General features: G+C 33.3%; 197 protein-coding genes and 1 tRNA gene (2 of these 198 running past the window's edge). 76 read left to right on the plus strand and 122 right to left on the minus strand.

Annotated elements, in window-relative coordinates:
* The 5 genes from hisC to BUE10_RS00855 all read right to left on the minus strand — a co-directional run.
* Nucleotides 1–19, minus strand: the beginning of a protein-coding gene (gene hisC, locus BUE10_RS00835; RefSeq protein WP_073481271.1) for a histidinol-phosphate transaminase. 1,031 nt of this gene lie to the left of the window's left edge; only the first 19 of its 1,050 coding nucleotides appear in the window; its start codon is at nt 17–19; its stop codon lies beyond the left edge, outside the window.
* A gap of 82 nt (nt 20–101) precedes the next feature.
* Complete coding sequence (gene hisD / locus BUE10_RS00840) at nt 102–1,400, minus strand: histidinol dehydrogenase (protein ID WP_073481273.1); 1,299 nt, start codon at nt 1,398–1,400, stop codon at nt 102–104.
* A 172-nt stretch (nt 1,401–1,572) separates the two neighbouring features.
* Nucleotides 1,573–2,430: an ATP phosphoribosyltransferase gene (hisG, locus tag BUE10_RS00845; protein ID WP_073481274.1), complete on the minus strand. Its 858-nt coding sequence runs from the start codon at nt 2,428–2,430 to the stop codon at nt 1,573–1,575.
* A gap of 305 nt (nt 2,431–2,735) precedes the next feature.
* Entirely contained in the window at nt 2,736–4,142 is a 1,407-nt protein-coding gene (locus tag BUE10_RS00850) for a sensor histidine kinase (RefSeq protein ID WP_073481276.1), read from the minus strand.
* Nucleotides 4,143–4,808, minus strand: a complete 666-nt coding sequence (locus BUE10_RS00855) for a response regulator transcription factor (protein WP_073481278.1) — start codon at nt 4,806–4,808, stop codon at nt 4,143–4,145.
* A 201-nt stretch (nt 4,809–5,009) separates the two neighbouring features.
* Here BUE10_RS00855 and BUE10_RS00860 point away from each other — a divergent pair, with 201 nt between their 5' ends.
* Entirely contained in the window at nt 5,010–7,100 is a 2,091-nt protein-coding gene (locus BUE10_RS00860; RefSeq protein ID WP_073481280.1) for an LTA synthase family protein, read from the plus strand.
* 725 nt (nt 7,101–7,825) lie between these two features.
* Here the strand turns inward: BUE10_RS00860 and BUE10_RS00865 are convergent.
* Nucleotides 7,826–8,824: a zinc dependent phospholipase C family protein gene (locus BUE10_RS00865; RefSeq protein WP_073481282.1), complete on the minus strand. Its 999-nt coding sequence runs from the start codon at nt 8,822–8,824 to the stop codon at nt 7,826–7,828.
* A gap of 171 nt (nt 8,825–8,995) precedes the next feature.
* Between BUE10_RS00865 and BUE10_RS00870 the strand changes: the two genes are divergently transcribed.
* Nucleotides 8,996–9,946 carry a hypothetical protein gene (locus BUE10_RS00870; protein ID WP_073481284.1) on the plus strand — a complete coding sequence of 317 codons (951 nt, stop codon included), beginning with the start codon at nt 8,996–8,998 and terminating at the stop codon, nt 9,944–9,946.
* A 103-nt stretch (nt 9,947–10,049) separates the two neighbouring features.
* On the opposite strand, the gene BUE10_RS00875 is transcribed toward BUE10_RS00870, so the two are convergent.
* The 20 genes from BUE10_RS00875 to BUE10_RS00975 form a co-directional block, all read right to left on the minus strand.
* A complete protein-coding gene (locus BUE10_RS00875; RefSeq protein WP_073481286.1) occupies nt 10,050–11,015 on the minus strand; it encodes a YeiH family protein in 966 nt (321 codons plus the stop codon).
* Between the two features lie 74 nt (nt 11,016–11,089).
* Nucleotides 11,090–11,986 (minus strand): LysR family transcriptional regulator, encoded by an 897-nt coding sequence (locus BUE10_RS00880; protein ID WP_073481288.1) that lies wholly within the window; start codon nt 11,984–11,986, stop codon nt 11,090–11,092.
* Nucleotides 11,987–12,437: 451 nt separating this feature from the next.
* Complete coding sequence (locus BUE10_RS00885; protein ID WP_073481290.1) at nt 12,438–14,465, minus strand: hypothetical protein; 2,028 nt, start codon at nt 14,463–14,465, stop codon at nt 12,438–12,440.
* Nucleotides 14,466–14,592: 127 nt separating this feature from the next.
* Nucleotides 14,593–15,339, minus strand: a complete 747-nt coding sequence (gene fabG, locus BUE10_RS00890) for a 3-oxoacyl-[acyl-carrier-protein] reductase (protein WP_073481292.1) — start codon at nt 15,337–15,339, stop codon at nt 14,593–14,595.
* Between the two features lie 457 nt (nt 15,340–15,796).
* Nucleotides 15,797–16,663, minus strand: a complete 867-nt coding sequence (locus tag BUE10_RS00900) for a hypothetical protein (protein WP_073481296.1) — start codon at nt 16,661–16,663, stop codon at nt 15,797–15,799.
* Nucleotides 16,664–16,953: 290 nt separating this feature from the next.
* The gene (locus tag BUE10_RS00905; protein ID WP_073481297.1) at nt 16,954–18,327 is read right to left on the minus strand and encodes a DUF4302 domain-containing protein; all 1,374 of its coding nucleotides are present in this window, start codon (nt 18,325–18,327) and stop codon (nt 16,954–16,956) included.
* 10 nt (nt 18,328–18,337) lie between these two features.
* Nucleotides 18,338–19,198: a substrate import-associated zinc metallohydrolase lipoprotein gene (locus tag BUE10_RS00910; RefSeq protein WP_073481299.1), complete on the minus strand. Its 861-nt coding sequence runs from the start codon at nt 19,196–19,198 to the stop codon at nt 18,338–18,340.
* An 18-nt stretch (nt 19,199–19,216) separates the two neighbouring features.
* Nucleotides 19,217–20,692 (minus strand): RagB/SusD family nutrient uptake outer membrane protein, encoded by a 1,476-nt coding sequence (locus tag BUE10_RS00915; protein ID WP_073481301.1) that lies wholly within the window; start codon nt 20,690–20,692, stop codon nt 19,217–19,219.
* A gap of 11 nt (nt 20,693–20,703) precedes the next feature.
* A complete protein-coding gene (locus BUE10_RS00920; protein ID WP_073481303.1) occupies nt 20,704–24,432 on the minus strand; it encodes a SusC/RagA family TonB-linked outer membrane protein in 3,729 nt (1,242 codons plus the stop codon).
* A 297-nt stretch (nt 24,433–24,729) separates the two neighbouring features.
* Nucleotides 24,730–25,842, minus strand: coding sequence for a FecR family protein (locus BUE10_RS00925; RefSeq protein ID WP_073481305.1), 1,113 nt, complete (start codon nt 25,840–25,842; stop codon nt 24,730–24,732).
* Nucleotides 25,843–25,932: 90 nt separating this feature from the next.
* On the minus strand, nt 25,933–26,544 hold the full coding sequence (locus tag BUE10_RS00930) for an RNA polymerase sigma factor (RefSeq protein ID WP_073481307.1): 612 nt from the start codon (nt 26,542–26,544) through the stop codon (nt 25,933–25,935).
* Nucleotides 26,545–26,905: 361 nt separating this feature from the next.
* Nucleotides 26,906–27,334: a hypothetical protein gene (locus tag BUE10_RS00935; RefSeq protein ID WP_073481309.1), complete on the minus strand. Its 429-nt coding sequence runs from the start codon at nt 27,332–27,334 to the stop codon at nt 26,906–26,908.
* A 141-nt stretch (nt 27,335–27,475) separates the two neighbouring features.
* Nucleotides 27,476–28,348, minus strand: coding sequence for a succinate--CoA ligase subunit alpha (sucD, locus tag BUE10_RS00940; protein ID WP_053471430.1), 873 nt, complete (start codon nt 28,346–28,348; stop codon nt 27,476–27,478).
* An 86-nt stretch (nt 28,349–28,434) separates the two neighbouring features.
* Entirely contained in the window at nt 28,435–28,797 is a 363-nt protein-coding gene (locus BUE10_RS00945) for a nuclear transport factor 2 family protein (protein ID WP_053471429.1), read from the minus strand.
* Nucleotide 28,798: 1 nt separating this feature from the next.
* On the minus strand, nt 28,799–29,728 hold the full coding sequence (locus tag BUE10_RS00950; protein WP_073481311.1) for a UDP-3-O-(3-hydroxymyristoyl)glucosamine N-acyltransferase: 930 nt from the start codon (nt 29,726–29,728) through the stop codon (nt 28,799–28,801).
* A 132-nt stretch (nt 29,729–29,860) separates the two neighbouring features.
* Nucleotides 29,861–30,427 (minus strand): elongation factor P, encoded by a 567-nt coding sequence (gene efp / locus BUE10_RS00955; RefSeq protein WP_073481313.1) that lies wholly within the window; start codon nt 30,425–30,427, stop codon nt 29,861–29,863.
* Nucleotides 30,428–30,550: 123 nt separating this feature from the next.
* Nucleotides 30,551–31,336 (minus strand): acyl-ACP--UDP-N-acetylglucosamine O-acyltransferase, encoded by a 786-nt coding sequence (lpxA, locus tag BUE10_RS00960; RefSeq protein ID WP_029270176.1) that lies wholly within the window; start codon nt 31,334–31,336, stop codon nt 30,551–30,553.
* A 70-nt stretch (nt 31,337–31,406) separates the two neighbouring features.
* The gene (locus tag BUE10_RS00965) at nt 31,407–32,795 is read right to left on the minus strand and encodes a bifunctional UDP-3-O-[3-hydroxymyristoyl] N-acetylglucosamine deacetylase/3-hydroxyacyl-ACP dehydratase (protein ID WP_053471479.1); all 1,389 of its coding nucleotides are present in this window, start codon (nt 32,793–32,795) and stop codon (nt 31,407–31,409) included.
* Nucleotides 32,788–33,831 carry a UDP-3-O-(3-hydroxymyristoyl)glucosamine N-acyltransferase gene (lpxD, locus tag BUE10_RS00970; protein ID WP_073481315.1) on the minus strand — a complete coding sequence of 348 codons (1,044 nt, stop codon included), beginning with the start codon at nt 33,829–33,831 and terminating at the stop codon, nt 32,788–32,790. Before lpxD ends, BUE10_RS00965 begins: the two co-directional genes overlap by 8 nt.
* A 39-nt stretch (nt 33,832–33,870) precedes the next feature.
* Entirely contained in the window at nt 33,871–35,100 is a 1,230-nt protein-coding gene (locus BUE10_RS00975) for an HD domain-containing protein (protein WP_073481316.1), read from the minus strand.
* A gap of 220 nt (nt 35,101–35,320) precedes the next feature.
* Between BUE10_RS00975 and BUE10_RS00980 the strand changes: the two genes are divergently transcribed.
* The 4 genes from BUE10_RS00980 to BUE10_RS00995 all read left to right on the plus strand — a co-directional run bounded on the left by BUE10_RS00980 (nt 35,321) and on the right by BUE10_RS00995 (nt 39,179).
* The gene (locus BUE10_RS00980) at nt 35,321–36,874 is read left to right on the plus strand and encodes a T9SS response regulator signal transducer PorX (RefSeq protein ID WP_073481318.1); all 1,554 of its coding nucleotides are present in this window, start codon (nt 35,321–35,323) and stop codon (nt 36,872–36,874) included.
* 111 nt (nt 36,875–36,985) lie between these two features.
* Nucleotides 36,986–37,393 carry a tRNA (adenosine(37)-N6)-threonylcarbamoyltransferase complex ATPase subunit type 1 TsaE gene (tsaE, locus tag BUE10_RS00985; protein ID WP_073481320.1) on the plus strand — a complete coding sequence of 136 codons (408 nt, stop codon included), beginning with the start codon at nt 36,986–36,988 and terminating at the stop codon, nt 37,391–37,393.
* A gap of 163 nt (nt 37,394–37,556) precedes the next feature.
* Nucleotides 37,557–38,756 carry an alanine dehydrogenase gene (locus tag BUE10_RS00990; protein WP_056209523.1) on the plus strand — a complete coding sequence of 400 codons (1,200 nt, stop codon included), beginning with the start codon at nt 37,557–37,559 and terminating at the stop codon, nt 38,754–38,756.
* A 36-nt stretch (nt 38,757–38,792) separates the two neighbouring features.
* Nucleotides 38,793–39,179, plus strand: a complete 387-nt coding sequence (locus tag BUE10_RS00995; RefSeq protein WP_073481322.1) for a DUF4258 domain-containing protein — start codon at nt 38,793–38,795, stop codon at nt 39,177–39,179.
* Nucleotides 39,180–39,332: 153 nt separating this feature from the next.
* On the opposite strand, the gene BUE10_RS01000 is transcribed toward BUE10_RS00995, so the two are convergent.
* Entirely contained in the window at nt 39,333–39,998 is a 666-nt protein-coding gene (locus tag BUE10_RS01000; protein WP_073481324.1) for a uracil-DNA glycosylase, read from the minus strand.
* Nucleotides 39,999–40,133: 135 nt separating this feature from the next.
* Between BUE10_RS01000 and BUE10_RS01005 the strand changes: the two genes are divergently transcribed.
* The 3 genes from BUE10_RS01005 (at nt 40,134) to BUE10_RS01015 (ending at nt 43,512) form a co-directional block, all read left to right on the plus strand.
* Nucleotides 40,134–42,299, plus strand: coding sequence for an endonuclease MutS2 (locus BUE10_RS01005; RefSeq protein WP_073481325.1), 2,166 nt, complete (start codon nt 40,134–40,136; stop codon nt 42,297–42,299).
* Between the two features lie 353 nt (nt 42,300–42,652).
* Nucleotides 42,653–42,958, plus strand: coding sequence for a GIY-YIG nuclease family protein (locus BUE10_RS01010; RefSeq protein ID WP_073481327.1), 306 nt, complete (start codon nt 42,653–42,655; stop codon nt 42,956–42,958).
* Between the two features lie 110 nt (nt 42,959–43,068).
* Complete coding sequence (locus tag BUE10_RS01015; protein ID WP_073481329.1) at nt 43,069–43,512, plus strand: thiol-disulfide oxidoreductase DCC family protein; 444 nt, start codon at nt 43,069–43,071, stop codon at nt 43,510–43,512.
* Between the two features lie 227 nt (nt 43,513–43,739).
* Here BUE10_RS01015 and ettA read toward each other — a convergent pair whose 3' ends face one another.
* The 3 genes from ettA to holA all read right to left on the minus strand — a co-directional run bounded on the left by ettA (nt 43,740) and on the right by holA (nt 46,765).
* Nucleotides 43,740–45,431 carry an energy-dependent translational throttle protein EttA gene (gene ettA, locus BUE10_RS01020; protein ID WP_073481331.1) on the minus strand — a complete coding sequence of 564 codons (1,692 nt, stop codon included), beginning with the start codon at nt 45,429–45,431 and terminating at the stop codon, nt 43,740–43,742.
* 80 nt (nt 45,432–45,511) lie between these two features.
* The gene (locus tag BUE10_RS01025; RefSeq protein ID WP_056209547.1) at nt 45,512–45,694 is read right to left on the minus strand and encodes a CAL67264 family membrane protein; all 183 of its coding nucleotides are present in this window, start codon (nt 45,692–45,694) and stop codon (nt 45,512–45,514) included.
* A gap of 66 nt (nt 45,695–45,760) precedes the next feature.
* Nucleotides 45,761–46,765 carry a DNA polymerase III subunit delta gene (holA, locus tag BUE10_RS01030; protein WP_053471414.1) on the minus strand — a complete coding sequence of 335 codons (1,005 nt, stop codon included), beginning with the start codon at nt 46,763–46,765 and terminating at the stop codon, nt 45,761–45,763.
* 103 nt (nt 46,766–46,868) lie between these two features.
* Between holA and BUE10_RS01035 the strand changes: the two genes are divergently transcribed.
* Genes BUE10_RS01035 through BUE10_RS01045 form a run of 3 tightly spaced genes read left to right on the plus strand, consistent with a single transcriptional unit; the run spans nt 46,869 to nt 49,221 of the window.
* Entirely contained in the window at nt 46,869–47,321 is a 453-nt protein-coding gene (locus BUE10_RS01035; RefSeq protein WP_053471413.1) for a type I restriction enzyme HsdR N-terminal domain-containing protein, read from the plus strand.
* 12 nt (nt 47,322–47,333) lie between these two features.
* Nucleotides 47,334–48,353, plus strand: a complete 1,020-nt coding sequence (locus BUE10_RS01040; RefSeq protein ID WP_073481334.1) for a glycosyltransferase family 2 protein — start codon at nt 47,334–47,336, stop codon at nt 48,351–48,353.
* 34 nt (nt 48,354–48,387) lie between these two features.
* Nucleotides 48,388–49,221 carry an OmpA/MotB family protein gene (locus tag BUE10_RS01045; protein ID WP_073481336.1) on the plus strand — a complete coding sequence of 278 codons (834 nt, stop codon included), beginning with the start codon at nt 48,388–48,390 and terminating at the stop codon, nt 49,219–49,221.
* A gap of 189 nt (nt 49,222–49,410) precedes the next feature.
* Here the strand turns inward: BUE10_RS01045 and BUE10_RS01050 are convergent, their stop codons facing one another.
* From BUE10_RS01050 to BUE10_RS01060, 4 genes are all read right to left on the minus strand, one after another.
* The gene (locus tag BUE10_RS01050; protein WP_073481338.1) at nt 49,411–50,031 is read right to left on the minus strand and encodes an L-threonylcarbamoyladenylate synthase; all 621 of its coding nucleotides are present in this window, start codon (nt 50,029–50,031) and stop codon (nt 49,411–49,413) included.
* Nucleotides 50,032–50,124: 93 nt separating this feature from the next.
* Nucleotides 50,125–52,461 (minus strand): ATP-dependent helicase, encoded by a 2,337-nt coding sequence (locus tag BUE10_RS01055; protein WP_073481340.1) that lies wholly within the window; start codon nt 52,459–52,461, stop codon nt 50,125–50,127.
* 224 nt (nt 52,462–52,685) lie between these two features.
* Nucleotides 52,686–52,844 carry a hypothetical protein gene (locus tag BUE10_RS23960; RefSeq protein WP_159439045.1) on the minus strand — a complete coding sequence of 53 codons (159 nt, stop codon included), beginning with the start codon at nt 52,842–52,844 and terminating at the stop codon, nt 52,686–52,688.
* Between the two features lie 217 nt (nt 52,845–53,061).
* Nucleotides 53,062–53,829 carry a sulfite exporter TauE/SafE family protein gene (locus BUE10_RS01060; RefSeq protein ID WP_073481342.1) on the minus strand — a complete coding sequence of 256 codons (768 nt, stop codon included), beginning with the start codon at nt 53,827–53,829 and terminating at the stop codon, nt 53,062–53,064.
* 115 nt (nt 53,830–53,944) lie between these two features.
* Here BUE10_RS01060 and BUE10_RS01065 point away from each other — a divergent pair, with 115 nt between their 5' ends.
* The gene (locus tag BUE10_RS01065; protein ID WP_053471407.1) at nt 53,945–54,466 is read left to right on the plus strand and encodes a DUF7935 family protein; all 522 of its coding nucleotides are present in this window, start codon (nt 53,945–53,947) and stop codon (nt 54,464–54,466) included.
* A 97-nt stretch (nt 54,467–54,563) separates the two neighbouring features.
* On the opposite strand, the gene BUE10_RS01070 is transcribed toward BUE10_RS01065, so the two are convergent.
* From BUE10_RS01070 to BUE10_RS01080, 3 genes are all read right to left on the minus strand, one after another.
* On the minus strand, nt 54,564–55,463 hold the full coding sequence (locus BUE10_RS01070) for a patatin-like phospholipase family protein (RefSeq protein ID WP_073481344.1): 900 nt from the start codon (nt 55,461–55,463) through the stop codon (nt 54,564–54,566).
* 101 nt (nt 55,464–55,564) lie between these two features.
* Entirely contained in the window at nt 55,565–57,625 is a 2,061-nt protein-coding gene (locus BUE10_RS01075) for a M1 family metallopeptidase (protein WP_073482972.1), read from the minus strand.
* Entirely contained in the window at nt 57,622–58,704 is a 1,083-nt protein-coding gene (locus BUE10_RS01080) for a transposase (protein ID WP_073481346.1), read from the minus strand. The genes BUE10_RS01075 and BUE10_RS01080 overlap by 4 nt, the downstream gene beginning before the upstream one ends.
* 88 nt (nt 58,705–58,792) lie before the next feature.
* Here BUE10_RS01080 and BUE10_RS01085 point away from each other — a divergent pair, with 88 nt between their 5' ends.
* The gene (locus BUE10_RS01085) at nt 58,793–59,536 is read left to right on the plus strand and encodes a Dph6-related ATP pyrophosphatase (RefSeq protein ID WP_073481348.1); all 744 of its coding nucleotides are present in this window, start codon (nt 58,793–58,795) and stop codon (nt 59,534–59,536) included.
* A gap of 97 nt (nt 59,537–59,633) precedes the next feature.
* On the opposite strand, the gene BUE10_RS01090 is transcribed toward BUE10_RS01085, so the two are convergent.
* The 3 genes from BUE10_RS01090 to BUE10_RS01100 form a co-directional block, all read right to left on the minus strand.
* Nucleotides 59,634–60,173 (minus strand): DUF1697 domain-containing protein, encoded by a 540-nt coding sequence (locus BUE10_RS01090; RefSeq protein ID WP_073481350.1) that lies wholly within the window; start codon nt 60,171–60,173, stop codon nt 59,634–59,636.
* A gap of 42 nt (nt 60,174–60,215) precedes the next feature.
* Complete coding sequence (locus BUE10_RS01095; RefSeq protein WP_073481352.1) at nt 60,216–61,991, minus strand: hypothetical protein; 1,776 nt, start codon at nt 61,989–61,991, stop codon at nt 60,216–60,218.
* A 101-nt stretch (nt 61,992–62,092) separates the two neighbouring features.
* Nucleotides 62,093–62,512, minus strand: coding sequence for a hypothetical protein (locus BUE10_RS01100; protein WP_073481353.1), 420 nt, complete (start codon nt 62,510–62,512; stop codon nt 62,093–62,095).
* A gap of 266 nt (nt 62,513–62,778) precedes the next feature.
* Here BUE10_RS01100 and recG point away from each other — a divergent pair, with 266 nt between their 5' ends.
* Nucleotides 62,779–64,887: an ATP-dependent DNA helicase RecG gene (gene recG / locus BUE10_RS01105; protein ID WP_073481355.1), complete on the plus strand. Its 2,109-nt coding sequence runs from the start codon at nt 62,779–62,781 to the stop codon at nt 64,885–64,887.
* 249 nt (nt 64,888–65,136) lie between these two features.
* Here recG and BUE10_RS01110 read toward each other — a convergent pair whose 3' ends face one another.
* The 3 genes from BUE10_RS01110 to BUE10_RS01120 form a co-directional block, all read right to left on the minus strand.
* Nucleotides 65,137–65,736: a PAS domain-containing protein gene (locus BUE10_RS01110; RefSeq protein ID WP_073481357.1), complete on the minus strand. Its 600-nt coding sequence runs from the start codon at nt 65,734–65,736 to the stop codon at nt 65,137–65,139.
* Nucleotides 65,737–65,815: 79 nt separating this feature from the next.
* Nucleotides 65,816–66,670, minus strand: a complete 855-nt coding sequence (locus BUE10_RS01115; protein WP_073481359.1) for a hypothetical protein — start codon at nt 66,668–66,670, stop codon at nt 65,816–65,818.
* A gap of 30 nt (nt 66,671–66,700) precedes the next feature.
* A complete protein-coding gene (locus tag BUE10_RS01120; protein WP_073481361.1) occupies nt 66,701–67,300 on the minus strand; it encodes a TlpA family protein disulfide reductase in 600 nt (199 codons plus the stop codon).
* 571 nt (nt 67,301–67,871) lie between these two features.
* Here BUE10_RS01120 and BUE10_RS01125 point away from each other — a divergent pair.
* From BUE10_RS01125 to pheT, 5 genes are all read left to right on the plus strand, one after another.
* Nucleotides 67,872–68,930, plus strand: a complete 1,059-nt coding sequence (locus BUE10_RS01125; protein WP_073482974.1) for an efflux RND transporter periplasmic adaptor subunit — start codon at nt 67,872–67,874, stop codon at nt 68,928–68,930.
* 112 nt (nt 68,931–69,042) lie between these two features.
* Nucleotides 69,043–72,138, plus strand: coding sequence for an efflux RND transporter permease subunit (locus BUE10_RS01130; protein ID WP_073481362.1), 3,096 nt, complete (start codon nt 69,043–69,045; stop codon nt 72,136–72,138).
* Nucleotides 72,139–72,207: 69 nt separating this feature from the next.
* Complete coding sequence (locus BUE10_RS01135) at nt 72,208–73,518, plus strand: TolC family protein (RefSeq protein ID WP_073481364.1); 1,311 nt, start codon at nt 72,208–72,210, stop codon at nt 73,516–73,518.
* Nucleotides 73,519–73,545: 27 nt separating this feature from the next.
* Nucleotides 73,546–74,409 (plus strand): bestrophin family protein, encoded by an 864-nt coding sequence (locus tag BUE10_RS01140; RefSeq protein ID WP_073481366.1) that lies wholly within the window; start codon nt 73,546–73,548, stop codon nt 74,407–74,409.
* Nucleotides 74,410–74,544: 135 nt separating this feature from the next.
* Complete coding sequence (pheT, locus tag BUE10_RS01145; protein WP_073481368.1) at nt 74,545–76,965, plus strand: phenylalanine--tRNA ligase subunit beta; 2,421 nt, start codon at nt 74,545–74,547, stop codon at nt 76,963–76,965.
* A 284-nt stretch (nt 76,966–77,249) separates the two neighbouring features.
* Here pheT and BUE10_RS01150 read toward each other — a convergent pair whose 3' ends face one another.
* A complete protein-coding gene (locus tag BUE10_RS01150) occupies nt 77,250–77,624 on the minus strand; it encodes a hypothetical protein (RefSeq protein ID WP_073481370.1) in 375 nt (124 codons plus the stop codon).
* 296 nt (nt 77,625–77,920) lie between these two features.
* On the opposite strand from BUE10_RS01150, the gene BUE10_RS01155 reads away from it, so the two are divergent.
* Nucleotides 77,921–78,355: a hypothetical protein gene (locus BUE10_RS01155; RefSeq protein ID WP_073481372.1), complete on the plus strand. Its 435-nt coding sequence runs from the start codon at nt 77,921–77,923 to the stop codon at nt 78,353–78,355.
* Between the two features lie 331 nt (nt 78,356–78,686).
* On the opposite strand, the gene BUE10_RS23965 is transcribed toward BUE10_RS01155, so the two are convergent.
* Nucleotides 78,687–78,941 (minus strand): hypothetical protein, encoded by a 255-nt coding sequence (locus tag BUE10_RS23965; RefSeq protein ID WP_159439046.1) that lies wholly within the window; start codon nt 78,939–78,941, stop codon nt 78,687–78,689.
* Between the two features lie 42 nt (nt 78,942–78,983).
* Here BUE10_RS23965 and BUE10_RS01165 point away from each other — a divergent pair, with 42 nt between their 5' ends.
* On the plus strand, nt 78,984–79,772 hold the full coding sequence (locus BUE10_RS01165; protein WP_073481375.1) for a sensor histidine kinase: 789 nt from the start codon (nt 78,984–78,986) through the stop codon (nt 79,770–79,772).
* The gene (locus tag BUE10_RS01170; RefSeq protein ID WP_073481377.1) at nt 79,756–80,406 is read left to right on the plus strand and encodes a response regulator transcription factor; all 651 of its coding nucleotides are present in this window, start codon (nt 79,756–79,758) and stop codon (nt 80,404–80,406) included. The genes BUE10_RS01165 and BUE10_RS01170 overlap by 17 nt, the downstream gene beginning before the upstream one ends.
* Here BUE10_RS01170 and BUE10_RS01175 read toward each other — a convergent pair.
* Nucleotides 80,403–80,915 (minus strand): adenine phosphoribosyltransferase, encoded by a 513-nt coding sequence (locus BUE10_RS01175; RefSeq protein ID WP_073481379.1) that lies wholly within the window; start codon nt 80,913–80,915, stop codon nt 80,403–80,405. The genes BUE10_RS01170 and BUE10_RS01175 overlap by 4 nt on opposite strands.
* 112 nt (nt 80,916–81,027) lie before the next feature.
* Here BUE10_RS01175 and BUE10_RS01180 point away from each other — a divergent pair.
* Both BUE10_RS01180 and BUE10_RS01185 read left to right on the plus strand, forming a co-directional pair.
* Nucleotides 81,028–81,101: transfer RNA gene (locus BUE10_RS01180), tRNA-Arg, on the plus strand.
* A gap of 246 nt (nt 81,102–81,347) precedes the next feature.
* The gene (locus BUE10_RS01185) at nt 81,348–82,004 is read left to right on the plus strand and encodes a hypothetical protein (RefSeq protein ID WP_073481381.1); all 657 of its coding nucleotides are present in this window, start codon (nt 81,348–81,350) and stop codon (nt 82,002–82,004) included.
* A 323-nt stretch (nt 82,005–82,327) separates the two neighbouring features.
* Here the strand turns inward: BUE10_RS01185 and BUE10_RS01190 are convergent, their stop codons facing one another.
* Nucleotides 82,328–82,627, minus strand: coding sequence for a winged helix-turn-helix transcriptional regulator (locus BUE10_RS01190; protein WP_083597908.1), 300 nt, complete (start codon nt 82,625–82,627; stop codon nt 82,328–82,330).
* A gap of 123 nt (nt 82,628–82,750) precedes the next feature.
* Between BUE10_RS01190 and BUE10_RS01195 the strand changes: the two genes are divergently transcribed.
* Nucleotides 82,751–83,503, plus strand: coding sequence for an NADPH-dependent F420 reductase (locus BUE10_RS01195; RefSeq protein WP_073481383.1), 753 nt, complete (start codon nt 82,751–82,753; stop codon nt 83,501–83,503).
* A gap of 128 nt (nt 83,504–83,631) precedes the next feature.
* Here the strand turns inward: BUE10_RS01195 and BUE10_RS01200 are convergent, their stop codons facing one another.
* Entirely contained in the window at nt 83,632–84,336 is a 705-nt protein-coding gene (locus tag BUE10_RS01200; RefSeq protein WP_073481385.1) for a dioxygenase family protein, read from the minus strand.
* Nucleotides 84,337–84,447: 111 nt separating this feature from the next.
* Nucleotides 84,448–85,029 (minus strand): Crp/Fnr family transcriptional regulator, encoded by a 582-nt coding sequence (locus BUE10_RS01205; protein WP_073481387.1) that lies wholly within the window; start codon nt 85,027–85,029, stop codon nt 84,448–84,450.
* A 611-nt stretch (nt 85,030–85,640) separates the two neighbouring features.
* On the opposite strand from BUE10_RS01205, the gene BUE10_RS01210 reads away from it, so the two are divergent.
* The 3 genes from BUE10_RS01210 to BUE10_RS01220 all read left to right on the plus strand — a co-directional run bounded on the left by BUE10_RS01210 (nt 85,641) and on the right by BUE10_RS01220 (nt 87,815).
* The gene (locus BUE10_RS01210; protein WP_073481389.1) at nt 85,641–86,429 is read left to right on the plus strand and encodes an SDR family oxidoreductase; all 789 of its coding nucleotides are present in this window, start codon (nt 85,641–85,643) and stop codon (nt 86,427–86,429) included.
* A gap of 138 nt (nt 86,430–86,567) precedes the next feature.
* Entirely contained in the window at nt 86,568–86,861 is a 294-nt protein-coding gene (locus BUE10_RS01215) for a putative quinol monooxygenase (protein ID WP_073481390.1), read from the plus strand.
* 57 nt (nt 86,862–86,918) lie between these two features.
* On the plus strand, nt 86,919–87,815 hold the full coding sequence (locus BUE10_RS01220) for a helix-turn-helix domain-containing protein (RefSeq protein WP_073481392.1): 897 nt from the start codon (nt 86,919–86,921) through the stop codon (nt 87,813–87,815).
* 144 nt (nt 87,816–87,959) lie between these two features.
* On the opposite strand, the gene BUE10_RS01225 is transcribed toward BUE10_RS01220, so the two are convergent.
* From BUE10_RS01225 to BUE10_RS01235, 3 genes are all read right to left on the minus strand, one after another.
* A complete protein-coding gene (locus BUE10_RS01225) occupies nt 87,960–89,006 on the minus strand; it encodes an alpha/beta hydrolase (RefSeq protein ID WP_073481394.1) in 1,047 nt (348 codons plus the stop codon).
* Nucleotides 89,007–89,015: 9 nt separating this feature from the next.
* The gene (locus BUE10_RS01230) at nt 89,016–89,576 is read right to left on the minus strand and encodes a sugar O-acetyltransferase (RefSeq protein WP_073481396.1); all 561 of its coding nucleotides are present in this window, start codon (nt 89,574–89,576) and stop codon (nt 89,016–89,018) included.
* 93 nt (nt 89,577–89,669) lie between these two features.
* Nucleotides 89,670–90,107, minus strand: a complete 438-nt coding sequence (locus BUE10_RS01235) for a nuclear transport factor 2 family protein (protein ID WP_073481398.1) — start codon at nt 90,105–90,107, stop codon at nt 89,670–89,672.
* Nucleotides 90,108–90,233: 126 nt separating this feature from the next.
* On the opposite strand from BUE10_RS01235, the gene BUE10_RS01240 reads away from it, so the two are divergent.
* Entirely contained in the window at nt 90,234–90,641 is a 408-nt protein-coding gene (locus tag BUE10_RS01240) for a winged helix-turn-helix transcriptional regulator (RefSeq protein ID WP_073481400.1), read from the plus strand.
* Here the strand turns inward: BUE10_RS01240 and BUE10_RS01245 are convergent, their stop codons facing one another.
* A complete protein-coding gene (locus tag BUE10_RS01245; protein ID WP_073481402.1) occupies nt 90,642–91,469 on the minus strand; it encodes an AraC family transcriptional regulator in 828 nt (275 codons plus the stop codon). It abuts the gene before it with no gap.
* A gap of 369 nt (nt 91,470–91,838) precedes the next feature.
* Between BUE10_RS01245 and BUE10_RS01250 the strand changes: the two genes are divergently transcribed.
* Entirely contained in the window at nt 91,839–92,153 is a 315-nt protein-coding gene (locus BUE10_RS01250; RefSeq protein WP_073481404.1) for a helix-turn-helix domain-containing protein, read from the plus strand.
* A gap of 278 nt (nt 92,154–92,431) precedes the next feature.
* Here BUE10_RS01250 and BUE10_RS01255 read toward each other — a convergent pair whose 3' ends face one another.
* From BUE10_RS01255 to BUE10_RS01320, 14 genes are all read right to left on the minus strand, one after another.
* Nucleotides 92,432–94,663, minus strand: coding sequence for a DUF6055 domain-containing protein (locus BUE10_RS01255; RefSeq protein ID WP_073481406.1), 2,232 nt, complete (start codon nt 94,661–94,663; stop codon nt 92,432–92,434).
* Nucleotides 94,664–94,827: 164 nt separating this feature from the next.
* Complete coding sequence (locus tag BUE10_RS01260; RefSeq protein ID WP_073481409.1) at nt 94,828–97,026, minus strand: alpha-galactosidase; 2,199 nt, start codon at nt 97,024–97,026, stop codon at nt 94,828–94,830.
* Nucleotides 97,027–97,255: 229 nt separating this feature from the next.
* The gene (locus tag BUE10_RS01265) at nt 97,256–98,467 is read right to left on the minus strand and encodes a M24 family metallopeptidase (RefSeq protein ID WP_073481412.1); all 1,212 of its coding nucleotides are present in this window, start codon (nt 98,465–98,467) and stop codon (nt 97,256–97,258) included.
* 57 nt (nt 98,468–98,524) lie between these two features.
* Nucleotides 98,525–100,669, minus strand: a complete 2,145-nt coding sequence (locus BUE10_RS01270; protein ID WP_073482976.1) for a family 43 glycosylhydrolase — start codon at nt 100,667–100,669, stop codon at nt 98,525–98,527.
* 149 nt (nt 100,670–100,818) lie between these two features.
* Nucleotides 100,819–102,894, minus strand: a complete 2,076-nt coding sequence (locus BUE10_RS01275) for a beta-galactosidase (protein WP_234984693.1) — start codon at nt 102,892–102,894, stop codon at nt 100,819–100,821.
* Nucleotides 102,895–102,927: 33 nt separating this feature from the next.
* On the minus strand, nt 102,928–105,618 hold the full coding sequence (locus BUE10_RS01280; RefSeq protein WP_073481417.1) for a DUF5695 domain-containing protein: 2,691 nt from the start codon (nt 105,616–105,618) through the stop codon (nt 102,928–102,930).
* Between the two features lie 238 nt (nt 105,619–105,856).
* A complete protein-coding gene (locus tag BUE10_RS01285; RefSeq protein ID WP_073481419.1) occupies nt 105,857–107,548 on the minus strand; it encodes a DUF885 family protein in 1,692 nt (563 codons plus the stop codon).
* A gap of 150 nt (nt 107,549–107,698) precedes the next feature.
* Nucleotides 107,699–110,755, minus strand: coding sequence for a beta-L-arabinofuranosidase domain-containing protein (locus BUE10_RS01290; protein ID WP_073481422.1), 3,057 nt, complete (start codon nt 110,753–110,755; stop codon nt 107,699–107,701).
* 58 nt (nt 110,756–110,813) lie between these two features.
* Nucleotides 110,814–113,063 carry a S9 family peptidase gene (locus BUE10_RS01295; protein WP_073482978.1) on the minus strand — a complete coding sequence of 750 codons (2,250 nt, stop codon included), beginning with the start codon at nt 113,061–113,063 and terminating at the stop codon, nt 110,814–110,816.
* Nucleotides 113,064–113,481: 418 nt separating this feature from the next.
* Entirely contained in the window at nt 113,482–114,897 is a 1,416-nt protein-coding gene (locus BUE10_RS01300) for an APC family permease (protein ID WP_073481424.1), read from the minus strand.
* 204 nt (nt 114,898–115,101) lie between these two features.
* Nucleotides 115,102–116,337, minus strand: coding sequence for an NAD(P)/FAD-dependent oxidoreductase (locus BUE10_RS01305; RefSeq protein WP_073481427.1), 1,236 nt, complete (start codon nt 116,335–116,337; stop codon nt 115,102–115,104).
* Between the two features lie 77 nt (nt 116,338–116,414).
* A complete protein-coding gene (locus BUE10_RS01310) occupies nt 116,415–117,425 on the minus strand; it encodes a 4-hydroxyproline epimerase (protein ID WP_073481429.1) in 1,011 nt (336 codons plus the stop codon).
* 3 nt (nt 117,426–117,428) lie between these two features.
* On the minus strand, nt 117,429–118,997 hold the full coding sequence (locus BUE10_RS01315) for an aldehyde dehydrogenase (NADP(+)) (protein ID WP_073481432.1): 1,569 nt from the start codon (nt 118,995–118,997) through the stop codon (nt 117,429–117,431).
* A gap of 20 nt (nt 118,998–119,017) precedes the next feature.
* The gene (locus BUE10_RS01320; RefSeq protein WP_073481435.1) at nt 119,018–119,932 is read right to left on the minus strand and encodes a dihydrodipicolinate synthase family protein; all 915 of its coding nucleotides are present in this window, start codon (nt 119,930–119,932) and stop codon (nt 119,018–119,020) included.
* Between the two features lie 137 nt (nt 119,933–120,069).
* Here BUE10_RS01320 and BUE10_RS01325 point away from each other — a divergent pair, with 137 nt between their 5' ends.
* Nucleotides 120,070–120,912: an AraC family transcriptional regulator gene (locus BUE10_RS01325; RefSeq protein WP_073481437.1), complete on the plus strand. Its 843-nt coding sequence runs from the start codon at nt 120,070–120,072 to the stop codon at nt 120,910–120,912.
* A gap of 255 nt (nt 120,913–121,167) precedes the next feature.
* Here BUE10_RS01325 and BUE10_RS01330 read toward each other — a convergent pair whose 3' ends face one another.
* The 4 genes from BUE10_RS01330 to BUE10_RS24175 all read right to left on the minus strand — a co-directional run bounded on the left by BUE10_RS01330 (nt 121,168) and on the right by BUE10_RS24175 (nt 128,172).
* Nucleotides 121,168–122,652, minus strand: a complete 1,485-nt coding sequence (locus BUE10_RS01330) for a M61 family metallopeptidase (RefSeq protein ID WP_159439047.1) — start codon at nt 122,650–122,652, stop codon at nt 121,168–121,170.
* A 206-nt stretch (nt 122,653–122,858) separates the two neighbouring features.
* Nucleotides 122,859–124,466 carry a RagB/SusD family nutrient uptake outer membrane protein gene (locus tag BUE10_RS01335; RefSeq protein ID WP_073481443.1) on the minus strand — a complete coding sequence of 536 codons (1,608 nt, stop codon included), beginning with the start codon at nt 124,464–124,466 and terminating at the stop codon, nt 122,859–122,861.
* Nucleotides 124,467–124,477: 11 nt separating this feature from the next.
* The gene (locus tag BUE10_RS01340; RefSeq protein WP_073481446.1) at nt 124,478–127,465 is read right to left on the minus strand and encodes a SusC/RagA family TonB-linked outer membrane protein; all 2,988 of its coding nucleotides are present in this window, start codon (nt 127,463–127,465) and stop codon (nt 124,478–124,480) included.
* Nucleotides 127,466–127,923: 458 nt separating this feature from the next.
* Nucleotides 127,924–128,172 carry a transglutaminase-like domain-containing protein gene (locus tag BUE10_RS24175; RefSeq protein ID WP_073481448.1) on the minus strand — a complete coding sequence of 83 codons (249 nt, stop codon included), beginning with the start codon at nt 128,170–128,172 and terminating at the stop codon, nt 127,924–127,926.
* A gap of 732 nt (nt 128,173–128,904) precedes the next feature.
* On the opposite strand from BUE10_RS24175, the gene BUE10_RS24180 reads away from it, so the two are divergent.
* Nucleotides 128,905–129,201: an EamA family transporter gene (locus BUE10_RS24180; protein WP_234984710.1), complete on the plus strand. Its 297-nt coding sequence runs from the start codon at nt 128,905–128,907 to the stop codon at nt 129,199–129,201.
* 206 nt (nt 129,202–129,407) lie between these two features.
* Here the strand turns inward: BUE10_RS24180 and BUE10_RS01360 are convergent, their stop codons facing one another.
* The 5 genes from BUE10_RS01360 to BUE10_RS01380 form a co-directional block, all read right to left on the minus strand.
* On the minus strand, nt 129,408–130,778 hold the full coding sequence (locus BUE10_RS01360) for a T9SS type A sorting domain-containing protein (RefSeq protein WP_073481453.1): 1,371 nt from the start codon (nt 130,776–130,778) through the stop codon (nt 129,408–129,410).
* Between the two features lie 184 nt (nt 130,779–130,962).
* Complete coding sequence (locus BUE10_RS01365; RefSeq protein WP_073481454.1) at nt 130,963–131,724, minus strand: LytR/AlgR family response regulator transcription factor; 762 nt, start codon at nt 131,722–131,724, stop codon at nt 130,963–130,965.
* Between the two features lie 9 nt (nt 131,725–131,733).
* Nucleotides 131,734–132,780 (minus strand): sensor histidine kinase, encoded by a 1,047-nt coding sequence (locus tag BUE10_RS01370; RefSeq protein ID WP_083597910.1) that lies wholly within the window; start codon nt 132,778–132,780, stop codon nt 131,734–131,736.
* Nucleotides 132,781–132,826: 46 nt separating this feature from the next.
* The gene (locus BUE10_RS01375) at nt 132,827–133,039 is read right to left on the minus strand and encodes a hypothetical protein (RefSeq protein WP_073481459.1); all 213 of its coding nucleotides are present in this window, start codon (nt 133,037–133,039) and stop codon (nt 132,827–132,829) included.
* A 15-nt stretch (nt 133,040–133,054) separates the two neighbouring features.
* On the minus strand, nt 133,055–133,687 hold the full coding sequence (locus BUE10_RS01380) for an outer membrane beta-barrel protein (protein ID WP_073481461.1): 633 nt from the start codon (nt 133,685–133,687) through the stop codon (nt 133,055–133,057).
* Between the two features lie 496 nt (nt 133,688–134,183).
* On the opposite strand from BUE10_RS01380, the gene BUE10_RS01385 reads away from it, so the two are divergent.
* The 13 genes from BUE10_RS01385 to BUE10_RS01445 all read left to right on the plus strand — a co-directional run bounded on the left by BUE10_RS01385 (nt 134,184) and on the right by BUE10_RS01445 (nt 149,392).
* Nucleotides 134,184–135,053, plus strand: a complete 870-nt coding sequence (locus tag BUE10_RS01385; RefSeq protein WP_073481464.1) for a DMT family transporter — start codon at nt 134,184–134,186, stop codon at nt 135,051–135,053.
* 1,016 nt (nt 135,054–136,069) lie between these two features.
* A complete protein-coding gene (locus BUE10_RS01390) occupies nt 136,070–136,576 on the plus strand; it encodes a hypothetical protein (protein WP_073481467.1) in 507 nt (168 codons plus the stop codon).
* The gene (locus tag BUE10_RS01395) at nt 136,563–137,540 is read left to right on the plus strand and encodes a WD40 repeat domain-containing protein (RefSeq protein WP_073481469.1); all 978 of its coding nucleotides are present in this window, start codon (nt 136,563–136,565) and stop codon (nt 137,538–137,540) included. Before BUE10_RS01390 ends, BUE10_RS01395 begins: the two co-directional genes overlap by 14 nt.
* Nucleotides 137,541–138,054: 514 nt before the next feature.
* Nucleotides 138,055–138,636: a Crp/Fnr family transcriptional regulator gene (locus BUE10_RS01400; RefSeq protein WP_073481471.1), complete on the plus strand. Its 582-nt coding sequence runs from the start codon at nt 138,055–138,057 to the stop codon at nt 138,634–138,636.
* Nucleotides 138,637–138,724: 88 nt separating this feature from the next.
* Nucleotides 138,725–139,615, plus strand: a complete 891-nt coding sequence (locus BUE10_RS01405) for an MBL fold metallo-hydrolase (RefSeq protein WP_073481474.1) — start codon at nt 138,725–138,727, stop codon at nt 139,613–139,615.
* A 65-nt stretch (nt 139,616–139,680) separates the two neighbouring features.
* Nucleotides 139,681–140,070, plus strand: coding sequence for a nuclear transport factor 2 family protein (locus BUE10_RS01410; RefSeq protein ID WP_073482980.1), 390 nt, complete (start codon nt 139,681–139,683; stop codon nt 140,068–140,070).
* Between the two features lie 660 nt (nt 140,071–140,730).
* Complete coding sequence (locus tag BUE10_RS01415) at nt 140,731–141,348, plus strand: TetR/AcrR family transcriptional regulator (RefSeq protein ID WP_073481477.1); 618 nt, start codon at nt 140,731–140,733, stop codon at nt 141,346–141,348.
* A 53-nt stretch (nt 141,349–141,401) separates the two neighbouring features.
* Entirely contained in the window at nt 141,402–142,736 is a 1,335-nt protein-coding gene (locus BUE10_RS01420) for a TolC family protein (RefSeq protein ID WP_234984694.1), read from the plus strand.
* A gap of 12 nt (nt 142,737–142,748) precedes the next feature.
* Nucleotides 142,749–143,870: an efflux RND transporter periplasmic adaptor subunit gene (locus BUE10_RS01425; RefSeq protein ID WP_083597912.1), complete on the plus strand. Its 1,122-nt coding sequence runs from the start codon at nt 142,749–142,751 to the stop codon at nt 143,868–143,870.
* An 8-nt stretch (nt 143,871–143,878) separates the two neighbouring features.
* Entirely contained in the window at nt 143,879–146,944 is a 3,066-nt protein-coding gene (locus BUE10_RS01430; RefSeq protein WP_073481479.1) for an efflux RND transporter permease subunit, read from the plus strand.
* Between the two features lie 177 nt (nt 146,945–147,121).
* On the plus strand, nt 147,122–147,895 hold the full coding sequence (locus tag BUE10_RS01435; protein ID WP_073481482.1) for an SDR family NAD(P)-dependent oxidoreductase: 774 nt from the start codon (nt 147,122–147,124) through the stop codon (nt 147,893–147,895).
* Between the two features lie 32 nt (nt 147,896–147,927).
* Nucleotides 147,928–148,515 (plus strand): SRPBCC family protein, encoded by a 588-nt coding sequence (locus BUE10_RS01440; protein ID WP_083597914.1) that lies wholly within the window; start codon nt 147,928–147,930, stop codon nt 148,513–148,515.
* 43 nt (nt 148,516–148,558) lie between these two features.
* Complete coding sequence (locus BUE10_RS01445) at nt 148,559–149,392, plus strand: alpha/beta fold hydrolase (protein WP_073481486.1); 834 nt, start codon at nt 148,559–148,561, stop codon at nt 149,390–149,392.
* A gap of 24 nt (nt 149,393–149,416) precedes the next feature.
* Here BUE10_RS01445 and BUE10_RS23970 read toward each other — a convergent pair whose 3' ends face one another.
* Nucleotides 149,417–149,584, minus strand: coding sequence for a hypothetical protein (locus BUE10_RS23970; protein ID WP_159439048.1), 168 nt, complete (start codon nt 149,582–149,584; stop codon nt 149,417–149,419).
* A 7-nt stretch (nt 149,585–149,591) separates the two neighbouring features.
* Here BUE10_RS23970 and BUE10_RS23620 point away from each other — a divergent pair, with 7 nt between their 5' ends.
* From BUE10_RS23620 to BUE10_RS01460, 3 genes are all read left to right on the plus strand, one after another.
* A complete protein-coding gene (locus BUE10_RS23620) occupies nt 149,592–149,798 on the plus strand; it encodes a PaaI family thioesterase (protein WP_083597915.1) in 207 nt (68 codons plus the stop codon).
* Between the two features lie 474 nt (nt 149,799–150,272).
* Nucleotides 150,273–151,091, plus strand: a complete 819-nt coding sequence (locus tag BUE10_RS01455) for an SDR family NAD(P)-dependent oxidoreductase (protein ID WP_073481488.1) — start codon at nt 150,273–150,275, stop codon at nt 151,089–151,091.
* 58 nt (nt 151,092–151,149) lie between these two features.
* A complete protein-coding gene (locus BUE10_RS01460; RefSeq protein ID WP_073481491.1) occupies nt 151,150–152,046 on the plus strand; it encodes a helix-turn-helix domain-containing protein in 897 nt (298 codons plus the stop codon).
* A gap of 360 nt (nt 152,047–152,406) precedes the next feature.
* On the opposite strand, the gene BUE10_RS01465 is transcribed toward BUE10_RS01460, so the two are convergent.
* Nucleotides 152,407–153,237: a M57 family metalloprotease gene (locus BUE10_RS01465; protein ID WP_073482987.1), complete on the minus strand. Its 831-nt coding sequence runs from the start codon at nt 153,235–153,237 to the stop codon at nt 152,407–152,409.
* A gap of 567 nt (nt 153,238–153,804) precedes the next feature.
* Between BUE10_RS01465 and BUE10_RS01470 the strand changes: the two genes are divergently transcribed.
* Nucleotides 153,805–156,525, plus strand: a complete 2,721-nt coding sequence (locus BUE10_RS01470) for a S8 family serine peptidase (RefSeq protein ID WP_073481494.1) — start codon at nt 153,805–153,807, stop codon at nt 156,523–156,525.
* Nucleotides 156,526–156,808: 283 nt separating this feature from the next.
* Here the strand turns inward: BUE10_RS01470 and BUE10_RS01475 are convergent, their stop codons facing one another.
* Entirely contained in the window at nt 156,809–157,369 is a 561-nt protein-coding gene (locus BUE10_RS01475; protein WP_073481497.1) for a hypothetical protein, read from the minus strand.
* Between the two features lie 283 nt (nt 157,370–157,652).
* On the opposite strand from BUE10_RS01475, the gene BUE10_RS01480 reads away from it, so the two are divergent.
* The gene (locus tag BUE10_RS01480) at nt 157,653–158,057 is read left to right on the plus strand and encodes a helix-turn-helix domain-containing protein (protein WP_073481500.1); all 405 of its coding nucleotides are present in this window, start codon (nt 157,653–157,655) and stop codon (nt 158,055–158,057) included.
* A 132-nt stretch (nt 158,058–158,189) separates the two neighbouring features.
* Here the strand turns inward: BUE10_RS01480 and BUE10_RS23975 are convergent, their stop codons facing one another.
* Nucleotides 158,190–158,363 carry a hypothetical protein gene (locus BUE10_RS23975; RefSeq protein ID WP_159439049.1) on the minus strand — a complete coding sequence of 58 codons (174 nt, stop codon included), beginning with the start codon at nt 158,361–158,363 and terminating at the stop codon, nt 158,190–158,192.
* Between the two features lie 208 nt (nt 158,364–158,571).
* On the opposite strand from BUE10_RS23975, the gene BUE10_RS01485 reads away from it, so the two are divergent.
* Nucleotides 158,572–158,961 (plus strand): hypothetical protein, encoded by a 390-nt coding sequence (locus BUE10_RS01485; protein WP_073481503.1) that lies wholly within the window; start codon nt 158,572–158,574, stop codon nt 158,959–158,961.
* 118 nt (nt 158,962–159,079) lie between these two features.
* On the opposite strand, the gene BUE10_RS01490 is transcribed toward BUE10_RS01485, so the two are convergent.
* The 3 genes from BUE10_RS01490 to BUE10_RS01500 form a co-directional block, all read right to left on the minus strand.
* Nucleotides 159,080–159,682, minus strand: a complete 603-nt coding sequence (locus BUE10_RS01490; protein ID WP_073481507.1) for a hypothetical protein — start codon at nt 159,680–159,682, stop codon at nt 159,080–159,082.
* A 45-nt stretch (nt 159,683–159,727) separates the two neighbouring features.
* On the minus strand, nt 159,728–160,402 hold the full coding sequence (locus BUE10_RS01495) for a hypothetical protein (RefSeq protein WP_073481509.1): 675 nt from the start codon (nt 160,400–160,402) through the stop codon (nt 159,728–159,730).
* A gap of 149 nt (nt 160,403–160,551) precedes the next feature.
* Nucleotides 160,552–161,193 (minus strand): MltR family transcriptional regulator, encoded by a 642-nt coding sequence (locus BUE10_RS01500; RefSeq protein WP_159439050.1) that lies wholly within the window; start codon nt 161,191–161,193, stop codon nt 160,552–160,554.
* Between the two features lie 530 nt (nt 161,194–161,723).
* On the opposite strand from BUE10_RS01500, the gene BUE10_RS01505 reads away from it, so the two are divergent.
* Nucleotides 161,724–161,996: a hypothetical protein gene (locus BUE10_RS01505; protein WP_073481514.1), complete on the plus strand. Its 273-nt coding sequence runs from the start codon at nt 161,724–161,726 to the stop codon at nt 161,994–161,996.
* A 54-nt stretch (nt 161,997–162,050) separates the two neighbouring features.
* On the opposite strand, the gene BUE10_RS01510 is transcribed toward BUE10_RS01505, so the two are convergent.
* The 3 genes from BUE10_RS01510 to BUE10_RS01520 form a co-directional block, all read right to left on the minus strand.
* Nucleotides 162,051–162,749, minus strand: coding sequence for a DUF1826 domain-containing protein (locus BUE10_RS01510; protein WP_073481517.1), 699 nt, complete (start codon nt 162,747–162,749; stop codon nt 162,051–162,053).
* Between the two features lie 102 nt (nt 162,750–162,851).
* A complete protein-coding gene (locus BUE10_RS01515) occupies nt 162,852–163,379 on the minus strand; it encodes a GNAT family N-acetyltransferase (protein ID WP_073481520.1) in 528 nt (175 codons plus the stop codon).
* Between the two features lie 74 nt (nt 163,380–163,453).
* On the minus strand, nt 163,454–165,832 hold the full coding sequence (locus BUE10_RS01520) for a TonB-dependent receptor (protein ID WP_073481522.1): 2,379 nt from the start codon (nt 165,830–165,832) through the stop codon (nt 163,454–163,456).
* A gap of 59 nt (nt 165,833–165,891) precedes the next feature.
* Here BUE10_RS01520 and BUE10_RS01525 point away from each other — a divergent pair, with 59 nt between their 5' ends.
* Both BUE10_RS01525 and BUE10_RS01530 read left to right on the plus strand, forming a co-directional pair.
* On the plus strand, nt 165,892–167,607 hold the full coding sequence (locus tag BUE10_RS01525; protein WP_073481525.1) for a histidine kinase: 1,716 nt from the start codon (nt 165,892–165,894) through the stop codon (nt 167,605–167,607).
* A complete protein-coding gene (locus tag BUE10_RS01530) occupies nt 167,604–168,299 on the plus strand; it encodes a LytR/AlgR family response regulator transcription factor (protein ID WP_073481528.1) in 696 nt (231 codons plus the stop codon). Before BUE10_RS01525 ends, BUE10_RS01530 begins: the two co-directional genes overlap by 4 nt.
* Nucleotides 168,300–168,674: 375 nt before the next feature.
* Here BUE10_RS01530 and BUE10_RS01535 read toward each other — a convergent pair whose 3' ends face one another.
* From BUE10_RS01535 to BUE10_RS01550, 4 genes are all read right to left on the minus strand, one after another.
* Complete coding sequence (locus tag BUE10_RS01535) at nt 168,675–169,604, minus strand: HNH endonuclease family protein (protein ID WP_073481531.1); 930 nt, start codon at nt 169,602–169,604, stop codon at nt 168,675–168,677.
* Entirely contained in the window at nt 169,604–171,340 is a 1,737-nt protein-coding gene (locus BUE10_RS01540) for an AAA family ATPase (protein WP_073481534.1), read from the minus strand. The genes BUE10_RS01535 and BUE10_RS01540 overlap by 1 nt, the downstream gene beginning before the upstream one ends.
* Nucleotides 171,341–171,630: 290 nt before the next feature.
* The gene (locus BUE10_RS01545) at nt 171,631–173,838 is read right to left on the minus strand and encodes a hypothetical protein (RefSeq protein ID WP_073481536.1); all 2,208 of its coding nucleotides are present in this window, start codon (nt 173,836–173,838) and stop codon (nt 171,631–171,633) included.
* A gap of 24 nt (nt 173,839–173,862) precedes the next feature.
* Nucleotides 173,863–174,264 carry an aegerolysin family protein gene (locus BUE10_RS01550; protein ID WP_073482989.1) on the minus strand — a complete coding sequence of 134 codons (402 nt, stop codon included), beginning with the start codon at nt 174,262–174,264 and terminating at the stop codon, nt 173,863–173,865.
* 640 nt (nt 174,265–174,904) lie between these two features.
* Here BUE10_RS01550 and BUE10_RS01555 point away from each other — a divergent pair.
* Entirely contained in the window at nt 174,905–175,630 is a 726-nt protein-coding gene (locus BUE10_RS01555; RefSeq protein WP_073481539.1) for a carbonic anhydrase family protein, read from the plus strand.
* A gap of 331 nt (nt 175,631–175,961) precedes the next feature.
* On the opposite strand, the gene BUE10_RS01560 is transcribed toward BUE10_RS01555, so the two are convergent.
* The gene (locus BUE10_RS01560; protein WP_073481542.1) at nt 175,962–176,984 is read right to left on the minus strand and encodes an LLM class flavin-dependent oxidoreductase; all 1,023 of its coding nucleotides are present in this window, start codon (nt 176,982–176,984) and stop codon (nt 175,962–175,964) included.
* Nucleotides 176,985–177,085: 101 nt separating this feature from the next.
* Nucleotides 177,086–177,700, minus strand: coding sequence for a pyridoxamine 5'-phosphate oxidase family protein (locus BUE10_RS01565; RefSeq protein ID WP_073481545.1), 615 nt, complete (start codon nt 177,698–177,700; stop codon nt 177,086–177,088).
* 560 nt (nt 177,701–178,260) lie between these two features.
* On the opposite strand from BUE10_RS01565, the gene ilvN reads away from it, so the two are divergent.
* A complete protein-coding gene (gene ilvN / locus BUE10_RS01570) occupies nt 178,261–178,758 on the plus strand; it encodes an acetolactate synthase small subunit (protein WP_073481548.1) in 498 nt (165 codons plus the stop codon).
* On the opposite strand, the gene BUE10_RS01575 is transcribed toward ilvN, so the two are convergent.
* The 8 genes from BUE10_RS01575 to BUE10_RS01615 form a co-directional block, all read right to left on the minus strand.
* Nucleotides 178,759–179,817 carry a pepsin/retropepsin-like aspartic protease family protein gene (locus BUE10_RS01575; protein WP_143055969.1) on the minus strand — a complete coding sequence of 353 codons (1,059 nt, stop codon included), beginning with the start codon at nt 179,815–179,817 and terminating at the stop codon, nt 178,759–178,761.
* Between the two features lie 68 nt (nt 179,818–179,885).
* A complete protein-coding gene (locus BUE10_RS01585; RefSeq protein ID WP_083597921.1) occupies nt 179,886–181,022 on the minus strand; it encodes a helix-turn-helix domain-containing protein in 1,137 nt (378 codons plus the stop codon).
* A gap of 95 nt (nt 181,023–181,117) precedes the next feature.
* Nucleotides 181,118–181,957 (minus strand): HvfC/BufC N-terminal domain-containing protein, encoded by an 840-nt coding sequence (locus BUE10_RS01590; protein ID WP_073481558.1) that lies wholly within the window; start codon nt 181,955–181,957, stop codon nt 181,118–181,120.
* A 12-nt stretch (nt 181,958–181,969) separates the two neighbouring features.
* Complete coding sequence (locus tag BUE10_RS01595) at nt 181,970–182,881, minus strand: MNIO family bufferin maturase (RefSeq protein ID WP_073481561.1); 912 nt, start codon at nt 182,879–182,881, stop codon at nt 181,970–181,972.
* Nucleotides 182,871–183,458, minus strand: coding sequence for a hypothetical protein (locus tag BUE10_RS01600; protein WP_143055968.1), 588 nt, complete (start codon nt 183,456–183,458; stop codon nt 182,871–182,873). Before BUE10_RS01600 ends, BUE10_RS01595 begins: the two co-directional genes overlap by 11 nt.
* A gap of 17 nt (nt 183,459–183,475) precedes the next feature.
* On the minus strand, nt 183,476–184,990 hold the full coding sequence (locus tag BUE10_RS01605) for a ferritin-like domain-containing protein (protein ID WP_073481566.1): 1,515 nt from the start codon (nt 184,988–184,990) through the stop codon (nt 183,476–183,478).
* A gap of 20 nt (nt 184,991–185,010) precedes the next feature.
* Entirely contained in the window at nt 185,011–187,005 is a 1,995-nt protein-coding gene (locus BUE10_RS01610) for a flavin monoamine oxidase family protein (protein WP_073481568.1), read from the minus strand.
* Nucleotides 187,006–187,051: 46 nt separating this feature from the next.
* The gene (locus BUE10_RS01615) at nt 187,052–188,770 is read right to left on the minus strand and encodes an alpha-keto acid decarboxylase family protein (protein ID WP_073481571.1); all 1,719 of its coding nucleotides are present in this window, start codon (nt 188,768–188,770) and stop codon (nt 187,052–187,054) included.
* Between the two features lie 737 nt (nt 188,771–189,507).
* Here BUE10_RS01615 and BUE10_RS01620 point away from each other — a divergent pair.
* A complete protein-coding gene (locus tag BUE10_RS01620) occupies nt 189,508–189,870 on the plus strand; it encodes a hypothetical protein (RefSeq protein WP_073481574.1) in 363 nt (120 codons plus the stop codon).
* Between the two features lie 90 nt (nt 189,871–189,960).
* On the opposite strand, the gene BUE10_RS01625 is transcribed toward BUE10_RS01620, so the two are convergent.
* Together BUE10_RS01625 and BUE10_RS01630 are read right to left on the minus strand one after the other, a co-directional pair.
* On the minus strand, nt 189,961–190,431 hold the full coding sequence (locus BUE10_RS01625) for an energy transducer TonB (protein ID WP_159439051.1): 471 nt from the start codon (nt 190,429–190,431) through the stop codon (nt 189,961–189,963).
* 15 nt (nt 190,432–190,446) lie between these two features.
* On the minus strand, nt 190,447–191,127 hold the full coding sequence (locus BUE10_RS01630; protein WP_073481579.1) for a 3-keto-disaccharide hydrolase: 681 nt from the start codon (nt 191,125–191,127) through the stop codon (nt 190,447–190,449).
* Between the two features lie 224 nt (nt 191,128–191,351).
* Here BUE10_RS01630 and BUE10_RS01635 point away from each other — a divergent pair, with 224 nt between their 5' ends.
* Nucleotides 191,352–191,795 carry a DoxX family protein gene (locus tag BUE10_RS01635; RefSeq protein WP_073481582.1) on the plus strand — a complete coding sequence of 148 codons (444 nt, stop codon included), beginning with the start codon at nt 191,352–191,354 and terminating at the stop codon, nt 191,793–191,795.
* Nucleotides 191,796–191,901: 106 nt separating this feature from the next.
* Here BUE10_RS01635 and BUE10_RS01640 read toward each other — a convergent pair whose 3' ends face one another.
* On the minus strand, nt 191,902–192,345 hold the full coding sequence (locus tag BUE10_RS01640) for a carboxymuconolactone decarboxylase family protein (RefSeq protein ID WP_073481585.1): 444 nt from the start codon (nt 192,343–192,345) through the stop codon (nt 191,902–191,904).
* Between the two features lie 148 nt (nt 192,346–192,493).
* On the opposite strand from BUE10_RS01640, the gene BUE10_RS01645 reads away from it, so the two are divergent.
* On the plus strand, nt 192,494–192,982 hold the full coding sequence (locus BUE10_RS01645) for a Crp/Fnr family transcriptional regulator (RefSeq protein WP_083597923.1): 489 nt from the start codon (nt 192,494–192,496) through the stop codon (nt 192,980–192,982).
* Between the two features lie 88 nt (nt 192,983–193,070).
* Here BUE10_RS01645 and BUE10_RS01650 read toward each other — a convergent pair whose 3' ends face one another.
* The 3 genes from BUE10_RS01650 to BUE10_RS01660 form a co-directional block, all read right to left on the minus strand.
* Nucleotides 193,071–193,712, minus strand: a complete 642-nt coding sequence (locus BUE10_RS01650; protein WP_073481587.1) for an FMN-dependent NADH-azoreductase — start codon at nt 193,710–193,712, stop codon at nt 193,071–193,073.
* Between the two features lie 92 nt (nt 193,713–193,804).
* A complete protein-coding gene (locus BUE10_RS01655; protein ID WP_073481590.1) occupies nt 193,805–194,239 on the minus strand; it encodes a GNAT family N-acetyltransferase in 435 nt (144 codons plus the stop codon).
* A 120-nt stretch (nt 194,240–194,359) separates the two neighbouring features.
* On the minus strand, nt 194,360–195,832 hold the full coding sequence (locus BUE10_RS01660) for an aminotransferase-like domain-containing protein (protein ID WP_073481593.1): 1,473 nt from the start codon (nt 195,830–195,832) through the stop codon (nt 194,360–194,362).
* A gap of 143 nt (nt 195,833–195,975) precedes the next feature.
* On the opposite strand from BUE10_RS01660, the gene BUE10_RS01665 reads away from it, so the two are divergent.
* The 6 genes from BUE10_RS01665 (at nt 195,976) to BUE10_RS01690 (ending at nt 200,075) form a co-directional block, all read left to right on the plus strand.
* Nucleotides 195,976–196,422: a carboxymuconolactone decarboxylase family protein gene (locus BUE10_RS01665; protein ID WP_073481596.1), complete on the plus strand. Its 447-nt coding sequence runs from the start codon at nt 195,976–195,978 to the stop codon at nt 196,420–196,422.
* Between the two features lie 78 nt (nt 196,423–196,500).
* On the plus strand, nt 196,501–196,917 hold the full coding sequence (locus tag BUE10_RS01670; RefSeq protein WP_073481599.1) for a DUF4345 domain-containing protein: 417 nt from the start codon (nt 196,501–196,503) through the stop codon (nt 196,915–196,917).
* 60 nt (nt 196,918–196,977) lie between these two features.
* Nucleotides 196,978–197,808 (plus strand): helix-turn-helix transcriptional regulator, encoded by an 831-nt coding sequence (locus BUE10_RS01675; protein ID WP_073481601.1) that lies wholly within the window; start codon nt 196,978–196,980, stop codon nt 197,806–197,808.
* Between the two features lie 81 nt (nt 197,809–197,889).
* Nucleotides 197,890–198,450: an ester cyclase gene (locus tag BUE10_RS01680; protein WP_073481604.1), complete on the plus strand. Its 561-nt coding sequence runs from the start codon at nt 197,890–197,892 to the stop codon at nt 198,448–198,450.
* A gap of 9 nt (nt 198,451–198,459) precedes the next feature.
* Nucleotides 198,460–199,350 (plus strand): 4,5-DOPA-extradiol-dioxygenase, encoded by an 891-nt coding sequence (ygiD, locus tag BUE10_RS01685; protein WP_177178037.1) that lies wholly within the window; start codon nt 198,460–198,462, stop codon nt 199,348–199,350.
* Between the two features lie 68 nt (nt 199,351–199,418).
* Nucleotides 199,419–200,075 (plus strand): alpha/beta hydrolase, encoded by a 657-nt coding sequence (locus BUE10_RS01690; RefSeq protein WP_073481608.1) that lies wholly within the window; start codon nt 199,419–199,421, stop codon nt 200,073–200,075.
* A gap of 327 nt (nt 200,076–200,402) precedes the next feature.
* On the opposite strand, the gene BUE10_RS01695 is transcribed toward BUE10_RS01690, so the two are convergent.
* Nucleotides 200,403–201,671 (minus strand): NAD(P)/FAD-dependent oxidoreductase, encoded by a 1,269-nt coding sequence (locus tag BUE10_RS01695; RefSeq protein ID WP_073481611.1) that lies wholly within the window; start codon nt 201,669–201,671, stop codon nt 200,403–200,405.
* 230 nt (nt 201,672–201,901) lie between these two features.
* Here BUE10_RS01695 and BUE10_RS01700 point away from each other — a divergent pair, with 230 nt between their 5' ends.
* Together BUE10_RS01700 and BUE10_RS01705 are read left to right on the plus strand one after the other, a co-directional pair.
* A complete protein-coding gene (locus BUE10_RS01700) occupies nt 201,902–202,477 on the plus strand; it encodes a Crp/Fnr family transcriptional regulator (RefSeq protein ID WP_073482993.1) in 576 nt (191 codons plus the stop codon).
* A gap of 370 nt (nt 202,478–202,847) precedes the next feature.
* The gene (locus BUE10_RS01705; protein ID WP_073481613.1) at nt 202,848–203,237 is read left to right on the plus strand and encodes a T9SS type A sorting domain-containing protein; all 390 of its coding nucleotides are present in this window, start codon (nt 202,848–202,850) and stop codon (nt 203,235–203,237) included.
* Between the two features lie 73 nt (nt 203,238–203,310).
* Here BUE10_RS01705 and BUE10_RS01710 read toward each other — a convergent pair whose 3' ends face one another.
* The 4 genes from BUE10_RS01710 to ppk1 form a co-directional block, all read right to left on the minus strand.
* Nucleotides 203,311–203,499, minus strand: a complete 189-nt coding sequence (locus BUE10_RS01710) for a hypothetical protein (RefSeq protein ID WP_073481616.1) — start codon at nt 203,497–203,499, stop codon at nt 203,311–203,313.
* A 320-nt stretch (nt 203,500–203,819) separates the two neighbouring features.
* The gene (locus BUE10_RS01715; protein ID WP_073481619.1) at nt 203,820–204,653 is read right to left on the minus strand and encodes an HNH endonuclease family protein; all 834 of its coding nucleotides are present in this window, start codon (nt 204,651–204,653) and stop codon (nt 203,820–203,822) included.
* Between the two features lie 3 nt (nt 204,654–204,656).
* Nucleotides 204,657–205,907, minus strand: a complete 1,251-nt coding sequence (locus BUE10_RS01720) for an AAA family ATPase (RefSeq protein WP_073481621.1) — start codon at nt 205,905–205,907, stop codon at nt 204,657–204,659.
* A gap of 158 nt (nt 205,908–206,065) precedes the next feature.
* On the minus strand, nt 206,066–208,084 hold the full coding sequence (gene ppk1 / locus BUE10_RS01725; RefSeq protein WP_073481624.1) for a polyphosphate kinase 1: 2,019 nt from the start codon (nt 208,082–208,084) through the stop codon (nt 206,066–206,068).
* Nucleotides 208,085–208,551: 467 nt separating this feature from the next.
* On the opposite strand from ppk1, the gene BUE10_RS01730 reads away from it, so the two are divergent.
* Entirely contained in the window at nt 208,552–209,853 is a 1,302-nt protein-coding gene (locus BUE10_RS01730) for a hypothetical protein (protein WP_073481627.1), read from the plus strand.
* A 141-nt stretch (nt 209,854–209,994) separates the two neighbouring features.
* Here BUE10_RS01730 and BUE10_RS01735 read toward each other — a convergent pair whose 3' ends face one another.
* Nucleotides 209,995–211,356 (minus strand): peptidoglycan-binding domain-containing protein, encoded by a 1,362-nt coding sequence (locus tag BUE10_RS01735; RefSeq protein ID WP_073481629.1) that lies wholly within the window; start codon nt 211,354–211,356, stop codon nt 209,995–209,997.
* A 183-nt stretch (nt 211,357–211,539) separates the two neighbouring features.
* Nucleotides 211,540–212,634 (minus strand): DUF2235 domain-containing protein, encoded by a 1,095-nt coding sequence (locus BUE10_RS01740; RefSeq protein WP_073481632.1) that lies wholly within the window; start codon nt 212,632–212,634, stop codon nt 211,540–211,542.
* Between the two features lie 808 nt (nt 212,635–213,442).
* On the opposite strand from BUE10_RS01740, the gene fdhD reads away from it, so the two are divergent.
* The 6 genes from fdhD to BUE10_RS01770 all read left to right on the plus strand — a co-directional run bounded on the left by fdhD (nt 213,443) and on the right by BUE10_RS01770 (nt 219,610).
* Nucleotides 213,443–214,315 carry a formate dehydrogenase accessory sulfurtransferase FdhD gene (gene fdhD, locus BUE10_RS01745; RefSeq protein ID WP_073481634.1) on the plus strand — a complete coding sequence of 291 codons (873 nt, stop codon included), beginning with the start codon at nt 213,443–213,445 and terminating at the stop codon, nt 214,313–214,315.
* Nucleotides 214,316–214,548: 233 nt separating this feature from the next.
* Nucleotides 214,549–216,918, plus strand: a complete 2,370-nt coding sequence (locus BUE10_RS01750; protein WP_073481637.1) for an FdhF/YdeP family oxidoreductase — start codon at nt 214,549–214,551, stop codon at nt 216,916–216,918.
* Nucleotides 216,919–216,997: 79 nt separating this feature from the next.
* On the plus strand, nt 216,998–217,579 hold the full coding sequence (locus BUE10_RS01755; protein ID WP_073481639.1) for a Crp/Fnr family transcriptional regulator: 582 nt from the start codon (nt 216,998–217,000) through the stop codon (nt 217,577–217,579).
* A gap of 139 nt (nt 217,580–217,718) precedes the next feature.
* Complete coding sequence (locus BUE10_RS01760; protein ID WP_073481642.1) at nt 217,719–218,321, plus strand: isochorismatase family protein; 603 nt, start codon at nt 217,719–217,721, stop codon at nt 218,319–218,321.
* Between the two features lie 60 nt (nt 218,322–218,381).
* Nucleotides 218,382–219,116, plus strand: a complete 735-nt coding sequence (locus BUE10_RS01765) for a pirin family protein (RefSeq protein ID WP_073481645.1) — start codon at nt 218,382–218,384, stop codon at nt 219,114–219,116.
* Nucleotides 219,117–219,118: 2 nt separating this feature from the next.
* Nucleotides 219,119–219,610 carry a cupin domain-containing protein gene (locus BUE10_RS01770; protein ID WP_073481648.1) on the plus strand — a complete coding sequence of 164 codons (492 nt, stop codon included), beginning with the start codon at nt 219,119–219,121 and terminating at the stop codon, nt 219,608–219,610.
* 246 nt (nt 219,611–219,856) lie between these two features.
* On the opposite strand, the gene BUE10_RS01775 is transcribed toward BUE10_RS01770, so the two are convergent.
* The 4 genes from BUE10_RS01775 to BUE10_RS01790 form a co-directional block, all read right to left on the minus strand.
* The gene (locus tag BUE10_RS01775) at nt 219,857–220,858 is read right to left on the minus strand and encodes an NADP-dependent oxidoreductase (protein WP_073481651.1); all 1,002 of its coding nucleotides are present in this window, start codon (nt 220,856–220,858) and stop codon (nt 219,857–219,859) included.
* A gap of 10 nt (nt 220,859–220,868) precedes the next feature.
* A complete protein-coding gene (locus BUE10_RS01780) occupies nt 220,869–221,648 on the minus strand; it encodes an SDR family oxidoreductase (RefSeq protein WP_073481654.1) in 780 nt (259 codons plus the stop codon).
* A gap of 28 nt (nt 221,649–221,676) precedes the next feature.
* Nucleotides 221,677–222,369 (minus strand): SDR family oxidoreductase, encoded by a 693-nt coding sequence (locus BUE10_RS01785; protein WP_073481656.1) that lies wholly within the window; start codon nt 222,367–222,369, stop codon nt 221,677–221,679.
* Between the two features lie 140 nt (nt 222,370–222,509).
* Nucleotides 222,510–223,100, minus strand: a complete 591-nt coding sequence (locus BUE10_RS01790) for a TetR/AcrR family transcriptional regulator (RefSeq protein WP_073481659.1) — start codon at nt 223,098–223,100, stop codon at nt 222,510–222,512.
* 414 nt (nt 223,101–223,514) lie between these two features.
* Here BUE10_RS01790 and BUE10_RS01795 point away from each other — a divergent pair, with 414 nt between their 5' ends.
* Nucleotides 223,515–224,597, plus strand: a complete 1,083-nt coding sequence (locus BUE10_RS01795; protein ID WP_073481662.1) for a pentapeptide repeat-containing protein — start codon at nt 223,515–223,517, stop codon at nt 224,595–224,597.
* Between the two features lie 152 nt (nt 224,598–224,749).
* Here BUE10_RS01795 and BUE10_RS01800 read toward each other — a convergent pair whose 3' ends face one another.
* The 5 genes in view from BUE10_RS01800 to BUE10_RS01820 are tightly spaced (at most 41 nt apart) and all read right to left on the minus strand, a layout consistent with a single transcriptional unit that may run on beyond the window.
* Nucleotides 224,750–227,866 (minus strand): efflux RND transporter permease subunit, encoded by a 3,117-nt coding sequence (locus tag BUE10_RS01800; RefSeq protein ID WP_073481664.1) that lies wholly within the window; start codon nt 227,864–227,866, stop codon nt 224,750–224,752.
* Nucleotides 227,867–227,869: 3 nt separating this feature from the next.
* Nucleotides 227,870–228,169: a DUF190 domain-containing protein gene (locus BUE10_RS01805; protein WP_073481667.1), complete on the minus strand. Its 300-nt coding sequence runs from the start codon at nt 228,167–228,169 to the stop codon at nt 227,870–227,872.
* Nucleotides 228,170–228,210: 41 nt separating this feature from the next.
* Nucleotides 228,211–229,581 (minus strand): magnesium transporter, encoded by a 1,371-nt coding sequence (gene mgtE / locus BUE10_RS01810; protein ID WP_083597928.1) that lies wholly within the window; start codon nt 229,579–229,581, stop codon nt 228,211–228,213.
* 10 nt (nt 229,582–229,591) lie between these two features.
* A complete protein-coding gene (locus BUE10_RS01815; RefSeq protein ID WP_073481670.1) occupies nt 229,592–230,602 on the minus strand; it encodes an efflux RND transporter periplasmic adaptor subunit in 1,011 nt (336 codons plus the stop codon).
* Nucleotides 230,603–230,604: 2 nt separating this feature from the next.
* On the minus strand, nt 230,605–230,686 hold the 3' portion of the coding sequence (locus BUE10_RS01820; protein ID WP_073481674.1) for a TolC family protein. 1,172 nt of this gene lie beyond the right edge of the window; only the last 82 of its 1,254 coding nucleotides appear in the window; its start codon lies off the right edge, out of view; it ends in the stop codon at nt 230,605–230,607.

Genomic DNA, 230,686 nt, shown 5'->3' on the forward strand with positions numbered 1-230,686 from the left:
TTATATCGAAAGTATTCATTTTCTAAGTTTTGCTCCTGCAAGGTTTTCAAAACCTTGTAGGTATTATTCATTAAGGTTATAAATCTAAAATTTATTTAAACCTACGAGGTTTTGGAAACCTCGCAGGACTTCAGACGAAGTGTTACTGCGTTTTTATGCGCTTGTAAACCTTCTGCTTCAGCCATAATTTCAATTGCTTTGCCAATATTCTGAATTCCTTTTTCAGATATTTTTTGAAAAGTCATTGATTTCATAAAACTATCAAGGTTTACGCCGCTGTAATTTTTAGCATAACCATTTGTAGGCAAAGTGTGATTTGTTCCAGATGCGTAATCTCCGGCACTTTCAGGAGTATAATTTCCAATGAAAACCGAACCTGCATTTACGATTCCGTTGCAGTAGAAATCATCATATTCTGAGCAGATAATAAAGTGTTCCGGGCCATATTCATTAATTAAATCTAATGCGATTTGATCATTTTCGACATAAATTAATTTCGAATTTTCGATTGCTTTTATCGCGATTGCTTTTCTTGGAAGCACTTCTACCTGCGATTGAATTTCTTTTTCTACTTCGTCGATTAATCTTTTAGAAGTCGAAACTAAAATGACCTGACTGTCTGTTCCGTGTTCTGCCTGAGACAATAAATCTGACGCTACAAAGGCTGGAACTGCAGTATCATCGGCAACAATTAACAATTCTGATGGGCCGGCAGGCATGTCAATCGCAACACCAAACTGCGTTGCTAATTGTTTTGCCACAGTTACAAACTGATTTCCGGGACCGAAAATTTTATAAACTTTTGGAATTGATTTTGTTCCGAAAGTCATTCCGGCAATTGCCTGGATTCCGCCGACTTTTAATATTTTAGTTACACCGCATAAATTGGCGGCGTACAAAATTGCTGGATTTATTTTTCCAGTTTTATCCGGAGGCGAACACAATACAATTTCTTTACAGCCTGCAATTTCAGCCGGAACTGCCAGCATTAAAACGGTTGAAAACAACGGTGCTGTTCCGCCCGGAATATACAATCCTATTTTTTGAATTGGTCTTTTTTCCTGCCAGCAATTTACGCCTTCAATAGTTTCAACTTCAATTCTTTCGGTTTTTTGAGCGCTGTGAAACTTGTAGATATTATCTTTTGCTAATTGAATTGCTTCTTTTAATTCATTCGGAATCAATGCAATTGCTTCTTTTACTTCTGCTGCAGTAACTTCATAATTTTCTAAAGTGATTCCGTCAAAAATTGAAGTGTATTTTGCTACGGCTTCATCTCCTTTTTTCTGTACTTCTCTGAAGATTTCTTTTACCGTAACTTCAATATCATCAATCGTTTGGGTTGGTCTTTTTAATATTTCAGACCAGGTATCTGGTTTTGGATTATCTATTTTATTCATTTTTTTTTATGCTTTAAGCTTTAAGCTGCAGGCTTTAAGCTTTATTAACGTTGTGTTTGTTTTTACCGCAAAGTTCGCAAGGTTTTTTCTGTTCTTTGGCTTAGAAAACGATAAGTTCGCAAAGCTGTTGTCGAGAATTGGAATTTGGAATTTAAAAATTGGCATTTTGCTTTTACAATACCATTTTCTCAATTGGGCAAACTAAAATTCCTTCTGCTCCAACTTCTTTTAATTGATCGATTACGTCCCAAAAAGTATCTTTATCAATTACAGAGTGAACACTGCTCCAGCCTTCCTGCGCTAATGGCAGAACGGTTAAACTTCTTAAAACCGGAAGGATTTTTCCAACTGCATCGATTTTCTCATTTGGAATATTCATCAAAATGTATTTTGAATTTCTCGCTCTTAAAACCGATTGTATTCTGAATTTTAAGGTGTCGATGTGTTTTTGAATTTCTGGAGAAACTTTTGGTGAAACGGCTAAAACTGCTTCGCTTTTCAGTATCACTTCAACTTCTTTTAGATTGTTTTTGAATAAAGTGCTTCCGCTTGAAACGATATCGACAATTGCATCGGCAAGTCCAATGTTTGGTGCGATTTCTACAGAACCTGAAATTTGGTGAATATCTACAGTTAACCCGAAAGAATTGAAATATTCGTTAACTGTATTTGGATAAGAAGTTGCGACTCTTAAACCTGCTAAATCCTGAATTGAATTGTATTCGAAGGTTTTAGGAACGGCAACAGAAACTTTGCATTTTGAAAATCCTAATCGCTGTACCACTTCAATTTCTTTTCCTTTTTCCACTAAAAGATTGTCGCCAACGATGGCTAAATCTACTACTCCGTCAATTAAATACTGCGGAATATCTGAATTTCTTAGATACAAAACTTCAAGAGGAAAGTTTGAAGCTTCGGCTTTTAACTGATCGATTCCGTTGTTGATTGAAATACCGCAGTCTTTAAGGATTTGAATGCTGTCTTCGTTTAAACGACCCGATTTTTGAATTGCAATTTTTAAAGTACTCATTTTTCTTTTTTTTGTTAGACTAATAGTTTGAGTACAAAGAATTGGTATAAAAAAACCCGTTTGATGTACTCAAACGGGTTTTAAAATATGATGATTTACATGCATACCATTAACACATCGCTTGAGAGCAATAATGAAAATGATGATGATGTAATTGATTTGAAATCATTGTTTGGTTTGTTTTTATAATTCTTTGATTCGGTTGCAAATATACTAGTTAATTTCATAAAAAAGCAATTTTTAATATAACTTAACGATAGTTTATTGTTAAAAAAAATCTGAAGCGCTGTTTTTATTGAAAATTTTCAATTTACGAAAACGTTTTCCAAATCCTTATTAAATACTAAAATTACTGTTGTCCCTACTCCTATCTCGCTTTCAATTTTAAATTTAATATGAAGCAGTTCTGTAATTCTTTTTACAATAGAAAGTCCTAAACCAACTCCTTTAATTTCTGGATGTTCGGTATAATTAGATCTGAAAAATGGGTTTAAAATCATTTCTAAATCTTCTTTTGCAATACCAATTCCGTTATCAGAAATTTTGCAAACTATTTTATTGTTTTCTTTAAATAGCAAAATCGAAACTTCTCCATCAGGATTTGTATACTTCAAAGCATTTGAAATAATATTTCTAAGAATTGTAATGATTAAGAAATTATCTGACTGAATATAAAAATCTGTTCCGGCATCAAATTTTACATCAAGTTTTTTATTTTTTATTTTTTCAGAATTCAGGGTTAAAACATCTAAAATTATCGCATTTAAATAAACTTTTTCTGCATTAATCTGTTGTTTCTGATTGTCAAATCGAGCCATTGTTAAAAGCTGATCTACGAGCATATTTAAATGGTCGACTTCGTTGATGCAATAATTTATTTTATCCTCGTATTCCTTATTATCTCTTGGTTTACGAATAAGCACTTCAAGTGTTCCTTTAATAACGGTTAATGGTGTTCTTAATTCGTGCGAAGCATCAGATGTGAATTGTTTTTCACGTTCTATCGCATCTTCAATTCGGTTTAATAAATTGTTTATGGTTTTCGAAAGTATGTACAATTCATCGCGTGTTTTAGGCAGCTGAATGCGTGCTTTCAGATTGTCTTTTGTAATAATTTTTGAAGTATTAATTATGGCATTTATGGGCTTAATACTTCTGCCTGCAAAAAATCTGGCCAGAAAAAACAACAATATTAAAATCGCTAAAAAAGACAAAAACATGATATCAAATAAATTGTTTAATACCAATTTAGAATCCGACAGGGACATTGCTACAATGATATAGCCTATTTCTTTATTCTGAACACTTAATTTAACCTGAATTTGTCGAATGGCATGATCTCCCATTTTCGTATCAAACAATTCATAATCCCCAACAGAATCATGAAATTCAAGTGTTTGTGTTTTTAGGTTTGGCGCTTTTTCAATAATTTTTTTATTCAAATCTAAAAACTCCACAAAAACAGGATTTACATCAACGGTATTGTGTTCACGTTCCTCCCACTCTTCTTCATCAATAAGGATTACTTTGCCGTTTTGTACTTTAATTTCTTCTAAATGATTTTTAATTTCAACTTTGATATTTTCGTCGATGTGACTGTAAACGGTATGTTTTACGATAGAATATATAACCGAAAAAACCACAAGAATCAATAGACCTGTGGTTATGATATAGTTTAAGGCAATTCTGTTTTTAAAGGAAAGCTGGTTCATTTATAAGTCATTTGCAATGTAACCTACACTGCGGATGGTTTTGATATAATCTTCTTCTATTTTTAATTTGAGTTTTTTACGAATGGCATTCATAAAAACATCAATTACGCCGGTATCGTATTCAAAATTAATATCCCAAACGTCTTTTAAAATCTGGTTTCGCGTGCAGACTTTTCCTTTGTTTCGTATTAAATAAGTCAAAAGTTCAAATTCTCTTTGTGTTAAAGCAATTTCTTCATCATTTTTTAAAACAATATGCTTAGTAAGATCTATTTTAATAGTTCCCAATGACAGCGTTTCACCGCCGCCCCTGTTTCTAAAATGGATTTTAACTCTTTCTACCAATTCTTCAAAACTAAAAGGCTTTTTGATATAGTCATTTGCACCTGCTTTTAGGCCTTCTATAGTTTCCTGAACCGTATCTTTTGCGGTTAAAAAAATTATGGGTGTTTTTTGGTCTTTGATCCTGATTGCTTTGCATAAATCCAAACCATTGATTTTAGGAATCATCCAATCGAGCAAAATCAAATCAAATTTATGATTCTGAGTTAATTCAAAAGCTTTTGAACCATCATTTGCGGTTGTAATTTTATACCCTTCTTCCCGCAGTCCCTGTTCTAAAAACTGAACAATTCCTAACTCATCTTCAACAATTAAAATATGCATATCGTATTATTTTGATCCAGGATTAATATCTCTTTTACTCTTCAAAGATAGAGATTTTAAGGCTTTTAACCTCTTAAAATCATAACAATAGGTTAAAATTCGTGATCTTAAGCAAACATTAAGTGTTAACTAAGTAAGGTAAAAGGGTAACTTCATCTGCCGTTCATTATTCGAAATTAATTTTGCAGAAAATAAAATACCATGAATTCCTGCAAAAAATTTTCCCCGTTTTATAATCTGGCCATTTTCTATTTTTCTGTAAGCTTTATATTGAGAATTGTACTGATTTTTCATCCTATAACACAAAGTTCTTTTAATTTTTTAGAAAGCTTAAAAATTTTTGGTTTAGGATTACTTTCAGATTTTTTTGTTTTCGTGATTGCCGCGGTTTTTCTTTGGCTGTATCTCATTTTCCTTTCAGAATCTAAATATACTAAACCTTATGGTTATGTTATTTTAGGATTTTTAGCTGTGTTATTTTTATATACGGCTTCGGGAAAAAGTATTTTTGACGAATATGGTGGTGCTTTGCCCAGAATTGTTTTGATTTTTATTGGATTAAAAACAACTTTATTTACACTTTTTCTTTTACTGCCAAAATACAGAACCAAACTTAGATTTTGGCTCTATTCATTTGTCGTTTTTCTATATGTTTTACTAATTCTGCAAAACGGATTGAGTGAATATTTCTTTTGGAATGAATTTGGTGTAAAATACAATTTCATTGCGGTTAATTATCTCATTTACACCAATGAAGTTATCGGAAATATTATGCAGTCTTATCCTGTAATTCCTTTATTTTCGGCTTTATTTCTAGTTAGCGGGATTGTCACTTATTTTATAGTAAAACGATCTAAGGACTATCTTAACGAGATTCCTTCTTTTACCGAAAAAGTAAAAATTTCCGGAGTTTACTGGCTTTTGTTTGTTATTTCTCTTATTGCAATTCCTACTTTGGCGAAGACCGAAAACTCTAAAAATGTATTTGTAAACGAATTACAGTCTAATGGATTATATAAGTTCTATTTGGCTTTTGAAAACAACAAATTAGATTATTTCAAATTTTACAAAACTCTGCCTAATCAGGAAGCTTTTGCTATTTTGAAGAAACAGTTCCCTACTATTTCCGGAGAGAATACGATTCAAAAAATATCCAGCGATTCTCTTGAATCTCATAAAAATGTGGTCTTAATTACGATTGAAAGTTTAAGTGCCAATTTTATGAAAACATACGGAAATCAAGAAAATATAACGCCATTTATAGATAGTTTATCGCAAAAAAGCCTGCAGTTTACTAATTTGTATGCTGCCGGAAACCGAACTGTTCGCGGACTTGAAGCTGTTACTTTATGTCTGCCGCCAACTGCTGGAGAAAGTGTTGTAAAACGTGAAGACAATAAAAATAAATTTTCGACCGGTTCCATATTTAAACAAAAAGGGTACAACGTAAAATTTATGTATGGCGGAGATGCTTTTTTTGATAATATGCAAGATTTCTATTCTGGCAATGGTTATCAAATTGTTGATAAATCTAGTTTTACTCCCGAAGAAATCACATTTTCAAATGTTTGGGGAGTTTGTGATGAGGATATGTACAACAAAGCTATTAAAGTCATGAATGCTGAAGCAAGGCAGAACAAACCTTTCTTTAATCATATTATGACGGTGAGTAACCACAGGCCTTTTACGTATCCAAACAATAAAATTGATATTCCAGGCGATATTAAATCTCGCGACGGCGGTGTAAAATATACTGATTATGCTCTGAAAAAATTCTTTGATATGGCTCGAAAACAGCCTTGGTTCAACAACACTGTTTTTGTAATTGTTGCTGATCATTGTGCTTCGAGTGCCGGAAAAACAGAACTTCCGCTTGACAAATACAGAATTCCGGCTTTTATTTATACACCGAATGAAAAACCTGAAAAATGCAATAAATTAATGTCGCAAATTGATCTTATGCCTACGCTTTTTGGGTTATTGCATTTTGATTATGACAGTAAGTTTTTCGGACAAGATGTTTTAAAACCTTCTTATAAACCAAGGGCTTTTATTGCTACTTACCAGGATTTGGGTTTAATAAAGGATAATGTTTTGACTATTTTATCGCCTAAACAAGAGGTGAAACAATTTGCTTTAAAATTAGATTCAAAAGATAGTGTTTCATCTGATTTTCAGGTTGAATATGACGAAATGCCATTGAAAAAGCACAATATAGATTTGGTTAATGAAACCATTTCTTATTATCAATCTGCTTCGTTTTTATTGAAAGAGAAAAAATATCAGAAGTAAAGTTTTAAATTTTCAATTCTGAAATTCCAAATTCCAAATTCCAATTTAAAAATTGCGGTTAATGGCACGCAGATTTGGCAGATTTAAACCGATTTTTTATATCTGGGCGTGAAATACTGGGCGTAGACGCACTGCTGTGCGTCTCTACATAATCGTTGTGTATAAAATATATTGACATGAATTGATCGACATAAATTGATCGACATGAATTGATTGACATGAATTGATTGACATGAATTGATTGACATGAATTGATTGACATGAATTGATTGACATGAATTGATTGACATGAATTGATCGACATGAATTGATCGACATGAATTGATCGTAGAGACGCACTGCAGTGCGTCTACGCAATCTAAATCTACAATCTAAATCAAAATTCCAAAACTTAGTTAACCGCAAAGAGCGCAAAGATTTACGCAAGATCCGCAAAGAAAAAGCAGATTTAAACAGATTTTTTTATATCCGTTCTTGATATACTGGACGTAGACGCACTGCTGTGCGTCTCTACATAATCGTTGTGTATAAAAATATTGACATGAATTGATTCACATTGATCGACATGAACTAATCGTAGAGACGCACAGCAGTGCGTCTACGTAATCTAAATCTATAATCTGAGTCAAAATTTTAAATTCCAAATTCCAACTAAAAGCAGAAAAGCCTCAAATTCTAAATGAATTTGAGGCTTTAACATGAAACTTTAAACCTGAAACAAAAATTTAATCATTCTGATTTTTCAATCCGAATAAATCTCCTTTTTTAAACAATAATAAATCGTCTTTTAAAGCTTGGTTGTTTCTTTGTGTTACCGCTGGTGAATCTAAATCGCTTAGATCTGGTTTTCCGGCATTTACCCATGCTGTATACCAAAAACTTGCTGTTGCAGTAATGGCTTTTTTCATTTGGCTCTCCACCATTCCGTTTAACTGATCGTTTAGTTTCTTTGCATATTCGTCAGAGAAAATTGGAGTATTGTATTTACTTTTCAGCACTTTTCCGTCAGCATCCATTTTAAAAACCTGATTCTCCGGAGTTGAAGTTCTTAGTTTTTTATCGATGTCTAATAATGGCTGCGCTAAACTATGCGTATCGTTTATCATATCCCAGATTGCTTTGTGAACATCTCCATAATATTGCGCCTGAGGAACATTTAGTTTGTAATTTTTAGCAAATAATTCAGGAAGTCTGCTTTCCCAAAGAGAATGAATCCCTTTTTGGTCGCTCAATTGTCCGTCATGATTTGCAGAAGTATGTAATGGCATATGTGCGTCACCAATATAATGACCTAAATCTGCAGCAAGAAATAAAATTTCTGCCCTGTTTTTATCTTTAAAAGCTTTGGTTAATTTCGCCATCATATCTTCAATATACCAAGGTAAAATTCCGTTATCGTTCAGGAATTTAGCATCGTATTTTTTCTTTGCGGCTTCCATTGACTGCGGAATACTGTCAGCAGAACCAAAGTTTTCCATGTCGAAATAATGTCTTGGATTTTCGTCTTTGTAATTTAAAGCATACTTACGGATATCCGGAACAGAAGCTTCCTGCGTAATAAAATCAATGTGGTTGTAAAAGAAAACCTGAAGTTGCTGTGGTAAAGCCATTACAGCTGCTTTATTAATTCTTTCATGGCCTACAATTCCCCATGATAAAGTAAAAAAACCAATAATTAATGCGAAGAATGCGATTAACTCTGGCCTCATTTTGAAGTTTTTCATTTTGTTTTTGTATTTGGAAGGCAAAGTTACCGTATTTAAAGATAATTTAAAAGATTACCCTTAAAGAATATGTTAATTTAACTTTTTGAAATTTTCAAACCATATAAGTGATATAAGCTCATGTTAGCAATTTTTCTTTGTATGTTTGTTGTAGTACTAAACCTTATAAATATGCGCCGCTTTAATTTATTTATCCTCCTATTTTTTACTACAATTTGTTTTTCTCAAGAAACTGACATAGAGCTAAAAAATGTTAACGATACTATTTTAAACTCAAAAAGAGTACTTAAAATCTCTGATCCTGTTGATGGTGTAAAAACAATGCAAAAGCTGTTTCCAGGAAAATTATACAATCTTTCTGATCACAATACTTTTATAAGCTGGAAATGTAAAACTTGTAAACCTTTGCCTTTTACTGATGTGAATGGTGTTGAAGGTGATCAATTGTTTCCTTATTCTGAAGGTGTGGCAACAAGACTTCTTGCCAACATTGATTATGCTGATTCTAAAGGAAATCAATTCAAAATATTGGCTTTTAATCATTCTTATTACGATGCAGATGGTTTACAAACCGGACGTTTTTCTGGCGGTTTATTAGGCTTAGCAAAATTTGCAAAAAACGGCAATGTTTGGGAAATGAGATCTTTTCAGCCTGCAGTTGCTGCTTTTGGCGCTTTTTCACAATCTCCAAAGCCTAAACTTTTGCAAATTGGTGAAGATCAATATGCTTTTACTTTATTACATGTAAATGGCGGTGCTGGCGGTCCTTTTGAAGGCTGGTTATACTTAGTCGCTGGTTTTGATGGTAAATATCAGCCTATTATGGAAGTACAAAAATATCAATTAACAAATGTTGCAAGTGTTGAATGGTCTGGTTCTTATACTGTTGTCAACGATAATACTAAAAAACATTTTAGGGATATTATTATAAAAACGAACGGCTCTTTTAATAAAACCGCTAAAGCCGAAGATGAATTTGAGGTTGATCTTCCTGAAGAAATCGCTGCAATGGCAAAAACTAAAAAATCATTTAATTTTGAGATCGAAAGACGTTTTTCTTTTAAAGGAAAATCATATAAATTGATTGGTAAACCTGTTGTAAAGTTTTCTAATGTAAAATGATAATCTAATATTTTACCATTAAGACATTAAGTTTATTAAGCTGTTGTCTTTAAATTTTTGTCAAGTTTCATTAAGCAATTCTTTATTGTTTTTGATCTTAATTTTAATTTAAAAAAACAATTGATGCTAAACTTAAGCCTGCAATAAATATCCAAAGGAAAACTCCTTGGAGCAAAGGCTTTACTCCTACTGATTTTAAAGTGTTTACATTTAAAGTTGTTCCAATTAAAAACAACGTTATGGTTAAACCAATTTTTGCCAGGTTTACAATATGCGGTGCAAAAATCGATACTTGCGGAACGTAAGAATTGATAAGCATTGCCAAAACGAATAAACCAATAAAATAAGGAATTTTGATTTTACTGTTTTTATTTTTAAAAATAACGGCTGTTAAAAGTGAAATTGGAATAATCCATAAGGCTCTGGCCAGTTTTACAGTTGTTGCGATTTGCAAGGCTTCGGCACCATATTTATTGGCTGCTCCAACTACAGAACTTGTATCGTGAATGGCAATGGCACACCATAATCCGAAATCTTTTTGAGACAAATCAAGTTGATGTCCGATAAATGGGAAGGCAAACAACGCAACTGAATTTAGTATAAATATTACGCCTAAAGCAATTGATGTTTGATTTTCATTTGATTTTATTACGGGAGAAATTGCTGCAATAGCACTTCCACCGCAAATCGCGGTTCCGCATGAAATTAAATGGGATGTTTTTTTCTCGGTTTTAAGCCATTTTCCTAACAGAAAACCAAATATTAAAGTGCTGAAAATTGAAAATATAGTCAATACAAATCCTTCTTTTCCTGCTGAAAATGCGCTTGCTGCGTTCATTCCGAAGCCTAAACCTACTACCGAAAACTGCAATAAAAAAGTTATGGCTTTGCTGTTGAATTCTACAAATGGATTTCCGAATACATTCACTATGATAACGCCAAGTAATAAAGCAACTGGCGGGGAAATTATCGAAAATAAACATAACAAGATTACCACAGCAAAAATTAACTGCTGTAAAAAATGATTTATTTCAAATAAATGTGATGCGGAATGTTGTTTCGTTTTCAAAGTAGAGTAATTGATATTTACTCTGCAAAGTTCCGTCGATTAAATGGAATTCGCCAATCGTAAAATACAATCGACTATAACTTCAAGTTATAATGGTTTGCGATATTCTGAATAAACAACTCTGATAAAGGATCTGATTTTCCTAATAAAGTAATGATATAAAAATGTCTTTCGATTGCTAATTTCTCAACATCTAAAACAATTAATTCTTTGTTTTTCAATTCTTTGCTTACTGCATGAATGGACATAAATGCAAAACAATCTGAATTTAATAAATATGATTTTATGCTTTCTGTACTTCCTAACTGCATTTCGATTTGTAAGTCAGAGAATTTTAAACCGACATTTTTAAGTGCAAATTCTATAACTTCAAGTGTTCCTGATCCGCGCTCACGGGTTATGAATTTCATTGATTTTAAATCGTTTACCGAGATTTCATTTTGCTGCACAAATGGATTATTGCTATTGCAGACTAAAACCAGTTCGTCTTTTAAAAACGGAATGTATTTTATGGATTGATTTTTTGACTGCCCTTCTACAATTCCAATTTCAATTTCTTTATTAATTAAAGCATTTTCAATTTGTTCTGTATTACCATTTAACAAATTGACTTTTATGTCTTTTTGTTTTTGGTGGAAACGTGCCAAAACGGGAGAAATTATATATTGTGAAATCGTGGTACTTGCGCCTAATCGCAGCAATCCTTGACGTTCGCTGATAAAGGAACTCATTTCAAAATCGATTTCACGGTAAATTTCGAAGATTTCTTTAGTATGTTTTAGCAGAATTTCTCCGGCTGGAGTTAAAGCAATTTTAGAACCGTTTCGTTCAAAAAGTTTTGTTTTGTAGGTTTCTTCGAGTTCCTGAATATGTTTCGAAACTGCCGGCTGTGTAATATACAATTCGGTTGCCGCTTTAGTAAAATTAAGGCGGAGTGCAACAGTGTAGAAAACTTTTAGCCTGAAATCCATATTGTTATTTAATGTGAAACACAAATTTCACGAATTTACACGAATTAAATTGGGTATAGTCCCTACGGGACAAATTTACTTGGTGATTTTTATTTTTCTACCGATATGAAACTCCTAACGGAGTTTTATTCTTTATGGGACAAATTTATTTTTGGTAATCTTTTTTTCTACCGACCTGAAACTCCTAACGGAGTTTATTTCTATGCGACAAATTTATTTCGATGATCTTATTTTTTACCTATCTACCAACGAAAAACCCCTAACGGAATTTATTTCTATACGGGATAAATTGATTTTTGTGTTTTTTTTCTACCGATATGAAACTCCTAACGGAGTTTTTCTATAAAAATTTTAATGAAATAATCTCGTAGAGATTAAATATCGGTAGCAAAACCAACATTTCATGAACAATTTTGTCCCGTAGGGACTTCACATAATAATGTATATAAAACTACAACAACCCATTATATTTCCTAACAAACCATTCTGTCGTTAATAAAGCAGCAATTAAAATCAATAACCAAACCCAGTCAATTATTGGAGTTTTGGTTGATATATTTTTCTCGATTGATTTGTATTCTTTATTTTCTAAAAGTGTATTGATCAAATCTTGTGCTTGATTTTCGAAGAAAGCTTTTCCGTTGGTTTGTAATGCCAATTGTTTCAATTTTAAAACATCTGGATTTACAAATTGTTTTTCGATATCAAAATCTAAAATTTCAAAATAACTTGAATACGATGTGTTTGAGTTTAATTCTTTTACGGTAAAATTATATTTTCCGGCTGTTAATCCTTCTAAATTTACGGAGAACGAATTATTTCCTTTTAATAAATCGTAGTTTTTAGCTTGTTTGGTTTCAGCATTTGTAACCGTGATTGTTAATCTTGCTTTTTCGTCAAACTCATAGTTTTTATTGAAGTATTGCGCGTTGATTACAATTTCTTCTCCTGAATTATAAAAGCTTTCGTGTGTTACAACCAATGATTTTTTTGAAGTCGACGTCGCTAAAAACTGAATTATCTTATCTACAAAAACATCGTATTTTTCAAATGACTGATTGTCGATATGACTTTGTAAACGCCACTTCCAGCTGTTTTCTCCTAAAAGAAAAGCAGTTCGTTTTCCTTGATTTTCGGCGAAAGCCAATAAAGGGGCATTTGTAGAAACGTTTCTAATTTTTGAAGAAAGTAAAACGGATACATTTCCATTTGTTGAAATTGTTCCGAATGCATTTTGCAATGGTGGAAAGTTTTCAAAACCAATATTATCAATTGCAAACAGATTAAATTGTGATTGAAACTCTGATAAATAATCTTCAACCTGTCCGCTCATTCTAAAGTTTAAATTGTTTTGCTGCTGGTTTAGAAAATTAAAATCGGTGCTGTTACCTGTTATGATAAAGGTGTTTCTTCCGGCTGCTTTATTGTTGTCAAAAATTGGTTTGAAAGCATAAGTCGGCTGATATAAAACCAAAACGGAAGCTTCTTGTAACTGATTAATATCATTTGGTTTAACCAAGATTACTTTACGCTGTGCGTTAACTTCTATAGAACGTTTTAAAGCCGCAATATCAGGATGATTTATTGCTGAAACTATTGCTATTGTTGATTTTTGATCGATTATTTCGACTGCGAAATTCTTGATATTATTGTAGCTGTTTTTCTCTTTTGCGTTTGATGAAATGTTCGCTCTAAAAATTTGTAATCCGACTTTATCTGCTGGTAATAGCAAATTTAAAGTGGCTGTTTTTTTTGATGGAGAAAAAGAAACTTTTTCTTTTGCTACAACTGAATTTCCCTGCGAAATTGTAAAATCGGCAGTTGTGGTTTTGTCTCCGGCATATTGCAGGAATACTTCAACGGGAAATTTATTTTTGTGGAATGCGTATTTGTTTACGTTAAGCTGATTTATTTTTAAATCAAAAAACGTGGTTGTATCTCCTACAACCAAAGGATAAACTTTATTGGCAGGATCGAATCTATAAACATAGTCGTTTCCTGTAGTTTGATTTCCGTCGGTAATGATAACCGTTGGGAAAGTCAGGTTTTTGTTGATACTTTTTAAATTCTTGGCAACTTCATCTAAATTGGTTTGTTTTCCTTTGAAATCAAATTTATCTGAGGTTTTAAATTCGTCGTCAAACTGATACGACTGAATTTCGAATTTTTCTTTTAACGCTGGGTTTGAAATTAGCTTTTGATATAATTCGACTGCTTTTTTATCTGATTTTAAAGCTGTTATTGAACTCGAATTATCGACTGCAATGGCTAATGGTGTTTTAGTTATTTCGAGCGAACTTTTAGAAATTATCGGGTTTATCAATAAAACCAATAATCCGAAAATGGCCAAAAAACGTAAAAAAGCCAAAAACCAAATCAGATTTGATTTGTTTTTGGCTTTATAAAAGTATTGAAAGTACGACAAACCACCCGCTATTACTAAAGAAAGTAATAATAATAAAATCGTGTTTGTAGTCATATTTTTTTAGTATTCAGTAATCAGTTTTTAGTGATCAGCATTAAAAATCGAATTATAACAAATGTGTTCTCTTTATTATTATCAGATTTATATTTACTGAATACTTAAAACTGAACACTGCAAACTATTAAGTAAGCATTCCTCCACAAACATTAAGAACTTGTCCTGTAACGTATGCACTCATATCTGAAGCTAAGAAAAGACATGCATTTGCAACATCCTCAGTAGTTCCGCCACGTTTCAACGGAATTCCGTCTCTCCATCCTTTTACTACATCTTCTGGTAATTTTGCAGTCATTTCAGTTTCGATAAAACCTGGAGCGATTGCGTTGCAGCGAATATTACGAGAACCTAATTCTAAAGCTACTGATTTTGTAAAACCAATTGCTCCGGCTTTTGAAGCTGCGTAGTTTGTCTGCCCAGCGTTTCCAGAAACTCCAACTACAGAACTAATATTGATAATAGAACCTGCACGTTGTTTTAAGAAAGTTTTTTGGATTGCTTTTGTCATATTGAAAACTGATTTCAAGTTAACATCAATAACCTGGTCAAAATCAGCTTCAGACATACGCATAAGTAAGTTATCTTTTGTGATTCCGGCGTTGTTAATTAAAATATCAACTGTTCCAAAATCTGCTAAAACAGCATCAACAAAAGTTTGTGCCTCATTAAAATCGGCTGCGTTAGATTGGTAACCTTTTGCTTTAACTCCTAAACTATTCAATTCAGCTTCAAGAGCTTCTGCAGATGCAGCAGATGAACTGTATGTAAATGCTACGTTTGCTCCGTGTTTAGCAAAAACTTCTGCAATTCCTTTACCAATTCCGCGGCTCGCGCCAGTAATGATTGCTACTTTTCCTTCTAGTAATTTCATATTAAGGTATTCGTTTTTATTTTTTGAAATACAAATATAGAGTATTTGGGCGTTTAATAAAATTTGTAATACAAAATTTGGCTCAGAATTTTCTTTTTATTACAAACAAAAAACAGCTCAATAAATTGAGCTGCTTTCTCCAAAATAAAAATTAAAACTAAAAATTACTATATATGATTTTGTTTTGTAATAAAAAATATCACTACAAGAACTACCAACATAATCAGCATTCTATAAATTGCTTCTTTAAATAATGTTGTCCCGTTAAGTCTGTCTTCTCTTAGCATTTTTATCATTTTAATAGTCGCCAGAGGAATTATTATTATAAGAGAAAGGATTAAATAACCTGTAACATATTCTGAAAAAAAAAATGATAATATCAGAAGTGTTAAACTCCATAAAATGGAAACAAAGCTTGTTGATGTTATATAATTTTTCATTAGATGTGATTCAAAAATTAATCAATAATTCTTTCAACAAACTTACCATTTGAATCCGTTGTCCAGCAGCTATCTCTATCACAATGTAATGTCAATTCTCCAGTTGGCGGTGGTGGCCCATCAGGAGACACTGGTTCGATAAGACATTCTCTATAATCTTCTTTTGCTCTTCCATCACAATTTAATTTACTAACCATACAAGTTGCTGCTGCTGGCAATCCTGCTGCATATCCTCCAAATGCTGTCCCTACAATAGCACCAATTGCGCAATATATATAATCGTCAGCACATCTATCTATTGTCTTGTTAAAGATTCTAGCACAATTATTAGTACCTACTAAACCACCAGGTGGATTCGAATTTTTATAAGCTTCTATACTTTTATTTATTAATATTGTTTGTTGCTCAGGTGTAAAATCATAAAATCCTACATTTTGTGAAACAAATATTTGTTCGTTTGCTATAGTATTTTTAAGAATATTAATAACTTCTTGACTATTAGCTATTCCACCCATTTCAAAAGCGATTTTTAACTCAGATTCTGTTTTCGCTGTATTTAATTTTTGCATTGCTTGTGCATTGAAATCGATAAATCTATTTTTATTCAATGCAGCATCTAAATTTTTAGTATTTGCATAAACTTGAGCTGTTAATGCATTTAAATTCTCTTGTATACCAACAGGCACAATAACTGAATTTTCTGTTTTATTTTCTACTGTTTCCGTTTTGGTTTTACTAACTCCAGATTTGTTTAAAGATTCTTCTTCTGATGTAGAACACGAATAAATTATTAAAATAAATATTGCAATAAATCCAAATAGAGATAATTTGGAAGATACTCGTTTTGAAACTAATTTGATTTTAGCTTCTTTTAAATTTTTCATAAATATATTTTTATTTGTTAATATTGAATCAAATATATAATTTTATTAAGAATAATACTAATAAATTAAAAATAATTATCATAAAAATTCAAGAAAGACTATTTAATAAAAAACAGCCTTTCTTGTATAATATATTATGCTTAATTAAGCTTCCAAATGGACATTCTAAATGGGCTTGGAGCACTTGTGAATGTGTATACTGTGTTTGAGTATACTATCCTAAAGTTCTCTTTTTTAACATAAATTCCTTTAGTATCCATTAAATAACTATCAAAACTAAAAATTAAACTTTACTGAAACGAGTACGCTACCATTCTAAAAGGAGTTGTTGTACTAGTAAACGTATATGCTGTGTAACCCGAAACTGACGCTCTAGCAAAATAAAGTCCTTGTGGATTCATAAATTCGTCATCAAGTGCTTTTAAGAAAGTAGGCGTTGCGATTGCCGGAGCAGCTGCAGTTGCTGTCGACTTCCAAACACCTGGAATTAAAGTCACAGTTTTATTTGCTGCATTGCCTTGTATCGTAAAATAATGATATCTTCTGGCAATTGTAACAGCCGGATTTGAAACGGCAGCAAACCTATACTCTATATAACTCGTTCCGTCAGCATTATTAAACCATGGCTGTATTCTCTGAATCATTATACCTGTACCTGCCAAAGCTTCTGCATTTGCTAACAGAGATAGAAACAGCTTTGAATTTGCTGGTTCTGGTTTGGTAAGATTATAGATATAAGCATAAACATTATTAGGACTCCCTGGCAACAATATTTTATAATCATCTGTTAATATAAGCGGTTTTGTAGAATATTTGATTGTTGCACTAACTCCACCTGTTCCTGTTGCTGTAAAACTTCCGTCAGCATCATTGTAGACGAAATTTGTTAATTTTTGCCCTCCAACTTCTACAGCCGGACTTACTACAATTCCGGTTGGTGTGTACCCTACTCCCATGTTGTAGCTGATAGAATAACCGGTTTCGATAGAATTTGATTCTGCAAAACGAGTTATTTCGCTAAAAGAAAAATCGAATTTATGTGTTGTTGTTCCGTCTGTAGTTTCTAATAATCTAAAAAGCGGTCTTGCGTCACTTCCAATAACGTTTTGCTCCATTACTAAATTCTGAGACAATTTTGTCCAATCATCAGCAGTTGCTTTTACAAAACGAATTTCTGTACCGTTTCTGTTTGCTCTAAAAATAATTTCTCCGTTTTCTTGTCCGTAGTATAAAAACTGAAAATCTCCTAAATATCCTTTGGCTCTTAATGCCGGAATTGGATAACTATCTGAATCTGATAAAAGGTGAATTCTGTTTTTTGTAGTGAATGTTACACTTACTGTACTTCCAAGTTGTATTGCGTATTCACTTTTGTATACATCTGTATCAGCATCAAAATCTGAAGCCATTTCTACAGTTCCATCTTGGGCAAACTTAAACAAGTGTGTGTATCCGCCTAAAACTGTATTATCTGTAAAATAAACCGCTTTCCAACCAAACTGTGATGAAAGTAATGCAGTATTAAGTTCAGATTTTTGATTGTTGATACGCGTTGTAGGCGTTTCGTCAAATAATTGATCAGCATCTGTGTTATTGTTACAGGCGCTTAAATGCAGTATCAAAATAGCTGCAAATAAATACTTATATATGTTTTTTATTTTCATGATACTTGTGTTAGTTGTTTATTACAGCAGTTGTGTTTTTCTCAGCTTCGTCTCTTAAAGCATAAAAATCCATGTTGAATGCTTCTTTGAAATATTTTACTACAAGCGCTTCTTTTGTTTTTAATGCCTGATATGCAAAAGGGCTTTCGATACCATCTAAAAATGCTTCGTATTCTGCTTTTGTAAAAATTAAAATCATTGAAGCTGTTTCTGCAAAGTCTTCATTAATATTTGATCTTGCATAAGATGTAATAAACCCAATTTCGTTTGATTCCGGAATATCATAATTATACCAGTCTGCTGTATATCCTACAGGTGTTACTGCAGCCCATGCTTTTTCGTCAAAAGGTTTGTTTTGATTCAAAATATGGATGTACTCGTGCTGGATTGTATGTATAAATTCTGAAACGTTTCCACGATCTGTCTGATCGATATAATCTGTTTCAAACAATGTAACACGTTGTCCTCCTTCGGCTATACCTAAGGTTCTTGTTCCTACACTGTTTAAGTTTACTCCTCCAACTAAAACAATTTCTCTTGGTGCAATTTTCTTCACGAAATCTGCCCCGCCAACTGTTGAGTAGCTTTTTAACCAAATTTCTTCAACAATTTCAAGTGCCGGCTGTACTTTTTCAACTGATGGCGGAAATAAATAACGGCTGTTATCTACTGTATTTTGGTTCCATTTGTATTGTACATTAATATTAAATGGGTTTAAATATGTAGTTGTAATCCAATTATCTAAGGCTGTTTTTGTTGGCTGTGTAAAATCTAACTGGCTTTCTCCCGGCTGATCGTCGCTTCCGCATGAAATTAGAGCTGCCGAAACCAAGGCCATAACGATAATTTTATTGTATTTGAATAGTTTCATAAGTTTTTAATTTTAAGATTATCTAGGGTTTAATTCGACACCTGTATTTGATGCGTGCAAAGGAATTTGTATTGCTCTGCGGTTGTCATCTTTTACTAAAGTGTTTACCGGTTTGTTTGTTGTTTCGTGATTCACTACGATGTTAAAACGTTTTACATCAAACCATCTCATTCCTTCGTGTATAAAATCTCTACGTCTTGTTTCTGCAATTGCTTTCACGTATGATGTTTGTACTGGTGTCATTGTGTAAAATGGCGTGTACTCATCTGCAATTACAGGATATTTTGCTACCACTTTTGCTTCTGTAACTTTGTCTGTTGGTACATATCCTACAGTTCTTGTTGATAGAAAATATTCTAACTCGTCGTTTGCTGTTGCAATATCTCCTTTCATTACGTGAGCTTCGATTCTGTTTAAGAAAAACTCATCATTGCTTAATAAAACTTCTGCAACATACGGATCCCCAATTCCGGCTGTTACATTTGAATATTTGAAATATTCATAAAATTTAGGAAGAAATACTGTAATACTGCTGTTTGATGAGTAAAAATTGTATAACCAAGGTTTATTAAACAAACTTGTTGCTGTACCAAAAATATCCGGATATCTTGCTCCCGAAAGGTAAAAACGGTTTGAATAGTATGATCTGCTTACGATTGAATTTGCTGAAACTATTAATAAATTTGTTTCGGCATCGCTGCTTGCGTAAGCTAATCTTTGATCAACGGCACTAAGTAAATCATAAGATGCAAAATCTCTTAATTTACCAACTGGTTTTGAACCTAAATCGCTTGTTAATTCAAGTACTCTGTCCCAGTCACCTTTTATTAAATAAAATCTGCTGGCAAAAGCTTTTGAAGCGCTTACGTTGAAATGGAATTTTGGTTGTTTATAATCGTTTGTTACGATTTTTAAACCGTCTTCGATATCTTTTTCAATAAAGTCAAAAACTTCTTTTACCGTATTACGTTTGTATTTTGTAACTAATTCTGTTTCTGGTTTTGTAACGTAAGGAATTCCTAAATCTGATGCAGCAGTTGCAGGATTATAACGTTTTGACCAAAGTGAAACCAGCATAAAATGAGAATATGCTCTTGCGATTAATGCTTCTCCTTTTTGCGGATTTAAACTTGCCGGGCTTCCTAAATCTTCAATTGCTTCTAATGCTTTATTAGCGTGTGCAATTGCAGTGTAGCAGGCATCCCAATAGTAAGCCTGAGTGTCAATATCTGTTGTTTCTGTTTGGATATCCCAGTTATAACTTTGCTCATTTTTTCTTAATGTTTCCGGCATTCCGCTGTCAAAAACATTATCTGACATTGTTTCTGCAATATCAAAATAACTCATTTGCGGATAGGCTTGAACTAGTAATTCTGAGATTTTTGCAGGTGTGTCAATTTCTGTTCTGTTATCTGGTTTTTCCGAAAGGAAATCATCACAGCTAGTAATACTTATTAGTATTAATAGGGATAAAGCTATTTTTAAGTTTTTCATGTTTCTGACTATTATAATGAAAGGTTTAAAGTAAAGGTGTATTGAGATGTTACTGGTAAAGCAACTCCTCCAGAATTACGAAACTCAGGATCCTGACCGTTTAATCTTTTATCAGAGTAAAGTAACCAAGGATTAACTGCAGAACCTTTTAATGTAAAAGTGCTTAGGCCCAATTTTTTCTTGAAATCTTTAGGAAATTCCCAGCTTAATGAAATGTTTTTCAAACGAATGAAATCACCATCTGCAATACGAGCATCTGAATAGTTATAAGTGTTATAAGCTCTTGCAAGTGTACGTTCTCCACCATAATTAGCATTTAAACGTCTGTCTGCAATGACCGGAATATTTGTAATATTCTCATCTCCAGGATTGATCCAACGGTTTGTAAAATCTTTTGTAAATACAGTTAAATCATCATAAGTACTATCATACACAGGGTTTAAACGAACTTTGTTTCCTCCTGATCCAACAAAAAACACATATAATGACCAGTTTTTATAGGTAAATGTGTTGGCTAAACCTATAGATTTATTTGGCTCGATTGATCCTTCGTATTTAAGATATTTCGTAACATTTAAATTATCCTGAAAGTTAGCATCCGTAATATTATTTTCTGCTCCGTCTTGTAAAATAAAGGTTGGAAGACCTTGATTATTTAAACCTGTAAATTGGTAAGAATACAATGAGTTTCTTGGGTGTCCAACTGTGTTTCCTCCGTTAGCATCAATTAAATCGAATGCTGTTGGTGTGTTTTCTAACTTTGTAATTTCCTGGTGGTATACAGAAAAGTTAAGTGTTGTAGACCATTTAAAATCTTTGTTATCAAAGTTTTTAGTTGTAATACCAACCTCTAAACCTTTAGTTTCCATATCGGCATTGTTTCCTTGTCTGATTCTTTGTCCTCCAATTCCTGAAGTAATTACGTAATCAACTAAGTCAAATGCTTTACGACGGTAAATATCAGTTGTTAATTGTACTCTGTTATTGAACATTCCAAGGTCAAGACCAATGTTTGTTTCAAATTGTTTTTCCCAAGTTAAATCGCTGTTTTGCAATTCGTCAATTCTAATTCCAGTTTCTCTGTCATCAAGACCAAAACGATCTGTAATGGCACTTTTATAAATTGCTAAAGAGTTTGTTGCTGGTCCAGCAGTAGCTGTTAAACCGTAAGAAGCTCTAACTGCTAAAGTATTTACTGACTCTACGTTTTTCATGAAGCTTTCTTCTGCAACGTTCCATTTCCCACTAAAAGTATAGGTTGGTAACCATCTTGAAGAATCGCTGTTTCCTTGTCTGTTAGATCCATCATAACGTCCTGTTAACGAAGCAGTATAACGACGATCGTATGTATAACCTACTTTTCCGAAGAAACCTACTGTTCTTTCTTTTTCTTCATTAAATCCGTAATAAGAATCTCCTCCATTAATGATTTTTTCGATGATTCTTGGATCTGTAAAAGCTGTTAAACCTCTGTCGTATTGTAAACCTGCAGCTGTAAATTGATCGCTTGTTCTGTCTACAACTCTCATCTCTGTTCCAAATAAACCTTCTACTTCGTGTTTATCTGCAAAAACATTTCTATAGTTAACACTATTTCTTAAGTTATAAGATGTCATGTCGTTTGTAAATTTTCTTAAGAAACCTCCATTTGGTAAAACAGAAACTTTTGGTGCTGTTAAATCATTTGGATCTTGGTATAAGAAAATATTCTGATCTCTCACTAATGTGTTTACACCATCTTCTCCATCTGGAGTTCCAGCTTTGTAAGCACCCACTACGTTTGAGTTTTCTAAAATTTTATGTTCGCGGCTTGTGTTTGCGTAACGTGCTGAACCTGTTAAGTTATACGTTAAATGCGGCGTAATTTTATAATCAAGATCTAACTGGAAACGGATATCTTTTACTTCGATTTCCATGTAGTTGTTTTTCAACTCATTGATGATATTCATTTTAGCCCAGTTGTTTCTGTAGTATTCTAAGTTTCCATTTTCGTCATAAGGACGTAATGTTCTACTTGTATTTAATACATAGTTAAATGGGTTAATATCAAAATCACGAGTTACTTTTCCAAAAACTACGTCTTTCTCACTTTCGTAACTTCCAGGAGCGCCCTGATCACGAATAGAGGCCAATGTAGATAATGTAATATTTAATTTATCGTTTACATAAAATGTTCCTTTGATGTTACTTGAAATTTGTTTTACATCATCAGCAATTGTCCATCCCGGATCTGTATAATATCCTAAAGACGCGTAGAATGTGTTGTTTTTTCCACCACCAGAAAAACTTAAAGAGTGGTTTTGTGTAATAGATGGTCTAAACAAAACACCGAACCAGTCTGTATTTGCTAATTCGTATTTTTTCAAGAAATTGTTACGGCTTACAGGATCATTGTTTACTAAATATCCTCCAGTTTCTGGCACGTAAGTGTTGATTGCTCTTCCTAAAATATTGTAAGCTCCACCGTATCTTCCGTTTACTGTTGAAGGTAAATCTAAATATCCTTTTTGTTCCATTTCTTTTAAAATACTCATAGATTCCTGAGAATTTAAAATATCATATTGGCTATAATTTGGCACCGCTCTAACAGTTTGCTCTAAACCGTAAGTAATTTTTAACGGAGCATCTCTACGTCCTTGTTTTGTTGTTACAACTACAACTCCGTTTAATGATCTTGAACCATAGATAGAAGTTGCCGATGCATCTTTAAGAATTTCAATACTTTGAATATCGTTTGCATTTAAACCTGCTACAGATGAACTTAATAATGTTTCTGAGTTTCCAGATGCTAAATCTGCAAATGACATATTGATGATATCTTCCTGAACCACACCATCAATAACCCATAATGGTTTTGTATCTCCAAAAATTGAAGATGATCCACGAACTGTAATTTTTGGAGCTGTACCAAATGTTCCTGTAACGTTTTGTACTGTAACCCCTGCCGCTTTACCTTCAATCATTCTGCTTACGTCAACAACACCATCAACTTTTAATTCAGCACCAGAAATTTTACTGATAGCTCCTGTAAAAGTTCTTTTTGATGTTTTTTCGTAACCTGTTGTTACTACAACTTCTTTTAAGTTTTGTCCTACTTCGGTAAGGACTACAGTTGGTGTAGTATTTTCTATACCAATTTCTTTCGTGTCCATACCTACGTAAGAAATGATAAGTCCTGTTGAATTTGCTGGCATTTCGATAGAAAAATTACCATCAAAATCTGTTAATACTGCTATTTTAGTACCTTTTGCCATAACTGTAGCTCCCGGAAGCGGGCTTCCTGACTGGTCTGTAACTTTACCTTTGATGATTGGACCTGCAGTTAATACTTCAAAAAGTGTATCATGATTATCAGCACTTGCAAATGGATCTGCGCTGGCAGTTTTTTGCAAAATAATCTGATTGCTTACTTCTGAAAATGTAATATTAAATGGAACCAGAACTCTGCTCAATATACTTGAAAGCGTTTCCTGATTGGCCTCTATACTTACTTTGTTGCTCAACTGAGGAAGCCTTGAGTTATACGAAAACTTTACATGCGCAGACTTTTCAATTTTAGACAAAGCATTATCAAGAGTCAAATTTTCAACTGTAATTGTAACTTTGGTATCTAATTTCTTTTGCCCATTTACATTATTTGCCACTGCAAAGCTTGAAAACACAAGTGCTAAGACAAACTGAAATAGTGTTATTTTCATGATTCTATGGAGTAATCGTTGTTTAACAACTGGTTTTTTCATAATTTTGATTTGTTTTGATTAATACTGATTCGAGTGTATTTTAAGAAACGTATGAATAACTCTTTACAGAGAGAAATTCGATTTAATGAAGTGTCGATAATGTTACAGCATTTCGGCACTTTTTTTATGGTATTCACTTTTACATAGGCATTTAGTTATTTCTGGTTGAGTTTAGTTTTTGGTTATTATTTTGGTGAAATAAATTACATTTTCATTAGGAAATGAAAGGCTTTACTTCGAAAAATTAATTATTAGAAACAATGGTTTTTGGTGCAATTACAGTTACACTAAAAAAGATTAATTACAACCGTCTGAGGTAATAATTATTTGGTTCCCATTCATTTCAAAACTGGTATTATTGCCTATGCTTTTACAGACAATTTTTAGCTTTTCTGTTAAAGGCTGATCACTTAATGATGTCGTTAAGTGGCAGTCGGTTAATTTATTTTTTGGATAATCGATATTTACTAAGTAAGCCTGCTCTATTGTTTCAAAAATCTGCGAAACCGGAATATCATTAAATTCAAAACTCAACTGTTCTATATTTCCAACACTTTGAGTTAAGGCAGCATCCTGAGTAATATTGGTGATTTTATTAAACTTTAAATCGCTTCGCAAAAATCGTAGTGCCTGGTTAGGCAGTAATATAATTTCTTCTTCATCAGATTTAGAAACCAGTTCATTTGACTTTACCTTAACTTTACCGGTGCGAACAAGAATTTCTACGTCAGGCTGGTCAGAATAAGCTTTAACTCTAAAACTAGTTCCAACAACCTTGGTAACAATTTCGTTTGCATAAACGAAGAATGGTTTGTGGGGATTTTTACTAATTTCAAAGAAACCTTCGCCGGATAAATACACCTTTCTTTCGTTTCCGGTAAAGATTTTAGGATAACTTAATTTACTGTTAGGCTGCAGTAATACAGAACTGCCGTCTGATAAGGTAATAATTTGAGGTTTATCAGAATTATTAGTCTGTTCAACTAATCCTTCGCTGTTTTCGTCAATAAGTTCTTTGTAGGTTACAACTGTGCTTTCTGTTTTAAAATAGCTGTTATAAAACCACACAGCCATAAAAGCAAAAAATAATGTTGCCGCTACGCCAGACAGAAATTGTCTGCGGAAAAACTTAACTTTTAAATTTTCTAAAGTTTTTTGATTTTCTTTATCTCGAACTTTGATCCAGGTATTGTGCAACGCTCTGTGAATATCAGAGCTTGAAAGATTGTTTTCGGGAACTTTCATTGCCAGAAGCAGTAATCGTGCATCTTCAACTAATTTAGCACGCTGGCGGCTTTCTAAAGTCCACTCTTCCCAGCCATCTTCATCAATTTTGGATAGAACCCACGATTGAAATGATTCGTCAGATAAAAAATCTTCTATTTCGGTATATTTATTACGTTTTTGCATCTAAAAAATAAGGTTACAAAAACATAGAGGACAGTTCTCTTATTATATACTCACCAAATTATGATTTTTTTTAAGTTTTTTTAACTTTTTTTAAAGAGTGCTTGAAAATAGTAGCGTGATTAAGGCAAAACTACCTTTCCATTCTTTGCGAAGAGTCAGTAATCCGCGGTGTAATAAATTACTTGCCGACTGATAGTTAACATCGAGCATTTCTGCAATTTGTTCTACAGATAAACCTTGGTGATAGCGTAAATAAAGTGCTTCTTTTTGTCTGGCAGGTAATTCGTTAAGTAATTTATTTAGGTATATTACTTTTTCTTTTGCAGCATAATCGTCGTCCAGAAGTTCATTTTCTACAGAAAACTCTAAAAGAAAAGCAATAGCATCTGTACTTGCCGTTTTTCTAAAAATATGATCACGTTCATACAAACGTGCAATTCTTTTTCGAACGCTCGATAATAAATAAGCTTTTACCACTACTGATTCCTGAAGAGAATTACGATAAACCCAAATATCTGTAAAAACATCCTGAATACAATCTTGTACTTTTTCGGCATATGGAGAAAGGGAGTTTCCATAATTTACAAGATCACTATAGTATCTTTCGAACAATAACGAAAATGATTTTTCATCTCCGTTTATTAAATCATTCCAAAGTGTATTGTCGTCAACAGCATTGACCGGTAGGATTCGCGTCTTCATATCTTGGGGGCTTATAGTTCTGCAAAGGCAATGTTCCTTAATGCAGAGAATACATTATTTTAACATTATCATTTACTTTTGTTCGATAAATATATAAAAGCAAAAACTTAAAAACAATTATTTTACACAAAAGAGACAGTTTCCTAATATAGAAAACTGCCTCTTTTGGTTGATATAACTGGGTTCTTAAGGAAATGTTAAAATTATTATTTTACTAAAATAAGCAAAACAATTATCAGATTTTACTTATGTTATTATTTCTTTGATTTTTACTCCCTTTCATAATGTTTACTGGATTAAAACAAAAAAAGCCCCGCATTTAGCAGGGCTTTTTTTTGTTTTTTAGAATGAATATTTGCTTTTAGAAAGCCACATTCCATCTTGGTAATTTTGTATTTTCATCTAAGAAATTTTGCAAAACTTGTCCTTCAACTGCAGTTGGAATTGCTTTTACATCTGCATTAAAAGTTTCGTACCAAACTACTTCAAGAACAGAAATGTTCTCTAATTTCATTTGAGCCGGCCATGAATATTTTCTTCCTGTCTTAGCAAACTGGTGTCCGTTTACAATTTTATCGTATAATCCGCCATTTTTGCTTTTAAGAGTTCCATCATTTTGAACAGTTCCTGTAGAACCTACCATGATTAATTCTTTTGCATCTCCGTCAATTTCATAAACTACAAAAATTCCAGCACTTCCTTCCGGAGCGTTGCAAACTTCTTCTAAACTATCATTTACAGTAAAAGTAAAACTATTACTTGCTTTAAACTTTTCTAATTCTTTACTCATCATTTCTTTTTTTAGTTTCTAAGATACTGAGGTACTAAGATTCTAAGTTTTTACTTTTTACGCCTCAGTCTTTAAAATGTAAAAAAGTCTCAACAAAATATTGAGACTTTTTTGGAATTTGTTATTTTGAATATTTGGAGATTATCCTAATACTTCTTTTACTTTTTTACCAATTTCAGCTGGTGAATCAACAACGTAAATTCCGTTGTCTCTCATAATTTGTTTTTTAGCAGCAGCTGTATCGTCAGAACCACCAACAATAGCACCTGCGTGACCCATTGTTCTACCGGCAGGAGCAGTTTCTCCAGCGATAAAACCAATAACTGGTTTACGGTTACCATCAGCTTTTACCCATCTTGCAGCATCAGCTTCTAATTGACCTCCAATTTCACCAATCATAATGATTGCTTCAGTTTCTGGATCGTTCATTAATAATTCAACAGCTTCTTTAGTTGTAGTTCCAATAATTGGATCTCCACCAATACCAATAGCTGTAGTAATTCCTAAACCTTGTTTTACAACCTGGTCAGCAGCTTCGTAAGTTAAAGTTCCAGATTTAGAAACGATACCAACTGTTCCTTTTTTGAAAACGAAACCTGGCATAATACCAACTTTAGCTTCTCCCGGAGTAATTACACCTGGACAGTTTGGACCAATTAATCTAGAATTTCTTTCTTTAACATAATTATTTGCTTTAATCATATCTGCTACAGGAATTCCTTCTGTAATAGCAATAATTACTTTAATTCCGGCATCAGCAGCTTCCATAATTGCATCAGCAGCAAAAGCCGGCGGAACAAAAATGATAGAAGTATCTGCTCCAGCTTGATCTACAGCATCTTTTACTGTATTAAAAACCGGACGGTCTAAATGGCTAGTTCCTCCTTTTCCCGGAGTAACACCACCAACAACATTAGTACCGTACTCAATCATTTGAGAAGCGTGGAAAGTACCTTCGCTTCCTGTAAATCCCTGAACAATTATTTTGGAATCTTTATTAACTAAAACACTCATGATATATATTTTATGTAGTTTTTAAAATTGTGTTGCAAAAATAAGGTTTTGTAATGTAATTTGCCTCTTTTATTGTCAAAAAAATATTAAGAAAATTGACTCATTTGATAACCTCTATAAAGCTTATCATCTTTTATTTGCCAAATCGTTGCAAAATGTGCCAATAACATTTCCTCTCGCGGATTCTCGATTGTTTTTACATAATGAGAATAACGTACTGAAACTAAGTCATCTTCGGCAAGAATATGGCTTATTCTAACTTTAGAACGCACATAAGCTCTGCTGAGTTCATTTGTTAATTCAACTATAGCATTATAATCTAACTGAATAAAACCTTTCGTACTGTTCCATTCAATGATTACCTCTGGATGCAGATACGTTTTTAAAATTTCACTATCAATTAAGGCATCCGACTTATAAAATTTTTGAACAAACTCTTTTATAGACATATTACTTCAATTTATTTAGAATTTCAGGAATCTTTTTGATATTGGCTAATTGCTTTAACTTTTCTCTTGATTCTTCAATTGGAGTTCCAAAATAGGACTTTCCTCCTTCAACCGATTTAGTAACTCCAGTTTGTCCCATAATAACAGCCTTCGCTCCTATTGTAATCCCGCTGGTTGTTCCAACTTGTCCCCAAATTGTAACTTCATCTTCAATAATAACACAGCCTGCAATACCAGTCTGTGAGGCAATTAGACATTTTTTTCCGATAACAGAATCGTGTCCTACATGCACCTGATTGTCGATTTTTGTACCTTCTTTAATTGTAGTGTCTCCGGTAACTCCTTTGTCAATTGTACAAAGAGCGCCAATTCCAACATTATCTTCAATTACCACTCTTCCGCCAGAAATTAACTGATCGAAACCTTCCGGACGTTTTTTATAATAAAAAGCATCAGCACCTAAAATAGTTCCGGCATGGATAATCACATTATCCCCAATTACAGTATGATCGTAAATTGAAACGTTTGAGTGAATCAAACAGTTCTTTCCGATTTTTACATGATTACCAACAAAACTATTAGGCTGAATTACAGTTCCTTCTCCAATACTAGCTGAAGATGAAATCGCAACATTTGCAAATTGAAATGGTTTAAAATGTCTGGTTAAAGTATTAAAATCCCTGAAAGGGTCATCAGAAATTAAAAGAGCTTTACCTTCCGGGCAATCAACTTTTTTGTTTATTAAAACAATTGTTGCTGCAGATTGTAAAGCTTTGTCATAATATTTTGGGTGGTCAACAAAAACAATATCACCTGGTTCTACAACATGAATTTCGTTCATGCCTAAAACCTCAAAGTTTTTGTCACCAATAAATTCGCAGCTAAGCAAATTTGCAATTTCTTCTAAAGAGTGAACTTTTGGAAATTTCATATATTTTAATTAGAAAATTTGTCAATTAGAGAATGTGTCAATTAGAAAATGAGTCAGTTAGAAATGAATGTTCAAATTGTCGATTCACACATTATCTAATTGACTCATTGACAAATTATCTTAATTAATAAACTACTCTTTTACACGCTCCATGTAAGAACCTGAAGCTGTATCGATTTTAATTTTATCACCTTCGTTGATGAACAACGGAACGTTTACAGAAGCTCCAGTTTCTACTGTAGCACTTTTTGTAGCGTTTGTAGCTGTATTTCCTTTTACTCCCGGCTCAGCGTAAGTAACTTCAAGAACTACAGATGCAGGCATATCTACAGATAAAGGTAAATCAGTTTCAGTATTAATCTGAACCATTACATTTGTTCCTTCTTTTAATAAATCCGGAGCATCTAAGATATTTTTGTTTAAAGAAATCTGCTCAAATGTTTCAGCATTCATAAAGTGAAATTCATCACCTTCTGGATATAAAAACTGGAATGTATGTGTTTCAACTCTAATAACGTCAATTTTGTGACCTGCAGAAAATGTATTATCTAATACTTTACCCGAAGTTAAACTTTTTAATTTAGTTCTTACGAAAGCTGGACCTTTTCCTGGTTTAACGTGAAGAAATTCAATGATTTTATAGATATCGTGATTAAATTTAATACACAATCCGTTTCTAATATCTGATGTAGATGCCATTTGTTTTTATTTTAGATTTTTGAATGTAGATTTTAGATTTTGAAAAACTGATCTACATATTTTTTATAATGTTTTAATGCTTAATTAATTTTATAATCTAGTTTAGAAATCTAAACTCTAAAATTAATAATTCCCTGAATAACCTTTCATAATTCCTCGTGATGAATTTCTGATAAAATCAAGAATTTCATCTCTCTCAGGAGTTGCTTCCATTTCAGCTTCAATTATACTTAAAGCTTGTGTTGTATTGTAATTCTTTTGATATAAAATTCTGTAAATTTCCTGAATTTCTCTAATTTTTTCAGTACTAAATCCTCTTCTTCTTAAACCAACTGAATTGATACCAACATAAGATAATGGTTCTTTAGCCGCTTTTGTATAAGGAGGAACATCTTTTCTTACCAAAGACCCGCCAGAAATCATAGCGTGATCTCCAATATGAATAAATTGGTGAATTGCTGCTAAACCACCAATTACGGCGTGATTACCAACAACTACGTGTCCTGCTAATGCTACACCATTTACAATAATAGCGTTATTACCAATCTCACAATCGTGTGCAATGTGAGCATAAGCCATAACTAAACAATTGTTTCCCAAAATAGTTTGTCCAGAAGCTACTGTACCTCTATTAATAGTAACACATTCTCTAATTGTACAGTTATCTCCAATAATTGCAAGAGAATCTTCTCCTCCAAATTTTAAATCTTGAGGCACCGCAGAAATTACAGCTCCCGGAAAAATGTTGCAATTTTTACCAATACGAGCACCTTCCATGATGGTTACATTTGAACCAATCCAAGTACCGTCTCCAATAACAACATTATTGTGAATTGTTGTAAAAGGTTCAATTACAACGTTTTTAGCGATTTTAGCGCCTGGATGAACATATGCTAATGGTTGATTCATCTATGTTTTATATTTTAATTAAAATAGTCTAATTTTTAGGGCAACAAACCTAAACAATAAATTTGATTAATTACTGTTTTCTTGCAATTTGTGCCATTAATTCTGCCTCAGTTACTAATTTTCCGTTTGCGTAGGCATTTGCCTGCATATGGCAGATTCCTCTTCTGATAGGAGAAATCAACTCACATTTGAAAATTAAGGTATCACCCGGCAATACTTTGTGTTTGAATTTAACATTGTCAATTTTCATGAAATATGTTAAATAATTTTCAGGATCCGGAACAGTGCTTAAAACCAAAATTCCTCCTGTTTGTGCCATTGCTTCAACAATTAAAACCCCCGGCATTACTGGAGCTTCAGGGAAATGTCCTACGAAGAAATTCTCATTCATAGTAACATTTTTCAAACCAACCACATGACGATCAGACATTTCGATAATTCTGTCAATCAATAAAAACGGCGGTCTGTGAGGTAACATAGCCATGATTTTATGAATATCCATCAATGGCTCTTGGTTTAAATCATAAACTGGAACATGATTTCTCTGCTCTATTTTAATGATTTTTGCCAGTTTTTTAGCAAACTGAGTGTTTACAAAGTGACCTGGTTTATTTGCAATAATTTTTCCTTGAATACGAACTCCAATTAAAGATAAATCTCCAATAACATCAAGTAATTTGTGTCTTGCAGCTTCGTTTGGATAATGTAAAGTAAGATTATCTAAAACTCCGTTTGGTTTAACAGAAATCTCTTCTTTACCAAAAGCTTTCTTCAAATTAGCCATTGTAGATTCAGAAATTTCTTTATCTACATAAACAATAGCATTATTTAAATCGCCGCCTTTAATTAAACCGTGCTCTAACAACGATTCTAATTCATGTAAAAAACTAAAAGTTCTTGAACTTGCAATTTCTTGTTTAAAATCTGATAAACTTTTAAGTGTAGCATTTTGAGTACCTAAAACTTTAGTACCAAAATCTACCATTGTAGTTACTTGATACTCATCGCTTGGCATAACAAGGATTTCGCTTCCTGTAGCTTCATCAGTAAACGAAATAACTTCTTTTACTACATAAACATTACGGCTCGCGTCTTGTTCTTCGATTCCTGCTTTTTCAATTGCTTCAACAAAATATTTTGATGAACCATCCATAATAGGAAGTTCAGAGGCATCTAATTCAATAATAATATTATCCAAATCGCAGCCAACTACTGCCGCTAAAACGTGTTCCGGAGTTTGTATTTTAACACCTAATTTTTCTAAATTAGTTCCTCTTTGCGTATTAACAACATAATTAGCGTCAGCCTCAATGACTGGCTGGCCTTGCAAATCTACTCTTACAAAAGTGAAACCATTATTAATTGGAGCTGGTTTAAAAGTCATTGTAACTTCTTTTCCAGTGTGTAATCCAACGCCTTTTAGTGAAATTTCATTTTTGATGGTCTTCTGTTTAACCATTATTTCCATTTTTTGGGTTTATTATTTGTTTTTTTATTTCTTCAACTTCGGCAACTATTTTAGGAAGATTTTTGAAATGAACATACGATTTATTAAAATCAGTATATCCAAGCGATGGCGTTCCTTGCAGAATTTCATCATCTTTAATGTTTCTCGCTACTCCGGACTGTGCCTGAAGTCTCACATTATTTCCTATTGTTAAATGGCCTGCGATACCAACCTGTCCGCCAATCATACAGTTTTCACCAATTTTAGTAGAACCTGCAACACCGCTTTGGGCAGCAATTACAGTGTTTTTACCAATTTCAACATTATGGGCGATTTGAATTTGATTATCTAATTTAACTCCTTGTCTAATAATTGTAGAACCCAGAGTTGCTCTGTCAATTGTAGTATTTGCACCAATATCTACATTATCTTCGATAATTACATTACCTATTTGCGGCACTTTACTATAAACTCCTTCTTCATTTGGCACAAATCCAAAACCGTCTGCACCTATAATAGTACCTGAATGTATGGTGCAGTTATTACCAATTATAGTCTCTGAATAAATTTTTGCACCGGCAAAAATAAACACATTATCGCCAATAACAACATTATCGCCAATAAAACTATTTGGGTAAATTTTTACATTATTTCCTAAAACTACATTTTGACCTATATAGCTAAAGCTTCCTAAATACAGGTTTTCGCCATATTTAGTTCCTTCAGACATAAAAGACTGTGGTTCGATTCCGTTTTTATTCAGTTTTACCTGATTGTAAAAATGCAAAAGTTTAGAAAAAGAAGCATAAGCATCTTCAACCTTTATTAATGTAGTTGTGATTTCCTGTTCAGGTATAAAGCTGTCGTTAACAATGGTAACTGTTGCTTTTGTAGTATATATATAGTTGATATATTTCGGGTTAGCCAAAAAAGTAAGAGATCCTTCCTCTCCTTCTTCTATTTTAGAAAGTCGAGAAACTTCGGCATTGGGATTCCCAACAACTTCTCCTTCTAAAATTCCTGCTATTTGTTCTGCTGTAAATTTCATCGCGACAAAAATATAAAAAATAGATTTTAAATGTTAATTTTAGATAAGTTGTTTTGGAAAACAGATATAATATTTTGTCACCAATTTAGATAACGATTTCAGATTCAACTGATCAGAAGCTTCGACAACATCCTCAATTGTTTTATCTTTTTTCAAAATTCGTATTGGTTCGGCAGCTTTACTATAAGCCTGATTCTTAATTTTACCTCTAAAAATAAAATAACCGGCATCTAGTGCCGAAATATTATGTGCTTCTGCAAATTCTTCTTTTAAAGATTGGGATTCTTCCATCGGAATTTTGTCTGCACTAAGTTTAATCTTCAATAAATCTCTGTTAATGATCATTTTACTTAAAGTAGAAAGTATAAAATCAGGATGTCTCTGCCATGCTTTTAAAGCACTAATGATATCAAAATCATCTAACTGAGAAAATAAATCCAGTTTTTCGGCATCAAAATCTTCAAGACTAATTTTGTTTTGCATAAAATACAAAAGCGGTTCACTACAAGGAAGTTTAACTCCTTTTAAAGTCAATTCTTTAGCTCGTTTCAGCACTTTCATTAAAATTAACTCGGCAACCAGACTTGTTTTATGCAAATAAGCCTGCCAGTACATTAATCTTCGCGAAAGCAGAAATTTTTCTACAGAATAAATACCTTTTTCCTCAATCACCAGAACGTTGTCAACAACATTCATCATTTGAATTAAACGTTCTGAATTCACATTTCCTTCTGCAACTCCAGTATAAAAACTATCTCTTTTAAGATAATCCATTCTGTCCATATCTAATTGACTTGAAATCAATTGCAGCATGAATTTTCTATGATATTCGCCCTTAAAAACCTGAATTGCAAGACTTAATCTTCCGTCAAATTCATCATTAAGCCTGTTCATAAACAATAATGAAATAGCTTCGTGATTTACATCTTCAACAATACTTTTTTCCATAGCATGAGAAAATGGCCCGTGTCCTATGTCATGCAGTAAAATAGCAATTAATAAAGCACATTCTTCTTCATTTGAAATAGCAACACCTTTAAAACGAAGACTTTCAACAGCCTTTTGCATTAAATGCATGCATCCCAAAGCATGATGAAAACGAGTATGATTTGCTCCCGGATAAACTAAATACGATAATCCCATTTGCGATATACGTCGCAAACGCTGAAAGTAAGGGTGTTGAATTAGGTCGTAGATTAGTTCGTTCGGTATTGTTATAAACCCGTAAATTGGGTCATTGAATATTTTTAACTTGTTAATTTGAGTCACTCTTTGGTTATTTTTTGGTCAACAAATATAAGTAATTAAGTATAAATTCATTTCAGTTTTTAACTTAAAAAACAGATATTTACTATCAGTATTTTCTTAAACATTAAAAAGACAAAAAAAATAATTCTAAATAAATTTCAATTTGTCATCCCTAAATTTATACTATTTTTAATACTTTTTAAGTTCTATACGTTTAAATTGCATTAAAATTAAAATATTTATGGATAAGATTAAAATACTTTGGGTCGATGATGAAATCGATCTTTTAAAGCCACATATATTATTTCTCGAAAAAAAGAATTACGAAGTTACAACAAGCAACAACGGACTTGATGCCATTGCTTTGTTTGAAGAAGAAAATTTCGACATTGTTTTCCTTGATGAAAATATGCCGGGAATGAGCGGACTTGAAACTCTTTCTGAAATGAAAGAGAAAAAATCAGCCATCCCGATGATTATGATTACCAAAAGTGAGGAAGAATATATAATGGAAGAAGCGATTGGTTCTAAAATCGCCGATTATTTGATAAAACCAGTAAATCCGAACCAGATTTTATTGAGTTTGAAGAAAAACCTGGACGATTCCAGATTAATTTCAGAAAAAACTACGCTCGATTATCAGAAAGAATTCCGCAAAATTTCAATGGAATTAGCGATGGTTAATTCGTATGAAGACTGGGTTGAATTGTATAAAAAATTGCTTTTCTGGGAATTAAAATTAGAGAACATAAACGATCAGGCAATGGTCGAAATTCTTGAATCTCAAAAGGTTGAAGCCAATTCTCAATTCGGAAAATATATCGAAAGAAATTATGAAGACTGGTTTGCACCAAAAGCAGATAAACCTATTCAGTCTCACAATTTATTTAAAGAATTAGTAGTTCCTGAAATTAAAAAGAAAGACAAACCAATCTTGTTTGTTGTAATTGATAATCTTCGTTACGATCAATGGAAATCTTTTGAAACTGTAATTTCTAATTATTACAAATTAGAAAAAGAAGTTCCGTATTTCTCTATTCTTCCAACCGCTACGCAATATGCCCGAAATGCTATTTTCTCTGGTTTAACGCCTTTAGACATGGAAAAACAGTTTCCACAATATTGGAAAAACGATGTTGAAGATGGTGGAAAAAACCTTTACGAATCTGAATTTCTTTCGGCACAAATAAAACGTTTAGGATTAAACATTAAAGAAGATTATTTTAAAATCACGAATTATGCCGGTGGTAAAAAACTGGCTGAAAATTTTAAAGCCTTAAAAGGAAACGACTTAGTAACGGTTGTTTACAATTTTGTGGATATGCTTTCGCACGCTAAAACAGAAATGGAAGTAGTTAAAGAATTAGCTTCTGATGATAAAGCGTATCGTTCTTTAACCTTAAGCTGGTTTAAAAATTCTCCTTTATTAGAAATTATTCAGCAGGCACAGCTTTTAGGATTCAAATTGATTTTAACCACAGATCACGGAACAATTAATGTAAAAAATCCGTCGAAAGTTGTGGGAGATAAAAATACAAGTTTAAATTTGCGCTACAAAACAGGTCGCAGTTTAACATACGAACAAAAAGACGTTTATGTAGTTAAAGAACCTAAAACAATTGGTTTACCTGCCATAAATATGAGTAGTTCGTTTATTTTTGCTAAAAATGATTTTTTCCTGGCTTACGTAAACAACTATAATCATTATGTAAGTTATTATAAAAACACATACCAACACGGCGGAATTTCGTTAGAAGAAATGATTATTCCGTTCTTGGTATTTAATCCGAAATAAAATATATCGCCACGAATTTCACAAATTGACACTAATTTTTATTGAAATTGAAAAGAAAACAACTTCTAATTCGTGAAAATTTGTGAAATTCGTGGCTAAAAAAATATAAAAATGAATATCGTTTTTTCATTAGATCAAATTCAGGAAGTTGCACAGCAGATTTTAGATTCAAACCCTAAAAAAATTATTCTTTTTAATGGAGAAATGGGCGTTGGAAAAACTACTTTAATTAAGCAGTTATGCAAAAGTTTAGGAGTTCAGGATGCTACCAGCAGCCCGACTTTTTCTTTAGTAAATGAATATTATACTTCTAATAATCAAACCGTTTATCATTTTGATTTCTATAGATTAAATAAAGAAACCGAAGCACTCGATATGGGTGTTGACGATTATCTATACTCAGGAAACTGGTGTTTTATCGAATGGTCTGAAAAAATCGCGAATCTGCTTCCGGAAGAATATTCTACAATTAATATTGAATTATTGGCAGACGGAAAAAGAGAATTGAAATTAGCCTAAAAGCTTTGTGAACCTCTGTGAATTCTTTGCGAATCTTTGCGGTAAAAATTTGCGCAAAGAGAAACAAAAAATAACTTAACATTAGACTTTACTATTAGCAGAATTTTTGCACTAATTTTAAAACTTTTTACGTAATTTGTACCCTTAATATTTTGCACAATCCATGTCAATTACTTTAACTCCATTTACAAAACAACAATTGCTTCCGCAAGAAGAAAAACTTGAGGTTGGTCGTTTTAAAAGAGAACTTTTCATAGGAATTCCTAAGGAAACAAGCTATCAGGAACGTCGTATCTGTTTGACTCCCGATGCCGTAAATTCCCTTACTTATGAAGGTCATCGTGTTATGATTGAATCTGGAGCAGGAGAAAGTTCGAGTTATACCGATAAGGAATACTCAGATGCAGGTGCAGAAATTACAAAAGATACCAAAAGAGTTTTCGGTTGTCCGCTTCTATTAAAAGTAGAACCGCCAACATTAGCTGAAATTGAAATGATAAATCCCGAAACTACAATCATTTCGGCTATTCAATTGAAAACCAAAAAGAAAGCTTACTTCGAAGCTTTGGCACAAAAAAAAATAACAGCTTTAGCTTTTGAATATATTAAAGATGAAGACGGTTCTTATCCTGCCGTTAAATCGCTAAGCGAAATCGCAGGAACAGCTTCTATCCTTATTGCGGCCGAATTAATGATTACAGATGAATTTGGAAAAGGACTTTTATTCGGAAATATTACCGGTGTCCCTCCTACCGAAGTTGTAATTCTTGGAGCTGGAACGGTTGGTGAATTTGCTGCAAAAACAGCAATTGGATTAGGTGCAAACGTAAAAGTTTTTGATAATTCAATTACTAAATTACGTCGTTTACAAAATAATTTAAGCCAAAGAATTTTTACTTCTACCATTCAGCAAAAAGCTTTACTAAAAGCTTTAAGACGTTGTGATGTCGCAATTGGCGCGATGCGAGGCAAAGAAAGATGCCCAATTATAGTTACCGAAACTATGGTGGAACACATGAAAAAAGGTGCTGTTATTGTTGACGTAAGTATTGATACCGGAGGTTGTTTTGAAACTTCGGAAGTTACAACCCACGAAAAGCCAACGTTCATTAAAAACAATGTTTTACACTATTGTGTGCCAAATATACCTTCACGTTACTCCAAAACTGCCTCATTATCAATTAGTAACATTCTAACACCTTACCTGCATCAGATAGCCGAAGATGGTGGTTTAGAAAGTGCAATTCGATGCAATAAAGGACTTAAAAACGGAATTTATTTATATCATGGAATTCTAACAAATAAAGCTATTGGCGACTGGTTCGACCTGCCAGATAACGATATTAATTTACTTGTATTTTAAAGGAACTTTAATGTACCTTTGCCAAAATTTTATTTCATGAAGTTCGTACACCGTTTTGCATATTATTTGATTGGATTAATTATGGGATGCTTTTTTGTAGCCCTTGTATTTAGTGGTAAAGACACTCGCTGCAATTATTTTCCAAACGCCAGAGTTTTAAACAATCTAAGAACAAAATCCTTTGAATATTCAGATAAAGCAATTCAGACTTTAAATGAAAAATGGATTGATACTGCCGATATTAAAAGTACTTTAACATATGGCGATGTTGACTTTGACCAAAGTAATGTTCCGTACAAAAAAGGAAAACTTTATATTATTGAAGGAAAAACAGTAAAAAATCAAGAGATTATTCTAAAAGTAGTAAACTACGAAAACAAAGCTGTTTTAGACGAAATTATAAAGAAGCCTGTAGAAAAATAATCTCTGTTTTTGTCGTTTCGAGGAACGAGAAATCTTTTCGAGATGCTCAACAAAGATTGGACTTTCACTGCAGAGTTGCTTGCAGAGATTTCTCGTTCGAAATGATAAGATTGCAGAAAATTCGTGTAAATCTGTGAAATTAGTGTTTTAAATCTACCACTCAATTTCCTTAAGCCCTTTTGATTTTAAAAAAGCATTTGTCTGGCTGAAATGTTTATTTCCAAACCAAAATCCTCTATTGGCACTTAAAGGAGATGGATGTCCTGATTTTAAAATATGATGTTTAGAAGCATCGATCAAAGCTGCTTTCTTTTGAGCAAAACCGCCCCAAAGTAAAAAAACAACATTTTCAGATTCTGCAGAAATTTGTTTAATAACAGCGTCAGTAAATTTTTCCCAGCCTTTTCCCTGATGACTTCCAGCCTCAGATTGTCTAACTGTTAAAGTAGCATTTAAAAGAAAAACACCCTGGTCTGCCCAGCGTTCTAAATTTCCGGTTTTTGGAAGCGGCTTACCTAAATCGGTTTCGATTTCTTTGAAAATATTATGAAGAGATGGCGGAAACGGAATTCCATCATTTACAGAAAAGCACAAACCATTTGCCTGATTAGGTCCGTGATAAGGATCCTGACCAATAATAACCACTTTTACCTGATCGAAATGACAATGATCAAAAGCTGAAAAAATCTGGCTTCCTTTTGGATAACAAACCTTCGTTAAATATTCAGATTTTACAAAATCAATTAATTCATTGAAATAAGATTTTTCAAATTCTTCATTCAAAACCGGTTTCCAAGAAGAATGCATTTTTACGTCCATAATTTTTTTTTATGCGAATTTCAGAAATTTTTAAGTTAAATCATACTTTAACAAACAATAAAATAACACAATAACTTTACAGTATTCAATCATACTATTTTTGTATTTTTGCCTGTACTTTCTTAAAGAAATTAAATGATTAGTATTACCGAAAAAACATTACAAGATTTACAATTTCCAACAGTGCTCGAAACCATTTCGGCAGGCTGTAATACAGATATTGGAAAAGAAAAAGCTTTACAAATAACACCATTCAGAGATAAAGAAACACTAATGCAGTCTTTAATGCAGACTTCAGAATATGTTTCCTCTTTTGAAAATAATAATGCAATTCCAAATCATGGATTTGACGCTATAACGCACGAAATTAAATTTTTAGCAATCGAAGACAGCTTTCTTGAAGTAGGCAGTTTTAGAAAAATTGCGAATCTTTCTTCAACAACGAATTTTTTATTAAACTTCCTGAGAAAATTTGACGATTATTATCCTAACTTAAATGTAAGGGCTTCTCGTGTAGAATTAACAAAAGACATCATAACTCATATTGATGCAATTGTTGACAAATACGGAGAAATTAAAGACAATGCCTCGCCCGCACTTTTGAGTATTCGTCAGAATATGAATTTAGTTCGAGGAAAAGTGAACCAAAGTTTTGGTGTAGCTTTAACGCAATACAATGGCTTAGGATATTTAGACGATATCAAAGAAAGTTTCGTTCAAAACCGACGTGTTTTGGCAGTTCTTGCTATGTACAGACGTAAAGTAAAAGGCTCTATTTTAGGAAGTTCTAAAACTGGAAGCATTGCTTATATTGAACCCGAAGCCACTTTAAAATACTCCAGAGAATTAGCAAATCTTGAATACGAAGAGAAAGAAGAAATTACGAGAATTTTAAAGAATTTATCGAATATCATTCGTCCTTATTTACCTTTACTAATTGAATATCAAGACTTTTTAAGTGACATTGATGTCGTTGCCGGAAAAGCAAAATATGCAAACCGAATCAACGGAATTTTGCCGACAATTACAGAAGAAAGAAGATTATTTTTTAGAGAAGCGTATCATCCAATTTTGTATTTGAACAACAAACAAAAAAATGAAGTTACACATCCACAGACAATTGAGTTAAAACAAGAAAACAGAATTATTGTAATTTCTGGTCCAAATGCCGGAGGAAAAACAATTTCCTTAAAAACAGTTGGTTTGTTACAATTGATGCTGCAGTCCGGGATTTTAATTCCAGTTCACGAACGAAGTGAAACTTTCTTGTTTGATAGAATCTTAACGGATATTGGAGACAATCAATCTATTGAAAATCATTTAAGTACATACAGTTATCGTTTAAAAAACATGAATTATTTCTTGAAGAAATGCAACAAGAAAACCATGTTTTTAATTGATGAATTTGGTACCGGTTCTGATCCAGAATTGGGTGGAGCTTTGGCTGAAATTTTCCTGGAAGAATTTTACCATCGTGAAGCTTTCGGAATTATTACAACACATTATTCAAACTTAAAAATTCTGGCTAACGAATTGCCTTTTGCTACAAATGCAAACATGATGTTTGATGAAAAGTCTTTAGAACCAATGTACAAATTGGCTTTAGGACAAGCAGGAAGTTCGTTTACATTTGAGGTTGCACAAAAAAATGGAATTCCGTTTGGATTAATTAATCGTGCGAAAAAGAAAATCGAAGTTGGAAAAGTTCGTTTTGATAAAACCATTGCAACGCTTCAAAAAGAAAGATCGAAGCTTGAGAAAACTTCTCTTAATTTAAAAGAAGAAGAAACCCGCGCTCGTGAAGAAAGCAAAAAGATGGAAAACATCAATGTAAAAATCAAACAAAAACTGGAAAGCTATCAGGAATTATATGACAGTAATCAGAAAACAATTTACATTGGTCAAAAAATTGAAGATATCTCTGAAAAATATTTCAACAACAAAAACAAAAAAGAACTTATTGGTGAATTTTTGAAAATCGTTGAAATCGAAAATTCAAAACGTAAAAAAGCAACGCCAAAAGAAACTAAAGCAATTATAGAAAAGAAAAAAGAAGTTATTGCTGAAGTTACCGTTCAGGTTGAAGAAATTCGAAAAGAGAAAAAAGAAAAGAAACTTAAACCTGTTATCGAAAAACCAAAACCAATTTTAAAAGTTGGCGACCGAGTTAGAATGCTCGACGGAAGATCTGTTGGAAGTATTGACTCTATCGAAAAAAATAAAGCAACGGTTAATTACGGAATTTTTACTTCGAAAGTAAGTTTAGATGAATTGGAGTTTGTTGAAGCTGGGAAGAAATAATCTTTTTTTAGTTTTCAGTCGTAGTGGCAGTTTTCAGGATTAAAAATGTGAAAAATTAGGACAAAATTAAAATAAAGCGATTTAAGAAACGATCTTCAAAAAGACAATTACGAAGATGGAAAATTTTCAAAAATTGCTTAAAAATAACTTATGAAAGTTGTTTTTAATTTGTAAAATTTATCGATTTCAACATACCTATAAGTAAAACAAATAGAAATAAAAATCTTACAATTTAATTTTTATTTCTAGTTTTGTCATTGCGAGGTACGAAGCAACCACACTAAAATAAGCAAATACAAAGTTTATGATAATGAGATTGCTTCGTACCTCGTAAAGACTTAACAATAAAAATTATGAAACCAGGTTTTGTTTATATCATAACCAATAAATACCAAACCGTTGTCTACACCGGTGTAACATCAAATCTTCCACAAAGAATCTTAGAACATAAAAACAAAAAATATCCAAAATCATTCTCAGCTCGTTATGATGTAAATATTCTAGTTTACTATGAACAATTTCAATGGATTGAAGATGCTATAACAAGAGAAAAGCAAATTAAGGCTGGATCAAGAGAAATAAAAAATAATTTGATTCGTTCAATAAATCCAACCTGGAAAGATTTGTTTGAAGAAATTGAAGATATAATGATTGTGTAAAATACGAAAATGAAATACATCGTGAGATTGCTTCGTTCCTCGCAAAGACACACACGCAAGGTCATTGCGAGGAACGAAGCAACCACACTAAAAACAAGTAACTACTAAATATGAAAACCCAAAATGAGATTGCTTCGTACCTCGCAATGACTGTTGCTGGAAAAAAAATAATCCTCTTCGATGGCGTTTGCAATCTGTGCAACGGCGCAGTTCAATTTATTATCAAACATGACAAAAACGATATTTTTCGTTTTGCAGCCTTGCAGTCAGATTTGGGAAAAGAAATTTGTAATTATATAGGTGTCGATCAAACTAAAATTGACAGCATAATTTTGTATAATCCTGATGTTGCTTATTATTATAAATCTTCAGCAGTTATAGAAATTGCAAATGACTTAGGCGGATTTTACAGTTTACTTTCTGTTTTTAAAATTCTTCCTGAAAAACTTCGAAATTATATTTACGACTATATTGCCAAAAATCGTTACAAATGGTATGGCAAAAAAGAAAGCTGTATGATTCCTACTCCGGAATTGAAAGCTAAGTTTCTTTAAAATTGCCCACTGATTTTACTGATTAAACTGGTTTCTACAGTTTTTTATTCTCATTTTTGTCATGTTTGATAATAAACTGAACTGCGCCGTTGCAAAGATTGGAGAATTACGTTATGGAATTTCTAGTACGATTTCTCGTTCCGAAATGACATACTTTGTGTTAATAAAAAATCCCAAATTCACAACAATTGGAATTTGGGATTTTTTTATTGAAAATTTAGATTTAATTATCTAATCAATTTTCTGTATTTCAAACGTTTTGGAGTTAAGTCACCACCAAGACGTTTCTTTTTGTTTTCTTCATAATCAGAGAAACTTCCTTCGAAGAAATATACTTCAGAGTCACCTTCAAAAGCTAAGATGTGTGTACAAATTCTGTCTAAGAACCATCTGTCGTGAGAAATAATTACAGCACAACCTGCGAAATTCTCTAAACCTTCTTCAAGTGCACGAAGTGTGTTTACGTCTAAGTCATTCGTAGGCTCATCCAGTAAAAGTACGTTTCCTTCTTCTTTTAAAGTCATTGCTAAGTGTAAACGGTTACGTTCTCCACCAGACAACATTGAAACTTTTTTATTTTGTTCTCCACCGCCAAAATTGAAACGAGATAAGTAAGCTCTAGAATTAACTTGCTTTCCTCCCATCATAATTAATTCCTGACCGTCGGCAAAGTTTTCCCAAATAGATTTATTCGGATCTATATTAGAGTGTGACTGATCTACATAAGCGATCTTTACAGTTTCACCAACCGAAAATTCTCCGCTGTCAGTAGCTTGCTCTCCCATAATCATTTTAAAAATGGTAGATTTACCAGCACCGTTTGGTCCGATAATTCCAACAATACCTGCTTGTGGCAAAGTAAAGTTCAAGTTATCATATAATAATTTTTCACCAAAAGCTTTGGCTACATTTTTAGCTTCAATAACATTCGTACCTAAACGTGGACCATTCGGAATATAGATTTCCAAGTTTTCATCCAATTGTTTTTGGTCTTCATTTAATAATTTATCGTAATTCTGTAAACGTGCTTTTTGTTTAGTCTGACGCCCTTTTGCTCCTTGGCGAACCCATTCTAACTCACGTTCTAAAGTTTTTCTACGTTTTGAAGCTACTTTTTCTTCCTGAGCCATACGGCTTGATTTTTGGTCTAACCAAGAAGAATAATTCCCTTTCCAAGGAATTCCTTCTCCTCTATCCAACTCTAAAATCCAACCAGCAACATTATCAAGGAAATATCTATCGTGCGTTACAGCGATTACAGTTCCGGCATATTGTGCTAAGTGCTGCTCTAACCAAAGTACAGATTCAGCATCAAGGTGGTTGGTAGGCTCATCAAGTAACAATACATCAGGCTGTTGTAATAACAAACGACATAAAGCTACGCGACGACGCTCACCTCCAGAAAGGTTTTTAATAGGCGTATCACCTTCCGGCGTACGTAAAGCATCCATTGCAATTTCTAATTTGGTATCGATTTCCCAAGCACCAAGAGCGTCAATTTTATCTTGTAAAGCAGCCTGACGATCCATCAATTTATCCATTTTATCTGGATCTGAGTAATTCTCTTCAAGACCAAATAGATCATTAATTTGGTTGTATTCTTCCAGAACAGCCATAGTTTCAGCAGCTCCTTCACGTACAATTTCGATAACAGTTTTAGAATCATCAAGAATTGGCTCCTGCTCTAAATAACCTACGGTATAACCTGGTTGAAAAACCACATCTCCTTGATAATTTTTATCAACTCCTGCAATAATTTTTAAAAGAGAAGATTTTCCAGAACCGTTAAGACCTAAAATACCAATTTTAGCTCCGTAAAAGAAACTTAAATAAATGTTTTTAAGTACTGGTTTGTCTGCTCCCTGATAGGTTTTACTCAATTTTTGCATTGAGAAAATTACTTTCTTATCGTCTGACATTCTATTTATTTTTTATTTTAATTAATTATTTTTTATTGAATTTATATTGCAATTGATTTTTGCAATTGATATTGAAAAGATTAAACCCTACCTTTTAAAGCGTTAAAAACCCAAGCATTAGCAAAAAAACCAACACCTGCAGCCGCAAATCCCCAGCCAGAAACATCACTATATCTAAAAGCGCCAAGACCTATAAGCAACAATCCCATAAGTACCATTATAAAAGTAGCCCATCCTAAAACGGTATTTTTATTCATTCCCATAATTGTGTAATTATTATTTTAAGTAGTAAAATTTTTAGAAAGGCAAATATCGTGAATTTTCACGGCTTAATTAAATATTTTATACAGCATTTCTTTTAACAAATCTGATTGTGGTAAAGCATTGGCTCCTACACCTTTACTTTTTACATCAATATCTCTTAACGCTCCAACAATCTGACTGACTTTTCGCATTGGATAATTTTTTACAGCCAAATCGTATTCTTTTAAAAAATATGGATTTACTCCAATTGCCGCTGCCACGTTCTTTGGGTTCTTATCTTTAAGTCCGTGGTATTTTAAAAGCTGTACAAAAAATCCGAAAACTAAACCGGTTGTCATTACCAGCGGGTATTCCTTCGGATTATGAGCAAAATTTTCGGCTATCTTATAAGCTTTCAACTGATTGCGTTCACCAATTGCTTTTCGAAGTTCAAATACATTATAGTCTTTACTAAAGCCAATATTTTCCTCAATATGCTGCGGCGTAATCATTGTTCCTTGTGGTAAAATGATCTGCAGCTTTTCTAATTCATTATTTATTTTACTCAAATCAGTTCCCAAAAATTCAACAAGCATAGCGTTTGCTTTTGGATCAATGGTATATTTTTTTCCAGCCAAAACACGTTTGATCCAATCTCCAACCTGATTTTCGTATAGCTTTTTACTTTCGTAAACAATTCCTTTTTGCGCTAAAAGTTTGGTTACTTTTTTACGTTTATCGAGTGTTTTATATTTATAACAAAAAACCAAAACTGTAGATGGCATCGGATTATCAACATAAGATTCGATTTTATCAATTGTTCTGGACAAATCCTGTGCTTCTTTTACAATAACAACCTGACGATCAGCCATCATAGGATAACGTTTCGCTGTTGAAACAATATCTTCGATAGAAACATCCCTTCCGTATAAAACCGTTTGGTTAAATCCTTTTTCTTCTTCGGCCAGCACATTTTGTTCAATGTATTCAGACAGCTTATCTATATAATAAGGTTCTTCGCCCATTAAAAAATAAATAGGTTTTATATCTCCTGCCTTGATATCATTGACAATTTTTACAACTTCGTCCATTCAAATATTTTTGTTTCAAATTTCAGGTTTCAGGTTTGAGTTCCAAAACTTGAAACTTGAAACTTTAAACCTGAAACCTGAAACTATTTTATATTTTTGCTATATGTTAAAACTAAATTTCCCTACATATACTTTCCGATTCAAAAATAGCGAAAATAAAGTGTCTATTTTTGATGAAATCAGGAAAAAATTTATCATTCTTACTCCAGAAGAATGGGTTCGTCAGCATGTTGTTCATTATTTAATAAATGAAAAAAAATATCCAAAATCGCTGATCAACGTAGAGAAAGTTTTAACGGTCAACGGATTACGAAAAAGATATGATGTTGTGGTTTTTAATTCAGACGGTTCTATACATATATTAGTAGAGTGCAAAGCGCCTGAAGTAAAAATTTCACAAGCAACTTTTGATCAAATTGCCCGTTATAACATGACCATGAAGGCACGGTTTTTGAATGTCACGAATGGGTTAAGTCATTTTTACTGTCAAATGGACTTTGAAAATGAAAAATATCAGTTTTTACAAAACTTACCAGATTACCATATTAATAAATAAAACAGAACACTTTTGGATAAAATAGCAGTTGTCATTTTAAATTGGAACGGAGTTAAATTGTTAGAACAATTTTTACCATCTGTTTTACAATATTCAGAAGAAGCTACTATTTATGTAGCTGATAATGCATCAACGGATACTTCTGTAAATTTTGTTAGAGAAAATTATCCATCAATAAAAATTATTCAAAATAGCGGAAATCATGGCTTTGCAAAAGGTTATAATGATGCACTTCAAAGTGTAGATGCCGAGATTTATGCTTTAGTTAATTCTGATATTGAAGTTACCGAAAATTGGTTGAAACCTATTATTGAAACTTTCGATAAAGAAAAAGAAACTGCTATTATTCAGCCAAAAATCCTTGATTTTAAAAACAAAGAATATTTTGAATATGCCGGAGCAGCGGGCGGGTTTATTGATAAATATGGTTTTCCATTTTGCCGGGGCCGAATCTTTGATACTATTGAAAAAGACAATGGTCAATATGATGACAGCTGTCAACTTTTCTGGGCATCTGGCGCTTGTTTCTTTATTAGAAAAGAAGTCTATCATGCTTTAGAAGGTTTTGATGAAGCTTTTTTTGCACATCAGGAAGAAATTGATTTATGCTGGCGTGCCGCAAATGAAGGCAATATTATAAAATACAATTCAGAATCAGTTGTTTATCATGTTGGAGGGGCAACTTTACAACAGGGAAATCCTAAAAAAACCTATTTGAACTTTAGGAATTCATTATTAATGCTTGTAAAAAACCTTCCTAAAAAAGGATTGTTTTTTGTAATTTTCTTTCGAATGGTTTTAGATGGAATTGCGGGTATCCGTTTTCTTACACAAGGAAAGTTTGGACATACTTTTGCAATTTTAAAGGCGCATTTTTCATTTTATTGCCTATCTTTAAAATATCTAAACAAACGAAAAGATTTTCAAATACAGCAATACTATACCGTAAAAAGTATCGTTTTCCTTTATTATATAAAGAAATTAGAGGTTTTTAAAGAAATCTTTAACAGTAATCAAAATATTAAAAACTAAATTTGTAATCAACGTTTAATTAAATATAATACCTATGAGAAAAATAGTTATCGCACTATCAGTATTAATGGCCTTAACTTCGTGTGTATCTAAAAAGCAATATGCTGCATTAGAGGCTAAGCAAAAAGAGACACAAGATTTATTAAACTCTTGCACAGTTAAATTAAATTCTTGTCTGGAAGAAAAAGCAGGATTAGCAGCAACAGCTGAAAGCTATAAACAACATAATCAAGACTTAATTAACAGCTCTAAAGATTTAACAGTTTTAACTACAAAAGGAGCTGAAAACTTAGAAAAATCGTTAGAAAGTTTAAAAGAGAAAGATTTAAAAATATCTAGACTTCAAGATGCGCTTACTAAAAAAGACAGTGTAACATTAGCATTAGTTACAAGTTTAAAAGGTGCAGTTGGAATCAACGATCCAGATATCGAAATCAATGTTGAAAAAGGAGTTGTATTTATCTCTATCGCTGATAAATTATTATTTAAAAGCGGAAGCTACGATGTAAGTGACAAAGCAAAATCTGTTTTGGCTAAAGTTGCAAAAGTAGTAAACGACAAACCTGATTTTGAGTGTATGGTTGAAGGTCATACAGATGATGTTCCTTACAAAAGCAACGGAGTTTTGCTAGACAACTGGGATTTAAGTGTTAAACGTTCTACTTCTATCGTTCGTGTCTTAACAAATGATCTAGGAGTTAACCCAGCTAAATTAATTGCTGCTGGTAGAAGTTCATATGTGCCTTTAGTTGCAAATGATACTCCAGACAACAAAGCACGTAACAGAAGAACACGTATTGTTGTTATGCCTAAAATTGATCAATTCTACGATATGATCGAGAAAGAAATGAAAAAACAGGCAAAATAATTTTAAAGTAACATACTTTATATACAGAAAAGGCTGGTCAATTGACCAGCCTTTTTTTTGTATCCTTAATCTTTTTTAACAACCAATTAAAAGAAATTAAGGACAACATTGCTTTTATTAACTAACTAAATTTTAACTATACTAAAGTTAGTTATAATTTTTTAAGTTTTATGCTATTTAAGTTTTTTTTTACAAAATATCAATATCGCCTTTTCCTTCCCTTACAATTACTGGCTCATGCTCTGATAAATCAATAATTGTTGACGGAATATTATCTCCATAACCACCATCAATTACCATATCAACCAGATTCTGCCATTTTTCAAAAATCAATTCAGGATCTGTAGTATATTCAATTACGTCATCTTCATCACGAATAGAAGTCGAAACAATTGGATTTCCTAACTGACGAACAATTTCTAAAACAATATTATTATCCGGAACACGAATACCAACAGTAGTTTTCTTTTTAAACTCTTTTGGTAAATTATTGTTTCCCGGTAAAATAAAAGTATAAGGTCCAGGCAAAGCTCTTTTTAATATTTTAAAAGTCGAAGTATCAATTTGTCGCACGTAATCTGATAAATTACTCAAATCGTGGCAAATGAAAGAGAAGTTTGCTTTCTCTAATTTTACTCCTTTTATTTTCGCTACTTTTTCTAAAGCCCTCGAATTGGTAATATCACAACCTAAACCGTAAACAGTATCTGTTGGATAAATTACCAAACCACCATTTTGAAGCACTTTTACAACTTTTGCAATTGCAGCTTCACTAGGTTTATCTGGATATATTTTTATGAATTCAGCCATATAATTTTTGTTTCAAGTTTTTTATTGTTTCAGGTTTCAAGTTTGTGCGCTCCAATAACTTGAAACTTCAAACCTGAAACCTGAAACTTTTTTTTATCCTACAACATCTAATTTAGCAAATCTTAATAGAAGTTTTTTAATTCCTCCAACTTCAAATTTAATTTCGGCTTTTTTATCAGCTCCAACTCCTTCTAAATTAATCACTTCTCCTTTTCCGAAACGTTCGTGCATTACGACATTTCCAATTGTTAGTTTACTGTCAAACAAATTAGTATTAGAACTTTCTGGCGCATTTCCAGATACAGGTTTTAATTTTCGAATGTTTAAATCCGGTTTTGGATTATTATCTGTAATATGTTTTGGAGGCGTTCCTCCTACGGGTTTTGCTAATCGCAATTTTGATTTATCAATGTCTCCAAAAATATCGCCGTCAATTGGTGATTTATATCGGTAATTACTTTCTGACGGAGTTAGATATTCTAAATATTGCCCATCAATTTCTTCAATAAAACGTGATGGTTCACTATCTGTCAATTTACCCCAACGGTAACGAGACTGCGCATAAGTCAAATACGCCTGATGTTCTGCACGAGTTAAAGCTACATAAAATAAACGACGTTCTTCTTCTAATTCACTTCTGGTACTCATACTCATCGCACTCGGAAACAAATCTTCTTCCATTCCCACTACAAAAACATGAGGAAATTCTAGTCCTTTTGCTAAGTGAATCGTCATTAATGCAACACGATCTTCATCATTGGTATCTTTATCTAAATCAGTTGCAAGTGCCACATCTTCCATAAATTCAGATAAAGCTCCTCTTGCACCATCAATTTCTTTTTGTCCTTCTGTAAAATCTTTAATACCGTTTAAAAGTTCTTCGATATTTTGAATTTTCGCCATTCCTTCCGGAGTCGCATCTTTCTTTAATTCCTGAACCAAACCAGTTTTCTTCGCAACATGATCTGTAATATAAAAAGCATCCTGATTTTGATCAATAACCTGAAAACTCTGAATCATCGTTACAAAATCTTTCAATTTGTTTTTTGTTCCGGCATTCAGTTTCAAGTCAATTTTATCAATATTTACCATTACTTCCCAAATCGAACGTTTGTAATGATTGGCTGCAATAGTAAGTTTTTCGACCGTTGTATCTCCAATTCCACGCGCCGGATAATTGATTACACGAATCAACGCTTCTTCATCTTTTGGGTTAATTACTAAACGTAAATAACACAAAACATCTTTAATTTCCTTACGCTGATAGAATGATAATCCACCATAAATTCTATATGGAATATCACGCTTTCTCAACGCATCCTCCATCGCACGCGACTGAGCATTGGTACGATACAAAATCGCAAAAGATCCATTATGCAATTGATTCTGCATTTTCTGTTCAAAAATCGTACTGGCTACAAAACGCCCTTCTTCGGCATCTGTTAAACTTCGATGGACTTTAATTCTTGGACCAAAATCATTTGCAGTCCAAACTACTTTATCTAGTTTGGTTTTATTATGCTCCATTATAGTGTTTGCTGCTTCCACAATATTTCGGGTCGAACGGTAATTCTGCTCTAAACGATACATTACTACACCTTCATAATCCTTTTGAAAATTCAGGATATTATTGATATTCGCCCCACGGAAAGCATAAATACTCTGTGCATCATCTCCAACCACACAAATATTCTGAAATCTGTCAGACAAAGCCCTAACAATCAAATATTGAGAGTGGTTTGTATCCTGGTACTCATCAACCAAAATATAACGGAAACGATCCTGATATTTTGCTAAAACCTCTGGAAAACGAGTCAGTAACTCATTTGTTTTCAACAACAAATCATCAAAATCCATTGCTCCGGCTTTAAAACAGCGTTCTACATACTGCTGATAAATTTCTCCTAATCTCGGTCTTTTTGCCATAGCATCTGCTTCGACTAATTCCGGATTATTGAAATAGGCTTTTACTGTAATTAAGCTGTTTTTATAACTAGATATACGGCCTAAAATTTGTTTTGGTTTGTAGATATCACGATCCAGCTGCATTTCTTTAATAATAGAAGAAATCAGTCTGGCCGAATCCTGAGAATCGTAAATTGTGAAATTTGATGGATAACCTAAATGATCTGATTCTGAACGAAGAATACGGGCAAAAATAGAGTGAAAAGTTCCCATCCAAAGGTTTTTTGCCTCAGATGCTCCCACAATATCCGAAATCCTGTGCTTCATTTCACGGGCTGCTTTATTGGTAAAAGTCAGCGATAAAATGTTGAATGCATCAACACCCTGAGCCATCAAATAAGCAATTCTAATTGTTAAAACACGGGTTTTCCCCGAACCTGCACCAGCAATAATAATCATTGGCCCGTCTTTTTGTAAAACAGGCGCTCTCTGTGCTTCGTTGAGCTGGTCAATATATTTCTGCATGTAATTTTTCTCCTTTATGCAAAAATAAGAATTATAGTTTTAATAAGCTACTAAGATATTGAGGTTCTAAGTTGCTAAGTTTTTTATTTTTGGAAGCCAAAGAATAGGCATTTTATTAAACATGGTTTCCCGCTTTCGGCTATATCTCTTCGTTTCACTACGAGAATACCGCCTCTATCGGGGCTAGGTTTAAACAATTGGTTTTCTTTAAATATTTTGAAAAACTAGATATTATAAATCATTCGTAATTTTTCTTTAAAATCTGAATAGGAAATAAGTCTACCAGCTTTTATATCATCCTCACTTTTTTGAAGTTCTTGAATAATCGTGTTATCTGGAAAATCTTTAAAAGAATCTTCCAAATTTTCTATAATTTCATCCATTATTATATCTTTTTAGTTTTAATTATTTTCCAAATCCAATTATTATGCTACATATTACTATGCTGCATAAATTTAAATAGTCGTTGGTTTTAACCAACGGTTTTTTGAAATTAGAAAACAAGGCTTTAGCCAAACTTTATTTATTTTGGCTAAAGCCTTGTTCGTGTTATAAACTTAACCGTTGGTTAAAACCAACGGCTATTAAACATTAGCATCTTTATTTATAAAATACATCGTAAGCAAAGCGAATCAAAGTTCCCACAACAACAATCAAAAAGAAAATTCTAATAAAACCATTTCCTTTATTAATTGCGAGTTTTGCACCAAGCCAGCCGCCAAGTCCGTTACTTACTGCCATCGGAATTGCGATTGACCAGATGATTTTCCCTTTTATCATAAACAAACAGATCGAACCAAAATTTGTTGCCAGATTTACCATTTTAGCATTCGCGGAAGCGTGCAAAAAATCAAAACCTAAAAGCGCAATAAAAGCAACCACAAAAAAACTTCCTGTTCCGGGTCCAATAAATCCGTCGTAAAAGCCAACAATTATACTAATGACAACTGCATAAATTATTTGTGTTGCTGCCGAATGATCTTTGGCAACATGCTGTCCGAAGTTTTTCTTTGCGTACGTATATATAAACAACAGTGACAAAACGACAAGCAAAAGTGGTTTCATAAAATCATTGCTTACCAAGGTCAAAATAGTAGAACCCAAAAATGCTGACGGAACTGCTAAACACATCATAATCAAAAGCAATTTCCATTGAATAACTACCTTTTTCAGATATTGAAAAGCGGCAAAAGCTGTCCCGCTGAAAGCTGGAATTTTTAACGTTCCAATTACTGTTGAAACCGGCAGATTTGGCAATAAAATTAACCCCATTGGTGTTTGGATAAGCCCGCCGCCGCCCACTATTGCATCAATAAATCCTGCTGCAAAAGCTGCCAGGCAAAGAAAAAGTATTATGTATGAATCCATTAAAAGTGTATTAAAAAACAAGTTGCAAAAGTAAGTTTTACGATTTGTTTATTCGTGTAAATTTAAAGTGGATTTCTCGTCAAAAAGTATATTTTTGCTAAAAAAATTTACCCAAATGGATTTTACAAGAATTATAGAATTAGCAAGTTATACTTTACCTGCAATTGTTACCGGATTTGTAGCCTACAGTTTTTTTGAACTGCATATTAAAAACAATGATAAAAAGCGTGCTTTTTTGTTAAACAGACAAGCTCATAAAGAATCACTTCCAATACGTTTACAAGCTTACGAACGTATGACGTTATTTTTAGAGCGTATCAATTTGACAAAATTATTAATCAGAATCACTCCAATTTCTCACGATAAACATGATTACGAAAACTTTGTAATCGACCAAATCGAACAAGAATTTGAACACAATTTAACGCAGCAAATTTATATGTCTGATGAATGTTGGACAATAATTACAACTGCTAAAAACTCAACAATTCAAATGATTCGTAAAGCTGCCATGAGCGACCGTGTTGACAGTGCAGATAAACTTCGTGAAGTCATTTTGAATGAACTTTTAGAAAAACAATCTCCAAGTAATGCTGCTTTAGGGTATATTAAAAACGAAGTTGCTGAACTTTGGTAAAATAATATTTTAGATTGTTGATTTTAGATTTTAGATTTTTTAAGAATGAATAAAAAATCCCAACAACAATCTAAAATCTAAAATCTGCAATCTAAAATCACCTATTGTCACTCATAACCTCAGACTTATTCTGAGCATATTCGTAACCTTGCTTCCACCATTCTTTCATTATTTCTTTGTTGAAAATTAACGCATTATCTGTCAATTTGGTTGGAGTGTAATATAAATTAAGTTTTACATCTTTAGTGTTTGCCATAAGTTTTCCTATAGCAATATCATGTTTTTCAACCTGATCTAAGGCAATTCGGAACAAATCAATCATTAACGAAAATGGATTTTTACCAATAACCATTTTGCTTGTATTGACTTCAGTTTCTAAAATGATAACATCAATTTCTGTTGCACCGCGATTAATAGCTTCACGAATTGGAACCAAACTTGAAAATCCGCCATCGCCATATTCGTAATTGTTTTTTGAAACCAAACTCATAAACGGAACATAATTACTCGAGATCCAAGACCATTCGCAAAACTCTTCATAACTACAGTCTTTCACTGATTTATATTCTGATTCGTTTTTGGTGAAATTGGTGACCGTAATAATTACGTCATTATTCATTTTTTTAAGATTATTAAAATCAGAGATAGAAAAGTTATTCTGGATATATTTCTTTAAACCTTTGCTTTCGCCAAAAGTTCTCTTTCCTTTAAAAAACTGACGAAGTACATTAAAGTGATTAATCGTCACGATATCTACTCCTTCTTTTACTTTTACTACAAATGGGCAGATATTAAAAATACTTGACATTGTAACATTTGTATAAACGGAATGTATTTTTTTGATATGACCGAGAGCTAAATGCGGAATAAGTAAACTTCCTGTAGATGTTCCTATAAATAAATCGTATTCATGATGCTTTTCTTCTATTAAATACTGTGCAACTCCTCCGGCAAAGGCGCCTTTACTTCCACCGCCAGAAATAACTAATGCTCTCATAAAATATAAAGTAGGTTTTGTTTTTGGTTAGAAAATAGAGGAAAGAAAATAGAATATAGACTTACTTACAAATCTATTTTCTTTCTTCTATTCTCTGTTTTCTATTCTTTCAATAAACGATTCAATTGGAACTGTTCATCGGGGGTCAAATTAGGTAAAATTCTATTAAATGAAGCACGCATTTCTGAATTTTTTAATAAAATCCTGATTGAATCTCTTCCAAATTTTGAAAACTGCCACATATGGTGCGTTGCAGCGTTAACTAAATTGGTTAAAACATCATCGTTAATAAATTTAAAAGCAATTAATTTTTCTAATGCATTCTGGCGTGTAGTCGCTTCATATTTTGTTGTAGAAAAAGCAACTAATTCATTTATTAATTCCTCATAATTACTGCTGTAATCCGGAGTCGATAACGCTAGCGAAAGCCATAATATACGAAGGTTATAATCATTAAAACCAATCCAGTTTTTCGATTTATCAAGATATTCTTTTCTATGAGTTGGGAAGTTATTCCATAAATAAAACAATGCAGCTTCCTGTGTTTGATAGGATCTATCGTCGAGCAGCGTTTCATATTCTGTTCTAAAATCTTCCGGTATTTTTGATAAAGTTTCTGCTAAAGTCTGGCGCAGCTGAACATTATTTTGATGCAAAGCTTTTAATAATAACTCTTTTTTATCTTCGTATTTTTCAGTTTGCAATTGCGAAATAATGGCTTCTTTTACTGAATGATGAATATCTGAATCCATAGTTTTATTGAAGAAATCAACCTTCTCTTTTAAAGGTGTTTTCTTTAATTTATCCACTTCTAAGCGCACTTTTATTGCATTGTTTTTACTCAATAAAGCATTGGCTGTCGGCGTATCAAAAGCTGTAGATTCCAGCCAGGTTTTTTGAAACTGAACCAAATCAAAATTGGAAACTTTTTTAATTTCATCAAAGAAATTATCTGTGTTTACATTCTTGAAAGCATATTTATTCAAATAACTTTTTACCGCTTTTTTAAAGACTTTGTCGCCAATAGATTCATGCAAAACGAAAAGCGCCCACGCTCCTTTTTCATAAAAAGTAAGCGAACTGGCTTTTCCATTTAAAACCGGAATGGTATCTGTTCTTGATGCATATTTTATCTGCTGTGCCGTATCATATAATTTGGCATAAAAATAATCATCTCCAAAAATATTTCTTTCAGCCAATAATGCATAATAAGTTGCAAAACCTTCCTGAAGCCAATGATGTGTACTGCTTTCGGCAGTAATTAAATCCCCAAACCAATGATGCGCCAATTCATGGGCATCAACATTAGTATAATTCCGATCTGTAAAACCAATATCATCCACTACATAACGTGTCGTAAAAAGTGTAGTTGTTGTATTTTCCATTCCGCCATATAAAAAATCCCGAACCGGAATCTGCCTGAAAACTTTCCACGGATATTTTACTCCAATTTCTTTTTCCAGAAAATCAAAAATTCGCTTTGAATAACGGTATGTTGGTTCAAAACGTGATTCATCTTTATTTTCAATATAATATTCTAACGGAATTTTAGATTTAGATGTAAATTGTTTTTTATCATATTTTCCAATAGAAAGCACTAATAAATAAGAGCTCATTGGGTTTTCCATTTGGTATTGCCAATGCACCAGATTATCTTTCTCCGTTTTGCTTTTTAAAACTCCATTTGAAACTACCTTATATTCTTTTTTATAAGTTATTCCGAGATTAAAAATTACTTTTTCATTCACATCATCAAAACTTGGAAACCAATTACTGGTGTATCTTCCCTGCCCTTGTGTCCAGATTTGAATATCGTCATTTTCAATATTTACAAAATATAAGGCTTGTTTTGGTTTTACGTTGTAACTGAAAGTCAAATGATTTTTTCCTTTCTGAAAATTATTGATGATTTGTAATTCTTTGTTTGTATTAATAAATTTTACATCTTTTCCATCGATTTGGACATTCGTAAACTGCATGTTTTTGGCATCGATTTTTATGGTGTCGATAGGCTGCAAAACCTCAAAATTATAATCTACTTGTCCGTAAATTATTTTTTGAGAATCAACGATATTTAATTGTCCCGAAACCGATTTAAAATCAACATATTTGGTTTGCTGTGCAAAAATAAAAGTGGTTATAAAAAGAAAAATGTATTTCATTGCAATTGTGAATTTATAGAATCCGTCTCCCAAGATATTGGATTATTTTTAATATAATCATAAATTGTTTCAAATGTTTTGTAATTTCTAACAATATGATCGTGATAATTTTGCTGCCAAATCGTTTCAAAACCATTGATTTGTTTTGTTGTAATCGATTTAAAAACAGCAACAAATGACGATATGGAATTTGGTTTACGAGAGAATGTCTGCAAAGATTGGTTTTGTAGAGGCGCACAGCAGTGCGTCTCCGCAAAGTGTGTCGACATAGATTGCGTTTCATTCTTTGTGGATGTGTCGAACGTAGACGCACTGCTGTGCGTCTCTACAATACGCGACGTTGTAATCTGCGACGTTTTGATTTGCGACGTTTCAATCTGCGTGTTTAAATTTGATTCATTTGATAATTCCGGCAACGATTGGTTCTGTAGAGGCGCACAGCAGTGCGTCTCCGCAAAGTTTGTCGACATAGATTGCGTTTCATTCTTTGTGGATATGCCGGGCTTAGACGCACTGCAGTGCGTCTCTACAATACGCGACGTTGTAATCTGCGACGTTTTGATTTGTGATGTTTTGATTTGTGATGTTTCAATCTGCGTGTTTAAATTTGATTCATTTGATAATTCCGGCAACGATTGGTTCTGTAGAGGCGCACAGCAGTGCGTCTCCGCAAAGTGTGTCGACATAGATTGCGTTTCATTTTTTGTGGATGTGTCGGACGTAGACGCACTGCTGTGCGTCTCTACAATATGCGACGTTTTGATTTGCGACGTTTCAATATCTGACGTTTCAATCCGTGTTTCTTTATTTTCTTGAATTTCAATCAACAAATGAATATGATTTGGCATGACAATCCAATTATGGAAAAACCAATTTTTACGAATCTTTATCGATTTCAAAAGTTCATTTTCCACAATCTTCCCATTTTCATTTAAAATCATTTTTCCATCTTCGACAGATCCAAAAATGCATTCTCTATCTTTTGTAACCATCGTAATGAAATAAACTGCTTCACATGAGTAATCCCAATTTTTCAATCGATTGGAATCAATTTTTAATTTGTCCTTATATAATGTCATAAATTGGCGTGTAAAAACCCAAAGTTACAAAGGTTTCAACAACAAATCGAATGAAATTTGTAAGTTTACCACACAAAAATAATCCAACGTGTCTACACCAAAAAAAGCCTTATTTAACTGGAGCAGCGGAAAAGATTCTGCTCTAACATTATACAAAATTCTTCAAGAACCTGAATTTAAAATTGAATGTTTATTAACGAGTGTAAATCAGCAATATCAGCGAATTTCCATGCATGGCGTTCGTGTTGAATTGTTGCAGGCTCAGGCAGAAAGCATCCGGATTCCATTAAAAATTATGCAGGTTCCGGAAATGCCAACAATGGAAGTTTACGAAACTGTAATGACAGAAACCTTGACGGAATTAAAAAATCAAGGAATTATGTACTCTGTCTTTGGAGATATTTTTCTGGAAGATTTACGAAAATATCGTGAAGAACAATTGGCAAGAATAGGTTTTGAAGGTGTTTTTCCTATTTGGAAAATTCCGTCTTACGATTTAATTCAGGAATTTATTTCACTTGGATTTAAAACGATTGTGGTTTGCGTAAATGAAAGATATTTAGATAAAAGTTTTGTCGGCCGAATTATCGATCAGGGTTTCATAAATGATTTACCTAAAAACGTTGATGTTTGTGGGGAAAATGGAGAATTCCACACTTTTACTTTTGACGGACCAATTTTTTCTAAACCTATTGATTTTGAAATTGGCGAAATTGTTTATCGAAAATATGAAAAACCAAAAAGTCAGGATTCTTCGAATAAAGCTTGTGATACAGATACAACAGATGCTTTTGATTTTGGGTTTTGGTATTGTGATTTAATTCCAAAGTAATTCTGTCAGACTGAGCGGAGTCGAAGTCATTTTTGCCACAAATTACACGAATTTTCACGAATTGATTTGTGTGAATTTGTGTAATTCGCGGCAAAAATTATTCATTATACATTGCTAACAAATTCGTAACCGTATTCAAGTTTCGCATTGTCCCAATTACATTCAGTTTTTTCTCGATATATTTTAGTTCAAGTCTTGTTTTTCCTGCACCAACAGCATATTTAATATAAATTCTATTTTCGTCAATAGTTGCTTCGTCTGGTTTAAACTGACTGATTTTTAAATCATGTATGCTTTCTTTCTTCAAGGCAATCGCAACAAAAACAATATAAAGTTTTTTGATATCAATATCTTTTTCCTTCAAATAAAGATTGTTTGCAAAACACAATTCCAAATCTTTTTTTGCAATTACAATGGCAGGAACTTCATACCCAAAAACCTTAAAGATTTCCTGTTTAATCATAAAACCCACTTTTGCAGCGTCTTCTTCACTATCAACAAAAACATTTCCAGATTGTAAATATGTTCTAACGTTTTGAAAACCAATATTTTCAAGCATTGTTTTCAAAGCGTCCATTTTGATCATATTGTGACCAGAAACGTTGATTCCGCGAAGAAGTGCCAAGTGTGTTGTCATTTTTAAAATTTTAGTCAAAGATAAATATTCATTGTATCAAAACTAGTCTTCATCTTCACCAATTTCAATATCGAATTTGATTAAAAAATCGTTGAGTTGTTTTTTATACTTTGCTTTTGCTTCGTCTACGATTTCATCCGTTTCTTCGTTTGATTCTATTGGGTCAAGATTAAATTCCTTTTTAGCCCATTGCTGAAACTCTTCTTTATTTTCATTTTCTTCATAATATTCTTCATCTTTATAGAAATAAGCATTGTCAAAATCGACTGAAATTTCAGTATCAAGAGTTAAAAGATGAATTAATTTACAGGTATTTTCAGCTACAACATGAATTCCGCCTTCGTCTCCAAAAACTACTATCGGACAATTATTTAAATCTTTATCAATAAGCCAGTAAGCATAAGAACTTCCAGAGCCGTTTGCGCCTGCAAATTCAATAAAACTAGTATAAAATTCTTCTTCTTCAGACCATGTTTTTATTCCGGTTTTATCATCATATATTAACAAACCAAAACATTCTGAATAGGTTTCAGATCCATATTTTTGATCAAACTGATATAGTTTTATTAAATCTTCGGGTAAAACGTAATTACCAAACTGAACCGAAAATTCTTCTAATGAAAAACTATTATCATATTCTTGGTATTCAGTTTCTTCATCGTCGTCTTCATCTTCTTCATCAGAAGTTTCTTTTGTCAATACTTCAAAAGCTTCTAATGCAGCACATTTTACACAAAACATTTCTATTCCGGGTGCAGTTTCATTATTTGCCCATTGGTATTTTGTATCTCCATCTTCATCAAGATATTCTAAAACGAGCGTAATTTCTTCATCATCATGGCACCATAAAGCACGCATTTTTATATTAAAACCATTTCCAATTTCTTCAGAAATCTGACTGTATTTCTTTCCTTCATAAGTAAACGGAACAAACGAATATTCGTTTGTTCTGCTCTTTTTACTTATTCTGCCTATGTGTTTTACATATTCTAATTGAGACAAAACTTCAATCCTATTTATAAACTGAATGCGAAAATCAGTATACATATATTTTTCTTTTTTATCATAATCAAGAATCGAAAGTCCTTCTCTAAAAACGTCTTCGTGGTAATTATTTCCTAATATTTCAGTTCCATATTCTGAATGTTTGATAAAAGAATCATCGACAATATCAGATAATTTATGTGTCGATGGAAAGTAATTTTCAATTGTAATTATATTCCCGTCTGCATCACTGAGATTGCTGCAAATCATTATATCCGGTCTGTTTACACTCACAATTGCCTGAACATCTGTAAAACGTTCAAAATGCATCAGCATATCGTCGCTGTAAATTAACCCCGCTGTAACATCGCCTTTTACAAAAAGTTCTCCATGATTGTATTCACCAATAATGGTATCGCATTTTAAGCCTCCGCCTAAATAATGAACGCTTCCAAACAAAGTTAAATTTACCGTTTTAGTTTCTCCTAAGACAATTAATGCGGGCGAATTATCTGTATCAAAAGAACTTATAAGTTTTTTGACATTCAGATTTCCTTTAAAAATAAATCCTAGAATAAAAATATCCTGATGTTCCTCTGTAGTGAAATCCATTTCGAAGGAATCCATTTCTACATCATCTTCTGCTAAAAGAAATATTGGATTTTCTTCATAATCAGGAAAACGCCAGATATCTTCAAAAACATTGTAGATTTTTTCGTTATTAAAATCGGTAAGATCTCCAATAATAGTGTGGGCTTCGTGTCTATTAATTACTTTAAATGTAACACCTGCAAATTCAATGGTTTCAAAAGGAATTTTTTCTTCTTTATTCATTTTCTTAGTGGCTCATAGTTAAACAAATCTAAGAATTATCTTTATTTATTAAAATAATAGCCTTTAAAATAAATGCAAAAACTATTACTATAGATTATATTTTATTTCTCTTTTTTAAAAGTGTAACTGCGATCACAAGCACTTGCATCGTCAATTAAATAGCTGGATTTATCGAGAGTAAAACTTTCTTTTAAACCACCACCTGAACAACTAGATATTAGCATATTGTATTCGCTATAGGTCAATATAAATTGAGTTTTATCATTATTCGTTACGATCTCAAAAGTTCCTGACAAAGTTGTAGTTTTATTATCATATACTCTAATCTTTACAAAAGTATTGTCATTATTAAATACGTAAGAAAACTGATTCGAAGCAGGATCATCTGCATATACACCATCAACAAATTGAACCCATTTTCCATAGTAATCAGATACTGGAAGCGGCGTTTTATCATCTAAATCCTCACCACAAGAAACAAACAAAAGAAAAGATAAAATTAAAAGTCCAATTTTTTTCATAATTAAAGTTTTTAAAAGTTAAACTATTAATATTTCTTAAAAAAGCTGCACCTACAGGATTAATTTAACGATAACTTAATATCGTGAAATTAAATTCTGTCAAACATTCTATTTTCAAATTATGTAATTAAAATCTATCTTCGCTTTTTGAAAGAAAATAGAAAATAGAATCAAGAAAATAGAGTATAGATTTTAGTCTATTTTCTTGATTCTTTCTTCTAAAATCTAAAATCAACAATCTAAAATCTAAAGTCTAAATTTCATAAATGTCTAATAATCTCCTCGAAACTCCTATCGAATACTTAAAAGGTGTTGGCCCAAGTCGCGGTCAATTGCTTCGTAAGGAATTAGGGATTCATAAATACGGAGATTTAGTCAATTTTTACCCTAATCGGTATATTGACAGGACGCGATATTATAAGATTAACGAACTGCAGAATACAGGAACTGAGGTTCAGATTGTTGGAAAAATCATCAACATAAAAACGGTTGAATTTGCGAAAAACAAAAAGCGTTTAGTTGCCAGTTTTGTTGATGAAACCGGAATGATTGAACTGAACTGGTTTCAGGGTCATAAATGGATTCGCGAAAGTTTAAAACTAAACGAACAGCTTGTTATATTTGGGAAATGTTCTGTATACGGAAACCAATTTAGTATGGCACATCCTGAAATTGAATTGTTAAGCGAACACGAAAAAAGCCTTCGTTCTGCTATGCAGCCGGTTTATCCATCGACAGAAACACTGACAAACCGCGGCATTTCAAACCGAGCGATCAATAAAATGATGGAGCAATTGTTTATTGAAACTCAGGCTTTGTTTACCGAAACTTTTCCGGCTTATTTAATTGACGAGTTAAAGCTGATTCCGAAAAGAGCGGCTTTATTTAATATACATTTTCCAAAAAGTGCAGATGCTTTGGCGAAAGCCCAATTTCGATTAAAGTTTGAAGAATTGTTTTTTATTCAATTACAATTAATCACTAAAAACTTAATTAGAAAACATAAAATAAAAGGGCATCCGTTTACAAAAGTGGGTGAACTTTTTAATCATTTTTATCAAAATCATCTGCCGTTTGATTTAACCAATGCTCAAAAAAGGGTTATAAAAGAAATCCGTTCAGATATGGGAAGCAACGCCCAAATGAACCGATTGCTTCAGGGAGATGTTGGATCAGGAAAAACGATTGTTGCTTTTATGAGCATGCTTTTGGCGATTGATAATGGTTTTCAGGCATGTTTAATGGCGCCGACAGAAATTCTGGCAAATCAGCATTTTATTGGATTGTCTGAATTTGCTAATACATTAAATATCAACATAAAAATATTAACCGGTTCGACTAAAACTTCTGAAAGGAAAATTATTCATGAAGAACTGGAAAACGGGAATCTGCAGATTTTAATTGGAACTCATGCTTTGTTAGAAGATAAAGTAAAATTTCAAAGTTTAGGTTTAGCGGTTATTGACGAGCAGCATCGTTTTGGTGTAGAACAACGATCAAAATTGTGGAAGAAAAACGATATTCCGCCTCACGTTTTGGTTATGACAGCAACGCCAATTCCGAGAACTTTGGCGATGAGTTTATACGGTGATTTAGATATTTCTGTAATCGATGAATTACCGCCGGGAAGAAAACCTATTGAAACTGCACATCGTTTTGACACTAATCGTTTAAAAGTCTGGAAATTCCTGCGCGACGAAATTGCAAAAGGAAGACAAATTTATATTGTATATCCGTTAATTCAGGAATCTGAAAAAATGGATTATAAGGATTTAATGGACGGTTATGAAAGTATTTCAAGAGATTTTCCGCTGCCGCAATATTCGATTTCAATTCTGCACGGAAAAATGAAACCTGCCGATAAAGATGCTGAAATGAAACGTTTTTCTGAAGGAAAAACCAATATTATGGTCGCAACAACTGTAATCGAGGTTGGTGTAAATGTGCCAAATGCCAGCGTTATGATTATCGAAAGTGCCGAACGTTTTGGTCTCTCACAACTGCATCAGCTACGCGGACGTGTGGGCCGTGGCGCGGAACAGAGCTATTGTATTCTAATGACAAGCCACAAATTAAGCGCCGATAGTAAAACCAGAATGGAAACGATGGTTCAAACGAACGACGGTTTCGAAATCGCCGAAGTGGACTTAAAACTTCGCGGCCCCGGAGATTTAATGGGAACGCAGCAAAGTGGTGTTTTAAATCTTCAAATCGCTGATATTGTCCGCGATCGTGACATTTTATCTTTGGCACGAAACTACGCCTTAAAAATTTTAAAAGAAGATGCTCCGCTTCAAAAACCGGAACATGCTATTTTGAAAATGGTATTTATCGAATTGACTAAGAAGAAAAATATTTGGAATTATATTTCGTAAGGTTCAAAGATACAAAGGTTCAAAGTGACAAAGTGATAAAGGTTTAGAGGTTTTAACTTGACGAATGTCATCCTGAGCGAAGTCGAAGGCTTATGAAACATAAAAACTTTGTCACTTTGAACCTTTGTACCTTCAAAAAAAATACACTCCACTGCATCAATAAGTTTTAAATATTCAGGTGATTAGATTTGTTGGGGAGCAAACTTTGAATTGAATATTACGACGACGCAATGAAGCATATTTATTAAATTATTTTTTGGGCGGTGTTTTATCAAATAAACCGCTGAATAAGCCTTTGCTTACTTTATTTTTATCATCTTTTCCTGTAGCGATTAAATGGTCTATATATTCCATATATGTCTTTTTTCGCTCTTCTAAAAAGCCAATCAAATATTCTTCGGAAGCAATTAGACCGCTGGCTTCTTCTATTTGTAATAGCTTTTTATATAATGGTTCAATAAATTTTGTGATGAGAGGTTCAGGAACAGATTTTCTGGTTCCAAAATAGCCTACAATATCTCCATCAGCATCGGAAATAATTTTAAAATCGGTTACAACCCAGTAATAACGGCCGGTTTTTGCCATGTTTTTTATAATAACATGAATGTTTTCACTTGATTTAATACTGTCCCACAAGAATTTAAAAATAACTTTTGGCATATCAGGATGCCTCACAATATTGTGAGGCTGTCCTACAAGTTCAAATTCATCATATCCTGAGACATCTATAAAATCTTCATTGGCATAAAGAATTGTTCCGTTTTTATCTGTTTTACTAAGTAATACTTTATTTTTATTCCAATCGACTTCTCTGTCAGAAGGCGTAGGACGGTTAAATCTCGTATCCATAAATTTGCTGCTAATAATTAATAAATGGTTGATTGTGCGTGTAAAAACGCTGGCACTGAGTAGTTGATTTTTACAGTTTTTAATTTCTGGTATTAGTCGATTTTACATGAATATCATTTACTAAATCATCAATTTTTTTGGCACTTTCACGCATCATATCCAAATACGTCAAAAGCTTATCATTATCCGTATGCCCTTTTGAAACATCGATTAATTTTAAAACAGAATTTACCGGAAGTTTTAAATCCAAAGTTGTTCTGTGGATAAAATCGTTGTATTCTTTTGTAGCCGACAATGAACTGTATTTGGCAGAAGCCAGCTTCATGTTTTCTAATTCATATTCATCAGAAATTTTAGAAATATGATTATGGCTGTGTTCTTTAAAATAATAAGCCCAATAGCCATTCATAAAAAATACGACAGCGGCCAAAATAGTATGAATTATTAGTGTTTCTAAATCGAAATTTACCTGAGAGAAATAAACCTGAAGTCCGTTAGCATCATTATAAACGTAGTTTTGCAAATAAGCCAAACCAGCGTGATGCAGCACAACCAAAAGTGTTAACGGGATCTGCAGTTTCCAGTTTTGATAAATAATTAAAATAGTACTCGCAATGAAAACCGTAAAGTGCATTTCGAATAAACCGTGCATTTGGTAAATATACTGCGCCATAAATATTGCCAGTACAACCGACAAGACATATTGATAAAATTTAGAATTCTTTACAAAAAACTTGGCCGAATAATATGCCAAAAGGTTCAGCGTTCCAACTCCTACTCCAATTTCGAATGTATCATATTTAAAGGATAATCCAATCCCGAGAAGAAAATAAACGGCTAGAACATAATTAATAATGATATCTGATTTTTGCGTCATAGTCGACATAAAACTGTGCAGATAATCTTGCTCATTTAAACTGGCTTTTGTTTTCATAGGTTTAAAAATTTTAGTTAGTGATAGATTTTATTTAGTGCAATTTGGTAATGTACATCCGTAAGCTCTAAGAGCTAAAGCATTAAATGAGGGCAAATTATTTTGTTTTAACAGCGCATCGATCGCCATTTGGGCGTAATTACTTTCAGCATCTGTGCAATATCTTGTTTTATTGTAATTACCTCGATAATATAAATTATGATCAGCATCTAAAAGAACAGCCTGTGGGGTCGAAATCACGCCGCATTTTTGAGCTATGCCTTCATCAAAATAAACAGGAATTACTGCTCCAAATTTTTGCTGGATTTCTTCGATAGAAAAAGTCTTTTTTTTGTTTAACACCACAATTTTAAAATTGACTTTATCGCCATATTTTTTAATCAAATCACTCACATGCGGCACATTGAAGCGCGAACAGGGACAATCCGGATTAAAGAAGTGAAAAAAAACAGGTTTGTTATCAAATGCACAGCATTGCGACAAATCAATTTTGGCACCCATTGCTATAGCATGATAATTCTTCGGAATTGGCGTTGGCAGACTATACTTGAATTCATTCTGCCAAAAAAGATAGCCAATTGAAAATAATAAAAGTGTAAACCATAAAGCTAAGAGTAATTTTTTCTTCATATATTATTTTTTTAGTAATTAAGAATAAAAAATATAAACACTTGTTAATATAATTATTAAATAATTTCTGTAAAAACATCAAAAAACTACACCTAACTCATTATTTTAACTAATAATCCTACACCATTTTATGAGTATTATTGGTAAAATTGACATTTTGTTTAACATAGTAATGTTACAAATAAATTCGATAAACTGCAAAAAAAATCGGACAAATGCGTAAAAAATTATGAAAGGGCAGAAATCATTAGAGATGAAGAAGGAGAAAAATTAAAATCATGAATTTTCATTTTCACACTAACTAAAACACATGTACTTGATTACAAGGTACATACATAAAAAAACCTTAAAAACTGTTAAGAATTATTAAAAAAAGTAACATTTACATTTAAACCTTTTCTTAAAAGAGATGTCTAAAAGCAAACTTTTGCAATTATAGCTCATGAAAACGATTTGAAATTATTGTGATCCAAGTGTTAAATAAAAGCTAACGCCTTTTGGTTTCAACACAAAAAGTTAAATTTGCTAGTTGCATAAAAACATACAACAAAAAAACATTCACCTAAATTTTATGAAATTAAAACACCTAATCTACGCCTTGATCATCATCGTTTTAGGAGGATTTATTACTTACCGAATAATATCCAACAAAGGCAAAAATGACGAATCAAAAAAATTTGGCGATAAAGATAAACCAACAACTGTAACCGGACTTGTAGTTAAAACTTCGACTTTTGATAACAACTTATCATTATCTGGTTCAATCGAAGCAAACGAACAAATTGAGATTCACAGTGAAGTTTCGGGAATTGTAGAAGGTATTTATTTTAATGAAGGAACTTATGTGAATAAAGGTCAGGTACTTTTTAAAGTAAACGACATTGAATTAAAAGCACAATTAAGACAAGCTGTAACCAGAGAAGGCTTGGCTGCAGAAAATGAAAGAAGAGCAAAACTTTTACTTCAAAAAGAAGCCATCAGTCAGGAAGAAGCAGATGTTGCAAGAGCAGATTATGCTTCCGCACAAGCACAAAGTCAATTAATTAGAGCCCAAATATCTAAAACTTCTGTAAAAGCACCATTTTCTGGAAAAGTAGGTTTACGTTCTATTTCACCGGGGACTTATATTACACCAACAATTGTAGTTGCAAAATTGGTTAATACAGGAAAATTAAAAATTACATTTTCAATTCCGGAGAAATATGCAGCACAGGTAAAATCTGGTTCATCAATCGATTTTAATGTTTCAGGATCTGATAAAACTTATACAGCAAAAATTTACGCAATCGAGCCAGAAATTGCCGTTGCAACACGTACATTACAAATTCGCGCTATTGCAGATAATACAGACGGAAAACTTTTCCCTGGAACTTTTGCCGATGTAAAATTACCCTTAAATATTATTAAAGATGCTATAGTTGTACCTTCTCAGGCTATCATACCTGTTCAGGACGGTAAAAAAGTTTTTATTGCAGATATGGGCAAAGCCAAAGAAGTTATGGTTGATGCAACCACAAGAACTGATGCTTCTATTTTGATTTTATCAGGATTAAAAGCCGGAGATACTTTGATTACAAGCGGTGTTATGTCTTTAAAAAATGAAGCACCAATTAAAGTTAAAGTAAAATAGTCATAAAGCTGAAAGTCATAAAGTCCAAAGTCGTAAGACTTGAATATAGATTTAAAGAGCAGTAAGATTTAGCATAAATCTGAAATCTAAAATCAACAATCTAAAATCAAACATGAGTTTATCAACTACAAGTATAAGAAGACCTGTTTTAACCATTGTACTGAATTTATTAATCATATTATTCGGTTTTATTGGTTATACTTTTTTGGGTGTGCGAGAATTTCCTTCAATCGATCCTGCGCAGGTTTCCATCAGAACAAGTTACACAGGTGCAAATGCCGACATTATAGAATCGCAGATTACAGAACCGCTTGAAAAAGCTGTAAATGCTATTGACGGAATACGAAATATTACTTCTTCCAGCAATCAGGGAAGCAGTAATATTACCATCGAATTTAATCTTGACAAAGATTTAGAAGAAGCTGCAAACGACGTTCGTGATAAAGTTTCGCAAGCCATTAGAAGTTTACCGCAGGATATTGATGCTCCTCCGGTTGTATCGAAAGCCGATGCTGATAGTGACGCGATTATTTCGATGACCGTTCAAAGTGATACCAGAAGTTCTTTAGAATTAAGTGATTATGCCGAAAATGTTATTTCACAGCGATTAGAGACAATTCCGGGTGTGAGCGGAGTGCAAATTTGGGGACAAAAACGTTACGCCATGCGTTTATGGATTGATCCAGTAAAATTAACGGCCTACGGATGTACGGTTGCCGAAGTTCGAGCTGCACTAAACGCACAAAACGTCGAATTGCCTTCGGGAAAACTGACAGGAAACAACACCGAATTAACAGTAAAAACAATTGGTAATTTATCTAAAGCCGAAGAATTCAACAATATTATCATTCGTACCGACGGAGACAAAATCGTTCGTTTAAGCGATGTGGGCGGTGCAGAATTAGGACCTGAAAATTTAGAAACAAAACTAAGTCAGTCTGGACTTCCATTAATTGGTTTGGCAATTGTGCCAATGCCGGGAGCCAACTATTTAGATATTTCAAAAGAGTTTTACAAAAAATACGAAGCACTTAAAAAAGATCTTCCAAAAGATATTAAACTGAATATCGCACTTGACAATACTATTTTCGTAAAGAAATCAGTACTTGAAGTTGCCGAAACTTTAGGAATTTCGATTATTCTGGTAATCATTATTATTTATTTATTCTTTAGAGACTGGGCAATTGCGTTCAGGCCTTTAATTGATATTCCGGTTTCGTTAATTGCTACTTTCTTTATCATGTGGCTTTTCGGGTTCTCCATCAACGTATTAACCTTATTAGCCATCGTTTTAGCAACAGGTTTGGTTGTGGATGACGGAATTGTAGTTACCGAAAATATCTTCAAAAAAGTCGAAGAAGGAATGTCTCCTATTGAAGCTGCAATTAAAGGTTCAAATGAAATTTTCTATGCCGTAATTTCGATTTCGGTAACACTTGCGGCGGTATTTTTACCTGTAATTTTCTTAGAAGGTTTCGTTGGTCGACTCTTTAGGGAATTTGGAGTTGTAATTGGTGCAGCGGTATTAATTTCTGCCTTTGTATCATTGACTTTAACGCCAATGTTAAATGCGTATTTAATGAAAGGCGGCGAACAGAAAAAATCTAAATTCTATATTAAAACAGAACCATTTTTTGAAAAAATGAACAGCGGTTATGCTGAAGCTTTAACCAAATTCATGGACAAAAAATGGATTAGTTTCCCTATTTTAATTGTTTGTTTTGGATTAATTTATTTATTCTTTACCATTCTTCCAAAAGAAACCGCTCCTTATGATGACAGAAGTGCTGTAACCATGCGTATGACAACTCCCGAAGGATCTTCATACGAATATACAGACCGCTTTATGCAGGAAATCTCAAAATTAATTGATGATTCGATTCCCGAGAAAAAAGTAAGTTTAGTAATTACGTCTCCCGGATTTAGCTCAAATTCTGTTAACAGCGGATTAGTGAGACTTGCATTAAAAGATGTCGACGAAAGAAAAAAATCTCAAAAAGATATTGCAGACGAATTAACAAAATGGACAAAACAATATCCTAATGCCAAAACTTCTGTAACACAGCAGCCTACAATTGCCGTAAACAGACGTGGTGGTTTACCAATTCAATATATTATTCAGGCCCCGAATTTTGAAAAACTAAAAGAAAAGATTCCGGTTTTTATGGATGAAGTGGGTAAAAGTGATGTTTTCTCTACTACCGATGTTAACCTGAAATTCAACAAACCTGAAATCAACGTAAGTATTGACCGTGCAAAAGCAGAAAGTTTAGGGATTTCGATTTTAGATATTGCACAGACTTTACAGCTTTCGTTAAGCGGACAGCGTTTTGGATATTTCATTAAAAACGGAAAACAATATCAGGTTATTGGTCAGTTTGATCAAAAAGACAGATCAAAACCGCTGGATTTAACTTCGATGTTTGTGAAAAACAAAAGCGGACAATTAATTCAAATGGACAACGTTGTGAATGTTGTCGAACAAAGTAATCCGCCGCAATTGTATCACAACAATCGTTACATGTCTGCAACTGTTTCTGCAGGTTTAGCACCGGGAAAAAGTATCAGCGATGGTATTCAGGAAATGGACAGAATTAAAGCTAAAGTTTTAAACGACAGTTTTACAACAGATTTGAGTGGAGAATCGCGAGATTTTGTGGAGAGCAGCTCGAATACTTCTTTTGCATTTGGATTAGCTTTATTGTTGATTTTCCTGATTCTTGCCGCACAGTTTGAAAGTTTTATCGATCCGTTTATTATCATTTTAACAGTACCAATGGCGGTTGCGGGAGCTTTATTCTCACTTTGGTTATTCAACCAGACATGGAATATTTTCAGCCAGATTGGAACCGTAATGCTTATTGGTCTGGTTACGAAAAATGGTATTTTGATTGTCGAATTTGCCAATCAGTTACGCGAACAGGGCAAGCCAAAAATGGAAGCTATTCTTGAAGCATCAGAAGCACGTTTACGTCCTATTTTAATGACGAGTTTAGCGATTGCATTAGGAGCATTACCAATTGCAATGTCACTTGGAGCCGCTTCTACCAGTAGAATTGGTATGGGAGTTGTAATTGTGGGAGGAACTATTTTCTCTTTGGCGCTGACTCTTTTTGTGATTCCGGCGATCTATTTTATGTGGTCTAAAGCCAGAAAACATTATCCTGAATTTGATCGTATCGACGAGTACGAAAAAGAAAGTAAATAAATATTTATTGACCATAAACTCACAAATTAATTAATAAAATTTGTGAATTCACGGCAAAAGAAAAATAATATGAATATTAAGAATATATACTGCACTTTAATAGTTCTGTTCTTTTGCATTGTTAAAACAAATGCACAGGAAGTTTTGACTATTGAAGAAGCAATGAAAATCGCTTTAGAAAATAATTTTGAAATTAAAATTGCCAAAAATAATTCAACAATAAGTGAAACAAATGTTACTATTGGAAACGCAGGTTTACTGCCAACCGCTACAGCTAATATTGTAGATAACAATAGTGTTACAAACTCAACTCAGGTGCGTCAGGATGGAACATCAACTACATTAAACAATGCAAAAAACAACAATTTAACGTATGGAGTCAGCTTAGGCTGGACGGTTTTTGACGGAATGAGAATGTTTGCCAGATACGATCAGTTAAAAGAACTTCAAAAATTAGGCGATGCCGAATTAAAAAGAACAATTCTCATAAAAATTGGTCAGGTAAATTCTGCTTATTATGATTTAGTACAGCAGCAGCATCAATTAGCGGCTTTAGACACTACAATCGTAATTTCAAAACAAAGAGTAGAATTGGCACAAAATCGTTTCACCATTGGTAAAGCTTCAAAATTAGAAGTTTTAAATGCTCAGGTTGATTTAAATACAGATCAGGTTACTTTATTAAGACAAAAAGAATCGTATGCTAATGCCAAAATATTATTGAACCAATATTTAGCGCGTGATCCTAAAATTAATTTCAAAGTAACTGATGTAGTTACTGTTGATGAAAAACTGGTTTTAGCCGATTTAATGAATTTGGCGCAAAAACAAAATCCGGCTTTAGAATCACAAATCATCAATAAACGTATTGCCGAATTACAGCTGAAACAAGTAAAAGCAAGCCGATATCCAACTGTAAATTTAACTTCGGGTTATAATTTTTCTGAAAGTCAGTCGAGTTTAGGATTTACAAGCGAAAACTCTTCAAGAGGTTTTACCTACGGTTTTAATGCTTCGATGAATATTTTTGACGGATTTAATCAGCATCGAAATGAAAAAGTTGCCAAACTTCAAATCGAAAATTCTCAAATCGCTATCGATCAGCAAAATATGATTTTGAATACGCAATTAAGCACAGCTTTTCAAACGTATTTAACCAATTTAGAATTAATTGATTTAGAGGAAAATAACGAAGCGATCGCGAGACAAAATTTAGAAATTACTTTAGATAAATTCAGAATAGGAACTATCACAACCATTGATTTTAGAACGGCTCAGCTCAATTATGTAAACGCAAAAGTTCGCTACAGCAACGCACAATACGAAGCAAAATTATCTGAAATTGCCTTAAAAGAATTAGCTGGAAATATTAATTTTTAAACTAAATTTGTTTCAAAACAAACTTAGATGATCTCTTATAATACCAAAGAATGGTTTACGTTCATATTCCATTTTCATAAATCAGATACCGTTAGAAAACTTTTACCAATCATGCTTGCGATTGGTATTTATGCCGCAACCGTTGGGTATCTGGAAGTTGAATACTTTAAAGTTGGCAAAAACGATTACATCCACAACATTCCTATTATGCACGGAATGCTTGGTTTTGTCATTTCGTTATTACTGGTTTTTAGAACAAATACCGCTTATGACCGCTGGTGGGAAGGACGTAAACTTTGGGGAGGTTTGGTAAACAGCAGCCGTAATCTGGCTATAAAACTGTCGGCTATTTTAAAAGACGAAAACGACAGGAGTTTCTTTAGAAAATTCATCCCGTTGTATGCTGATATTCTGCACAAACATTTAAAAGATGCTGATACGAGTAAACAGCTTTTTGAAGATGTTGATTTAGAAATAGACCATCATAAACACAAACCCAATCAGCTAAAAAGAATCATGTATCATAAAATCAATGATTTATATGATGCAAAGAAAATTACAGGCGATCAATTAATCATTTTAAATAATGAATTGCAGTCGTTTACAGATATTTGCGGTGCGTGCGAGCGTATCAAAAACACGCCTATTCCCTACTCTTACAGCGCTTTTATCAAGAAATTTATCTTCTTTTATACCATGACACTTCCGTTTGGATATTCTATTAGTTTGGGCTATTTTGTAGCGCCGGTTGTCGTTTTTATATTTTATGTTTTAGCGAGTTTGGAGCTTATTGCTGAGGAAATTGAAGATCCGTTTGGAGATGATGAAAATGATCTTCCAACAAGAAAGATTTCTGAAAACATCAAAAAACATATTGAAGAATTGATTTAAACAAGCTAAAAATCAAAAGAATAACATACTATTTTGAGCTAAACAGATGTTTTAAGGGAGAAAAACCAAATAAATTCTTTCTTACTACAATTCTCAATCCTTATATTTGTATCCTGATAAAAGAATAAAACTAACATGAAAATATCTTATAACTGGTTAAAACAATTCATTAAAACGGATTGGACATCTGAGCAAACTTCTGAATTATTGACAGATCTGGGTCTTGAAGTTGAAGTTGTTGAGAAATACCAGTCTATTAAAGGCGGATTAGAAGGAGTTGTTGTAGGACATGTACTTACCTGCGAAAAACATCCTGATGCTGACCGATTAAACATTACTACAGTAAATATTGGTTTAGAAGCTCCTGTGCAAATTGTATGCGGTGCTGCAAACGTGGCTGCGGGACAAAAAGTTCCTGTTGCAACTATTGGAACCGTTTTATATGATAAAGAAGGTGTTGAATTTACTATTAAAAAAGGTAAAATTCGCGGACAGGAAAGCCACGGAATGATTTGTGCCGAAGATGAATTAGGTCTTGGTACTGGTCACGACGGAATTATGGTTCTGGATGAAAATTTGGTTCCGGGAACTAAAGCTTCTGAAGTTTTTCAAATTGCAGATGATGAAGTTTTCGAAATTGGTTTAACGCCAAACCGTGCCGATGCGATGAGTCACTTTGGTACAGCACGTGATTTAAGAGCCGGAATGCTTCAAAGAGGTATAAACGTAGAATTGATTACGCCATCTGTAAGCAATTTTAGAGTTGATATGCGTACGCTTAAAATTGATGTTAATGTTGAAGAACCAGCTTTAGCACCAAGATATTGTGGCGTAACGATTTCAGGAATTACGGTTCACGAATCTCCAAAATGGCTTCAGGATCGTTTAAAATCGATTGGTTTAACTCCAAAAAATAATATTGTCGATGTTACTAATTATGTTTTACACGAATTAGGACAGCCGCTTCATGCTTTTGACGCTGCAAAAATTACCGGAAAAGTAATTGTAAAAACATTACCTGAAGGAACAAAATTTACCACTCTTGATGATGTTGAAAGAACATTGCATGCTGAGGATTTAATGATTTGCGACGAAAAAGGACCGCTTTGTATTGCAGGAGTTTTTGGAGGAAAAAAATCCGGAGTTACAGATGGAACAACTTCTATATTCTTAGAAAGTGCTTATTTTGATGCTGTAAGCGTTCGTAAAACAGCAAAAAGACATCAATTGAATACAGATGCTTCTTTTAGATTTGAAAGAGGAATTGACCCAACTATTACAGAATATGCTTTAAAACGTGCAGCTATCTTAATTCAGGAAGTTGCGGGTGGAAAAATTACTTGTGATGTTGTAGAGGTTTATCCTAAAAAAGTAGAAGATTTTTCGGTTTTATTGAATTTCAGCCACGTTTCTAAAATCATCGGACAGGAAATTCCAAAAGATACCATCAAAAAAATCCTGGTTTCTTTAGATATTAAAGTAAACAGCGTTTCTGATACAGGATTAGGTTTAACTATTCCTGCGTATCGTGTTGACGTTCAAAGAGAAATTGATGTTATAGAAGAAATTCTAAGAGTTTATGGTTACAACAATATTGAGTTTTCTAAAAAATTCAATGCTACGGTAGCTAATTCTCCAAGAACAGAAGATTATAAAGTACAAAATGTTATCGCTTCTCAATTAAACTCTCAAGGTTTTCATGAAATGATGGCAAACTCTTTAACAACGGCTGCGTATGCAAAATTATCGACTGTTTTAAAAGAAGAACATAACGTTACAATGCTAAATCCTTTAAGCAGTGATTTATCGACAATGCGTCAATCGTTGTTGTTTTCTGCACTTGAAGCGATTTCATACAATATCAATAGAAGAAATTCTGATTTAAAATTATTTGAATTCGGAAAATCTTATCACAAATACCTAAACGGTTACGAAGAACACAAACATTTAACTTTGTCTATTTCTGGAAACAGAAATAAAGAAAGCTGGACAACGCCGCAAAAAGGAACTGATTTCTTCTTGTTGAAAGGTTATGTAAAAGGTATTTTGGCTCGTTTAGGAATTGAAAAAATTTCGAATGCTCCGGTTCAATCTGATGTTTTCTCAGAAGGAACTTCTATTTGCTACAACAATGATACGTTAGTGGAAATGGGAGTTGTTAAGAAATCGATTTTAAAGCATTTCGGAATTAAACAAGATGTTTATTATGCTGATTTCAACTGGGATTTAATCTTAAAAATCATTACAGGAAAAATTAAGTATACTGAAATTCCTAAATACCCTGAAGTTCGCAGAGATTTAGCTTTGTTAATCGATGAGAAAACTACTTACGAAAGTATTTTTAACTTAGCGAGACAAACGGAAAAAGCACTTTTAAAAGACATTAATTTATTTGATGTATATCAAGGCGATAAACTTCCGGAAGGAAAAAAATCGTATGCTTTAAGCTTTACAATCCAAGATAATACAAAAACACTTACTGATGCTCAGATTGATAAAATCATGTCTAAATTACAACAGACTTTTGAAACTGAACTTGGCGCAAGCTTAAGATAAATCTTGAAGTTATTAAATAACAAACCCGACAGGTTTTATACTTGTCGGGTTTATTTTTTTGTTTCATGTTTCAAGTTTCATGTTTTTTTCAAGTTTCAGGTTTCAGGTGGTTGCCTGAGTATTGTTTTACCATAAAATTCGCAAAGAATTTCACAAAGTTTATTGAAAGTTTTTGTTGACCCACATCTTCAAAACATTTCCTTCTTTACGCAATCCTTTGCGGACTTTGCGGTGTATTAACAAGCTGCCAAGCCTGAAACCCTAAACACCAAAAAACAAAAACACTAACTAATTAAATATCTACTCCAAATTTGATCCCCCAGTTTCTGAATGCCTGTCCCAAGATTTTCAGTTTCTAATTTTTGACGTGAATTGTCATCAAATAGGAGTTCAAGATATATTCTTCCGTATTCTTCACTTACATTCCATTTTCCTGTATCTTTTTGAGAAGATTCACTTGGCGCGTACAAACCGCCGCCGGAAACACTTCTAAAAGATTCTTTAAAATAAACCGCACTAAAATCTGAATACAAATAAATAGCGTATTTTATTTCTTCATACCAGCCTCCGCCAGAGTAATCCCTGTCGCTGTTTGCTCTTTCCAGACGAAGTACTTTATTAGATAAAGTATTTACCATTTGATTGACTAAATAACTCATAATCTTAATTATTGATTGTTAGTTATAAATTTTCACTCTGTCTTTTCTGCTGAAAGAATTTTCTTTACTGCTGTTTATGTGCTTTTAGCATCGATTTTTATTCCTAAAAATTGACATCGTAAAATTATTTAATTACAAAATAGTATTAAGCCGTATTTTAACCCGTTTTTTTAGATAATTTTACTGTAGAAAAAAGGGTATTTTTCCCCTTGTATTGTTTTTAGGCATCAAATAATTTTGTCGCTACAATTAAAAAAACTGTAAACAACCATTAACCAATTAAATTAAAAATAACAATGAAAAATCCACCCGCAAAACCGAATCAGTTAATATCGAAAGAATTTGCAAAACAATTAAATGTTAACTACAACAATAAAAAAGCTGCATCCTTAACTGGTAAACGTGCTAAAAAAGAAGATGCAAACGCTATTTGGTATTCATTAGAAGCTTTAGAAAGTTACATACATTATATTAAAACCAATGGCGCAAAAGACGGATATAACGTAGATGGAATACGTTTTTATTTTGGTGTATATCCAGATGATGAACAACATGGCGACAAAGCCGGATTAACAACCTTATTCTTGGTTCCAACAGGAAAAAAAGTTGAAGATAATACCGCAAAAGTTCAAAGTTTTGCAATGGTGCAAGAATCAGCTCCAGCTGATATTCAAAGTCTTGAACCTATGAATTACGGTAATATCGGCAGACCGCCAAGCTTAATCTATTAATAAAAACTATGTTTGAATTTTTAAGATCGTATATCATTTATTTAGCTTTATTATCAGGAGGCATCGGATTAATTTCAATGCATAAATTACCTGGTAATAAAGCTAAATTTTTAGTAATTTTAATCTTTTTTTCTGCACTAATAGAATTAGTGGGATATTATTTTACCTATTTGACAGGCTTATTAAATTATTATGTTTATAATTTCTATATGTTTGTCAGCTTTTCTGCCTATATATTACTGATCCGAAGTCTTTTGTCGAAGATAAATTACAGGATGACGGCAGTTTTCTTTTTAATTCTGTTTATTGTTTCTTTCTTTTTAAACATAATTTATTTTAAAGAAGATACAAATCGTTCCTTTACATACAGTTTTGCCATAGGAGTAATGTTAGTATTAATATTATCCTGCTTATATTTGGTGGAGATTTTTAATTCAGACAAAATTTTAAATTTCAAACGATCTGTTTTTTTCTGGTACATTTTAGGAATATTGGTTTTCCACGTTCCTTTTACACCTTTTATGTTAGCCATCAATTGGTTTCTTATTAAACAAGACGAATCAGTATTTAGTTTAGTATTGTTCATCTTAAATTTTTTAGCACATAGTTGTTATATTATAGGTTTTTTATGGAGCGAAAAGAAATACAACTATTAGTAATTTCATTAGGTATTGTTTTTTTTACTTTACTGGCCGTTGTACTTGTACTTTTCTTTTATTTTTTAAAGAAGAAGAACAGCTATCTGGTCGAAAAAATGGAATCTGAAATGTATTTCCAATCGGAATTGGTAAAAACCCGAATCGAAATTAAAGATCAGACGCTTTCTGAAATCAGTAAAGAACTTCATGATAATATTGGCCAGATTATATCGGTTGGAATTATGCAGCTCAATATGTCTATAAGCAGTAATAGTATTGAGGTAGAAGAATTAAAAGACCTTAAAAATGTACTTGCAAAAGCACTTGACGAACTCAGAATTTTATCGCGCATTATTAATAAAGATAATTTACTGCAAAGCAACTTTATTGAAGCTATAAAACAGGATTTAATACGTATAAAAAAACTTAGAAAAATTCAGTACCGGTATAATTTGACAGGAGAAATTCCGAAGATAACCGAAGAACATGATTTGTTCATTTACCGAATCTTTCAGGAAGCTTTACACAATAGCTTAAAGCATTCTCGCAGCGATTTATACGAAGTAAATATTGTAACAACTGAAGACCTTTTTCAGCTAAAATTAAAGGATTTCGGAATTGGCTACGATCCTCTTAAAGCAAATTCCGGGCAAGGATTAACTAACATGAAACTGCGGGCTAAACTTATTGGAGCGCAATTGATCATGGAATCAGATTCATCAGGAACAACCGTAACTTTAGAATACCCTTTAAATACCACCAATGAAACCGAATACTAAAAGTAAAATTATTATTGTCGACGATCATCAGCTTTTTTCCCAATCATTAGAACTTTTAATTAAAAGTTTTGGAGACTACGATGTTATCGAGCGATTTGAAAACGGAAAGTTGTTTATTTCCTATCTTCAGGAAAATCCGGATACTAATATCGATTTGGTATTATTAGATGTTAATATGCCTGTTTTAGACGGTTTAAGCACCATGAAATGGGTTAAGGAAAACAGACCTAATTTAAAAGTAATTGCGCTTTCTGTAAACGACGATGAAGAAATCATTATAAAAATGATTACAAACGGTGCAAAAGGTTATTTATTGAAAGATACATCACCCGAAATTTTTAAAGAAGCTATTGAATGTGTTATCGAAAAAGGGTTTTATTTTACCGAATTGGTTTCGGGAATGCTCGTTAACAAAGTAAACAGCGATAATAAAAAAATCAGTTTAAAGGAAAAAGAACTGGTATTTATAAAACATGCCTGCACTGAGATGACGTATAAAGAAATCGCCTCAGAAATGTGTTTAAGCCCAAAAACCATTGATGGTTACAGGGAATCATTATTTGATAAGTTAGAGATAAAAACGAGAATAGGTTTAGTTTTGTACGCTGTTAAACATAAAATTGTATTTGTTTAGTAAGACAGCGCTGCAAAAATTGGAAATTCTTTGATTTTTTCTCTTCCGTTAAGGAAAGTCAGTTCCATTAAAAAATTACATTGTACAATTTCACCGCCTAACTTTTCAACCAGTTCGCAGACTGCTTTAGCAGTTCCGCCAGTTGCCAGAACATCATCGTGAATTAATATGCGGTCTCCTTTTTGAATAGCGTCGGTATGCATTTCAAGACTGTCTGTTCCATATTCTAATGTGTATGAAGCTGAAATAGTTTCATAAGGCAGCTTTTTAGGTTTCCTTACCGGAATAAATCCAGCATTTAGTTCTTGCGCCAATAACATCCCGAAGAAAAAACCACGGCTTTCTGCCCCTACTATCTTATCAATTTTCTGTCCTTTTAAAGAATTTACCAAAATAGATAAGCATTCTTGCCTCGCTTCAACGTCATTTAACAGCGGAGTGATATCTTTAAATAAAATTCCTTCTTTAGGAAAGTCCTGAATATCACGTATATAATTTTCAATCTTCATTTTTTTTTATTTTTCTGTATTTTTTTACTTGTTTATCTCGCATTTATCTCTATATTTGCACCCGCAAACAGCATTCAACAAAGCTACGAAAATTAGCTCAATGAAACAAAAAGGCCTCGTGGCGCAACTGAATAGCGCATCTGATTACGGCTCAGAAGGTTACTGGTTTGAATCCAGTCGAGGTCACTTCTAAAATTGAAAAATCCCTATATATCTGATATATAGGGATTTATTCGTTTTGTACTAGGATTCAAACATTTTTTTTATTAGACACATAAACAACTACATATCAGGTTTTTACATTTAAAATTAAAAACTAAAATAGACAAGTTTACTGTTCTTACTTCCCATAAACGTCCCAATAATTTAATTAGGGAAGTAATTTTAATTATTATTACATATTAAAACAAATTATATAACGAATAGAAAAAAATGGAAAAACATTGGAGTGAAAATTTGCTTAATAAAAAATCTATAATCATATTACTATTTTTAATATTTATATTATTATGCCTTATAGTTTCAGTTGGTCTATTTACTGATCGGCATATTAAATTATTCGGAATTGAATTTAATTCTGAAAAAAAAGATACTATTATAATATATAAAACAAATGATAAACATCAAGGTACATATAGAGAAGAAGATTTCACAGATTCAAATAAAAGAGAACTGAATGAAATTGATTCAAATAAAAATTATAAAAAAAATGAGAACACAAAGGTTAATTCTTCAATAAAATCAGAGAATAATAAATATAATATGAAAGAAGTGAACGCAACTAACCTTCAAATCGGTGATAATAATATTCAAAATATAGGAATTCAACCCAGAAAAATTACAGAAGATTTTTTGAAAGATTTTTTTAAAGTTTTCCCTGACAAAACAATATATATTGGTTTTGTTGGTTCAAATTCAAGCATTGAAATAATCAATACAAAGAAACAGATTATTGAGATCTTAGAACAAAAAGGGTATAATAATATTGAAAAAACACAAGGTATTAGGATAATGGTAAATCCAGATCTACCAAATGAAATTTGCATAATGCGTAATGAACTGGGAGGAGCTAGTTTTTATATACCGTAATATATTTTTAAATTTAAACTAATAACTTCCCACAAACTTCCCTACACATGAAAACACATACTGATTTACAACACGTTACACATAAGGTTTGTTTCCAGTCGAGGTCACAAAAATTAAAATCCCATTTCTAACGAAATGGGATTTTTTTTATGCTTTTTCCTGTTATTTTAACACCCTATTCTGGCATCATGCGCAAAAGATCAAATTACGGGATCATGCGGATCAACACGAAATAGGTATCTTATTTTAATAATATTCTTTCAGTAATTGTTTTATTTAAGGAAGCATCAATTCCGGTAACTTCGGCATACTTATTCTTCTGATCAAGATTGTGGGTGCGAAGTCAGGAGACATTCGCACAGCTTTCCAAAAGAACTCTTCGGAGAGCGGGTATTTTTTTTTACCAATTTATTTAGCTCGAGATCTTTCAGCTCTTTACTAAGCATTTTATTAGATATTCCTGACACATCATTTAGTATTTCTGAAAATCTTCTTTTTCTGTAATAACACAAAGAAGAGATGATTGCTATTTTCCATTTTCCGTTTAGCACATCCATAGAATCCTGAACTGCCATCATTTCTTTTTTATGATCCTGTCTGAAACCGCTATCAATACAACCCATATTCTTATTGTTACCTTGAGGTTACTATTACTTTTTGAAACTAAGCTTCAAATGTAAACAAATAGCCCTTAATTTTGTTCGCCATTCGAATGAGATTAATAAAACAATTTAAATAATTTTAAAATGAAAATAGGAATTATAGGAGCTGGCGCAATCGGCTCTGTACTATCAAAAAAACTAAGTGCAAATGGTCATCAGGTAATCGTTGCCAATTCTAAGGGACCTGAAACAGTTCCGGCAGAAGCTTTGGCTTTTGGGGCAACGGCTGGAACAACTAAAGATGCAATAACTGATAAAGATGTTCTGATTATCTCTATACCTTTTATTCAGATAAACAATATTGCTGCTATCATAAAGGAAAATATTGATAAAAGAACTATCATCATTGATACAGGTAATTATTACCCTGTTCGTGATGGCAGTATTGAAGAAATTCTTGAAGGAAAGCCAGAAAGTATTTGGGTATCTGAAAAACTTGGGAGAGATGTCGTTAAGGCATGGAATTCTGTTGTTGCACCTGTTTTAAAAAACAATGGTTATCCTGCTGGAATGCAAAATCGATTGGCAGTTCCTTTTACAGCGGAAGATGACAATAGTACAGCCGTTGCAAAACAGTTGATTGAAGAGACTGGATTTGATCCATTTTATGTGGGCGATTTACAAGAGCCCTATCGATTTCAACCCGGTCAGCCTTCATATTCTACCTCATTAAATTTAGCAGATATTAAGAAAGCTATAGAACAAGCTCACACATCTTCGAATGCTGCATTACACAGAGAAGAATTTATAGTAACTATGATGAAACTAGGCTGGCCTGATGACGCTAAAACTATGGTTGAAATCTCGCGATTTCTTAATAATAAGCAGGTAAATTAATAATTAAAATTACATTTATTGAGCAAAGATAAAAATGTCTTTTTGTCTTTGCTCAATTTATTATACAACATTAAAATATAAGTGTACTGACAAAGATTATCTGTCAATTATTATTTCAAATGTACTTTCTAAGAAACTGTAATGATTTTTGAAAGCGTATAACCATCGCTGATATTTCCCGTTACAGTGTCCGCCATATTTCGGCTTAAACTGTCAGAAAACAATGAATCCTGTGTATTCGATCTGTCTGGTGCACCGTTATATCCGTTTGAAGCATAAACTGTTGAATAAGCATTAACCGGAAAAGCAATTTGTGTAACCAAAAGCGAATTTCCGCCCGTAGTTAAAACCTCAACATGTATGTGCGGCGCCCTGCCGGGATACCAGCCTGGAAAAATACTCACAAAAGAGACTTCTCCTTTGCTATCGGTAGTTTGTCTTCCGCGAAGAAAATTTTGGCTGGTATAATTCGTCGTCTGTAATTGATTACCTCCATATTGCGAATAATTTCCATCTTTATCACATTGCCAAATATCTACCAAAACACCTGCAAGCGGCAAGCATCCATTGCTTTGATCCTGAACGGTTATTTTCATTAATAAAGGCACTCCGGTTCTATCTCCTATTATATTAGATTGTGCTAATTGTGCCGGAGTTTTAATTGGAAAAGGCCCAACCATTTCAACAGGCGAAACCTGACAGCTTTGTCCATCAACAGGGGGTACTTCTGCTTCTTCTTTTTCATCTTTTGAGCAGGAAGAAATAACAGATGGAATCACTGCCATTGCACCTAAACCTAAGAATCCGTTTTTTAAGAATTTTCTTTTGTCCATGATTTTTTATTTATATCAATGGCAAGTCATTAAAACTTAAAACTGCCATTATGCAAATATGCAGCCTCTTTTGCTTTAAAAACATTGAACAAGTTCAATAAATGCAATCGTTTATTTACTATTGAAAAGTTTTTTTCTGATTTTACTTAAAAACTCATGACTTATGCCTAAATAAGCTGCAATTTGTAAATTGGTAAGACGCTGAGAAAGCTGTGGATATTTTTCGATAAAATCCAGATAAAGCTGATCGGCAGTTTTACTGAGATTATCCATCATGCGCTGCTGCAAAGCAATGTGCGTTTTCTGGGTCATAATTCTGAATAACTTTTCGATCTGCGGAATATTATCGTATGCATATTCTTTGTCATTTTTAGATATGAGCAAAATTTCACTATCTTCTAATGCCTGAATATGCAATTTAGAGAAAGTTGTATTTGTAAAACTGTCCAAATCGGTCAGCCACCAATTTTCTATGGCAAAATAGAGAATTTGCTCCACTCCATTCGGATGGATATGATACACTCTAAAAAGTCCTTTTATTACAAATCCCTCAAAATCACAGATTTCACCTTCTTTTAATAAGAAACTTTTTTTTCTGACTGATTTATTTTGGAACAAGTCGCAAAAAGCTGTCATTTCAGATTCTGAAATTGAAATGTTTTTGGAGATATATTCTTTTAGATTATCTTTCATGATATCAAATAGTGGCATTTTAATGAACAACCAAATTAGAACTAAAAATCAGGATTAACATTAATTTCTCATTAGAAAACTTTAGAACAGTAGAAATCTAGAGGATGATTCGAAGTCCCGTTAAGGATATAGTTTTCTCTCTTTTGGTTTATCGTAATTTTTTGATACTAAATATAGTAATTCCAAAATAATTTTAGCTTACTTCTCATCTACTTGAATACCGTTCTTGGAAAGAATAATAATGGCTTTATTTGCTATGTAAAAAAGCAAAACATTTTTGTGGTATTCTATCAGTAGGTATAAAAGTAAAGTTTACTTTAGAGTTGCAGATGACCATCTTGTATCAAAATCAACTGAACACTTGAATTAGCTTTAAAATGAATAACAAATTTTGGAATATTATCCTTCATTGAATAATTCTAAGTAAAAAACTACTACTAATAATAATAACTAAAATATAACTGCTGGATTTATTGGGTTTAGCAGTTTTCATATAAAGTCAAATTTTAAAAATGGACGTAAAAATGTATCATGTCTTCCCACTTTTGTATAAGCAGGAACAGAAACTCCTACCCTAACTTTGCCTCATTATTAATCATATAAAAAATAAAATGAGCAAAACAATTTTAATCACAGGTGCATCATCAGGTTTTGGATTGATGTTAGCAAACGATCTTCACAAGAAAGGTTTTAATATAATTGGAACCAGTCGCGAACCAGAAAAATATAAAGTACCTTTTAAATTGCTGCAACTGGATATAGATGACGATAATTCAATTCTTGCCTTTAAAGAAAAACTGTCTTCTGAAATAAAACAGCTAGATGTACTGGTAAACAATGCAGGTTTTATGATCACTGGTATTGCAGAGGAAACTCCTATAGATGTAGCCAGAAAACAATTTGAGACCAACTTCTGGGGAACTGTTAAGGTTACCAATGCATTACTGCCGCACTTTAGAAAACAAAAATTTGGACAAATTATAACTGTAAGTTCTATTGTTGGTTTGATTGGACCACCAAATTTATCTTACTATTCTGCTTCAAAACATGCAATAGAAGGATATTTCAAATCACTTCGCTTCGAACTCAATCCCTTTAATATTAAAGTTAGTGTTGTTGAACCTGTTTGGTTTAAAACCAATCTTGGGCACAATGCCATTTCTTCAACAGGAAATATTCCAGATTACAATATTTACAGAAAAAAAGTCAATGCTGCTACTCAAAAAGGTTTAGATGAAGCAGAATCACCAGATGCAGTGGCAAAAATTATTACCAAACTAATTGGAACAAAAGAACCAAAATTTAGCAATCCGGTTGGAAAAATGTCTGGTATGATTGTATTCCTGCAGCATTTTGCCCCAAAAATGTTTGAAAGTTCAATATTAAAAAGCATCAAATAATAGAAATAATCTGAAACGAAAATCTTAGATCGAAATAAATTAAACAAATAAATATTACAATTAAAACAGTACTAATAATTGACCGTGGTTTAGGAATTGGTTTGGAAACCGCAAAATTGTTAAGTAAAAAAGAAAGAAATGAAGAAAAAAATTATAACAAATGCCGCACTTAAAATTAATCCAGAATTCATCGAGGAAGTACTTCCGATTGCAATTGAAACAAAAGCTCATATTTTACTTGAAGAAGGATGTGAAAATTTTGTGCTGATGCGAAAAACTGAAGAGCCCAATACCATAGTAATTTTTGCCATTTATACTTCAAAAGAAACATATGACTGGCATCTGGAACAGGATTATGTGAAACGCTTCCTTGCTTTTTTAAATGGGAAACTGGATGCACCACCAGAAGTGACCTATCTTGAAGAGATGTAAATTGTTTAGATCATAAACTTTTTAAATGTAAATTTATAATGCCTAAAATTGTTAAGCATGAAAAATTATAAAACGATAAGCGAACTTTATACCTCAAACGGGTTTCCGCCTCCAGAAAATCCTCTGCTGGGGCTGGTAACTTTTGAAGAGTTGCAAGGATGCACATTTGCTGAAACAGAATTCACAATGGATTTTTATAAAATAGCTTTAAAAAAAGTAAAATCAGGTACTATTTTATACGGAAAGACAAAGTATGATCATGACAATGGCTCGATGGCTTTTGTAAAACCTGGTCAGAAAATTACAATGAGTGACATTGAACTTACCGAAAAAGGTTTTATGATTTATATCGATGAAGATTTTTTAGTTAATACAAACCTTTATTCTGAAATTAAAAAATATGGCTTTTTTGATTATGAAGTTAATGAAGCTTTGCATTTATCACCAAAAGAAGAAGAAACTATCTGGGATTTATTCTATAAAATAAAATTGGAATATTACAACAATCAGGACGACTTCAGTAAAGATATTATGCTCACTCATATCGATTCAATTCTAAAATATTCGCAGCGCTACTACAAGCGCCAGTTTTTAAACAGAGCCTCGCTGTCAGGAACAATTATTACCAGGTTTACTGAAATTCTTAAATTATATTTCGAAAGTGGAAAACTTCAAAAAGAAGGATTACCGACCGTAAAATTTATGGCATCAAAATTATCTTTATCTGCAAGATATTTAAGTGATTTATTAAAACAAGAAACTGGCAAAACAGCTTTAGAGCATATTCATATTTCTTTGGTTACTGAAGCCAAAAACATTTTAGTAACTACTGATAATACTGTAGCGGAAACTGCTTATAAATTAGGATTTGAAAACCCGCCTTATTTTTCAAGATTGTTTAAAAAAGAAGTCGGATTGACTCCAACAGAATATCGTGAACAATTTTTGAACTAGCTCAATGACTAAAGCCTGTTTGTTTCAAATTAAATCAAAGTGTTCTGGCGCTAAAAGCTCCAATGAAAGAAACCTCCAAAATCAAATTACTGGAGGTTTCATTTTTTTTAAAATTGGCTTTCTCTCAAATCATTATTCAACAGATTATTTTAAATTAGCTGTAAAGAAATTCTCTAACTTATCGAAAGGAATTATATTAACTTTATCATACAAATCAACGTGAACGGCATCTGGTATAATTATTAATTCTTTTGGTTCATTTGCCACTTTATAAATGTCTTCACTAAAATATCTTGAGTGCGCCTTTTCTCCTGCGATTAAAAGCATCGGTCTTGGCGAAATTTCTTTTACATAAGTTAAAATTGGCATATTCATAAACGATAGTGGATTAGTGATCAGCCACGCTCCATTTGAGTTCACAGAATTGGCCTGAAAACCACGTGGAGTTCTGTAATAGTCAAAATATTCTTTTACAAATTGTGGTTCGTCGCCTTTCAATGTTTCCGGTAAATTTCTTGGGCCGTCTGCCGGTTTTCCGTTTTCGGCATCTTTCCAACGTTGCTGACCCAAAGCTTCCAACGTTTTGGTACGTTGTTCTGGCGTAACAGCATCATTGTAACCTTTCGACATTACTCTGGTCATATCATACAAACTTGTTGCAGCAACGGCTTTTACTCTTTTATCAACCGCTGTGGCATTCAAGGCAAAACCTCCGAAACCGCAGATCCCAATGATTCCAATTTTATTTCTGTCTACATTTTTTTGTGATCCTAAAAAATCAACCGCGGCACTGAAATCTTCAGTATTGATTTCCGGAGAAGCTAAATTTCTTGGTTCGCCTCCACTCTCTCCTGTATAAGATGGGTCGAATGCTACAACAGCAAAACCACGCTCAGCCATAATGTTTGCGTATAATCCTGATGATTGTTGTTTCACAGCACCAAATGGTCCGCTGATGGCTAATGCGGCAAATTTTTTGGTTCCTGCATTTTTCGGAAGATATAAATCTCCACTTAAAGTAATGCCATAACGGTTTTTGAAGCTTACTTTTTGACGGGTTACTTTCTCACTTAATGGAAAGGTATAGTGCTCTTTTGATGTATTCATTTTTTCTGAATTTAATTTTACTTTTTGTGCAAATAATTGTCCTGTTATCATAAACAGTGTTACAATGGCTAATGCTTTTTTCATTTTATTAATTTAAATTGTTCTTAAAAATTTTGCAGGAATTCCCCCTACGATAGTATTATCAGGAACATCTTTAGAAACTATCGCTCCCGCTGCAATAACTGAATTTTCGCCAATCGTTACGCCTGGCAAAATGGTTGCATTGGCACCAATCCAGACATTTTTTTTAATGTGAATTGGTTTTGGAATTAAAGAATGTCGCTCTTCGATTGAGGTTGGATGTCCTTCAGTAAGCAAACTTACTTTAGGAGCTATTAATACGTTGTCTTCAATTGTAATTCCACCTAAATCAAGAAAAATGCAATCAAAGTTGATAAATACATTTTTACCTATTTTAGTATGTTTTCCGTAATTGATATGTAATGGTGTAAATACAGTTACACTTTGGTCAATTTCAGTATCAGTAATTTGGCTTAAAAATTTTCTGATTTCAACAGAGTTCGATGAATTGTTCATTTCAACCAATATTTTTTTTGTAGCAAAGGAAGCTTCACGCATTTTATACGCATCATTGTCGGTAGATGAAATGATTTCTCCGTTTTTTAGTCGTTCGAATATCGTTTTTGTTTGCATTGTCTATTAATATTAACAATGCAAAATTAAACACAAAGCCTCGCAGTGACTTTACTGCGAGGCTCAAAGAATCTTTCTGAGAAGCTCAATAAATTAAGAGATAGGTCTTTCTTCGATAATCATAAAATGAGCCACACGGTTTTTGATGAACCATTTTCCATTTTGAGCCACATAGCTGTCATCGTATTTTACACTGTAATCAGTCAAAATATCTTTTCCTTCAACTTCTCTGATCATTTTGATTTGAGTAAAAGAAATTCCGGCAGCACTTTCACCGTCGATTTTTACCGTATGTTGACCGTTTAATGTAAAATAGGTTTTTACTAGAGAAGCGTGATAGTTGAAATCTTTTTCCATATTTTCCCTTCCGGAAACATCTGCGACCAAAGCGCCGCCCATATAAACTTTATAAGTAACATCTGGTGTAAATAGATCCATCACTTCAGCAATTTTTTTATCATCACTTAAATAAGCATAATGGTCAATCAAGTTTCTCAAATCTTCTTTTGTTTTTAAAATCTCTAGCGTCATAATTTTGTTGTTTAATTAAAATTGAAAATTTATTTTCTGTAATTATTACAAGTCAAAATTATATTATATTTGCTTACAATTTATTAGTCATTACCTAAAGGTTAGCAGGTAACAAACAAGATAGTTATGGGTGAAACACAAGAAAATCAAACAGATAACAAAGCATTTACAGAAGAATGTCATAAAGTTTTAATGGCAGTTTCAGATGCATTATACGTCATTGGGGGTAAATGGAAACTGATGATTATCATTGCCATGGCAAGAGGAAATAAACGGTTTACCGAAATTCAAAGGCAAGTTACAGGAATCTCTGCTCGCGTGCTTTCAAGCGAATTAAAAGAACTGGAAATGAATGGTTTTATCATCAAAAAAGTAGAAAATGGCTATCCGGTAAGCATAGAATATGAACTTCTGCCTTATAGCCATACGTTAGAAGAAGTTGTGGGAGCAATGACAAAATGGGGAATGCAGCATCGTGAAAAAATTAAAAGCGAACAGTCTTCCGGAAAACTAAAAAATGATAAAGTTAAATAACTAAATTTCTGTTGGCGAAATTCCGTATTGCTTTTTAAATGCGGTTGAAAAATGAGAAGGGTTTTTAAAGCCAACTTCCATATATACATCCTGTACTTTTTTGTTCTCTTCTTTTAATTTTATGTAAGCCATCTCTAAGCGTCTTTTTATCAACCACTTTTGTGGTGTGAGACTGCTTATTTTCTTGAAATCTCTTTTGAAAGTCGCCAAACTTCTCCCTGTAAACGAAGCGATTTGTTCCATTGAAAGTTCTTCCATATAGCTTTCGTTGAGGAATTCCAAAAGGTCAATTTTCCAAGGCTCAGCAAAGTCAAAAAGTATTGGATAAAGTTCTTCGTTGCTATTTAGCAAAGCATAAATTCCTTCTAATAATTTCAATTGTGTAACGCCTTCGGTTGGTTGTATGTTGCTGTCAAAATAAGGGGTAAGCGATTGAAATAAACTTTCTATTGCAGGACTTGGTTCTAACTTGAAGACGGTTTTATCAGAAACTTTAACAGCTGTAGGAATTTCAGTTTTATTCATTTTACTATAAAAATCACGTAACACATTACGTTTGAACGTTAATGAAATGCCTTTGTACAAATCTTCACCTTTGCTGTTTTTGTACATTTTCAAACGATGGTCTCTTCGGATAAAAGCACAATCTCCAGCCTGCAATTTTATTTTTTTATTTCTGTCTTCTATAATCTGTTCGCCGGAGTACAAATAAACCAAAACATGTTCAGGCGTAGTGTGAATACACTTTTCGCTATAATCATTAAAGCAGGACAAGAATATTCCCGAATAGCTTAATGTTTTTAATTTATCCTCTTGCTCTACATCCATAATTTTCTATTACTGCATAATTAACATACAAAAGTAAAATTTATATTTTAGCATTGCTTTGTTGTGAGGTTCTTTTTATCTTTCTGTAAGGCTCAACTAGATTATGAACAATAACTATTTTCCCATAAAGAAGCGCCAATATCTGAATAAATGAAAAGCATAATATCCAAAACTAAACTATCACTTATTAGAAAATAAAAGCGAAAATAGTACTTTTAGAGACATTTATTATTAAGGATATTATCTCTATGTATTTTTATTCAAAGCAGAAAATTATTTAAATAAATTATTTAAATAATTTTCCATAAATAACTGATTACTAAAGACAAAAGTATTAATAAATTTACATTTGATCAAATACCTGGAATAATGAACAAGCTTCATAATAAGTTAGAACACTTGGAAAAGCTTATTATAAACATTTCTACTATAAAAGAAAATAAAGATGATCTTCTAAATATTGAACAAGCATCTAAACTTTTAAATCTGTCAGTATCTACAATATATAGTAAAGTATGTAAAAAAGAAATCCCCGTTAACAAACAAGGCAAGCGTATATATTTTTACAGACATGAGTTAATAAAATGGATTAAGTCAGGAAGGGTAAAGACTTATTCAGAAATGAAGTATGATATTAAAAATTTCAAAATGCAGCTCTTGTCGTTTAGTTTAATATCTTTTTAATATCAGTTCAAATGAATAATAAAAGTTTATAACTACCTTTGCATCAAACAACTCCCATGAGTTTTGTTATCTCAATAAGGATACTTTGTTTTATTTTGTAATACTTTGCTTTAAATTGTAACATAATTGTACCAGTGAAGTTCGAAACTCTATTAAAATAAGGAAAGTTAATTTCTGCATCGGAAAATAATTTATAAAAATGGTTTGACTTTAATTAAAGTCAAACCATTTTATTTTTAAACTTCACACTTTTTAGAATAGTGTCAAATAATGAAGACTTATTCTTTAATAAATGTTTTGCTTAGAACGTCATTTCCTCTTTGAATATGCAGTAAATAAACACCTGCAGGTAAATTACTAGAATTATATTGAATATCAATTCTACCAACTTCGTAAACTTTATCTGCAATTGTAGCGATTTTTTGTCCATTAATATCAAACACTTCAATGGTTGTTTTATCTTGTTCCGTTTGCAAAAAGGTTATATTCAGGTTTCCTTTTGCCGGATTAGGATAAACACTTAAATCTACTTCTGTTTCAAAAACTGATTTATTAGCTGCCAGTGTAGTTACAGTACAGTTAGGTGTGGTACTAAAAGCCATTTGAGCAGCTGTAAAGTTGGTAAATGTTGCATTGATATCTATATTAGAGTTATCACTTACGCCTTTACCATCGCAATTGTCTCTTCCGTTTCTCCAATACGGAAACTGTAAATAAACACCAGGCGTAGAGCAACTGCCAATTTCTGCATCGCCCCCCACTACAACTGAGCTTCCAAAATTTCCGGCAAACAACATCGCATTTCCTTTTATATTAGCCGTATTGGCTACTGATCCGCCTTCCATCCAGGCATTTCCTTCTACAATGGCACTATTTGATAAAGTTGCATTGTACACGCATGCGTTACCTCTTACAATTGCATTGCCATTTATTGTTCCACCATCTACCATAGCGTAGTCATCTATACGGGCATTTCCTGAAATATTTCCGCCTCTCACAATTGCATAAGGACCTACGTATACTGTCGAGGCTACAGTCGCACTATTAGATACCCATCCGCCTCCGTTTGTGTGTAAATGTCCGTTTGTTTTAAGAAAACTTCTAAAACTAGCTGCCGGCTGAAATCCTTCAGGAGTAGCATTTGCAATTTTTAGTTCATAAGGATATCTTCTTTGTTTTGGATAACCCACATCCATATTGTAATTAACATGGACTTTTGGTGCTGCAAAAACTACAAGATAAATATTGGCTTCTGTCGAGGTATTAAGCGTAAATGAAGCTTCCCCATCTGTTTTATACATCGGACTGTAACGAGATATTGTACCATCAGTTTTTGTGGTCACGAAACCATATCTCCAGCCAGCCTGAGTTGTGTTAACTTCTGTATGTCCTTTAAATTTTATGGTAACTTTCTTTTGAGTTCCTGTACAAGTTGGGTATAAAGGGATTACATTCATTCCGTAATCTTGTGGAGCCCAGTCATTATTGGTATAATATTGATCTGTTGTACCCGTAACTTTTGTCAGCAAAGTGTATTGCCTGCTGGTGTAACGAGGCATATTCGTTTTTATGCTGTTGTAAACGTTTCTGATGGTTTTTCCAAAATTACTGGTCGTATTGATTTGAGAGTTCCATTGAATAGGATAATCGAATGCCGGTTGTCGCTGCGCATATCCCCAAAGATAATCATCGAGTTGGTCTTGTGTAAAACCTTTTAATCTCTTAATAGTTTCAAGCGGATGTTCTTCATTTATCGATTCCGCCCACATTCTTCTTGTAAAATCAAAACCTTCCTTTTCCTGCACATAATACATCAGATGAAAATTCGTGTAATGATGTCGGTTAGAAGACCACATAAAATGTTTGGTCTGTATCCAGCGGGTCAAAGTTCCGTCGATTTCTGCCCATTGCGGATAAGCTTGGGCACGCATAAAATTGGCATGTCCTTCAAAGAAAGGACCTGCCCAATCATATCCGGAAAATGCTTTTCCGGCACCTGGATTTTCCTGTATCTGCATCATCATTTGCAGCGTGTGTGCAAATTCATGTGATAATGCTCCACCATCTCTTGTGGCTTCAGGATGTACAAACATTGCACCAATTGTATTGCTAAACGAACTGGCTTGTGCAAAAGCTTCCAATCGTGGATCTGTAGAATTCCAAGTATTCATCATCATAATAATGATCTTGTATTTTCCAAAATTTGTTGTTGCAGCATTATTTATAAAATGCAAATCGGTAATGTAGCGTTTAAAGCTAGTCTCAAGCGTATCTGCAACCGATTTAGGAGTAAATCTTAAGGTTGCATCAGCATATGCTGCAGGATTTGTACCCACTTTATCACCCCAATAAAGTACAAAGTTCGTAGACTCGTACTTTCTGGTGTTGGATACTTTATTATAAAATTCATTGTTGGGGTCACTCCATTCTGTGGGAGTAAAAAGCGTTTTCTGTGCAATTGCAAAATAACTGGATAGAAAAACGACAACTAATAGTAAAAATTTTTTCATAGTTTATTGAATTAATAGGTTAAGAAATAGCATTCTTTTGTAAATGTAAAAATCACACTAATATATTTGTAAGACAATATTATCTAAATTTAATACTATTTTACCTATTTTATTAAATTCACTTTTTTGTTTTACAATAAGTTACAAAATCAAACTTTTAAAAACTAATCAACAGCTGTAATCTCTAGTACAATACTGCTTTCCTGTCTTGAAGAAGAAACTTTTACTCCTGCTTTCATAAGGAAATCTCCGGAAAAAACATTTCCTGATACCTCAAAAGTATTTTTAGCTTCTGGCATGATATTAATTTCTTCAACTTTGTATTTTTTTAAAGGATCTAGTCCTTCTAATCTTACCAGACTATAATTAGGATCTGCTAGCGGATGCAGGGTGTAAGAAAAAACTACCGATTTTGTTTTGTCCTGATTTACATACATTAATACTGCTCTGCTCTCTTCATAAGGCGAAATCAATCGATACAAATCGCCTTGCCAAATTACCGGACTTAACCTTTTGTAATTAGAAACTGCTTGCTGGCAAAATTGCAATTCGTTTGGTTTTAAGCCACCTACTTGAATATCAAAGCCTAATTTACCCATCATAGCAACATCAGTTTTAAATTTAACAGACTGATTTCCCATAGATGTAACGTGATTGCAAGTCGCCAATGCCGGATAAAAATTAGAATATCCCCATTGTATAAAAACCCGATCAAAAGGATCTGTGTTGTCGCTTGCCCAAAACTCTGTAAAATAATTCAGCATTCCGTAATCGACTCTCCCTCCACCTCCGGCACAAAGCATCATAGGCAGATTCGGGTATTTAGCTTTTATGCGGTCAAGCACTTTATACAAGCCTTTTGTATATTCTATAAATAAATGCGACTGCTGATTTTTTAAATACGTTGAATAAGCGCTTGTCATCATGCGGTTGCAATCCCATTTAAAAAAAGCTACTCCTGATTTGGTTTGCATGATATCGTCTACCACTTTAAAAACAAAATCCTGAACCTGCGGATTGCATAAATCAAGAACCAATTGCGTGCGATAAATACTCTTTTCCCTGTTAGGCAAACTCAATACCCAATCCGGGTGTTTTTCATATAATTCTGTCTTTTCGTTGATCATTTCCGGTTCGATCCAAATACCAAATTTTACATTTGTTTTTTGAGCTTGTTCCATCAAAAAACCAATTCCGTTTGGCAATTTTGACTTTGTTGCCTGCCAGTCTCCTAAACCTGATGTCGAACCGCTTCTTGGATATTTGTTACCAAACCAGCCATCATCCAGCAAAAACATATCTACACCCAATGTTTTGGCATCTGTAAACATATTAGCCAGTTTATTTTCATCAAAATCAAAAAAAGTCGTTTCCCAGTTATTTAATAAAGTTAGACGTGGTTTTTCGCCATCTTTAAGACCGTATTTTCTAGCCCAGGCGTGTAAATTTCTACTTGCCTGACCTTTTCCCTGATTCGAAAACGTATAGATAAAAACAGGTGTTTTAAAGGTTTTTCCCGGTTCGAGATTGTATTCTGATGCAAATTCATTAATACCTGAAATAATTCTCAGTTCGTTATTATTATCAATATCAAATGTATATTTAAAGTTTCCGGACCATGCAATTGTACCAGCAATCACTTCGCCGGTATTCTCGCCTGATTTTGAATTTAAAGAGAGAAAAAAGCTTGGCGGCGCAAACATATTGGTACGAACTCCTAGTTTAGAATCGATCACTTTAATACCTCTTGTAAGCTGACTTTCCTCCATTCTCATTTCTTCAACCACATCGCTGTAAAATTGAGTCAGCCAATATTGATCTGCATCGAGATGCAATGCCGATGAAGCGTAATTGTACAGCATCACAGGTTTTTTCTCATTGTGCTGGATTTCTGTCCAGGATTCGATGACATTTTCTTTATAGAATGTTTTATAATGAAGATTGACAAAAACCGGATATTCAGGATCTTTTAATTTGATAATAATCTCAGCTGTATTGTTATCTATTTTTTGAATGGTATGATTTTGATATTCTAATTCTAATGAAGGGTTTCCGTCGTTATGGGTAATTCTTATAGCGGGTTCAAATAAATTATCGGTTCCAAAAGTGGGATACGCTGAGTGGCGCAAATCGATTAACGGATTTCCGTCATTCACCACAAAATTCTTGGTATTTTCTTTTGAAACTGCTTCGTATTCGGCACTATTGTTCAGTTTTGTTCCCAGATACGTCTGATACAATTTTTTGTTTTTACCAACCTTTAAAACTAAAGCCGAAGCCTCGGTCTCTATCTTAATTATTGAACTTTCCTGCGCCTGAACAGGCAAATACATAATAGTCAGTAAAAGTAAAAATCGCTTCATTTTTTATTTTTATTTAATTAATGCTACAACGAATTACAATAATTTTATTAAACACAATCTGCCCTAGCCCCGATAGAAGTGGAAATCATTTTGTGGCGAGGTTCATCACAAAAGATTGAAACGTATAGCGGGATTAGCTCCTGAAAAAAAATATTTTTATCATTAGCGATTGAAATAATAAACTGAGTGGATAATTAATATCTACAAAAATTCCCCAACATGTTACTATTTAATATCCAAAAGGGTTCTCAACACTATGCATAGGCGTAGTAAACCATTTGGCTCCATTTCCGGTCATGTAAAAATGATCTTCATGTCTGATTCCAAATTTCCCCGGAATGCATATCATGGGTTCGTTACTCACTACCATTCCTTCCAGTAATTTTATTTCGCTTCCGCGGACTAAATAAGGGAATTCATGAATGTCTAATCCCGTTCCGTGTCCAACTCTGTGAGGCAATCCCGGTAAATCATAGTCCGGGCTAAGTCCGGCTTCCGCCAAAATTTTTCTGGCCGCATCATCTACAGATCCGCAGGAAGTTTTAATTTTTGCAGTTTCAAAAACAGCGAATTGAACTTTTTGCTCTAAATTCCAAATCTTTGTGTATTCTTCAGAAGGGGTTCCGTATACATACGATCGCGTGATATCAGAAAGATATCCTTCAAGTTTACAGCCCGTATCTATAATAACGGCATCATTTTCTTTTAAAGGCTGAGGAACCGAAACACCATGAGGATATTGTGTATCATCGGCAAACAAAACAATACAGAAATAAGACCCTGAAGGTATTCCGGCTTTTATATGTGCTTTATTAATAAAATCAACCACTTCATCAACTGCAATTCCGGGTCTTAATATTCTGGCAGCAGCACGCTGAACCTCCATAGTAATGTCTTTTGCTTTTTGAATAATAGCAATTTCATTCTTCGATTTTTGCATTCTGCAAGCCGACGTAATTTGTTGCGCATTTATAAAAGCATACGAGGTATTGGCTTTAGCAACTCCATCTACTAAAAAATAAGGCGAAGATTCATCAATCGCTATTTGGCTGTATTCAGGACTTTTGGCGCTCAATATTTTACCAAATAAAATATAAGGCGATTCATGTTCTTCCCAACAATTAATATTGTCCTGAATTTTCATGTATTTTTTAAAAGTACCTTCTTCAAATTTTGGCACTATATATTCTAAAGATCCATCATCAAATAATAATGCACCGACCATTCTTTCAGAAGCATTCCATTTTGTTCCTGTAAAATAATACAAATTGGTTCCTGCGTTTAGATAAATTGCCTGAACAGAAAGTTCTTTCATTAAACCAGTTGCTTTCTTTATACGTTCAAGATATTCCTCTAACTTAATTGGTTGTACATTCTGAACTCTGTTTTCTATTTTTTCTAATTCAATGGCTGCATTAGAACCACCTACACCTATTGTCATTTTGTATTTATTTTTTATTTATTTTTTATTTGAATGGATAAATTTAAGAAGTAAACTTTATTCTGCTTTAGGTTTTGTCTGTTTCATCAGTTTTAGTAAATCTTCCTGATTCAGTGCATAATCGTACAATCGTAATGACGCCATAAAACCCGAGAAATTTTCTCCAATATCAGATGCTCCAATTATAATTTTGGCTTTATCAATTGCTGAAGATAAAAGCATATTCTGCGAATTGTCTAAAACGCCATCGACATATACTTTCTCTACAACGCCATCAAAAGTTAAAACAATAAAATGCCATTTATTGGCTTCAGGAACTTTATTGTATTTCATATCAAAATGACCGTCAAGATGTACTCCTGCGCCATAACTTCCACTATTGTAAGCCAATGTATTGTAGGAATTGGCTAAGCCAAATTTGTTTCTGTCACACCACGATAACAAAATATCTCCTTCTTTTGGTATTTCAGGATTTTTAACCCAAGTTGCAACGGTATAAGAACCATTCCAGGCTAATGTTTTTGGTACAGCTTTATCTAAAGTAAAAGCTCCGTTTTTAAAATTGAACGCTTTTATTCCATCTACATTTTCTAAAGAAACTTCGCCGCTTTTGACAAAAATTCCGCCAAGAGATCCTTTATTCGAAACTGAATTTATAGCTGCATTATTTTGAATTTTACTGGCATCAAAATCTACCAATATTTTTTTAGAACTTTTTAAAGCCGGACTTATTTTCGATTCTTTGTTGTGCAATTGCAATGGAATTTCAAATAATGAACTATAGACTTTAATATTCCAAACTGCGGCATAAAGTCCCGTTTTTTCAGTGTCTAAAACCGTTAATTTTATGTAACGGGTTGTTACGTCATTATCATCAATCATTGGACTTCCTGCTGTACGATTTTTGGATTTATCGGCAAATAAATTCCATTTTTTTCCATCGGCCGAATATTCCAATTTATACTGATAATAATAACTCGCAAATTCAAATTGCGTCATTACTCTTTTTACTTTCTTTTCTGCGCCTAAATCAATAATTAAATTTTGAGCCGAAGTATTATCGGCAGCTTTCCACATTGTGGCATTATTATCATCCGTTGCATACGAAGGTTTATATTCATAATCATATTGTGTAGACTTTAAATGATAAAATGATAAAGCGGTAGTTTTTGCTCCAAAAGCAATATTTTCAGGAACTTCAGACTTCACTAAATCAGCAATTCCTTTACTTGAAGGAACTACTTTTTTGATTGTTGAATCGTTTTCAAAAATCATTTTATCAATGCAAACCTGTCTCGCAAGTCCGCCTCGAGTCATTGGATAATCATGTTTATGGTAAACGATATAATAATCGTCTTTTTCTTGCAAGATCGAATGATGACCGGGACCATGAACGGTTTGATCTTCATTTGTACTCAAAATCGGATTGTTTTTTCCGGGTGTAAAAGGTCCGTATGGCGAATTCGAATAAGAATAGCGAACATTGTATGTTTCATCATGACAAGACGCTCCGGAATACATCAAGATATATTTAGAACCTTTTTTCATCATATAAGCAGCTTCAAAAGGCGCTGGCGTTTGCTCTAACGGAATATTGGTCGAATGAACCATTTCACTCATATTATTCTTGTTCAATTCGCCAACAGCATATCCACCATTATAATGCACCCAAGTTCCCCAATAACTATATATTTTTCCATCAGTATCTGTAAAAAACTGTGCGTCCAGAGATGGAAAATTCTCTTTTGGATATCCGTTTGAAATTACCGGAGTATCATTTTCGCTCAATTTTTTCCAAGGTCCAACGGGAGAATCCGAAACATAACCATAAATATTACAGCCTATTTCACAATTTCCAAAATACAAATAGTATTTACCATCTTTTCCTTCAATGATATCAGGAGCCCAAAAATTGGTAATCGATTTTGCCGAAAAAGAAGGGATTTCCATGATATAATTATACCAGTTTTTAAAATCTTTACTATACCAGACAGTTGGAGCGCCCGATGCCAGCATTTCATTGTCTGTGGTGGCATAGATGTAATAGGTATCTCCAAATTTCTTAATTGTAGGATCGGCAAACCAACCCGGCAAAATAGGATTTTTTACTACTGGAATATTTACAGGAATATCTTTTTGGGCAAAAACAGTTCCTGTAAAAGCAAGTATGAAGAGAGTGTAAAATAGTTTTTTTTTTAGCATTGCATTTTGTAAATTAATTTGAGTGAAAAAATTTATCTTTTCAGAAATCAATAACATCCTGAGCGGAATCGAAGGCTTTTAAAAGAGGCTTCGACTTCGCTCAGCCTGACAAACATCGTCCTCATTCAGTCAGACAAAAAGGATTTATATTAATATTTCCAAACTAGTACTTCGGCGGTTTTTATGGCTTTATTTCCAATGATAATTTTGGCGTTTTTTGGTAAATTGATTTCGTATTCTTTATCTGAATAGTTTACTGCTACGCCAAATCCGTCGCGGTATTCTACCATAATTCCTTCAGGATAATTTTCTATTGGAGCATTTTGTTTTTGGTATAACCTTCTTAAAACCTGCTTTTCAAGTTCTCCGTTTTTTGAATCTACACCAATGTAGGTTACTGTTCCTTTTCCTAAATTTCGGGAAATAATGGCTGGCGTTCCGGCATAAAATTCACTTTCGTACGTTGCCCAAACTTCTGTTTCTTTATTTGGTTTTAGTAAATCTCCCCAACTTGTCCATGCAAATTCCTGATTATTAAATTTGATAACACCCGGAGATTGCGGCATTAATAAATCATATGATTCTATTTGAGAACCGATTAAATTCCACATTGGCTCATAAAATTTAGCTTCCCAAAGATGACCCTGGCGATTCTGAATTCCGGATCTGCAACTCAATATTAAGTTTCCTCCATTTTTGGCATACAAAGTCAATTTATCAATCATTTTTTGATCAATCATCTGATAAGCAGGAACAATTAAAAAAGGATAATTAGAGAAATTAGTTGTATCACGAACAAAATCAACCGGCGCACCAAAAGATTTTGAAACTCTGTAATATTTTAAAAAGTGGCCCATTGTATTCCACTCTTTTGTTTGCTTGTTCAATTCGATGCCCATAAAATTATCGGTATTAAATAAAATTCCGGTTTTGCGTTTTAAATAGTAATCCGGCAATGTTGCTTTGGCGTCGTATTTTTTTCTCAGTGTATCGATTTCTTTTATAAACTGAGCAAATTCTTTACCGCCAATTGTTGGTGTTACACCATCTGTACCTACAATTCCGTAATGAAATTGCTCGTAACCGTATAAAGGTGCACGGTAACGATACGTACATGTAAATTTACTACCGCCGGCAAAAACATGCCACAACCACATACGAATACTTCCCGGCAAAGGCTGCGGATTAATGCTTCCCCAGTTTACTTGTCCCGGTTGTAATTCCATGCAACCGTACATTCCTTTTAAAGGACGAAAAAAATCATTTGACATTCCGATACTGGTATAATCGCCCAAACGATATCCTTTCGTACCAATTCCGGGACTTCCTCCATAAACCAAATAACGTGTGTAACAATCAAAATCTAATTCTTTGCTCATACCAACAAAACTTTCGTCATAATTGGATCTGTAATTTGACGTAATCCATTGGTCCTTGCTTATATATTTTCGAATTGTAATCGCTTGTTCATCCAGAAAAGTGGCGGTTTCCTGATCCGCAAAACGATAATGATCCAATTGAGAGTGTAAATTCATTCCCCATTCTTTGTGCAACGGAATATTTATCTGACTGAAATCAGAATAAGTTCCGCTCCAGAAATTGTTTCCCCAAGCCTGATTTAAGGCGTCAATGGTTTTATATTTTTCCTTTAACCAATTGCGATAGCGTTCTTGAGCATCTGCTCCATAATCCAGTAAACGGGAAGGTTCATTATCAACCTGCCAACCCATAATATTTTTATTATTCCCGTATTTTTTTGCCAGTTTTTCAATCATTTTCATCGAATACATTCGATAATAATTACTTGAAAATGAAGCATGTTGTCTCGAACCGTGATCTGTTTTCGTGCCATCTTCATACGTAGCCAGAATATCCGGATGCTTGCGCGTCAGCCAAACGGGAGGCGTTGCTGTCGAGGTACACATTACAATTTTTAAGTTATATTTTGCCGCAATTGCAACCGCTTTATCCAGCCATTTAAAATCATAAACACCTTCTTGCGGTTCGAGTTGTGCCCAGGCAAATTCAGCAAAATGAGTGAATTCAAAACCCATTGCAGCTATATTTTTCAGGTCACGATCCCATTGACTTTCATCCCAATGTTCAGGATAATAGTAGACTCCAACTGTGGTCAGGTCTTTTTTTGGAAAATATTTGTCAAACTTTTGAGCAACTGAATTTAAACTAACCAGTAATACAAATAAAACAAATAGTACTTTTTTCAAAAAAGGTGTTTTTGATTTTTGCTTCATTCCATATTATAATTTAATTTCAACAGATTTATTTTTCAAAGCTATTTTATAAGCGCCTCTCACTTTTTCATACGATAATTTCACGTCTTGATCTACTCTTAAATAAGCATTTGGCGTATAAGTTGTTTTTGGGTCCAAAGTTATTGTGATTGCGCCAGTTTTAGTATTATAAGCTACTTTGTTAAAAGTTCCTGCGTCTAATGTTAACCATATTTTTTTTGGAGCAATAAATACTTTAGATTTTGCTGCAGTAGTAATATCAACTACAATTTCATCTCCTTTTTCTTTTACATTTCCTCCAAAAGCAACCCAGCCATAATCTTTTTCATTGGTAATAAAAGTAGCTGTATTGACTGCATAACCAAAGAAACCAGAGCCATAATCTCCTGATAAATAATCGATTCTTAAAGTTTCAGGATAAGAGTGAAAAGCCGCAGCTCCAAAACCGTCTTCGGTAATATTCGAAATTCCGCCTAATAATCCTCCGTAACCTACTTTTAATAAATGAAAATCATCTGGTGTTTTTCTAAATTGTTCCAAAACCGGAATCGCATTCAAAGTCGATCCATAATGATGAATCTGACGCTCTACTCGTGATAATTTTCCTCCGTATAAAAAGTCCCAATATCTACGGGCATTTCCATTATAAGCCCAGTGTGGCATTGTAGGCATGTAAGCCAATATTGCATCTAAAGTAATCTTTGCTTTATCTGTGTATCCAAAATAATCTGACCACATATAAACTTCTTCCTGACCTGTAGAATCCCAAGGCATTTCACTTCCAAAAGGATAATTTAAGGTTCTCCAATGGTCTGCTCTTTCTTTCATTTTAGCTTCCAGAATAGTGGCCATTTCTGTATAACCTTCGGTTTTTAAATCTTTCAAAATCAATAAAAAGACCGTTCCTTCCATTTGTCCAAACTGCGCATAATACGGCGCTAATCTTGTCATTGCAATACTCGTTTCGTATGCATTTTTCAAATACCAATCCCATGCATGATTTGTAACCAAACCGTCATGATATCTCGCCAAACGATACATTGTCCAATAAGCAGCGGCAACGTGCGGATAATTATAAGATCTTCCCGGATCATCAGCGCCTTTTTTGTCCCATGCAGCCCATGTTTTATAATTTACATCTTTGCTGTAAGTTCCTTCTGGAAATTTTGTTGGCTCATAATAAAAAACACTTTTTTTAACTCCGTATTTAAGCGTATCAGCCGTATTATACTGAATACTTCCCCATAATGTTTTATCTACAAACTGCTGTAATTTTTCTATTTCTTCCTTTTTTGGTTCAATTAATTGCTTCATTACTGCACCAAGCCAGCCCCCTGCTCCTCCTTCGTCACTTAAACCTGAAATCCAGACACGACTGTCCTGAGTTACTTGTTTTTTAGTTTCATAATCATAAGAGATTACCGAAGGATTTCTATGAAACGGATCGTTTTTTTCATCAAACCATTGCGCTGTTGTCAGGAAATTTCCAAAATCAGCCACTACATTGGTTTCTGATTTTATTACTTTATAATTGATTGTCTGTTGTAATCCGTCTTCATATACAACGGTTAATCTTGCTCTTCCCCATTTTTTTCCGTGTACAGCATATTGAAAATAACCATTTTTATTTTTTGATTTTTCCTCTATTGTCAAAGCGCCTTCCGGTTCTACTTTAAAAGATTTTACTGCTTTAGTATATTTTAGAAAAAGTTGACCGTCAACATCCTGAGGCAAAACATAACCCGGAACTCCAACCGCAACCGGACGATCGTTTTGAACTAAAGAATTTTGAATATTTTCAATTTGATCTACTAATACAAACTTCAATGAAAAACTTTTAGTTTCTCCTGCCTTAAGCACTAATGAAGTTGGCGTATTCCATTGATCAGCTGATTTCCATTCATTATCGGCGTAAGCTTTACTAAAAGGCATCCATTCATGGAATCCTTCAAAAACAATACTTCTTGGCGTTTCATCATCCAATAACGGACGATACGCTTCAAAAGGCATATTTGCTTCCGGAAGCACTAACAATGCCGGACCATGACCGCTTAATCTTTTTACTTCAAGATAACCTGCATCTTTACCAATATAGGGGTCAAAAAATACATTGTGAACGTGTGTTTCGTCTAATGTTTTTCCTTCCAGAATGTTATTAAAAACCATCGGAACACCTAAAGCACCAATTTCCTGAGTAGTATTTGATTTGTTTGTAATTTCAAAATGTAAAACTAAATTCCCGTCTTTTTCTTCGTAAAAACGTTTTATCGTTACCGGAATATCTGCTGGTAATGTGTTCGAAAGATCGGCTGCAGCCAAAATATTTCCAGAAACATTTAACGGAGTTACAGATGCTCTTTTGGCCGCTGTAGAATAACTTTTCCAAGTTCCATCGGCAGCTTTAACCCGAAGATTAATATCTCCCAATTGGTAAAGCCCGTCTTTATCACGAATCGAAAGTCGTTCTCCGGGTGTAAAATCAAAAGTTTTATCTGAAAGCGGCGATAATGCGGCTACCGTTTGAGAAGATTTTAATATTTTCAATTCAAATGATTTTGTATTCAAAACAGTAAATCCTTTGTCGACTTCAAGCGTTGATTTTTTAGCTTTAATTCGATCCCAATATTCTTGTGCCTGTACATTTGTCGAAGCTATTGTGCAACAAAATACTAAAACCAAAAGTTGTATTTTCTTCATAATTCTTATTATTTGTGAGCTAATTAAATTGTAATTAGCTTCATGTTAAACTTTTTTAAATAATCAATTCGAGTTATTAAACTGAGTTCGATCATTAGAAATATCCAATTACATAAATAACAGTTATTTATATTTTTTATATTTTCCTGCAAGGTTTTTTTTTAGACCTTTTAGGTATTCAAAACATACCTGCAAGGTTTTGAATACCTTGCAGGAATTCAAATCTTTTGTAAATCAACTATTTGAAATCAGTCGAAAATTTCCAATTCGTTTTATAATCTTCAGAAACCGGTAAATCTTCCAATAAAACCCGAAGCATTTCGACCGGCATTATATTCTCTTTTAAAACGCGATCGTGAAACTGTTTTTCTGTCCAGCCTTTTGCTAACAATTCATTTCTTAAAGCGTAAAATTGTAAACCTCCGGTCATATAAGCAACTTGATATAATGGTGCGTCTCCGCTGGCAAAAGAACGTCTTACTTCTGCTTCAGCATTGGCTTTTTCGTGTCCAACTTCATTTACCAATAAGTCAATACATTGTTGTGGCGTCAATTCTCCTAAATGATATCTTAATGAAAAAATGATTCTCGCGCAACGGTGAATTCTCCAGAATAACATTCCTAATTTTTGTTCCGGAGTTTGCGGAAATTGTTTGTTCCAAAGTATGATTTCCCAATACAAAGCCCAACCTTCCATCCAAAACGGCGTGTCAAAAGGCTGACGATACGACTTATAACGGCTGTTCATGAAGAACTGCAAATTATGTCCCGGAAGCAATTCGTGTTGTACGGTTGCAAAAGAAAAATTAGGATTGTTACCGCGCATGCTCATCAGTTTGTCTTTCTGATCCATATCCTGAGTTGGATATGAAATACTGATTTCCCAGCCTCCGGTAAAAAACGGATTTACTTTTTGACGTTCCGGTGTCATCATAATCATTTGCCAGGTTTCTTTTGTCAAATCCGGCAGCGTAATTAAATCTTTGTCTTCAATAAATTTAATCGATTGATTGTAAAGACTTGTAATCGCTTGAGGTTGTTCACCTGCCGGCACATAAGTATCTTTAACATGTTCTAATGCTTTTTTCCAATCGTTTCCATAACCTAATTCAGTTGAGGCTTTAATCATTTCTTTTTTGCACCATTCAAATTGACTTTGTGCGGCTGCAATGAGTTCTTCTGGAGAATATGGAATATATTCGTAAGACAAACTTTTGATTACTGCTTCTCTTCCAATTGGTTTTCCAATAATACCGCTTCCGTCATCTTTTATACTGGTTTGAGAATAATTTGTTTTTAAAAAATCTTCATAAGCTTTCAATTTCTCTGATAACTTTTTATACGGTTTTTCAACCCACCATGTAAAATTGGGATCATAACTGTAATAAAACTCATAAGCTTCTTTAAGCGATTGGTTAAAATAAGCTACAGATTTTGCTGCTTTATCGGCGGCAAACCAATCTTTAAAAGGTTTGGTTTTTAAAATCTCTGTCTCTTTATCAATGTTATTTGCTGCAACATCAAAAGCTTTAGCCAATTGATTGGAAACCGGATGTTTTCCTCTTCTTCTTTCTTTGATAAAAACGTTTATATCATCGGAGAAATCCAAAACCGAAGCGACTTCTTTGTATCCTTTGTATTCTATTTGTAAAAAATAATTCTCTTTATTTATTAGATTTTTCAGCAACAAATAATCAACTTTTCCATCTTTGGATAAACTTTTAAAATCGATATTTTTTACTGTTTTTTCCCAATCAGAGTAAAACTTAGAAAAACGCACATAATATTCCTCTGATTCTCTATTGGGATAAAAATTTTGTAAAGCTGTTTTGTCTGCCTGAAAAGTATTTACTACATCTATAAGTTCACTTGAAAATGAAGATGTTACCATAAATAAAAATAAAATAAGGCTTAGAATTGATTTTTTCATGTTTTTGGTTTGATGATTCTAAAGTTTTTTTTTGCCACGAATTACACGAATTTTCACTAATTCTTATGGGGATTTTAATACGATTTCTCAAAATAATTATAAAAATAATTCGTGAAAATTCGTGGAATTCGTGGCGAACTTTTTTAACTATTATTTCAATGTAACATCCAGATAAACCGAATGGCGTCCGTAGGTTTCGTAAAACGGTTTGTATGAAACTCCGTCTATAGTAAACTCTAATTTCTTAGGATTTCCTTTTATTGCTTTGCCGATATCATTTGCATCAAAAGTGACTTTGCACCAATCTTTTCTTGGTTCTGTTTCCTGTGCAGCCAATAAAATTGGTCCGTAAAATAAACTCGCGATATTTTGCTGATCCATAACCGGTTCCAAATGAAATTGAAATGGCATACGCAATTCCACTATATCACCATCTTTCCATTTTTTATTCAATGAAAGATAACTTCCCGGTGTTGCTTTTACTTTTTCTTCTTTCCCATTTATTTTTACAAAGAATCCTTTGGTTGCCCAATGCGGCACGCGGACTTTTAGATCAAATTTACCGTTTCCTTTAATCTTAAATTTTGTAAAATCTTCGTTAGGAAAATCTGTTGTTTGTTCTACAGTTATATTTTTTTCTGTCCAATTTAAAGTCGAAGGCACATAAAGATTTACATACAGCGCATTATTATCAGCGCTTTTAAAATAAATTGAATTTTGAAATTTTGTATTGCTTTCAATTGCAGTTCCGTTGCAACATGTAAAACCTGTCATATGAGCATTTCCAAATTGTTTTACTGAACCAGGTCTTAACGGAACATGATATGTATTTGCAGGACTATTCTCGGCTACTGATGAAAGAATGTGATTGTATAATCCACGTTCATAATAATCCATTAATTCGCCGCGCTGCTCATACAGAAATAAATCTCCGGTTAACTTAAGCATGTTGTAAGTTGCGCAAGTTTCATTTTGTCCGCCAGACGAAAAACCATTTTCGTAAATCGTTGCTGGCTGGCTTATAAAACATTCTGCATTTGCAGGATTTCTTGCTCCCGCAACTCCGCCAATTGTATACATATAATCGTTTACGGTTTTGTACCAAAAATTATCGGCTACACGGTAATAATCCGGCGTGTTAGAATCGCGGTACATTTCAAGCGCTCCCATAATTTGCGGAATGTGCTGATTGGCGTGTAATCCTCTAAAAGTATCCACATTTTTAGCGAGTCCGTGTGTGTGATTTGCATCGCCATAAAACACTTTGATATTATCGAATAACTGGGCTACTTCAAGATAATGCGGATCTTTTGTGATTCTGTACAATCTTGCCATTGCTTCGTTCATTCCCCCAAATTCTCCCGCAATATATCGGTTCCACATACTGATAAGTGTTTCCGTTGGGAGCTTTTTCATTCGAGCGTAAACCCAATTTCCCATTCCTTTTGCGGTTTCTAATGCTTTTTCGTTTCCGCTAACTTCGTAAACATCCATTAATCCCGCTAGGATTTTATGTAAAGTATAATAAGGTGCCCAAATTTGAGTTTTTTGTCCGCCGTAAGTGGCTCCGTTTTCTAACATGATGAATTGATCCGGCGGATAAGCGCTGATAAATCCTGTTCCCCAATTTTCATAATCGGTACGAATTCCTTCCGGACTTAAATCAGAATCGTAGGCTGTTTTACCAGGACCAAATGGAACAGCAGTTGGATCTGACACAAATTTTCCTCCTGCTGTTTTTGGTTTGCCCGAAAGCTGAGATAACTGGTACAGTGTATTTACCATATACTCCATTTTATTGGCAAAATTTGCCTGAAGTGTTTTGTCATAACCTGTGCTCGCATATGCCTGAGCAATTGCAGTTAAATAATGTCCTGTAGCGTGACCACGTAATTTTGTTTCCTGCGTATCCCAAACACCAAGTGGTTCGGCTTCTTTTGGTTGTGTTTGTCCAAAAGCATTACGGAACATGTATAAAAACGAATCCGGATCTGTGGTTGCTAATGTTGATAAAAATTTATCGCGATTTTCAACAAATTTTGTCTTGTGTCCGTCAGCATCAGAATTCAATACAACTTGCTCTAATTTAAAAGCTTCTAGTTTGCGTTCTGGCGTTGCAGCTTCTTTTGCAGCTTTTACTGTTACAATTGCTTTTGGTTTTAAATCTGTTCCCGAAACTATTCCGGTAACGGTATATTGCCCGCTTTTAAGTACTTGATTATTATCTTTCGGCGAGGGCCAAATCACGCGTACTTCCGGGCCTTGAATTCCGTTTTTGTAAACTCCTTTGATATAACTTGGCAATCTTGGAAGCGATCCTACAACGGTTTCTACATTAACATCAGAAACACTTGTTAGAAATTGATTGTAAAGCTGTGGAGTTGCAGCTGGGAACTTTGGTAAATCTGTGGCTTGTTCTTCTCCAGATTCTTCTTCCTGACCTTCTTTTAATGCATTGTTATAAATTCTCGTAATTTGTTTGTCTGTTAATGGAACTCTGTAAATTCTGAAATCATGAAGTTTTGCATTCAGATAAATGTTTTCATCTCCAAGCGATTTCCCAATATAAAGTTTGTTTTTTTCTGCCGAATTATAATCGAATAATTTAGCTAAATCTAATTCTGCATTCTTGGTTTCACTTACCAAAACACTATTCACAAAAGTGCTGATTGTTTTTGATGGAATGTTGATTACTACCGCTACATGATTCCATTTTCCTGTTTCTAAAGCTGCACCTTTTGTCTTGTACTTTGCTCCTGCTTCTGTACTTACTTCGGTTTGAATTCCGTCTTCTTTTTGTGTACCTGTTGGTGTAAAAAACCAATGCGAATTCTGGTTTTTACCGAAATCAAAAAAGAGCTGATTTTTTTGTGTAGATCTTAAGAAAATCCATCCAGAAATACTCAAGGATTCTTCGCCAATTAATCCGTCACCGGGAATTGAAACAAATGCTTGACTGTCTGCAGGCAAAGAAAGTACAGTGCCAAATAGTTCGTCATTTACAAACTTGGCTTTTGTATCCTGAATTTTTCCATGCAAATTATTTCGCGACCAATCTTTTGCATCGCCATCAAAAACATAACGTGCAATTAATCCCGTTTCTCCAATTCCGTCTAAAATCTGGTCGCCGTTTTGTGCGCGTAAAGTTGTGGTACACGATGCCCAAAAACTTAATATTACACAAATAAATAACTGATATTTTTTCATCACTACTTCTTTTTCTTATGATTTATAAAACTCCTTTTCTTTATTTCTCAGGAATTTTCTACTTATAAATTTCTTCCCACGTTGGCGGAATCACGCCCAATAAATGCTGTACAAAATAATCTCTTCTCTTGCGTTCTCCAAAATCTCCTCCCGCCGAATGTCCCATTCCGGGAACGGTTACTAACTCGAAGTTTTTATTGGCTTTTATCAAGGCGTTTGCAAATTGCATTGTTGACGCCGGATCAACATTATCATCTAATTCACCCACAATCAACATTAAATTCCCGTTTAATTGTGCTGCATTTGCTGTATTAGAACACGCTCCATATTCTGGTCCAATCGGATATCCCATCCATTGTTCGTTCCACCACATTTTATCCATTCTATTATCGTGACAGCCACAAGATGCTACGGCAACATCATAAAAATCAGAGTTAAAAACCAAAGCTGCTCCGGCGTTTTGTCCTCCTGCAGATGTTCCGTGAATTCCAACTTTGTCAATATTCATATAAGAATATTTGGCTGCAGCGGCTTTCATCCAAAGTTTTCTGTCTGCAAAACCACTATCTTTTAAATTTTTCCAACATACATCATGAAAAGCTTTTGAACGGTTCGAAGTTCCCATTCCGTCAATCTGAACCACGATAAATCCTAATTCCGCCAGAGAAGACATTGCCCAATAATAAGGCTGAAAATTCTTTGGAACAAATGAATCCTGAGGCCCGGCATAAATATATTCGATAATTGGATATTTACGATTCGGATCAAAAGTTGTTGGGCGAACAATAACTCCCCAAATATCTGTTTTACCATCTCGTGCTTTTGCTGTAAAAACTTCCGGAGCAATCCATCCCGTTTTTTGTAATGCCGAAATATCTGCTTTTTGTAATTCTACAATTGTTTTCTGAGAATCAATACTTTTTAAAACCGTAATTGGTGCTGCATCTACTCTTGAATATTGATCGACATAATATTTATAATCCGGTGAAAAAGTTACTTTATGATTTCCGTTTTCCGTTGTTAATCTGGTAAAGTTTTTTCCGTTAAAATCAATTCGGCAAAACTGCAATAAATACGGATCCTGATTGCTGTCTAATCCGCTGGCGGTAAAATAGATTTGCTTTTTTTCTTCATCAACTTTTAATACTTCTCTTATCGGCCAATTTCCTTTAGTAATCTGATTTTTTACTTTCCCGGAAAGGGCATCGTACAAATACAAATGATTCCAGCCATCACGTTCAGAAGCCCAAATAATTTCATTACTTTTTTTAAGGTCATAACGGTATCTTTTTCCACTGTAATCTACAAATGTTGAACTTGTTTCTTCTATAATGACTCTTACTTTTCCGGTTGTGGCGTTGACTTCCAAAACACGATAAACCTGATGTCCTCTTTGATTGTATTCGAAAGTAAAAGCACTGCTGTCATCTTTCCATTCGATTCCACTCAACTCATATTGTTGCTGAAATAAATCAGTTGCAACCGGAATTTGCTTTTTTGAATCCACAACGAACAATTGCGGACTTTTAAACGGTAATTGGTCTCCAGGTTTTAAATAATCTCTGGTTTGCAATTTTGGCTGAAACTGATCTGACGGACTTGACTCAACAAAATATATTTTATGATCTTCTCCAGGTCTGACTTTATAAGCCACAATCTCTTTGCTATTTGGCGACCATTGTAAATACGAAGAATAGTAAAAACCTTTTGAACCGTCATAACTTAACTGCGTTTCTACTTTTGTTTTCTTATTCTTTATATATAAATTATAGTTTTTTATAAAAGCAATATTCAAAGAATCCGGGGAACCTACAGGTTTATTTCCTAATTCATCAAAATTACCACCCCAATAATCATCTGTTTTTGATAGTTTTTTATAAGCTCCTGTTTTAACTATTTCATATGTCTTTAAATAGCAAGATGCTTTAATGGTATCTGTTGTAAAAACTAAAGTTGACAGGCTTTTATCAAATTCTAAATTTTCAATTGGTAAATCATTTGATTTTACCTCTTTTCCTAAAATTTTTGATAAAGATTGTCCCATTTTATTATGATCAAAAGCTTGTATTTGTTTCTGTTGTTTGGTATCAACCAACAGAAATTCTTTTCCTTTTAACAGATTATTGCTATACCATACATACTCATTTCCAATCCAATGAAATTCTTTAGGAGTATTGATAACCTTATTCTTAAATAAAGAATCTACGGCATTTGCCCTTTTATATTCCTTCAAAGTTCCTTGTGCCTGGGTTATTAAACACCATAAAAGTGTTAAAAACACACTTATTTTTTTGCTAGTTGTTCCCATAATTTTAATATTAATAAAAATAGACATAATTAATCGACTACTATAGGCTAATATTAACACATAGTAATATTATATTATCCATCGAAAATGAAATGCAGGCAAAATCAGTTATTAAATACTAATAATCTTCTTAATTTCAGTTTTTCCTAACACCATAGGAATCAATGAAGTAAAATTGATTTTTTTTTTCGGCTTAAGCCAAAATACATTCTAATGTAAGTTTTTCCAAAAAAGCGACTATTTATCTGTACTAGTCAATTGAACGATCGGATATTGTAGAGGCGCACAGCAGTGCGTCTAACATAACGTTGCCGATATACAGGATGTAAGACAGACTGCTGTGCGCATCTACATTAATTACCTTATTCTAAATTTAGGAGACCTAACAGGTTTTAAAAACCTGTTAGGAAATCAAAGATTAGTTTGGGCTTTTTTCCTTTATCAGATAATAAACAGGAATTCCGATTAACATAATTAAGACTCCCCAACCGCAAGTTGAAAATTTCGTAAACAATAACGAAACACAAACAGCCGAAGCAATTATGATATAAAACAACGGTAAAAAAGGATATCCAATTGCTTTGTACGGACGAACAGCATCTGGCATTTTTTTACGTAAACGCATAATTCCGTAAATCGTCAGGATATAAAAAATCAAAACAATAATGATTACAAAATCTAATAAATCACCATATTTTCCGGTAAGACATAATACAGAAGCCCAAATACATTGTGCCCAAAGTGCCCACGCAGGAACACTTGCTTTATTTAAATTGGCTGCTTTTTTAAAGAACAAACCGTCATTTGCCATTGTATAATACACTCTGGCTCCGGCCATAATTAATCCGTTGTTACAGGCAAATGTTGAAATCATAATCATAAGCGCAATAATTAACGTTCCAATATCTCCAAAAATATAATCTGAAGCGACCACCGCTACTCTATCAGATTTTGCTGTTGCAATTTCGGTTAACGGAATAACTGCTACATACATTAAATTAGTCAGCACATAAATGATTGTTACTATTAAAGTTCCCAGAAACATGCTTAATCCAACATTTCTCTTCGGATTTTTTATTTCTCCTGCAATAAAAGTAACTCCTGTCCAGGAATCGCTGGAAAATAAAGTTCCGACCATTGCGGCTGAAATTCCGGAGATCAAAGCCGTAGTATTAATAGGAAGCCATGAACCTGTTTCTGTACTAAAAGAACGCGGCGTCCAGGCATCTGTCCAGTTCGCATTCCATATAGAGGCTTTTGCCGCTAAAGTAAATCCAAAGATGATTAACCCTGAAATGGAGAGTATTTTTATAATGGTTAAAATAGTTTGAAGAATCTTGCTGTTTTTTACGCCGCGAGTATTTAAATACGTTAAAAAAATAATGGTTACAATAGAAACAATTTGCGCCACATTGAGTTTGAAATTTCCTATTTCATATAAAATATTTTCATCGCTAACAGCAGGAATTAAATAAGCTGCAAATTTTGAAAATGCCACTCCAACCGCCGCAATAGTTCCGGTTTGAATTACGGCAAAAAAACTCCAGCCGTACAAAAAGGCTATTAATTTATTATAGGCTTCTTTTAAATACACATATTGCCCGCCGGCATTAGGAAACATTGCACTGAGTTCGCCATAACTTACCGCAGCGATCATGGTAATTATTCCCGAAAGAAGCCAAATTAAAATAAGCCATCCCGTTGAACCAACTTGTCTGGCAATATCAGCGCTTACAATAAATATTCCGGATCCTATCATAGAACCTACTACGAGCATGGTCCCATCGAGAAGTCCTAATTCTTTTTTAAATTCTTCATGATTCTGGTCTTTCATTTTTTGGTTTGTTTTGTTGTTTTTTGTTTGAAAATGCGGTAGTCATTTTTTTATTCTAAATGTGGTCAGTATTTAGAATTTTGGTATTTGAGTTTTGTTTTTATTATTTGTAATAGTGAATTATAATAAAATATGAAACTTCAGAGGCATAGTATTAGTTAATAAAAAATCAGCTTCAATTTTGGTTAAAATGAAGCTGATTTTTTAAAGTTGAAACATTTGCGTATCTACAGAAGTCGCTTTTCCTGAAATGATTTCTTCAACAATTTTTCCTGTTGCAGGAGCCAGACTTAGTCCCATCATAGCGTGTCCTGTAACTAAAGTTAAATTTTTAAGTTTTTTATCTCGTGCAATAATTGGCATTCCCGAAGGTGTACAAGGTCTGAAACCAAACCAGGTATCTTGCTCTTTTGGCATTTCAATTTTTAAATCCGGATAAAAATCATTGATTGAATTTACAATTCCTTGTAGTCGGTTTTGATTGATTTTGGTGTCATTGGTGTGCGTTATTTCCATTGTTCCTCCAAAACGAATATCATTGTTCATAGGTGTTACAGCTACTTTTCCTTCGCATAAAATTGTTGGGATTGACGGTTTATGACTTTGATCATTTAGCGTGAAGCTGTATCCTTTTCCTGGTAAAATCGAAATATTTACATTTAGTTTTTTAGCAATATGCGGACTCCAGGATCCTGTTGCCAAAACTACTTCGTCTGCTGCAAAATTTCCTTTGTCTGTTATGATTTCAGTAATTTGATTATTCTTTAAAACAAAATCATTTACAGTAGTTTGCGAATGAATTATCACATTTAATTTTTTCAATTCTTCTTTAAGAAATTGCATGAATTTTTGCGGATATACATGTGCATCGCTTTTGTAATGTACTCCACCAATTACGTTTGTAGCAGTTCCTGTTTCTAATCTTGAAACTTCTTCTTTTGAAAGAAAATCAACTTCTAAACCTAGTTTTTCTGCCAGAATTCCTTCGTGGTGAATTTCTTCGCCTGTTTTTTCGGTTTTATAAAGCATTAAAAGTCCTTTTTCTTCATAAAAAAAAGAATTGTTTTGTTTTGCAAAATCCTGATACAAGTCTTTACTTAAAAGCGATAAATTGCAAAGTGCGGGCATGGCTTTTTCTACATGCTTTAAATTGGCATGTTTGTAGAATTGTATTCCCCATTTCATTAAATCCACATTTAATCTGGGCTTTACGTAAAACGGACTTTGACTATCAAACATCCATTTTATTCCTTGTGCAATCATTCCGGGTTGTGCCAGCGGAATTATATGCGAAGGAACTATCATTCCTGCATTTCCGTACGAACAACCATCCCTCATATCTGATTTATCGAAAACAACTACTTCATAGCCTTCTTTGGCTAAATAATAAGCTGAACATAAGCCGATTATTCCTCCACCAATTATACTTACTTTTTTCATTCGCATTATAAATTTAAAAAATCATTGGCAAGAAGTTTTTCTGTAAACCAATGATTTTTTTATATTATCATTTTTTTTTAAATCACTTGAAAGCCAAAAGCATACGGATCATCATCTTCATCAATAATGATATTATTGTAACCGTAAACTTTTGCCCAGCCCTGAATACTTGGTACTATGGCTTTGATATCTCCTATAGAAGTTTCTTCTTCGACTCTGCCAATAAACTTACTTCCAATAAAACTTTCGTGTATATAGTCTTCTCCTTTTTTTAGTTTCCCTTTAGCGTGAAGCTGTGCAATTCTAGCCGAAGTTCCGGTTCCGCATGGTGAACGATCAATTGCTTTGTCGCCATAAAAAACGGCATTTCGTCCTGAAGAAGCAGGATCGATAGGATCTCCTGTCCACAACATATGGCTTACATCGCGAATTGTATCATTTTCAGGATGAATAAACATATTTGGATATTTCTCGTTGATGCTTTTGCGTACTTCCTGACTGTACTGTACAATTTTTCCGGCTGTAAAATCCTGTATTCCAGAGAAATTTTGCTGCGGATCTACAATGGCATAATAATTCCCTCCATAAGCCACGTCAAAAACAATCTCACCTAATTCCGGACAATCAATCGTTAAACCTTCGGCTGCCAAATATGACTTTACATTCGTCAATCTTACCCAATCCACTTTTTTACCGGTTTGCTGATATTCTATCTGAACAAGTCCTGCCGGCGCTTCCATCTTTATTTTTCCGGGAACTTTTGGTATAACCAATCCTTCTTCGATCGCAATAGTTATGGTTCCGATGGTTCCGTGGCCGCACATTGGTAGACAACCCGAAGTTTCGATAAACAAAATTCCAAAATCATTTTCAGGATTGCTTGGCGGATATAAAATACTGCCACTCATCATGTCGTGACCTCGGGGTTCAAACATAAGTCCTTTACGAATCCAGTCGTATTCTTTTAAAAAATGTTGTCGTTTTTCACTCATGTTGTTTCCAACCAAATTGGGACCACCACCAGCCACAACTCTTACCGGATTTCCGCACGTATGTGCATCAACACAAAAAAAGGTTTTTCTTGGCATAAATTATATAGAGTTCTTTGTTAGTATATCGTTTACAGTTCTGGTAATACTCAAAGGATTTTTATCCTGTAAAGCGCTTGGTAATAATTGATCCGGCCAATCCTGAAAAGTTACCGGACGAACCCATCTTTTAACCGCTGTTAATCCTACAGATGTAAATTTACTGTCTGAACTTGCAGGAAAAGGTCCGCCATGAGTCATTCCGGAACAAACCTCTACTCCTGTTGGAACATTATTAAAAATCAATCTTCCGACTTTGTTTTTAAGATTTTCTATCGTCTCTTTAAAGTTGTCCCATTCTTGCAAATCAGCAGTTAAAACTGTTCCTGTCAATTGTCCTTCCAATTCCAGAATAATTGTATTGAGCTGCTCTACACCATCACATTTAACAACTACAGAAAAAGGCCCAAAAACTTCCTTATGAAATGTTTTATTTTTTAAGAAAGTCTCACCATCCACGGCAATTATATTTTGCAATGCATAATTTGGTTTTACAACTTTCTCTAAATTAGTTTCCTGCGTATATCCTTCTTGTCCAAGCACTTCTGATTTTAGACTTTCGTATTGCTTTTTTATATTAGGATGCAGCATACAAGTTGGGTCTAATTTATCTGTCTCTAAAGCTAAAATAGTAATAAAATCATCTAAGTCGGCGCTTTTTATTCCTAAAATAAGCCCTGGATTTGTACAAAATTGTCCTGTTCCTGCTACAATTGAAGCAGCATAATTTTTAGCCCATTTTTCAGTTTCTAATTTTAAAGCCGAAGGTAAAACAAGTACAGGATTTATACTTCCCATTTCGGCATAAACCGGAATTGGAATAGACCTGTTTGCTGCAATTTTGCAAAGTGCTGTTCCACCTTTTATACTCCCGGTAAAGCCAACCGCTTTTACAGACGGATGTTCTACCAAAGCTACTCCAACTTCAACACCACTGCTGTTTAGGTTTGAGAAAACACCATTTGGCATTCCTGTTCTTTTTGCTGCTTTTATAATAGCCGAAGCTGCCAATTCGCCTGTCCCTGCATGAAGCGGATGTGATTTTACTATTACAGGACAACCTGCCGCCAATGCGCTCGCGGTGTCGCCGCCAGCAGTAGAAAATGCAAGCGGAAAATTACTTGCTCCAAAAACGACTACAGGTCCAATTGGAATCTGTAATCTCCGGATATCCGGTTTTCCTTCTGATTTATTGATGATCGCTTCAACCCATGAACCTTCGCGAAGCATTGTTGCAAATGCTCTAAGTTGTCCGGTTGTTCTCCCTCGTTCTCCATTTGCTCTTCCGGCAGGAAGACCTGATTCCTGAATATAAGTCGCTAATAAATCTTCGCCCAGAGCTTCGATTTCTTCGGCAATTGCGTCCAGAAAATCTGCCTTTTTTGCGTCTGCAATTGTTCCGTAAATTTTAAAAGCTTCTTCGGCTAATGCTACTGCTTGCGAAATTTCTTCGGCTGTAGCTTCATAAAAAACAGTTTCATTCTCAAAATTTTCTTCTGGATTTATTGTTTTATAAGTTATTTTACCTTTTGCGGAAAGCACATCTCCAATATAATTTTTTCCTGTAGTCATCGCTTTCTTTTAAACTTTAATTAAATACTTTTATAGGCTGGCAATACTGGTCTGTTTTTCATTGCAAAATCAATGATTGACAAAACGCGTTCTCTTTCTTTTCCCTGCAACGGAAGTCTTGGTGCTCTTACGTTTTCTGTTCCAAGTCCTGTTGCTACTTCGGCTAGTTTTATATTTTGAACCAATTGCGGAGAAATATCCAATTCTAATAATGGCATAAACCATCTGTAAATTGCTAATGCTTGATCTACTTTTCCAGCTTTTACCAATTTATAAATTGCTACAGTTTCGGCAGGATATGCTACTACCAGACCTGCAACCCAACCATCGGCGCCAGCCACTAAACTTTCCAGTGCCAAAGTATCTACGCCACAAAGTACTTTTAATCTATCGCCAAAACGGTTTCTGATTCTTGTTACATTGCTTATGTCTCTGGTTGATTCTTTTACTGCCTGAATGTTGTTCAGTTTTAAAAGTTCTTCAAACATATCAAGTGTTACCTCGATTTTATAATCTACAGGGTTATTGTAAATCATAATTGGTAAAGAAGTACTTTGGGCAATTTCCTTGAAATAAACAACCGTTTCGTAATCTGTAGCTTTGTATCGCATTGGCGGCAAAAGCATTAAACCATTTACACCTAACTCTTCAGCACGCTTTGCCAGAGTAATTGCTTCGCTGGTTGTTTGCTCGGCAATATTTACAATAACCGGAATTTTACCTTCGACTATTCTTAAAGTGTTGTTTATTAAAATCTCTTTTTCTTCTTTAGTCAATGTACTTGCTTCTCCAAGAGTTCCTCCCAGAATGATTCCATTAACTCCAGCATCAATTTGTGCTTTAATATTCTTCTCGAACATTACAAGATCCAGTTGACCTTCTGCTGTAAACTTTGTCGTTACAGCTGGCATTACGCCATCCCATTTAATTTTCATATTCTTAATTTTTATCAAAAATAAAGCTTAAATAAAAGAGCTCCTGTGTCATTATTAGCCTTTATCAATACTATATTACCATATCTATTGTATAATCTGTTTTTTTTGTTAATATTTACATATCTAAAAACATTACGTTGAAAATCCTACCTTTTAAAATACCTAAAACCGAAAGAGAAGCTCTAATTTATCAGGAAGATATTGAGCGTGTTTTCTACGATCAACTGCATCAGCATGAAGAAATTCAGATAAGCTATATTGCAAAAGGTTCGGGAACTTTAATTGTGGGAGATTCTATAAATGATTATAAAGAAGACGATATCGTAGTAATTGGTGAGAATGTTCCTCATGTTTTTAGAAGTAATGTTGAGGCTAGTCCGGAATCTGTAATGTTGACTTTGTTCTTTACTAAAACTTCTTTTGGTAAAGATTTTTTTAGTCTGAATGATATGAGTTCGGTAGATGATTTTTTTAAAGAGTCTGAGTATGGTATGAAAATACTTTCGAATCATAAGAAAATTACACATCATTTTAATAAACTAAAAAAGCAGAACAAAATTCAGCGTATTGCTTCTTTCCTGAAAATTATTAATATTATCATTTCTTCAGAGAAAACACCTCTTTCTTCTTTTGTTTACAAAAAGAAATATACTGATGATGAAGGTCGCCGAATGAGTGCCGTTTTTGAATATGCGATCGAATTCTACGATCAAAATATTACTCTTGATGAAGTTGCGGAAAAGGCTAATATGAGTAAAAATGCTTTTTGCCGTTATTTTAAAAAACGTACTAATAAAACTTTTTTTCAGTTTTTGATTGAAATTAGAATTGAAAATGCCTGTAAATTACTTCACAATAAAAAAGATCTTTCAATTTCCTCTGTATCTGAGCTTTGCGGTTTTCAGGATATTGCCAATTTCAATAGAAAATTTAAGGAACTAAAAGGAATTTCGCCTTCGCATTATCGTGCGCAGTTTTAGGTTTTGTCGCTGATTTTTATTTCACGCAGATTTTGGGGATTTAAGCAGATTTTTTTAATCGCGCAAAGACGCAAAGTCGCATAGTTTTTTTTGAATAGGCACCAGCTTTAGCTGGGGTTATTTATGATGCAATAAAAAAAGGCTTTAGCCAAAATGTAAATATTTGGCTAAAGCCTTTTGTGTTGACTTTATTTTCCTCCAGCTAAAGCAGGAGGCAATTAAAAAAACTTTGCGTCTTTGCGAGATTATTTTTTTTTACAATTTAAAAATAGATTTTCTGATTTCTAACTGTAATGCTGAAGCTTCCGGTAATTCTTTTATTTCGAAACTTTTTTCGATTAAATTATCATTTTTTGCATTAGAATTTATCGGACTTAAATCGATTTGAAATCCTGCATATTTTAAATATTTCTGATAATCAATTTCATTTACAGTATCTACATACGATTTTATTTCTGTTAATGACTTTCCTGCAATTTGTTCAGAGGCTTTCCAGAATTCGGCTTCGGTAAATCCTCTTGCGTTTTTTTCATAATATTCATTGTATAAAAAACGCATTACATCATCTAATGATTTTTGGTTTTGCGTATTATTTCTTATTTCTAAATCTAATAAAAATCCAATAATGGGGCCTTTGTTATAATAAGATATTGTAGTTTGTTTTGCATTGCTTTCGTTATTAAAAAAGTTAAGCCAAATATCAAAACTCGACATCGACAAGGACATGTGTTTGCTGCCTTCGATATTTTCGCAGCGTTTTATCGATTCTGTAATATATTTTAAGGCTTCTTTTCCGTCGAGTAAACCTGCCTTCATCATAATGATGTATTCGTAGTAAACGGTAAAACCTTCTGAAACCCATAACATGGTTGTATAATTTTCTTTATTATAATCGAAAGGCCCTAATTCAATTGGTCGTATGGCTTTTACATTATAAAGATGAAAATATTCGTGTGTTACAAAATTCAAAAAATCCGTGTATCCATCAGCAGATTTAAAATCGAAAGTTCCGTTTGTGAATATCGCTTGTGAATTTGAATGTTCGAGACCGCCGCCACCAGATTCCATCATAATATAACTGTAGTAATCGTAAGGAACCTTTTTCATGATTGCCGTTGTTGCGGTCATTATTTTTTTGAGATCTGTCGTAAACTTTTCTTCCTTTAATCCTTCTGGGGTTGCAATGCCTAATGAATATGATTTTCCTTCATGTTCGAAATTTATTATTTTTTGATTGCCTAAATAAATAGGACTGTCATAAAATGCATCTACATTTTTGGATGAAAAGGTAAGTTCATTTTCATGGATTGGTTTTAATCCGGTAGAAACTTTTTTCCAGTTTTTATATGGATTAATAGTTAGCGTTACGGGATTATTAAGTGCCTTTTCTACATGCATAAAAATGGTATTGGGCATTAAAAAAGCTTTGTCAGCATCAACATAAGATTCTGCTACGGATTTTTTGTTAGCAAAAACACTATATTTTACTTTAATTTTTGATGTTTTTCTGTTTTCTACAACCCAGCAATTTTTAGATTTTTTATGCCATTTTATTTTATTGCCATTAGTATCTTCTACATCAAAATCTACAATATATCTTGGTGTATCGAGAATTAAATAATAACCTGGTGTCCAGACCGGAAGTATTAAATTTGTTTTGTTTGAGGACAGATTTTCAAAATCCAAAATAACTTCAAGATAATGAGATTCGGGATTTTGAGAAGCGATCGAGAAATTCATCTTTAATTCTTTATTCTTCCTCTGGCTTATTGCTTTAAAGGGAAAAAATGATTGAAAAACGATCAGGAAAAAACAAGCTTTTATAATTTTTGATTTGTATCTCATATTTCTTTGATTTAAAAAAGAAAAGCCATTCCTAAACAAGGAACAGCTTTCAAACACTTATAATTACAAGAAACCAACTTGTAAAATCTTTATATTATTTTCTAGTATCCAGGATTTTGCTTCAAGTTGCTATTCTTAACCATTTCTGACTGTGGTATTGGAAAAACAGCTCTAAAATCACCACTCGGATCTGCTTTCTTGGAGAACCATGATTTTTTTGAATATACTCCAAATCGTATTAAATCTTGTCTTCTATGCGCTTCTCCAACAAATTCCCATGCTAATTCGTCAAGGAAACCACCATATTGAATATCTGCACCTCCTTCATAATCTGTAATCACTCCAGCCTGATAAGTTCCATATTTATAAACACTTCCTCCTAAAAGTTTTGCTCCGGATACTACGGCTTTGGCAGGATTAGTATTTTTGAAATTTCTTTGTCTGACTTCAGTAACAATGGCTGCGGCTGCACCAGCATCTCCTTTTCTTAATAAACACTCTGCTTTAATCATCATGGCATCTGCTAATCTATAAAAAGGAACATCATTACTTGCCTGCCCTACAACACCAGGACCAATTTCATATTTAACCATTCTAAAACCTTCATTAGGCTCACAACCATCAACGCTGGTCATGTAGTTAATATATTCAAATTGTGTCACTTTATCATCTAACATTATCGGATCTCCTTTACTGGTAAATTGCTTACCTCCTAACCAACAATCTTTTAACCTTTGATCATCTGGATCATAAGTATCTAAAAATTGTGGTATTCCGCCAGTTCCATTCCAAGGACCTCCCGCTAAATCAAAAGTTGCCTGACTTGCAGCAGCCAATGTTCTGTATGGCCAACTTGTTCCCGGAGCTTTAACCTGATCATAAGGGATCGATAATATTTGTTCTGTAGAAAATTCATTTTTTATTATGAAATTGTCTCGATAATTAGAGTTCAATTTAAACCCACCATTATTGATAACATCATTAACCTGAGCCAGAGCTTCATCCCATTTTGGTGTACCTAAATAAACACCGGCATTTAAATACAATTTTGCCAAAGTCATTTTTACAGCCCACTGATTAATTTTACCATAAGTCGAAGAATTATTCTTATCGCTTAAGTAAGGTAAAGCTGTTTTTAATTCTTTTTCTACAAAATCATATACTTCTTTGCCCGTATTTTGAACCGGTAAATATCCCGGAGGATTTATATATGAAGTTACAATAGGAACATTTCTAAAATTATCTAATAGTAAATAATAATAAATTGCTCTTAATGCTTTTAATTCCTGAATAACATTTTCTTTGTTATCAACACCTTCTATTTGCTCTATTTGATATATCGCTCTATTGACTTTATTTACTCCTGTAAACATATAATACCAGTTACCTTCTGCCATAGGAAGTGCAGTACCCCAAGTATGCTTATGCATTGTAATGTAATAATCTCCCCAGCCAATACCGTTTCTTTGAGGGGTTACCATTAGATCTGATGAATCTTCATACAAGTTAAAAATAGCATCCCAATCTGAATAAATTTGTCTAAACGAATTGTAAGCCGGTGCAATAATACTCGCTAAATCATCCGAAGTTAATTTAGTATCCTCGGCACTTACTTTGTCATAAACGGTCTCATCAAGATTTGTACATCCTGTTCCTAAAAGGAATAAGCCCGAAATAAGAATTTTATATACTATATTTTTATTTTTCATTTTGATTTAATTTAAAAAGTTACATTTAAACCTAGTGTGATACCTCTTGTACTTGGATATTTATCTCTGCCATCCATTCCTTGCGACAAAGGATCTTCTCTCTTTATCTCTGGATCCAATCCTTTGTATTTTGTAATTGTGGCTAGATTATTTCCAGATACATACAATCTCATTGCATTTAAAATTTTAAATGGTGTTACATCAAAATTATACGACAAGGTTACGTTATCTACTTTTACATAATCTCCTTGTTCAATGTAATAACTTACATAGGTTTGATTGTAGTTTAATACTGATTTATCATAGACTTTATCAAATGCTGTGTCTAACATATTGTAAGCAATTGTTGGATTTTCATAAAACATACGCTGTGTATTAAGTATTTGATAATCGAAAGCTCCTGTTAATACAACACTCAAATCAAATTTTTTGTACGTAAAAGTATTAGTCCATCCTGCATAATATTGCGGAATACCGTTTCCTAAATATTGCTTATTAGCATCGTTATACATTTCTGTAGTAAGCGTTTTTCTTGTACCATCTGGCAATTCAACAATCCATTTTCCATCAGTAGTAATATCTACAGATTTCAATCCCCAGAAATTACCTATTGATTGCCCTACTTCTAATCTATGTGTTTCAAATGAAATAGGATCTCCCGTGTTTCCGGTATTCAAAAAGTCTCCTTCAATTTTATATAAATCATTAGAAAGACTAGTCAGCTTATTTTTATTGTGCGAAAAAGTCATTGATGAGTTCCATGTGAAATTTTTTGTTTTTACAGGAATTGTATTAAGAAGAATTTCAAATCCTTTGTTTTCCATTTTTCCAACATTTGCCGTAATTTGAGGGAATAAATAAGGAGGAGTTGGCACAGCATAATCCCATAACATATCACTTGTTTTTTTGTTATAGACATCAAAACTTCCTGTAATTCTATTATCGAAAAATCCAAAATCAATACCAATATTTACCTCCGCAGTTTTCTCCCAACGTAAATCAGGATTTGGGTTACTTACCGGCTCTAAACCTTTAACCCATTTTCCGTTACTAAAGAAATATCCTTCATAATTGTACAATGTCATTGACATATAAGGATCATTTGGTATTACTCCAGTTTCTCCATAACCTGCTCTTAATTTTAAAGTATTTATAGCAGTAGCGTCTTTCAGAAAAGACTCTTTATTTATACTCCATCCTGCAGAAACCGCTGGGAAATTACCCCATTTGTGATTCTCTCCAAACTTAGAAGACCCTTCTCGTCTGATACTAAATAACAAATCGTATTTGCTATTAAAATTGTAGTTAAGCCTGCCAAAGAATCCAATTAATTTACTATCATTTTTATAACTATCCATAGATGCGGTACCATCTGACAAACCATTTCCTGCATCTAAATTATTATAAGAAAATGCATCTGTTGGAAAATCAGAATTACGGGCAGAAAATCCCTCATTAACAGTATATTGATAGCTATAACCTCCTAATACTGTAAAGTCGTGGTTACCTAAAGTTTTATGGTATTTAGATGTTATCTCAACATAATCATTATCTGTAGCTCCTGTATCTCTTGAGGCAACCCCATTTCTTTTATTTATTGAATTTGAATAATGTTGTTTCGTTTCAACATATCCATTTAAAGCTGTGTTCTTGTTTTTTGAAAGCTGTGTACTTACATCCCATCCCGGTAATAAATCCAAAGTCAAATTAGCGGTAAATCTTTGCCATGTACTATTTCTATCCTGTGTTGTTTCATTCAAAATCGCTGCTGGATTGTAATACTGAAGCTTGTTTGGATCTTCATTATAAGTACCATTTGGATTATAAACAGGAGCGGTAGGATTTCTTATCATTGCCTGTCTGTAAGCATATGCAGCAATATCTTCATCAATACCCATATCACGTGTCCCGTTTAGTAAGCTTAAATTAATCTTTAACTTATCCTTGAACATGGTATGATTGACATCAAATGAAAATCGGTATTCTTTATTAGAAGTATTATTAAAAACTCCTGTTTGATTCACATAATTAAGGTTTACTATATAATTTGTTTTAGCAGTTCCACCTTTAAGAGCTAAATTGTGATTTTGAGAAAATCCAGTTCTTGAGATCTCATCCAACCAATCTGTACTTGCACCCCCATCAGTAAAAGGCAAGGTAACACCTTGAGAACGTAAATTTCTTTGTTGATTGGCATCTAAAAATTTAGCCTTATTAGCAAAATTAGATGTTGTAGCAAATGTTGAGTACGTAATTGTTGGCTCTATTGCGCTATTTACTGTCTTTGTTGTAATAAGAATAACTCCATTTGCCCCTCTGGTTCCGTAAATTGCAGCTGCCGACGCATCTTTCAAAACATCTATTGACGCAATTTCATTTGGAGCAACCGTATCAATACTTCCTGGTACACCATTAATTAAGACTAAAGGATCAGTATTCCCTTTTAAACTTGAGAATCCACGTAATGTAATATTTGGCGATGAACCCGGATCTCCTGAACCGTTACTAATGGTTAGACCGGCAACTTTACCTTTAATAAGATCAGAAGCATCATTGATTGCTCCTCTTGTAAAATCTTTTTCTTTTACACTGGCTATAGCACTTGTAATTCTTGATTTTTTCTGAGTTCCGTATCCTACAACAACTACTTCATTTAATTCTTCTTTACTTTCCACAAGAACAATATTTACTGTATTCTTATTTAAGGCAGAAGTTTCCTGAGTTATAAAACCTAAATAACTAAAAACCAATTTTGAGTCTTTATCTTTAAGCGTAATCTGAAAATTCCCATCGAAATCACTTACAACGCCATTAGAGGTGTTTTTTTCTAAAACTGATACTCCTGGTATAGGAACCTTATTTGCATCTGTAATTTTTCCGCTAATTTTCTGTTGTGAAAATGAACTAAAAACAAAAAACAAAAACAAAATCGTAAAGAACAACTTTTCTCTGTGAGAAGATGTTGCAGTACTTTTTAAAACATATGTGACTGGTTTCATAATTTAACAATTTGGTTAGTGTATTTTTAACACTTGTAAAATTATGTTAAACTAGAGTTAACAAAAATGTTTATATTACCATATGCTAATACTATATTATCCCTTTTTTACACTATATATCATTTATTTATGAAATTACATACAATTTACTAACAAATTATAATTAATATTTACACATTAATAATTTTAAACATAAATACATAACATATCTAAAGAACTGTTAATCACATTTAGAAAATCCAATTAATATTTCTTGGATTATTATTAAACTTGCGAATGCGAAGTCAGGAAACCTTCACAGCGTCTTTGTACCAATAGAAAAATAAACCGCAAAGTGTTTGTCTTGCCAATCCTTTAAAAGTTCCTTTTATTGGACTGCAATCGATAAAATTTCTACATACTGAAAGTCGAACATGATTGTCCATTGTCCAGATATTATTGGTAGGATCTAAACCAATTCAGCCTTGTTTTGGAGTATAAATTTCGCTCCAGGCGCGGGTTGCGCCTTCACCTCGAAGACCTCTTTCGATCGGGCAAATATAACCGCTTACATAACACGACGGAATTCCCGTAGTACGCAAAAGCTGCAGTAAGATATGTGCGAAATCCTGACAAACTCCTTTCTTTAAAGCAAGTATTTCATCTACAGTAGTTTCTATATTGGTAATAAAGTTGAATTTATTATGGAAATTGAACGTATTGAGCATTTTGTTTTGACAGTTGCTGATATTGAAAAGACTATTTTACTTTATACCAACATAATAGGCATAAATGTGTGATTTTTGGAAATAATCGTAAGACATTAACTTTTGGAAATCAAAAAATTAACTTACATCAAAAAGGAAAAGAGTTGAGTCAAAAGCGGATCAGCCTACTTGTCGTTCGGCCGATTTGTGCTTTATTACAAATACAGATTTAAAAACTATTCTTTCTCAATTGTTATTAAAAGACATAATAATTGAGGAAGGAATTATAGAAAGAAATGGAGCCACAGGTAAAATAGTGTTCTATATTTTAGAGATCCTGATCAAAATTTAATCGAGGTCAGTAATTATATTTACCTTTGATGGGTAAATTTAAAATCAATATTATCTGCCTTTTTTTGTCGAGTCTATTCAATTCTAATATTATCAAGTATTATACTTGTGTATTTTTTTTGCTGCTTTTGGTGTCAATAATAAAAAAGATATGGGCAGAAAAAGTTATCTTCTTCCGCCAAGATTTTAATGTTTTTTAGAAATTTAAAAGTACTGCTCGGATATTCCATTCAGCCATCGCATTAGGTATTATTTCATCGTCTTTTGCAACAATTCATAATGAAAGACTTGTGAAAATTTACGATAGTAAAATTATCAATTATTATCAAATGATTAGGTGGTACAATTGGTTTAGGGGTTTTACTTCCTGTTTATCTTTATTTTTTTCCTGTAGAAAACCTTATTCCTAATTTGAAAGATACTTTTTATCTAATTTTATTGTCATTTTTCTATACTATTGATTTGTATGTTTCTTTTGTTGAAATATTGAAAAAGATTCCTGCTTTTACTGTTAATCTTAGTTTCAATCTTGAACCGATTTATGCAATTATATTAGCTTATGTTTTTAATGAAAGCAAAGAAGTAAATGCTTCATTTTATATCAGATTATTTTTTTATATAATGCTTTCGGTTGTTTTGCAATCGATAATTTCTTTAAGAAAAAACAAATTATTTTGTAATTTTGCTCTGTTGTTATAATACCATATACATTGTAGGTATCAGCTACTTTGGATTACATACATACCTATAACGAAGTGCATTTGCGCTATAGCGCAAATGTTAATTCAATACTAAATAAAAAAACAGTTCTAGTAATAATGCTTTTCCTTGAATTGTAATTTGTTTTTTCCAAGCCATCAAAAATCAAGCTTATCTATTTATTCTTAAAAAAAAGTTTAAAATAACTATTTCTTTATAAACTTTAAAGTATTGGCAGTTTCACCTGTTGCAATAGTGCATAAATACGCCCCCTTTGCCAATTGAGCTACATTAACTACTATATTATTATCAGATAAGGAGTTGCTTTTATATGTTAAAACCTTTGCTCCTGTCATGGAATAAATATCTATTACGGCATCTTCCAAAATAGCATTAGAGAATTCAATATGCAAAGCATCGTCAACAAATGTTGGGTACAGTTTGATACTATTTAAAGCATAATCTTTTACTGCTAAGTTTTGGCTGCAAGTACTTGAAATTATCCCCGTTGCAGAAACTTGAAGTGTAGCTCCTGCACCGCAATTTTCATTTGTAATATAAGCAGCGATGTCAGCAGCAGGTAAAACGGTATAGGTATAGATTGGTTTTGCAGGCGCAGTTCCTGCATCGAGTCCTGTAACTGCAGCAGGTGTTGTTCCTTTGGTACAGCCATCAAATTTTACTCCAATTGTTCCTCCATCTGTGGAATAAGGAGTATAAATGGAGGTTACCTGCTCAAAGTTTGAGTTTTCAACATAGCAGGTCGTATTTTTGTTTCCTCCTCCTAAACCAATAGCTTTAGACGAAGCAGCAGTAGTTTTGTAATAACAATTCAGTATATGTAATTGTGCATTTCTGGCTCTGGGCATTCTTTCTTTACAGCCCTCAGCCCAATAGCAGTTTTTAAAAGTTACACTATAATTACCGTCCGTAGGAAAATCAGTAGCAGACGAACCAATTAAGTCTGTAAAACGGTGATCATTAGTTCCACCAGATCCACCAGAAATCGGAGTTTTCAAATAGGTAAATTTACACCAGGAAATACTGACATTGTCTGCTTTACCCTTATTATCAAAATTACCATCCATACCATCCTGAAACTCACAATGGTCTACCCAAATATTGGTAGCTTCATTGGTCAGGTTGTCTTTACCATCTACATCATAAGCACCAGGACCTTCGAAAATAAGATTTCTTATAATTACATTATTAGAACCCGGTTTTATATTAATAATTCCAGAATTAGCTGCAGATGTTGTGGAGTTACCCACTGTAATTTGAAGATTTCTAAGTTTTGCTCCGGGCAGACCCAAGATGGTTTTATTGCTAAGCAGTACACTGGTGTATGGACAATCTATAATACCAGAGACTAGAATTACGGCATTAGATGATGACGTGGAGTTAAGTGCAGTTTGTAATTTGGCATAAGTATCTACAAGTACAGTATTAGAAACTGTTGGAGTTCCTCCTCCTGTTGCAGCCTCTCCATATCCTTCTGGACTGGTCATATAATAATTTTGAGCAGAAACATGCTGAAAGCTCCATAAAAAGATACATAGAAGTACTGTTTTTTTCATAGTACAAAAGTTTGTTAGTTAAATAGATTTGGGGAAATCAGTACAATATTAAATAAAATAATTTTAAATAGAATTAAATAAACATTAAATAATAGTCAAAAAGACCATATGACAAAGTTAAAGTTTTACACGAACCATTTTATCTTGATTCTGCTGAAGAAAGAATCATTGGATAAAATTAAACTTATTTACTATTCAGCCAGTTTTTAAAAGAAATACCACGTTCCCTGCTCACTAATATAATTTCGTTAACTGGCGGATTAAGTTCTAGTTTAAGTTTATAATCGAAAGACTGCGAAAGTTTCTGGATCGCTTTTAAGCAAACAATATAGTTTCTGGTCACTTTAAAAAAATCTTCAGGGTTGAGTTCCTGTACTAATTCATCTAGTGTTTGCCTGATCACATATCTTTGGCCGGTATGCGTAGTGAGATGTACAATTTTATTTTCTGAAGTAAAATAAGCTACATCGGTACTAGGGATTGTAATAAACAAATCTTTGTAGCTTATTAAAAATCGTGACCTGTAAATGTCTTTTTGCAAACGCATTTTTTTTAAAATATCGATAACGCTGATATCAAGTTGGGGAGCCATGAATCTTTTAATTCTTTTTACACTGGAGTCTAATTTTTTTTGTTCTATAGGCTTTAAAAGATAGTCAATACCATTTACTTCAAAAGCTTGTAATGCATACTCATCGTAAGCAGTTGTAAAAATCACATACGATTTAATACTCACTTGGTTGAAAATTTCAAAACTCAGACCATCAGTAAGACGTATATCCATAAATATAATATCAGGACTGCTTTCTTTTTCAAGCCATTCAATACTGTCCCTAACAGTCTGCAATACTCCCAAAATTACAATTTCTTCTTCTGATTGTAAAAGCATCTTTTGTAATCGTATTGCATTGGCAGCTTCATCTTCAATAATTAAAACAGTTATCATAATTATTTTTTAATTGTTTAATAAGGGAACTTTAACTTCAAAGCTGTTTTCTAAATCATATACTTCAGGAAGAATAGAACCTAATAGTCTATAACTATGATCAATATGCGCCAGGCCAATTCCTTCGCTGGGTTCTTTGGTAAATTTAGGTAATTTGTTGTTTTGCACTATTATCCAATGCTCCTCATAATATATACGAATAAGAAGTGGCGCAGTTCTGGAGAATGAATTATGTTTTATGGCGTTTTCAATTAAAAGCTGAAGTGTCAAAGGAGCAATGAATTTATTCAGATGATCTAAGGTATCGGTATCAGCAATGTCAATGATTATAGAAGATCCATATCTAATTTGATATAAAAACAAATACTCTTTTATAAAATCGAGTTCTGTTTTTAAAACAATCAAATTTTTGTTCCTGTTGGACAAAACATAACGATAAACAGCTGAAAGATTGGTAACATACTGCACAGCAGTAATCTGGTTTTCCTCAATGAGAGAAGTAAGAGTGCTTAAATTATTAAAAAGAAAGTGTGGGTCTAATTGGAGTTTCAGGGCATTAAGCTCAGATTGTAATGCCTGTTTTTTGTTTTCAATAGCTTCAAGTTTACTCTCATTCCATTTTAGAAAAAGCTGTTCAGCAGTAAGGCCTGTAGTTATTAATATAGAAAATATAAGCCCAATGATAAGAGTCCGTCTTAAAAGAAGGTCATCATATCCATACTTTAGAGGCAGATCAATATTAAAAAACAGGACGACCAAAATGCTTACAATTATGATGTGAACCACCAACTGAAAGATAAACCTTGGCATACTGTTTTTTTTTGAAATCGTTTTGTTATGGAGAATTTGAGAAACCCAAAGACCGCTTTCAAATAATACTATTGTAAAGATTAAACAAAATAATCCTTCGGTAATAAAATCAATTATAGTATAAAACTTCCATCCTTGAAGATTACTCTCATCAGAATTTAGGAGTATTAAAATTAAATAAAGGAAAACAGCAAAAACTGGATATCCATATAAACGTAAATAGTTATAGCGTCTAATATACATCATATAAAATTAATAATAAAAGTTTAATGTCTTGATTTGATTATTAAATCTAAAATAATTCTTCGCAGTAAACTTCAATTTTATGCAGTTCTGCTATTAAAAATTCAGAGTAGCTTTTGTCGCTCTCAACTCTTAAAATTTTATCACAATCGTCTAAGTCAAAATTCCATTTAACCCCCAAAAGTATTCTATTAAGGACAGGTTTTACTTTTCTTAACTTAGATTTTGTATTAACATCGGTTTTGTATACTGAAATTATCATGTACTAAAAATAATTTTAAAAGCTGAAAAGATATGATTTCAAACCCAACTGCATACTCATACCGCTTAAATGCGTGTCAGATCCAGAAGGTGCCGTGGGAATTGTAGAGGCTTGCCCCTCAATGGAAACAATAAAATACCTATTGAATACATAATTTACACCTGCACTTCCAGAAAGATAAAGATAATTACCGCTTTTAGTAGTATAGCTAATAGTATTTTCATCTATCAGTGATGTTTTAGGAGAATCAATAAAAGATGTACCTGATCCAATCATTACAAAAGGCTGCCAGTGTTTGATTTTGTATTGATATCCAAGATTAATCCCTACTGTAGTGCTGTTTGCTTTAGAATCTATTACGGAATTAAAACCATTAGAAACTTGGATAGACTTATATGACACAGTGGTTTGTCCAAACTGTAATTTAGCAAAATAATGCTCTTTATAGTTTAGCTGAAGAAAAGTTACTCCATTAGAGCCAAGCTGATTCTTATCATTGGGAAAACCTTTACTTGATTCTTTAAAAGGAGAGAAAACACCAAAGGAACCACCAAAATCAACTGAAAATTTTTTAGAAGAATCTGGTTCAATTTGTGCTAAAAGAAGTGTTGTACAAAATAGTAAAATGCTTGTTAGTAATTTTGTCATTATTGGAAATTTTAAAATTAATGACGAAGATAGATCGAGATTCAACATAGGTGATTGCATAACTTACCCAGCTCGTGAATTTAGCTGCTGAGGTCAAAATTATGAGAACTCAAATTTTTCACAACACTTAAATATTTATTAAAATTAGGTATGTCAAAAACGTTTAGGAGATTTGCATTCAGGCAGGCTTTCAAAACTGAAATTTTTCAGTTGCAATACAAGTTTCAAATCAATATTATCTGCCTTTTTTTGTCGAGCCTGCACAGTTCTAATATTATCAAGCATTGCGCTTGTGCATTTTTTTATTATTTTCGCAGTTAATTATAGAAAAGATATGAACAGAAAAGGTTGTCTTCCTCCACCAAGATTTTAATATTTCTTAGAAATTTAAAAGTACTGCTCGGATATTTCATTCGCAGGTTTGATGTACTTAAAATTCTCAATTAAATTTTAATTTAAAAATCTTGTCCTTAGAGGATTGGTAGATAATTTTTTTATGAAAAAATCATATTTATTATTACACTTTGCTGTAATACTTGCCGGCTTTACCGGTGTTTTTGGAAAACTCATTTCCCTTAATGAAGGTTTATTAACTTGGTACAGAGTATCATTTTCTGCTGTCATTTTGTTCCTAATTCTAAAACTTTTCAGAATAGCTGACCGAACTACATCAAAAGAAAAGTTTGGAATTGCTAAAATAGGCCTACTAATTACAATACATTGGGTTTTCTTTTATGCGAGTATTAAATATTCCAATATTTCAATTGGTGTTATTTGTTACTGTTTGACAAGTTTTTTTACTGCGGTTTTCAAACCTTTTATTGATAAGTCACAGTTTAAATTCTCTGAATTATTGTTAAGTGCATTGACATTGTTAGGTATCAGTTTGATTTTTCATTTTGATACTTCTTATCAGTCAGCCATAATGTTAGGTGTAATTTCATCGGCTTTTGCAGCACTTTATACAATTTACAATGAAAGACTTGTAAAAATTTACGATAGTAAAATTATCAATTATTATCAAATGATGGGTGGAACAATTAGTTTAGGGATTTTACTTCCTGTTTATCTTTATTATTTTCCTGTAGAAAACCTTATTCCTAATTTGAAAGATACTTTCTATTTGATTTTATTGTCACTTTTCTGTACTGTTGGTTTGTATGTTTCTTTTTCCGAAATATTGAAAAAGATTCCTGCTTTTACTGTTAATCTTAGTTTCAATCTTGAACCGATTTATGCAATTATATTAGCATTTATGTTTTTTGATGAAAGCAAAGAAATAAATATTTCATTTTATATCGGATTATTTTTTGCAATGATTTCGGTTATTTTGCAATCGATAATTTCTTTAAGGAAAAGCAAATAAATAACAAAATAAATTTGTACAAAAGGCACAAGTATTAATTTCTTGTGCCTTATGATTTTAAAGTTATCTTATTGTTTTACTATGATGTCTTAATACCACATAAATTGTAAGTATCCGATAGTGCAGATTTATAATCCTTGCCTGCAAAAAGAAGATATAATAAAAAAGACATAGACATAAAAAAAAACTTAATTTCTTAAAGAGTTTCTAGGTGGGCTCTGGGCAACAGCAATCGAATATTTGCCACCTGTTTTGAAACTATAAAGGAAACTTTTTATCCGGTCATAATTTAAGCTCACTTTATCAAAATTGTAAAAAAAAACGGTCAAATTGACCATGCATTTTCAGGACAAGACATGGCAACAAAGCCACATTTAATCACGATATCGCCATGCAGCCCTTTTTTTGACGATTATAACATTTTGTAGAAACAATCGCATCTGGATGGCGTAATCAGAAGACTGAGATCCAAACAAAACAAGGATGAAAGGTGTGAAAAAGTAATGCAGGCATGGCATGTTCTAATCCTCCAAAAATGAACTTCGCTAAATTATTAATCTTAAATATGTAAAAAATGAGAATTACTCTAAGCGGTTTTATCAGGTAAACCGTATGTACAAAAAAAAGATACAGAATGGACATAATGTAATCGGAGTTGGAATTTTAGATGAAATCTTCACAAGGCTCTTGAAATAGAATTAAAATGAGAAAACAATGAGAAAAAAAACAGATAAGTAACCACTAGAATATAATTAATTTTATAGTTTTGAACTGTTTTTTAGACACCTTTTTAAATTCTTTTATATGGTTCCTTTCATCCACAATCAGATGCTCATTTGATCCAAAATATCCATATAAGAGACAAAAAAAAAACAATAGAAATTCGAGGAATTGAAAACGAGATTAGGTTTGATGTCATTTTTGAAAAAAAAGACGCAAAATGGAAACTTAAATCCAGAGATATTGCTCTAACTTTTTTATAATACGCCAAAATATAAATTTAAATAATAAACCAAATGAAGTCCAAAATTTTTTATGCACTAAGTATTTGCAACCTATTAGCCTTTAGTTTCTACCTTTTTTCTTTTTCCAGTAATGAAAATACAAAAGTTGTTGATTTTCAGGATAAAATAATAAAAGTCAGAGGTGTTGTTGTTGTTGATTCACTTGGAGTCGAGCGGGTTATTATAGGTTCGCACTTACCTGAGCCTAATTTAAGCACTTATGGCAGCAGGGCAAATTCTAGAAATAAGGTTGGCGTTTCAGGTGTCATGCTCTATGATGCAGAAGGACAGGAAAGAGGAGGTTATGTTACTGATGACTATTTAGGAAATGCTTTTCTGTCTTTAGACTCGAAAAACAACATGCAGTTGTTATTACTATCAGAGCCACAAGGAGCTGCAGCAATAATATTAAATAACCATGATAGAAAAAACACGATAACACTATCTACCAGTGACGAAAATGCAGATGTAAAATTGAAGCAGAATGATAAAAATATAAAATTATATGAAAAACAATAAAATCCTATCAGCTTTCATTTTACTTTTTTTAATACTGGGTTGTAAAAGCCAAAATATTTTTATCCCTAAACTGACTAATATCAACCCGGTATCCTATACAGATGTGGTTTATACTGGTATCAAAGACACAGTTCTTGTTTCTACTTTCAGTGGGCGAATTTCCAAAAGAATAAATGGCAATCCAAAAGAAATTGTAATTGTAAAAATTGCAGATGAAATTTATTCGCTGGCTTATCATCCTCAGCGAAAAGAAATTGCAGCTGCAACTTTAGAAAATAGTATTCTTTTAATCAATGAGAAAAATGGAAAAATCATAAAAAAACTGCCATTAAAAACAACTTGGTCTAGTGCTGTTTTCTTTTCGGATAATTTCAATTATCTGATCACTCAGGATCAGAAAAAAAACCAATATGTCTGGGATGCAGCCAAAAATTACCAGGAATTGATATTGCCATCTGATTTTCCAAAAGGAACTATTGTAAAAATAGACAAACAAAACATAGCAGCAATTGTAACTTCAAATAAAGTTACCTATTGGAATATGAATAACAATACGGTACAAAAAGAAATTTCAGTTGACCTAAAGAAATTTACGGACATGGATAGTGAAGGAAATTTTCTTTCTTTAAATTATAATGAATGTGCCAAATACAACAGTAATACTCATCAAACGGAATTTAAAGTAAAGCATCCCAATTGGATTACCCATGATATAGAAGATGAAAGTAAAGTATATGAAGATGATTACAGCATGAATCTTACCACAGCAAAATTTGCTAAAAATAAAATTTATACCGCTAGTATTGATCGTTCTATAAGAGTTTGGGATAAAAAAACCGGTGAACTTTTAAAATCACTTACAGATCATAAAGCAACCGTAAATAAATTAAAAGTTTCAAAAGATGAAAGCCAGCTTGTATCAATCGACCTAAAAGGTGGAATCCAGTTTTGGAATCTAGAGTAAAAACACTCAAGTTTTCGAACCAAACAAAAAGCCTCAGAATGCAGATTCATAGGCTTTTTGTTTTTTATAGTCACCAATCTCTACAAGATTAATGTAAAAAGTTCTACATGAAAATAGTTTACAACAACTGGGTTCAAATGTAAAACACTACCATGCATTTATGTGTTACTCTGCTACTGGAGTTGCCTTCGATTTTGTCACAAAAAGCTAAGGCGGTTCTGTCACATCTATCAGAATCAAATACGAATATTTAAGGAATTCAAAAGTTAAACTGCTAATTTACAAAATGATTTAAACATAGTCAGTGTAAATCTTAATTTGAAATAGACGGCCTGAAGGATTATGGATTTTAGACAACAATGACCTTTAGCATTCATTATTGGATGAGTTTAAATTTATAAAGATAAAAGTTATTCCCAAATGCGGCAGAACCAGACCAATAGCTTATTTAAATATTTATGTATCTTAGCAAGGCTAAAAAAATACTTCTCAAGCATTTTTTACATACTGTTATATGAAAGCACTTTTAAAACAAAATATTGCTAAACATATTTCTCTTTCAGAAAATGAAATAGAAGATTTTTACAATTTATTTGAGCAAACGTTAATCCCCAAAAAAAACTTCTTACTCAGAGAAGGCGAGATTTGCAAATTTGAAGGTTTTGTTACCAAAGGGCTTTTTCGGGTTTATCATATTGATAAAAATGGTTTTGAACAAATACTCTATTTTGCTATTGAAAATTGGTGGATTACTGATATTGATAGTTTTACTACTGAAACCCCTTCGCAACTTTTCATAGAAGCACTCGAAGACAGCGAAGTGCTTGTGATTTCTAAAAAAGATAAGGAGTTTGCTTATGCTAATTTACCTAAAATTGAAAAGCTGTTTCGGGTAATGACACAAAAAACGCACGTTGCTCTTCAACGAAGAATGATAGATAACCTTAGCAAAACAGCAGAATCCCGTTATATCGAATTTATAGAAAAATACCCACAGCTTATTCAACGACTTTCTAACATACAAATAGCTGCTTATTTGGGTATTACCAATGTTTTTTTGAGTAATATTCGAAAGAAAATTGCTGTCAAAAAATAAGATTTCCCTTTATTTATTAAACTAGTTTAATGTTTTAAGATTGCATTTCATTTCATCTTTGCAGTGTTAATTTAAACCAACACAAGAAATGAAACACACTATCTCGAGAGTATTTATAACAATTTTAATTTTATTGAATATGAAATCACAAGCACAAAGTTTCAAAACAATTCAAAGTAAAGATTTAAAACTTCAGGTTTACAACGCATCAGAAAACAACTTTGGTGTAGCATCGGTAATTGTATCGGGAAAAACAGACGCAGTTTTAATTGATGCGCAATTTACTTTAGCGGATGCCGAAAAAGCAGCACAGGAGATTAAATCAAGTGGTAAAAAATTAACTGTAATTTTTATTTCTCACGCAGACCCTGATTACTATTTTGGATTAGAAATATTTAAAAAATATTTTCCGGATGTAGTTGCTTATGCATCACCTGCTTCTGTAGAAGCAATTAAGGCTACGGCACAAAAGAAATTAGACGTTTGGGGCGAACGATTAGATAAAGCTATTACATCAAATGTTGTTTTGCCGCAGGTTTTAAAAGGAAACAGCATTGAATTTGAAGGTCAGAAATTAGAAATTGTTGGTTTGGAAGAATTTCCAAATAAAACTTTTGTATGGATTCCTTCTATTAAAGCAGTTGTAGGCGGAATTAATGTTTTTGGAACTACTTTTCATCTTTGGATGGCGGATGCTCAAACTACTGAAGCCCGTAAAAACTGGATTGCCGTTTTAGATAAAATCTCGGCTTTGAAACCTGAAATTGTAATTCCGGCTCATGCTAATTCCAATTCTCCATTTGATATTGCTGCTGTAAATCACACCAAAAGTTACATTCAATTCTACGAAGAAGCTTTGAAAACCAATAAAACATCAGAAGCTTTAATTACGGCTTTGAAAACAAAATATCCAACACTTACTTTTGAAACTGCCTTAATGATTGGTGCAAGAGTGAATACTGGAGAAATGAAATGGTAAAATCAATCATTTACAGCCTGGCGGCACTCTTTGTATTATCAGGCTGTTCTTTAAATAAAAAGACAATGACAAATCTTGAAATTGTAAAAAGTACTTACGAAGGAAAAACTTCGGAAGAAAATGGTCGAAATTTGGCTAAATATGTTGTCGAAGATATTTCGTGGACAGAAGCAAAAGGCTTTCCCTACGCAGGAACTTACATTGGCTTAGAAAATGTAACCAAAAATGTCTTTAGCCGATTAGGAAGCGAATGGATTGATTATAAATTTACTCCTGAAGATTATGTTGCCAGCGATGATAAAGTAGTAGCTTACGGAACTTACACGGGAACCTATAAAATTACAGGTAAATTATTCACCGCCAGAGTGGCTCACGTTTGGAAATTAAAAGACAGTAAGATTATCAGTTTTGAGCAGTTTGTAGATAGCCAGACTATAAATGATGCTGTGAAATAAAGTCCTTTTTTATACCTTGGGTTGTTTTAATGAAACATCAAACTAATGCACGAAAAATTAATAGGCTATATCTGCAAATATGCAAATTTACCTCTTATAAGTGAAAAGCAAGCCCTAATTGTTGAGGCAAATTAGAAAACTAGGACCGAAACAAACACTGTTTTTAGTTTTAAATACAGAAACCGATAGTGAATCTCAATACATTCTGTTGCTTGACTAGGATTCTTTACGGATCATTCTAAAAAAACGTTAAATCATTCGATTTAGCGTTTTTTTATGCCCGTTTTGATCTATTTAATCACTTTTATCTCATATAATTAAACGGTTTGGAAATCCTGCTGCGACGATTACTCAGCGTTCAAGTTATACTTAATTAAGTTATACGGCTATTAAATATTATAATCTTTATTTTAACAATAATTAAACAATAAATTATGGAAAATGACCGCGAAGATTGAAAAGCGAAAAATTCACCAAAAAATCACAGAAGATACTTAAAGAATGTGATTAGATGTAACAGTTGAGTAAGGTGAAGAAATTTTATACTTTCTTCGAAAACTAGCTTAAATAAATAACTAGCAAATTAATTTTAAAATTATTGTTTAAAAAAATGAACGTTGTTCAAAAAATATTCATACATTTGCATCATAAATTACAGCTATGAGTACAGCAGAAAGAAAAGCACGCGAAAAAGAAGCCTTAAAATCACTTATTTTAAAAGGAGCTAAAAAGCTCTTTTTAGAAAGAGGAATTGAGCAGACTACAATTCGAAATATTGCTGATGAAATAGATTATAGTGTGGGAACCGTGTATGTCTATTTTAAAGATAAGAATGCTATTCTGCATGATTTGCACTCTATTGGTTTTCAGGAATTAGGCGGCTATTTTAAAGAATTATTCGCGATCAAAGATCCAATGGAACGTATACAAAAAATGGGATTTATGTACATAAAATTTGCTTTGGAAAACCCAGAGATGTATGATTTGATGTTTAATCTAAAAGCACCAATGGAATTTTTAGAAAAATCTGAAAATGAAAATTGGAATGAAGGAGCAAATACATTTAATTATGTAAAAAAAACAATTAAGGAATGTATCGATAAGGGACATTTTAAAGAGCATAATGTAGAACCACTTTCATTTATGATTTGGAGCTTAGTACACGGAATGTGCTGTCTTGAAATACGTCAGAGAACAAAAGGGGTGAAATTTTCTAATCCCGATACAATCCTGTTTGACGGATACAACGAATATTTAAAAATAATAAAGAAGCTTTAAAAAATTTTTGACTTAAAAAATGAACAATGTTCAATTAAAAAACAATGTATAATATGATAAGAAAAACACTCACTCTGACGCTAGTCTTAATTGGATATCTGGGATATTCACAGAGTAAGCTTGACGGCTATATTGAAGTCGGGCTAAAAAATAACGAAGTAATAAAGCAACACAACTTTGATATTAACAAAAGTATGTATGCTTTAAAAGAAGCGCGCTCCCTGTTCTATCCTACCGTTTCCTTAAACGGAAGTTATACCAAGGCTGAAGGAGGAAGAACAATTGATATTCCGATTGGTGATATGCTGAATCCGGTATACAATACCCTGAATCAAATTACAAATTCTAATGCTTTTCCAACTTTAGAGAACCAGTCTGTTTTGATTAATCCGGATAATTTCTATGATGCTAAAATTCATACCACAATGCCTTTGCTGAATTTTGAAATTATCTATAACAAGAGAATAAAAAACCAGCAGACTTCATTACAAAAAATAGAACTGGAAATATATCAAAGGGAATTAGTCAAGGAAATAAAAACAGCCTACTACAAATACCTCCAATCGGTTGAAGGAATTAAAATTTATCAGGATGCTTTAGCATTGGTTAAGGAAAACCAAAGAGTAAACAAATCCTTATTTAAAAATGAAAAGATAAACCGTACGGCTGTCTTGCGAAGCGATAATGAGGTAATACGTATACAGGCAAACCTGGAAACGGCAAAGCAAAACAGTAATAATGCACAATCTTATTTTAATTTTTTGCTTAATGAAAAGCTGGATGCAGCAATTGAAGTCGATGAAAATGAAGCGCCACCAATTGAGGCTGTTTCAGAGAATACCCAAAACAGGGAAGAATTACAAAAACTTACCAAGGTAAAAGAAATAAACGATAACGTAAGCAAGCTCACCCAGTCGTATTGGTTTCCAAAGGTAAACGGATTTGCTGATTTTGGAATTCAGGATTTTGATTTTGAAGTAAACAAACAATCACGTTACTATTTTGCAGGAGTAGGTTTAGAATGGAATATTTTTTCAGGCAACAAAAATAAATTCAAACTCAAACAAACAGAAGAAGACAGTAAAAAAATCAGTTCTCAGATCGATAATGTAAAACAGCAGTTATTGCTTCAGTTTCAGGTTTCACAGAATAATTTGAAATCAGCTTTAGAGCAATTCTACGCCGATAAAAATCAAAAAGAATCCGCCAAAAAATATAATGAGGATATAACCAAATTATACAAAGAAGGTCAGGCGATCTATATTGAACTTCTCGACGCACAAAATCAATGGGTAAACGCTCAGCTTAATACCAATATTGCCCTTTATAATTCCTGGATCGCTTTTGCAGAATTAGAAAGAGCCAATGCAACTTTTACTTTTAATTAAACACAAAAAATCATGAAATCAAAGATTATTACATCCGTTCGCCTTTCAGGCTCGGGTCACGAATACCTAAAAAATATTTTTACACTTGTGAGTAAAAAAACGATAGCACTATGTCTTCTTGCCCTTCCTCTATTTTATGCGTGTAAAAAAGAAAAAAAAGAACATACACCATTCGAAACTGCTGATATTATCCCAATTAAAACAGCAACAGTTCAATCTTTGGCACTTATAAATAATATAAGTGCATCAGGATTAGTAACCACAGAAAACCAAGCCAATTATGGTTTTAAAATTGGTGGTGTGGTGAGTCGAATTTATGTAGAAGAAGGACAGTTTTTTAAAAAAGGCCAACTTTTGGCAGCATTAGATGCAACCGAAATTAATGCCGGTTTAAATCAAACGGATTTGAATGTAAAAAAATACGAACGTGATTACAACCGCGCCAACAATTTATACAAAGACAGTGTGTACACCTTAGAACAGCTTCAAAACACAAAAACTGGTCTTGACATTGCTAAAAAGCAGAAAGATGCCGTTGCTTTTAATGCCCGTTACGCTAAAATATATGCTGCTGCCGATGGTTTTGTAGCCAGTAAAATAGCTAACGAAGGAGAAGTAGTTGGTGCCGGATCTCCTATTCTGGCAATAAATGAAACAAATCAAAATAACAATTATTTATTAAAAATTGGTTTGACAGATAAAGAATGGGCATCAACAAAAATTGGTCAGAAAGCAGTTGTTACCCTTGATGGCTATCCCGAAGAGCACTTTGATGCTTTTGTTTTTCGAAAGTCACAATCTGCAGATGCAGCAGTAGGTTCTTTTCAGGTAGAATTGAAACTGAATATGAAAAACAGTAAACCGGCAGTTGGTATGTTTGGGAAAGCAGAAATTAAAGCAGAAAATGCAGAAGATTTTATCATCATCCCTTATAATTCGCTTATTGAAGCTGATGGTAACAAAGCCTTTGTATTTATTGCAGCCAATAACAAAGTAAAACGTCAGCCTGTTACGATTAGTAAATTCGAAAATAACAAGGTATTCATAAAAGACGGCCTTCAGAAAACAGATCAGATAGTGATCTCTAACAGTGCTTATCTAAACGAACAATCGACGATCAAAATCATTAAATAACTAACAGTATGAAAATTACAAACTTTGCCGTCAAAAATTATCAGTTTACACTGATCATATTTCTTCTGGTAGCCGTTGTGGGGTATCTTACCCTATTTTCGATGCCAAGATCAGAAGACCCTTCCACTCACCCGCCCCAGTATCTTATTACGGTTATTTATCCGGGTACCAGTCCAAAAGATATGGAGGAACAAGTTGTAAAACCTATCGAAAATAAAATTTACGGACTTGAAAACATTGACAAAATATTAACTACCGTTGAAGATGGTGTAGCGGCTTTTCAGGTAAAATTTAAATATGGCGTAGACGTCGATAATAAATATCAGGAGATCTCTACTGAAATGAACGCACTGAAAAATAGCGAACTCCCAAAAGATATTTATCAGATCAAAACCGAGAAAATCGCATCATCAGATGTGAAAATTCTTCAGGCAGCATTAGTTTCAGAAAATGCCTCTGACAAAAAACTGCGTGATGAGGCTGATAAACTGAAGACAAAAATAGAAAAAATCACCAATCTTAAGGATGTAAAATATGCTGGAATTCCTGAGCAGGAAATTCGTATTGATTTGCAATTGGATAAACTGGCACAATTAAAAATCCCCTTAAACCTCGTGATGGGAAGTTTACAAAGTGAAGCAGCCGATATTCCGGGAGGAAGCATCGATCTTGACAGCAAAGTGTTTAATGTAAAAACCAGCGGTAAATTTAAAAACGCAGAAGATGTTGCCAATACCGTCATTTATAATGCAAACGGAAAAATAATCTATATGAAAGATGTTGCCGAAGTGGGCTACAAATCTCAAACAGTAGATCATATTACCCGTATAAACGGACACCGATGCATTTTGGTTACTGCCGGAATGAAAGACAATGCAAATATTACCGATGTTCAGAAAGAATTTTCACCAATCGTAGAAGAATTCTCGAAAGACTTACCTCAAAATATCAAACTGGTTAAAAACTTTGATCAGGCTAATATGGTATCACAGCGTTTAGGACATTTGGGCTTTGATTTTGCACTTGCGATCATTTTAGTTATTATTACATTATTGCCGTTAGGATCAAGAGCATCTCTAATAGTGATGATCTCGATACCATTATCATTGGCTTTAGGGCTGATTGCAATGAATGCTTTGGGCTATTCCTTAAACCAGTTAAGTATTGTTGGATTAGTGGTAGCTTTAGGATTATTGGTGGACGATAGTATTGTAGTAGTAGAAAACATCGAGCGTTGGCTTCGTGAAGGTCATTCTAAAATGGATGCCGTTTTAAAAGGCACAAAACAAATAGGAATTGCTGTTGTGGGGTGTACGGCTACACTTGTCATTGCTTTTTTACCGCTGGCTTTTCTTCCTGATGTTTCGGGTGAATTTATTAGAAGTCTTCCAATGGCGGTTATTACAAGTGTATTGGCTTCTATGATTGTGGCCTTGACATTAGTTCCATTTTTGGGAAGCAGATTTTTAAAAACACACGAACACGGAGAAGGAAATGTCTTTCTTCAATATTTGCAAAAATTCCTTACCAGAAGTTACAGGGACATAATGCCTAAAGCATTAAAATTCCCAAAAACAACTATTGCTATATCTATATTTTTAAGCATTACCGCTTTTGGATTGTTTAAGGCAACCGGATTTAAATTATTTCCAACTTCAGAAAAACCAATGTTTCTAATTAATATAAAACTACCGCTGCAGGCTAATATATCAGAGAGTGACAGGGTGACAAAAATCGTGGAAGCGGAGTTAAAAAACCATAAAGAAATTGTGTTTTATACTGCCAACGTTGGTAAAGGGAATCCGCAAATTTATTACAATGTACATCCACAAGACAGAAAGCCCGACTTTGCTCAGATTTTTGTTCAATTGGATGATGAGGCAAACCCTAATGAAAAAACAGCATTGATTGAAAAACTAAGGGAAAAATTTAAAACAATGCCCTATGCCAAAGTTGAAGTAAAAGACTTTGAACAAGGATCACCTTTAGAAGCAAATATTGTGGTGAGACTATTCGGAGAAGACCCGGCCATTTTACGTAAACTATCGGCTCAGGTAGAAAATATTTTACGAAATCAGGAAGGAACGGTTTACATTAATAATGAGTTGAATACGTATAAAACAGATGTCAAAGTAAAAATCAATAAAGAAAAAGCAAGAACACTTGGTGTTTTAACAAGCGAGGCTGACAAAGTAATTCGTCTTGCCGTGGCAGGATTAACCGTTGGAGATTACATCGATGACCGCGGTGATGCACGAAATGTTACGCTCACACTCCCAAGAGATAAGTTTTCTAATCTGGATGCACTTAAAAATTTGTATGTAAATAACATTCAGGGTACTCCGATTGCACTGAATCAGATTGCGACAATATCTTTTGAAACTTCACCAACAGCAATTAATCATTTCAATAAATCGCGTTTTTCGAAAGTTACGGCGTTATCAGGAAAGGGTTATTACGCTAATGATCTGTTGGTAGAGATTATACCTAAATTGGATAAACTAAAAATGCCAAAAGGATATTATTATAAATTGTCCGGAGAAAAAGAATCTGAAGGTGATGCTTTGGGAGGAAATTTTCTAGCGGTAATTATTCTGAGCACGTTCCTTTTCATTGGTGTATTGCTATTGCAGTTCAAAACATTCAAGGGAATAATCATTGTACTTTCTATTATCCCGTTAGGCGTTTTAGGAGGCGTTGTATTACTGCTTATTACCGGAAGTCCTATGTCATTGGTCGCTATTATTGGTTTTATTGGTCTTTCCGGAATTCAGGTTAAAAATTCGCTCCTTTTGGTAGATTTTACCAATCAATTGCGACTGGAAGGATATTCAATTGATGAAGCGATTGCTATTGCCGGAGAAACCCGCTTTTTACCGGTGGTACTAACTTCTATTACAGCAATCTGTGGACTTATTCCTCTTGCGTTGAACTCAAATCCTTTAATTGCACCATTGGCAATTGTATTAATTGGCGGACTAATAAGCTCTACCATACTATCCAGAATTGTGACTCCTGTGATGTATAAGCTAATGCCTCCAAGTATTGAGATTGATAATGAAATTAAACATTAATAAAAATAAAAAAAACGATCTTAATTACAGAAGCTTCAACCGATTTTGGACTCCTGCTCGCTACTAAACTTTGGGGTTCAACGGAGACCTAACAGGTTTTAAAAACCTGTTAGGTCTAATCAAAAGAATAACAGTTGAAATAAATAAAAACTATAACTCACATAAATTTTACTCGATATGAAAGAATATATATTGCTCACCGGGGCATCATCCGGAATCGGTTATGAAATGGCTAATCAATTGGCTGCAAAAAAAATGAACCTGATATTGGTTGCCCGTACTGAAACTAAATTGCAGCAAATGCAAGCAGAACTTACAAACAAGTATGGCATTCTGGTCCAATATTTTGCTGCAGATCTCTCTGATGTAAATGCTGCTAAAGACCTTTACAAAAAGGTTCAACAACAAAATTTATTAGTAACCCACCTGGTAAATAATGCAGGTGTAGGCAACTATGGTAATTTTATTGAAACGTCATTGGAAGAAGAACTGAACATGATTCAACTAAACATTTCCAGTTTGGTGGTATTGACCAAGCTCTTTTCACAAGATATGGTCAGTCGCAAATCCGGTCGAATTATGAATATAGGCTCAGTGGTTTCATTTTTACCAATGCCTTATTTTTCTGTTTATTCTGCTACCAAAGCTTTTGTAAAGGCATTTAGCGAAACACTTGATGCCGAATTAGACGGCACTGGTGTTATCGTTACATCCCTTTATCCAGGCACGGTAGATACTGGTTTTACTACAAAAGAAATGCAAGCTACTAATCTTCACAAAACCAAGCCAATGCATCCTAAAGAAGTGGCAGTGCAAGGTGTAAAACATCTTTTATCCGGAAAAGGAAAAAAAGTAGTTGGCTTTGAAAACTGGTTTAATTCTAAACTGTCAAGTTTTATGCCTGATAGTATTATGATGAAAATCAAAAAAAATCTCGCAAGTCAAAAATAAAAAAATGAATACTAAACGAAATATCTTACACAATGAAAACAACAAAGTTATTTATGCTAGCCGGCTTCATTAGTATGCCATTGCTGCTTTCTTCTTGTTATTCACACAAAAAAGCAGTTCAGTCAAGTTTGCCTTATTCCGAAAAAATCAACTGGCCGGAAGGGTTTAAACCAACAGAATCTGATTTTTTCATACACAACGAAATAGACATTAAAGCTTCGCCTCAAGTAGTTTGGGATATTTTCATCAATACTGCCAAATGGCCAGAATTGAACAAAAAAGCCGAAGGTATTAAGCTGCTAAATTCACCTGATGGTAAGCTTAATTCATCCAGTGTTTTTATCTGGTCTCCGGCAGGTAAATTCACATCAACTATAAAGGAATTCAAACCTCCTTATAACGTAGCTTGGCTGGGGGAAACCGATAATAAAAAAATTACCATTTACAATGCATGGATGATTATACCAACCGCAGAAGGCTGTAAGGTTATTTCAGACGAATCGCAAAATGGTCCCAAAACAAGAATGGAGAAAATTTTTGCACCTAATATGGTTCGTAAAGATCTTCATAATTGGTTGATAAAGCTGAAAGAACAATCAGAAAAACAATCAAAGGATTAAAACACAGGAACTATCTCCCTATAATTCACTAAAAACTACAATTATGAACTTCAAAAATGTAAAAACACAATCCGTAAATGTTGGAGGAACAGATTTCTATTATCGCAAACTTGGCGAAGATAAACCAGGCTTACCAATAATTTTTCTAAATCACTTAACCGCTACAATGGATGATTGTGACCCAAAAATTATGGAAGGCTTCGCTTTCGAACATCCAATCATTGGCTTTGATAATCGAGGTATAGGTTCTACAGGAGGAGTAACTCCAAAAAATGTTGCCGAAATGGCTACAGATGCAATAGCTTTTATAAAAGCACTCGGTTATCAAAAAGTTGACCTTTTCGGATTTTCATTGGGCGGTTTCATCTCACAGGAAATTTTACTTCGTGAGCCACAACTTGTACGCAAAGTAATTCTTGCTGGTACCGGACCTGCTGGTGGTGCTGGTATCAGCAAAATGACACCCGTAGTTATCAAAGATGTAATCAAAGGGAATTTTACCTTCAGAAATCCAAAATTCTATTTGTTCTTTAACAGCAATGCTAATGGACACAAAGCGGCAAAAAGTTATCTTAAAAGGATAAAAGAAAGAAAAGAAAATAGAGGCGGGAAATTGAAAATGAAACACCTGACACATCAGCTCGAAGCAATAAAGGCTTATGGATTGCAAGCTCCGCAAGACTTATCAGTAATTACACAAGCTGTCTTAGTTGTAAACGGAGACAACGATAAAATGGTTCCTGCCAGTAATTCATACGAATTAAAAAATCGCATAAAAAATTCAGAGATAATTATTTACAAGGATGCAGGTCACGGTTCAATATTCCAAAACCACGAAGATTTTGTAAAAAAAGCATTAGAATTTTTAGCTAAATAAATAAAAATGGAAAATAAAAAGACTTCAATTACTTAAAAATTTTATTGGTAAACCATTTTCAGGAAGCCCGTCTCCTTTCGCCAAATGGCTGAATGGGACGGTAGTTTCTGTAAACGATAAATCAATAGAACTTGAATTTATAGTTAGAAAAGAAATGACCAATCCAGTAGGAATGTTACATTGAGGTGTCATTTCAAGTATGATTGATGACTGTATAGGAGTTAATTTTATGATACTTGGTTTAGAAAACTTCTATCCTACTATTAATTTAAATGTCGATTTTTTTAATCCTGCTTTTGAAAATGACATCGTTTTGGTTAAAACAGAATTAATCAAATTAGGAAAAACAATTATTCATTTCAATGCGATAGTTACAAATCAAAATAACAGCAAAATTGTTGCTTAAGCAAGTACTAATCTGGCGGTTAGTTCTACTAAAATTCCGTTTTAAAATTCCAATCAAATTTTTAATAGAAAAACTGTTGGGTGAAATTAGTTTTTAATGATAATTTTTCGTCAGTTCGAGTAATTTTCGATAGAAAATTGTATCGAGAACAAGAAAAATCTCATTAAAAACGGTTCTCGATACACGTCACTTCGAGTGAGAAGCGTATCGAGAAGTTTGTTCCGTTTTACTACACAAAAAACACTCGAACTGACGTTTTTAATAATTTCACCCAATAGGTTAAAAAAAATATGTGATTACAGCCACAATATTGCTTAGCTTAATGGGCAGTTCTTATTTGTATATCCAAATACTGTTTTGTAATTGATACAGTTTCGTTAAAACGTTTCATTATTGCTCACTTTTGTATCATACTATTTATCAGTAATTGACGGAAATTTGTTTCAATAATTAAAAACAATAAAATATAGTACAATGAAAAAAACAATTTTTATAACAGGTGCATCCCGAGGATTCGGAAAAATTTGGGCTGAAGCTTTTCTTAAACGTGGTGATAATGTTGTAGCAACAGTAAGAAATACAGAATCATTAAAGGATTTGGCATCAGAATATCAGGAAAATTTATTAGTCTTACAATTAGATGTAACCGATAAAAAAGCATCCTTTGAAGCAATTTCAAAAGCAAAAAGCCATTTTGGGGCAATTGATGTATTGATTAATAATGCCGGATACGGACATTTTGGTGCCATTGAAGAATTGGAAGAGCAGGAAATCCGTACACAGTTTGAGACTAATGTACTTGGACTGATTTGGCTTACGCAGGCAGTTATTCCTGTTATGCGCGAACAAAAATCGGGTCATATCATCCAGCTTTCAAGTGTTTTGGGTGTTATTGCATTGCCTACTTTAGGAATTTACAGTGCTTCTAAATTTGCTGTTGAAGGTCTGACTGAATCTTTGGCGGCAGAAGTTGCAGGATTCGGAATCAAAGTCACTCTTGTAGAACCAAATGGTTATGAAACCGATTTTGCTGCGTCTTCTGCAGTACAAAGTAAACCTTTGCCACAATATGATACCGTTAGAACAGCACTTCAGGAAGGAAACAAAGAAGAAGATTATGGCGTACCTGCAGCGACTTCAGAAGCTGTTTTAAAACTGGTAGATGCAGAAAACCCTCCATTAAGATTGCTTTTAGGCAAAGCTGGTGTTCAATGGACTAAATATGCTTATGGTGAACGTTTGAAAACCTGGGAAGAGTGGCAGGACGTTTCTGAAGCGGCACATGGAAAATAAAGTTTAAATTTGCAGAATCCGATTCGTCGGGTTCTGCATTTCTTTTAAAATTAAACAGATGAATCATTTCGATAAAATAAGTAGTTACAACCAAGCTATCGGACTTAAAGCTCCCGAACATCCGTTGTTTTATATTTCCCGGGGCAATAAAGAATGTTGTAATGTCGGCAAGGAAACTGAATTTACGGCTGATTTTTACATCATTATTTTCAAAAAGGTCGAATCGGGAAGCATGCAATACGGAAAAACAAAATACGATCATAACCTAGGGAAAATGTCATTCATTAAACCGAGACAGATCACCGGATGTAAAAACATTCGTTTGGAAGAAGATTGTTTTACAATTCTTATTCACGAAGATTTTTTATCAGGAACAGCTATGCATAATGAAATCAAGAAATATGCTTATTTTGAATACGAAGTAAATGAAGCGTTGCACCTATCACCCAGTGAAGAAGAAACAATTTGGAATCTGGTGTATGCGATGGAAAAAGAATACCATAATAACGTTGATGATTACAGCAAGACCATTATTCTTAGCCATCTTGATACGATGCTTAAATATGCACAGCGCTTTTACAAAAGGCAGTTTATCAATCGTGAGAAATTATCTGGAGCAACATTTACAAAGTTTAATGATATTCTTTCTTCGTATTTTGAAAATAGAAAAAATAATGATTTGGGACTTCCTACTGTTAGTTATTTGGCGGAAAAACTGAATATTTCTTCACGTTATTTGAGTGATATGCTAAAACAGGAAACCGGAAAAACCGCTTTGGAACTTATTCATCTTTACGTGATTTCAGAAGCAAAAAACTTATTGAAAGAGGGAAAAATGAATATTACCGAAATTTCTGTTTCTCTGGGGTTTGAAAATGCCACATATTTTTCACGTTTATTTAAAAAAGAGGCTGGGATGACTCCAAACATATTTAGAGAGCAAAATTTAAACTAAGTAATTCTGATTTTTTTAGATTATTTTACTGAATGACCAATTTTTCTATTCTAATATGACCGAACAAGACACCAATCCTCAACAGTATATCCAAACCAAATTATTGGTGCCATTCAAAGACAAGTCTTACATATAATAAGCCAATCTCATTAAATCTTCCATAAAATAGTGTGTTATTTGTCCTTTAGAGATCACAAAAGTAAAATCCCATTTCTTACAAAATGGGATTTTTCATGCTTATTTCGTGCTATTTAATCAACTTAAGAAAGAAAACACATCTAATAAAAAAAGGCTGCTTCACAAATTATGAAACAGCCTCCTTATATTTTGTAAAGAGAACTCTAATTCAACTTTTAATTTCTAATATAAATAATTCAGAGCTGTAACATCATTACTATTGAAAGCTCCAGTCTCACTTGAAGAGAAACATGCTCTCATATAAGAAGTTGAGTCATACCCTGTAGGTGTTCCCGGGATATGAATTGCTCCAACTCCAGCTGCTCCTTCATTTGAATTCTGACCACAACTCTGACGGCTGAAATAGTCTGTATGACGTAAACCAATACAGTGGCCAATTTCGTGTGCGGCTACGTGTGCATTTACGTTTGTTGAATAAGATTCTAACCCAGAATATAATGTAACTGAATTATATGGATTTCCTCCTGAAGGGAAACCTGCTACTCCACCAGCAGACCCAGTTTGTCTCCGGACAACAATGTTTGCACCTGAAGTACTTGAACTAAAAGTAAGTGTAAAGTTAATAGACAATCCTAAATTATTGTATCTATTAATTGCCGCTTGCAATCCAGCACGCATATTGGTAGTTAGAGCTGTTGTACCAGTTCCTGATAATCCAACAACTTTTATAGTTCTTGGGGCAGATACTAAATTAGTCGTACGGTATTGTTCTGTAGTAATACCACCATGAATATCCATTTTGTTTAATTGCGCTTCTGTCACAATAATGTCTCCTTCTACCAGGAACGCGTCCTCAGTGGTACCATCTAACTTAGTGTTTTTAATCACTTGAACATCTTTGTTATTTAATGCAAGTGCATCAATTTTATTTAACACATCTTGTGTTACTTTAAGAGATTCTTGATTTGATTGACCTGTTTCATCTTCTTTATTACAGGACAATACCGTTAGCGCTATAAATGACAACGCTAAAATTGATTTAATTTTCTTCATAATAATAGTTCTTTTTGGTTTAAGCAAGTTGATAAATTAGGGGGCTTTACAAAATATTGTAATATTTATTATCAAATTTATATAAATTTTAATCTTAAAATACTTATAAATAAATAATTTAACAAATTTAACATTTTTTGTTATATTATTTTGATTAAAATTTTTAGTACTAATTATCTGATTATTACGGCAAGCCCAGTAAAATCAATAATTAAATACAAATCAGCTTGTTAGACAAAATAATCCTATTTCTAAATTTTATTTTGTTTAGCAGGTGTTAAAAAATGATTTTACACTTTTATATACCTTTTAAAATAAAAAAAGGGGTACAAAAAGAGAATTACTCTTACAGATTTTGGAGATTATATAGGAAATAAAAAATCATAAAATTTTTACAAATATTTTAATAACTTTGAATTACCTACAACGGATAAATATTTCAAATAGAATTCATTAAACACTAATTTCATCTTTGCTTTATCTCGATTAAGAAGTAATAAAGATCTGAAATAGTCAATTTTTGTATGATCGATAATAATGTTACAATTGCCCTAACATTTACTGTAAATGAAGAAACCAATTACTTTTCTCCTTTTTATGATAACGACAATCAGTCTCTCACAAAGCTCTGATAAATGGAAACAATACATAAAAAAAGAAAACGAAAGAAAATTTGAGAAATATTATTTAACGTCTTTAGAAAATGCACATCACAACAACTACAAGATTGTAAAAAAGCTAGACAATACTTTTTGCATTGTTGAAAATAAAAGTGAAAGCGCAGGACTTAAAAAATCTTCACAAAAAATTTTCCCGGTTAATAATTTATGGAAATTACCATCCAATTTTTCAAATCATAAAGAAGACAAACAGTATATAATAGCAGCTGATTCTCTCAAAGCATTAATTCGTAACTTGAAATCAATGAACATTTCTGACATCGAAATACTAAGTAACCATCTTGTAATGATAAAAAGTGATTCAAAAAAAATCATGAATGAGGTTATAGCTTTGAGCAGTGTATCTTCTGTTTCGCAAGAATCGCTGCTGCCAAAAGCTGAATCTAAAATAATAGATCAAAATTTTAGTATCAATTATATCAATAAAGCCCATGCTGATTTTCCTCTTTTAAAAGGCGAAAATCAAACTGCAGTAATCAAAGATGATTTTTTTGATGTAAATGATATTGATCTTTTAAATAAGCATATTACTTCTACAACACAATCTAATATTGTATCGAACCATGCAACGGCTATGGCGACTATTGTCTGCGGATTAGGAAATAGTTCTGCATTAGGAAAAGGCGTCGCCCAAAAGGCTAAGATACTATCATCTGATTTTTTGAATATTTATCCTGATGAAATAGCAACTTTACAAGGTGCTGCCACAGAAAATCATTCCTACGGTACAGAAATTGAAAATTTTTATGGTTCGCTTGCTAATGCTTATGACGCTCAATTATTTTTAAATCCAGATTTGACCCATTGCTTCTCCTCTGGAAATACTGGTCTTCAAGGTTATAAATCTATTACCGGTAATTTCAAGCAGTCCAAAAATAGTATCGTATTGGGCTGTATTGATCAAAACGAAATAATTATGCCTTTTTCTTCAAAAGGCCCGGCTTATGACGGCCGAATAAAACCAGAATTAGTCGCGTTCAGCACACAGGGAACTTCAAATTCGACGGCATTGGCTACAGGAATTATTACGCTCATGAAAGAACATTATAAAAACATAAACAATATGCCCCTGAATAATGCCACAACAAAAGCAATTTTAATTAATAGTGCTAAAGATTTAGGCAGCCCAGGCCCCGATTTTACTTATGGTTATGGTAATATTAATACTTATAAATGCCTAAAAACCATCAGCGAAAATAGAATTATATCCGGCACTTTGACATCTGGACAGACAAATGCCCACACCATTAATGTTCCCGAAAATGCAAAAAACTTAAAAATTACCTTAGTATGGAATGATCTGCCTGCCGAAATCAACAGTAATATAAGTTTGGTTAACGATCTAGACCTTGAAGTTATTACGGCTGACAATACTGCTTTTTTACCCTGGATCCTTAATCCTGATGTTCCTGAGCAGCAAGCGCTCAGAGGAAAAGACAAACTTAATACTATAGAACAGGTTACTATTGAAAACCCCATATCGGGATCTTATACGATCAATATTAGCGGTGCATACATTTCGAATACTTCTCAGCAATACAGCATTGCTTACGAATATGAATTGAAAAATCAATTTGAATGGAATTACCCCATTGCAAATGATAATTTCCCTTATGATGGTAAAACAATTTCACCTTTCAAATGGGATTCTTCTTTTTCTGGTATTTCCGGGCAATTGTCTATTAGTTATAATAATGGTCAGACTTGGGAAATTATCGCAAATGGAATCAATCTCGATTCTGAACAATTTCTCTATACTCCTTCTGAACAAAAATTTTCAAAGGCAAAATTAAAAATGACCATCGGTACTAGTGATTATATCTCTGACAGCTTTACGATTTCTTATGATTTAAATATCAATACCAGCTTAGTTTGTGACGGCACAACAGAAATTAATTGGGAAAAACCTGCCAATGTTGCTGCTTTTAATATTTATCAGCTCACAGGAGATTATTTAGAATTTAAAGAGCAAACAACCAACACTAATTATACCTATACAGATGGAAAAATTTACACTGTTACTCCCGTATTTGACAATAGCGAAGGAATAAAAAGTGAGTCAACTTTGCAGTATGCCTCAAACTCAAATTGTTATTTTGAGCTGGCCCTGGCAGAAATTTATCAAGAGGACAAAGTAAAAATTGATGCCAGCCTTTTTAGCTTGTACAATATCAAAAGAATTGAGCTGGTAAAAATAACCAACAATGCCGAAGATGTCATTAATTCCATAAATAACATCGATTCAAAAACATTCTCTTTTGTCGACAGCGCGCCCACAAAAGGCAGTAATAGATATAAAATAAATATAATTTTAGAAAACAATACTATAATAAGTTCTTCAATTCTTGATACTAATTATTTAGGCGATGATTTGTTTTTTATCCATCCTACTTTATTAAATAAAAACGAAGAATTATTTATTGAAGCCAAAAAAGAGGAAAACGCTGTTTTTTATTTGTACAATATCAGCGGACAAAATACCATTACTTCGCCCCTAATTTCTAAAATCAATAACATTAATCTAAAAAATATTGCTTCAGGAATTTATATTTACAAAATAATTACAAGTTCGGGCGGAATACAAACAGGGAAAATTGCGGTTTTTTAAACTGTTTTTTTAATTCCGAAAAATAAATTAAAAGAGATTGTCCCAAAAATCAGAACCGACCCTTTTTATTTTACATATTTCTTTGTTCCGTAGGAACATCTCGTTGGTAGAAAAATTATATTGTTATCATCGTTTACGTTCCGTAGGAACGTTTGATTTCGACATTGTTTTCAATCTGGTATATCAAACGTTCCTACAGAAAGTAAATGTGTCCGGCCTCTATTTTTTCTACCGATGAAACATTCCTAATGGAATGAAACTGGAAGTTTTTATAAGGGATATTTTATTCCGCTACAACATCAATCTGGTTTGCTTTTTTTATTTTCTTAACGCCTCTTTCTCTTATTAGTTCTGCTGCATCGAGCATTTTGATTAAATGAATATACGGCGTCGTCACGTCAGATTCTGGATCTCCGAAATGGGGAGACAAGGAATGCTCCAGAATTTGAACTAGAAAAAATCCAAATTCTTCAAGAGTTATTTCATCAAATGCTTTTTGAAATACCATAAAAGGATTCTCGTATTCTTCCTTCGTTAGGGAAGAAAAATGAAAAACCTTTTCAGAGCGTAAAAACTCGGTAACTTTCCATTTTTTGTTTTTCTTTTTTAAACAGTAACACACTTTAATAAAAAAGCTGAAAGTGGTATACAAAACAAAAACATCACTAGGATTGTCTTGTTTGTGGACTTTTCTTTTATAGCTGTACATTACCGTTTCACTTAAATTTTGCTTATAATAATCAAGATCGGCAAAGTCAAAAAAGGCTTGAACTGCCTTAAATGGATTTCCTGTCTCAAACCCTGCCCAAAATCCGGTTTCGAAGGATATTTTATTCTTTTTCATTGTAAGAAGGTTTAAAATTTATGTACGAAATTATTTTCATTTTAAAGAATAATCTATTCGAAGTGCGTATATAATACCCATTGTATATTCAATATTGTCCAATTGTATTGTGCTATTTCATATTCATAATTTTATACCAGAAAACATTGGGGTAAAATAGAAATAGAACTGGTATAATATCTGACAAAATAGATGTATTATGGGATATTTTTTTATCTTTGAAACTCAGGATTTTTAATCCAAATGGCTTTATCTTTGGGCTTTTAGAAAATTAATATTCATTATGGAACAGAAAATACATCAGGGAAGAAACGTAAAACGCTTCAGAGAAATGCTTAACATAAAGCAGGAAGCTTTAGCTTATGATTTGGGTGAAGACTGGAACCAAAAGAAAATTTCTTTACTGGAACAGAAAGATGTAATTGAAGATAATCTGCTGAAACAAATCTCTGCAGTATTAAATATTCCTGTTGAAGCTTTTCAGAATTTTGATGAAGAACAAGCAGTGAATTTAATTTCGTGTAATTTCTCAGATAATGCAATGTTCAATAATAAAATCGAGGTTTTTAACAACAATCCTATTGAGGAAATCAAAAAACTTCACGAAGAGAAAATTGTTTTGTTTGAAAGAATGTTGAAGGAGAAAGATGAAATGATGCTGAGACTTGAAAAGCTGATTAATAAATAATTATTTATAAAGATATATTAAAACAAAAAGAGACTTTCGAGTCTCTTTTTGTTTTTGGAAGTATTATGAGTGCAAAGTCAGGAGACATTCGCACAACTTCCATAAAAACTTTTTAGAGAGCGGGATAATTGATTATAAATTAGAAGTATTGCTTTCTATGCTTGAAAGATCATTTTTAATATCATTAAGCTTATAATTTACACTACCATAATCATAATCACCACCAATTTTCTCATTTAGGTCAGTAAGTTTGCTACTGATTTCAACTAGTAAATCAATCATTGTTTGTGCTTGGTCTTCATTCATCTTTGAAAGTTTTTAGTGATAATCAAAAGTAAGAAATAAATTTATAAATTGCAGTGGAAAACTAAAAACCTATCATTTAACAGCTACTACAAATTATTTGGGCAATTGACTTAATGAAAAGATGTTTTGGCATTTAGGAGATTGCAAATGCGAGAATACAACTTAATTTAGTCCCAACCTGCTTTAGTATTAAAATTTATTATCAATTATGGAATATCAAAACGTAACATCTAAAATTTCAAAACCATCAGGAATTAATGAAGCAATATTCAATCTTGACTTTGATGCAAAAGATACAAATGGATTAGTTTTAGTGGAAAGAATAATTTCAAATAAATATTATGTGTCTAAATATGAATTATGGCAAAACATTGAAGAAGGATGGAAAAGCATTGCACTTTATATACCAACAAAAGTAATTAAAGAATTTTTAGAAATTTTCAATGTAATACTTGAAGAAGAAGGAGAAGAATTAATTGACACAAACAATATTCCAGCAGAAATAAATTATAGTACTGATGATAACAGTTTTAATGTATTATTAATTTCTAGAAGAGACGATCATTACAGAATGGAATTTGCTACGAAGGATGAGTAAAGAAACTGACTATAACATTACGACGTGCCTTAAAAGATTTGAAAAGAAAATCTTGTTTTTTAATTATATTGAAAATTGGAATTCATATAAACTTATTCAAATAATTTATATTAACGAATCATAAATATTCATTATTCTTTGCATATTCAACTAATGTTTCAAGTTTAACAAAACTTTCTTTTGCCAATCGATTCATCTCTTTAGTCTCTTGTTGAACTAGATTCCGGTTTTCATTTAAATTATCTTTGTTTGGAACTAAATAATTATCTCTTCCATATAGATTGACCGAACTATATTCATGAAATTCATTTAATTTATCAGTGAAATTATTTATCAAAATTTGAAGTTTTTTATCAGTTACTTTATTTTTTATTAGTCGCGCTTTATAAATAAAGCTGATACTCTTACTGATTGCCTCCTTTTTAAATCCATACCAAGAATTTTGTTCATATATATCATCGTGAAAACTATCTAAGTCTAATTCTTTTAATAATTTCTGAATTATTTTTTTATCACTTTTTTTGGGAACAAAAACATTTAATTCCTTTTTAAGACTTCTCAATTCATATAATAAAATAGAAATTAGTAAAAGCAATGAAACTATGATTGAATATTGCCAATTCTTAAAAATATCCGGAAGTGAAAAATAAGAAGTCAAGTATGTGAGAATTATTGGTATGATAAAGATACTTAAATACCATTTTTCGAATATTTTTTTCACTCTCCACAAATTTTGTTTCTTATATACAAATATATCCTTATCATCTTACAAATTCAATTTAGCATCTATTGATTTTGAAATACTATATAGAATACCAGGCTTTTCATCATAGTCATCATAATAATCTAAATGTATTTTAATCTTTGACTTGTAATGATATTTGAGGCTTTGAAGTAAATATTTTTTATCATCAGCATTCACCTTATCTGCAACTACATCGCTAACAAAATCGTCGATATATTCAAGTAATAATCGAAATTTTTCAAGATGATATACATCTTCTAATAATTCTTCTTCATTTTCTGTTTTTTCTTTTTTATAAAGTTCTAGAAATTTAGACAATCCATCACCTCCTTTATAAATCTTTTCACTTTTAGTAAAAGTCCCAACCTCAATAAATTCAAAGTCATTAATATCAGCCCTTACCACCTCTAACTTACCATTCAAATAATTAACTATTTTTTTCTGTCTATCGTCATTTTTTTGATCATTCAACTGGTCTTGAATAATTTTATTTGCTTTGATTTGTTCTAATAATGCATAGTACACCAAAATAGCTCCTACAAATCCAACAATTGGAGAAGTTATTCCTCCTATTGTATCTCCAATATTACCAGTTTCTGAAAAATCGATTAAACCAAATTTTCTAGTCATTAAATATGGAAAAACCAATACTAGTAAAGCGCCTGAAATTAAAACTGCTAAAGCATTCTTTTTCATAATTTAGAGATTTATTCATTAAAAAAATTAAATAATTAGGGATTTTTCAGCTGCAATACCCAATCGCGTGGATTTGTAATCCGTGCTCGTAAAGTATATCTTAAAAGATTTTAAAAAAGAAAACCCAGTTTTTATTAATATAGGACTATTTATTCTTTAGATTCTTTCCTAGAATTTTCGAAAAAATCAGATAACTCTTTTCTAAATTCCTCACTTCCTTTCTTAACGGCTTCAATATTTCCGTCTTTTTTTTCTTCGAATTTATTACCAGTATAAGAAAGTGCTATTAATGATCCTGTTATAAAAGCTACAGATGTTATAAATTTTGCTTTGTTGTCCCTTTTTAGATCTACCGTAAGTTTAAGGTTGTTACAAAGTGCGCATATTTTAGGATTCTCAAAATCAATAATTGATGGAGAATGACCAAATTCATTTCTAATCTTTCTTATTATTTGCAAATCATGTACGTAAGATTTCGAAATTAATCCAATGGAATATGATAATAATATTCTGCTAGAGAAGGTCCCGAGAGGGCCATTAAAGTCGAACAATGCTTGTAATTGTTTATTTGTTCCAACCAGCTTAGATCTCATTGCTTCTTCAAGTAAAAAATCTATATGTGAAGCCGCTAATAACGCACAACCGCGCGCAGATTCCTTGGTTAATTCACTTCTGAAAACTACCCAATCTAAAGTACTTTTTTGAACTTCTTCAGGTAATCCTGGATGCATCATTTTCTTAGCTATTCTCTTTTGAGTATTGATAATTTTTTCTTCAATTTCTTTATCCATGTACTGCGTTTTTTTGATATAGTACATAACGTTTCCTGTACTACAGCGGGTTAGGGACTAAATTAAACCTATTCTTCGGATTTGCCAAATCATTCCAAATACGGAACCAACTTTTCATTAAACCTATTTCTATAAATCTTATTTCTTTTTGCTTTGTGGCGATTTATTTTACCAAACATATAAAACCCCTTTTATTTCTTTTACGGATTTCCATAATTGCATATTTTAAATGGCAAATTAGTTTTTTAATAAAAAAATACATCCCGTATAAATACCTGTTTTTAAACACCCCGACTCGATCGCGCGGATTTGTAATCCGTGCCCGCAAAGTATTTCTTAAACAATTAAAAAATGGAAATCCAGTTTTATTAATATTAGGAACGGGCACGGAAAGAATTTCCGCACTATCATTCTGTATATATCCGAGCGATTGGGAATATTTTCATTAAAAAAACATTTCAATTACGGTAAACCATAATTATCAAACACTTAATAGTTATATTTTTGAAACTAACTTTAAATAATTTTATATGGGAACAACAGTTGGGTTAATTTTAATATCTTATGATGTCAGCGACAAAAACAAAGAAGTAAAAGATGCTTTAATAGCTTTAGGTTATAAAGAGTCTTGGAAAAACGCAGGCAATGAAAAAATTTACCATTTACCTAATACAACTTTATGGCATCAATCAAAGTCGTCAAAACAAGGACTAGTAGATATGCAGTCAGTTTGCACAAATTTAAAAGTTAAATTAGAAAAAGCGATTTCTGTCAAAGCAACTGAATTTGTTTGGTTTAATTAAGCCACTCTTCGGAGTGGTTTTTATAATAAAAAATATTTATAAGCAACAATTCCCTTAACAAATCAGCAACAACCTAAATTCACCTTCATTTTCTATTGGCGCTCTATGAATACATGGCAGCACTTGTTGTTTTGGATGATCTACAGCCAGTCGCCAAAGATGTCCTAAACCTAAATTAATAGGTTCTGCATCCTGATGCAGCTGATAATGCAAATCAAAATAATTTTCCTTCAAAAAATTATCGAATTCTTCAGCTGGTCCATCATACAATTCTTTTAGCTTTGCTCGGATTTCTGGAATTAGAGTTTTTTGTTCTGTCTGCGAATTAGAAACAATATCACTTGCCGCTCCGTGATAGGTACATAAAAAAGTATCTGTTGCAATGGGCGAACGATCAACATGAAACGAATACACATCTGTCGAAATGAAATCAAATTCATCATCACGTTCGTAACATTTCAGTAAATTAAGCGAAGGCGAAGCTCCAAAATCAGTTAATAATTGTAAATCATTTAAAATTATTTCTCTTGCTATATTTCCCTTTTCTGAGAGTTGGAGCGCGATTAGATCTTCGGGATAAACTTCGGTTATATTTTCTTTTAAAGATAACTTGGATACAATTTCCTTAAAATCGCCATCTAAATTTCTGTGCCAGCATAACGCATTCATTTCTTCCTTGAAATCGGTATTTATAAGATCCGAAAAAGTAGATACGATGCCAATTTGGCTGCTGTCAGAAAATGTATTGCTCATAATATAATATTAAGAGATTAGTTGCTTCTCTAAAAAAAAATATAAAATGATCCAACCATTCTTTCAGCTGGATCATAAATAAAAAAAATGCGGGTTCAAAAATTATTTGACCTCTCTCTCCATTACAACCATACCTTTAAATTCGTCTTTTATAAAAAGATACGACAAATCCATTTCGGCTGTTACTGTAAAATTTTGCTTTTCATAAAACTTAAATGCATCTGAACACTTCATTGCTTTGAGCCAGATTGTCTTTTTATTTTCATTAGCAGCAAGTTGTGAGACCATTTTAAGAGTAGCTTTTCCTAAACCTTTCCCGGCAGCTTCTTTTAGAAAATACAACCGCTCGATTTCTAAAGCATCAGTATCTTTTTTTCCGTCTGCAGATATATTATTATTAATTTTTAATACACCTATAGGTAATTCGTGATCGTAAATGAGATAGAACTGACTGTGTGGCACATTCATTTCTGAGGTTATTTTTTCTTTTGTAAAGCTGGCGTTCATATAATTTTCACCATTATCTGTCCATAAATACGTATAATGTTCTTTATAGGACTGCTTATATACCTCCAAAATCTGCGGAATATCATCTTCTGAACAAATTTTGTAGACGGGTTCTTTTATCATCTGCTAAATATTTTCAATCTTAATTTTTAATAGAAACGCAAATGTAAGCATATAATAAATAAACAATACCCGTATTAATTACGATTAGCACTACTCGCCTGTCTGATTGCTTTAGGATCTGTTAAATTAAAACGATAAACAAAACTAAGTCTGTAGCGGGCTGCATTTGGGATACTATTTTCGGTAATATAATAATCTGTACCGGTTGTTGTGCTTTTATTTTGGCGTAAGTCAAAAGCATTAGATACATCAAATACAATGGTAGCTTTGTCTTTTAATAAAATTTTACTTAAACCAAAATCAAGCGATTGCAATGCATCATTTCTTGTTTGCGCATTTTGCTGTGCACCTCGAAAATTATAACGCCCCTGAAAACTGAATTTTGACGGCAGTTTAACCTGAGTGCTTAAACGTCCGGTAAAAGTTTTTCCGCTATAATCAAGGTTTTCTTCCTGATAACTTCCTTTTTGAGTGAAATGATAAAAATTCATTTCTAAATTGACCTGAAGCCATTTTAACGGATTATATAAGGTCGAAAGTTCTATCCCGCTTCGTATTTCATGCTGAATATTAATGGGCGTTGTAAAAAATATATCATTTTCACGATACGTAAAATCCTGAATGTAACCACTTTCCCATTGATAATAAACGGAAGGATTGAGCGTAAGCTTTTTCCATGCTTTAAGGAAACCCAATTCAAACACATCAGAATAAGAAGGATTTAGATCTGGATTACCAATATATTGCGCATTCAAATCGGTCAGTTCGTTAAAAGGATACAAAGCATATAAGGGCGGGCGGTTAATTCGCTTGCTGTAATTTAACTGCAAAGTAGATCCTTCAAACTTGTAGCTTAAATTAACGGTAGGAAATAATCTGTTGTATTTTTTGTCATCGTTATAGGTATTTTTAATATCTGTAATAGAAATTTTAGTGAATTCTGTACGAAGGCCAAGCATATAGTTAAATCTTCTAAATTTGTTGCTGTATTGTGCATAAGCACTAGAAATGGTTTCGGTATAATTTAGATCATTGTCAATATTTTGATAAATCGTCCAAATATTCTCCTCTTGCTGCTCTGCCAAAAACTGACTGGAAACTTTACGAATTTCTGTCTTCACACCCATTTCAAATACAGAAACTGAATCAATTGGCTGAACAAAATCACTCTGCATAAGCAAATCTTTACTGCTTCCTACTGAATTGGTTCTAATACCTGGATAAGCCAGCGTTTCTGGATAAATACGCTGTGTTGAAAGATCCCATTTTTTATCACTGTTCCACCAATCATACTGGACATCAATAGTCCATTTTTTTGAGGGCTTTTTAAAAGTCTGCGTATAATTAAACTCGAATTGGTTGTAATCCCTTTTTTCAAGTGATTTTCCTTCTCTTGTTAAAAGACTGTCTTGTGTATGGTTTGCATTGCTGTAATCATATAATAAACGGGTTTTATCATCATCCTTTGTGGCATTTTTTAAGAAAGCTGCGGTAATGGTGCGATGTTCATCAATATAATAATCAGCTCCCAGATAAATCAATTTTCCATCGTCATGGCGATCTTCGTTCTGTACGTGATTAAGATAATTTGGAGAACCGTTATTCATAGTCGACTGATTGGTAGTATATAATCCAACATAATCCGAAGAACGTATACCAAAATTGGAAAAGATATTGATTTTATCTGATTTAAAATTAATACTTGGATTAAGTCGGCTGTCATTTGGTGATCCGGCAACTAATCGAACCTGACCGCTAAAACCGCTCTTTTTGTTTTTCTTTAATATTATATTGATAATTCCTGCCGAACCTGAAGCGTCATATCGCGACGAAGGATTGGTTATTACCTCTACACGTTCAATTTGGTCGGCTGCAATTTGATCGAGTGAATTGCTTTGCGTTAAACCAGACTGACGTCCGTTAATCAAAACCAAAACACTGCTGTTACCACGAAGACTTATTCCTCCCGTTGGACTAACTGTTACCGAAGGAACTCCGTTTAAAACATCGTGTGCAGAGCCATTCTGCGAAAGCACATCTTTGCCCACTTCAAAAACTTTTTTATCCAGCTTTAAACTAACGCTGGATTTTTGTCCGGTCACCACTTCAACAGCATTTAATTGTACAGCATCGGTATTTAAAAGAATAGTTCCCAATTCTGTTTTTGGTTTTCCCGAAATGATTTCCAATGTCTGGATATAATTTTGATATCCTATATAACTAAAAGAAATGGTCATTTTACCAATTGGCAGTTCTTCGAAATTAAACACACCTTGGTCGTCTGTTACGCTAACTGCTACAGTTTTTGAGGTATTATCTTGTATGGTAACTGTCACATACGGAATTGATTCCTTTGTTATATTGTCCTGAACTTTACCGGAAACAGCTGCTTTTTGTGCAAAGCTAAGCATCGGAATAAATAAAATTAAAATACTGGCTATTAAGATTTTCATATTTATTGGTTTTGATGATACAAGATTACTTTATAAAATAAAATCTTACCTTTTAAAACATGCAAACGGCTCTAAGAGCTTTTGAAATGCATTTCTGTATTCGATATTTATTTTATCTTTATCTCATGTATCGACCGCCCTTTTTTATCGTTTTATTACTGCTATTGTTTTCATCCTGTAAACAATATACCGAGTATGTGAAATCGGATGTAACGTATTATGTTGATGATGAAAATCGTCCTCATGATTATTTGGGCAAATCCGACAACTCCGTTTTTAAAGTTCCAATAGAAATCGAAATCCTTAAACGTGAAAATAAATTGACCCCGTTAGGTTTACAGGTAACTGCTTTTGGTTCTTTTGATGTTTATTGGGATGGCGTTTTTGTGGGAAGTAACGGTAAAATGGCAAAATCAGGCCAGCCTGAAATTCCAGGAACTGAAATGACTTATTATCAAATACCAGAAAAATTAGCTAACACAGGCAAACACATTGTCACGGTAATTGGAACACAATCTAAAATTCGGGATGCAAATCGCAGCATCGCCTTAAAATTGGAGAGCTTTTTAAGACTTCATCGTGCACCGCTTGTTGTTATGTCTTTTATGAACCTTATGGCGGGAGCTTTTCTTATTGCTTTTATTTATTATTTTTTTCTCTACATAAACAGTACCCGCAAAGAAGCAACCGTTTTACTTTTTGGGATAATCTGTCTGCTCTTTTTCTGTCTGCTTATTATAGAATACGTGAAATTTTATATCGATATTCCGTATACCAACTTTTATACCCGATTACAAATTGTTGGTTTGCTCACATTTATAATTTCAATACTGGTTCCCTGGTATTTTATGCTTCAGTTTGGTTTTAAAAGAAAGCGGTTGTTTTTATTTCTTCTGATTGTAAGTCTTCTCACTATTTATATTGTCTATTATGGTCATTATGATATGACAGCCATTTATTTTAGTTATGCAATGTGTGCTGTCTCCTTAATTATTGCCATCGATGCGGCATTCCGAAAAATTAAAGGCGGCTTAATAGTAGTGATTGGTTTATTGGCAAGTGTAATTGTAAACAGATATATATTTTATGATTTTGGATTGTTTATCGCATTTACGATTATTGTCCTTTCTATGCTTTATCTGCATACTATTCGGGCAAAAGCTCTCGAAGAAGCTCATAATGCATCGTTATTGCTTTCATCGAGATTGCAGTTAGAACTCATTAAAAAAAATATTCAGCCGCATTTTCTTCGTAATACACTGACTTCATTAATAGACTGGGTAGAAGAATCTCCGCAACAAGGCGTTGTATTTATTCGTGCGCTGGCAGATGAATTTGATATTATGAATTCTATTGCCGAAGATACCTTAATTCCTATTCAGCAGGAAATCGAATTATGCCGAAAACATTTAGAAGTAATGTCTTTTCGAAAAGAAGTATGTTATAACTGGGAAGAAAAAAATATTGATGCTAATGAAAAAATCCCGCCTGCGGTTATTCATACCATTATAGAAAACGGAATCACACATAGTTTACCTCCAAAACAAGGCTGTATTACTTTCTGTTTAAGTTTTACCAGAGAAAAAAAATACAAACAATATACATTGTTAACCGTGGCAAAAAACCGAAACAGAAAGAAAGAAAACAGCAACGGAACAGGTTTTAAATACATCAAAGCCAGATTAAATGAAAGTTATGGCAGTAATTGGGAATTTGACTCTTTTGCTGTAGAAGACGGATGGTGTTCAACAATTAAAATTTTTGATAAAAAATGAAAATTCTAATTATTGAAGACGAAGCCCGAATTGCCAAACGAATTGAAAGAATGACCCGTGATTTTTTTGATAAAGAGGTACAGATTTTACTTAGTGATTCTGTTGAAAATGGATTAAACACTATTGAAAAACAATCCATTGATTTACTGCTTCTTGATTTGAATTTGAATGGCGAGGACGGATTTGAAGTGCTGCAGACGGTTGTTGCAAAATCTTTTCAAACCATTATTATTTCTGCTTATACAGATAAAGCGATTATGGCATTTAATTATGGCGTTTTGGATTTTGTTCCTAAGCCATTTGATGAAAACAGACTTGCTCAGGCCTTTACACGTTTTACAACACCAGAAAAAACAAATGGTCAGGATATTCAGTTTTTAGCCGTAAAAAAAGGAAAAACTATTAAACTCATCACTATTAAAGATATAATGTACATAAAAGGCGCTGGAATTTATACTGAATTACATCTAGTAAATGGCCGTGTAGAATTACATGATAAGTCTCTGGAATCATTAGAAAAACTCCTCCCAACAGATTTCGAACGAATTCATAAATCCTATATTCTTTGCTGGCAGGAAGCCGATAAACTGATTGTAGAGGCCGGCGGAAAATATAATATGTTACTTAAAAATGGTGAGTTATTACCTGTAGGCCGTTCAAAATACAAAGAAATCAGGCATAAATTGATTTAGTTTTTGATGAAGTCTCTTCACTTTCCAGCCTTTTTTAGATTTTAACATCTCTATACAATAAAGAGACTTAAAAACCATATATAGATGCTATTATATGCATAAATATAACTTCCTGATATTGTCAATTATACAAATATCAATTTAACGGGATTTAAAATTGTAGCAGAAATCAGGAATAGATCAGTATTGTTGCTCCAGATGTTATTTTAAAAGATATATAAATATACCCAATTCTTTTTCATAGATATCTTTCAAAAATTGAAATACAAGACGATTTTTATTGGATGCAAATAAATTTACAATTTGGACATAATAAACATATCTGAAGTCGGAAGGCTTCGAATAGCTGGATTATGAAGAAATGATTTGATTATCTCAAACAACTTCTTTTTTAAATATTTTAAAAACTTGGATTGCTATTGGCTTAGCGAATTCATTATCAAGATATGGTACTAAATGATTTTCAAAATTTTGAATGGAGGCAATTAGAAAATTCCTAAGAAGAGTATGCGGCAAAGTAATATCTGATGCATCTCTTTCAAATCCTTCGTAAACTGCCAATAATGCCTCGCCTACACTATCATTGTCTAAATATCCTCGAGCATTGAGATCAAAAATTAACTGAATCTGCTTTTTCATAGGATAGTATACAGAAGATAGTCTGTTTTCCCGTAGATCATTTCGGTTAAGATTACATATTTCAATAGTTCGACTCCCCCTGTCCAATCTATCAATTCCTTTTATTGTAACACCATTTTTATCATCACTTATAGAAAATGCGAAAAATGATTCCATAGAACTGTCAATTTCCGGATGCAATAGATATGCTTGCTCATCCAGAAGCGGATTCATATTCGCGTTGCAAGCCTCAACATCAAGCTTAGAAAGCTTAAATAAGGGAGCCTTTACCCTTTTTGCAGTAGCAATTATAGGGAATTTGCTACCTTTCCCTCCTTCTGTATTACAGTATCGGCAGGAAGGTACTAAATTAGACCATGTATAGCACAACCAATAATAACCTGAATGTCCTGCATCTTCTGTTACGCCTTTTTTTGGACGATAATGCTCTATTTCCGCTTTACAGGTCTGCTCACAATATGCACATTTACCCTTATAATACTTATTAAGAAAATCCCTAACTCTAGATTGTGTTTTATTCTGTGCATCCTTATATGTACCCTTATAGATAGTATCTAAGATTTCTACTTCACTGGATTTAACGGCAATGTTTTCAATATCCTCTAAAGCCTTAGCTGAAATTAGTGATGGAGGTATATCCGTAAGGTCTTTAATTACATACCTCATTACTCAAACTTTTTATTTATCAATCCTAAAATCTTTTCGCTTGCTTGTTTATCAAGATAGTACTCTATACGCTCTGCTTGTTCATCATTTTTTTTGAGTTCGGCATAAGTTTCCTCTACCCTAAGAAATTTGTCACTTTCTTTATTTTCAGGGAATATGTTCTGGAACCCAAAAATAGGCGATGTAAGTAATGAATTAGGAAGCAAAGTTGGAAAATCAATTTCCTCATCTAATCTTTCAACAGTTACTCCTGTCTTTCTTGACCTATTAACCCTCAATATTATTGAAGTTGATTCAGCAGCCAGCAATGGTATTGGGCTATGAGTGCTAACTATAAATTGTATTTGAGGAAAAACTTTGGATAAAGTTATCGGAAGTTCACGTTGTAACAAGGGATGCAAATGATTCTCAATTTCATCGATAAGTACGATTCCAAAAAAATCTTTTGCATCTAAATTAAAGTGAATCTTTCGGAATCTTAAATAAATATCTATCACTATATTAATAATACTTCGGAAGCCCGCAGCAAGTTTACTAAGCGGCTGTGGTTCTAACTCATCTCCATTACTTAAGGTTTCAACAAACAGCACTTCTCTATCCCTTATTTTTATTTTTGAAACGCGATTATCTGTAACAGCCTTTATTAGGTCTTCAAGTTCACCATACATTTTTGTATTGGAATACTTGGAAGCAAAAAGTTCATAATTTATGTTTTTTAATAATGTATCGCTCTCAAAAAGACTTCCTACATTATTACTTCCTCTACTTTCCATATTCTCGGATGAAATCGACTGCACATTTAACCGTGAAGGGCCATAACCAACAACATAATCCTGTAAATAGGCTAATTCAGGTTCAACACCCTTTGTTCGAACCAGAAAAGCTTTTTCATTTTTAAAATTAATTTCCAAACTAATTCTACTCTTACTATCGAGATACTTCTCCAGGTTTGGGTCGTTGCTCAACCCTAAGGCTATTGATTGAAGCAATGTTGTTTTACCGTATCCATTTTCACCTGTTATAAATATCCATCTTGCATCAGGTCTTAGATCGGCAACCCCTGTACCTTTAATTCCTTGAAAATTTTCAATATTTAATCCTAAAATAGAACAAGGCATTTTTTTTTCTATCAGAAATCTTTTCTGTTCTTCATATATCTTATTTTTTATACTATCACGTTCTTTAAAAACTCTGGATATCATTATGTCGAAATCTTTGGCAGTGATAAAGCCAAATCTAGAGACAAATTCTTCGTACTCAATAAGAGGCATATCAGATAAATATTTATCGATCCATTGCTTATCGCTTAAAAGAAATTCCCCTAACTCTTCTCTCCATTGTTGCCAATTTGACGACAACGTTTTAATCCATATCTTACCCGATTTTCCTAAAACATACTTTTTACTGGAGAACTCATTAATTGTGCTGACTAAATTTGCAAAATAATCATATTTAACCTCTGAATCTTTTGCCACAATTATTACTCTACAGCCTACTCTTTCATTAATTTCAAAATAAATATTAGGGGTTTTATTACTTGAATCACCTCCTGCCCAAAAAGAGATGCATATATAACTATCATTTCCTGGAAACCAATATCCGTTTTTAAATCGTTCATCCCTTACGCTTCTCATATAAAAATAGGGATTGACTTCATTATTTTCTACACGATTACGCTCACTCCATTCATTTAACAAAACGAAAGCTTCTTCATGTATCCTTTCAATATTTTTCATAGAGATATTTTTTATATTAAGGATGATCGTAAAAGTATTATTCAACTTTACAAACGCTTATTTCACTATGCCAAATGTATAGAAATTAATTAAAAAAAACATTGATAATTCATTTATAGTACTATAGAACTTTAAAATTAATGATATACTTTGTATTGTAAATTTCATTAATTTTAATAACTCAAAACAAAAAGTGGACGTTTCTATACCATTTAGTTTTGTATATACAGTTCAACTTATCTTATCTTAATTACATTAAACCAAAGCATTTGATTATTTAATACTATTTACTAACCAAAAATATTAAGATTATCATCTACAAGTCCTATATATTGCCTTTTAATAGCACTAATGCTATAACTTTCTTTTGGTCTCCAGTTTGGATCCCAATTACTGCTGCTAAAACTGTAAACGTTTAAATCCTTCATGGCTTTAATGGCATTAGCAATATGGTTATCAATGTTTTGAATAGACGCAACATTAGTACTAATACTTTGTCCTTTCCATGATGAATCCGTAATATTTTTAGCAGCTTCAAACGGAATAGGATAAAATACTACATCTCCTTTTTTTAATACACTATTGACTTTATCTACTTCCAGTTTAGCCGCTGTTGATGGGTTTCTTGAAAACATTGCACCTTCATTATTAATTTGATTAAAGATCATTTGGGAGGGGCCAAAAGCGTAAATATCTCCTGCTGGTGTTATAAAAGGAACTACTTTTAAAAAGGAACTAAATGCAGTGTAATCATCAGGTAAAAAAGAACAACTGCCTGTCTCATGCCAAACCCTTGTAAACCCATCGACATGATCAGCTTTTTTAATTGTATCCTTAATAGATTTTTCACTAGATTTTTTACCAGATTCTTTATACAGCACTCCTAATCCTAACTCTGCACTACGCAAAAATTTAATATCATTCCATACTGTATAAATTTTCTGAGCATCAGCACCTAAACGATTATATACAGTTTGTATAACATCATGATCATCAAATCTTTCTCTGACATATGCGGCTTGCGTACTGAATGTACGTGCTAGCTGTGCAAAATCAGCCATTTGAAAATCTTCATTTGAAATCCCAGTGGCCTCGAGCATATAATATGTTTTTGCTAAAGTAAGAAAATCCTGTATCATGCACTGCTTTTTAATGATCTCTCGTGTAGAGTTTAAATCGTCTATTTCATTTAAATAACCGGTAGCCATCCACGGAAACAAATCTGACCAGTTAGCAATCCAGACACCAAGCACGGTAAAATGATTATTACTTGCCGCTTGTGGCATTTCAGCAGCGCTGTTTTCCAATTGCTCAGTTTTTTCAAAAACAGTGTTAGACTGAATATCAACTGCCAGCACATCTAAATCATTCATAGCAATTCCATGCTGAAGCTCCTGAACATTTTCATCGTTTACACGTTCTCTTGAGCGTCTTAAAAATTCATCCAATGTTAAGTCTGGTTCTGTTTCTCTTGCTTTATCATAAGCAGCTGCTTTAGCAAATGCTTCCAAACTATCTAAATCTTTTATTTCATTTATTTTATCCGTAAGTTTTGGGTCTTTTTTAGGTGTTGCAAAAGCTGGTACTGTTGGAGGTGCTTTAACGTCTCCCAGTTTAGGTGCTTCTTTTAATAAATTGATTGAGCTAATTTCACTAAAAGCTTTACCTTGTACTTCCTTATTCCATGTAGTAACTTGCTCCCTCACACACCCTCCTATATACCATGTTTCAGTCTCTACACTAACGCCTGATTCTCTGTTTGTATTACTTCCATCATAGGCCGCTTCTATCGTTATAGCCTTACCAAGCCCTGCGTATGTAAAATTACCTTTACTGCCATATTTCCAACTGTTTTCTGTTGATTTATTATTCATAGTCAGAGAAACCGTTCCAATCCCTCCCCACACAGTTCCTATAACAATTCCATCTCCATTTTCTCTAAAAAAACGCTGAACGGAACTTACCCATTCTCCAACCAGCTTAACAATTTCAGAAGCTTCATCCGCATCTTTTAGAATAGTTAAAAGATCAGCCGTTCCAATTGCTGCCATTACTCTATTGTACTTTTCCAGTGAATCTATTGCCTTATCCCTTGGTCCTTTCTTCAAAGAATTAATTAAATCCTCTACTTTTAATTCGTCAAAATTTATGAACTCAACACCAGATATCATTTGTACATTAAAATTAACCTTTACTTTCTTGGTAAGCTCAGCAATTGAATTGCCTGTATGTGCTGACAATCCTGAATTAATCCTTGCCAATCCTGAAAGTCCGTATGAACCGGAAACTCCTGCAAAACCCTGGTTTAAAGAATCATTATAAACATACGAACTGACTCCCGTCATACTTAGTTGTACATCTTTATCTGTAATCATACTTGTAATATTCCCTTTTATTACTGATGTTTGAAAACGTCCCGTAGCACCTCTTATAACACTTCCAATCCTCACCGCATAAAAAGGATTGTTTACGCCATTTTCACTTTTAGTATTTCCCATAATATTATTTTGTATTACGTTTATTTATTGCTTGATTGCTATAATGGTAACCTCTCCTATAGCTCCGGATCTTCTACCTCCTGTCATTGAGGTATAATAAATTTCCTTACTAGCATCTGGCCACCAATTAAAACTATTCCTTTTACTCCCCCATGGACAATTCCAATCAAATATACCCACTCTTACATCTCCGTGATACAGATCAATACTGCCTTTTGTACCTGTAGGAGAATCTTTTCTGCCAGATGAAAAAATCCAGACATTTTTACCAGACTTTATTGTTGTGCCATTTATTTGAGATGGTTTAATCTCTTCATCTTTACTAGCTGCTGTATGAAACTTACCCGGATCTAATTTTGTATTTCTTACAGTTAAGGTCATATTTTCTGATACAATTTTAATTGCGATCCATTGTTCGTATGCCATAATATCTCTAAATTTTAGTTTCCTACTTCTTGGCCTTTCGGATATTGCCACGTTTTTTAGAGTGGGGTCTGCTCCACTGTATCAGATTATAATTTGAAATACTTTTTCTTAAAAAAGTAAAAAATTAATATTAAATGTAATTAAAATTAAAAAAATCAACAATTAAATTGTCATAAATGAGTTTTTTTCGGGTATGACTAATCAATTTAGTGCTATAAGCACATAAATTCCCAAAATGAATATCATCACTCACTTTGTTAATTGTTTAGAAATGGATAGTTAGTGTCTTTCAGATCAAAAAAAGGCAAAAAAAGCCTCTAATTAAAGAGGCTTTTTTTGTTTTTTATTTAATCGTTTATAAATTACATTATTTCTTAAATAGATATCCATGAAACTACATTTGAAAGTAAAAAGTATTCTACATCAATAAAGCGCTTTCATGACAAAAAAAAGTCATTTTGCAACGTTTTTTCTTATAATTTTATATGAGTTTTTAATTTTAAATCAGATTTCTCGAAACTCTCTGCCGAATACAATCTAATTGAAAATATATGCTCCATTGTAAAAGCCTTTTTAGAGATTACAGCTGTCTCACAGAAAACAATTCACCCAATTAATTTAACTTTCAATCAGAACAAAAATGAAAACAAAAATCCTTGCAATCTGCGGAAGCGCAGTATTATTAATACTTATTTCCTGTAATGGTTCAGGAAAAGACTGTCCGGAAACCCCGGTTTTAAGAGAACGAATTATAACTGCAAAAGAGCAAGCTGCATTAACACCAGATGCTGTTATTAAAAGTCTTAAAGAAGGCAACGAACTATTTGTTTCTAACAATGTTACAGCCAGAGATCATTCTGCAATGGTAAGAAATGCTGTTCAGGGTCAATTTCCAAAAGCGGTAATTCTTTCCTGCCTTGACAGCAGAATACCTGTAGAAGATGTTTTTAACAAAGGCATCGGCGATCTTTTTGTAGGTCGTGTAGCGGGTAATTTTGCCAACACCGACTTATTGGGAAGTATGGAATTTGGCTGTAAAATTATGGGGGCAAAAGTGGTTCTTGTTTTGGGACACGAATCGTGTGGTGCCATAACATCTGCTATCAATAATAATGTAACATTAGGTAATCTTCCTGCAATGCTTGCAAATATAAGACCTGCAGTAATAAATTCACAGGACTTTTCTGGAGACAAAACTTCAGCAAATAAAGATTTTGTGGCCTATGTTTCAAAAAATAACGTACTCAATACTATAAAAGTCATTAGAGAAAAAAGTCCAGCCTTGAAAAAAATGGAAGATGAAGGTCAAATTAAAATAGTGGGAGCCTATTATAATATGCACACCGGCAGGGTAGATTTTTTATAAAGGAAATCATTGATGTCCAAAATCTTTGATATTATAAACAAAGAGACTGTCTCAAAAGTCGAGACAGCCCCTTTGTTATTTTACATGTTTCCTTGTTCTGTAGGAACATTTCATTGGTAGAAAATTATATTGTTATAATGGTTTACGTTCCGTAGGAACGCAAATGTAGCCGATCTTTATTTTTTTTCTACCTACGAAACATTCCTATGGAATGATAAGTCGGATATCAAAAAGTGACCAATTAAGTCAATAAAAACAAACAAAACAATTTATAGTTAAAGAGCTGTCTCGATTTTTGAGACAGCCTCTTCAATATTTGTTTAAAAAAAAATTAACGCCAGCCTAGTTCTGGAGCAATATATTTTAGAATAGAAGATAATATATGTACATTATAGTCAACGCCCAAAGTATTTGGTATCGTTAGCAGCACTGTATCTGCTTCCTGAATAGCTTCATCCTGAGCAAGCTCTGCGATGAGTTTTTCCGGCTCGGCAGCATAACTTTTTCCGAAAATTGCACGTTTGTCACTTTCTATATAACCAAAACTATCCGCTGCTTTTCCCTGATTCCCAAAGTAAATTTTATCCTGATCATTGACCAGCGCAAAAATGGAACGGCTTACCGAAACTCTTGGTTCGCGATCATGTCCTGCTTTTTTCCAGGCTTCTTTATATATCCTGATTTGTTCTGCTTGCTGGATATGGAAAGGTTTCCCGTTTTCGTCAAATTTCAGCGTTGAACTTTGAAGGTGCATTCCGTTTTCTGCCGCCCAAATAGCAGTAGCATTCGAGGCAGCTCCCCACCAAATTCGATCGCGTAATCCTTCAGAATGCGGTTCCAGACGCAATAATCCCGGCGGATTTGGAAACATCGGATATGGATTTGGCTCAGCAAATCCTACACCGTCTAACCTCTCTAAAAATTCCAACGCTTTTTTGCGTCCCATATCAGCATCTGTTTCCCCTTCTAAAGGTTCATAACCAAAAGAGCGCCAGCCGTCAATAACTTGTTCCGGCGATCCCCTGCTGATTCCTAATTGTAAACGTCCTTCTGAAATTAAGTCTGCGGCACCGGCATCTTCAACCATATACAAAGGGTTTTCATATCGCATATCGATAACACCTGTGCCTATCTCTATTTTACTTGTTTTGGCACCAATGGCCGAAAGCAAAGGAAAAGGAGATGCGAGCTGTTGTGCGAAATGATGTACTCGAAAATAAGCTCCATCTATGCCTATTTCTTCTGCAGCAACGGCTAAATCAATAGATTGAAGAAGTGTATCGCTTGCTGTACGTGCTTTATATGATGGATGATTGGCCCAATGCCCAAACGATAAAAATCCTATTTTTTTCATAGATAGCATTGTTATTATTTATAATTCCAAATATACGCATCATTTATAATCTTTGCATTAGAAAGACTTTATCATTTACTGCAGTTTTTTATAATTAAGCTTTATTTTTTGGATAATTCCAATTCAAGTTCTTTTACCCTATTTTCCAAATCAGAAATATATTTTTTCTGCGGTAATAATGCCTGTTCAATTTCTTCAGTTGTATAACGCGGGGTAATATGCTGCGGACAGTTCCAGTCGTAAGCCTGAATTTCAAAAATCATCATTCGCTCCGGGCGGAACTTATAATCTGCTGGTTTTATAAGGTCATATAACGCTGCGTTCTCTTCTAAGTCAACAATTTTCGCATTTGCATAAAGTTTTAATCGCGCTCTTTGCGGATACGAAACCATAATTAAAGCTACTTTTTCATTCTTAGAAATATTACCTGTAGAAATATATTGTCGGTTACCAGAAAAATCAACAATTCCAATTGTTTTATTATCGATTACTTTAATAAATCCGGCTGGTCCGCCGCGGTGCTGAATGTATGGATATTCATTTTCTCCAAAACTGGCCATATAAAAACTATCTCTGTCACCTATAAAGTTAACTTCGTTTTCTGTCAATCCGTCAACAACCGACATTTTTTCCATACGGTCATAAGCACTTCTGCTTCCCGCTTCTTCCTGCATTTTTTTAATAGTATCTGTAAAAGCTAATTGTCCGTAATTCATAATAGAAAATTTAAATTGTTCTTAATCTTTTCTGTAGTTAATTACAAAGTTCTACTATTAGATAGTAATATGAAATGGATAATTTTTACATTATGATGGATAATTATTATAGATGCAGAAAATAAAAAGGTTCGCTATTGCCAGCTAACCAAATCATCTTTTTTACTTCATTCAAAACCGATTATTAAATTGAAAAAAACTTTTTGTAGTCTTATAAAAATCAATACATTTGTCGCTCATCCATAACAGAAAATGAAAAACTTAATTAACATCACTATTATTAGCAGCATTATTATCATTCGATAATGATCAGGGATGTTATATAAATAAGTACACAGATACGATTTAAAACCTCCCAATTAGGGAGGTTTTTTTATTTAAAATATACATGAAAAATTCAATACAAATTATTATTAGCGCAATTATCATTATTCGTCTACCGTGACGAGGCAGGATTCTATTGCATAATAAAAGCCTTTCTCTGTCAAACGAGAAAGGCTTTTTTATTTCTAAAAAACGCTATTTACAAATAATTCAAATCATTAATTACAGCTTTCAAAATGAAACAAGAATATACTTTAACCGCCTATACAGAAGATCAAATGGGATTACTCAATAAAATAACCGTTATACTTTCCCGACGAAAAATTAGCTTGGAAAGCCTCAATATTTCTACTTGCGAAATCGACAAAATGTACCGATGCACTCTCGTTATCAATGATACTTTTGAAATCGTTAGAAACATAGCACTTCAAATCGAAAAAATTATCGAGGTTTATAAATGTTACTTCAGCACAAACGACGAAATCGTATGGAAACAAATGGCATTATTTAAAGTAATGACTTCGAGCATCATGAACGAGGAAATGAATCATTTATTTAGAAAATATAACACCCAATTTATAACTATCGAAAAAGATTTTACGGTTTTTGAAGCAACTGGACATGAAAACGAAATCAATAATCTGGCCGCCGAATTAAAGCACTTTGAATTAATCGAATTTATAAAAAGTGGTAGAATTGCTGTTACTTTAAATAGTGAAGCTTTTGAGATATAATTATTTTAATTCCATTTGAAGTGTTTCACCATTCATCTTTCCATTTAAAATCAACCGATTATTTGATCGTATCAATTTACCTTTAAAATTATCTAATTTGTGCGAAGGATATCGCCAGCGAATAGTAATTGAATCGTTTTTTTCGTTTAGAAAGTATGTTCCAATATATCTGTATCTCCAATCATTAAAGTCAAAAGCTATTTCATCGTCGAGATCCATATAAACTGTTGTCAGTATGCTGTCTTTAGGGCTCTTTGCTTTTAGGGCAATGTTATCTATTTTTAAATTCTGAACCTGATATTTTCCGGTTAATTGCGGATGTTTATTTGGATAATCATAAATGAAATAGAAAAATATGGGCCAGACAAATAGAGATATTCGGTATATATTTTTATAATGATTGGATATATTTAAACTTTTAGTGCCTTCTAAAGGTTTAAATATAAAATTGATTAATTTTTTTGAATCCTGAGATAAAAAGTAAAACACGCCCAGCAATAATATTATACCATGCATCAACGGACCTGCCGGCATTTGATAAAAAATATCCAGACAGTTTATGAAAACTAACATAGGTACTAACAGAATCAATCCGAAAAGTCTTGTTCTTGAAAAGAGTAAAAGTACTGCACTTAAGATTTGTAATAAGGCAATGAAAACAGTAAAAGGATAGGAATATTTGAAAAATGACCATAGTAGGGTTTCACCCGATAAACTACTAAATGGCGTATCTAATATACCTAGCGGCACTATCATTTGAAGTCCTTCAATTTTATGAAAACCAAACATAATCATATCTAACGAAAAGGCGTAAATAATGCGATGTTCAAGTCTTGTTTTTAATTCGATGCCATTTATAGATTTTTGCTTTTCCATAGAATGCCACACAAAAGGCAAAATCAAAGATGCAATTAAAAAAAGAATCGTAGCGGTAATTAAAAAAGGCGGCGGAATCCAGGGAGAAAAATACTTAATAGATAATCGTAAAAAGATTGCACCGACAACTAAGCCAAAGCATAAACCTAACCAAATTTTGTTTTTTAAAGATGTTGAATACATAATGTTGCTGTTTAAATTCTCAGCAAAAAAACATTTTATCAGAACTTAAGTCGTCCTGATGTACCCATTCAGACCTCTTTTGGTCTGTTTATTTTCATGTATTCACTTGGAGTAAGTCTTGTTTCTTTTTTAAAGGCATTATTAAAAGTTGATTTTGAGGTAAACCCTGCTTCATAAGCAATACCAAGAATGGTTAAATGACTGTATTGTTTTTTTGACAGCATGTCTTTAACTTTTTCTACTCTGTAGTTATTTATCAATGCGTAGAAATTCATATTGTAACTGTTGTTGATTACAAAAGACAAATTATTCATTGAAATTCCAACTTTGTCAGCAAGCGAAGCCAAATTAATTTCAGGATCTGTAAACACTTCTTCTTGTTCTAAAAGATTATTCAAAATTGATTTATATTTTAAAAGCTCATCATCTTGCAATCGGGATACAGGTTTTTCGGTTTGAAAGCTAAGATTAGGATATATAATATTTTCAAGCGCTATGTTTTCGTTTTCATTATTTAAGAAAACTTCTTTTTGTCTTAAAAGGTTATAAACCATAAATAGTGTCAATATCAAATACAAATAAGTACCAACGGAATTAAGAAAGTCATTTTCTTTTATTTTCATGATCATAGACAGGACAATCATTAAGAGTATCCAAACTAGTATGTTTAACAGCCATTTTAAATCTCTTTCTTTTTTTTGAGACGAAAACAACAATATACTGCTTCCGTGTTTTTTTAATAATTGATACGACAAAATCCAATAGATAATTAGCTGAACGGGGAATACTGACGCCATCAAACCTCCAAGTATATGGCTTGCGCGTTCTCCTATTAAATCAGAAATATTTCCCAGTGAAAGAAAATAAGGCAGTGATACCACAAGAATAAATACTATTGATGGTATAAAATGCATCCATTTTTTTCCAAACCTTATTTTACCCAAATGTGTGTAGTACCAAATGCTTAAATAAAAGCTTGGAGCAACAACAAAACGAGATAATTCAGAAACTGGAATGATATAAGGAAACTTTATATCCAGCCCTTCCTGCCATACTATTTTGCTCAACAAAGCAAATCCCATTGATAAAAGAAAAATACCAAACCACAGATTCCCTTTTCTATTATATGGTATATAAAAAATGGCTAATATCCCTATTAGAAAGCAAATTGCGACTGAAAATGAGTTAAGAATAATCTCCGGCATTTAACTGATTTTTAATTTTACTTATCAAATGTAAAATTTTAGATCTTATTTTGTTCAAATTGCCTTTATATATATTCCTGCATTAATAAACGTTTTCAAGTTCTAAAAAAATTAGCCCCAACCCAACGCTCCTTCCAACTGTTCCAAACTTGTTCAAATTGAAGATCATTTTCTTTATAATGATTTTTAAAGATTTCTTTTGCCGCAGCAATATTCTGATGCTCTTTCAAAAAACATAAAAAATCATATTGTTCTTTGTGCAAATCGTAAATTGACAATTTGAATTTATGTCGTAAAACCACGCAATAACTTTCGTTTTGAAGAGGCAAATCAGGATTCTTGTCATTTTTGAATTCAGAATAGTACTTTCGAACAGGAAACTGGAACTTAAATACGGAAAATACCGGTACCAATTTTAATTCATTTTCGGGTGTATCGATTGTGGCTAATTGATAATTTTCATCTGCTTTTTCATCAAAAAGAACACCAATGGCGTATTCAAATTTGGCGAGTTCAATCATAAAATCAATCCAATCTTCTTTGATATCTTCATTAGCATCGGGTCTGTTATTTTCCAGATATTCTGCAAAATTAGCTCCCAAAAAAGATAAATTGTAATTATGAGAAGGTTTTGAAGCCAAATAATCATCGGCGAAAGCGCAAAAAATAGCTTCGCCTAAAGTATATTCTAAAGCACTAAACTGCTGTGACATACAATTTCGCAATCGTGCAATATAACTTCGCTGATAAATAGCTAAATGTTCCTGAGCCGTAAGTTTTTCTGAATGACAAATTACGTCTTCAATTGAAGCTGCATTTTCTGCATTCGAAAGCAAATCATTAGGGTTCACTCCTGTTTGTTGATAAGGATCAAGCAAAAGCTGCTGCATCCATTGCTGAAAGTCTTGTAATGGTATTTTTACCGTTTTCTGCATCTTTGGAGTCTATTAAAATTTGTTCACGGCAAATAGATTCAATGGGTTTGAAACCTGCTCTTTATCAATAGAAAAAACTTCTTTTTCAACTCCAACAAATGCTGCGTCCATATATTGCTTTGATTTCAATAATTCAGAATGGTAGACATCAAAAGCCGGAATATTTCCATCCCATTCTAATAAAATTGATGCCTGATTGGCCAATTGATAAGCTTGTTGAAACAATTTCCAAACCTGACTGTTTACTTCCCTATCGTGTGTATCAATAATATAATTGCCGCAATTTTGATGACCGGCTAAATGCATTTGTACTACTTTATCATGTGGAATTCCGTTGATGTATTCTACAGGATCAAAATCATTATTAAAAGAAGATACGTATACATTGTTTACATCCAGGAGTAATCCACAGCCTGTTTCTTCGGTCATGATTCGTAAAAACTCCCATTCCGGAAGTGTTGAATTATTGAAGGCTGCGTAGGTACTTGGATTTTCTACAATCAGCGGTCGTTCTAAATAATCCTGAACTTGTTTGATTCGGTTACAAACATGTTTTAATGAATCTTCGTTTAGCGGAAGCGGCAATAAATCATGCGAATTGGTTGTTAAAACTCCTGTCCAGCACAAATGATCACTAATCCAGGCTGGCTGAACCTCAGCTGCCAATTGTTTTAAACTCTTTAGATAATCAAAATTTAAGGGATCAGTGCTTCCTATAGAAAGCGATACCCCGTGCATTACCACGGGATATTTTTCTGCTATTTGTTGTAAAATATATCTTGGACGCCCATGTGAATCCATAAAATTCTCAGAAATTACCTCAAACCAATCTACGGCTGGGTTCTTTTCCAGAATATGTTCAAAATGCTGGCTTCTGAGTCCTAATCCCAAACCTAAATTGGGTAATCCAAGTCTAGTGTCCATTATTTTTTGATTGACAATTTGAAAGACTTTCCGGTAATTTTTTAGCGCTTTCTTCTTCCATCTTCAAAACTCTTTCTGCCGCTGCAATTTTTCTTTCAGCAGGGTTGTTGATGTACGAACAAGATCTTGAACCGCTTTGTCCACAAGAAGAATAATCTACTCCTGAAGTCCCGCGAATTGAGTTTACGTATTCATCGCTTGGTCCATATTGCTCTGGAGCCTTACCAAAGGTTTTTCCTTTTTTTATTCTTTTTTCTTCAAAACGTATTCTGGCTAATTGCCAAACACTAAGCCCTTTATTAGGACCTTGTGCCATAAAACGAGAAGATAAAATAGGTACACCGCAGCTGCCTTGGTAGCGACAATCATTTTCGCCCGGATGGCAAAGTTCTTCGGTAGTTCCAAAAATCCCACAGCCTCCCTGCCCTTTACAAGCGTTTAAGGTATGGCATGGATGACCAACTGCTGTTGAGCAATCGCCTTGACCTGCACAATCATTATTTCCTGAATATCCCGCATTTTTGCATGAATTAAGCCCCATGCATACATGAAGTTCTTTAGTTACTAATTCTGACATGTTGTATATTTTTTATATTAATGATGGTGTTTGTAAGGTGTACTTGGTACTTTAGGAATATCGGCTTCAATACTGTAATCCAATCCTACATCTGGTAAAGACGGAAAATAATTTTCGCTTTTAATTGCCCAGCCCCAATTTACAGGATCGGCTTTAGCCAATTGATCAACCAAACTCATGATTTGTGCTTTTGGTCTTAAGAAGCTTTGTTCAAATGAAAAAGGTTCAAATGTTAAAGCACCTTTATAAGCCTGATTGCCTTTGGTATAAGTGTATTGATTAATTTGATTTCCAACACCGCTCAATAACCAGATCATTGATTTATGAATACCAAAAATGAACAAATCATATTGTGTACTTTCGTCTTTATAATAACAAGCTTCAATCATTAAAAGGATATAAGCAAAAACTGCATTTCCTAATTGTGAACATAATGCCAGTGCCTGATTGTTTGAAGCAATATAATCGGCTGTTTTAGGATTAGCATCGGTATCATATACAAAATAGCTGAAGAAATCATCTAAGCCCTGAATGTTACGGAACTTTTGTTGATAATGCCCGCCAAGTGTGTAGGCTTCGAGAAATTTGGCAAAGTGAGCAGGTTCTTTCCCAGAATCATCATAATCACCTTCCCAAAAAACTACTTTACCATCAACAATATCCATTGGTACCGGCATTTTATTCTCGCCCCAAATTAAAGTATGCTGCTTGTATTTACTTTTTCCTTCTCCCTGTTCAATGATGCGCTGTATAGCTTCAATTGCCGAGTGAGCGTCGTGTACGCCAACAAGTCCTTCACTATCATCTGTATTGGCAAATTGAGGATTGTGATCTCTGTCATAATGTACCGTATTCATTGAATTTTGAGAATAATACGGTCTCGGACGATCCGGATTATCCGGAGGAAGCAATTGTGGTCTTTGCTCATAAGGTCCCGGGAAATCCTCTTTTATACATTTGATAATCATTTCATATAAAAGTCCAATCGTTTGATATTCAACCGTATCCAATAATTGTGCATTTGCATAAGGGGCTTTAAACGGCTCAGGACTTTCAATTTGTAAAAATGTAGTCAATTGCTTCAATGACAATTTTGCTGCATCAATTTGAAATTCAGGAATATGTCCGTCTAATTCTGTTGGGAATGTTAATACTTTTCCAATTCCCATTAAATCCGGTGCCGATTGACAAACTGCTTGTTTCACATTGCATGCAAGTGCCAGGTGAAGCATTTCTTCAATAACAACACTCATAATTAACGCTGCCGATTTATTGGAATAAACCAATATATCGAGTTTTAGGTCTTGCGCTAATTCATCAATTTCGGCAGCAGTGCGCACACCAGATTGTGAAAGCTGTGCATGAAGTTTAGCGTATAGTTTATCCTGATCCTGCGCTCTGTTTATGGAATAATAGGTTGATAAATATGTTGGAATAGTAGCAAGCTCCAGCGCAATTGCCTGCTGCATTACTTCTTCGATATTATCTGTTGTTACCGAAGTAGAATAGGTAAATAGTTTTTTGTTTTTCATTTGTTTTTGGTTAAAATAGATTACTCCGGACTGATAAATGGATAGTATTTTTCGTCGATAATAGGTTCAATACCAAAGAAATCATTCAGAACAGATTCGGCAGTACAAAACGCACCTTCAACCCAAGCCTGATCGTTTGAATATGTTTCTCCTACAATAAAAATTTCGCAGTCTGTGTTTGGAACAAGTTGTGATGGTTTTCTTATTTTTCTTTGTACGTCACCTAAATTATAGTGCGATTTATAGGCATGATATCCTGCATTAAATGGAGGAAGCGACCAGTCCATATATTTCGTTTCTAAAGGTTCTGGCACATACGAATAATCAGCCTGTGGTCCAAAATGCAATGATGCTAATTGTGAACGAAGCATTTTTACCATTACTGGAGTGGCATCTCTTGGTCCTTCGAGCGGTTGTAAATCTCTTGATTCAGGAATTTCACGAGTTGCATCTGGTCCAAGTTCTAAGGCTTTCCAGAATGTTGCGTACAGAATATCATCATAACTAGCTAGAATACCATATACTTTTTTCCCTTTTCCATCTCTGGCATTATCACCAAAATAAACTACTTGGCGAATAGGCATATCTGTAATACTTGGCCCAATAGTATCTAATTCGGCTACAGTTGAGATTTGTTTTTCTTGTTTAAAAGTCAAACGTTCTTCGATTGCATTTTCTACAGCAGCTATAAAGCTTACCTTATCGTTAAACGAATTAACAATGATAGCCGGATTTTTAGCCGCTTCTATTTTTTTAAGATAGTTAGAAGGAAAACCCTCTTTTCTTAATTTCTCAATTCCTTCTTGTGTTAAGAAATAACTGGTTAGTTTAGCAGGATACGTTGGGCTTCCGGCCTCGGTTGTTCTCCACCAAGGTGTATCGAAAAACATCCCTATTTTGTATGAAGGTTCCATTAATACAGACTCTAAATACAGCTGCACTTTTTCATGATTTAATACATCCGTTCCTTCATCATCACTGTATCTGCTTGCCTGCGCCACTAAGTCGATTGCTGCTCTTGGCATAGCAAGAAATGCGGCATCACATTTTTTTCTTTCTGCAAGTGCATCCGGATCTTTGCGTGTTGCAGTTGTAAAATTCACTCCAGATTTTGTGTGCACAATAGAGCGCAGCCTAACATTTGGATAATAATTTAGCGTGATTCCTTTTTGTTTTGCTAATTTTTCAACTTCTTCAAATAAGCTGTCAAATAAGCTGGAATATCCTTTAATTAAAGTTTTGTATTCTGTTCCCGGAAGAAACTCATCATTCACATTAAATGACTGGGCGCTATTGCTGTTTACTACGTTTGAACTATAGCCATTTCCATCAGATAAATAACCAAATCCTTCTTGTCCAAGCATATCATAACCTAAGTTCCAATATCCAATTTCTTTTAGTAAATCTCCTTTTTGAAAGATTGAACTGTCAGGCATATCAACATTGATTCTTCCTTCTTCATAAAATTTGCACCATTCTCTACGGGTAGTCGGTCCAGATGTTTGTGTGATCGCTACAGATTGTATCGTTGTAAAACCATCATCTGGCGGAGCATCCTGAGCATAATTATTTGCAAAATATGGAGCTGGCTGGTTAGAATTGATATCTGAGATATACATGTTTTTAGAACGCAAAGACATCAATGGATCTGCTGACTCATTAAACGGAACTGAATCTTTCTTTAAATCCAATTCTTCTATGGTTTTAGTCACTAAACGATGTCCGGGTCCTTCAGGAGTGCCATCCCAATATAAATATCTCATACCTCCCAATTCAAGGTACGAGTTGTCTTTGTCATCTTTATAATGCCATGTACAAACACGTGCGCCCGGTTCTCTTGTTCCTGGATTTTTTTTAGAAAAATCATATTTCCCCCAGTCATAGAGTTCTAATACATCGCCCTTAACGAGCATTTTTTCGTTTTTGCCTTTTTTAGATTTTCCATCAAGTAATCTCCACGCCGTATAGAGTCCGGCTGCACCTGCTCCAAAAATAGAGTATGTTTTTTTGCTCATGATAGTATAGTTTTTAAATTTTTAGTAGTTTTTATAGGTAGTGGTTTTATTCATTTCCTAGTCTTGCCATTTGCTGTGCAAGATCTTTTTGAGGAATTACAATTTCTACCAGAGTTGGAAGATTTGTTTTTTTCTTAAGTTTTAGAAGCACTTCGTCTAACTCTGTAACGGTTTCAGCACGGTAGCTGTTTGCTCCAAATGCTTTGGCAAGTGCCTGATAATCCCATTTTGGAAGAATATCAAATTCGTCAAATTTATGATTCGGGCCTGCCTTAAACGAGTCCATGTCTACATATACTTGTTCTATAGCATATACTCCATTGCTCATTACAAAAATTACAGAATTGATGTTGTATTTTACAAGGGTCGAAAGTGATTGTGCGATCATCATAAAACCACCGTCACCGGCTACAGTCCATGCTTGTTTACCGCTCCCTAGCTGTGCTCCTGAAGCTGCACCGGTTTCAAAACCAATACACTGCCACGCTGCCGAAGAAATATAGGCATTTTGAGATAATCCGTAAATATTGGTAGCCACGTACATTGATGAACTTACACCAAAAGTCATCACAATATCGTCCAGCATTTTTTGCTTTTGCAGAAAAGATGTAGCATGCTCAAAAAAGCGGTTAAACGTTATTACTTCCGTAGTTAAATCATATTTAGGATCAGAGTTAGATCGCCATGGTTCAGGGAATTTTGGCTGAGCCGGAGCGATTGCTTTTAAAGGATACCCTGAAGCTTTTTTAAATCGTTCTGTTAAGGCTTCGATAAAGTCTTTTAGAGTTACTCCCGAATAGGTAAAATAACCAACTCTTGTTTCCTGAGTCGTTACCTGAATCATATCCGAAAATTTATTTTCTACCAGCCATAAATAATCATCAGTAATAATAGTTCCTAAGGATAAAATACAGTCTGAAGCTTCGACAACTTTTATAACTTCAGGTATTGAAGCCTGATCAGAATAGGTACCGATAAATTTATCACCTTTTTCATCCAGAACCGTCTTTCCAAGTGAAGTTGTAGTGTACAACATTCCGCTTGCTTTAATAAGTTCTTCTAATTGCTTGGTTAGTTTATGTCGCAAAAGCTCTACTCCTGCAAAAATTATAGGTGTTTTGGCCTGACTAATTTGTGACCATGCCTGAGAAACAGCATTTTCAAGTGCTGCTGGTTCACTTTTTATTATTTCGGGTTCTAGTTTTTTATTCGAAGGTTTAGGACAAGGTTCGCCCCACACCTCTTTATAACATGCTATATACACAGGTCTTTGGTGCGTAAGCGCTGCGATAAGTAATTTATCGATTTTTTCAGGAGCATCTGCGGAAGTACTCAGTGTCTCGGCAGCAACAGTTACTCTTTCATAAACTTCCTGATCTGCGTTAAGATTACCTGTAGAGTGATGATAAAGTACATTGTACATACTTCCTATTTGTCGCGCATCGGCTCCGGGTGTAGCACTAATTACAACAACAGGACTGCGCTCTACATAAGCACCAGCAATAGCATTTAATGCACTAAAAGTACTTACTCCATATTGTAGAGATACGGCGGCTAAACCTCTGGTACGCGCGTAGGCATCTGCCGCGTAAGAAGCGTCTAGTTCGTTTGAAGTTCCAATGGTTTCAATTCCATCAAAGTATTCCAGAGCCTGTGTAAAATGTTTTACATAGTCGCCCGGAATTTGAAAAACCTCGGTAACATTTAATTGTTTGAGTCGGGTAAGCAGATAATCTGCGACCGTAAATTCTTTAGTAGGTTTCATTTTGTTATGCATTTTAGTCCTTTTCAGGTTAGTTACGTTTCGTTTAGGGAAATGAGATATGAGGCACATTGGCACATGCATCATATCTCATTTCCCTAATAAAATTACTATGCCGCCATAGTTCAAATTAAAAAAAAGGCACGAGTGCGGGATTTTTATCCATGAGAGGTCGAAATAAAAGCACAAGATCATTTATCTGCATTTTGGAGTATTCGTTTTATTTGAACGAGCTTTATTAAACAGTACTTAAAAGCAGTAAAATCACATTGTTTTTAAAATGATATAAAAACGAAAAAACCGCTATTACAGCGGATTTCAGTGTGAAGATTGTGGTAGATAATCCAAATTTTTCATTAAAATGTTTGAAATTTTCAACAGACAGTTTTGAAGTATAAAGCTAAAAATATACCTATAGAATGATTTATCTTAAACTATAATTATTCCATAAAATTTTAAAAAAAATGCAGCCAAATAAATTTATTTTTTTATTGTTATTGTAATATTTTTTTACCATTAACGCCTTCCATAAGCCTTATATCTAATTCATTACTAAGTAATTAAATCACAAACCACATAAAAATGCAGTAAAGGTTCCTGATAAAAAAACAGCCGTTTTTTTGTGTTGTTACAGTTTACTGATACTGCTAAAACTATAAATAAGAAGTATTTATAAAATTGCACGGTCAATATTTTTAATATAAAATCAAAACAATTATTAACCATTAATTTTAAGAACAATGAAAAGAAAGATTATTATCGGTTCAATACTATTATTATCATTATGCATTAGTCCTGAATTTAATGCAGCAACGCTTAAGCAAAAGCATGATAATAGTGTAAACAAATTTGTACGTGTAAATATCGCTGTTCAACTACAACAAGCTGGTATTGTTGTTCCCCCATTAACGTTTACCGTAACTAATACTACAACAGGAGCACCAGGAATATTGATTCAAGACAATACTTTGTATAGAGTTGTAGCTCAAGAGGGTGATGTTATAACCTTTAATTTAGGAGGTTTAATAGGTATCAAACAATATACTATTACCGCAGAAGATCCATTTATCCATTTTGCATCTGTTGAGTTATTAGATTTATAGTTACCCTGTAAAGATTAATATAAAAGCTGTTAAACGAATGGTTTAGCAGCTTTTTTTAGATATAGTCAATTTAGCTTATAAAAAATTTACCTACTTAGCATAAAAAGGAAAGCTGTACAAACATCTTACTCGTTTTCCATCTTTTATTGCAGGTGTCCAGTTAGGAGATAATTTCAAAACCCTTACCAGCTCTTTGCCTGATCCATAACCAAAATCGCGAAGAAGTTTTATATCAGATAATGTTCCGTCTTTCTCTATTACCATGCTTGTAAAAATGCCGCCCATCGCTTCGTTTTCTACTGCTTCTTTCGGCGTAACATAAGTCTTCGTTAAGAAAATATTAAACTTATACATACCTCCGGGATATCCAGGTCGAGAATCCACCGATGATGCATTATAAATTTCCTTGTCATTTTCATCAACCTCATATTCTAATGCAGTCTTTTTTGGAGCTTCCTTTTTAACTTTTAAAGGAAGATTAACAATTGCAGGTTTACTGCTCTCTTTTTGACAGCTTATAATAAAGACTAAACTAAAAAGTAAAAAAACCTTTTTCATCATTTTGTTCATCTTTATTTATAATTGTTTTAGTTCAATGTTGCGGTACCATACATTGTTTCCGTGATCCTGCAACGCTATTTTTCCTTTTTTGAATGTTCCAAATCCTGCCCAGTCGGCAAATTTACTTCCGTCTATTAATTTTTTAAAATTATCATCCCAAAGTGTTGTTTCAACTACAGTAACTCCATTTAAAATTAAGGTTAGTTTTCCTTTATTGCTGATGACTTCGGCTTTATTCCATTCTCCAACCGGTTTTACAGGCTCTGACTTACTTTGAATTAAATCGTATAAATCTCCTGCACGGTGTTTTGTAATTTTTCCGTCCGGATGTCCGTCGTTATCCAAAACCTGCATTTCCAGACCTGTACTAAATGTGTTTGGATATTTTTGAGGATCTTCATTAACATAAAAAATAATACCGCTGTTTCCATTTGGAGCTATTTTCCATTCTAATTTTAAATGAAAATTCTCAAATTCAGCATTCGTTACTAAATCCCCTCCCTGCCCATCTTTAGCCGTATCGGGATTAAAATGCAAAAGGCCATCTTCTACTTTCCATCCGTCTAAAGCCGAAGTTTTACCGTAAGTATGCCAGCCATTGGTAGTTTTTCCATCAAAAAGAGGTTTGAAACCTTTTTGTGCCTGAATTATTTGTGTAAAAGATAAAATCAAAACTGCTGCTATAACTTTTTTCATTTGCTTCATTTTTAAAATTAATTGAATCTGATAAATAACTCTTAAGAAATATCTTTTAAATATACTTAAAAAAGGATAAGCAAAAAACGTTCACTTATTTTCAATATACACTGGACTACTTAACAAACCAAAACTGGTCTAAAATGCTCCCTTTACGCCTTCTTAACTTTGATCTACCAAATAAAAAAAGCATAAAATTTCCTAACTATTTTAAAAATCAATAAATGAAAAATTCAAACGGAATACCACAATTGTTTCTTCGTATCGCATTAGGACTGGGTTTTATTTTACCGGTTATGGACAGAATCGGATTAATGGGATTACCCGGCTCAGGAAAAGCAGCCTGGGGTGACTGGGAACATTTTATAAACTATACGAACACTCTTATTCCATTTGCCAGCAGATCTGTTGCTAATATATTTGGACTTACCGCTACCCTTGCAGAAGTCATTATAGGAATCTGTCTAATAACAGGACTTAAGATAAAACTAGCCGCTCTTGGCGCAGCCCTTATAACTGTAACTTTTGCTGCATTTATGATTTTCGCATCAGGAATTGGTGCTCCTTTTCAATATCCGGTATTTGTTTTTACAGGAGGCGCATTACTGCTTTCAACAATAGATAATTTTAAATGGAGTCTTGATACTTATATAAATAAACCTAATTAATCAATATGAAAAAAAATTAGTTCTCAGTGTTCAGTTTTTTAGTATTCAGTACTTATTGCGACTGAACACTAAAAAACTGAATACTGAATACTGAATACTAAAAAAACTATTTATCAAGAACAGGCTGTTGATGCGTTGTAATGGCGATTCTGTTCCAGGCGTTTATGGTAATAATAGCCATAATGGTTTGAGAAAGCGTAACTTCATCCATGAGTTTAGCTACATTGTTATAAGTCTGTTCAGAAACGCCTTTGTTTATAAAAGTCATTTCTTCGGCAAGTGCTAAAACTGCCTTCTCCATTTCACTAAAAAAAGAAGTTTCTCTCCATGCGTTTAAGGCATAAATTCTCTGTTCTGTCTCTCCTCCTTTTCTGGCATCTTTTGTATGCAGATTGATACAAAAAGCACAACCGTTAATTTGCGATACTCTAATTTTAATCAGCTCTTTTAGTGATGCATCCAGATTTGATTTTTCAAGATATTTTTCAAACCCAAACATTACTTCATAAGCCTGAGGCTGTACTTTACTAATAACTACTCTTTTACTCATTTTTTTATGTATTTAAATTATTAATGATGCAAAATTGAGGATAGTACAGTTCTAAAAAATTAAAGTACTTGAAGAAAAAAGTTTTAGACAAAAATATTTTTGGCCGAAGAAATACTTTAAACCAAACCATTAAATAAAATCCAGCATTATGAACCCGAACGAACTATTATTCAGCCATATTAAAAGATTTACAACCCTAAATCCGGATCAGGAAAAGCTCTTGATTTCGAAATTAAAATACCGTAAAGTGAGCCGTAAAGATTTTTTGCTTAAAGAATATGAAGTCTGCTCCAATTACTATTTTGTAACCAAAGGTTGTCTTCGGTTTTATCGAAATACAGAGAATGGATTTGAGCAGATATTACAGTTTGCTATTCCGGGTTGGTGGTTGAGCGATTTCCAAAGTTTTGAAACCCAAAAGCCATCAGAATATTTTATACAAGCAGTTCAAAATACAGAAATGCTGATTCTGCATCGATCAGATTATCAGGAACTATTTACGGAAGTTCCTGTACTGAATACTTATTTCAGATTGATGATGCAGAAAGCATATACTGCGTCGCTAAAGAAAATGGAACTAATTCTTTGTGAATCTGCAGAGGAAAGATATTTACAGTTTATAAAATTCCTTTCCTGATTTTGTACAGATTGTTCCGCAATATATGCTTGCATCATTTTTAGGTTTTACACCGCAGTTTATGAGTATGCTGCGGGCAAAAAAAGAATTATATTAAATCTCTTTTTATAAGCGCTTTAATTCTTGCATTTGAATTATTTTTTGCCAATTCAAAAGCTTCTGTACCAAATGCTTCGCCGTCAACACTTACTTCCTGAATATCAGTTACACCAATAATATTGAAAACCGTTCTTAAATAATCAGACTGGAAGTTCATATGTTCATTATAACCTCCTTTTTCATAACCCTGCGCGCCTCTTGAAAGAAGCAGAAACAAAGATTTATTTTTTAATAGTCCAATATACGGATTACGCTGGTCTTCATGATTGATTTCCCAAGTTTCATTTACTCTCAAAACCTGATCTATATAGGCTTTTAATGAACTCGGAACAGACCAATTGTACATTGGCGAACCCAAAACAATAACATCAGCATCTTTCAACTCTTTTATAAGTTCTGCACTAAATCTTAATGTTTCAATTTCTTCAGGCGTTCTGGCAGATTCATGTTTGAAGGCACCAGCTATCCATTTTTCGTTTACATGCGGAATATTACTTTTGCCCAAATCCCTGAATTTTATTGTCGATTCCGGCTTACATTCTTTGTAATATTCAACAAAAACATCCGTAAGCCTTCTGCTGTGAGATCTTTCTTCACGAGGGCTTGCGTTAATTACTAGTATTTTTTTCATATGATAATTTTATTGCAAATCTAGCCTCCCGACACATTTTAAAAGTTAATCTAGTTGAAGAAGCAACCTAACTTCTTTCGATTTTAATTGGATTAATCTTTCATCATTTTTGCAAAATGGTGGCAGGCCAAAAAATATCCTTTGCTTAAATAAAGTCTATGAGCGGGATGCAGCGCAAAACCGCTGTCTAAGTGTACAGATTTTATACCTCTCTGCACTGCAAGCTGATCTACATAATCTAAAAGCTTTCCCGCATAGCCGCGTCCGCGATATTCAGGAAGTGTAAAAAGATCATCAATATAAATCATCTTTCCGGTTCTTAGCATATTTATAACCCTAAAGCCTACAAAGGCTGCGGCTTTTCTTCCATCGTCTGATGGAATGCAGGCCAATTCAAAACCTCCGCTGGTAATCATTTCAAGAACTTGTTCAACCACATTTTCCGGTTCTAAATTAGTTCTGAATTCTAAAATTGCCTCTTTAGCTAATTCTATTTCTGCTGTTGTCTGAACATTTAGTATATCCATAATTTCATTTTATTTATTAACGAAGCAAAATTAGATGCCATAAGAATGCCGTACAGAGACCAGATTATAATAATAAGCTAGTCCAAGACGAAAAATAAAATAGAATTATAAAATTTAGAATTACAAGTTTTGAGCAACCGTTTTGATAATATGGACCGCTTCGGCAAGTTCCTGCTCATTTAAGGAAGCAAAACCAAATCTAAAGGCATTAAAATGAGCATCCTTTCCGGTGCAGTATGCACTCCCCTTTATCGTAAGACCTTTGAGATCGGCCTTTTTAATAATTTTTGATAATTCAAACTGAGGTTTTACTCTCAGCCATAAAGCCATTCCGCCTGTGGGTTTTGTAAAGTCAATCATATCTCCCATTTCTGAACTTACCAAATGAGATAGAAAATCACATCTTTGAGAATATAATTTATTCGTTTTTTGAATATGTCGGGCCAGATCGCCATTAGCTATCATTCCAGAAATCGTTTCTTCCATTATAAAATCACCTCTCAAATCAATAAGAGTTCTTAGTCTTGCAGCGGCCTGCAGAAAATCTGAAGTTGCAATCATATAGCCCAGACGAAAAGGTGAACCCAAAACTTTGGTAAGCGAACCTATATAAATTATCCTGCCGCCATGATCACCACTCGCCAAAGGCAGATAAGGATCATATTTAAACTGAAAATCATAATCGTAATCGTCTTCAATAACCGCAAAATTATAAGCGGTAATAAGCTTCATGAGATGATTTCTTCTTTCCACACTCATTGTAACCGTTGTTGGATGATGGTGATGCGGAATGATATAAAGCATCTTTATGACATTTTTTTTCAGAATATCTTCCAGCTTTTCTGTACACATTCCATCGCCGTCCATTGGAACACGGATAAGTTCGGCACCCAGTTTCTCAAAAAGCGCCTCCGCTATAAAATAAGTCGGTTCACTAACCACAACTTTATCACCGGATTTTATAATAAGCGATGCTGCAATATAAATGGCCATTTGAGCCCCGCGTGTTGTAAATAAGTTCTCTTCTTCCATATCAATTCCGCGTGTCTGATTAAGAAATGAACGCAGCGAAGTCTTGAAATTTGAAGAACCGCCATCTAAATTTACCCCCGAACGTCTGCTCGATGCAGAAGATTCTAAAGCTTTCTTAAACTGTTTTGATATAGTTTGAACAGGAAGCAGCGAAATATCCGGAAAACCGTCATTAATCTCTAAGCGGTGGTTATTTAATGAACGTGACAAAGGCATTACAAGTTCATAACGATCAAAATCAAAAGTTCCTGCTTCTGCAAATGGGCTTACTCTTTTACTATTGTAAGATCTCGGCCTAACCATTGGCAGATTTGGTGATACAGTGTAGCTTTTGCGAGGTAAATTATCGATCCAGTTTTCAGACACTAGGGTTTCGTAAGCCGCCACAATCGTTTTTCTGTGAAGCTGCAAATCAAAAGCAAGCGTTCGGGTACTTGGAAGTACAGCACCGGGAGGCAGTTTACCTTCCTGAATTAATGAAATAAGCTGCAATGAAATCTGTCTGTAAACTGGCAGACTGTCTTTTTTATCGATTATAATAAGGTTTTTATAAGGAAGCATAGAAAAGTTTTGAGGTCTGTTTATTATTCGATTACAGCAATTCAAATATAACAAAACTGGACTACTAATGAAACATTTTCTGGTCTATGATTCCGATTTTTATGTATAATAATTTTGCATGACCAAAAGCAAAGGAAGATACTATGGAAAGTACATTAGATTTCGAAAGTTTTATTATGGATTTCTATCAAATTTTAAGTCAGCTCGACGTTCTAATTTCCAACTCAGGATTAAACAAACTGCAGCAAGGACTTATAAAAATCAGAACCTCACAGATTAACAGCTGTGATTTCTGTGAACAGCTTCATACTTATGATGCCCTGCAACATGGTGAGGATCCCAAGAGAATTTCAATGTTAAGTTCTTGGCGAGAAGCTAAAAAATGGTTCAGCAGAGAGGAACAGATTATGCTGGCTTTATTAGAAGAAGTAACCGCAGTATCTGGTCATGGGTTAAGCAGCGAAGTTTATAATTCGGCACTGGAAACTTTTGGAAAAGACAAAACCTGCAGGCTGATTATGGCTGTAGCCAATATAAACGGATGGAACAGAATAAGCGTTTTATTAAATAGAAATCCATTTCAACAATAATTTCTTCTTCTTTCATAATGAGCATTTAGAAACAAATTACTGATAATTTCACTTTAACTAATTTAAAAAACCTGGCTTATGAAATCTTTTATTCTAACAGTAAGAATCTTGTCTGTCGCCTTTATTGGAGTATCGTTACTGCATTTGTTTATGGGAATGTATGCCGATGCTGCACTTGGTGCGCCTGTAACAGCTCAAATGTCATCTAATCCGTCATTTGATAGTCAAAATCGTTTTTATGGTATTACATTTTCTTTACTTGGAGTTGCATTATTAATTTCCTGCACTGATTTACGCCGTTATTATCCCATAATAAATGCTGCTTTTGCGGTATTATTTGCAGCGGGAATTGCCCGTGTCGCTGCATGGATAATTAATGGTGCGCCTTCTCCAATCATTATTGGTATTCTTTATGCCGATTTACTGCTTCCTCCGGTTCTATATTTTTGGTTGAAGCACAATCTTAAAACTTTAGACAGTTATCCAAATACTTAAAATCACGATGCATAATTTATTATAAATACTTACTTTTAACTTATCTTTCAAAAAACCGCTATGACAGAAATCTTTAAAATATTTCGTATTACAGCAGCTGAATCTGAAAAGATTCAGCATTCTGTAAACGAACCTCATGCCCATGATTTTGAAGAACTTATTATAGGCGGACAAGGACAGATCGAGCATTTTATAGATTTTAAATCCCGTTTAATCGATGCGCCCTTTATTAGTTTTGTTACCCGAGGAAAAATCCATCGTGTAAAACCTCTTATTAAAGATGGTTTGTGCGATATGTGGGTTTTAAGATTTAAAAGTGAATTTATTGCCGAAACAATTTTTAGTCTTTATGCTTCTTTTCATGACAAGGCTAACATCAGTATGCAGAGTAATGCCTGTTTTGAAAAATTAGATATTCTCTGTAAAATGATTCATGAGGAATACAATCAGGAAGCCTCTGACCTGGCTGTTATCCGACAATTGTTAAGCACACTTTTTACCATCATAGAATCTGAACGTCGCAAATTAAACCTAAACGACGATGAGTCAAAGAAAATACAAAGCAGCACTTTTAAAAATTTCCTAAGACTTTTAGAAGAGTATTACAAAGAGTCTAAAGATGTGAATTTTTATGCCGAAAAACTTTTCATGACCACACGCAATCTCAATTTAATCTGCCAGAATGTATTACAGCAAAGTGTTTCGGAAATTATAGAAACCCGTAAACTTACCGAAGCCAAAAACTTATTGATGACCACAGATAAAAATATTGCTGAAATAGGTTATGAACTCGGATTTAATGAAAAAACCTATTTTACTCACGCCTTTAAACGCAAAGCAGGCCTTACTCCTACTGAGTTTCGGGAAGAAATGCTGAAAATGCTTTCCTAAAAACACAACCATTCTTCCGAAAAGCGTTACCGTTCCTTTATCATTTAGATGCAGCTTTGTATCAACAAAATAAATGATATTATGAAAAATTCAATTTTAATACAAGCTGCCGCTTTGGCACTTGTTTTTACTGTAAGCACTACAGTAACCGCTCAGAAAAAAGATGATAAGGCTGATTTGGTAAAACAAATTAAAGAACTCGCTGTAGCAAATGCACAAATAGCCAAAAATCTGGAAACGTTTGACACTTTAGACTTTACGGTTTTTAGTAACCGTGACTGGTCAAGACTTCACGAAAGCCATGCAAAAAACATCAAAGTACATTTTCCTGATGGTCATACCGAAGTTGGTTTAGAGCAGCATATCAAAACTTTGGATGCTATGTTTGTATATGCTCCTGATACCAGAATTAAGGAACATCCCATTAAAATTGGTTCGGGCAATATTACAGCTGTAATGGGCTACATGGAAGGAACTTTTACAAAACCAATGCCAACAGGTGACGGAAACTTTATACAGCCTACAGGTAAAAAATTCAGACTGCCAATGGCAACAATAGGAATTTGGGAAAACGGAACTATGCAGGAAGAATATCTTTTTTGGGATAATAAAGCCTACATGGAGCAAATACTAGGTAAATAAATTGAAGAAATGGACAGAAAAGATTTTTTAAAAACTATGGCCATTTTACCATTAGGAGCTGCAGCAATGCAGCTCAGCTCCCTTAAAACAGCAACAGATGCTTTTGGTGCAACACAGCGTATGCCGGTTCTTTTTCTTGGACACGGTAATCCGATGAATGCTCTTGCAGATAATAATTTTACTCAGGGTTTTGAACAAATTGCCAAAACATTGCCCAAGCCGCGTGCTATACTTTGTATTTCTGCACATTGGGAAACTAAAGGTACTTTTGTTACCGCAATGCAAAAACCGGAAACGATTCATGATTTTGGCGGTTTTCCAAAGGCTCTTTTTGACCTGCAATATCCTGCGCCCGGAAGTCCAGAATTAGCATTAGAAACACAAAACCTTATCACTTCTACTCCGGTTGGACTCAGTAATGACTGGGGTCTGGATCACGGATGCTGGTCTGTAATAAAATTTCTTTATCCAAATGCCGATATTCCTATTATTGAAATGAGTATCGATTATACAAAACCTGCTTCGTATCATTATGAATTAGGAAAAGAATTGGCAGCCTTAAGACGCAAAGGTGTGCTTATTGTGGGAAGCGGAAACTCGGTACATAATTTACAGCTTGCGGCTTGGGATAAAATGATGGTTCCCGGATATGCCTACGAATGGGCTCATATTGCAAATGAAAAAATGAAACAAATGATTTTGGAAGATGATCATCAATCGCTTGTCAATTTTGATAAACAAGGACGTGAATTCGAACTCGCTGTTCCTACTCCAGAACATTATATTCCAATGTTATACATATTAGCACTTAAAGAAAAAGACGAAAAAGCTACTGTATTTAATGATGCCTTAGTAGCCGGATCACTCAACATGATGTCGATCAAAATTGACAAGGCATGATTGTAAAAAAGCATTTTTGGATATCCTTTGGCATCCTTATTTTAATTTCAATTTTTAGTTTCACTATTATGAATTCAAGCAGAGAAAATACCAAACTACATTATTTGATAAGACAACCTAAAATCAAAACTACAAATCCGTCTTTAATTTTGTTATTGCACGGCGTAGGCGGAAATGAGCAGAACCTTTTTTCTTTTGCCAATGATTTACCCGATAACTTTTTGGTAGTCTCTGCACGCGGGCCGCTTACTTTTGGCCCCGAAAGTTTTGCGTGGTTTCAGGTAAATTTCGTTGAGGGAAAACCACAAATCAACGAACAGCAGGCTGAAGCTGCGAGAGTAACGATTTTAGATTTTATAGAAGATTTAAAACATGAGCTTAATTTTGATGAAAAACAGGTTTATTTAATAGGTTTTAGCCAAGGAGGAATCATGAGTTACAGCGCGGCTCTTACGGCTCCTGAAAAAATAAAAGGAATTGCCGTTATCAGCGGCAGACTTCTTCCCGAAGTACAACCTCTTATAGCTGATGAAAAACGTCTTGAAAACCTTAAAGTTCTTGTTTTGCACGGAAGACAAGATCCGGTTCTTCATCTGCCTTATGCACTCGAAGCTGTAACTTATCTAAAATCAAAAGAAATGAATCCGGAATTTAAGTCTTACGAAGGAGGTCATACTATAAACAAACAAATGCTTGATGATATAAATCTTTGGCTTGCAAAATAATAATCATTCAAAAAAATGAGGCTGTCTCAAAAGTCGAGGCATCTCTTTTACTATAATTATTTTGTTTGTTTTTAGTGACTTAATTGGTCACTTTTTGATATCCGATTTATCATTCCATAGAAATGTTTCGTAGGTAGAAAAAAATAAAGATTAACCACATTTACGTTCCATAGGAACGTTTGATAGATCAAATTATTAAAAAACAATGTCTAAATCAAACGTCCCTATGGAACGTAATCCATTATAACAATATAATTTTTCTACCAATGAAATGTTCCTACGGAACAAGGGAAACGTGTAAAATAACAAAAATGAAAAACTTTCTTTTTATGATCTAAAAATCATTCGTAAAGATTGATCTTTCGTGATATACGCCACAATCCAATTGTAAAATGTTTTAAGCTTATTGTTATAGTTTGCCAAACCAAAAAGATGAATAAAAAGCCACGCCATTAAGGCGAGAAAACCACTAAGATGCAGTTTATGTTTAAAAAGATCAACCACAGCATTGTGTCTCCCTACAATAGCCATGTCTCCTTTATCAAAATAAATAAAAGACTTTTGTGCTTTTCCTTTTGCAATCAAAGAAAGGTTTTTTGCCAATAACTTTCCTTGCTGAATAGCAACCTGCGCCAGCTGCGGATGTCCGTTTGGATAATTAGGATCAGAACTCTGAATACAGCTGTCTCCAATGGCATATACAGCATCAGAAGACATTAATTTATTGTATTGATCTACAATCATTCTGTTTCCTTTTCCCAAACTTGTCTGCGGAATTCCATCAAATACATTAGCCGTTACACCAGCAGTCCAAATAAGACTTTTGGTTTTAATAGATTCTCCATTTGTAAATTGCACTTCATCATCCATATATGATTTTACCTGTGTATTTAGCTTGATTTTTACATCTAAATTTTCAAGTGCTTTATACGTTTCGCGATGTGTTTTTTTACTCAGGTTAGCCAGCAGCACCGGCATACTGTCAACGATATAGATGCTTACATTGGTATTGGCAAGTTCAGGATAGTCTTTTACTAAAAGATGTTTTTTCATCTCTGCAAGCATACCTGCAACTTCAACACCAGTAGGCCCGCCTCCGGCAACAACAATTGTCATTAATATTTCACGTTCTTTAATATCAGTTGTTATAGAAGCTCGTTCCAAATTCTTCAACAATGCATTTCGCATCTTTAAAGCATCATCAACCGTTTTCATAGGTATAGCATTTTTTTGAACACTTTCGATACCATAAAAATTAGTTTTGGCTCCTGCGGCAAATACCAGAATATCATATTCTAACTCACCGTTATTTAATGTTATAATTTTGTTTTCCTGATCAATACTTACCACTTCTCCCATACGGAAATTGATATTTTGATCCTGAAACATTTTCCTAAACGGATAACTTATACTTGAAGGTTCCAGAAAGCTTGCAGCAACCTGATACAGCAATGGAGAGAAATAATTATAATTGTTTCGGTCTACTACTGTGATACTATAATTAGAATTTTTACGCAGATTTTGTACAAGATTTAATCCGGCAAAACCACCGCCAATTACGACGACTTTTTTCTTATTTAAAAATGATTTTTTCATGATGTTTGGTATTAAATTAAACCAATGAAACAGCTCAGTATCTTAGTTTTTTTTACCGTGCAGTCTTATCTGTTTTTTGTAAATGTTTTTTTTCTCTTATTCATTTATATATGCAAAGTTGTACCTTTATAAGGAGAAAAAAGTTAATGTATTTGAAGAAATATTTCCAGAGTATTTTTTTTCTGAATTCCAAAATACTCATTGAATACCAGTTAATTAAAACGAATCTTATGTACGAAATTCTCTTTGCACATATTTCAAATTATACTTCTATTTCTGATCAGGAAAAGGAAATACTTAAAGATAAACTGGAGCATAAAAAAGTGTCCCGAAAGGAGTTTTTGCTTACGGAATTTGAAGTATGTGATTCCTATTATTTTGTATTGTCGGGCTGCATTCGGCTTTATAAAAATACCGACAACGGAAACGAGCAGATTTTACAATTTGGAATTGAAAAATGGTGGATTAGCGATTACAATAGTTTTGAAACCCAAAAACCATCTGAATATAATCTTCAGGCAATTGAAGATACCGAAGTTTTAATTCTAAAAAGAGCTGATTATAATTATTTATTTACCAATGTACCATGCCTGAACACTTACTTTAGACTTATGATGCAAAAGGCATACAGTGCTTCACTCAAAAAAATGGAGATTATTCTTTGCCATTCGGCAGAAGAACGTTACCAGCAATTTAGCACTTCCTTTCCGGGATTTGTACAAAGAATTCCGCAATATATGCTTGCCTCTTTTTTGGGGTTTACACCGCAGTTTCTTAGTATGCTCAGGGCAAAAAAAGATTCCTGATTATACTCTGTTATCTATTTTAAAAGCTAGCGTATAAAAATAATCTTAATTCTTCAATCTAAGCTGCTTTTTATAAAACCATCGGCATTAAAAAAATCTTGTTTAAGCAGCTTAGAAGCCAAAAACAGGATATTCTCCTTTTTATTGCATTTTTAAAAAATATTAATAAACTGATAATCAGTCTATTTTTTTCTTAGATGTACAAAAAGAATATGAATGAGCTGCATTTTTAATATATATATTAGCAAAAACACTAAAACATCTGTAATTCAGTAATTTACACAATAATAAATAAGTTTTTTTTGAATAAAATTGAATTTCTTTTATAATTTTGCGCCTCAATTATACCTGACTATCAAGCAATTAAAAAATGACAAAATTTAGTAAAACAGTTTTAACTGAGGATGCCTTATTACTATCATCACTTTACACTTATGCTGATGAAGAAAAAGGAGACTACGTTTTGATGATTGATGCTGGAAACGGAAAAGTGGTAAGCTTTACTCTAGATGGTGCTGAAAATGCATCTTTTACTATATGTGATCAAAATCACAATTTAATTTACTCCGGAGAACCTGAAATAAACAAATTTGAAATATCAAAAACAATTAGTTTACAAGGTTATCCATCTGGAATTTATTTCTTAGAAATAATAGAAAATGGAAAAGCTGCAAAACACCAGATTAAAGTTACTGCTAAAAAAGAGAGAACACTACAATTAGACGAAAGTCTAAATCAAATCCCTTCTTTTAGCCTATAATCCCCTTTTTTGTCCCAACAAAATCTTCTAAACAGCTTCCTGAGCTGTTTTTTTGTTTTTGTCAAATTCTTAATCACTCATTTTCAGCTTTGCCTATCATTTCTAAAACAATTTCAAGAACTAAAAGTGTTTTTAATCTGGTTCCGCAGCTTAAATAAATCCAGGTTCCTAAAGATTCATCTGCTGGAAACATGCAGGTAATTTGGGAAATATTAACGGTGTACTGGGTCAAATCATCGGTTCTGAATTGGAATGTTTTCATTTGCAGCTAATGTTTAGGCGATAAGGTAAAGGTTAAAACGAACTCTATTTCGTTAGTAACCTTTATATCCGTTAAAACATTAAAGTTATTTGATCTAATTCGTTTATCTCCAAAATTTCAATTATAATATTATTATAATTATTTCAACGAATTATTAATAACTACAAACGCAAACTATATCAGAACAGGTTATTAATATGTTAATTATGAAGGGAATGTAAATTTATTTATAATTATTAAGACATCAATTACAAATGGATTATTACAACAAAAAAGCTCTCCTATTTAGAGAGCTTAACTAATTTATGATATCAAACAATTTATAGTAATGTATCAAAATATCTATTCATTCCAGCAAAAAGATATTTACTTGAAAGCATATCTTCTATTTGTTTTTGAACTTCCCTTTTAACAACAGCATCCGTAAGGACTCGATATGATAATTTAAAAGTTCTAAAATTTTTATAAACAGAATATCTCAAGCTTTTTAATTCTATACGATTTATTCCATAAAAATCCTCCGCAGCTTCTACATATTCAGCATATCTTTTTTGTGTGGGAATAATTTTTACTTCCTGAGTTACATCGTCTGCTTCATAAGCAAAATAAACTTCTGGATTATCAAAATATGGATTGAGTAACAAAGCTTGTTCCCTTAAATGCTCATCAATATATGTTTGAAGCGTATAATTTAACCCTACCTCAATTGGATCGGGTGAAATATTCCCTGCCAGTAAATTAATTTCGGGGTCAGTACTGATATTAATTACTGAAGGACAAGGATACGGAATAGCACCCTGTCTAAGTGGGAAATTATCGCTTTTATAAGTTTGATTACAAATCTGGCAGGCAAACAAATAGTTATCATAAGTGTATGCTAACCACCAATAAGTACTTTTGGGTCTGTAATGTTCGACATCTCCATGCGCTACAACATCAGTGTTTGCCTCACAATAGGCACATTTTCCAAAGCTTTCTTTTTTGAGCTGTTTTTTAGCTGTTTTCCAAAAAGCACTATTAAATAAAATTGGAGTATTATCATTTAAAAAAGATCTTCGAGCTAACATTAATTCTATATCTCTTTCTATTTTATCCGCACCTCGGTATTTCGCGTGGATTACGCTGGCAGTTCTAAGTCGTTCTAAAGATATCATGAACTATATCTTAATGTTTAATTTCTCTTCAATTTTTTGAAGCAGTTCCAATTCTTTCGAACTTGAAGTCAGCACATTTCTCTGAGGTAAATCTTTTAATTTACTTTTTACAATCTTCATTGTTTTCTTTTCCGTTTCATTTAAAGAATCACCTTTAGATTTTAAAACCTCATATTCTTTTTTAACGTTCTGTATTTCGTAGCTTTCATCTGTTTCCAATCCAAAAACAGGAGTCATAAGCAGTTGATTAACTAATAATGATTTTGGAGAACCAATGAATGGTATAATTTCAACAACATCTTTGTCATTTCTTTTTAAAGCAAATAATTCTCCAGTACCTGCCTGCTGTGCAGTAAGTGGTGAATGTGTTGTGGCAACAACTTGAAAATTTGGCAGTTTTTTACTTATAAATTCTAGTAATTTTCTTTGCCATTTTGGATGCAGATGCAGATCTAATTCATCTATCAATAAAAGCCCTCTTGATTCTAACGGTTTTTTATAACCTCTAAAAGCTTCAGTAATTCTAAAAAGCAAATCTCCTATCCATGCAGCCATATTTTGATATCCATCGCTTAATTGATCAAGTGAAATTAATCCATCAATGGTTTTAAACATTACCTGCTTTTTCTCCTTATCTATAGAATGAAATATAATTCCAGGCAAAAAATCTGACAATGCTTCTTTGACCAAATTAATTCCTTCTTCACCAGAACGATAATCCAGCTCGATAATCCAGGCAGTTAAAGGGTTTAACGTTGAAGAATTATCAAATAAGTTTCTAACGTTCATAGAACGTGCATTTCTGCTCTTTTCAAAATTAGAAAACACTTCGTTTGATAATCTTCTGCTTGCTCCATAAGCAACAATAAAATAATTCCTATTTGCGTTTTCAATAGCTTCGTCAATTAAATGCAAAGATTCTCTATTATTAGAAATAACTTTCGAAAGATTATCTCCTCTTTCAAATTTCAGAGAAATATCGCGCTCTTCACCTCTTTTTGTTTCTATTACCGCACTAATTGAACAGCTGTTTTCACCTAATTTTATCCAAGAATCTATATTTCCTAAAAGCTCTCCTAATGCATTACTTCCAGACGTTAGTAAAGCAATGGCTTTTAATACATTACTTTTACCCGTACCATTTTCTCCCAAAATTAAAGTCCATTTTCTATTACTCCTCTTATCCTTTTCAAAAGATAAGCTGATATTGGAAAGACATTTAAAATTTGTAACTTTTATTTCTTTTAGAAACATGATTTCTTATTGTAATATTAATACCCAAATTTAATGTTTTTTTTGATTGTAAATATTTTTAATTCCTATTTACTATTGTTATTTAAATGATCTTTGTATTGAAACATAAGAATCTGCATCGATCCAATTTTCTATAAAAATAATATCTTCACTTAAAATCATTTCATATTACACTCCGCAAGCCAGTCATAAATTTCGGTTTGCGCACGTCTTGGTTCATCTATATTTAGAATCTCCAATTCATTGTTCCCTTCACTATTTATGGTTCTTCTTTTTGTGTTATCTTCTAGCTGCAGCTGAATAATTTCATTAATTTCTGCAATGTGTTTTTCATCATACAACGGAAAAGCAACTTCTATCCTTCTGTTTAAATTTCGGCTTAACATATCTGCAGATGACAAATAGATTTTTTCCTCACCATTATTTGTAAACTTGTAAATTCTGGAATGTTCCAAAAACATATCTACAATTCTGTAGATTTTTATGTTCTCACTCACATATTTAATTCCCGGCAATAAGGTGCAAATACCGCGTACAATCAATGTTATTTGAACACCTGCCCTGCTTGCTTCAATAAGTTTATCAATAATATCTTTCTCATCAACTCCGTTTACTTTTAAAAACACTGCAGCTTCTCTACCCGCTTTTTTATTTTCTATTTCGGTATTTATTAATTCTATTAACATCTCTTTCATATTATAGCCTGCGGCCATAATATGTTTGGGTACGCCTGCCTTTTTCTTGGTTTTTAAAAATGCAAAGACTTTTTTTAGATCGTCTGTATATTTTTTTTCAGAAGTAAAAAACCCAAAATCAGAATAAATATTGGCTGTACTTTCATTAAAATTTCCAGTTGACAAGTAATTATAGTGTTTTTTATTGCCGTATTTGTCTTTCATGGTCACCATTGCAACTTTAGCATGAACTTTTAAATTCGGCATGCTTTGAATGATTTTTATTCCGGCATTTTTCATTTCTCGGGACCAGAATAAATTATTGTATTCATCAAAACGTGCTTTGACCTCTACAAAAACAGTTACTTTTTTGCCATTTTTAGCCGCACTTATCAAAGCATTTGCAATTAAAGATTGTGATGAAATTCGGTATAAAGTAATTTTTATCTCCAGGACGTTTCTGTTAATTGCCGCCTGATTAAAAAACTGAAGGACATAATAATACGATTGATACGGAAAATGAAGCAATTGATTTTGTTTGTCAATAATTTCAAAAACCGACTTTTTGCTTTCAAAAGGCAGATGTTTGAGACCCGGATAATTTGCTCCTTGAAGATTTGGTTTTACAGGGTTTGGAAACTTGAATAAATCATAAAGATTATGATGGCTTCCTCCTTTTATCATTTCATCTTTTTTAAGGCGAAACGTTTTTTTACATACCGAAATTGTTTCAGCATCCATATTAGAATCATACAGAAATCTTGTCGATGAACCACGTTTTCGTTCTTCAATTTTTGCTTCAATTTTCGCAATTAAATCTCCTGAATTTTCATCTTCTATTAAATAATTTTCATCACGGTTTAATTTTATAGCATTGCAAGAAACCACTTTTCCAGAAGGAAATATAAGCGATAAACAATTCTTTATTATAGTATCAATCGAAATAATATAATGCGTATCGCCCTGACTTTGCAATTTTTTATATCGATCCAGTTTATCCGAAGGAATATTCAAATAAGCGTAATTAAAGTTACCCGAAGTATCTTTTAACTTTACCAAAAAGTATAAACTGCGATTGTTTAAAAAATACGTTTTAGGCTGGTTTATTGAAATATAAATAACCTGAATATAAGAGAGAATGATACTTTTAAAATAATATTCGATCTCCTGCAGATGCTCTTCTGTAAGCTCTTGATTTTCATAATAAACAATATTATTGGCAGCTAATTCTGGCAGTATTGATTTCTTCCAAATTGCTCCAAACCTGTTTTGCTGGAGATTAACTTCTGCTAAAATTTTATTCAGTAATTCTGTGTTCTTTTTTGAATTTTTAATCAGTAGTTTTCTGATTTTAACCCTAAAAAATTCATCTAAATTAGAAGAATGAATGGCTAAAAATTTAATTCTTTCGTATAACGAATTATTGGAATCATCGGCTTCATCCAAAATACAGTTATTGAAAGAGAGCCACGAAATTTCTGAAGGTATAAGATGGTTTTGCACGTAAAAAAAATGGTTTATACTTTATTGATACTTGTAAATTTCAGGATTAATTATTTTAAAATATAAGTATAGACAGGCTGTTAACCATAATTTAATTTATTGGTAACATATCTTAACCTGTATAATATCATGATTATAACTTATTCCGGTATACTATTTTAACTCCGTAATATGCCGTTTGAACCTAATCATTTTTATTGAGTTCAGCAGCTGCATCTTCTACCTTTTCCTGTTAACTTTTTGTTAACCGTATTATAATACTGTCCCAGTAGTACGATTTCTCTTTTAAGGTACTTACAAGTAGTAAGAATTATAATTCAAAAACAATCCGTTCTATCGACAAAATTTTCAGAAAACAAAGTTTCTGCTGCTGCTGATTACTTTTTATTTCTCAGTTGGTTATTGCTATTAAATAATATAAAAAATCATTGAATTTAAATATTTTATAAACCATTAAAACTAGAATTATGAAAAAACAGAATCCAAAAAAGGTATTAAGTACAGCCTTAATTATTATGCTGTCGGCCATTACATTTTCATGTCAGGACACGACATTAGATGAAACGGAAACTTCTGCTGCCGCAAAAGAACAGCAAAACTTCAGAAAAATTAGTGCATCGGCAAGTTCTAATTTGGCAAGAAGATGGGCTCCTATTCATTACAGAGATGTAGATGCAACTGGAACTTATGCTGAAGGTGGAAAATCAGATTACATTACTGCTATTAACTACGACAACGACTGGAATGCCGAAAACAACTGGAACAACCTTCCTGCTTATGCTAATTCTTTAGCTGCACATTGTTATTATTCTGTAGTAGAATCGAATACGCATTGGTATATTACTTATGCTTTCTTTTCTCCGCGCGATTGGACAGATAACCCATTTTTATATAGTTTAGACCAGCATGAAAATGATTTAGAAGGTGTATTAATGATTGTAGAAAGAGATGGTTCTACTTATGGTTCTTTAAAAGGAGCTGTTACAGTAAGTCACTCTGATTTCTTTTCGTATGTACCATCTGGAAGTTCTTTTGTAAGCGGACTGGAAAGTGTTGATGGAACTTTACAAATGAGAGATTATAACGGAGAATTGCACCCTGTTACTGCGCAAGATTCTAAAGGACATAGCCTTAAAGCGTGGCCGCAGCATGATATAGATGGAGACGGAATTATCTACTACCCTTCGGCAAGTGGAACTGCACAAATACCATCTGATAATTATGACACTTACGTGGAATACAAACTTGTTGATATTTTTGAAAGCGGAGGATTATGGGATCAACGATTCAATACTGAATTGTTTTCCAGCCCGGGCGGAGGATTTAAAGGAAATGATTTTAAAACTGGCGGTGCTAATGCTCCTTGGGCATGGAATGATGGAAATGATGCTATTGTACAAGGCGGAGAATTTGCAACAGATCCTGCTAAATTAGCTGATAATTATTTTGATGGTGTAGGCAATTTATCACGTAACTATACTGATAATAAATACAATGGTTCAGCTGGAGGTATTGTAACTGTTTACCAAAATTGCAGCTACACAGGTTATGCAATTGCTTTACCTGTTGGCGATTATACATTGGCTCAGCTAAAATCGTATGGTATTGTAAATGATGATTTGTCTTCTGTTCGTTTAGAAAGTGGATACAAAATTACATTCTACCAAAACGATAATTTTGGAGGTGAATCTGTTGTAATAACAGGAAACAATAGTTGTTTAGGAGGTTTTAATGATAAAGCCAGCTCTATAAAAATCAGCGCTATATAATCACTTACCATATATTGGATATGCAAACGAAAATAAAACAATAAGACTAAGTTTTATTCTTGTCTGCATATCCATTTTTTATCTAAATCACGATAAAAAGTATTACGGCGGATTGTATTATATTTACTTTTTAAAGGGAATTTATAATTGCAACGCCAGTTTATAGTATTCATTAACTAATTCTCCATAATATTTCCCTGACTCATTTTTATGTCCTTGCTTAAAATCTTTATTAATATCAGCTGTTCCTTTATTGTAAGCAATTGCTGCATAAATTTTCTCCGTATTTGTGAGTGCCGTTTTTCCTTTAAATGACGGAATTCTATTTTGTGCCGCTTTAAGTTCATTTACTGCCATTTCGATTACTTTTTCGATATTGCTCCACTCTTTGTTGAGAAAAAAATTAGGGTTTGTTTTAAAAAACTGAAGATCGTACTGAAAAATACCATATCCATGACAAAATTTATCAGGTCTGGTATTATATAAATTTTTATAGGTGGTATCCCATCTGCCAACGTTTTTTAACGCTTCTCTCCCTATGTCAAACATTTTATTTCCGTTTGGGTGCGCGATGAGTTCTGCTTTATTTTTAGGGAATGCACTTCGGTTAGGAGAATCCAGAGTATCACCAGTACAGCACATAAGCAAATCTTCGATAGTAGTTTTATCTATCATTCTGCTCCATACATAACCAGTCTCCTGATAAGCAATGGCCATTATAAGAGGTAAATTAAAAGGTGTGCCAGCTAACTTTTTATTTATTTTTTCCTCAAAATTCTGTTTAAACCATATTAAGCTTTTTTCAATGGTAGTATATTGTTTCACTTTAAGTGAGGTTAAAGTATCCTTACCTAAAACCCCATCAACCACAAGTCCTTTCATTGCTTGGTAATTTGAAACTGCAATAGCGGTTTCTTTATCATAAACCTGATCGATGTTTCCGTGAAAGATATTAATTTTAGCCAGCTTACGTTTCGTTTCCTCCACAATTAAATGTTTCATTATAGGAGAAGTTACATAAAAATTAAAAGGCGGGTTATTATAATCAAATACAAATGAGGTATTTACTTCATAATCTATGTTATTAACTAATATTCCGTATTCCCATTGTCGCCCCTTAATCTGGCTTCTGCACACATTATCTTTTGAACTTTTGGCCTCAATCGTTCCGCCTGTGCCATCACTAAAGGCAATGTGTCCAATTTTAATTCCTTTATAACCTGGTGACCTAAAAAGTATAGCTCCAAAGGTTTGCGCAGCTTCACTAATACTTATTTTCGTGCAAGTTTTTCCCACATCGTTTGCCCAATATCCTGTATAAGCTTCATTACCTTTTATCCCTGCCTTTATTCCGGAAATTTGATAAACCACCCAGCTAACAAATTCAGCACAATCCCAAGGGCCTTTATAAATAGAATTTTCAAAAGGCACTGTAGCTCCCAATACATACTTTTCTCCAATATGCTTTGAGGCTAATTCAATAAATTGTTTTCCTGTTGCCATTTTTTTAAAGTTATTGTTTTTAATAAAATCTAAATACTCTCGTTTTTCACAATTGCAGGCATACCAGCAATTTATCGGTATTCATTTTTTACAGATCTATCTTACCGCCAGCTTATCTTCTTTATAATAAAAACCCATCTTAGTATCTGCAGTAAATCAGAGTAAATTTTATATCTGTAAAATCTATTTAATGTACTTTATAACCTGATTTACTTCTATACGATGTTTATTATTGGCCAAATCCAGATTGGCAGGTTTGTATTTATTGGCTGCTATTTTGTTGATTACACTTTGATGGATATATGCACTATTTGCAAATTTTCTTTGAGGCCACAATCTAAAATCAAATGTCATCTCATAGAACCAGCCGTTCTTTTTATATCGCGCTCTGGGTATAAAATCAAATATCTTAAACCCAAATGTAAGCGAGTTGTGAATTTCAAGTGTAAAATCAGGTTTTTGGTAATTAGATCGTACACCATACACATAACGCTCGACTTTATTTTTTAAAAGTATTAAATCATGATTTGAGGCTTCTCCAAGCATCCATTCTAAAGCTAATTTAGACAAGCCTTCAACAGGATAAGAACCACCCACATCAGAATGAACTCCTGCAAAAAGAACTTGTTTACAGCTCGTGTGCGATTCTGAAACTTCATAGAAATCATAATGCTTTCTTCTTTCATCTATAGAAATAGCATGTCTGATTGTTTTGGCGACACCTAAACTTCTGGAATATGGAAAACTTTTATAATAATTTATAAGACCTCCCGCTGCAACAACCGTATCCCATATTCCAATAAAATGAATATCTATTTTTCTTGAAAATCTGGATCGAAAGGCATTGGCTATCTCAAACATCTTGTCTCCCTTTACATAAATTTCAAGAGCATATCTTAAATGGCTGTAGTTCCCTTTTTGCAATAAGCCAAACATTTCAATTAATCCGCTGAGCATTCTTACTGTATATGCTCCCCGACTGAATCCAAACAGGTAAATTTTGTCACCATCCTGATAGTTGTCCATCAAAAAAAGGTAAGCATTTTTTACATTTTCTTCTAGACTCGATGCAGATACCTGATCTTTTATAATATGCCATTTTCTGCTAAGCCAATTTCTGGCTCCACTTGGAGCAATGGTTCCCACTCCGGGGTGGTAATAAGTAACCTGTCTGTCGCTTTTTTCAAGGCAGCTGTATAAATGCAGTACATTTGTGTTTTCGTTGATTGTTAACTTATTATCAGTTCCATCACAACAGATTACTATGTTTTTTGGCATTGTATTTCGGTTTTAAATTATAAAAGAATAGGTACAACAAATAGCTAAACAACTATAAATTCCGTACCATCCAGAGAATAGCATATTGGTAATTTTTAAATTGCATTGTACTTTAAATTGAAAAAAAATTAGGTTTATTTTCCTTAACCATAAAGAGCATATCAAATATAATTATTATAAAAATATAAAAATCAGGTAGTTATACCTGATTTCAGAAATAACAATAAGTTTTAAAAAAGAAAAAAATCGAAATAAAATTATAATACTTAAAAACAAAATCATGGCTTTGAAACAAGGCTTTTCTGTAAAAAAAATCTTCTTAAGTCGCCTGCGTGATCGACATAAAATGCATAAATAAAGCATCTGGATTATCATTTGTTAATGTTGCAACCACTTCATTTTTAACGCCAAATCTGTTATCAAAGTTTTTTCAACATTAATTTCGTCAACAATGTAGGTGTTGATTGGTGTCCATTTTGTTAAGGATTTGTAAAAACCAAAACGGTCAATAATGCAAAAATGGCTCTTAAAGCCAGCAGGAAAGCACAAATTTTAAAAACCTGCTTCTTTTTCATTACACGATACTATTAATTTCGGTTATGAATGTCGTATCAAAATAATCTCAGCCTAATTGCATTTATTTACAAATAGTAAACTTTATATCTTTTTCTCATCACAAACTTTTTAGATGTCACAAATAATAAAAAGTCATAATTCCATTCCTTAAAAACGGTTTAATTACAAGGAGAAAAACCTTCTTATAAATCATTTTTTACTAATTTTACGTATCAACATTTAATGAATTTACATGGAAATGAATGATTTGGAATTAGTTTCCATTAAAGAAGTTTGTATTACAAAAGTGAATGGATTTGAAAGTTCTTCATTATTAGACATTCTTTCTGTAGAAGAACCGCTAGAGATAAGAATTTCTTACGGCCCCGAAGCTGAAAAAATACACAAGAATATCTCTGTAACAATGCGTACACCAGGTAATGATTTTGATCTTGCAATTGGTTTTTTATTTACCGAAGGCATTATAGCATCTTATCAGGACGTAAAAAAAGTCTATCACACAGCAACAGATTGTTCTTTTCAAAAAAAAAATATTGTTCAGATAGATTTAGTCGAAAATTTCATTCCACATTTGATGTCGTCAGACCGGAATTTTTATACCACATCAAGTTGCGGCGTTTGTGGAAAAAGTTCTATACAATCCATCAAAACAGTCAGTACTTTTAATCCTTTAGATAATCCAACACTAAATATCGCAGCAGAAGTACTTTACCAATTATCAAACAAATTAAAAACAGCTCAAAGCAGTTTTGCAGTTACGGGCGGTATTCATGCATCAGGGCTTTTTACTATTGAAGGTGATTTAGTTTTTTTACAAGAAGATATCGGAAGGCATAATGCATTGGATAAACTAATTGGCAGTGCTTTAGCAAATAATTTACTTCCATTAAATAAACATATTTTACTCCTTAGCGGAAGAGCCAGTTTTGAATTAATTCAAAAAGCGGCTATGGCAGGAATATCTGTTGTTGTTGCCATTGGTGCCCCGTCGAGTCTTGCGGTAGAATTGGCTAGAGAATTTAATATTACCCTTTTGGGTTTTCTTAAAGAAGACCGATTCAATATATATAATTCCAGTGATCAGGCAGTAATATCAACTTCTTAGAAAAATTAAAATAACCCGTTGCGTGTAATTCATAAAAAAAATATATTTCTTTCACATAGATGGCTCTGTGCATTTTAAATAAGTGAAACGTCTTTTTTAAGTAAACAAAAGCTATGTTTCTATGTGTTAAAATAATTACACCCAACGGGTTAAAATAAGAATGTTTTATACAACTGATATTAAAATTACAATAACAAAAGCCTCTACGGATAAGCTAATTAATTACAAAAGTCATGAAAGAAGATAAATCTCCAAAAGACATCAACGATAAAATTACAAAAGAACCCAATGCCGAAAATCCGTATAAACTTTTAGATCTTAAACTCACAAAAACAGGAAAATGGGCTGCCGGCGTTCCTGCTGTAGTGGCGGCTTTTACTGATCTTATAGAAGAAAAAACGATTGTTCGCGGGACAAAGGCTTTGTTTAAGATGAATCAGGTTGGCGGTTTTGACTGTCCGAGCTGCGCATGGCCTGATCCTGATGATGAAAGATCGCCTTTGGGAGAATATTGTGAAAACGGAGTTAAAGCTTTAGCTGAAGAAGCTACTACCAAAAAAGTTACGGCTGAGTTTTTTAAACAAAATTCTGTTTATGATCTTGCCAAATTAGACGATTTCCAAATTGGAAAAATGGGAAGATTGACCGAGCCTATGTATCTTCCTAAAAATGGTTCACACTATGAATCCATAAGCTGGGATAATGCATTCAAAAAAATTGCAGCACATCTCAACGCATTAGAATCGCCTGATGAAGCTGCGTTTTATACTTCAGGAAGAACAAGCAATGAAACATCATTTCTTTATCAGCTCTTTGCAAAAGAATTTGGTACCAACAATATGCCGGATTGTTCTAATATGTGCCATGAAACATCTGGATCGGCTTTAAGAACTACAATCGGAATTGGAAAAGGTACCGTAACACTGGATGATTTTTATGATACCGATGTAATTGTAATTATTGGTCAAAATCCCGGAACTAACGCACCACGAATGTTGACCGCATTAGCAAAAGGCAAAAAAAACGGAGCAAAAATTATTGCTGTAAATCCATTGCCAGAAGCGGGTTTAATGGGTTTTCATAATCCGCAGGAAATCAACGGAATTATTGGAAACGGTGTTAAACTAGCCGATCTTTTTCTGCCGGTAAAAATAAATGGAGATATGGCGCTCCTAAAAGCTCTTGAAATTATATTATTGGAACTTGAAAATAAGAATCCCGGAAAAGTCCTTGATTATGATTTCATCAAAGAAAAAACTACCGGATATGATGCTTTTCTAAAACAGTTTGAAGATTATAATTTAGATGAACTTGTCGAACTTTCGGGTGTTTCTAAAGAAGCACTTTATGAAGCTGCAGAAATCATCGCTTATAAAAAACGAATCATTGTCTGCTGGGGAATGGGACTTACACAGCAGCCAAACGGCGTAGAAATGATTAGAGAAATTCTTAATATTTTATTGCTTAAAGGAAGTATAGGTAAACCTGGTGCGGGTGTCTGCCCTGTTCGTGGTCATAGTAACGTTCAGGGAAACAGAACCATGATGATTGATGAAAAACCTACTAACGAACAACTGGATCGCCTTCAGGCTTATTTTGGTTTTAATCCTCCTCGCAAACACGGATATGATGTTGTGAGAGCCATTAAAGCCATGAAGGAAGAAAAAGTAAAATTACTATTTTGTATGGGAGGTAATTTTCTATCGGCAACACCAGATACAACGTATACAGCAAGTGCATTAAGAAAACTGAATTTAACCGTAAATGTTTCTACAAAACTCAATCGCAGTCACTTAATTCACGGACAAGAAGCCATCATATTACCAACATTATCCCGAAGCGACATTGATATCGTAAATGGTGAAGCACAATTTATAACTACCGAAAACTCAATGGGCGTTGTACAGTCATCAAAAGGAATGCTCAAACCTGTATCTGACAATCTTATTAATGAAACGCAAATTATATGCAAATTGGCTATGGCAACGCTGGGAAACAAATCGGTTATTGACTGGAAGCGTTATCATGACAGCTATGATGATGTGAGAGATGCCATTGAAAAATGTATTCCCGGTTTTGAAAATTATAATAGCAAAGTGCGCCAAAAAGGAGGTTTTCATTTACCCAATGCAGCACGCGATGGAAAATTTATCACTAAAGATTTTGGAGACCGCGCGCCATTTACATTAACGGAAATTCCAAAAAACGAACTTGCTCCAGATGAATATATGATGGCAAGTACCCGAACACACGACCAGTTCAATACCACAATTTATGGCCTTGATGATCGTTATCGCGGTATAAAAAATGAACGCAGGGTAATATTTATGAACGAGAAAGATATTGAGCAGGCAGGATTTAAAGCTGGCGATAAGGTCGATTTATTTAATTATGATGATGATATCGAAAGAATTGCACCTTTGTTTATTATTGTTTCGTATCAAATCCCTGAAAAAAACACGGTTACTTATTTCCCAGAAACAAACGTTTTAGTTTCTGTAAATAATGTAGTTAAGGATAGTAATATGCCGGCCTCAAAATATGTAAAAATTAAAATTAGAAAACACGATCCAAAAATTTATGAAAGAATAAATCGATTGTAAAATATCCAACCACTTAAAATTATTTAAGCCATTTGAGAATATAAACATTTTGTACCTTGTATTTAAAAATTTTGACACTATGTACGAACAGCTTTTCAGCTATATCAACAGATACAGCGAATCTCCTCTTACAGAGCAAGATGAAGTATTAATAAAAACATCTCTGAAACCTGTTAAATTAAAAAAGAAAGAGTTTTTTCTGGAACAGGGAAATGTCTGTCAGTTTACTGGTTTTATACTAAAAGGCGCCATGAGGCAGTACAGCGTTGACAATGCCGGTAATGAGCATATTATTCAGCTGGCTCTGGAAAACTGGTGGATCGTGGATCGTGAAAGCTATCTTATGAAAACACCTTCTGTTTATAATATTGATGCATGGGAAGATACAGAACTTCTCGTATTAGAAGCTGATGATCTGCAGCGTTTGCTTGAAATACCTACAATCAAGGAAATGTTCTGGAATATGAGTCAAAACAGTTTCATAGCTTCCCAAAAAAGATTAAATAACTCCATTACTCTCCCTGCGATAGAAAGATATGAGCAGTTACTAAAAAGCTACCCTGACTTTTTACAGCGTTTTCCCCAACATATTATTGCTTCTTATCTTGGTATCAGTAAAGAAACCCTTAGCCGCGTACGCAGTAAATTATTCCAAAAATAACACCTGTCTCTGTTTTTTCCTTTCTAATGTTCTTTATTGACAAATGTCATCGTTTTCTGCTCTGGAGCCGAAATAACTTTGTCCTATAAATCAATAACAAGATTTTTAAAATCTACAAAACATTTAAAACATTAGAAAAATGAAACAGTTTACAAAAGATGATACCGTAATGTTATTAATAGATCATCAAACAGGGACACTTAATTTTGCAGCTAACAGACCTCATGAAATGATCGTGAGCAGAACAAGAGCGTTGGCTAAATTTGCAAAGGCTTTAAACATTCCAGTTGTTCTTACAAGCAGTCAGGAAGATCATGCACAGGGACCGCTGATTCAAGATTTGCAAGAGCTGCTTCCTCAAGAATATGCAGACAGAGTAAAAAGAGAAGGAATTACAAATGCATGGGATGACGAGAATTTTAAAACTGCTGTTCTAAAAGCTGCTGCCGGAAGAAAAAATGTAATTATGGCAGGACTTACCAATGATGTATGTATCGTTTGGCCGTCAATTTCAATGCAAGAAGAAGGTTTCAATGTTCAGGTAGTTCTTGATGCAGGTGGATCTCCTTCACAAATTGCTGATGATATTGCACAGCAGACATGGGAAAGCCAAGGTGTTAGAACTACAACCATTAACCAGATAATATCTGAAATGGTACATAATTGGGCAACAGAAGACGGACAAAAAGTACTTCCAATTCTTTTCGAAGAAGTAATGTCTAAAGTAGGACAGTTCTCTTAATCAAGAACTTATATAACAGAAGCTGGATATTGATATCCGGCTTCTTTAAAAACAAAAATTATGATACAGAAAATAGACAGCTCCAACTTTATCGGACACGGCCCAATTAAAGTATTGTATCCCGGATCAGCGGTTTCAAGTACAGATACTGGTATAGGAAGTATTGGAAGAATAGACCATCCGGAAATCAACAGCAATACTGTTATTAAAATGCATCCTCATATTAATGATGAAATACTTTCTTATTTTAGAACAGGAGAAGCAGAACACAGCGACTCAGAAAAATTTGTTAAGGTAATCGGTGGAAAGACACTAATGTTGATGAAAGCCGGCAGATCATTCTTTCATGAAGAAAAAATAATGGGACAACAGGAAACTATGGAAGGGCTTCAGATTTTTATTCGTCCCGAAAAAAAAGATCTTAATCCTGAAGTGGTGTTTTTAGAACTGGACAGCCTGCACAGTGAGAACAACTGGCGTTTGATTGGATCTCCAAATCCCGAAACTAAATTTCAATTCAGCAGCCAGACCTGGATTTACGATATGAAACTCCTTAGCGGCAGCACATCTGAAATTCCTGAACTTCCAAAGAAAAACCTTACTGCCCTTTTGTATGTTTTTCAGGGATCAGTGCGAGTAAATGATACTATTGATCTTAAGAAAAAGGAATGTATCGTATTTAAAGAAGAGTCTGTTTCTCTCAAGGCTTCAGAAGATACTGAACTGGTTTTATTCTTCACGGATGAACAGTCAGAAATATACAAGGAAGGAATGTACAGCGGAAATCAAATATAATTATGGATACAACTATCAAAATTATCAGTAAAAATGAAGGGGAAAGATTGGCAGTTGCCGGAGGTAATTACAGAATAATAATTTCAGGTGAACAGACCAATGGTAATTACGCGGTTATTGAAATGACAGTTCCCCCAGGCGGAGGGCCGCCTCCGCATGCTCACCCTGAAACTCAGGAAATGTTTCATGTACTCGAAGGAGAACTCGAATTTAAAACCGAAACCGGAAAACAGATTGTAACCAAAGACGGTTTTATAAATATCCCTTTTGGAGGAGCGGTACACTGCTTTAAAAATACTTCGGAAAACTATGCGCGTCTCCTATGCACAGTTGTACCCGCAGGACTGGAAAACTTATTTCAGGAAATTGGGACACCGGTAAAGGCCGATGAATTCCTGCCCGTTCCTGAATTAACAGAAAAACGCAGAGAATTTTTAAAAGAAGTAGACATTAAATACGGACAGAGAACCTACCCGCCTGATTACTTAGGTTAACAGTTCTTAATAATTCGAAAAACATACTAAACTTCAGTACCATCATACAGCGATTTTAATTTAAAACAAGCATTCGGTTCTGGCTTAAATCAGTTAAATTCCATCCCCGAATTTAGATCCTAAATGATCTTCGTTAAAACTACTTTATAGGGCTACAATAAATGAAAAATCATCTATAACTATGCTGTAATTTAGGTGCTCGTTTTAAATTGAAAAATGTTGATCTGCATATTTAAAAGAAGATCATTATTTTATTTTAACCACTACTTTGCCTTTTGCACGTCCGCTTTCTACATACGATAACGCCTCGTTAGTTTTATCAAATGGGAAAATTTTATCTATTACCGGTTTAATTATATCTGCTTCAATCAGTGCTGTGATTTCGCTTAACTGCTGTCCATCTGCCTTCATAAATAAAAAAGAATAATCGACATTTTTATTTCTTGCTTTTTTGCGAATCCCTGAGCTTATTAAAGAAAGAATCATTTTGATAAACCACGGCGCTCCTATTTCTTTTGCAAAATCAGGAGTCGGCGGTCCGGAAATAGAAATAAGTTTTCCTCCTGGTTTTACTATTTTAAGTGATTTTTCGAGTGTTTTTTGATCCTGACTGTTTAGTACCACATCATAATCACTCAAAATGTTTTCAAAATCACTATTTTGGTAATCAATAATAATATCGGTACCCAAAGCTTTAAGTAAGTTGAAGCTTTTTGCGCTTGCCGTAGAAGCAGCTACAGCTCCTAAATGTTTAGCCAGCTGAATTGCAATAGTTCCCACACCTCCGGAACCAGCCTGAATAAATACTTTTTGTCCCGCTTTAACTTGAGCTTTTTCAATCAAAACCTGCCATGCCGTAAGCGCTACTAAAGGAATAGAGGCTGCTTCTTCCATTGAAATATTTTTAGGTTTAAGTGCTGCATCTTTTTCGTCTATGGCGATAAACTCTGCAAATGTACCTATACGATGATCTGAAGGTCTGGCATAAACCTCGTCGCCAACTTTAAACTTCTTTACATTTTTACCGGCCTGTACTACTACTCCGGCAGCATCATGCCCCAAAATTAACGGCAGTTTATAAGGCAGGATAAGTTTAAATTCTCCTGATTTTATTTTAGAATCTAAAAGATTAATTCCCGCTGCATGAACTTCAACCAAAATGTCATTATCCTTTAGTTTTGGTATCGGCATTTCGGCAGACTGCAGATTTCCTTTTTTATTGTACTTATTAATTATAAATGCTTTCATCTTGTTTAGTTTATAATTTTATGGATGTCCTTAAATTTGGATAAATCTTTTTAGGATTTACTAAATCAAAAGCTATTTTTGGAAAAAACCTGCTTACGATATACAAAGCCTTTGTATCTCCAGCGCGAATAGTAAACTGGTCTTTTTTTATCCCTTTAATAAGTGTTTTTACCAGTTCTTCAGGAGCCATTTTTTTATCTGTTCTTTTTGCAGTCATCTCTGTTTCAACAACAGGAGGCAGTAACTCAAATACTTTTACAGTACTGTTTATTATTTCCAAGTTCTTTCTAAGCAATTTTGTATAAAAACTTAAGGCTGTTTTTGTTGCAGAATAAGTTGGCTCTTCTAAGGCAGGCACCAGACTTAAAATAGAGGTGGTATTAATAATCGCGCTTTCTTTTCTGGATTTCAACATATCGATAAAAAGATTATTGAGTCTTAAAACACCAAAATAATTTACATTCATTTCGTAAACAGCATTCTTTAAAACTTGATCATCTGCCATACCAAGATTAAGGGCCGGAGTTCCAACGCCTGCATTGTTATACAAAATATCAATTCCGCCTAAAAAAGTCACTTTTTCAAAAAGCGATACTGCATCATTTTCATTTTCGACATCACTTTTTATGACTGTCAATGATGGAAGCATTTTTTTAGCAGCATCTAATTTAGCCTGATTTCTTCCTGTAATAATTACTCTTGCTCCTTCAGCTAAAAACTGTCTGGCAGATTCAAGCCCAATTCCTGAGGCTCCTCCGGTAATTAATATTGTTTTCCCTTTTATATCCATGTTGATTTTGAATTTTAGTTTTAAAAGTCTATTTAAAAAACTGCTTAGAATCTCCTACCGGAACATCAAACTGATTTTTTTCCAGAGCCAGAAATAATTCATCTGCAACTTCTTCCGGCGGAATTCCATTTGCTCCTCCTATTTCTGCCGAAAATTCAGTATTAACCAATGGCGGGTATACCTCATATATTTGAAGGTTTTTTTGTTCTTCATAAGTATATCTTAATGCGACTGTATAACTGTGCAGTGCGGCTTTGGTTGCTCCGTACGTCGGCACCAGTTTATGGCTTCCAAAAACTGCAATAGAAGAAATATTTATTACAGCTGCCTGCTTTTGCTTTATTAAATGCGGTAATAAAAGTTCAGTAAAATGAATTACACTAAAATAGTTAGTATTCATTTCGATAGCTGCTTTTTCATGTGCATTTAAAGTTTCATTAAGCAGATAACTAAACGCAGCTCCGGCATTGTTAATGATTATGTTTACTTCTGAAAAATTCTCCTTTAGTTCTTTTGCAATTCTTATTCTATCTGCTTCTATTGATAAATCACCTTGTATGGCAGCAGCATTATTCAATTCTTTCAAAGCATTTTGAAGACGCTCTTCATTACGTCCGTTAATGATTATTCGGTTGCCCGCATTGCTTAATTTTTTAGCAATAGCTAACCCAATTCCGGCACTTCCGCCGCTTATAAATATTGTATTTCCAGTTGTTTTCATTATTATATTTATTAAATTAAAATTCTGTATCGTTTAAATTATCTGTTCTTAAATCTTTTTTTTGATTAAAAATTTTAACAATTATACTTTTTAGTCTATTTTAAAATGTACTTTTTAGTTTATTTTAAAGCAAAAAAAAATTAAATTGAGTATTGTTCTAATTCAGCCTTTAGGCTTTTAATCAGGCCTTGCAAAGGCTTTGCTGTATCCATAACCCTGCACATAACCACTCCTCCTTCAATTGCTGCTACCATTTTAAAAGCAAAAACACCAGCATCTAGTTCACTGGAAAACTCTCCCGAAGCAATTCCTTGTTGAAGCAGTGCAGTAAGTTCTTCCTGGCCGGCTCTAAATATTTGGGCAATTTTCTTTTTTACAAGAGGATAATTATCATCAGATTCTACAGCATTATTGAATATTGGACATCCCCCTGGAATTTGTGTCTCAATCGGATTTTTATAAAAATCCATAAATGCAAATATTTTACCTTTTGCCGTTTTACCTTTATAAACTGCCGCCCTAATTTTGTCTGAAGTCATTTTAAGCGCCAAATCAATAACTTGTTCCGAAAGGTCATCTTTATTTTCAAAATGACCGTATAAGCAGCCTTTTGTAAGTTTTGCAGCAGCCAGCACATCGTCTATATTTACACCAGAAATACCTTTTTCATTGTAAAGAGGTACTGCTGTTTCTAAAATAAATTGCTTGGTTTTTTCTGCTTTTGTTAACATCACACTTAAAATATTAATTGCAAATATACTAAAAAGTATATTTTAAACTCAAAATATATAAAGTTTTTTTTTAAATTTAAATAAGTAACGAAATAGAAATATAGATTGTAAAACGATTTGAGTACCCATATTCAATTATAAATCTGGCTCTGTTTATCTCCTAATAAGACATTTTATTTATTCTTGTAATACTAAAATCAATTTAGATATACTTTCAGATATTCAATTCAATGTCTAAATTTGATACTGAACATTATTAAAAAGATATCATATTCACATATACTACTTATAGCTGTTGAAAAACAACTAAAAGTAGCGTAAATACAACTATAAGTTTTTGTTTTTTTTTGATTCTGGAAAAGGACGCAAATACCTTTGCAGAGTCGAAAAAATAAATATAAAAGATAGTACTTTATGTTAAACACTAAAATGATTGGCAATAAAATTGCCGAAGCGAGAAAAAAAATAAATATTTCTCAGGCCCAGCTTGCGCAGCGTTTATTTATTAGTTCACAGGCAGTGGGAAAATGGGAACGCGGAGAATCAATGCCGGATATTACTACTTTTAATCGTCTTGCAGAAATCCTGAATGTTGATCTTAATTACTTTTCAGAAAACTTCAAATCTGAAAGTATTGTAACTGTTGTTGAGCCTTTTTTTGATAAACAATCTGATGAAATACCATCAGTAAAAAAGAAAAAAACACTCAATTGGAATATGTCAAGCGGAAACTGGGTAGATGCCGACTTTTCGGGGTTGAAAAACCTGCATGAAAAATTCAGTTCTTCTAACATGCAGCGCTGTACTTTCATCGGTTCAGATATGTCTGGGCTGCTGCTTAAAAACAATAATGTTGTTCATTGTGATTTCTCAGATTCTGATATTAGCAGCAGCAATATTCAAAATTCAAATTTAGAAAACAATATATTTAAGGATTGTTCCCTGAGAAAAACTGAATTTTCAAGAAATTATATAAAAGGCTGTGATTTCTCTCGTGCCAATTTTATTGAAGTGAATTTTTTAAAAAGCAATCAGATTGATAGCTGCGACTTTACTGATGTTGATATTAGCAGCGGTCACATTCAAAGCTCTGAAATATCAAACAATATATTTAAAAACTGTTCATTGAAAGATACTGAATTTTTAAAAAGCCATATCGAATCCTGCGATTTCTCCTTTGCCGATTTTACCGGAGCGGAGTTTAAATCTAGTGTCTTCGTGAAGAATACGATTACAAATGCTTTGTGGAATAATACCTCATTTGTTGGAATGCAGATTAACAATACGGTTTTTGACGGTACAATGGAGGATTGTTATTTTGAAAACTGCGACTTTAGTAAAGTAACATTCCAGAAAGTAATTCTTAATAACACTTTTTTTAAAAACAATAGTTTGAAACGAATTCAATTTGTAGATTGTCAGGCAGATCGAATAACCTACGAATTTCTAAAAAGTGAAAAAGCAGATTTGACTGGTATCGAGTTATTGGTTTCATAAAAAATGTAACGTTCTTTAAGAAATATCTTCAGCGCTTTTTTCTTTTTAGCTTCTGATAACAATAATGAAAAAGAAATGTGCTGCACTTTTAATGCAGCACATTTTTCTTTTGAATTAATAAAATGCTAACCTCTCTTTTTCAAATCAAAAAATTATTCTTTTTTCTTTTTGTTCATCCAAAGATATAAAGGCGGAATTAGTATAGGTGCAAAAAGCAATGTGCTGGTTAATCCGCCTATAATTACTGTTGCCAGCGGTCGTTGTACATCTGAGCCAATACCAGACGAAACAGCAGCAGGAACAAGACCAATAATAGCAACAATAAGAATGGATAATAATGCTCTTAACTGCTCTTTTGATGCCGTTAATACATTGTTATGCAAATCATCTTCTTTAGTTGTATTTTTTCTATTGAGAGCTGATACAAGCAATACACCTGCCATTACAGAAATACCAAAAATACTAACAAAGCCTACTCCGGCAGAAACATTAAAATAATATCCTCTAAGAAGTAAAGCCACAATTCCGCCGCCCAAAGCAAACAATATACAACTCATTGTTATCATGGTATGCTGGAAATTTTTATACAGCATAAACAGGAATAAGAAGACCATGATAATTGTGAGCGGAATAGTAAAAGCTAATTGTTTTCCTGCTCTTTCGAGGTTTTCATACTGTCCGCCATAAATAATACTGTATCCTTTTGGTACCGTTACACTTTTGTCCACTTTTTGTCTCAGCTCTTTTACAAAACTTCCCTGATCTCTTCCTTTTATGTTTGTTCTAACAGTAATCATACGTTTGCTGCCATAACGATAAATATTCGTTTGCCCTTCCACAAAATGTATATTTGCCAATTGACTCATCGGAATCAATGCTCCATTTGATGACGGTACTAAAATATTTTTTACAGCATCGATAGAATTTCTATACTCCGGTAAAAACCGAACTACAATGTCATAACGCTTTGTTCCGTCATATAAAGTAGAAATCGTTTTTCCTCCAATCGCTGCTTCAATCATATTTTGAATATCTGCAACATTAATCCCAAAACGAGCTGCCTGTTCCCTATCAATATCTATTGCTAATTGTTCTTGCTCTCCTTCTTGTTCGATATTTACATTGACAGCGCCGTCGATTTTTTTTGCGATCTGTGCAATATGTTCTGCTTTCTTTCTCATCATTTGCAAATCATCACCAACAACAGAAATAGCAAGATCAGCCGCGCTGCCGTTTACAATTTCCATTACCTGATCGATAATAGGCTGCCCTGAAGAAAACTGTACAGATGGTATTTGCTGCTGTAAATCATTTTTAATAATATCAACCAAGTCTTTTTTAGCAATAGTATCGCTCCAGAGTTTGTAATCTTTAAGCCCAACCAGAATTTCATTTCTATTGGCAGGAAATGGGTCAGTACCGTCATCATTACGCCCCGTTTGAGTTATTACATAGGATATTTGAGGATACTTTGCAATGATTTTTCTGATTCTTGGAGCGTATTTCGCATTTTCCTGAATAGAAATTCCAGCTGGGAAATTCCCTCTTAAAAAAATAGAACCTTCATCTAATGTTGGCAGAAATTCAGTTCCTAGCTTTATTCCGCATAAAATAAACAAAGCAACAACCGAAAATCCTATCAGCGTGGTTTTCTTATAATTATTTAAAAATCGGAACAATGTTTTTTCATACGCATTAGTTAAAAAATCCAATACAGCATTTTTGTGTTCTTTAATAGGTTTATCTATTTCCAGCAATTCTTTTCTATAAACAAACGAAATCAGCACCGGAATAAAGGTTAGTGCCGCCAGCATTGAGCCTATAACTGCAAAAGCTAAAGTTAAAGCCATAGGAGAAAACAACTTACCTTCTACCCTGGTCATTAAAAGTATTGGCATATAGGCCAATATAATAATAGTTACTGAAAAGAAAATTTCTCGTCCTACTTCCTGCGCGGCCTGCAGGGTAATTTTTACGATACCTTCCTGCCTTTCCTGAGGCGTGGCTGTTCGATATCTCCTGATAAGATGTTCTGCCATTAGACATGCTCCATCTACAATAATTCCGAAATCTATTGCTCCAAGCGAAAGTAAATTGGCAGGAATCCCGGTAAGCTTCATTAAAATAAAGGCAAACAATAGTGAAAATGGAATGGTTAAAGCTACAACCAATGCACTTCTGGCACTGCCAAGAAACAAAATCAGCAGGATAATTACAATCGAAATTCCTTCTAACAAAGTATGCGCAACGGTTTCTAAAGAGTGATCAATCAGGAAACTTCTGTCATACATTGGTCGCAGGGTTACACCTTGAGGCAGGTCATTTTCTTGTAAATCTGCCATTTTCTCTTTCAAAGATTTTAAAACCTCGCTTGGGTTTTCATATCTCCTTAAAAGAATAATTCCTTCAACGCCGCTGCTTACGTCTTTTTTATCTTTGGTTACTGTATAACCCAAAACTCCGCTTGGCGGCGGCGGCGTAATCTCAACTGTTGCCACGTCGCGGACAAATACAGGTACACCATTCTCAGATTTTAGAACAATGTTTTGAATATCCTGATCTGTTTTAATAGCTCCTAAGCCTCGTACAGCAAAACCCTGCCCACCTCTTTCAATTATATTTCCTCCGGTATTTTGATTATTTACATTTACCGCATCCATTACGTTTTGCAAAGTAAGATTGTATTTTCTCAACTTTTCCGGAGAAGTAATGATATGAAATTGTTTCAAAGGACCGCCAAAAGTAGTAACATCGGCAATTCCGGGAACTTGCAATAAAGCAGGTTTTATAACCCAATCCTGTAAATCCCTTAGCTGAGCCTGACTGTAGTTTGACGGAGCTTCTACAACATATCTAAAAATTTCGCCTACCGCTGTAGAAAGAGGTGCTAATTCTGGCGCAACACCTTGAGGCAGTTCGGCACCTGCGAGACGTTCAGTAACCTGCTGACGTGCAAAATAATCATCTGTTCCGTCTTTAAAAGTAAGCTGTACTACAGATAAACCAAAAATAGTACGGCTTCTGCGGTCTAAAACATTTGGTGTGTTTTGTAAAGCTCTTTCAATAGGAACTGTTACCTGCTGTTCGACTTCTTCAGCCGCCCTGCCTTCGTATTGGGCAACTACAATTACGTTAGTATCTGCAATATCAGGATATGCCTCAATTTTTAATTGTGTAAAACACCAAAATCCTATTGCCATCAATACAACGCTAATAGCAATTACAGCCCAGCGGTTTCGCAGACTGAATATGAGTAAATTCTTAATCATTATCTACCATTTTTCAACTTGATTCGTAACTATAAAACCACCTTTATATACTTCTCGCAAAGTTTTTAAGGCTTGTTTTACTTTTTCATCTTCATCAATAAAGATGATTAACAAGGGGGTTTCGTCAAAACTGAACCAATCATTGGGTCTTTTAAGACGCTGATGCTCGCCATATCCTAATTTTCCGTGAAATACAGTGGCTCCCTGTATATTTTGTTCAATTAAAAACCTTAAAATATATTCGTACAAAGGCTTTGTTCCTTTTAACTCATCCTTATCAATGTATATATGTGCTTGTATCATTTATAGCAAAGTATTAGCAATTAATTTTTCGCAATTGATCCTTATAATATTGTTCCTTTTAAAATAATTGATGCTATGGTAAAATAGATTATCAACCCTGTTACATCTACCAGTGTTGCAACAAATGGTGCTGATGAAGTGGCCGGATCAATCTTGCATCGCTTTAATAATATGGGTATCATGGAACCGCTTAATGTTCCCCACATTACAATTCCTATTAAAGAGAAAAAAATAGTTACGGCCAGTAAAAACCAATGAGTTCCGTAATCATACCAATGCAGATTCTGCCACAGCGTAATTCTGACCAAACCTATAGCTCCCAGCACTACGCCTAATAATAAACCTGACAAAATTTCTCTGCGCATTACAAACCACCAATCTTTTAAACCTATTTCTTTCAGCGCCATGGCTCTGATAATAAGAGTTGCCGCCTGAGATCCGCTGTTTCCTCCACTTGAAATAATTAAGGGAACAAATAATGCCAATACTACCGCTTTTTGAATTTCACCGTCAAAATACCCCATTGCAGTAGCTGTTAACATTTCTCCTAAAAACAGAATAATTAACCAGCTGGCGCGTTTTTTCAGCAAAGAAAAAAAGGATGTTTTTACATAGGGATAATCCAGTTCTTCTAAACCTCCTATTTTTTGAATTTCATTAGTATGAACCTGTTCCGCAACATCTAAAATATCATCGATAGTAACTACACCTAGCAGAATGTTTTCTGAATTGACGACCGGCAGAACGTCTCTGTCGTATTCTTTGAACTTACTAACTGCATTTCTTTTAGTTTCTGTAATAGACAAACTGGGACAAAAACCATCTAATATCTCTGTTATTTTTTTGTTTGTATCGTTCAATACCAGCCTCCTTATTGGAATATCATCTACCAGTTTATTATTTGATTCGACTACAAAAATCACATTAGCAGCTTCATCATCTTTGTAATTGTTTTTTAGGTGAAGTATGGCATCTGCAATTGTAATTTCCTGACTGATCGTAGCGGCATTAGTATTCATTATTCGGGCTATACTATTCTTGGGATAGCCTAATAATGTTTGAACATTTTCTTTGTTTTTTTCGTCAAGCAGGTTTAAAAAATGAGTCTGTTCTAAACTTTTTAAAGAAGAAAAAAACATCATCCTGTCATCAGGATTTAGCTCATTTAGAATAAATTCACTTTTTTTAGGTGAATAATTTCTAATTATTTTTTTCTGCAAAGGAGGGTCTAAGTAAGAAAAAACAGTTACCTGATCTTTACTTGGCAAAGCCTGATAGGCTTTCAAAACGGCTTCAAAAGGAATAGATGCAAAAACTTCTGCTATTGCCGACGGATGAACATAATGTGCATTATTGCGATTAAACAAAAGATCTGTAAAATCTCCTTTTAATATTTTTTCTTTTATAGACATGATGATTCATTTAATATCCAAAACTTAATCCTTTTAACTGCATAACACCCTGAACGGCTATAGCATCTCCATTAGTCAAACCTGTATAAACCACAATCCTGTTCCCTATCTGATCACCGGTGGTTACTTCTGTTCGTTCAAAATATTTAGTTCCTTTTTTTACAAAAACATAATTTTTTGCCTGAACTGTAACCAGAGAATTTTTATCGATACTAATAAAATTCCCTTCGTTTAAACCAAAAGAAACTGTGGCAAACATTCCGGCTTTCAATTTACCGCTGGTATCATTTAAACTTATTCGAAGCTTAACCATTCTGGTTGACTGGTCAATCATATCTGCAACTGCATCAATCTTTCCGGTAAATTTCTCATTAGGAAAAGCCGTAAAACGGACAATACAATTGTCTCCTTTTTTGATTTTACTAATTTGATTTTCCGGAATATCACAAATAATAAATGATGTTCCTGTCTTTGCTTTTTTGAGTATTTCAGGCTGAAAACCGCCGGCTTTTAATTTAGTTTCATGCTCTATTATAGCGGCTCTTTCATTGGCTAAACCTGCCTGTTCCATTGATAAAGCAGTTTGTGCTTCTAACAGTTCTTTACCTGTAGCGGCACCATGAGCTTGTAAATCTTTAGCACGCTCTACTTCTATTTGTTTTTGCCTGATATTTTTATTCTTAATTTGATTGATATTAATTATATGCTGAATCAGCTGTGTATAACTAGCCGCTAAATCTGAATTTTCGAATAAAATAATGTTTTGCGAAGCTCCTTCTTCTGATTTCAAAACTGTTGCCGATACTTTAGCCGGAGCAGTAATACTGTTGTTAAGTACAGAACTGCCTATTGGCTCGGTCTTAAAAAATGCAATACTATTAGTGTTAGGGAACAAAATAGTTTTACCATTATTAAGCACCTGAGGTACATTATTTATTTCTTGTACTTGTTTATGATCTTTTTCTCCGCAGGAACAAAGAAGCAGTAACATAAGCCCGCTGTATTTTATTAAATGTTTCATATTTATTGTGCTATTTGATTAATTAAACCTGAGGCATAAAGCAATTTTATATAAGCTGTTCTATATTGCTGCATGGTGTCATAA

Source organism: Flavobacterium sp. CF108 (assembly GCF_900129795.1).
Taxonomy (GTDB): domain Bacteria; phylum Bacteroidota; class Bacteroidia; order Flavobacteriales; family Flavobacteriaceae; genus Flavobacterium.

Excerpts from the sequence above, each read along its gene's own strand:
- BUE10_RS01295 (WP_073482978.1), bottom strand. The coding sequence starts at position 113,063 with ATGGGAACAACTAGCAAAAAAATAAGTGTGTTTTTAACACTTTTATGG.
- BUE10_RS01440 (WP_083597914.1), top strand. The coding sequence starts at position 147,928 with ATGAAAACAACAAAGTTATTTATGCTAGCCGGCTTCATTAGTATGCCA.
- BUE10_RS01390 (WP_073481467.1), top strand. The coding sequence starts at position 136,070 with ATGAAGTCCAAAATTTTTTATGCACTAAGTATTTGCAACCTATTAGCC.
- BUE10_RS01735 (WP_073481629.1), bottom strand. The coding sequence starts at position 211,356 with ATGGCAACAGGAAAACAATTTATTGAATTAGCCTCAAAGCATATTGGA.
- BUE10_RS01435 (WP_073481482.1), top strand. The coding sequence starts at position 147,122 with ATGAAAGAATATATATTGCTCACCGGGGCATCATCCGGAATCGGTTAT.
- BUE10_RS01430 (WP_073481479.1), top strand. The coding sequence starts at position 143,879 with ATGAAAATTACAAACTTTGCCGTCAAAAATTATCAGTTTACACTGATC.
- BUE10_RS01420 (WP_234984694.1), top strand. The coding sequence starts at position 141,402 with ATGATAAGAAAAACACTCACTCTGACGCTAGTCTTAATTGGATATCTG.
- BUE10_RS01125 (WP_073482974.1), top strand. The coding sequence starts at position 67,872 with ATGAAATTAAAACACCTAATCTACGCCTTGATCATCATCGTTTTAGGA.
- BUE10_RS01300 (WP_073481424.1), bottom strand. The coding sequence starts at position 114,897 with ATGAAAGACCAGAATCATGAAGAATTTAAAAAAGAATTAGGACTTCTC.
- BUE10_RS00935 (WP_073481309.1), bottom strand. The coding sequence starts at position 27,334 with ATGAGTAAAGAATTAGAAAAGTTTAAAGCAAGTAATAGTTTTACTTTT.
- fabG (WP_073481292.1), bottom strand. The coding sequence starts at position 15,339 with ATGAAATTACTAGAAGGAAAAGTAGCAATCATTACTGGCGCGAGCCGC.
- BUE10_RS01165 (WP_073481375.1), top strand. The coding sequence starts at position 78,984 with ATGGAGCGAAAAGAAATACAACTATTAGTAATTTCATTAGGTATTGTT.
- BUE10_RS01500 (WP_159439050.1), bottom strand. The coding sequence starts at position 161,193 with ATGGATAAAGAAATTGAAGAAAAAATTATCAATACTCAAAAGAGAATA.
- BUE10_RS01805 (WP_073481667.1), bottom strand. The coding sequence starts at position 228,169 with ATGATACAAGCACATATATACATTGATAAGGATGAGTTAAAAGGAACA.
- BUE10_RS01065 (WP_053471407.1), top strand. The coding sequence starts at position 53,945 with ATGGATTTTACAAGAATTATAGAATTAGCAAGTTATACTTTACCTGCA.
- BUE10_RS00860 (WP_073481280.1), top strand. The coding sequence starts at position 5,010 with ATGAATTCCTGCAAAAAATTTTCCCCGTTTTATAATCTGGCCATTTTC.
- ilvN (WP_073481548.1), top strand. The coding sequence starts at position 178,261 with ATGAAACAAGAATATACTTTAACCGCCTATACAGAAGATCAAATGGGA.
- BUE10_RS01730 (WP_073481627.1), top strand. The coding sequence starts at position 208,552 with ATGAAAAAACAGAATCCAAAAAAGGTATTAAGTACAGCCTTAATTATT.
- BUE10_RS01280 (WP_073481417.1), bottom strand. The coding sequence starts at position 105,618 with ATGAAGAAAATACAACTTTTGGTTTTAGTATTTTGTTGCACAATAGCT.
- BUE10_RS00950 (WP_073481311.1), bottom strand. The coding sequence starts at position 29,728 with ATGAAATTTCCAAAAGTTCACTCTTTAGAAGAAATTGCAAATTTGCTT.
- BUE10_RS01035 (WP_053471413.1), top strand. The coding sequence starts at position 46,869 with ATGTTAAAACTAAATTTCCCTACATATACTTTCCGATTCAAAAATAGC.
- BUE10_RS00905 (WP_073481297.1), bottom strand. The coding sequence starts at position 18,327 with ATGAAAATAAAAAACATATATAAGTATTTATTTGCAGCTATTTTGATA.
- BUE10_RS01385 (WP_073481464.1), top strand. The coding sequence starts at position 134,184 with ATGAAAAAATCATATTTATTATTACACTTTGCTGTAATACTTGCCGGC.
- BUE10_RS01365 (WP_073481454.1), bottom strand. The coding sequence starts at position 131,724 with ATGATAACTGTTTTAATTATTGAAGATGAAGCTGCCAATGCAATACGA.
- BUE10_RS01755 (WP_073481639.1), top strand. The coding sequence starts at position 216,998 with ATGTACGAACAGCTTTTCAGCTATATCAACAGATACAGCGAATCTCCT.
- BUE10_RS01740 (WP_073481632.1), bottom strand. The coding sequence starts at position 212,634 with ATGCCAAAAAACATAGTAATCTGTTGTGATGGAACTGATAATAAGTTA.
- pheT (WP_073481368.1), top strand. The coding sequence starts at position 74,545 with ATGAAAATATCTTATAACTGGTTAAAACAATTCATTAAAACGGATTGG.
- BUE10_RS00870 (WP_073481284.1), top strand. The coding sequence starts at position 8,996 with ATGCGCCGCTTTAATTTATTTATCCTCCTATTTTTTACTACAATTTGT.
- BUE10_RS00925 (WP_073481305.1), bottom strand. The coding sequence starts at position 25,842 with ATGCAAAAACGTAATAAATATACCGAAATAGAAGATTTTTTATCTGAC.
- BUE10_RS01465 (WP_073482987.1), bottom strand. The coding sequence starts at position 153,237 with ATGAAGAAAATTAAATCAATTTTAGCGTTGTCATTTATAGCGCTAACG.
- efp (WP_073481313.1), bottom strand. The coding sequence starts at position 30,427 with ATGGCATCTACATCAGATATTAGAAACGGATTGTGTATTAAATTTAAT.
- BUE10_RS01410 (WP_073482980.1), top strand. The coding sequence starts at position 139,681 with ATGACAAATCTTGAAATTGTAAAAAGTACTTACGAAGGAAAAACTTCG.
- BUE10_RS01055 (WP_073481340.1), bottom strand. The coding sequence starts at position 52,461 with ATGCAGAAATATATTGACCAGCTCAACGAAGCACAGAGAGCGCCTGTT.
- BUE10_RS01515 (WP_073481520.1), bottom strand. The coding sequence starts at position 163,379 with ATGATAAAAGAACCCGTCTACAAAATTTGTTCAGAAGATGATATTCCG.
- BUE10_RS01780 (WP_073481654.1), bottom strand. The coding sequence starts at position 221,648 with ATGGATATAAAAGGGAAAACAATATTAATTACCGGAGGAGCCTCAGGA.
- BUE10_RS01245 (WP_073481402.1), bottom strand. The coding sequence starts at position 91,469 with ATGGATGTAGAGCAAGAGGATAAATTAAAAACATTAAGCTATTCGGGA.
- BUE10_RS01750 (WP_073481637.1), top strand. The coding sequence starts at position 214,549 with ATGAAAGAAGATAAATCTCCAAAAGACATCAACGATAAAATTACAAAA.
- sucD (WP_053471430.1), bottom strand. The coding sequence starts at position 28,348 with ATGAGTGTTTTAGTTAATAAAGATTCCAAAATAATTGTTCAGGGATTT.
- BUE10_RS01095 (WP_073481352.1), bottom strand. The coding sequence starts at position 61,991 with ATGAATAAAGAAGAAAAAATTCCTTTTGAAACCATTGAATTTGCAGGT.
- BUE10_RS00945 (WP_053471429.1), bottom strand. The coding sequence starts at position 28,797 with ATGTCTATAAAAGAGTTTGTTCAAAAATTTTATAAGTCGGATGCCTTA.
- BUE10_RS01380 (WP_073481461.1), bottom strand. The coding sequence starts at position 133,687 with ATGACAAAATTACTAACAAGCATTTTACTATTTTGTACAACACTTCTT.
- lpxA (WP_029270176.1), bottom strand. The coding sequence starts at position 31,336 with ATGAATCAACCATTAGCATATGTTCATCCAGGCGCTAAAATCGCTAAA.
- BUE10_RS01115 (WP_073481359.1), bottom strand. The coding sequence starts at position 66,670 with ATGAAAACAAAAGCCAGTTTAAATGAGCAAGATTATCTGCACAGTTTT.
- BUE10_RS01335 (WP_073481443.1), bottom strand. The coding sequence starts at position 124,466 with ATGAAAAATAAAAATATAGTATATAAAATTCTTATTTCGGGCTTATTC.
- BUE10_RS01635 (WP_073481582.1), top strand. The coding sequence starts at position 191,352 with ATGAAAAATTCAAACGGAATACCACAATTGTTTCTTCGTATCGCATTA.
- BUE10_RS01560 (WP_073481542.1), bottom strand. The coding sequence starts at position 176,984 with ATGAAAAAAATAGGATTTTTATCGTTTGGGCATTGGGCCAATCATCCA.
- hisG (WP_073481274.1), bottom strand. The coding sequence starts at position 2,430 with ATGAGTACTTTAAAAATTGCAATTCAAAAATCGGGTCGTTTAAACGAA.
- BUE10_RS01445 (WP_073481486.1), top strand. The coding sequence starts at position 148,559 with ATGAACTTCAAAAATGTAAAAACACAATCCGTAAATGTTGGAGGAACA.
- BUE10_RS01655 (WP_073481590.1), bottom strand. The coding sequence starts at position 194,239 with ATGGATATACTAAATGTTCAGACAACAGCAGAAATAGAATTAGCTAAA.
- BUE10_RS01480 (WP_073481500.1), top strand. The coding sequence starts at position 157,653 with ATGGAACAGAAAATACATCAGGGAAGAAACGTAAAACGCTTCAGAGAA.
- BUE10_RS01485 (WP_073481503.1), top strand. The coding sequence starts at position 158,572 with ATGGAATATCAAAACGTAACATCTAAAATTTCAAAACCATCAGGAATT.
- hisD (WP_073481273.1), bottom strand. The coding sequence starts at position 1,400 with ATGAATAAAATAGATAATCCAAAACCAGATACCTGGTCTGAAATATTA.
- BUE10_RS01630 (WP_073481579.1), bottom strand. The coding sequence starts at position 191,127 with ATGAAAAAAGTTATAGCAGCAGTTTTGATTTTATCTTTTACACAAATA.
- BUE10_RS00880 (WP_073481288.1), bottom strand. The coding sequence starts at position 11,986 with ATGGATTTCAGGCTAAAAGTTTTCTACACTGTTGCACTCCGCCTTAAT.
- BUE10_RS00995 (WP_073481322.1), top strand. The coding sequence starts at position 38,793 with ATGAAGTTCGTACACCGTTTTGCATATTATTTGATTGGATTAATTATG.
- BUE10_RS01540 (WP_073481534.1), bottom strand. The coding sequence starts at position 171,340 with ATGAAAAATATTGAAAGGATACATGAAGAAGCTTTCGTTTTGTTAAAT.
- BUE10_RS01675 (WP_073481601.1), top strand. The coding sequence starts at position 196,978 with ATGACAGAAATCTTTAAAATATTTCGTATTACAGCAGCTGAATCTGAA.
- BUE10_RS01460 (WP_073481491.1), top strand. The coding sequence starts at position 151,150 with ATGAATCATTTCGATAAAATAAGTAGTTACAACCAAGCTATCGGACTT.
- BUE10_RS01705 (WP_073481613.1), top strand. The coding sequence starts at position 202,848 with ATGACAAAATTTAGTAAAACAGTTTTAACTGAGGATGCCTTATTACTA.
- BUE10_RS01405 (WP_073481474.1), top strand. The coding sequence starts at position 138,725 with ATGAAACACACTATCTCGAGAGTATTTATAACAATTTTAATTTTATTG.
- BUE10_RS01210 (WP_073481389.1), top strand. The coding sequence starts at position 85,641 with ATGAGCAAAACAATTTTAATCACAGGTGCATCATCAGGTTTTGGATTG.
- BUE10_RS00980 (WP_073481318.1), top strand. The coding sequence starts at position 35,321 with ATGGATAAGATTAAAATACTTTGGGTCGATGATGAAATCGATCTTTTA.
- BUE10_RS00920 (WP_073481303.1), bottom strand. The coding sequence starts at position 24,432 with ATGAAAAAACCAGTTGTTAAACAACGATTACTCCATAGAATCATGAAA.
- BUE10_RS01620 (WP_073481574.1), top strand. The coding sequence starts at position 189,508 with ATGAAAAGAAAGATTATTATCGGTTCAATACTATTATTATCATTATGC.
- BUE10_RS01565 (WP_073481545.1), bottom strand. The coding sequence starts at position 177,700 with ATGAATTACGGACAATTAGCTTTTACAGATACTATTAAAAAAATGCAG.
- BUE10_RS01665 (WP_073481596.1), top strand. The coding sequence starts at position 195,976 with ATGGAAAGTACATTAGATTTCGAAAGTTTTATTATGGATTTCTATCAA.
- BUE10_RS01650 (WP_073481587.1), bottom strand. The coding sequence starts at position 193,712 with ATGAAAAAAATACTAGTAATTAACGCAAGCCCTCGTGAAGAAAGATCT.
- BUE10_RS01340 (WP_073481446.1), bottom strand. The coding sequence starts at position 127,465 with ATGAAACCAGTCACATATGTTTTAAAAAGTACTGCAACATCTTCTCAC.
- BUE10_RS01185 (WP_073481381.1), top strand. The coding sequence starts at position 81,348 with ATGGAAAAACATTGGAGTGAAAATTTGCTTAATAAAAAATCTATAATC.
- BUE10_RS01235 (WP_073481398.1), bottom strand. The coding sequence starts at position 90,107 with ATGACGCTAGAGATTTTAAAAACAAAAGAAGATTTGAGAAACTTGATT.
- fdhD (WP_073481634.1), top strand. The coding sequence starts at position 213,443 with ATGGAAATGAATGATTTGGAATTAGTTTCCATTAAAGAAGTTTGTATT.
- BUE10_RS01330 (WP_159439047.1), bottom strand. The coding sequence starts at position 122,652 with ATGAATTTCTCGATCGCTTCTCAAAATCCCGAATCTCATTATCTTGAA.
- BUE10_RS23965 (WP_159439046.1), bottom strand. The coding sequence starts at position 78,941 with ATGAACAATACTAAACTAAATACTGATTCGTCTTGTTTAATAAGAAAC.
- BUE10_RS01530 (WP_073481528.1), top strand. The coding sequence starts at position 167,604 with ATGAAAATTCTAATTATTGAAGACGAAGCCCGAATTGCCAAACGAATT.
- BUE10_RS01400 (WP_073481471.1), top strand. The coding sequence starts at position 138,055 with ATGAAAGCACTTTTAAAACAAAATATTGCTAAACATATTTCTCTTTCA.
- BUE10_RS01495 (WP_073481509.1), bottom strand. The coding sequence starts at position 160,402 with ATGAAAAAGAATGCTTTAGCAGTTTTAATTTCAGGCGCTTTACTAGTA.
- BUE10_RS01070 (WP_073481344.1), bottom strand. The coding sequence starts at position 55,463 with ATGAGAGCATTAGTTATTTCTGGCGGTGGAAGTAAAGGCGCCTTTGCC.
- BUE10_RS01045 (WP_073481336.1), top strand. The coding sequence starts at position 48,388 with ATGAGAAAAATAGTTATCGCACTATCAGTATTAATGGCCTTAACTTCG.
- BUE10_RS01575 (WP_143055969.1), bottom strand. The coding sequence starts at position 179,817 with ATGTATTCAACATCTTTAAAAAACAAAATTTGGTTAGGTTTATGCTTT.
- BUE10_RS01375 (WP_073481459.1), bottom strand. The coding sequence starts at position 133,039 with ATGATAATTTCAGTATACAAAACCGATGTTAATACAAAATCTAAGTTA.
- BUE10_RS01050 (WP_073481338.1), bottom strand. The coding sequence starts at position 50,031 with ATGGCTGAATTCATAAAAATATATCCAGATAAACCTAGTGAAGCTGCA.
- BUE10_RS01195 (WP_073481383.1), top strand. The coding sequence starts at position 82,751 with ATGAAAATAGGAATTATAGGAGCTGGCGCAATCGGCTCTGTACTATCA.
- ettA (WP_073481331.1), bottom strand. The coding sequence starts at position 45,431 with ATGTCAGACGATAAGAAAGTAATTTTCTCAATGCAAAAATTGAGTAAA.
- BUE10_RS01520 (WP_073481522.1), bottom strand. The coding sequence starts at position 165,832 with ATGAAAATCTTAATAGCCAGTATTTTAATTTTATTTATTCCGATGCTT.
- BUE10_RS01535 (WP_073481531.1), bottom strand. The coding sequence starts at position 169,604 with ATGAGGTATGTAATTAAAGACCTTACGGATATACCTCCATCACTAATT.
- BUE10_RS01240 (WP_073481400.1), top strand. The coding sequence starts at position 90,234 with ATGGGTGAAACACAAGAAAATCAAACAGATAACAAAGCATTTACAGAA.
- BUE10_RS01315 (WP_073481432.1), bottom strand. The coding sequence starts at position 118,997 with ATGACTACAGGAAAAAATTATATTGGAGATGTGCTTTCCGCAAAAGGT.
- BUE10_RS01130 (WP_073481362.1), top strand. The coding sequence starts at position 69,043 with ATGAGTTTATCAACTACAAGTATAAGAAGACCTGTTTTAACCATTGTA.
- BUE10_RS00910 (WP_073481299.1), bottom strand. The coding sequence starts at position 19,198 with ATGAAACTATTCAAATACAATAAAATTATCGTTATGGCCTTGGTTTCG.
- BUE10_RS01370 (WP_083597910.1), bottom strand. The coding sequence starts at position 132,780 with ATGATGTATATTAGACGCTATAACTATTTACGTTTATATGGATATCCA.
- BUE10_RS01265 (WP_073481412.1), bottom strand. The coding sequence starts at position 98,467 with ATGACAATAGGTGTAGGTGGTTCTAATGCAGCCATTGAATTAGAAAAA.
- BUE10_RS01670 (WP_073481599.1), top strand. The coding sequence starts at position 196,501 with ATGAAATCTTTTATTCTAACAGTAAGAATCTTGTCTGTCGCCTTTATT.
- BUE10_RS01680 (WP_073481604.1), top strand. The coding sequence starts at position 197,890 with ATGAAAAATTCAATTTTAATACAAGCTGCCGCTTTGGCACTTGTTTTT.
- BUE10_RS01555 (WP_073481539.1), top strand. The coding sequence starts at position 174,905 with ATGAAAACAAAAATCCTTGCAATCTGCGGAAGCGCAGTATTATTAATA.
- BUE10_RS01140 (WP_073481366.1), top strand. The coding sequence starts at position 73,546 with ATGATCTCTTATAATACCAAAGAATGGTTTACGTTCATATTCCATTTT.
- BUE10_RS01225 (WP_073481394.1), bottom strand. The coding sequence starts at position 89,006 with ATGAAAAAAGCATTAGCCATTGTAACACTGTTTATGATAACAGGACAA.
- BUE10_RS01015 (WP_073481329.1), top strand. The coding sequence starts at position 43,069 with ATGAAAACCCAAAATGAGATTGCTTCGTACCTCGCAATGACTGTTGCT.
- BUE10_RS01190 (WP_083597908.1), bottom strand. The coding sequence starts at position 82,627 with ATGGGTTGTATTGATAGCGGTTTCAGACAGGATCATAAAAAAGAAATG.
- BUE10_RS01395 (WP_073481469.1), top strand. The coding sequence starts at position 136,563 with ATGAAAAACAATAAAATCCTATCAGCTTTCATTTTACTTTTTTTAATA.
- BUE10_RS01640 (WP_073481585.1), bottom strand. The coding sequence starts at position 192,345 with ATGAGTAAAAGAGTAGTTATTAGTAAAGTACAGCCTCAGGCTTATGAA.
- BUE10_RS01005 (WP_073481325.1), top strand. The coding sequence starts at position 40,134 with ATGATTAGTATTACCGAAAAAACATTACAAGATTTACAATTTCCAACA.
- BUE10_RS01270 (WP_073482976.1), bottom strand. The coding sequence starts at position 100,669 with ATGCTAAAAAAAAAACTATTTTACACTCTCTTCATACTTGCTTTTACA.
- BUE10_RS01150 (WP_073481370.1), bottom strand. The coding sequence starts at position 77,624 with ATGAGTTATTTAGTCAATCAAATGGTAAATACTTTATCTAATAAAGTA.
- BUE10_RS01760 (WP_073481642.1), top strand. The coding sequence starts at position 217,719 with ATGAAACAGTTTACAAAAGATGATACCGTAATGTTATTAATAGATCAT.
- BUE10_RS01615 (WP_073481571.1), bottom strand. The coding sequence starts at position 188,770 with ATGAAACCTACTAAAGAATTTACGGTCGCAGATTATCTGCTTACCCGA.
- BUE10_RS01320 (WP_073481435.1), bottom strand. The coding sequence starts at position 119,932 with ATGAAAATTAAATGGGATGGCGTAATGCCAGCTGTAACGACAAAGTTT.
- BUE10_RS01720 (WP_073481621.1), bottom strand. The coding sequence starts at position 205,907 with ATGTTTCTAAAAGAAATAAAAGTTACAAATTTTAAATGTCTTTCCAAT.
- BUE10_RS01525 (WP_073481525.1), top strand. The coding sequence starts at position 165,892 with ATGCAAACGGCTCTAAGAGCTTTTGAAATGCATTTCTGTATTCGATAT.
- BUE10_RS01310 (WP_073481429.1), bottom strand. The coding sequence starts at position 117,425 with ATGCCAAGAAAAACCTTTTTTTGTGTTGATGCACATACGTGCGGAAAT.
- BUE10_RS01215 (WP_073481390.1), top strand. The coding sequence starts at position 86,568 with ATGAAGAAAAAAATTATAACAAATGCCGCACTTAAAATTAATCCAGAA.
- BUE10_RS01775 (WP_073481651.1), bottom strand. The coding sequence starts at position 220,858 with ATGAAAGCATTTATAATTAATAAGTACAATAAAAAAGGAAATCTGCAG.
- BUE10_RS24175 (WP_073481448.1), bottom strand. The coding sequence starts at position 128,172 with ATGCTCAATACGTTCAATTTCCATAATAAATTCAACTTTATTACCAAT.
- BUE10_RS01545 (WP_073481536.1), bottom strand. The coding sequence starts at position 173,838 with ATGGGAAATACTAAAAGTGAAAATGGCGTAAACAATCCTTTTTATGCG.
- BUE10_RS01785 (WP_073481656.1), bottom strand. The coding sequence starts at position 222,369 with ATGAAAACAACTGGAAATACAATATTTATAAGCGGCGGAAGTGCCGGA.
- lpxD (WP_073481315.1), bottom strand. The coding sequence starts at position 33,831 with ATGAAATTTACAGCAGAACAAATAGCAGGAATTTTAGAAGGAGAAGTT.
- BUE10_RS01475 (WP_073481497.1), bottom strand. The coding sequence starts at position 157,369 with ATGAAAAAGAATAAAATATCCTTCGAAACCGGATTTTGGGCAGGGTTT.
- BUE10_RS01660 (WP_073481593.1), bottom strand. The coding sequence starts at position 195,832 with ATGCTTCCTTATAAAAACCTTATTATAATCGATAAAAAAGACAGTCTG.
- BUE10_RS01610 (WP_073481568.1), bottom strand. The coding sequence starts at position 187,005 with ATGAGCAAAAAAACATACTCTATTTTTGGAGCAGGTGCAGCCGGACTC.
- BUE10_RS01625 (WP_159439051.1), bottom strand. The coding sequence starts at position 190,431 with ATGATGAAAAAGGTTTTTTTACTTTTTAGTTTAGTCTTTATTATAAGC.
- BUE10_RS01550 (WP_073482989.1), bottom strand. The coding sequence starts at position 174,264 with ATGGCATACGAACAATGGATCGCAATTAAAATTGTATCAGAAAATATG.
- BUE10_RS01250 (WP_073481404.1), top strand. The coding sequence starts at position 91,839 with ATGAACAAGCTTCATAATAAGTTAGAACACTTGGAAAAGCTTATTATA.
- BUE10_RS01170 (WP_073481377.1), top strand. The coding sequence starts at position 79,756 with ATGAAACCGAATACTAAAAGTAAAATTATTATTGTCGACGATCATCAG.
- BUE10_RS01155 (WP_073481372.1), top strand. The coding sequence starts at position 77,921 with ATGAAAAATCCACCCGCAAAACCGAATCAGTTAATATCGAAAGAATTT.
- holA (WP_053471414.1), bottom strand. The coding sequence starts at position 46,765 with ATGGACGAAGTTGTAAAAATTGTCAATGATATCAAGGCAGGAGATATA.
- BUE10_RS01290 (WP_073481422.1), bottom strand. The coding sequence starts at position 110,755 with ATGAAAAAATATCAGTTATTTATTTGTGTAATATTAAGTTTTTGGGCA.
- BUE10_RS01360 (WP_073481453.1), bottom strand. The coding sequence starts at position 130,778 with ATGAAAAAAACAGTACTTCTATGTATCTTTTTATGGAGCTTTCAGCAT.
- BUE10_RS01120 (WP_073481361.1), bottom strand. The coding sequence starts at position 67,300 with ATGAAGAAAAAATTACTCTTAGCTTTATGGTTTACACTTTTATTATTT.
- BUE10_RS01605 (WP_073481566.1), bottom strand. The coding sequence starts at position 184,990 with ATGAAAAACAAAAAACTATTTACCTATTCTACTTCGGTAACAACAGAT.
- BUE10_RS00915 (WP_073481301.1), bottom strand. The coding sequence starts at position 20,692 with ATGAAAAACTTAAAAATAGCTTTATCCCTATTAATACTAATAAGTATT.
- BUE10_RS01510 (WP_073481517.1), bottom strand. The coding sequence starts at position 162,749 with ATGAGCAATACATTTTCTGACAGCAGCCAAATTGGCATCGTATCTACT.
- BUE10_RS01765 (WP_073481645.1), top strand. The coding sequence starts at position 218,382 with ATGATACAGAAAATAGACAGCTCCAACTTTATCGGACACGGCCCAATT.
- BUE10_RS01255 (WP_073481406.1), bottom strand. The coding sequence starts at position 94,663 with ATGAAAAAATTTTTACTATTAGTTGTCGTTTTTCTATCCAGTTATTTT.
- BUE10_RS01230 (WP_073481396.1), bottom strand. The coding sequence starts at position 89,576 with ATGCAAACAAAAACGATATTCGAACGACTAAAAAACGGAGAAATCATT.
- BUE10_RS00855 (WP_073481278.1), bottom strand. The coding sequence starts at position 4,808 with ATGCATATTTTAATTGTTGAAGATGAGTTAGGAATTGTTCAGTTTTTA.
- BUE10_RS01470 (WP_073481494.1), top strand. The coding sequence starts at position 153,805 with ATGAAGAAACCAATTACTTTTCTCCTTTTTATGATAACGACAATCAGT.
- BUE10_RS01695 (WP_073481611.1), bottom strand. The coding sequence starts at position 201,671 with ATGAAAAAATCATTTTTAAATAAGAAAAAAGTCGTCGTAATTGGCGGT.
- BUE10_RS01715 (WP_073481619.1), bottom strand. The coding sequence starts at position 204,653 with ATGATATCTTTAGAACGACTTAGAACTGCCAGCGTAATCCACGCGAAA.
- BUE10_RS01595 (WP_073481561.1), bottom strand. The coding sequence starts at position 182,881 with ATGGACACTAGACTTGGATTACCCAATTTAGGTTTGGGATTAGGACTC.
- BUE10_RS23620 (WP_083597915.1), top strand. The coding sequence starts at position 149,592 with ATGATTGATGACTGTATAGGAGTTAATTTTATGATACTTGGTTTAGAA.
- BUE10_RS01790 (WP_073481659.1), bottom strand. The coding sequence starts at position 223,100 with ATGTTAACAAAAGCAGAAAAAACCAAGCAATTTATTTTAGAAACAGCA.
- BUE10_RS00865 (WP_073481282.1), bottom strand. The coding sequence starts at position 8,824 with ATGAAAAACTTCAAAATGAGGCCAGAGTTAATCGCATTCTTCGCATTA.
- BUE10_RS01415 (WP_073481477.1), top strand. The coding sequence starts at position 140,731 with ATGAGTACAGCAGAAAGAAAAGCACGCGAAAAAGAAGCCTTAAAATCA.
- BUE10_RS00965 (WP_053471479.1), bottom strand. The coding sequence starts at position 32,795 with ATGGTTAAACAGAAGACCATCAAAAATGAAATTTCACTAAAAGGCGTT.
- BUE10_RS00930 (WP_073481307.1), bottom strand. The coding sequence starts at position 26,544 with ATGAAGACGCGAATCCTACCGGTCAATGCTGTTGACGACAATACACTT.
- BUE10_RS01175 (WP_073481379.1), bottom strand. The coding sequence starts at position 80,915 with ATGAAGATTGAAAATTATATACGTGATATTCAGGACTTTCCTAAAGAA.
- BUE10_RS01025 (WP_056209547.1), bottom strand. The coding sequence starts at position 45,694 with ATGGGAATGAATAAAAATACCGTTTTAGGATGGGCTACTTTTATAATG.
- BUE10_RS01585 (WP_083597921.1), bottom strand. The coding sequence starts at position 181,022 with ATGCCGGAGATTATTCTTAACTCATTTTCAGTCGCAATTTGCTTTCTA.
- ygiD (WP_177178037.1), top strand. The coding sequence starts at position 198,460 with ATGGACAGAAAAGATTTTTTAAAAACTATGGCCATTTTACCATTAGGA.
- BUE10_RS01080 (WP_073481346.1), bottom strand. The coding sequence starts at position 58,704 with ATGACATTATATAAGGACAAATTAAAAATTGATTCCAATCGATTGAAA.
- BUE10_RS01060 (WP_073481342.1), bottom strand. The coding sequence starts at position 53,829 with ATGGATTCATACATAATACTTTTTCTTTGCCTGGCAGCTTTTGCAGCA.
- BUE10_RS01770 (WP_073481648.1), top strand. The coding sequence starts at position 219,119 with ATGGATACAACTATCAAAATTATCAGTAAAAATGAAGGGGAAAGATTG.
- BUE10_RS01455 (WP_073481488.1), top strand. The coding sequence starts at position 150,273 with ATGAAAAAAACAATTTTTATAACAGGTGCATCCCGAGGATTCGGAAAA.
- BUE10_RS01795 (WP_073481662.1), top strand. The coding sequence starts at position 223,515 with ATGTTAAACACTAAAATGATTGGCAATAAAATTGCCGAAGCGAGAAAA.
- BUE10_RS23975 (WP_159439049.1), bottom strand. The coding sequence starts at position 158,363 with ATGAATGAAGACCAAGCACAAACAATGATTGATTTACTAGTTGAAATC.
- recG (WP_073481355.1), top strand. The coding sequence starts at position 62,779 with ATGTCTAATAATCTCCTCGAAACTCCTATCGAATACTTAAAAGGTGTT.
- BUE10_RS01590 (WP_073481558.1), bottom strand. The coding sequence starts at position 181,957 with ATGCAGAAAACGGTAAAAATACCATTACAAGACTTTCAGCAATGGATG.
- BUE10_RS01700 (WP_073482993.1), top strand. The coding sequence starts at position 201,902 with ATGTACGAAATTCTCTTTGCACATATTTCAAATTATACTTCTATTTCT.
- BUE10_RS00885 (WP_073481290.1), bottom strand. The coding sequence starts at position 14,465 with ATGACTACAAACACGATTTTATTATTATTACTTTCTTTAGTAATAGCG.
- BUE10_RS01505 (WP_073481514.1), top strand. The coding sequence starts at position 161,724 with ATGGGAACAACAGTTGGGTTAATTTTAATATCTTATGATGTCAGCGAC.
- BUE10_RS01645 (WP_083597923.1), top strand. The coding sequence starts at position 192,494 with ATGAACCCGAACGAACTATTATTCAGCCATATTAAAAGATTTACAACC.
- BUE10_RS01075 (WP_073482972.1), bottom strand. The coding sequence starts at position 57,625 with ATGAAATACATTTTTCTTTTTATAACCACTTTTATTTTTGCACAGCAA.
- BUE10_RS01100 (WP_073481353.1), bottom strand. The coding sequence starts at position 62,512 with ATGAAAAAAATTGGACTTTTAATTTTATCTTTTCTTTTGTTTGTTTCT.
- BUE10_RS01135 (WP_073481364.1), top strand. The coding sequence starts at position 72,208 with ATGAATATTAAGAATATATACTGCACTTTAATAGTTCTGTTCTTTTGC.
- BUE10_RS01205 (WP_073481387.1), bottom strand. The coding sequence starts at position 85,029 with ATGAAAGATAATCTAAAAGAATATATCTCCAAAAACATTTCAATTTCA.
- BUE10_RS01710 (WP_073481616.1), bottom strand. The coding sequence starts at position 203,499 with ATGAAAACATTCCAATTCAGAACCGATGATTTGACCCAGTACACCGTT.
- BUE10_RS01220 (WP_073481392.1), top strand. The coding sequence starts at position 86,919 with ATGAAAAATTATAAAACGATAAGCGAACTTTATACCTCAAACGGGTTT.
- BUE10_RS00990 (WP_056209523.1), top strand. The coding sequence starts at position 37,557 with ATGTCAATTACTTTAACTCCATTTACAAAACAACAATTGCTTCCGCAA.
- BUE10_RS00900 (WP_073481296.1), bottom strand. The coding sequence starts at position 16,663 with ATGAAAAATTTAAAAGAAGCTAAAATCAAATTAGTTTCAAAACGAGTA.
- BUE10_RS01305 (WP_073481427.1), bottom strand. The coding sequence starts at position 116,337 with ATGAAAAAAGTAAGTATAATTGGTGGAGGAATAATCGGCTTATGTTCA.
- BUE10_RS01600 (WP_143055968.1), bottom strand. The coding sequence starts at position 183,458 with ATGTCAGAATTAGTAACTAAAGAACTTCATGTATGCATGGGGCTTAAT.
- BUE10_RS01090 (WP_073481350.1), bottom strand. The coding sequence starts at position 60,173 with ATGACAACACACTTGGCACTTCTTCGCGGAATCAACGTTTCTGGTCAC.
- BUE10_RS00850 (WP_073481276.1), bottom strand. The coding sequence starts at position 4,142 with ATGAACCAGCTTTCCTTTAAAAACAGAATTGCCTTAAACTATATCATA.
- mgtE (WP_083597928.1), bottom strand. The coding sequence starts at position 229,581 with ATGTCTATAAAAGAAAAAATATTAAAAGGAGATTTTACAGATCTTTTG.
- BUE10_RS01690 (WP_073481608.1), top strand. The coding sequence starts at position 199,419 with ATGAATTCAAGCAGAGAAAATACCAAACTACATTATTTGATAAGACAA.
- BUE10_RS01260 (WP_073481409.1), bottom strand. The coding sequence starts at position 97,026 with ATGAAGCGATTTTTACTTTTACTGACTATTATGTATTTGCCTGTTCAG.
- tsaE (WP_073481320.1), top strand. The coding sequence starts at position 36,986 with ATGAATATCGTTTTTTCATTAGATCAAATTCAGGAAGTTGCACAGCAG.
- BUE10_RS01000 (WP_073481324.1), bottom strand. The coding sequence starts at position 39,998 with ATGGACGTAAAAATGCATTCTTCTTGGAAACCGGTTTTGAATGAAGAA.
- BUE10_RS01815 (WP_073481670.1), bottom strand. The coding sequence starts at position 230,602 with ATGAAACATTTAATAAAATACAGCGGGCTTATGTTACTGCTTCTTTGT.
- BUE10_RS01200 (WP_073481385.1), bottom strand. The coding sequence starts at position 84,336 with ATGGACAAAAGAAAATTCTTAAAAAACGGATTCTTAGGTTTAGGTGCA.
- BUE10_RS23970 (WP_159439048.1), bottom strand. The coding sequence starts at position 149,584 with ATGACACCTCAATGTAACATTCCTACTGGATTGGTCATTTCTTTTCTA.
- BUE10_RS01800 (WP_073481664.1), bottom strand. The coding sequence starts at position 227,866 with ATGATTAAGAATTTACTCATATTCAGTCTGCGAAACCGCTGGGCTGTA.
- BUE10_RS01285 (WP_073481419.1), bottom strand. The coding sequence starts at position 107,548 with ATGAAAAAATCAATTCTAAGCCTTATTTTATTTTTATTTATGGTAACA.
- BUE10_RS01010 (WP_073481327.1), top strand. The coding sequence starts at position 42,653 with ATGAAACCAGGTTTTGTTTATATCATAACCAATAAATACCAAACCGTT.
- BUE10_RS01425 (WP_083597912.1), top strand. The coding sequence starts at position 142,749 with ATGAAATCAAAGATTATTACATCCGTTCGCCTTTCAGGCTCGGGTCAC.
- BUE10_RS01110 (WP_073481357.1), bottom strand. The coding sequence starts at position 65,736 with ATGGATACGAGATTTAACCGTCCTACGCCTTCTGACAGAGAAGTCGAT.
- BUE10_RS23960 (WP_159439045.1), bottom strand. The coding sequence starts at position 52,844 with ATGGATGAAATTATAGAAAATTTGGAAGATTCTTTTAAAGATTTTCCA.